This is a genomic window from Streptomyces sp. NBC_01116 (assembly GCF_041435495.1).
In the GTDB taxonomy this organism is placed as follows: Bacteria; Actinomycetota; Actinomycetes; order Streptomycetales; family Streptomycetaceae; genus Streptomyces.
The window spans coordinates 4,984,488-5,207,456 of the sequence record NZ_CP108644.1 but is presented as its reverse complement, the minus strand read 5'-3'; the positions used below and the strand labels follow the sequence as shown (position 1 = coordinate 5,207,456).

The following is a 222,969-nucleotide window of genomic DNA, read 5'->3' as shown; positions in this document are numbered from 1 at the left end:
CTGGTGGATCAGCGGAACGCTGGTCTTCGCGTCGAAGATCTCCGCGGGGAGGTCGACGGTACCGGCCTTGTCGCCTGCCGGCGAAAGGATGTCAATGGTGCTCATTACCTCAAGCCCCCTTGGCCGCGGTACGGACCAGGACGAGGCCGCCGTTCGGACCGGGGACCGCACCCTTGATGAGGAGCAGACCCTTCTCCGCGTCAACCGCGTGGATGGTCAGGTTCTGGGTGGTGACGCGCTCGTTACCCATACGGCCCGCCATGCGCATGCCCTTGAAGACACGCCCAGGGGTGGCGCAGCCACCGATGGAACCGGGGGAACGGTGCTTGCGCTGGGTGCCGTGCCCGGCGCCGAGGCCCTTGAAGTTGTGACGCTTCATGACACCGGCGAAGCCCTTGCCCTTGCTCTTGCCCGTGACGTCGACCTTGACGCCGGACTCGAACACCTCGGCAGTGACCTCCTGGCCCAGCGTGTACTCGCTGGCGTCAGGGGTGCGGAGCTCCACCAGGTGGCGGCGCGGGGTGACGTCGGCCTTGGCGAAGTGACCCTTGAGGGGCTTGTTCACCTTGCGCGGGTCGATCTCGCCGAAGGCGATCTGGACCGCTTCGTAGCCGTCGCTGTCGTTGGTGCGAACCTGCGTCACGACGCACGGACCGGCCTTGACGACGGTCACCGGGACAACCCGGTTGTTCTCGTCCCAGACCTGGGTCATGCCGAGCTTCTCGCCCAGGACGCCCTTGATGTTCTTGCTCATCTCGGCCCGTCCCCTCAGAGCTTGATCTCGATGTCGACGCCCGCCGGGAGGTCGAGGCGCATCAGCGAGTCAACCGTCTTCGGCGTGGGGTCGAGGATGTCGATGAGGCGCTTGTGGGTGCGCATCTCGAAGTGCTCGCGAGAGTCCTTGTACTTGTGCGGCGACTTGATGACGCAGTACACGTTCTTCTCAGTGGGCAGCGGCACCGGGCCCGCGACCGACGCACCAGTGCGGGTCACCGTCTCGACGATCTTCTTCGCCGAGGAGTCGATGACCTCGTGGTCGTAGGCCTTGAGCCGGATGCGGATCTTCTGTCCCGCCATGGCTACTAGTAGTCCTGTCTCTCGTAACGCTCTGGAACCCGGGGGTTCTCTGGACTCCCCCTCCGACCCACGCGGTCGGGCGTGTCGCATCCCCTCTACGAAAATCTCCCGAAGGAGATCCCAACCAAGGGGGTGCGGACCCTGAGACCGCGGAACCGGGGGCGGAACACCCACCGGGTGCCTGGCCGGCGCCCTGCGTTGCTTCCCGAAAGATTCCCGTACGTCCGGCCCTGGGGGCCGACGAGTACTGTGGGACTCGCTTCCGGTCCTCCCGGCGGGAGGCGCGCAGCATTGACACTCAACCGAGCAACCTGGTCAGTGTGCCATACGGGGCGCGGGCCTGGCCAATCGAGTCGGGAATACTACCCCGTGCGAGCGAGTGCTCAAACGCGGGCGCGCATCCGGCGGTGCCGGGACCCGGACAAAGGCCCCGCCGACGGGTTCCGGAGCGCGAGCCCGCGCCCCGAGCGCGCAACCCTTCCGCCCCGATCCCCGTCTACTCCCCCGCGGGCACGGATCGACCGGCCGGTGGCCCGCGACAGAGCCGGGCAGTGCGCAGGACAGGGCGGCCGTTCGCCCGCTGCGGGGGAAGCGGGAGCGGACGGGGTGCGCGACGTGGTGGATCGATCTGTCCTGTCCCGGATACGGATACCCCGGCGCGCCCTCCTCCTCGCGACCGCCGCCACCGCCGCCACCGCCGGATGTGCCGTAACGGCTCCGCGGCGCCGCGGTCCGATGCCGGACCCGGCCCCCGGCCTGGCCATAGCGAGCGGCAGGCGGGCGCGGCTGATGCAGGTGCTGGCCCACCCCGACGACGACCTGTACCTGATGAACCCCGACACCCGTGAGGCCCTCGACGCCGGGACCCCGGTGGTCTGCGTCTACCTGAGCGCGGGCGATGCCGACGGCCTCAACAAGGTCCCCGGGGCCCCGCGCCCGAAGCCCGACCATGCCGCGTACTCCTCCGCCCGGCAGCAGGGCCTGCGCCAGGCGTACGCCGAGCTGCTCGGGCTCGACCGGTTCACCCCCTGGCAGAGATCGGTGCTCACCCTGCGCGGCGGCCACCGGGCCGAGCGGAACGTCCTGGCCGCCGGGGCCCGCCGGGTCGAGCTGATCTTCCTCAACACCGCGATGCACACCGGGCGCGGCCGCCTCGGGCTGCCCGGCCTCTGGGAGGACCGGCGGCTGGTGCTGCGTACCGTCGTCGCCGACGACTCCCCCTTGCAGAAGGCCGGTTCGTATACGTACGAGTCCCTGATCGACGTCCTCGTCGGGTTGCTGGAGGAGTACCGGCCGACCGTCGTGCACACGCTCGACCCGGACCCCGACCTCCGGGACAGCAGCGAGGGCGAACGCCTCCGGGACAGTGAGCAGCGCGGGTACTCCGACCACGCGGACCACACCCCGGCCGGGTGCTTCGCCTGGGCGGCCCTGATCCACTGGGTGGCGGCGACGACGCGCCGCGGGGAGCCGGTGCCCGGGTTCGTCGTCGCGGCGTACCGGGGGTACTACAACCACCACTGGCCCAAGAACCTGCCGCCCGAGGTGCTGGAGCGCAAGGCCGCCCACCTCGTCCCGTACGGCGGCGCGCCCGACTGGGAGTGCGGCCACCCGTCGGGCTGCGGCGACTACAACATCGGCGGAGACCGGCCCCTGGCCAGCCGCAAGGGCTGGGTCCGCTCCACCCACCACCGCTACCCGGGCCCCCGCGCCCAGGCCGCTTCCGGGCCGGACGGCCGGCTCACCGTCTACGGGGTGCTGGGGCTGCGTGCCGTCCGGTGGCGCGAGAGCGCGCCCGGCAGCGGGACCCTGGACGCGCCGGACGACCTCGGCGGCGGTCCGCTCTCCCCGGTGCTGGGCTCGGCGACGACGGCGGACGGCCGGCACCTGCTGTTCGGGCTGCGGTTCGCGGAGCTCTCGGGGCACGGCTCGGGCAACGAGCGCGAGATCGTGCTGCTGGAGCAGCGCTCGCCGGACGGCCCCTTCCGTGCCTGGCGGGGGCTGGGCAACCCCGCCACCACCGGCGACCACGGGCGCCGCGTCGGCACGCCCGTCGCCGTGGCCGCCCCGGGCGGCCGCGTCCACCTCTTCGTACGGAACGCGGAGAAGGGGCTGAGCACCCGGGTCCGGGACGCGGGCACCGGGCGTTGGAGCGGGTGGCGGGATCTGGGCGGCGGCGAGGTGCAGGACGGGCTGACGGCGGTCGTGGACACGGCGGGGCGCGTCCATGTGTACGCGGCCGGGCACGGTGCCGTGCACCACTGGGCCCAGGACGCCCCGGGCTCGGACGTCACCGCCCGTACCCAGCTCGCCGAGGTCCCCGTTCCGGCGCACGCGCCCGGCGCACTCCCCGCGCCCGACGGGTCCGTGGAGCTGTACTACCGGCCGGCCGCGCGGGAACGGCTCGTCGCCGTGCGGGCCGACGGCGCACCCGCGCCCCGTTTCGGCGGGTACGGTCCGGTGACCGCCGCCGCCTCACCGGGCGGCCCGGTCCTGCTCGGCCGTACCGCGGAGGGGCGGATCCAGCTGCGTACCGCCTCGGGCACCGCCGTGCGGTCCCGGGGACCGGTCGCCCTGGACGGTGTCGCCCTCCACCTCGGCGCGGTGGGCGGGCGGCCGTCCGTCGTGGGGTTCGGGCCGGACGCCGTGCCCTGGGTGTGGCGACCGGCGACCGCGGGAGCGGACGCGTCCGGCCCAACCGCCGCCCCATAACGCCGAGTTATACCCAAACGCTAGTACCCCCGCCTCGTCGCGCTCCGGCACCCTGTTGCCCACCATCCCCCACGGACACGCACACCCCGGCGTGTCGCGCGAAACGAGGAATCATGCGTATATCCAGGCTCGTGCCCGCTGCCGCCGCCGCAGCGGCCTGTGTCCTCGCCCTCTTCGCACCGTCCGCCTCGGCCGCTCCCGAGGCACCGCTCCAGGACTCCCCGCCCCCGACCACCCAGATCATCGGCGGCGGCCAGGCGTCCAACGCCCCCTGGGCCGCCCGCCTCTTCTCGAACGGCAGAGAGACCTGTTCGGCGACGATCATCGCGCCGACCTGGATCCTCACCGCCAAGCACTGCGTCACCGGCGGCGGTCTGTCGTTCCGCATCGGCAGCCTCGACCAGCACAGCGGCGGTGTGGTCGCCAACGGCGCCCAGACCTACACCCACAGCTCGGACCTGGCGCTGGTGCGCCTGGACCGTTCCGTGCAGGCGACCTACTCCCGGCTCGGCTCGCCCGGCTCGGTGAGCGTCGGGCAGAGCGTCCAGGTCTGGGGCTGGGGCGCCACCTCGCAGTGCGGCTCCGAGGCCAACTGCCAGTCCCGCTACCTGAAGGTCGCCAACGTGACGGTCACCGGCGGCTGCGGTGACGCGTACGGCGGCTCGGCGATCTGCGCCCGCCGCGGCAACGGCATCACCGCCGGCGGCGACTCCGGCGGCCCGATGACGGCGAACGGCATCCAGGTCGGCGTCGCCTCCACCAGCGACCGGCAGACCACGACCGCGTACACGAACGTCACCGCGTACCGGTCCTGGATCCAGTCGATCGCGGGCGTCTGACCGACCCCACCGCCCGGGGCTGCGGGCACCTGACGGACCCGCCGCCCCGTGAACCGTAGGGCCCCCTTACCTCGCCGCCCTGAGGTACCGGGGCCCTACACCCATTTCTGGGCCGCAGCGACGCACCCTCGCCATCCGCCGTGCGTCATCGCGTTCCGCGGCTGGTCCCTCCGCGCCTGCCGAGCGGCACCACGGGCCACACCGCGGGCGACAGGAGCGCGAAAGCGGCCATCGCTCCGGCCAGGACCAGGGAGGGGGCCCCGGTCAGGTGGTCGCCGGCGGCGGAGAGCAGCCGGGAGGGATGGTCGCCCTCGACGAGAGTGCCTGCCGCGAGGGTCAGCAGGCCGACGGCGACGACGGTCGCCGCGAGCACCGCCAGCAGCGCCCCCAGCCGTGCCGCCGCCCCGGTGGGCCGCAGGTCGAGGTCCGGTCCGACGAGCACGGGCGTGAGGCTGCGCGCCGCGACCGGGCGGACCACGATGAGCCCGGCGAAGAGCGCGTACTGCCACCAGGCGACGTGTTCGGTGAACTGCTCGGCCAAGCCGATGCCCCTGACGGCCGCGGCACTGGCGTTCACCACCCACACGATCCAGGCGGCGACGGCCGCGTGGGCCACCCGGTCGGCGATCCGCGCTCCACGTGCCTCTTCGGTCATGCCCGTACCCGCCCCCGCACTCCGCTCCTCGGCCCCTGCCCGTCCGACCATAGCGAAGGGCCCCGCACCTCTTCCGAGGTGCGGGGCCCTTCTTGCGGCTCGGTGAGCCACCAGGTCCAAGGACCAAGCAGAAACTACTTGATGATCTTGGTGACCTGGCCGGCGCCCACGGTCCGGCCACCCTCACGGATGGCGAACTTCAGGCCCTCTTCCATGGCGACGGGCTGGATCAGCGACACGTCCATGAGGGTGTTGTCACCCGGCATGACCATCTCGGTGCCCTCGGGAAGGGTCACAACGCCCGTCACGTCCGTGGTACGGAAGTAGAACTGCGGGCGGTAGTTGTTGAAGAACGGGGTGTGACGGCCACCCTCGTCCTTCGACAGGATGTAGGACTGCGCCTGGAACTCGGTGTGCGGCGTGACCGAGCCGGGCTTGATGATGACCTGGCCGCGCTCGACGTCCTCGCGCTTGATGCCACGGAGGAGCAGACCGACGTTCTCACCGGCCTGGCCCTCGTCGAGCAGCTTGCGGAACATCTCGATGCCGGTGACCGTGGTGGTGGTCTTCTCGGTCTTGATACCGACGATGTCGACGGTCTCGTTGACCTTCAGGACACCACGCTCGATGCGGCCGGTGACGACCGTACCGCGACCGGTGATCGTGAAGACGTCCTCGATCGGCATGAGGAACGGCTTCTCGACGTCACGCTCGGGCTGCGGGATGGACTCGTCGACGGCCTTCATCAGGTCGAGGACGGTCTGGCCCCACTCCTTGTCGCCCTCAAGGGCCTTGAGCGCCGAGACCTTGACGACCGGAAGGTCGTCGCCCGGGAACTCGTACTCGGAGAGGAGCTCACGGACCTCGAGCTCGACGAGCTCCAGGATCTCCTCGTCGTCCACCATGTCGGCCTTGTTCAGCGCGACGACGATGTAGGGGACGCCGACCTGGCGGGCCAGGAGGACGTGCTCCTTCGTCTGCGGCATCGGGCCGTCGGTGGCCGCGACCACGAGGATGGCGCCGTCCATCTGCGCCGCACCCGTGATCATGTTCTTGATGTAGTCCGCGTGACCGGGGCAGTCGACGTGCGCGTAGTGACGCGACTCCGTCTGGTACTCGACGTGCGCGATGGAGATGGTGATACCGCGCTGGCGCTCTTCGGGAGCCTTGTCGATCTGGTCAAAGGCCGAGGCCTCGTTCAGGTCCGGGTACGCGTCGTGCAGCACCTTGGTAATGGCGGCCGTGAGGGTCGTCTTACCGTGGTCGATGTGACCGATGGTGCCGATGTTGACGTGGGGCTTAGTCCGCTCGAACTTTGCCTTCGCCACTGGGGTCCTCCTGAGTGGTTCTGTACGCCTTGCTTCATCGGCGCCAGGTGATCTTTGCTGGGGTGCCGGCGCCGGGGGCATCGGGCACAGTGCTCGCGCGCTGTGCCCGATGCCCACCAGGCTCCGGTGACAAGCCTAAAGCGTGAGCTCGGGAGAGTTACTCGCCCTTGGCCTTCGCGATGATCTCCTCGGCGACGTTCCGCGGAACCTCGGCGTAGGAGTCGAACTGCATCGAGTAGCTTGCGCGACCCGAGGTCTTGCTGCGGAGGTCTCCGACGTAGCCGAACATCTCCGAGAGGGGCACGAGGCCCTTCACGACGCGAGCGCCGCTGCGCTCCTCCATGGCCTGGATCTGGCCACGGCGGGAGTTGAGGTCGCCGATGACATCGCCCATGTAGTCCTCGGGCGTGGTGACCTCGACGGCCATCATCGGCTCAAGGAGCACGGGAGAGGCCTTGCGGGCACCCTCCTTGAACGCCTGCGAACCGGCGATCTTGAAGGCGAGCTCCGAGGAGTCGACCTCGTGGTAACCACCGTCGAGAAGGGTGACGCGGACGCCGACCATCTCGTAACCGGCCAGGATGCCGAACTGCATGGCTTCCTGAGCACCCGCGTCCACCGAGGGAATGTACTCACGGGGGATGCGGCCACCGGTGACCTTGTTGACGAACTCGTAGGAGGCGTCGCCACCCTCGATGGGCTCGAGGGCGATCTGCACCTTCGCGAACTGGCCGGTACCACCAGTCTGCTTCTTGTGCGTGAAGTCGATGCGCTCGACGGCCTTGCGGATCGTCTCGCGGTACGCGACCTGGGGCTTGCCGACGTTCGCCTCGACGCGGAACTCGCGCTTCATGCGGTCGACGAGCACCTCGAGGTGAAGCTCGCCCATACCACCGATGATGGTCTGGCCGGTCTCCTCGTCGGAGTGCACCTGGAAGGAGGGGTCCTCCTCCGAGAGGCGCTGGATGGCGACACCCAGCTTCTCCTGGTCACCCTTGGACTTCGGCTCGATGGCGACCTGAATGACCGGCGCCGGGAAGTCCATGGACTCCAGGATGACCGGGTTCTTGTCGTCGCACAGCGTCTCACCGGTGGTGGTCTGCTTGAGACCCATGACGGCGATGATGTCGCCCGCGCCCACCGATGCGATCTCCTCACGCTTGTTCGCGTGCATGCGGTAGATCTTGCCGATGCGCTCCTTCTTGCCCTTGACGGAGTTCAGCACCGCGGTGCCGGCCTCCAGGCGACCGGAGTAGATCCGGACGAAGGTGAGCTTGCCCAGGTGCGGGTCGCTCGCGATCTTGAACGCCAGGCCGGAGAACGGCTCGTCGTCCGAGGGCTTGCGCTGGATGACCTTCTCCGGGTCCTTCACGTCGTGGCCCTCGATGGCCTCGACGTCCAGGGGGGAAGGCAGGTAGCGCACGACCGCGTCGAGCAGGGGCTGGACACCCTTGTTCTTGAACGCGGTGCCACAGAACACCGGGGTGACGGTGACGGAGTCGGCACTGCCCTTCGACGCCAGCGTGATGCGACGGATCGCCTCGTGCAGCTGCTCCTGGGTGGGCTCGGTGCCCTCCAGGTACAGCTCCATCATGTCGTCGTCGTTCTCGGCCACGGCCTCCAGGAGCTTGCCGCGCCACTCGGCGGCCGACTCCTTGAGGTTGTCCGGGATCTCGACGGTGTTGTACATCTCGCCCTTGGCGGCCTCTTCGGGGTACACGAAGGCCTTCATCGACACGAGGTCGACGACGCCGGTGAAGTCCGCCTCGGCGCCAATGGGGAGCTGCATGACGATCGGGGTCGCGCCGAGGCGGTCCACGATCATCTGGACGCAACGGAAGAAGTCGGCACCGGTGCGGTCGAGCTTGTTGACGAAGCAGATACGCGGAACGCCGTAGCGGTCCGCCTGACGCCAGACGGTCTCGGACTGCGGCTCGACGCCGGCCACACCGTCGAACACGGTGACGGCGCCGTCGAGGACGCGGAGCGAACGCTCCACCTCGACGGTGAAGTCGACGTGACCCGGGGTGTCGATGATGTTGATGGTGTGGTCAACATCGTTGAGCGGCCAGTGGCAGGTCGTCGCGGCGGACGTGATCGTGATGCCGCGCTCCTGCTCCTGCTCCATCCAGTCCATCGTGGCAGCGCCGTCGTGGACTTCACCGATCTTGTAGCTCACACCGGTGTAGAAGAGGATCCGCTCAGTGGTGGTCGTCTTCCCCGCGTCGATGTGGGCCATGATCCCAATGTTGCGGACCTTGGCCAGGTCAAGCGAAGTGGTGGCCATAAGGCTCAATCTTCTCTCGGTCTCGATGGGGGTAGCGACTACCAGCGGTAGTGCGCGAAGGCCTTGTTGGACTCGGCCATCTTGTGGGTGTCCTCACGCTTCTTGACCGAAGCGCCGAGGCCGTTGGAGGCGTCGAGCAGTTCGTTCATGAGGCGCTCGGTCATGGTCTTCTCGCGGCGGGCGCGGGAGTAACCGACGAGCCAGCGCAGAGCGAGGGTGGAGGCACGACCGGGCTTGACCTCGATCGGCACCTGGTAGGTGGCGCCACCGACACGGCGGGACTTGACCTCGAGCGAGGGCTTGACGTTCTCAAGCGCGCGCTTCAGCGTGATGACCGGGTCGTTGCCGGTCTTCTCGCGGAGGCCTTCCATGGCGCCGTACACGATCCGCTCGGCGGTGGAACGCTTGCCGTCGAGGAGGATCTTGTTGATCAGCGAGGTGACAAGAGGAGAGCTGTAGACCGGGTCGATGATGACCGGGCGCTTCGGGGCGGGGCCCTTACGAGGCATTCTTACTTCTCCTTCTTGGCGCCGTAGCGGCTGCGGGCCTGCTTGCGGTTCTTGACACCCTGGGTGTCAAGGGAGCCGCGGATGATCTTGTAACGAACACCCGGCAGGTCCTTCACACGGCCACCACGCACGAGCACGATGGAGTGCTCCTGCAGGTTGTGTCCCTCACCCGGGATGTAGGCCGTGACCTCGATGCCGGAGGTCAGACGCACACGCGCGACCTTACGGAGCGCCGAGTTCGGCTTCTTCGGGGTGGTCGTGAACACACGCGTGCAGACACCGCGACGCTGGGGCGAACCCTCGAGCGCGGGCGTCTTGTTCTTCTCGACCTTGTCCTGCCGGCCCTTCCGGACCAGCTGCTGGATCGTAGGCACTACTTCTCCGGTTTCTGTGTGCCGTTCGTGAAACTAACCTGGAACATCGCCGACCCACGCGGTCGGGTGTGTCGAATACTGCGGACTTCCGCCCCAAGGGCAGCAGGGCGCAGATTGCGGTGGCTACTGACGGACTCGCGATGCGGTTGAGGACACGCACACGAGCCCAGGCACACCCCAGGCACAAGGCTTGAGCGTACCTACCTCACGGAGCTGGGTCAAAACAAATGCTGTCCACGCCGACACGCCGGGACCGCCCCGGCCGCCGGCGTACGGACGGGGCGGCCGGCGGCCGGGTCCGCCCGCGCCCTCGGCCGCCCTCAGCGCGCTCCGTCGTCGGGAGTGGCGGAGCCCCCGCCCTCGGCCGACGGCCTGCCCGGCAGACGCAGCCGCGACGCCGGGAGGGTGGGAATCGTCGGGACCCGGGAGTTGCGGCTCTTGGGTACGAGCGCGGGCTCGGGCCCACCGCCGGTGCGCGGCGGCCGGGACGGCCGGGGCGCACCGGCGGGCCGGTCGGACTGGGGCCGGTCGGACTGGGGCCGGTCTGCCGCCTGATTCCGGTCGGCCGCCCGGGGCCGGTCGCGGCGGGGCTCCTCGCCGTCGCTCCGGCCGCCGTCCGGCACGCCGTCGCCGCGCTCACCCTCGGCGGGCAGGCCGTCCCCACGACCGGTGCCATGGGGTTCGCCGTTGCGGCCCTCCGACCGGAAGGGGATCACGGCCGCCCGGCCCGGGGTGCGCCCCACCAGCCGTAACGTGCGCAGGCTCGCGGCCCTCGCCGCCTCGACGGCGGGCTCGAAGTGGTCGGCGGCGTCACGCCAGCCGTGGGAGTACGCGCGCAGCTCCCGCCGCTCCAGCTCCGCCCGCAGCAGGACGACGACCTCGTGCGGTTCATGGGCGTCGAGCAGTTCGCCGAGTTCGGCCAGGAGGGCCGCGTACGTCTCCGGTCCCGGATCTCCGGCCGGCGGGGCGGCGCCGGCCGTCCCGGGCCCCGACGGCGGGGGGTCCTGAGCCGCGGATCGGGCGCGGTCCTCCCGCTCGGCCATGTACCCCTCCTTGCCGTCCACGCGAGACGCTCCGGACCGCGCGGGGCACGGAACGCGCTCACGGCGATCGAACGCTCGCTCCGCCCGGCGCGCACCCGGCGGGGTACGTCCGTGCTCGCTGTTCTTGGACCTGCAGGGGCGGGGGGACAGGCCACGACATCCTACGGGCCGGAGGCGGAGGCGGCCCGCCCGGGCCGTCGCCGGTCCGGCGGCGGCCTCCACGCCCTGCCGCGCCACCCCGATCCGGTCCGACGCGTGCCGACGCGGTCGGGCAGCGGGACGGGCGTCAGTCGGAGGCGCGCGGCGCCCGGCTTCCGGCGACGGCGGCGGCCGCCTGGTCGGGGAGGAACTGGCCCGCGACCCGGACGAACATCTCACGCTGGTCGGTCGGCACACCCAGGGCGACAGCGGCCTCCTCCAGGGTGAGCGGACGGCCTCCGGCCACGGTCCCGCCCGCCGGGGCGGACGGCAGCGGCAGGTCCTCCTCGGTGAGGCGCCCGGAGCGGATGAGCATGTCGCGCACCGGGACCTGGAGCACCTGGGCGAGACGCCGGGTGGTCTCCAGGTCGGGCATGCTCTGCCGCTGCAGAAGGCGGGTGATGGCGGCCCGGTGGACCCCGGCCTCGTCGGCGAGACGGGACTTGCCACCGCCGCGTGGACTGTCGATGTCGAAGCCGCGCCGACGGATCAGTTCCTCGATCCAGGTCGCGAAGCTGTCGAGTTCGCCCGTGGTCATGGGGCACTCGCCTCCCTCCGAAGCGATGTCCAGACTATCGCGCTTGCGCGCAAGGAATTACCCCGCGCACCCCTACCATTTGGGCAAAATCTGTGGAGATAAAGGCCCCGTAGCCCCCGAATCCCCCTTGCGTGCGAGCACGCAACATGTCAGTGTGCGGACCCGCAACATCTCTGCGCGGGGAGAAGGGATCGCCATGACCACACCGAACACCTCCACATCGAACACGCCGATCACACCGCAGCCCTCCGGAACGCACGCCACCGCACCGGATCCCGGGCACGGCAACGGCAACGGCAACGGCGGCAGCGGCAGCGGCAGCGGCAGCAGGAGCGACAGCACGGCCGCGGACGCCGTGCTCTGGATCGAGCTGCTGCTGCACCAGTTCCCGGAACTGCTCGTCGAACTCGCTCCCTCCTACCGCTCCCCCTCCGCCCCGCGGGCGGCCCCTTCCGGGCGCGGCCCGGCCCCGGCGGGCCCGACCCGCGCCGAGCGGGAGGAGGCCCTGCGGGCCGAGCAGGCCCACGGGCTCACGCCGTCCGGCTCCCGCACCTCCCCCGTGCGGCTCCACATCTCCGACGCCGTACGCGACATCACGGATGGCGTGATCGAGCTGGACGAGGCCGTGCACGACCGGCTCCGGATGCCCCGCCCCCGCCGCGAGCGGGTGTCCGGGCGACTGCTGCGCGTCGCGGGGCTGCTCGACCGGGCCGCCGCCGACGACGTCCTCCTCGAACACATCAGGGACGAGGTCCGGCGGATGGCCCGCCGCTGCACCCGGGCCCTGGGCGGCGCCGAACCGGTGGTACGAGTGGGCGGCCGCTGCCCCTGGTGCGACTCGGTCTCGCTGCGGGCCTTCCCCGCGCGCCGGGCGGTGCTCTGCGTCAACCCGGCCTGCCGCTGTACGGACCGCGCCTGCGACTGCCGTACGGATCCGGCGCACCGGCACGCGTGGAGCGAGGGCGCCTGGGTGCGGCTCGCCGCGGAGTCCGGCGGCGATCTCACGGAGCTGACCGGCGCGACCGCGGACACCCCGCGGCGGGAGGGCGGGCGATGACGGCCGCGACCCTGCTGACCGGAGCACTGGCCGCGCACGAGGCGGGCGTGACCCCGGCGACGATCCGCAAGTGGGTCCAGCTGGGCCACCTCAGCCCTGCCGGCCGGCAGGGCCGTGCGCACGTGTTCCGCCTGGAGGACGTCTTCGCGGCGGAACGGGCGGCCCGGCGGAAGACCCCGGAGACCCGGCGCCGGCCGTGAGGCGCGTGTGAACAGACAGGAAGGGGCGGCCCGTTCGGGCCGCCCCTTCCTGTCTGTCCCCCCGGCTACTTCTCGGGCGCGGCGGCCATGCGGAAGACCTGGGCCCCGCCGTCGGCGCCCCCGGACGCCAGCGCGATCGCCTCGCCCCAGCCGCTGCGGAACCCCCGCGTCTCCGCCTCGACCGCGACTCTCGCCCCGACCTTGCCGACGACGGCGGTGAGCGTGCGGGCGACCTCCGCCGTGTACGTACCCGACTCCCCCGACTCCGCGGCCACCTCGACCGCGGCGGCCACGACATCGGCCAGCCGCTCCTGGGCACCGATCACCGGCTCGCTCCCGTCCACCCGCTCCCCCGTTTCCTCGCTCCGCACGCTCGTCAGGGCGCTTCCTCCACTGAGAACCGCCAACTCTCGAAAGCCTGTTCGATAACCGCAGAATAACGCACCGGGCACGGGAGTGCGGGAGGCCAGAACAGGCCCCACCCGCGCGCCGCCGGGCATGGACAGCCCCGGAAGCGGAACCACGGACGTTGCGCCTTCGCGCCAACAGGTTGCGCGCTCGCACGATCTCAGTCACAATAGGTGCAGCGGCGGAGCTGCGCCCACCCTCCGGGCGCGGCTCCGCCGTCCGCGCATCCGCACCTCACCCTTCCGCGAACAGGAGTGATCGCCCTGTCATGACTTCACCTCCGAGCACCTTCCCCGACGTGGAGGCCATCGTCGTGGAGCTCCTCTCCGACCGCGCCGATCTGGCGGACGCGGTGGTGGACGAGACTCCGCCGCCCGGCTTCGACGGCACGCAGAAGGCGGTGATCGTCTCCCGGCGCGGTGGCGCCTGGGTCGACGACCTCCACCTCGACCAGCCGCTGATCGAACTGGAGGCCTACGGGCCGGACAAGGCGACGGCGCACCGCCTGGCCAACTCCGCCCGGGCCGAACTGCTCGGCGCGGTGGGCCGGCGGTACGGAACGGACATCGTGATCAGCGATGTCGTCGAGGCCGACGGTCCGCGCTGGCTGCCGGAGTACCTGCATCCCGCGGCCAACCGCTACCTCTGCGTCCTGCGCGTCTCCCTGCGCATCGGCTGACGCCGCAGAGCCGATCCCGTACAGCCTCCGAGGCCGTACGCGCCCATCGCCGTACGGGCACGTCCCGTACGCCCCACAGACCAGGCCCTGCCGTCCGGCGGGGCCTTTGCCGTACCCGTGACGGCACGCACCACCAGCACCCGCCCAGTCACCCATTCAGGGACCAACCACCTCAAGGAGTCATCCATGGCAGGCAACAACGCCTCCGAGATCCGCGTGGCCGGAACCGGTCGCATCCTCGTCGCCGAGATCGGCGCTCCCCTTCCGGACGCCTTCTCCGACAACCCGGCGGCCGACTGGGGGTCGGCCTGGACCGACCTCGGCTACACCTCCACGGAGGGCGTGACCTTCGCGAAGAAGGACAAGCTGGACCCGGTCGAGACGTGGCAGTCCATCAGCCCGGCCCGGTTCGTCTACGCGGACCGCGACCTGACGCTGAAGTTCGCGATGCTCCAGTTCAACGAGGACACGCTGCCGTTCTTCCTCGGCGGCAAGTCCACGGACATCCGCAAGGACGCCGCCGCGAGCGTCTTCCAGTTCGACGTTCCGGACGGACCGACCTTCGACGAGCGGGCCCTCGGGCTGGAGTTCACGGACGGCGCGGAGGTCACGTACCGCTTCGTCATCCCGCGCGGCCAGGTGACCGCCACCGACGACATCAAGCTCGCCCGGAAGGCCGCCGCGCAGCTCGGCGTCACCTTCACCGCCCTGTCGCCGGGCGACGGCTCCGCGCTGGCCACCTTCGTCATGAAGGACGCGGCCTACACGGTCCCGACGGTTCCGGCGCCGTAACACCCCAGGGGCGGGGCCGGTTGGCGCCGGCCCCGCCCCGCACTCCCCTCCCCCCTACACCCGAAACGGAGAATCCCGCATGGCAACCTTCGACGTGAACGCGGCGCGCGCCCAGCGCCTGGAGGTGCTCGGCCGCACCTGGTCGTTCACCCTGGACGACGACACCTTCGAACTGCCCACCGAGCTGACCCGCGCCACCGCGGCCTCGCTGCGCTCGCTGGACGACAACGACGTGGACGGGCTGCTGCGGCTGCTGCTCGGCGAGGAGCAGTTCGGCCGTTTCGCACGGCACGAGACCACCATGCAGGACCTCGCCGCGATCCTGGAGGCGTACGGCAGGGAGACCGGGCTCGGCCTGGGGGAAGGCTGAGCCTCGACGCGTTCGCCGAAGAACACGCCGAGGCGCTGGAAGCCGACCTGCTGCGGCACTACGGCGTGGACCTGCTGGACTGGCACCGCGGCCGGCTGACCTCCCGCCGGCTCGCGGTGCTGGTCAAGCACATGCCACGAGACAGCGCCGTCGCCCAGGAGATCCACGGCGAGGCGTCGGAATGGGGCGTCTCCGACTATCTGCTCGCCGCGGCCGTGGACCATCTCGCCGCCGCCAACTGGATGTTCGCCTCGGTCAACACCGACGAGGACGCCGATCCGCCGGAAGCGCCGGTGCCGGTGCCCAGACCGGGCGACGAGGCCGAGACGGAGGAGCCGGCGGAACCTCTCCGTCCGAGCGACCTCGCCCGCTTCTTCTCCTGACGGGTCGCGCACGAGCCGTCGGACGGTGAGAGGCGGTGGCAAGCGGCGGGAAGCGGTGGGAAAGCCCGGCGAAGGCCCCGCGAAGGCCCTACGGCCGCCACCGCCCGACCGGTCAGCTCCCCGACACGTACTGGACGAAGAGCACCGCGGCGATCACGCCGCCGAGCAGGGCCACCAGGGATTCCCCGGCGAACAGGGCCCAGTGCCTTTTCTCCCTGCTCGTTTCGGGGATCAAGTGGCCGTTGTGCGCTCGGCGGCCTTCCTGTCCTCTCGAACGCAGCATCCGACGGCGTTTCTTCTTCGACTGCGGCAGGTTCTCCAGAATCCAGAACGTCTCCCGGGCCCACTGCTTTCCGCCCTTCTCGCGGAAACCCTTGAAATACCCCTTCGCCAGCACCGCGCACAGCCACAGCAGAGCAAGAGCGATCGCGCCGGAAAACACGGACCACAGCACACTGTCCGAGTCGACCACGTTCCACGCGAAAGCGAGCCCGATTCCACCCGCAGCATAGAAGTAGGAATGAAAGGCGAATATGTAGGCGGGCCCCGTCCATCCCTCCCGCCGGTCGAGTCCGTCGAGCAGAAGAATTCCGATGATGAACGCCGGAGCGCCGAGCGCGAGCAGCGCCGAACCCTCTTCGCACGGCACTCCGGCCAGGCGACCGCACGCTCCGCCGTCCCCCACCCTGCTGAACAGCTCCACGAGGAGCGTGACTCCCCAGAAGATGAGGAATGTGGCGACAAAAGCCACTACGTGACGGAACAGCAGGGACCCGCTCAGCGCGTCGCCTCTTACATCCATGTCAACTGATTCGCTCACCCGACGGACGCTACCAGAAGAGCGAGGAACGAGATGGCAAGTCCCGAGGAACAGATACAACAGCTCAAAGCAGATCTGAGCGCACGGGATTCCCGGCTCACCGGAGAAATTCAGAGGAAGCTGGACAAGGATCAATTCTCTTTTCTCGCGCAGGAGGAAAAGAAGAAGGATGCCGGGGCGGCGGAGAAGAACAAGACCTTCGAAGCGTCGCTCAAGAAGCTGATCGCAGATGAGGTCGAAGCGGCGGGCGCTTCCGTATGGACGCCGGATGCCCGGCGCTTCAAGACGCCGGAATTCATGGGCCTCGTCACCGCGCTGACCGCCGGCGCCGTGGGCGCCGCCGCCGCAACGATCGGGATGACCTTCATAAAGTACGACTTCACCGTGCTCGATCTGACGGAGCGGGTGAACCGCGCGGTTCTCCGGCTGGCCAATCTCGCTCTCAGACGCACCGAGTGGGAGAAGCAGTTCCGCACCAACCAGCACAACGCGGAGCTGGACCTCAACCGGCGTTTCCACAACCTCGACCAGCGGCTCACCCTGAGGATCAAGGCCGCCGTGAAGAAGCTGAACAAGCGGATCGACGCTCTGGACAGGCGCGTCGCCGCGAACACCCGGGCCCGGAACACCACCGGCCACCAGGTGCGGAACAACGTCCAGCGATCCCCCGGAACCATCCCCGCCACCCGCCCCGCAGCCGCCGACCTCAACGAGTTGCACCGGCGGGTCGACCAACTGGCCGCGGCCATCGGGTGATCCGGCCGGGGCCACCGCTCCGCCGCGAAGGGAGCAGTGATCTCCGGCAGGCCGCCCGAGGCCCCGCCGCCACCCGACGGACACCATGAGGGGTTTCCCTTGTCACTCGTGCAATCACTCAAACGCGGGTCGAGCGCGCTGCAGCAGTTTCGCTCCTCGTCCGACGTCGTGGCCCGCTCGACCGCGGGCCTCGGCCGCAACTCCACCACCGCGGCCCGGGGCCTGGCCGGGATCAAATCCTCCGCCCGGACCTCCGCCCGCGAGCTGACCGCCATCCAGCGCGCCGCCGACAAGGCCGGCCGGTCCCTCACCAAGGCCGGCACCACCGGTCAGAAGAGCGGCACGCAGATCGGCACGTTCAAGTCCGGCGCCGACAAGGCGTCCAAGGGCATGAACGGCCTCAACAAGTCGATGCGGGGAAACATCGTCGGGCAGCTGCTGTCGCTGCTCGCCCCGCTCATCGAGAAGGTCGTCGACATGGCGGCCCGTTCCAAGACCATGCAGAAGGTCCTGAAGGTCGCCTTCGACGCGATCAAGAAGGTCATCAGCGGGGTCATGAAGGCCGTCGGGCCGATCATGACCAAGGCCGGCGCCCTGATGAAGTCGGTCTGGAACGGCATCAAGAAGGCCGTCACGGTGGTCATCAAGGCCGTCGCCGGCGTCATCACGTCCCACTTCAACGCCTGGCGCAAGCTCATCACGACGGTGATGAACGCCATCCGGGGCGTGATCTCCAGTGTCTGGAACGGGATCAAGAAGATCATCACCCCGGTCGTCAACTGGATCCGGAACACCGTCCCGGCCGCCTTCAGCCGGGTCAAGGAACGGCTCTCCAGCATCTGGGGCGGCCTCCAGTCCATCGCGAGCCGGGCCTTCGGCCGGATCACGGGAGCGGTGAAGGGCCCCATCAACGCGGTGATCCGGCTGATCAACTCCGCGATCGGCAGCCTCAACCGCATCAAGGTCTCCATCCCGGGCTGGGTCCCCGGCGTCGGCGGCAAGAGCTTCGGCATCAGCCTGCCGAAGATCCCGCAGCTCGCGGCGGGCGGCATCGTGCAGCCGCGCAACGGAGGGGTGCACGCCATCGTCGCCGAGGCCGGTGAGGCCGAGGCCGTCCTGCCGCTCTCCAAGCTGGACCGGCTGCTGCGCCACACCGCGCGCCGCTCGCGGGCGGACTCCGCCAACTCCACGGCCGGAGCGGTCGCCGGCTTCCAGATCGAGAACTACTACGAGGCGTCCTCCGCCGATCTCCGGGAGACCGCCACCGCCCTGCTGTTCCTCTCCAAGGCGCGCGGATGAGCGCCGCGGCGATCAGGGCGGGCGCCGATCCTTTCGCGGGCGTGGCCGGTGCGCTCTCCGGCTTCCGCACGCGGCTGGGCGCGGCGGGCACGTCGCTGGCGGCGGCGCTGCGCGACGCGGGCCGGGCCGGAGCCGCCGCCGACGGGATCAGGGCCGGTGCGACCGCCGCCTCACCGGCCGCACGGCAGGTGAGGACCGGGGCGGACGCGGCGGGGAGGTCGCTGACCGGCACCGGCCGCGCCGCCGGGGTCACGGCGACCCGGCTCCGCGCCGCCGGCGGCAGGGTCCGACCCGCCGCCGCCTCGCTCGGCGCCGTCTCCTCCGGCTCCGGCGTCTTCGGAGGGCCCGCCGGAATCCTGGGCAAGGGCGTCGGCACGGTCTCCGGGCTGATGGGGTTCCTCGGCGGCGCCCTCACCGTCGGCGCCGGCGCGATGACGGCCGTCAATGTGGCGATGCGGGCCAATCCGTTCGGGTTCGTCCTCGGTCTGATCGTGCCGCTCGCGGGCTTCCTCATCGAGTACGCGCTCAGCTCACAGACCGGCCAGAAGATCATGAAGCAGGTCTTCGACCAGGTGCTGACGGTCTTCCGGACGATCGGCACGTTCCTCGGGCCGGTCGTCCGGGCGTACCTCACCGTGGTCTCGGCGCAGTTCAAGGCCGTACGCACGATCGTCACGGCGGTCGTCAGGGGCGTCGGCACGGCCCTGACCCGCGGCTTCGACGGCGCCCGTAGCGCGGTCTCCTCGGCGACCCGCGCGGTCACCGGGCTGATCAGCCGGACCTGGAACGGCTTCAGGAAGGCGATCCAGCCCACCTTGGACTGGATCACCCGGCGCATCCCCGAGATGTTCACCCGGGTCAAGAACGCCACCTCCGCCGCTCTGGGCGCCATCGGTGACTTCCTGTCCACCGGCATGCAGGGCGTCATGGCCGCCGTCACCGGGCCGGTCAAGGCCCTGATCTCGTTCGCCAACTGGGTGATCGACGGCCTCAACGGGCTGAGCTTCTCCATCCTCGGCAAGAAGTTCGGCGTCGACCTGCCCAAGATCCCGCAGCTCGCCGAGGGGGGCGTGGTCCAGCCGGGCGGGGGCCCCTCGACCGTCCGCCCGCTGTCGGCGCTGGACCGGCTGCGCCCCGCCGAGGAGACCCCGGCGGCCGGGCGCTCCTCCGGCCCGCCCGCTCCGGAGCGGGCCCGGCTGCACACCTACCACGCGGCCGGGCGGGGCGGAGCCCTCGCCATCGCCTCCGATCTGCTGTTCCTGCACCGAGCGGCGGCATGAGCACCCATCCACCCGACGAATGAAGCGAGGTGACGGCCCCTCATGGCCGCGACCACAACCGCATACGCGTACGAGACCGCACCCGGCTCACTGATCACCCGCGACGGGCAGATCCAGTGGGCCGGACTGCTGATGGGCCCCGGTACCCCGTACGAGATCGACCGCACCGGCGTCACGGGCTGGGACGACCTGCCGGTGCTCGACACCGGTGATGTCTCCCGCCCCGACCGGCACGGCGCCTGGCCCGGCGCGCAGTGGGCGCAGCCCCGGCTCGTCGGGGCGACCGTCTGGCTGCTGCCCCGCACCACCCGGGACGCCCGGGGCGTGGCCGCCGGCTTCCGGGACGCGACCGGCGCGGACGGCGGCGAGGACTGGCTGGCCGTGCGGCTGCACGGGGAGACCCTCGCCGTACGGGCCCGGGTCAGCCGGCGGGTCGTTCCGCAGGACCGTTCCTTCGTGGTGCACGGCACCTCGAAGGCCAGTCTCCAGTGGACCGCGACCGACCCGCGCCGCTTCGGCTCCGCGCTCCGCGAGGCCCGCGCCCTCCTGCCGCAGGCCGAACCAGGGCTGCTCTGGCCGGAGGGGGCCGAGGCCGGGCTCGGCCTGCGCTGGCCGCTGGACTGGGGCGCCCCGGACCCGGCCGACGGGGTCGGCGGCAACGCCACGGGCAGCTGCACCGCGGTCAACGGAGGATCCGCGACCTCCCACCCGCTGATCGAGTTCCGGGGGCCGGTCCGGCGCCCGACCCTGACCCGGCTCACCGACGGCAAGCAGCTCCAGTACGACATCGTGCTCGGCCCCCAGGACGTCCTGGGCGTCGACACCGAGGCCGGCACCGTCCTGCTCAACGGGAACGCCTCCCGCCTCTACACCGCGGCCCCGGCCTCCGCCCCCGAGCAGCTGTTCGGGCTGGCCCCGGGCGCGACGGAGCTGGCGTTCCGCTCCGACGACACCACCCCCGACCCGCGGGCCTCCGTCACCGTCCGGTGGCGCGACGCCCACTGGTGACCCCAGGGGCTCCGGCCCCGCCGAGACACCCCACCCGTTCCTTTCTCCCAGGAGGACCTCCATGCCCGTACGCAGCGCCTGGCTGATCAACCGCACCGAGACCGAATCCGGCCAGTCCCGGGCCGACACCCGCCTCTCCCCGGTCGGCACCATGGCCCCGAGCGGGGCTCTGACCAGCGCCGGGGGCGTCATCCCCGGCTCCGACAACGGCGCGTACCTGATGTCCGCGCTGTACGTGTACGGCGAGACCGCGGGCATGCGGGCCACCGTCGCCCCGGGGCGCGCCGTGATCCAGGGCCGGGGGCCGGCCGGGGCCTACCCGGTCGTCCTCACCGACTACACCGACGTCGGTTTCGTCGACGGCAACGCCGCCAACCCCCGGATCGACCTGGTGGTCCTGCGGGTCCACGACGCCCAGTTCGACAGCGAGGACGGCCGTACCGAAGCCGTTCTGGAGGTCGTCCAGGGCGAGGCCGCCGCCTCCCCGGAGCCGCCGGCCCTCCCGCCGGCCTCCCTCCCCCTCGCCCAGGTCCGGATCCCGGCCGGCGCCTCCGCCGGGACCGGCGGCATCGACTGGGCCAACGCCGTCTACGACCTGCGGGTCCCCACGGTGGCCGTCGGCGGCATCCTCCCGGAGTCCTGGGCCCGCGACGTCCCCGGCGGTTACGTCGGCCAGTACCGCGACACCGTGACGGAGTACCAGCGCTGGGACGGCACCCGCTGGACCGGCTACCCGCGCCAGATCGGCGGCATCGCCCCTCAGGGCGCGCTCGCGACCGGGGAGTACACCGGGCAGTACCGCGACGAGGGCGGGCGGCTCCAGCGCTGGGACGGCACCGTCTGGCGGCCCGCCGTCACCGCCTCCGCCTGGGCGAGCAACAGCGACGGCGGCTACTGCGCCTCCACCGCCTGGGTGGAAGCCGTCACCGACACCGTGGGCCCCACCATCACGGCGACGTTCACCGCCCCGGTCTCCGGCGCGGTCCTCGTGACGGTCGGCTTCCTGGGGAACACGGGGGTCGACGGCCAGTGGTGCCGGATGGGCGTCAACATCCGCAAGGACGGCGTCCTCGTCTCGTCCGCCGACGAGACCCGTTCGGCGACCGTCGGCTCCAAGGCGCTGTCGTCGGTGTCGACCAGCTACCGCGTCGCGGGCCTCCAGCCGGGCGCCGTCCACACGGCCGTCTCCGCCTACTGCACCTCCGCGACCAGCAACCGGGGCTGGTTCGACAACCGCTTCATCCGCGTCGACCCGGTCCTGTGAGGCAGCCGATGAGCCGTACCTCCCCCGACCCCGTCTACCGGGCCCTCTTCTGCGATCTGCGCACCGACCGCCTGCTGGACGTCCTGCCCCTGACCGAGACCAAGTTCGACGACTTCATCGGCAAACCGGGCTCCCTCACCGCCACCGTCCCCCTCCCCGAGGGGGCGCTCGCGGCCCGGGCCCGGGCCGCGCTCCAGCCCGGCCGCACCGCGGTCTGGCTGGAGCGGGACGGCGACATCTGGTGGGGCGGCATCCTGTGGACCTGCACCCCGGTCTCCGACGAACAGGGCCGGCTCACCGTGCAGTTCCAGGCCGGGACCTTCGACTCCTACCTGGACCACCGCATCCTGAGCCAGGACCTGACCGGCACCGGGCTCGACCAGTTCGACATCGCCCGCACGCTCGTCGCCCACGCCCAGGAGCAGCCGGGCGGTGACATCGGCATCAGCCTCGGCCACGAACGGTCGGGAATCGTACGGGACTACGCCCACACCTATTCAGCGCTCGCCCGTGTCCGTGAACTCCTCGACAAGCTCGGGCAGTTGAACGACGGCTTCGAGTGGCGCATCCACTGCTACCGGGACGCGGCCGGCAACCGGGTCAAGCGCCTCCAGCTCGGCCATCCGCAGATCAGGACCGGCCACAGCGACATCGTGCTGGACCATCCCGGGCCCGTCCTCACCTACAGCCTGCCCACCGACTCGACCGTCCAGGCGAACGTCTGGGTGGCCCGGGGCGAGTCGGCCAACACCGACCAGTCCCAGGAGTCCGAGCCGCTGACGGTCGCCGAGGCACTCCCCGCCGAGCTCGACCAGGGCTGGCCCCGGCTGGAACTCACCTCCGACCACAACGGGGTGAGCGACACGGCGACCCTGCGCTCGCTGGCCCGCGCCGAGCTGTCCCGGCAACGCCGGCCCGAGGTCATCCCGGAGCTGACCGTACGGCTGGACGGTCACCTCACCCCGGCGCTGCTCGGAGCCCGCATCCGGCTGCGCGTCCACGACCTGTGGCACCACGAGGGCCTCGACGCGCACTACCGGATCGTCGGCATGGCCGTCACCCCGCCGCAGCGCACCAAGCAGGAGACAGCCGTCCTCTACCTGGAAGGAGCCTGACCCGTGGCGATCATCCCCACCGATCTGCTCGACCGCATACGCGCCCTGGAACGCCAGGTCAGGGAGTTGATGGGCAGCGCCAACACCACTCCGGCGCAGAACAGCATCGTGGGCGGCGAGGTGGTCATCGGCGAGCGCGGCCGGCTGCGGGTGCGCACCGCGGGCGACCAGGACCTCCTGTACCTGGGCCGGGTCCAGCCCGACCGGGACAAGGACACCCCGCAGCAGGGGCTGGTCGTCCGCCGCGACGACGGGTCGCTGGCGCTGACCGTCTGGACCGGGGCGCCCGACACGCTGCCGGTCCAGGCGGTGCAGATCCTGGACCGCCGGGGCAACGTGGTCGTCGCCGACGACACCGTACGGGGCGGCCTCGCCCGCCCCTACATCCCGTTCGCGCTCCCGGCCCCCGTCGACACGGCCCGCTGGGAGTCCACCGGCGCCACCGACTGGACCACGCTCCACCGGGGCCCCGGCCTCGTCCAGCACCCCCGGCTGCACTGCCGGATCGCCGCGGAGGGCGGCGCGGGCGGCGAGGTACGGCTCCTCGTGGACGGCGACCAGGTGGGCCCGGTCGGCGGGCCGGGGGCGGGGCTGGTGATCACGGAACGGATGACGGCGGACTACGGGGCGACGGTGACGTTCGAGATCCAGGCCAGGGTCACCACCCCCGGCACCACGATCCGCTGCCGCCCCCTGGCGCTGTACGGCCTGGAGTCCTGACCCCTCCCCGAACCGCATCCGCCCCACCGAACCACGCCCGCCCCCGGCCGGACACCCGTCACGCCCAGCCGGACGGGCCGCCCACCTCACCCAAGGAGCCCCCGTGCTGCCACCGAGCATCCCGACCGTCACCGTCACCGCCCGCTACCTCACCCCCGACGGCCGCCCCATGAGCGGCACCGTCGACTTCCGTCCGCCCGCGCTGCTCACCCACGCCGGGGAGGACCTCTTCCTGGGCGGCCCCACCCGCGCCACCCTCGACGCCGAGGGCCGGCTCCAGGTCGTGCTGCCCGCCACCGACGGCCCCGGCTGGAACCCGGCGGTGTGGACGTACACCGTCACCGAGCGGCTCTCCGGCCTCGGCCGCGGCAGCCGTGGCTACCAGATCGCGCTGAGCGCCGGCCATCCCACCGTGGACCTCGCCGACATCGCCCCGGCCGACCCGGCCACCCCGCAGTACGTCGCCGTACCCGGCCCCGCGGGGCCGCCGGGCGAGCTGGGCCCGCAGGGTCCGGCCGGCCCCGCCGGAACCGTCCACTCCGTCAACGGGAAGGCCGTCCCGGACATCGTCCTGAACGCCGCCGACGTCTCCGCCGTCGCCGCCGACCGCGTCGGCGCCCCCGGCGGTGTCGCGGCCCTCGGCGCCGACGGCCTGGTCCCGGCCGCCCAGCTCCCGGCCGGCGGCGGCACCGTGGCCTCGGTCAACGGCCAGACCGGCGACGTGCTCCTCGCCGCAACCGACGTGGGCGCCCTGTCCCAGGCGGCGGGCGACGCCCGCTATCTGGCCATCGACGGCTCCCCCGTCACCTCGGTCAACGGACGCACCGGCCCGGTCGTACTGACCGCGTCCGACGTCTCGGCCGTGGCGAGCGGCGACGCGGTGCTGCTCACCGGCGACCAGAGCATCGCCGGCGCGAAGACCTTCGTCGCGCCGCCTGCCACGAAGGCCGCCCCCGCCACCGACGACCACCTCACCCGCCGGGGCTACGTGGACACGGTCGCCCCGGCCGGGACCTGGTCCCCGTCCGCCGTCGGGTTCGCCGGGTGGGCCTTCGACCCCGCGTGCGGTTCCGCCTCCACCCCGCAGTACTGCATCAACGGCTGGGTCTACCTCATCGGCATCCCGCTGCACGCACCCAAGCTGGTGAAGAACATCGCCTTCTACGTCCCGGGGTACGGAGGCAACACCCTGGGGGCCGCCTCCTACGCGGGGCTCTACACGAGCGCCGGGGTCCGCGTCGGAGTGACCGCCTCGCTGAACACGCTGATCCCCAAGACCGAGGGCCAGACGGTGATCTGCCCGCTCACCGTCCAGTACAACGCGGCCCCGGGCAACTACTGGGTGGGCCTGGTGATCAACGGCCCCAACCCCGCCAACGCCGGCCCCGCCTTCCTGCGCGGCGCCAGCGTGGGCCAGGCCCCGGGCGGCAGCGCCCGGATGCCGGGGTTCTTCGTCCGGCACGGCCGCCTCGGCGTCACCGGCCAGACCTCACTGCCCACCAGCTTCAACCCGAGCGTCCAGAACACCGTCGTCGCCGACTCCAACGCCATCTGGGCCGCCCTGTCCTGACCCCACACCCCGGGCCCGCCCGCCGAGCCCCGTACCGACCCCGCACCACCCGGTACGGGGCTCGGCGGGTCCGGCCCCGTACCCGTTCCCGCACACCGGAAGGACCGCCACCCGTGGCCACACCACTCACCGCCGACCGGCTGCTCGCCGCGCTGCACGCCGAAGGCGTCACCGTCGTCGAGCACCCGGGCTGGCGCACCCACGACCGCAACCACATGGGCGCCTGGGGCCCCGTGAACGGGGTGATGATCCACCACACCGTGAGCAGCGGGAGCGCCGCCTCCGTCGCCCTCTGCCGCGACGGCTACGCCTCGCTGCCCGGCCCGCTCTGCCACGGCGTCATCGACAAGGCGGGCACGGTCCACCTGATCTCGGCCGGCCGCGCCAACCACGCGGGCGGCGGCGACCCGGACGTGCTCCGGCGCGTCGTCGCGGAGGGCTACGGCGACCGGCCGCCCGCCCCGCGCGCCCATGACGGCAGCGCGGGAGCCGTCGACGGCAACGCCCGCTTCTACGGCTTCGAGTGCGTCAACCTCGGCGACGGCCGGGACCCCTGGCCCGCCGCCCAGCTCGACGCGATCGAACGCGCGTCGGCCGCGATCTGCCGGGCCCACGGCTGGAGCGCCCGCTCCGTCATCGGCCACGCGGAGTGGTCGGCGGCGAAGATCGACCCGCGCGGCTTCACCATGCCGTCGATGCGCACCCGCGTCAGCACCCGCCTGGCCGCCCCGGCCGGCGGCACCCCGACCGGGCCCACCGCCCCGCCCTCGAAGCCCGGTGTCCCCGCCACCTCCCGCTACCAGCCCTTCCCCGGGGCCTCCTTCTTCACCGCCCGCCCCAGCTCCCCCGTGGTCACCGCGATGGGCCGTCGGCTGGCCGCCGAGGGGTGCGCCACGTACGCCGTCGGCCCCGGCCCCCGCTGGACCGAGGCCGACCGCCGCTCGTACGCCGCGTGGCAGCGCAAGCTCGGCTTCCGCGGCGCGGAGGCCGACGGCTGGCCGGGCCGCACGTCCTGGAACGCGCTGAAGGTCCCGTACACCACGAAGGCGCCGTAACCGAGTTGAGGAGCCTGCCATGTCCGACGCCGCCCGGCGTACCGCCCGTACCGTCCTGCAGACGGCCCTCGCCCTTGCCGTGCTCCTGCCCGCACTCGTGGACGCGTCCGGTGTCCCCGCGACCCTGCCCCGGGTCGCCGGGGCCCTGGCCGTCGCGGGGGCGGTGACCCGGGTGATGGCCCTGCCGGGCGTCCAGAACCTGCTGCCGGCCTGGCTGCGCACCGAACCGCCGGAGGGCCGCCCATGACCGATACCGACCCGAACAACCCGGTGGCCGTCGCCCTGGAGCTGGAGCGGATGCGCGGCAGCCTGGAGGCCGGCTTCGCCCGCGCCGACGGGCAGCTCGCCCTCCTGGTGCAGCGCAGCGACCAGACCGACAAGCAGCTCGCCGACCACGAGGCCCGCCTCGACCTGCTGGAGCGGTCCCGCTGGCCCCTGGCGAGCATCGCCGCGCTCACCGCGACCGCCGGGGTCGCCATCGCCGTGTGGGAGACGATCCGCTGAACGGCCCGCCCCCGCACACGCCGGAGGGCGGCCACCCCGTTGTGTACGGGGTGACCGCCCTCAGGTCGTCTCTGCGACGAGCACGCGCCTACTGGTTGTACGGACCGTAGTCGTAGTCCTCCAGCGGGACGGCCTGGCCGGAGCCGGTGCCGAACGGCGAGTAGTCGATGTCGTCGTAGCCGACGGCCGAGTACATCGCGGCCTTGGCCTCCTCGGTCGGCTCGACCCGGATGTTGCGGTAGCGGGACAGACCCGTACCGGCCGGGATGAGCTTACCGATGATGACGTTCTCCTTGAGGCCGATCAGGGAGTCCGACTTGGCGTTGATCGCCGCGTCGGTGAGGACCCTGGTCGTCTCCTGGAAGGACGCCGCCGACAGCCACGACTCGGTGGCGAGCGAGGCCTTGGTGATACCCATCAGCTGCGGACGGCCGGAGGCGGGGTGACCGCCCTCGGTGACCACACGACGGTTCTCGGTCTCGAACTTCGACCGCTCGACCAGCTCGCCCGGAAGCAGCTCCGCGTCGCCGGACTCGATGATCGTCACGCGGCGGAGCATCTGCCGGATGATGATCTCGATGTGCTTGTCGTGGATCGACACGCCCTGCGAGTTGTAGACCTTCTGGACTTCGCCGACCAGGTGGACCTGGACCGCACGCTGGCCGAGGATGCGCAGCACGTCGTGCGGGTTGGTCGCACCGACGGTGAGCTTCTGGCCCACCTCGACCGGGTCGCCCTCGCCCACGAGCAGACGGGCACGCTTCGAGATCGGGAACGCCGTCTCGTCGCTGCCGTCGTCCGGGGTGACGACGAGCTTCTTGGTCTTCTCGGTCTCCTCGATCCGCACGCGGCCCTTGGCCTCGGAGATCGGGGCGACACCCTTGGGCGTACGGGCCTCGAAGAGCTCGACGACTCGGGGCAGACCCTGGGTGATGTCGTCACCGGCCACACCACCGGTGTGGAAGGTACGCATCGTCAGCTGGGTGCCGGGCTCACCGATGGACTGGGCGGCGATGATGCCGACCGCCTCACCGATGTCGACCAGCTTGCCGGTGGCGAGCGAGCGTCCGTAGCAGAAGGCACAGGTGCCGACCGCGGACTCACAGGTCAGGACCGAGCGGGTCTTGACCTCCTCGACGCCGGCGCCCACCAGGGCGTCGATCAGGACGTCACCGAGGTCGACGTTGGCAGGCGCGATGACCTTGCCGTCCACCACGACGTCCTCGGCGAGCATGCGGGCGTAGACCGAGGTCTCGACGTCCTCCGTCTTGCGGAGCACGCCGTCGGCGCCCTTGACCGCGATCTTCAGCTTGAGGCCGCGGTCGGTGCCGCAGTCCTCCTCGCGGATGATCACGTCCTGCGAGACGTCCACCAGACGACGGGTCAGGTAACCCGAGTCGGCGGTACGCAGGGCGGTGTCCGCCAGACCCTTACGGGCACCGTGCGTGGAGATGAAGTACTCCAGAACGGTGAGGCCCTCGCGGAAGGACGCCTTGATGGGACGGGGAATCGTCTCGTTCTTGGCGTTCGACACCAGACCACGCATACCCGCGATCTGACGCATCTGCATCATGTTTCCTCGGGCGCCCGAGTCGACCATCATGAAGATGGGGTTCGTCTTCGGGAAGTTCGCGTTCATCGCCTCGGCGACCTCGTTGGTCGCCTTGGTCCAGATCGCGATGAGCTCCTGCGTGCGCTCGTCCTTGGTGATCAGACCGCGCTCGTACTGCTTCTGGACCTTCTCGTCCTGCTCCTCGTAGCCCTTGACGATGGCCTTCTTGGCCTCGGGCACGACGACGTCGGAGATGGCCACGGTGACGCCCGAACGGGTCGCCCAGTGGAAGCCCGCCGCCTTCAGGTTGTCGAGCGTCGCCGCCACGATGACCTTGGGGTAGCGCTCGGCCAGGTCGTTGACGATCTCGGAGAGCTGCTTCTTGCCCACCGAGTAGTCGACGAACGGGTAGTCCTCGGGCAGCAGCTCGTTGAAGAGCGCGCGGCCCAGGCTGGTCCGCAGCCGGAAGGTGTCACCGGGCTGGTACTCCGGCTCGCCCTCCTCGGCGACCGGCGGCACCCAGCCACGCGGCGGCATGGTGCCGACCGGGAATCGGATGTCGACCTTCGCCTGGAGCGACAGCTCGCGGGCGTCGAAGGCCATGGTGGCCTCGGCCGTGGAGCCGAACGCGCGGTCCGTGCCCTTGACGTTGCGACCCTCTTCGTCCGTGGTGAGGAAGAAGAGACCCAGCACCATGTCCTGGGTCGGCATGGTGACGGGACGACCGTCGGCCGGCTTCAGGATGTTGTTCGAGGACAGCATCAGGATGCGGGCCTCGGCCTGCGCCTCCGCGGAGAGCGGCAGGTGCACGGCCATCTGGTCACCGTCGAAGTCCGCGTTGAACGCGGTGCAGACGAGCGGGTGGATCTGGATGGCCTTGCCCTCGACCAGCTGCGGCTCGAAGGCCTGGATGCCCAGGCGGTGCAGGGTGGGCGCACGGTTCAGCAGCACCGGGTGCTCGGCGATGACCTCTTCGAGGACGTCGTACACGACGGTGCGGCCGCGCTCGACCATGCGCTTGGCCGACTTGATGTTCTGCGCGTGGTTCAGGTCCACCAGGCGCTTCATCACGAACGGCTTGAAGAGCTCCAGCGCCATCGCCTTCGGCAGACCGCACTGGTGCAGCTTGAGCTGCGGACCGACGACGATCACGGAACGCGCGGAGTAGTCCACGCGCTTGCCGAGGAGGTTCTGACGGAAACGACCCTGCTTGCCCTTCAGCATGTCGCTGAGGGACTTCAGGGGACGGTTACCGGGACCGGTGACCGGGCGACCGCGGCGGCCGTTGTCGAACAGCGCGTCGACGGCCTCCTGCAGCATCCGCTTCTCGTTGTTCACGATGATCTCGGGGGCGCCGAGGTCGAGGAGACGCTTGAGGCGGTTGTTGCGGTTGATCACACGGCGGTACAGGTCGTTCAGGTCGGAGGTCGCGAAGCGGCCACCGTCCAGCTGCACCATCGGACGCAGGTCCGGCGGGATGACCGGCACGCAGTCGAGCACCATGCCCTTGGGCTTGTTGCTGGTCTGCAGGAACGCGGAGACGACCTTGAGGCGCTTGAGCGCACGGGTCTTCTTCTGGCCCTTGCCGGTGCGGATGATCTCGCGGAGGCGCTCGGCCTCCTCGTCGAGGTCGAAGGACTCCAGGCGCTTCTGGAGCGCCGCGGCGCCCATGCAGCCGTCGAAGTACGTGCCGAAGCGGTCACGCAGCTCGCGGTAGAGCAGCTCGTCGCCCTCCAGGTCCTGGACCTTGAGGTTCTTGAAGCGGCTCCACACCTCGTCGAGGCGGTCGATCTCGCGCTGCGCACGGTCGCGCAGCTGCTTCATCTCACGCTCGGCGCCTTCGCGCACCTTGCGGCGCACGTCGGCCTTGGCGCCCTCGGCCTCCAGCTCGGCCAGGTCGGTCTCGAGCTTCTTGGCGCGGGCCTCCAGGTCGGAGTCACGGCGGTTCTCGGTCTGCTGGCGCTCGACGGAGACGTGGGCCTCCAGGGACGGCAGGTCGCGGGTACGACGCTCCTCGTCCACGAACGTGATCATGTACGCGGCGAAGTAGATGACCTTTTCCAGGTCCTTCGGCGCGAGGTCCAGCAGGTATCCGAGGCGCGAGGGAACGCCCTTGAAGTACCAGATGTGGGTGACGGGAGCGGCAAGCTCGATGTGGCCCATCCGCTCACGACGCACCTTGGCGCGAGTGACCTCGACGCCGCAGCGCTCGCAGATGATGCCCTTGAAGCGGACACGCTTGTACTTGCCGCAGTAGCACTCCCAGTCCCGGGTCGGACCGAAGATCTTCTCGCAGAAGAGTCCGTCCTTCTCGGGCTTGAGCGTGCGGTAGTTGATGGTCTCCGGCTTCTTCACTTCGCCGTGCGACCAGGTCCGGATGTCGTCCGCGGTGGCAAGGCCGATCCGCAGCTCGTCGAAGAAGTTGACGTCGAGCACTTGTCGTCAATCCCTCTTTCGGGGTCTCGTCTCAATCAATGGTCTGAACGGGTCCGGGGAGGGCCGGCCGCCTCGGGATGAGGCGGCCGGCCGGCCCGTCAGACCTCTTCGACGCTGCTCGGCTCGCGCCGGGACAGGTCGATACCGAGTTCCTCCGCCGCGCGGAAGACGTCCTCGTCCGTGTCGCGCATCTCGATGGACATGCCGTCCGAGGACAGCACCTCCACGTTGAGGCAGAGCGACTGCATTTCCTTGATGAGCACCTTGAAGGACTCGGGAATGCCGGGCTCGGGGATGTTCTCGCCCTTGACGATGGCCTCGTAGACCTTCACGCGGCCGGTCACGTCGTCGGACTTGATCGTCAGGAGCTCCTGGAGGGCGTATGCGGCGCCGTAAGCCTCAAGGGCCCACACCTCCATCTCACCGAAGCGCTGACCACCGAACTGTGCCTTACCACCCAGCGGCTGCTGGGTGATCATGGAGTACGGGCCGGTCGAACGCGCGTGCAGCTTGTCGTCGACCAGGTGGTGCAGCTTGAGGATGTACATGAACCCGACCGAGACCGGGTCCGGGAACGGCTCGCCGGAGCGGCCGTCGTAGAGCTGGGCCTTGCCGGAGGGCTGGACCAGGCGGTCGCCGTCGCGGTTGGGGATCGTGGCCTGGAAGAGGCCGGTGATCTCGTCCTCGCGCGCACCGTCGAAGACGGGCGTGGCGACGTTGGTGCCGGGGGCGACCTGGTCGGCGCCGATGGCCTGCAGGCGCTGGGCCCACTCGTCACCGAGGCCGGAGACGTCCCAGCCGCGGCTGGCGAGCCAGCCGAGGTGGATCTCCAGGACCTGTCCCGGGTTCATTCGGGACGGGACACCCAGCGGGTTGAGGATGATGTCGACCGGGGTGCCGTCCTCCAGGAACGGCATGTCCTCGATCGGCAGGATCTTGGAGATGACGCCCTTGTTGCCGTGACGGCCGGCGAGCTTGTCACCATCGGTGATCTTGCGCTTCTGCGCGACGTAGACGCGGACCAGCTGGTTCACGCCCGGCGGCAGCTCGTCGCCCTCTTCGCGGTCGAAGACGCGGACGCCGATGACCTTGCCGATCTCACCGTGCGGCACCTTCAGCGAGGTGTCGCGCACTTCGCGCGCCTTCTCACCGAAGATCGCGCGGAGCAGGCGCTCCTCGGGGGTCAGCTCGGTCTCGCCCTTGGGCGTGACCTTGCCGACGAGGATGTCGCCGGCGACGACCTCGGCACCGATCCGGATGATGCCGCGCTCGTCGAGGTCGGCGAGGACCTCTTCGGAGACGTTCGGGATGTCCCGGGTGATCTCCTCCGGGCCGAGCTTGGTGTCACGGGCGTCGACCTCGTGCTCCTCGATGTGGATCGAGGAGAGGACGTCGTCCTGCACGAGGCGCTGCGACAGGATGATCGCGTCCTCGTAGTTGTGACCCTCCCACGGCATGAACGCCACGAGCAGGTTCTTGCCGAGGGCCATCTCACCGTTCTCGGTGGCCGGTCCGTCGGCGAGCACCTGGTCGGCGACGATCCGGTCGCCCTCGGAGACGACGACCTTCTGGTTGACCGAGGTGCCCTGGTTGGAGCGCATGAACTTGGCGATGCGGTACGTGGTGTACGTGCCGTCGTCGTTCGTGACGGTGATGTAGTCCGCGGAGACCTCCTGGACCACACCGTCCTTCTCCGCCTTGAGGACGTCACCGGCGTCGGTGGCGCAGCGGTACTCCATGCCGGTGCCGACCAGCGGGGCCTCGGACTTGATGAGCGGCACCGCCTGGCGCATCATGTTCGCGCCCATGAGGGCACGGTTGGCGTCGTCGTGCTCCAGGAAGGGGATCATCGCGGTGGCGACGGACACCATCTGGCGCGGCGAGACGTCCATGTAGTCGACGTCCGTGCCGGGCACGTAGTCGACCTCTCCGCCACGACGGCGGACCAGGACGCGGGGCTCGGTGAAGCGCAGCTCGTCGGAGAGCGTCGCGTTCGCCTGGGCGATGACGAAGCGGTCCTCCTCGTCGGCCGTGATGTAGTCGACGTCGTCGGTGACCTGGCCGTCGACGACCTTGCGGTACGGCGTCTCGATGAAGCCGAACGCGTTGACGCGGCCGTACGAGGCGAGCGAACCGATCAGACCGATGTTCGGGCCTTCGGGGGTCTCGATCGGGCACATGCGTCCGTAGTGGGACGGGTGCACGTCGCGGACCTCGAAGCCGGCCCGCTCACGGGAGAGACCACCCGGGCCGAGAGCCGACAGGCGGCGCTTGTGGGTGAGACCCGACAGCGGGTTGTTCTGGTCCATGAACTGCGACAGCTGGCTGGTGCCGAAGAACTCCTTGATGGAGGCGACGACCGGCCGGATGTTGATCAGGGTCTGCGGCGTGATCGCCTCGACGTCCTGGGTGGTCATGCGCTCACGCACGACGCGCTCCATCCGCGCCAGGCCCGTACGGACCTGGTTCTGGATGAGCTCGCCGACGTTGCGCAGACGACGGTTGCCGAAGTGGTCGATGTCGTCGGTCTCGACGACGATCTCGCGACCCGACTCACCGGTCGTCTCGGTCTCACCGGCGTGCAGCTTGACCAGGTACTTGATGGTCGCGATGACGTCGTCGGTGGTGAGCACCCCGGCGTCCAGCGGCTCATCGGCGCCGAGCTTCTTGTTCACCTTGTAGCGGCCGACCTTCGCGAGGTCGTAGCGCTTCGGGTTGAAGTAGAGGTTCTCGAGCAGCGTCTGAGCGGCCTCGCGGGTCGGCGGCTCGCCCGGACGCAGCTTGCGGTAGATGTCGAGCAGCGCGTCGTCCTGGCCCTGGGTGTGGTCCTTCTCCAGGGTGGCGCGCATCGACTCGTACTCGCCGAACTCTTCGAGGATCTGCTCGGTCGTCCAGCCGAGAGCCTTGAGGAGGACGGTGACGGACTGCTTGCGCTTGCGGTCGATGCGGACACCGACCATGTCGCGCTTGTCGATCTCCATCTCCAGCCAGGCACCCCGGGAGGGGATGATCTTGGCGGAGAAGATGTCCTTGTCGGACGTCTTGTCGATGGAGGAGTCGAAGTAGACACCCGGCGAGCGGACCAGCTGCGACACGACGACACGCTCGGTGCCGTTGATGACGAAGGTGCCCTTGTTGGTCATGAGCGGGAAGTCGCCCATGAAGACCGTCTGGGACTTGATCTCGCCGGTCTCGTTGTTGGTGAACTCTGCCGTGACGAAGAGCGGCGCGGCGAACGTGAAGTCGCGCTCCTTGCACTCGTCGATCGAGTTCTTCGGGGGCTCGAAGCGGTGGTCGCGGAACGTAAGCGACATCGACCCGGAGAAGTCCTCGATCGGTGAGATCTCCTCGAAGATCTCCTCCAGGCCGGACTTGGTGGGGACGTCTTGTCCACTGTCCAGAGCAGCCTCGACGCGAGCCTTCCAGGCGGCGTTGCCGAGGAGCCAGTCAAAGCTCTCGGTCTGCAGCGCGAGGAGGTTCGGAACCTCGAGGGGCTCCTTGATCTTTGCAAAGGAGATGCGCAGCGGGGCGGTGCTGGCACCGTTGTTCGTATTCGCGGTCGAGGCGTTGCGCGAGGCGGCCAAGAGGGGGTCCTTCCGAGGGCTCGGACTCACTACGCGCGTACCGGTCCCACCCTGGACACAAAGACAGACCATTCCGAATCGGTCGCAAAACGACCAGGTCGGAGGGGGTCGGCCATCGGTGCTTCAGCGTGGGCATGCCCCTGGTGACGGGCAGGAGGCAGCTAACAGGCAGCGCAAAGGGTCAGTGTAGCCAAGCGGCACACTGATGTCCAGTCGGGGTTCTCAGAGACCCACGTTGCTCTCAACAGCTGTTCTCAACACCTATGTCTAGCCCTGACCCTCGCGCGGGGTGCGCTCTTCTTTACTGCCCTCTTCACTCTCGATCCATGCCTCGGATACGGATCGAAGTGATGACGCGTCCTGAGAATTGCGCGCCGCGTCCGGTTCGTCAAGGCCCACCGGTCCGATCGGGCCTCCGGGGGCCTTCACCGGCCACCTCCGGGATGCCCGCAGGACGCCCCTGAGGGGCCCGCGAGAGGCGCACGGCGAAGATCACCCTACTCGCCGTCGGCCGAAGGGCAAGGCACCCGCCACGGGCACGCCGAAGGGCGACCACCCGGATGGGTGATCGCCCTTGGCGCGGGCACCTGACGGTGCCCTGGGAGTCCGGAGGACCCCCGAGGTGTTACTTGACCTCGACGGAGGCGCCGGCGGCCTTGAGGGACTCGGCAGCCTTCTCGGCGACGTCCTTCGCGACCTTCTCGAGGACCGGCTTCGGGGTGCCGTCGACGAGGTCCTTGGCCTCCTTCAGACCCAGCGAGGTCAGCTCGCGCACGGTCTTGATGACCTGGATCTTCTTCTCGCCGGCACCGGTGAGGATGACGTCGAACTCGTCCTGCTCCTCAGCGGCCTCGGCCACGGCGCCCGGGCCGGCCGGACCGGCGACGGCGACGGCCGCGGCGGCGGTGACGTCGAACTTCTCCTCGAACGCCTTGACGAACTCGGAGAGCTCGATGAGGGTCATGCCTTCGAACTGCGCGAGCAGGTCGTCCTGGGACAGCTTCGCCATGATAGGCGTCCTTCCACTATTCGGCAGGTGCCGGATGTATATGTCGGCGGGCGTACGTGGAGCCCGCTGGACCGCTGAGCGAAATTACTCGGCGGCCTCGGCGGGAGCCGGAGTACCGGCACCGCCCTGCTCTTCCTTCTTGGCGCGAAGCGCTTCCGCGGTGCGGACGAACTTCGACGGCAGTGCCTGGAAGAGCTGCGCAGCCTGAGTCTGCTTGCCCTTGAAAGCACCGGCCAGCTTGGAGAGCAGAACCTCGCGGGACTCGAGGTCCGCGAGCTTCTTGATCTCATCGGCGGACAGCGCCTTACCGTCAAGGACACCGCCCTTGATGATGAGGTTGGGGTTGTCCTTGGCGAAGTCACGAAGACCCTTCGCCGACTCCACCGGGTCACCGGTGACGAAGGCAACCGCCGTCGGACCCGAGAACAGGTCGTCCAGCGTGTCGATCCCGGCCTCGTTGGCCGCAATCTTGGTCAGCGTGTTCTTCACCACGGCGTACTGGGCGTTCTCACCGAGCGAACGGCGCAGCTCCTTGAGCTGTGCCACGGTGAGACCCCGGTACTCGGTCAGCACGGCGGCGTTCGAGCTGCGGAACTGGTCCGTCAGCTCGGCTACCGCGGCAGCCTTGTCGGGCCTTGCCATGAGCGTCGGCCTCCTTCCGGGTGATGAGGACCGCTCAGAAGGGGCCGGGAAAGACGAAACGCCCCAGCACAAGTGCCAGGGCGCGGCTCGACCGAACAGAGTCCGGGAGCGTTCCACAGTCACCTGCGCAGGTCGTCCGGTCTAGCGGAACCTTCGGTCACCGTCCCTCTGACGAGGCACAGCGACGACCAGCGGTCTTTGGCTTCTTGGTGAGACTACGCGACCGGATGCGGGACGAGCAAATCCGTCCCCGTTCGTCCCTCGCGGGAGGTGTCAGGAGGCGCCGCCCGGGGTACCGCCCTGCTTCAGCATCTCCTTGAAGTCCACGGTGTCCGAGGCCGCCGGCTTCTCGGAGGGGACCTCGGTGCCGTAGTCGCTGTAGAAGAGCGTCGTGTTGAACGTGCCGGTCTTCATCTCGCCGCGCTCGGTCTTCTTCACCAGCAGGTCGTTCTCGTCGACCCAGATGTCGACGGTCTGGGTGGTCACCCCGGCCAGGGCGAGCTGCTCCTTGAACGCGGCCAGCTGCTCCGCGTCCAGGTTGCTGTTCTTCGCGGTCAGGCCGGCCACGTCGACCGTGCCGGAGTAGTGCGTCGCGTCGACCCCGCGGACGTCCTCCCGGCCGACCTTCTTCACGTCGCCGGAGGCCAGGAGCGCCTTCACGCCCTGCTCGGGCGTGCTGTTCTGGATCTGGTCCTTCATGACGTCGCCGGAGGCCCCGCCCAGCTCCGCGAGGTCCTGGTAGGAATACCGGATCCAGTGCTTGCCGCCGGTGTTGGCCGCCATGGCGTCGCCCATGTTGGCGTAGTACTCGTCCTTGAAATAGCGCGCCTCGACCGATCCGTCGCCGCCGGCCTGCTTCAGGGCGTCGCCCATGGTGCCGCCGGTGTACGTGATGGTCAGCGCGCCCGAGAGGCCGTCGGCCCAGCCGATGGCCCCGGACTGCTTCATGGACATGGCGCTGCCCATCTCGGTGGTGCCCTCGACCTTCGCCGACTGGGCGCCTCCGGTCTTCTGCTGCACCTGCTTCAGCGCGGCAACGGGGCTCGCCTTGGACACGGCGCCCGCCTTGCCCTCACCGGCGCCGTCGGAGCCCTTCGAGCCGTCGGAGCCACTGCAGGCCGCTATCGACGTCAGTGCCGCCGCGGCGGCCAGCGCCGTGCCCATGCGTCGTGCCGTGCTCGTCCTCATCTACCCGTCCACCCCTCGTGTCGTCCGTCGTCCCTTGCACCACACAGTGGCACAGGGCACTGACAGACATGGCTCCTTACGGATACGAGGACGGGCCCCGCACCTCGAAAGGTTGCGGGGCCCGTTCACACAGTGCACGCGTAGGACGCGGCTACCGGGTGAGCACGGAGGCTCAGACGGCGGCCGGGTCCTCCTCGACGAGGAGGTTGCGGGTGCGGTTGGCGTCCAGCGGGATGCCGGGGCCCATCGTGGTGGCCAGCGTGGCCTTCTTGATGTAGCGGCCCTTGGCGGCGGACGGCTTCAGACGGAGGATCTCGTCCAGCGCCGCTGCGTAGTTCTCCACCAGCTTGGTCTCGTCGAACGAGGTCTTGCCGATGATGAAGTGCAGGTTCGAGTGCTTGTCGACGCGGAACTCGATCTTGCCGCCCTTGATGTCGTTGACAGCCTTCACGACATCGGGGGTGACGGTGCCGGTCTTCGGGTTCGGCATCAGACCACGCGGACCGAGCACGCGGCCCAGGCGGCCGACCTTGCCCATGAGGTCCGGGGTCGCGACGACGGCGTCGAAGTCCAGACGGCCCTTCGCCACCTCGTCGATGAGCTCGTCGGCGCCGACGATGTCGGCTCCAGCGGCTTCCGCGGCCGCAGCACGGTCACCGGTCGCGAAGACCAGGACCCGGGCGGTCTTGCCGGTGCCGTGCGGGAGGTTCACGGTGCCACGGACCATCTGGTCGGCCTTGCGCGGGTCGACACCCAGGGCAAAGGCGACCTCGACGGTGCTGTCGAACTTCGTGGAGGCGGTGTCCTTGGCGATACGGACGGCCTCGAGCGGGGCGTAGTTGCGCTCCCGGTCGATCTTGGCGTCCGCAGCGCGGAGGTTCTTGCTGCGCTTCACTTCTACTCCTGTGGTTTCCGAGTATGGAGTCGTGGTGCGGACCAGCGCTTGGTCCTACCACTGGGGGTTACGGGGCTGAATCAGCCTTCGACCGTGATGCCCATGGAACGGGCGGTGCCGGCAATGATCTTCGACGCGGCGTCGAGGTCATTGGCGTTCAGGTCGGGGAGCTTCGTCGTGGCGATCTCGCGGACCTGGGCGGCCGTCAGCTTGGCAACCTTGGTCTTGTGCGGCTCGCCGGAGCCCTTGTCCACACCCGCGGCCTTGAGGATCAGCTTGGCGGCCGGCGGAGTCTTCGTGATGAAGGTGAAGGAGCGGTCCTCGTAGACCGTGATCTCCACCGGCACGACCATGCCACGCTGCGACTCGGTCGCGGCGTTGTAGGCCTTGCAGAACTCCATGATGTTGACGCCGTGCTGACCGAGCGCGGGGCCGACCGGCGGGGCCGGGTTCGCCGCACCGGCGTTGATCTGGAGCTTGATAAGCCCCGTGACCTTCTTCTTCTTGGGAGGCATTGCTCTCTCCGGGTCCTATGAGAGTGTTTCGCCGCCGATTCCGGTCATCCGGATGGAGGCATACCGCACAACGATAACGGGTATAGCTGTGCGACCAAAAACCCAGCAGGTCAGAGCGACTGTGAAGCCCCTCTGACCTGCTGGGTAGGCATGTGTCCAGAAACCGGCGGGAAGAGCTAGTTCTTCTGGATCTGGTCGAAGCTGAGCTCGACCGGGGTCTCGCGGCCGAAGATCTCGACGAGGCCCTTGACCTTCTTCGAGTCGGCGTTGATCTCGTTGATCGTGGCCTGCAGCGTGGCGAAGGGGCCGTCCGTGACGGTGACCGAGTCGCCGACCTCGAAGTCCAGCACCTGGACCTCGACCTTGCGGGACGGAGCCGGCTTGCCCTCGGCCTCGGCGGCCTCGCGGGCGGCCTTCTCCTCGGCCTCCGGGGCGAGCATCTTGACGATCTCGTCCAGGGTCAGCGGGTACGGGTCGTAGGCGTTGCCCACGAAGCCGGTGACGCCCGGCGTGTTCCGCACGACGCCCCAGGACTCGTTCGTCAGGTCCATGCGCACCAGCACGTAGCCGGGGAGCTTGTTCTGCCGGACGTTCTTGCGCTCGCCGTTCTTGATCTGGACGATTTCCTCTTCGGGCACCTCGGCCTGATAGACGAACTCCTCCACGTTCAGCGAGACGGCGCGCTGCTCCAGGTTGGCCTTCACGCGCTTCTCGTAACCGGCGTACGTGTGGATGACGTACCACTCGCCGGGGAGCGTGCGGAGCTCTTCGCGCAGGGCGGCGACGGGGTCGACGGGGGCGGCCGGCTCGGCCTCCTCCTCGTCGGCGCTCTCGTCGTCTGCCTCGTCCTCAGCGGCCTCGTCCTCGACCGACTCGGCGGCGTCCTCGTCGGACTCCTCGGCCTCGACGTTCACGGCGGCCTGCTCGGCGGGCTCGCCCGCGGCGAGGTCGGCGGCCTCGGCCTGGTCCGGGTCCACGGAGTCAGCAGCCTCAACGATGTCGAGCTCGTCCTTGGCGGACTCGAAGGCGCCAGCCTCGGGCTCGACGGCGTCGTTCAGGTTCGGGTCAGACACGATGGCTGCTTCTTCCTGGATACAAAGGGTGGAACGTGCGAAAGGGGCGCCGGGTCGGACGCCTTCCGCGAGATCAGCCGAAGACGTACTTGATGACCCGGGCGAAGCCCATGTCGAGAACCGTAACAAGACCGATCATGACGACGACGAACACGATCACCACGGAGGTGTACGTCGTCAGCTGGCTACGGGTCGGCCAGACAACCTTACGGAGTTCGGCGACGATCTGGCGGTAGAACAGCGCGAGCCGACCCAGAGGGCCCTTCTTGCCGCGCTTGCCGCCCTTCCGAGACTTCTTCTTCGACTCGGGAGCTTCGTCCTCAGCATCAGGCATGTCGATGGAGCCCACGGCGTCCGTCACGCTACTCACCTGATTCCGGGTCGTGGCCGTGCCGCGCCCGGTGGAGCCGCACGGCTGTGCAATGAAGTACGTACATGCGCACACATCCTGGCGAAGGAGTGTGTAGCAGGGCCGGAGGGACTTGAACCCCCAACCGCTGGTTTTGGAGACCAGTGCTCTACCAATTGAGCTACGACCCTTTGTGGTTTCCACCAACCTACCGCATCTTTCCCGGTGACCGGGTGCGGGTACGGTGCGGCTGGTGAAGGCCAACGACAGGTGAGTGTACGTGTTCAGGGCCGCCGCGTCGAACAGACAACAACCGACCGGTCCTGCCCGCATGCCGCCCGGGTCCTGTCCGGTCCCTGAAACCCCTGTGCCGACGGCTTTCACGGTCTGGGAGCATGGACCCATGAGCGCTGCAACTTCACCGTCCGAGCGCCGGGTTTCGGCCCGCATCGGTGCGATCTCCGAGTCCGCGACCCTCGCCGTCGACGCCAAGGCCAAGGCCCTCAAGGCCGCCGGCCGTCCGGTGATCGGCTTCGGGGCCGGCGAGCCCGACTTCCCGACGCCCGACTACATCGTCGACGCCGCGGTCGAGGCCTGCCGCAACCCGAAGTACCACCGCTACACCCCGGCAGGCGGGCTCCCCGAGCTCAAGGCCGCCATCGCGGAGAAGACGCTGCGCGACTCCGGCTACGAGGTCGACGCCAGCCAGATCCTGGTGACCAACGGCGGCAAGCAGGCCATCTACGAGGCCTTCGCCGCGATCCTCGACCCGGGCGACGAGGTCATCGTCCCCGCCCCCTACTGGACCACCTACCCCGAGTCGATCCGGCTCGCCGGCGGTGTCCCGGTCGAGGTCGTCGCCGACGAGACCACCGGCTACCGGGTCTCCGTCGAGCAGCTGGAGGCCGCGCGCACCGAGAAGACCAAGGTCGTCCTGTTCGTCTCGCCGTCCAACCCGACCGGCGCCGTCTACAGCGAGGCCGACGCCGAGGCCATCGGCCGCTGGGCCGTCGAGCACGGCCTGTGGGTGATGACCGACGAGATCTACGAGCACCTCGTCTACGGCGACGCCACCTTCACCTCGCTCCCGGCGATCGTCCCCGAGCTGCGCGACAAGTGCATCGTCGTCAACGGCGTCGCCAAGACGTACGCGATGACCGGCTGGCGCGTGGGCTGGATCATCGGCCCGAAGGACGTCGTCAAGGCCGCGACCAACCTCCAGTCGCACGCCACCTCCAACGTCTCCAACGTCGCCCAGATCGCCGCGCTCGCGGCCGTCTCCGGCCCGCTGGACGCCGTCGCCGAGATGCGCACCGCCTTCGACCGCCGCCGGGGGATCGTCGTACGGATGCTCAACGAGATCGACGGCGTGTTCTGCCCGGAGCCCGAGGGCGCGTTCTACGCCTACCCGGCGGTGAAGGACCTGCTCGGCAAGGAGATCCGCGGCAAGCGTCCGGCCACCACGGTCGAGCTGGCCGCGCTCATCCTGGACGAGGCCGAGGTCGCCGTGGTCCCGGGCGAGGCCTTCGGCACCCCGGGCTACCTGCGCCTGTCCTACGCCCTGGGCGACGAGGACCTGATCGAGGGTGTCTCGCGGATCCAGAAGCTGCTGGGCGAGGCCAAGGCCTGACCCGTCGCGTCACCGCTCGAACGAAAGGCGCCCCCGGCCGCTGGGATCCCCCACCGGCCGGGGGCGCTTTTTGTTCGAGCTGCCCCCCTAAACGGGAAAGCGGCTACCGCTCCGGCCCACCCGTGCGGCAGGATCTTCCAATGGAGCGTGATGTACGTCTGTTGCCCAAGGCCCACCTGCACCTGCACTTCACCGGGTCGATGCGGCCAACCACCCTGCTCGAACTCGCCGACAAGTACGGGGTCCATCTCCCCGACGCCCTGACCGGCGGCGAGCCGCCGAAACTACGGGCGACCGACGAGCGCGGCTGGTTCCGTTTCCAGCGGCTGTACGACATCGCCCGGTCGTGCCTGCGGTCCCCGGAGGACATTCACCGCCTGGTGCGCGAGAGCGCCCAGGAGGACGTCGCGGACGGCTCCGGCTGGCTGGAGATCCAGGTCGACCCCACCTCGTACGCCCCGCTGCTCGGCGGGCTGATCCCGGCCATCGAGATCATCCTCGACGCCGTGGACAGCGCGGCCCGGGACACCGGCCTGGGGATGCGCGTGGTGATCGCCGCCAACCGGATGAAGCACCCGCTGGACGCCCGCACCCTGGCCCGGCTCGCCGTCCGTTACGCGGACCGGGGCGTCGTCGGCTTCGGGCTCTCCAACGACGAGCGGCGGGGCATGGCCCGCGACTTCGACCGGGCCTTCGCCATCGCCCGCGAGGGCGGCCTGCTGGCGGCTCCGCACGGCGGGGAGCTGGCCGGGCCCTCCAGCGTGCGCGACTGCCTGGACGACCTGGACGCCTCGCGCATCGGCCACGGCGTCCGGGCCGCCGAGGACCCCCGGCTGCTGCGGAAGCTCGCCGAGCGCGGGGTCACCTGTGAGGTCTGCCCGTCGTCCAACGTGGCGCTCGGCGTCTACGAGAAGCCCGCCGACGTCCCCCTGCGCACTCTGTTCGACGCGGGCGTGCCGATGGCGCTCGGAGCGGACGACCCGCTGCTGTTCGGTTCGCGGCTGGCCGCCCAGTACGAGCTGGTGCGCCGCCACCACGGCTTCACCGACGAGGAGCTGGCCGAGCTGGCCCGCCAGTCGGTGCGCGGATCGGCGGCCCCCGTGGACGTGACGCGGAAGCTGCTCGCCGGGATCGACGACTGGCTGGCTAGCTGATCCCGCCCAGCAGCGTGCGCGCCAGGGAGGCGGCGAACGCGTCCAGGGACTGCGGGGGCGTGCCGCCGGGGAGCGCGGCGTAGGCGAAGGCCCGTTGGGCGCAGGCGCCCATCAGCAGGGAGGCCGCGGCGTAGGTGTCCGCGTCGGCCCGGACCCGGCCCGCGCCCTGTTCGGCGCGCAGATAGGCGTCGAGCTGCCGGATCGGCAGGTGGGGCCCGGCTTCCAGCCCTCCCACGCCCTCCTCGTGGCGGCGCTTGAGCTGGGGTTCGGCGTACAGGGACGCGGCCATGGGGAAGGTCTGCTCGTAGAACAGCGCGGCCACCCGGGCGATCTCGGTGAGGTTGCCCTCGACCGTGCCCTGGCCGGCGGTCAGTTCGCCGAGCAGGTTTCCGAGCCGGGGCAGCCGCTCGGCGAGGACGGTGACGAACAGCTCCTCCTTGCCGGAGAAGTACTTGTAGAGCGCCGCCTCCGAGCAGCCGGCGGCCCGGGCGATCTCCTTGGTGGTGGTCCTGGCGAGGCCGATGGAGAGCATCAGCTCGTGCGCCGCGTCGACGATCCGGACGCGGGCGGGCTTCTGGTCCATGCGTGCTCCAACAGGCCGGGACCCGGAAATCTTGACGACCGGGTGGGGAGCCACTCACTCTAGAGGTTAGTGAACACTCACCCACCAGGGGGCGCACCATGAGAATCACCGTGTTCGGGGCGACCGGCGGCGTCGGTCGGGAGATCGTCGGGCAGGCCCTCGCGGCGGGCCACGAGGTGACGGTCGTGGTCCGCGACCCGGACCGGCTCCCGGAGCGGCTGGATCGCGCGGCGCTGCACGCCGCCGTCCGGCTGGACGATCCGGCGGCCGTGCGGGCGGCGGTGGCGGGGCGGGACGCGGTCCTGTCGGGGCTGGGTTCGCGCGGCCGGAAGGCCAACGGCGTCGCCGAACGGCTGACCGGGCGGATCCTGACGGCGATGGAGGCCGAGGGCGTCCGGCGGCTGGTGGTGGTGAGCGCGGTGCCCGTGGGGCCGGAGCCGGCGGACGATCCCCTGGTGGACCGGCTGATGCGCAAGGCGGTCGGGGCGGTCCTCGCGGAGCTGTACGCCGATCTCACGCGGATGGAGGCGGCGCTGGACCGCAGCGCGACGGACTGGACCGCGGTGCGGCCGCCGAAGCTGACGGACGGGCCGCGTACGGGCGTCTACCGGCAGGTCGTGGGCGGTACGCCGCGCAGCAGCCGGTCCATCTCCCGGGCCGATGTGGCCCACGCGATGCTCGCGCTGGTCGGGGACCCGGCGGCCGTGAAGCAGGGCGTGGGCGTCGCGTACTGACCCCGTACGCCGCCCGGGGCCAGGTCCTGTCGTCGGACGGCCGTCGTCGCCCGGAGGGCGGCCCTGCGGGGTCGGGTGCGTGCTCCCGGTGTGCCGGGTGCGGGTCCTCGCACGGGACGTACTCGGGCCTGTGCCCGGTGCGGCGAGAGCGCGTGCACGGCACCGGGCAGGCGGCAGTCCGACGACAGGACCTGGAGGCCCTACAGGCTGACGCCGACCGTCACCGGCTCGTTGACCAGGGTGACGCCGAAGGCCGCGTGCACTCCGTCGACGACCTCGCGGGCCAGGGCGAGCAGGTCCTCGGTGGTGGCCGCGCCCCGGTTGGTGAGGGCGAGGGTGTGCTTGGTGGAGATCCGGGCGGGGCCGCTGCCGTAGCCCTTGGTGAATCCGGCCCGGTCGATCAGCCAGGCCGCCGAGGTCTTGGTGCGTCCGTCCCCGGCCGGGAAGGCGGGAGGTGCCACGTCCGGGCCGAGGCGCTCGCCGACCCGGGCGAGGAAGTCCTGGAAAGCGGCCGGTCCGAGGATCGGGTTGGTGAAGAAGGACCCCGCCGACCAGGTGTCGTGGTCCTCCGGGTCCAGCACCATGCCCTTGCCGGCGCGCAGCCGCAGCACGGTCTCGCGGGCGGCCGGCAGCGGGACGCGGTCGCCCTGCTCGACGCCCATGGCCCTGGCCGTTTCGGGGTACTTCAGGGGCGCGGAGAGCCCGGCCGCCTCTTCCAGCTCGAATCGGACACGCAGCACCACGAAGCGGTCGGGTTCGGCCTTGAAGCGGCTGTGACGGTACGAGAACGCGCACTCCGCGTTCGGAATCGTCACCGTCTCCTCGGTGCGCCGGTCGTAGGCGACGACCTCCGTGATGGTGGTGGACACCTCCTGTCCGTACGCGCCGACGTTCTGGATGGGCGTCGCGCCCGCGGATCCGGGGATGCCGGCCAGACACTCGATGCCCGCGAGGCCCGCCTCGACGGTCCGGGCGACGGCGTCGGTCCACACCTCGCCGGCCGCCAGCTCCAGGGACGTCCCCGACAGCGCGAAGCCCTGCGTGGCGATCCGCAGGGCGGTGCCGTCGAAGCCCTTGTCGCCGATGACCAGGTTGGAGCCGCCGCCGATCACCAGCAGCGGGGTGCCGCTCGCGTCGGCCTCGCGCACGGCGGCGATCACCTCGGCGTCGCTCGTGGCGGTCAGCAGCCGGGCCGCGGGGCCTCCGAGCCGGAAGGTGGTCAGGGGGGCGAGGGGGGCGTCGTGGAGTTCCTGCACGGGGACAAGAGTACGTTCCACGCCCCCGCCGCTCGTGCGGGGCCATGGGCCGGACGCCGGGGCCGGGGAGTGTCCGGCGGCCCCGAGGGCCCCGCCCACCTCCCCGCTCACCGGGCGCGCCCGGACCGAGTCGTGGAACCCCGGCCGGACGCGGTGCCCGGCCGGAAGGGCCGGCGGGGCGAGGGCGAGCACGCGGTGAGGGGCGCCCCTCCGCCGGAGAAACGCCCCTCACCTCGGCTGCCGCGCCGGTCCGCCTCAGGCGAGCCGGACCACGGCCCGCGACATCCCCAGCACCTTCTTGCCGTCGCACAGGGCGATCAGGTCCACCCGGACCAGGTTGTCGTCCAGCTTCACCGCGACCTTGCCGCTGACCTCGATCAGCGCGCCCTTGTCGTCGTTGGGCACGACGACCGGCTTCGTGAAGCGCACCCCGTAGTCGACGACCGCGCCCGGGTCGCCGACCCAGTCCGTGACCACCCGGATCGCCTCGGCCATCGTGAACATGCCGTGCGCGATCACGTCCGGCAGCCCGACCTCCACCGCGAACTTCTCGTTCCAGTGGATCGGGTTGAAGTCGCCCGACGCACCGGCGTACTGCACGAGCGTGGCCCGCGTCACCGGGAACGACTGCGCGGGCAGCTCCGTACCGACCTCGACCGACCCGTAAGAGACCTTCGCCGTCATCACGCCTCCTCGGCGGCGCGCGCCACCAGCTTCGTGAGCGCCGTGACCACCAGGTCGCCGGCCTCGTCGTGCACATCCCCCCGGATGTCCAGGACGTCGTTGCCCGCGAGGGACTTGATGGCCTCGATCGTGGACGTGACCGTCAGGCGGTCACCCGCCCGCACCGGACGCACATAGCTGAACTTCTGGTCGCCGTGGACGACCCGGCTGTAGTCCAGACCCAGCTGCGGGTCCCGCACCACGTCTCCGGCGGCCCGGTAGGTGATCGAGAAGACGAACGTGGGCGGCGCGATCACATCGGCGTGACCGAGGGCGCGGGCCGCCTCCACGTCGACGTACGCCGGATGGGCGTCGCCCACCGCCTCGGCGAACTCGCGGATCTTCTCGCGGCCGACCTCGTACGCCGGAGTGGGCGGATAGGTCCGCCCCACGAAGGACTGGTCGAGCGCCATGAGCTCGCTACCTCCTGAGAAACCTGGTGAAAGACGAACAAGGGCACGCCCTGTGCGGGAACGGCCCCTACAACGACACGAGGCCGCCCCCAGAGGGGACGGCCTCGTGTACGAGCCTGATTCAGCGCGTTTCGCGGTGCGCGGTGTGCGAGTTGCAGCGCGGGCAGTGCTTCTTCATCTCAAGACGGTCCGGGTTGTTACGCCGGTTCTTCTTGGTGATGTAGTTCCGCTCCTTGCACTCCACGCAGGCCAGCGTGATCTTCGGGCGGACGTCGGTGGCAGCCACGTGAGTGCTCCTTGGACGGACGGTGGACGGATGAACGCATAAAAGGGTAGCCGATCGAAGGACCGACCCAGCAATCGGCTACCGTTAGTAGCGGTGACCGGACTTGAACCGGTGACACAGCGATTATGAGCCGCTTGCTCTACCGACTGAGCTACACCGCTTTGATGATGAGTCCCCCCGCCGAAGCGGGGTTTCCCGATCACCAGAGCCCCAATGCGGAATCGAACCGCAGACCTTCTCCTTACCATGGAGACGCTCTACCGACTGAGCTATTGGGGCGAGCGATGAAGACATTACACGGTCCCCCGCCGGTTGCCCAAATCCGTTTGCGCCGCCCTCTCCGGCCCTCCGTCCAGGGCCGCCCACACCCCCTGATCAGGTCTTGATCCAGGCCGCGTCCGACTCCGGAACGGGCCCGTCCGACGGCCGGCGCAGGCGCACCGGTACGACTATTCCGCCCCTCCCGGACGCGGCCCCCGTACGCCCCTAGGGTGTGGTCACTCCGTGTGATCTTGAACCCCTCCCAGGAGCGCGATGCCCGACAGCCAGCCACGGCGGCCCGACGACAACGCGCCCGACAGCGCCGACGCGGCCACCACCGCCGAGCACCCCGCCCTCGTCCTCGGCGGCGCCCGCCTCGCCGACGGTCGGGCCGTCGACGTACGTCTGAGCGGCAGCCGGATCGAGGCCGTCGGCACCGCGGGCAGCCTCACCGCCCGTGGCCCCCGCATCGACCTCCGCGGCTACCTCCTGCTCCCCGCCCCGGCCGAACCCCACGCCCACAGCGACACCGCCCTCACCGCCGACAGCGCGGGCCCCGACAGCCCCGGCCCCGCCTCCCACCGCACCGAGGACATCCAGCGCCGCGCCACCGAGGCCGCCCTCCTCCAGCTCGGCCACGGCGCCACCGCCCTGCGCACCCACGTCCGCGTCGGCGACGTCCAGGGCCTCGCCCCGCTCGAAGCCGTCCTGGGGACCCGGCGCGCCCTGCGCGGCCTCGCCGACGTCATGCCCGTCGCGGTCCCCCGGCTCCTCACCGGCATCGCCGGGGCGGACAGCCTCGCGATGCTCCGGGACGCGGTGAAGATGGGCGCGGCCGTCGTCGGCGGCTGCCCCGACCTCGACCCCGACCCCACGGGCTACACCGAGGCCGTCCTGGAGATCGCCGCCGAGCACGGCTGCCCCGTGGACCTGCACACCGACGGCGACGACCCCGCCCGCCTGGCCCGGCTCGCCGCGATGGCCGCCGGACTGCGCCCCGGCGTCACCCTCGGCCCGTGCGGCGGCCTGGCCCACCTGCCCCTGGACGCCGCGGCCCGGGCCGCCGACCGGCTCGCCGCCGCCGGGATCACCGTGGTCTGCCTGCCCCAGGGCGGCTGCGCCGGCGCGGAGCGCCGTACGACCGCCCCCGTACGCCTGCTGCGCTCCGCGGGCGTACGCGTCGCGGCGGGCAGCGGTGCGCTGCGGGACACGGCCAACCCGGTCGGTCGCGGCGATCCGCTCGAAGCCGCCTACCTCCTCGCCTCCCAGGCGGGGCTGCGCGCCGAACAGGCGTACGCCCTGGTCTCCACGGCCGCCCGCGCGGCCCTCGGCCTGCCCGACGTGCGCGTCGAGGCGGGATTCCCCGCCGAACTCCTCGCCGTACGCGGCGAGCACCTCTCCGCGGTGCTCTCCCTCGCCTACAGCCGCATCGTCATCCACGGCGGCCGGATCGTCGCCCGCACCAGCGCCGTGCGCGAGTACTGCGACTCCGACGGAGACGCCGCCGCGGGGCTCGGCGGACTGCCGCGCCAGGGCAGGCCCGACTCCGGCGCGGGGCCGCGGAACTGAGCACGACCCGGCCCCCGGGCGTACGGTCGGTGGTATGCGCATTGTCATCGCAGGTGGACACGGACAGATCGCACTGCGGCTGGAGCGGCTCCTCGCCGCACGCGGGGATGAAGCCGTAGGGATCATCCGCAACCCCCAACAGAGTCAGGACCTGACCGAAGCCGGCGCCCAACCCGCCGTGCTGGACCTCGAATCGGCCACCGTGGAGCAGACCGCGGAGGTGCTGCGCGGCGCGGACGCGGCCGTCTTCGCCGCGGGCGCGGGGCCGGACAGCGGTGTCGCCCGCAAGGACACCGTCGACCGCGACGCGGCCGTGCTGTTCGCCGACGCGGCCGAGGCGGCGGGCGTCCGCCGCTATCTCGTCGTCTCCTCGATGGGAGCCGACCCCGACCACCCCGGCGACGAGGTCTTCGACGTGTACCTGAGGGCCAAGGGCGCCGCCGACGCCGACGTACGCTCCCGCACCGCGCTGGACTGGACGATCCTGCGCCCCGGCATGCTGACCAACGACGCGGGCACCGGACAGGTCCTCCTGGCCGCCTCGACGGGCCGCGGCCCGATCCCCCGCGACGACGTGGCGGCCACGCTGCTGGAGCTGCTGGACACCCCGGCGACGGCGGGCCTGACCCTTGAGGCGATCTCCGGGAACGTGCCGGTGACGGTGGCCGTGAAGGACGTCGCGGGCAACTGATCCGGGGCGGGACTCCCCGCTGAACTCCGCGCCCGGACAACGAGGAAGCCCCCGACCGGAAGAACCGGTCGGGGGCTTCGTTCGCGTGGCGGCGCCAGGGTTCGAACCTGGGTAGGCTGAGCCGGCAGATTTACAGACCGCGCCTCGGCCCAGCTCTGATCAGGCTCTTTCTCCATCCCCTGCGTACTCGCCCCACGCAGACCCCACCAAGCGTCGTGACGGCCCGCAGTTGGCCGCTCATGGACTCTGCCGTGGAATCGGCACGGCGACTTGCAGCTGCTGGAGGCCATAGATAGCGGCGTGGAATGCGGCGGCGATCTCGCGGGCCCGCCCCTCGCTCCCGATCTGGTGCATCGAGATGTACTCGGTGCTGAAGTTGGCTCCGCCTGCTGCGGCACCAGTGGCCACCAGCTCCTCAACAGCGGACCTCAGAACCTTGGCTGCCTCGTCAGTGACGAGTGGCCTGCTGATGACATCGAGCACCACGCTCCACTGCGCCCCCTGGCGGGTGATGCACACGAAGATGGAACTGTCGGCCTTCGCCTTCTTGTAAGCCCTGCGATGGGCTTCCTCTGAAGTGCAGTCAGGTACCAGCGCAGCGGGGAGCGGCATTCCAGGCGTCATTGGCATGAGCCCATCGTTGCAGTCTCCCGTCGACTCGGGGGCTGGTTAGCGCGGAGAGGTAGGGGCGGGAGCACGGGACCCAGCCATTCATCGCCTGAGCACGTACGGGATAGCGCTCGTGGAGTCGGTCACCGGCACGGCCCGGCTTGTGGACGCAGTCGAATGGTGGCCAGGTCAACCGCGCTGCCGCCTGCATGTCGCGCGTCGCCCCCTCACTGATCACCAATAGCTGTGGCCTGTGGCCGGCCTACGCGATCATCGCTCTGAACCGCGTCGCAGCCGTCGCCAGGCGTCAGCGCTGGTCACCAACAAGCGTCCTTTCACGGCTTCAGGACGGTCCGGGAGGGCGTCCGAGCGTTGAGAGGCGGCCACTCTTCTGATCCGTAGACCAAGGCGCGGTGACACGGAAGCTCAGGACTTCACGAAGGTCGCTACAGTCCCCGTACGACACCGACGGCATCTCATTGTCAGTGGCTCGGGATACCGTCGCATCTGTGGAGGAGGGGTAACAGGTGACGAACAACCCGTACCGTCGCGTGACCAGCCTGAAGTATTGGCTGGTCTCAGTGATTTCGCTGATCGTCGGGATCTGCTTCCTGTATGCGTCAGGCCTGGGTTGGTTTAAACGGCACGAGTCAATCGGAACGCTCGCCAATCAATTCGGTGGGCTGGTGATTGCGTCCGTCGCTCTAGCTCTCCTGTGGGAACTGGTTGGTCGACGATCCTTCTTTCAGGAGATGCTGGAAGTTCTGCGTCTGAAAAATGACGTGGAATCTGCGGGACTGGATGCGATCGGAACTGACTACTCAAAGGTGGTCGACTGGGAGAATCGCCTCGCTAGCGCAAAGAAGCTAGATATCTTCGCCGCATGGGCCACAACGTGGCGCAACACACATCAGGTGCGTCTCGCTCGGATCGCCTCCCGCCCCGACTCCAAAGTTCGGGTATGTCTTCCGGATCCCAACGACGCGGACTGCGTCAAGATCCTCGCAACGCGCTTCCACATGTCCGAGGACCGCGTGCGGAGCAAGCTTACGGAGGCGGTCGATGGGTATAAAGACCTCGACGGGAGAGCTAGCACTGGGCGCGTTGAGATCTATGTGTCTACTGCGTTCAGAGCTTTCACCGCGTACCGAGTTGATGACGTGTTCATCGTTAGCCTCTACCACCACAAGGACAGCCGTAGCGGTTCTGTTCCTGCCCTCAGCTGCCGAGAAGGCGGTTCGCTTTACGAATTCTTCAGCGCTGATCTCGAAGGGGTCCTAGATGCCAGCGTCAAACTCTACCCGTAGCATGACTACGGCTGATGATGTCCAGGTCTTGACAGGTGACATTCCTTCCGAGATCTATCGAGGCATTGTCGCAGCCGGTCGACTGGCTTGGGACATCGAAACGAATGGACTCGATCCGAAGGCGGCACAGATCGGGACTTGCCAACTCTCAGCTCCCACGGTGGGAACAATTATTGTCACTGGCCTTGCTGGTGAGGTTCCGCCAAACATGCGTCGCCTATTGATGAATAAAAGGGTGCTCAAGGTATTTCACCACGCTCCCTTCGATCTATCCTTCATGGCAGCGGCGTGGAACGTGAGGGCTGAGCGGGTTGCTTGCACAAAAATCGCGTCAAAGCTCCTCACCCCTGGTGCTGCCAGGGGCGAGCACTCACTCAAGCACTTGATGGCCAAGAACTTTGAGCTGGAGCTCGATAAGTCCGTCCGGTTCACGGACTGGCTTGCGGACGATCTCACTCAGCAGCAAGTCGAATACGCGGTCATGGACGTGGTCAAGCTTCTTGACCTGTACGATATTCTTCGAGATCGGCTTGACAGTAGGGGACTTTTGGACCTCTACGAACGTTGTTGCGCCTTCCTCTCTGCGCACGTTGAGCTTCGGCTTCACGGTGTGGCGGATCCTTTCCAATACTGAGGATTGGATTAGCCACCAAGGTCGGCGGAGCGGATTGGGCCGGAGCCGCTTTGGAGCGAGTGATCATGGCCCGTTAAGTTGATGACGAGTCGGGCAGTCTGTAGACCTGCCCGTAGAAGACAACGTTTGGCCGTGATCGTAGAGGCTCACCCCAGCGTGGCTGTCTAGAGCCGTGGAGCCCACCGCCCCAGCCGCAAAAGCTTCTTCATCTTCGCCCACCGAGCACGCGAGCGGGCCGCCGGGCCCGGCCAGCCGGGCGTAGACGGAAGGCAGGCCGGGAGACTAAGGCGGCCCGTGCCCGCGCCGCGCGCCGGTCCTGATGATGCAGAGAAGTCTGTAGCAGCTCCTCCGTTGCACTTTGGTAGCCGTGGAGTGCGTGACAGTTGGTCTGCCTACCCCCGGCCCGGTAGTTATGCAGATAGACAAGCTCAAAGCCAGAGGGCCAGTGCTGAGTTCAGCACTGGCCCTCTGGCCTGCTTAGCTGCCGCCCTATAGCGAGCCCATGCGACGACGCCCGGCCCCACATGGCCCACAGGGGCGCTAATCCGTGAGCACCAAGCGGCTCGTGAACCCTTCGGAGCACAGATGCTCGTAGGCCGCAGTAACAGAGTCCGGCACTTCTTGCCTGATCATGAAGCCTTGGTGCGGGTAGATGAGCAGACGCTGTTGGGCCCCCACGAGCATGTCTAGCACTAGACGCGGGTCTTTCATGGAGTCGACGTACTCCGCGAGCGTCATAGGGGCCGACGCGCTGACGATCTCGACTCCCGGCCAGAGTTTGCGGGCCGTCGCGTAGGCCCGCCGCTCCTCGTACGGCTTGCTCACGAGCATCACGGATGACACATCGATGCCTCCCCTGGTGAGCAGTTCGCGTGCGAAGTTGATGTTCTCTCCTGTGTTCCGCGCCTTCGGCTCAACGAGGATCGCTGATGCAGGAACGCCCAGTTCCAGCGCCCTTTCCCGATAGTGCTCGGCTTCTCCCCGGGGCATTCGATCGCGTGTTGTCCCGCTGGTCGCTCCTGTGAAGACGATCAGCGGGAACATGCCGCGCTGATACAGATTCACGGTCACATCAGCCACGCCCAAGTCGTGACTACCAAGGCCGACGCCGACCGAGCAGGGCCGCAGTTCGTGGTGCATCTGCTGGAAATCCCAGAGCCGCTGGGCGTCAGACCACGTCTGCACGGAGATCACTGAGCCTCACCTTCCGCCGAGTCGGGAACCTTGAAGTCGTACGCCCAAGCAAAACGGGTCGCTGCGTGAATGCCGATGGCGAACTCCACCACAGTCCCGTCAGCCGTGTACGTGGTCCGATGTAGTTCCACCACCCACTCGCCGGGCGTGAGCTGGAGGAGTGCGGCTTCCTCCGAAGCTGCGGCACGCGCAAATAGTTCCTCCCGGATGTGATCAATCTCGTACCCCGCGTCGTACAGCACGCGATACCCGCCGCCTTTGCCGGCCGGACCCGGCGTCGGGTCGACAAGCCGTGTTCCCTCGACGTGCTCCGGACGGTAGTAGCTGGTCAGGGTGTGCGTTGGCTGGTTCCCCTCCCTCACAAGGCGGGCGCGCGCGTACACATCGGAACCTTCCGGGAGACCGTGTGCAGCAGCCACGGTTGGCGTGGCCGGCACACGGCTAACGCTCTGCGTCTGCTCGCCGCGCTTGTGTGCTCGCCCCGAAGCCACGCGGTCAGCAATGAACGCAACCTCGTCCCCGTCACGCCATTTGGCCTTGTCGTAACGAGCGATGCCGAGCCGCTTTAGTGGCGCCCGGCTCCGCACCACGGTGCCGTGACCTCGGGAGGAGGTCACCAGGCCTTCGGCCTCCAGCGCCTTGTAGGCAGCGTGAACTGTGGACTTCGACCCCTCGCCGCCCTTGACCAGGTCACGGATATGCGGCAGCTGCCGACCAGGGGGCAGCTCACCACTCTTGATCTGCTCGGCCAGTTTGTCGGCCAGTTCCCGCCACTTGGGTGCCACGCCCACTCCTCTCAACGACCTCCAGTCAAACACAGTCCCAGGACTGTTGACAGTCCCAGGACTGTGCGTCATTGTCACCACAGACGCCTCGCAGTCCTAGGACAGCAGACGTCTACGTCCTCTTTGGGCTGCCTGCACAGCACAGGAACGACATGCGTCAGTGCTTGGTGAGTCCCGCTCCGGCGGGAGCCCCGTCAGGGGTTACCGCGCTCATCAGGGAACTGCTGGTCCTTCTGAACTGAACAGTGAACGAAAGCGGGGTGAGAGCCCCCGCTCCCGTGACGGCCGGGTGAGTCGTCGGCAGCAGTACGGCGCGTCGGCGCAGTACGCACGATCCTGCGGCCCTGGAGAACACCACGGTGCCACCCGCAGTGAGCTGCCCTGCTGAGCGCCAGGCAGAGAGATGGCGCCCCACCCTCCGCAGCTCACGCTGCGGCCGGTTGCCTCCCCCGCCCGTCCGGACTGCCCCTGTGGTGGTGCCGTACGGGCGGGGCTGAGGGGAGCTGGACGATCCCGGTTTCATCCAACGAGAGGGGCCCACGACGTGGGGAAGCGTGATCGCGGTACTGGGAACCCTGCTGGGTTCGGTGACCGCCTACATGCTCCAGCAGCGCACCGCCCGCACCGACCGTGCGGATGTCCGCCGGCACGAGGAGCGGCGGGACCGGATCGCGGCCGTCACCGCGCTCACGGTGGCGCTGGCTGATCACCGCCGGTCGATGTGGGTCCGTGAGGACCTGCGGCTGTCCGGCGCTTCGGACGCCGACTACCAGGCAGCCCGTACGGCCAGTCACAACACCCGCTCCGCTCTGACCGCGCCGCTGACCACGCTGGCGATCCTGGCCCCCGAACTTGCCGGGGTCGCTCAGGAAGCGGCCGGTGCGACGTACGCCCTGCGGAACACCGAGAACCGCGAACTCCTCGACTTCTACCGCCGGGCCGCGATCGAGGCCGCGGACGAACTCGTCCGCGCCGCCGCCACCGCCTGACACCCCCACCACCCCACGACGCAGCACGGCCCCGGGATGCACCCCGGGGCCGCTGTTGAGCCGTCACACCTTCACAGGGAGAGAACGACTCATGAAGACCATCGTTGCAGGTCGCGAGCCCGTTACCGCGACCGAGTTCGTTGAGCTGGCTCTGGGCATCGACCTGGAGCTGTTCACCGGTTTGCCCACCGAGTCCGTGATGGACCGGGCGGCCCGTCTGGACGTCGCCCGTGAGGTCCTCGCGGACCTGAGGGAGAGCGACCCGGAGACCGCGGCCTACGCCGAGAGCCTGATGCGGGCCCTCCCGCTCAAGCAGCCCCACCCCAGCGGCCGGCGCGCCCGCCGCACCGCCCGGCGCCCGCTGCACGAGGGTACGGCGGTGGCCGCATGAGCGAGCACACCGCGCAACTGTCCATCCGCACCGGCAGGTGGACCCTGTACGTCGCTCTACTGGGTGTTCCGGTCTCGCAGTGGCCGGAGCACGGCTTCGGCACCGAGGTGGTGCCGACCCCGGCGGAGCGTTCACGAGCGCTCACCGATCTCGGGTTCGTGTTCACGGACGGGGCCGAGTGGGTGTGGCAGGAGTACCCGGAGGGGCCGGACGACGACACGTCGCCGGTCCGGCTGCTGGCCTCGGTCCGGGTGTGTTCACGGGACGGGGGCCTGTCGTGAACAGTGTTCAGATCCGTTCAGCGGAGAAGGCGCTGTCGGTCGGGACGTGGCTGATCGTGGGCGGCGCGATGCTGTTCTCGATCCTCACGGTGACCCCGCTGATGGAGCGGCACAGCCCGAAGGGGTGGGAGTGGACGGCCCCGATCCTGCCGCTCGTGGTTGATGCCGCGGTCGTGATCGTGGTCCGTCTGGACTCGGTGCTGGCGGCCCTGGGCGGGGACGGGGGCCGGTGGCCCATCGCTCTGCGGTGGATGACCGGAGCGATGACCCTCGCCCTGAACATCGCGGACTCCGCTTTGAAGAAAGAGCTGGTCGGGGTCGCGGTCCACGCGGTGGCCCCGCTGCTGCTGATCGTCACGGCGGAGACCGGTCTCGCCTACCGGCGGGCCATCACCGCCGCCCACACCGCCCGCGAAGCGCAGCTCAAGGCCGAGCGCACGGAGCGGGAGCAGGCCGCCGACGAGCGCCGTGAAGCCGATGAGCGGCGGCGGCGTGAGGAGCGGGAGCACGCGGCCCAGTTGGTCCGTGAACAGCGCGAGCACGAAGCCCTGATCACCCGTGAACAGACCGCCCGGGAAGAAGCCGCGCGGCGTGAGGAACGCGAGCGGGCCGAGGCGAAGGAGCGGGCCGAGCGGGAGGCCCGTGAACGCCGGGAGCGCGAGCGTGAACAGCAGCAGGCCGAGCGTGAACGCCTCGAACGCGAAGCCGCCCAGCGCCGCGAGCTGGAGGCCCGGGAACGGGAGGCCCGTGAGCGCCGCGAACGCGAGCGTGAACAGCAGCAGGCCGAGCGTGAACGCCAGGCATTGCTGGCCGTCGGCCCCGCCCTGGAGAAGCAGGGCGAGGAGCGGGCGCGGGCCACGGTCCGGGCCGCGTTCGAGGCCGGGCTGCCTATCCGGCAGGCCGCCGAGCTGTGCGGCTGGTCGGTCGGCTGGGTGACCGCCCGCTACCAGGAACACCGGGATGCGGCCGGACTCGTCCTTGAGGCCGCGAAGTGAGCGCCTTGCCCACCTACCGGTGGCACCTCGCCCCCGAGGGGCTGGCCACCCGCCGTCAGCTCCGCACGCTGGGGCTGCGGCCGGGTGGTCAGGACGTCGTCGCTGAACTCCACCGCCCGCGCCGCCGGCGGGCTCCGCTGGTCGCCTTCCTCTACCGCGTCGACCGGGCCAAGCCGGTCCGCCCGATGACCCCTGCCCGCCGAGCTGCGCTGGCCGCGGCGATGCTCGCCCGCCGCACCTGCCCCACCTGCCGATCCGATGCCGGGTACTGCATCCCGCGCTCGCTCGGCATGTGCAACACCTGCCACGACCTTCCGCTGAACCGAGAGGACACCCCCTCATGAACGCCGCCGAGTACCGCGCCGCCGCCGAACTCATCGTCAGCAGGGACACGTACCGCTTCGGGGGCATCCACCCCGACGATCTCCGCAAGGCCGAGATCTTCGCCCAGCTCGCCATCGCCGCCGCCACCTCCGAGACGGCCGGCGCACACACCGGGTCGGACCACACGGAGACGTTCGAGACCATCCGCTACACCGCCGATGTGGTCTGCATTCGCGGTGCCGATGTGCTGGTCATCGAGCGGGGCTGGGACCCGCACAAGGGCATGAACGCGCTGCCCGGTGGTCACGTCGACCCGGGTGAGTCCTCCCGTGCCGCCGCTGCCCGTGAACTGCTGGAGGAGACCGGTGTTCAGGTCGACGCCTCTGATCTGATGCTGGTCGGGGTGTGGGACGCCCCGGGTCGCGACCCCCGCGGTCGGTACGTCACCGCCGTCTACGTGGTCACCGTCCCCGAGGGCACCGCCGCCCACGCGGGGGACGACGCCGCGGTTGTCCGGTGGGTGCCCCTGGACGCCCCCGGGGCGATAGCGTTCGACCACGGGCAGATCGTAGCCACCGCCCGACGACAGCACCTCGCCTGCGGCCGGGCCATCGGCACCGCCCGCCGGGCCTGACCACCATCTGGGGGCTGTTGTGTTCGCTTCGCTCTTTGTCCTGCTCTACCTCGGTCATCTGCTGGCGGACTACCCGCTGCAGACCGATCACCAGGCCGCTCACAAGGCCGACCGGTGCGCGAGGGGCTGGGCCGCCAACGCCACCCACGTCGCGACTCACGTGGCCACCTGCGGGGCCGCGCTCGCCCTGGGCGTGGCCGTCCTGGACGACGTGACTCTGTCTCTCCCGGTCGCCCTGGTGGCGCTGGGGTGGATCGGCGGAAGTCACGCGTTCATCGACCGGCGGTGGCCGGTGCAGTGGTGGATGACCCGCACCGGCCAGGCCTCCTGGGCCGCCAACGGCGGTGCCGCGCACGTCGACCAGACCGCGCACATCCTCGCCCTGGTCCTCGCCGCTCTCGCACTCACCGCGGCCTGACCCGGGAGACCCGCTCAACGTACGTGCCGCACACAAACGCAGGGCCCGGCCCACTCCTGGACAGATTCGGCCGGGCCCTCCTACTCCGCAAGGGAGTGCGCACAGCATGACGGACACCACGATCACTCCGGTAGTGGCCCCCGAGGCCACACCCGACATCCCGCCACCGACACCGGCACCGCCCGAACAACAGCCCGCACCCACCACCCCGTCGGTGGAGCACACGCCGGGCGGGTGGCCGGTCGTGCCGCTCGCCGTGACCGGCACCAACACCGGCACGTCCCTGGTCGCCGCCGCCGCGCTGGTCGGGGGCGGTCCGGCCGCTCTCGCGGTCGCCGCGACCGGCGCCGCCGTGCTCGGCACCGTCGCCGTCGCCCGCAAGTACCGCGACAAGAAGAAGCCCCGCAAGACCACCACCAACCGCACGTCCCGCACCGCGACCGGCCTCGGATCGACCGGCCGGGGCAGTGGCTCCGGCCGGGTACCCGGACAGGCCCGTAACGGGAACGCCGGCACCGGTAAGAGCACTGGTCACGGACGGGGCAAGTCTGGTCGAGGCAGCGCTGGTTCGGCGCTGAACTCCGGAGCAGCGAGCCGACCGAAGAACAGCACGACCCCCACCCGTAAGACCCCGGGCAAGCACGGATCGGCCGGGGCGGGGGCTGGTGCGGGGAAGTCCGGCGGTCGTGTGGGGCAGGTCAAGGCGCTGCGGGACTCGGCCCGTGCCTCCTCGCCGTCCCGGGCTGCGCGCCGGTCGGAGACGGCCGGTGCCCGTCGCTCGGTCGCGGACGCCCGCAGGAACGCGAAGGACACCGCCCGCACCGGTTCCCTGAAGAGGAAGGGTGCGTTGGGGCGGGCGGTGGGGAAGGCCGCGGGCCGGATCAGCGCCGCCAAGGGTGCCGCTGTGGAGCGGAGCCGCAAGGCCCGTGACCGTAAGGCCGCGGGCACGGTCGCTTCCGAGCGGGATGCGGTCCGTAAGGCCCCTGCCCGTAAGGCCGCGCGGAAGGCGCTGCGGCGCTCTGCGATGCGGTTTCAGGGCCGTCGCTTGCTCGCCGCTGTGCTGGCGGGGGCGTTGGGGCTGGTCGGGCTGGTGTCCACGCCGTTGGGCCGGAAGCTCGGCTGGGCCTGGCTCATGTACCCCGGGCGTCGTCTGTACGCCCGGCTGATGCACACCGCCGAGGAGCAGCGCCGACTGCGCGACGAGATCGCTATCACCGCCCTTGGCGAGGCGGAGGCCGCTGCGGATGCGGAGGCGGCCGAGGACAGCGAGGAGATCGGCGACACGGCGGAGCGGCCTCAGGGGCCGACGCCGGCAGCACCCACCACCACTCCGTTTGAGGGAGAGATCGTGTCTGGTTTCCGGTTCGAGGAGTACGCCGCGGAGATGGAAGCGGCAGCCCAGCAGTACGACCCCGAGAACGCCATGGAGATCCTCGCCATGGTCGAAGGGCTCCCTGCGGCGCTGGCGAGCGTGGCGAACGTGATGCAGATCCTGGCCGAGCGGGCCGACTTCGAGTTCCCGCTGGAGAAGCAGGTCGCGGACGGCTTCAACGACATCTACGGGGCGCTCATGGCCGCCGTCGCGGTCGCGGAGGACATGGGGCCGCTGTTCCGCCAGGCCCACGAGCAGGACATCGCCCGCCACGAGGACCCCCGCAACGGGGTCGAGGCCGAGAAGGGCTGGAACGTCTGACCATGACCACCAACACCACCACCACCAAGAAGGACGAGAACGCCACGGGTGGTCCGGTGTGGGACTGGGCGGCCGGTCACGGACCCGTGACCGGCGCTCTGTCCGCCACCACCGGATGCCTGGCCGTCGCCACCACCGGGGCCGCCACCGGCATGCCCCCCGCCTGGGCCCTCACCGTCGGCGCCGCCGGGGCCATCGGCCACACGGTCAGCAGCCTGCGCGACCGCCTCTCCGCCCGCACCATCGCGATGCGCTCCGCCTCCTGGCTCGTCGGCGCCGGATGGACCACCTGGGCCATGACCAGCGGCCCCCTCACCTGGGCCGCTCTCGGCTCCCTCGCCACGATCGGCGTCGGGATCGGGGCCGCCGCCCGCACCGCCCTCCTCCACGAAGAGGCCCGGGAGCTGGAGGCCATCGCCGCCGACGAGCGCCAGGTCGCCCGCGAACTGTCTGCGGAGCGTCGGGCGATCGCCGCGGAGTGGGTGGACCGGGTCCAGCGGGTCTGCCGCATCACCCTGCGGATCGTCGCCGTCGAAGCGTGGCCCACCGGCACCGGGTTCACGATCGACGCCGAACTCCCCGCCGGCGGAATCACCTACGACCGCATCGCCCAGCACTCCGCCGCCCTCTCCGCCGACGCGAGGCTGCCCCACGGCTGCACCGCCGTCGCCTCCCAGGGCATCGACCAGGGGCGGGTGCTCATCGACGTGACCACGGTCAACGTCCTCGCGGAGGAACGCACCTACCCCTCCGACTACACCCCGCTGTCCCTCTACACGGGCATCCCGTGGGGGTACCGCACCAACGCCGAAGAGATCTGCGTGTTCCTGCGCGAGCAGTGCGCGCTCGTCGTCGGCCCCACCGGGTCGGGCAAGACGAACATGGTCCACGTCATCCTCGCCGGGTTCGCCCGCGCCACCGACGTCCTGACCTGGGTGATCGACCTCAACGCCGGATCCGCCGGCCTCCCCTGGGTCCGCCCCGCACTCGACACCAACGGAGCCCCGGTTGACGGGGTCCGGCCGGGAGTCGACTGGCTCGCCTCGACCTACGAAGAGGCGGTGCTGATGCTGGATGCGGCGCTGGCCGTGGGTCTGAGGCGGAAGGTCGCCTACCAGGACCTGATGGCCAGGGCGAACACGGACCTGTTGCCGATCAGCGCGAAGATTCCGCAGATCATGCTGGTGGTTGATGAGGGTGCGGAGATCCTGACCAGCACCGACCGGCGCATGAAAGACCTCGCCAAGAAGATCCTTGAGGTCATCCGGATGCTGCGGGCCATGGGCGTCCGAACCGTCCTCACCGCCCTGGGGGCCACCGGCTCTGTGCTGGGGAATCTGATGATCCGGCGCGAGGCCAAGGCCCGGGTCTGCCTCACCGGCGGGGAGACGGAGGGCATGGACCTGTCCAAGGTCTTCCCCGGCGCCCGCGGGCTCCGTCCCGACCAGGCCCCGTACAAGGGGGCCGGGTTCATGGGCACCCCCGAATCCGTGGCGGCCCTGTTCAAGGTCTGGCGGATCCTCCCGAACCAGATCCGCGACATCGTCCACGCCACCACCGACATCCACCCCACCCTCGACGACATCAGCAGCAAGGCCGCCGGACCCGCCTACGCGACCCGGTGGGACCCGGACCGCACCGCATGGATGCGCGACACCAACCACACCCCCGACACCCGGCCGGCCGACCAGCCCGCCGCTGCTGGGGGTGGGCTGAACCTCTCCGCGCTGCGGGGGGAGTCGGCGGAGGAGGCGTTGGCGCGGAAGTTCCGGGAGCAGATCGACGCCCAGTTCGCCACCTTCAACCAGCCCGCAGCCGCCGGGGAGCCCGACACCGAGCGGCCCGCGCCGCCCAGGCTGAACCTGTCCGCCCTCCAGCCCGAGGACAACGCCGCCCGGCAAGCCGCCCTCGCCCTGCTCCTCGCCGCTGGCCTCGACGGCACCGGAGCGTCGGCCATCGCCCGCGGCCTCGCGGACGAGCACGGAACGACCCGTCAGACCGTCGTCGGCTGGCTCAAGACATGGTCGGAGGACGGCACCGCGGTCCGCGTCGGCACCGGCACGAAGACCCGCTACGTCCACCGCAATCACGCCCCCGGCAACCCTGCCGAGGGGTGAGCGCTTGTCACTTGTCGCCACCGGCCCAAGAAGCGCCCTGGACGGCCTTGTGAGGGCCGGAAACGGCTTGTGACCTGCAAGGCGACAAGCGACAAGACAAGGCACACGACAAGGCACACGACAAGCGACACGACAAGCCAGCACGGCCCACACCCCCACCCAACCAGGGGTGTGGGCCGTGCTGCTGAAGGAGCCCCGTCGTGCATGAAACCGCGTACCAGATCACCACCCTCACCCCCCACCAGCCCGCCCCGAACCCCGGCCTGCTGCCCACCGAGATCCCGCCCGGCGTCCAGATGGTCACCCTCCCCGGCGGCATGCGGACCCTCGCTTACACGCCGCAGCAGGCTCCGCCCGCGCCGCCGGTCCCGGTCGCGCAGCCGATCCCGACGTGGGCCAAGACCACCGCCCTGCTCACCCCGACGATCGGCGGAGGCATCGCCACCGCCGGGATCGGACTCTCCTACGCAGCCCCGGGACTGATCGCCATGACCGACGCCCTCTGGGCCGCCGTCGCCCTCATCGCCGCCGCAGCCATCGGCGTCCCCATGCTCCTCCGCATCGGCCGAACCACCACCGGCAAGGCCTCGACGCACATCACCCAGAACATCACCGCCAGCGGCATGTTCGGCAAAGCCAACGGAACCATCAACCGCTGAGGAGCTTCTGTGGCCGCCCGCTGCGTCGTGGCCGAGCACCCAGCCCGGCCACGACGCCATCACCACCACCTACACCTGACGAATGGAGGCCGTGGGCGCCTCACGCCGATGCCACAACAGGCGCCCCCTCCCTGTTAGGAGGCGGCTGCCGGGACGCGGCTGGCGGGAATGGTCGCGCGCGCGGTCCAGTGCTGGCGCCAGTGGGCAGCGAGCCATACCTCGTGCTCAGGCCGCAGGCTGACCAGGGGAACCTTGCCGTGCAGTTCGGCGTACGCCGGGTAGCCCTGGAGTTCGTCGTCGACTTCGATGCATCCGGTTTCGGGGTTGACGCCGATCTGGCCGCGGTCGAAGAGGCTGTGGACGTCGTTGCGCAGGAGCAGGCCGCCCCAGTCGTGGTGCTCTTTCTCGTCGGCATAGCTGTACAGGTGTGCCGCCTGGAGAGCCCCGGCCGGTGCGGGTCCGGTGAACGCGCACACCTGGCCGTGGTCGTCCAGCAGCTGCTGCCGGAAGGGCTTCTGGCCCACGCGGGCGCGGACCTCCGAGATGCGGTGCCCGCCCGCGATCTTCCTGCGTTCCCTGCCGCCTGCCGGGTTCCCGCGGTCGCCTTCGTTCTCGTCGTCGTCCAGGTCCAGGTCGCTGAAGTCGACTCCGTCGAGCGCGAGGAGGGCATCGCGCAGCCTTTCCCAGCGGGCGGGGCGCATGCTCAGCTGGGAGTCGGGCGAGTCACACAGGGCCCGCAGCTGCTTGCCGTCAAGCAGGCCCCGGCCGTCCATCCATGCTTCGCCGTGACGGGACCTGTAGGTGACCACCCGCTTTTTCTTGCTGCCGGGTTCCTCGAACATGGCGGGGCACTTGTTGCAGCGCCACGTCGGCTTCAGCCGCTTGCGCCGCTTGAAGTCGGCCTTCTTGCACTCCGGGCAGAAGTAGAGCGTCTTGATCTCGCTCCCGGTCTCGATCCCGGAAATCACTCCGAGGCCGAGCAGCTGCTTCTTGTCCCACAGCGCGATCACGTCCCCCACAGCGATACGCGCGTGGTTGGGGACCGTGTCGTCCCAGCTGTAGTGCTGCGACGGGTCGTCGTCATACCCGTCATTGCCCCCGTGCTGCCGGTCCTCGTCGCCCACAGCCAGCACCAGCCATGCCGTCGTCACTGCGCCCCCTTTACGTGCCGATGAGCCGGGGCAGCCGCCCATCTCGCCAAAGAAAACGCGGCTGCCCCACACCCCCAGCCCACTCAACAGAACTGGAGAACACCAGGATGCCGTACCCCACTGACACCCGGGCCCGAACAAGGCCCAAGCCGCGGTTACTCGACCTGTTCTGCTGCCAGGGCGGCGCGGCCAAGGGCTACGCGGACGCCGGGTTCGACGTGACCGGCGTCGACATTCACCCCCAGTCCCGCTACCCCTTCGCCTTCGTCCAGGCCGAAGCGGTCGCCTACGTGCTGGAGCACGGGGCGGAGTTCGACGCCATCCACGCGTCGCCGCCGTGCCAGCACGACAGCGACTGCCAGCGCCTCCAGGGCAACACCCACCCCGACCTCATCGCCCCCACCCGCACCGCCCTCCAGGCGACCGGGCGGCCGTGGGTGCTGGAGAACGTACGCGGCGCGGTGCCGAAGCTAGAACAGCCGGTGATGCTGTGCGGGTCCATGTTCGGGGTGGAGACTTACCGGCACCGGTACTTCGAGACCGGCGGCGGTCTCACCCTCCCTCAGCCCCATCACCCCCCGCACCTGGTCCCGCAGGCGAAGATGGGCCGCCCCATCCCGCCCGGCCACTACGGCCAGTTCGTCGGCAACTTCTCCGGCGTCCAGCACGCCCGCAACGTCATGGGTGTCCCCTGGATGAACCGCGACGGCATCCGCGAATGCATCCCGCCGGCCTACACCCACCACATCGGCACAGCCGCACTCGCGTTCCTCGCGGCGGCTGGTCTGGGGGTGGCCGCGTGAACGCGCGTGTGCTGCCGCTGCGCAAGCCGAACGGGCTGCGGGTGCTTGACCTGTGCTGCGGGGCCGGTGGCCTCTCGATGGGCTACTACCTCGCCGGATACGACGTCACTGGCGTCGACCTGCACCCCATGCCGAACTACCCCTTCACCTTCCACCAGGCCGACGCCCTCGACTACCTCGCCACCATCACGGCCACCGGGGAGATCGAACGGTACGACCTGGTCCACGCCTCCTGGCCCTGCCAGAACAAGGCCCGCGTCACCGCCTGGCGCGGCAGCCGCGACGACCACCCCGACCTGATCACCCCCGGCCGCGAACTCCAGGCCGCCTGCGGCAGGCCCTGGCTCATCGAGAACGTTCCCGAAGCCTCCTGGGACGGCACCCTGCGCCCCGACTACCTGCTGTGCGGCTCCCAGTTCGGGATCAACGTCCGCCGCCACCGCGTCTTCGAGACCTCATGGGGCGGCGGCGGTGACCTGCTCTCGCCCTGCTGGCACCACAAGGGACTGCTGGCCTTCGAGCACAAGGGCGAGCGGGCCTACGCGGACGCCATGGGCTGCACCTGGATGACCAACGTCGAAGCTCGCCAGGCCGTGCCCCCCGCCTACACCCAGTGGATCGGCCACCAGTTCCTCACCCACGAAAGGACGGCCGCAGCATGAGCACCCGACTTCTCACCGTCGCCCTGGACACAGCTGAGCGCGGCTGGCACGTTTTCCCGCTCCGCCCCGCGGACAAGCGCCCCGCCCTCCACGGTGAAGCCGTCTGCCCGCTGACCGGGGACTGCGCGGGCGGTCACCACAAGTGGGAGGACCGGGCCACCACCGACCCGGACCGCATCCGCCGGGCCTGGTCCCACGGCCGGTTCAACATCGGGATCGCCACCGGCCCCTCCGGGCTGGTCGTGGTGGACCTCGACTTGCCCAAGCCCAACAGCAGCACGGACACGCCTTCCGGCGTGACGACCTTTGAGGCGCTCTGCGAGCGCGCCGGACAGCCCGTCCCCACCACCTACCGCACCCGGACCCCGAGCGGCGGACACCACCTCTACTTCACCGCCCCGACCGGCATCCGGCTGGGCAACACCGCAGGCACCCTGGCCCCCCTGGTGGACACCCGGGCATGGGGCGGATACGTCGTCGCCCCGGGCAGCACCACACCGGCCGGACCCTACGAGGTCACCGACCCGGCCCCCATCATGCCGCTGCCCAACTGGCTCCTCACCCTGCTCCAGCCCGCACCCCGCAGCCCGGTCGGGCCGCTGGCCATCCCGGTCATCAGCGGCAGCCGCGCCGCAAGGGCCGCCCTGGAGCGCGAATGCCAGCGGGTTGTCGCGGCGCCGGAGAGGCGTGGCAACAACACGCTGAATCACAGCGCGTTCAAGGTGGGGCGCTTCGTCGCGTGGGGCGACCTCGCCCGGCACGAGGTTGAGGAGGCCTTCCAAGGGGCGGGAGAGGCCCGGGGGCTCACCGCTGCCGAGTGCCGCGCCACGATCCGCAGCGCCCTGGACGCCTCCATCCGCACCGCCCGCCCCCGGGAAACGGCATGAGCACCCCGCCCCGCTCCCCCTTGGAAGGCCATCCGCCCACGTCCAGGCTCAGGCTCGCCGAACCGGCCCCCGCCGTATCCGGCAGTGGTGCGCCGAAGGTCGTCGCCGAAGGCGTCCCCACTGCTGTTCGCCCTGACCAGCAGACCGGAGACGGCCGTCACCCCATCGCCTGGCTCACCATCACCGCACCCCGCGGTGCGACCCCCACCGCCACCAGCATCTGCCAGTGCGGGCGCAACCTCTTCGCCGCCGGCCACCACAAAGCCCTGGCCCTGATCGCTGACCACATCGACCACAAGACCCGCTGCCCGCTCCGTGCCGACCAGGAAGGCGCTGCCGCATGAACGCGACACCGACCACCGCGCCCATCGACGGTGCCGCCCTCCTCGACGAGGTGGAAGCCTTCCACCGCCGGTTCAACGTCTTCCCCACCGAACACGCCTACGTCGCCGTCGCATTGTGGGACGCGCACGCACACCTGATGGAAGCCCTCGACGGCACCGCCCGCATCGCCTTCCTCAGCCCCGAACCGGGCTCCGGGAAGTCACGTGCGCTGGAGATCATCGAGACGCTCACGCCGCGCGCTGCGACGACCGTCAACGCCTCCGCGAACGCCCTGTTCCGGCTCGTCTCCGCAGACGAGGGCACACCCACCCTCCTCTTCGACGAGATCGACACCGTCTTCGGCCCGAAGGCGGGCGGGAACGAGGAAGTCCGCGGCTTCCTCAACTCCGGCTACCGGCGCGGAGCCAAGTCCCTACGCTGCGTCGGAGACGGCTCCGAACAGAAAGCAGCGTTCTTCCCCTCGTTCTGCGCGGTCGCCATGGCCGGACTCGGCTCCCTGCCCGACACGATCCTGACCAGGTCCGTCATCATCCGCATGCGGAAGAAGGCCCCCAACGAGAAGTGCGAGCCCTACCGGCGCCGCGTCCACGAGAAGCAGGGCCACCTCCTGCGCGACCGGCTCGCCGACTGGACCGCCACCCTCCACGACCAGGTAGCCGAAGCCTGGCCCGAGATGCCCGAAGGCGTCACCGACCGGCCCGCCGACGTGTGGGAACCGCTCCTCGCGGTCGCGGACGCGGCCGGCGGGCACTGGCCGTCCCGGGCCCGCGCGGCGTGCATCGAGCTCATCAAGTCCGCGGCCAGCAACGACGAAGCCTCCCTCGGTGTGCGGCTGCTGACCGACCTGCGCGACAAGGTGTTCTGCGGCGTCGACAAGATGCCCACCGCCGCCATCCTCGAAGTCCTCCTGTCCCTCGACGACTCCCCGTGGGCCGACCTGAGCGAGGACGGGCAGGCCATCAAGCCGCTCACCGCCCGGCGGCTCTCCAAGCTCCTGAGCCAGTACGTGCGGCCCGACAACAGTCCGATCAAGCCCAAGGGGATCCGGGTCGGCAGCACCACCCCCAAGGGCTACTACGCCGAAGACCTCACCGACGCGTGGAACCGCTACTGCCGCCCCGCCCCCCAGGAATCCGCAACATCCGCAACATCCGCAACACCGCAGGTCAACGAGGGTGAATCTGTGGCGGAAGACCCTTCCGGGACCCGCCACATGTTCGCGGAAACCGCCACACCCACCCTCCGCAGCGTGGTCTGACACCACCCACCCGATAGGTGCCGCCGCACCCACGTGCGGCGGCACCTATCCGCAACAGAAACAGCATCCGCCACAGATCCAAGCCGCTGACCAGCAATGTTGCGGCGTGGCGGATGTTGCGGATCCCCCAGAGCGAAGACGAGAGACCACCTCGAAGAGGAGTCACAACGTGGCCCGCCCCCAGATGCTCAAACTCCCCGAAGTCCTCACCGAGATCCAGATGAGCCGCGCTGCCTTCTATCGGATGCGCGCTCGCGGCCAGGCCCCCCGCCTTCAGAAGCTCCCCAACGGCCACCTACGCGTGAGCCGTAACGATCTGGACGCGTGGTGGGAGCGCTGCGAGGAGCGCGCCGCATAGTCACCGCCATCGACCGCAGGGGCCCGTCGCATCGACGGGCCCCTTTCTCACGGGAGCAACATGCACACGTACGACGTGCGGATCTGGGCAGTACGACAGCGAAAGGACCGCGGACAGAGTTCCGCAGAACTCCGGTGGAAGACAGGTGCGACACCGCACTCGCAGACCTTCCGCACCAAGACGCTCGCTGACGGCCGGCGGGCGGAGCTGCTCCGGGCCGTCCATGCCGGAGAGCCCTTCGACGAAGCGACCGGCGTACCTCTCAGAGAACTACGTCAGCGCAAGGAGGTGGGTTGGTATCAGCACGCACGCAACTACATCGAGATGAAGTGGCCGCACTCCCCCGGCTCGACACGGCGCACTCTCTCCGAGGCGATGGCGACTATCGCGCCCGCCCTGGTCACGGACACCAAGGGCATGCCTGACCCCAGAGCGGTACGCACCGCTCTTTACGGCTGGGCCTTCAACATGAATCGGCGTTCCGAGGAGCCTCCGGCCGAAGTAGTCAAGGTACTGGCCTGGTTCGAGCGAAAGTCGCTGCCGGCGTCGGCCCTGGCCGACCGCATGCACGTCCGTGCCGCGCTTGACGCCCTCACCAAGAAGCTGGACGGCACCACGGCTGCCGCATCAACCATCCGGCGGAAACGAGCGATTTTCCACAATGCCCTTGGATACGCCGTCGACGCCGGACTCCTGTCTCAGAATCCCCTGCCACAAGTCCAGTGGAAGGCGCCCGAGCAGGTAGAGGAAGAGTTGGACCCTGCAACCGTCCCGGACCCTCGGCAGGCTCTCGCCCTCCTGGATGCCGTCCGGACGCAGAGCGCCCGGGGCCGCCACCTGGTCGCGTTCTTCGGGTGCATGTACTACGCGGCAGCGCGGCCGGCCGAAGTAGTCGGCCTGTGCGTCAAAGACTGCGAGCTTCCCCGACGCGGCTGGGGCATTCTGCAGCTACGCGAAACCCGCCCCCGCTCCGGATCAGCCTGGACCGACAGCGGCACCGCGCACGACCGCCGAGGGCTTAAGCACCGCCCGCGGAGAGCAGTGCGTACCGTGCCGATCCCGCCTGACCTGGTCGCTCTGCTTCGATGGCATCTCATCGCCTACGGCGCGGCCCCGGACGGACGGATCTTCCGCACCCAACGCGGTGGGTTGATCCAGGACACCGGATACGGCGAGGTGTGGGCAGAGGCCCGCACACGAGCCCTGACGCCTGCCCAGCGGAGTTCGGCCCTGGCCAAACGACCGTATGACCTACGTCACGCGGCAGTGTCGACTTGGCTCAGTTCAGGGGTGGAGCCTCAGGTGGTTGCCCAGCGCGCCGGCCACAGCGTGGCCGTACTGTTCCGCGTCTACGCCAAGTGTCTGGACGGTGCAGCGGCGACCGCGAACGCCCGGATTGAAGCAACATTGCGGGCCGGTCAGTAGGGCCCAACCGTGCCCCACGCCTGCCCCACACAGGCTGATCAAAGGTGGGATTCGGGCGAGACAAGGTGAGACAGACGGGCCAAAATTGACGATGCCCGTTGTCACACTTGCACACATGCAGAAACCCCGCCCGACCTGCGGTTAAAGCAGATCGGACGGGGTTTCCCGTCCTGTGGCGGCGCCAGGGTTCGAACCTGGGTAGGCTGAGCCGGCAGATTTACAGTCTGCTCCCTTTGGCCACTCGGGCACACCGCCTCGAACGACGCGTTGGATCTCGTGGTGAGCTCCTTGGCGACGACGTAAACAATACCTGATGGCCAGGGGTGCTCCGCCACCTCATTGATCAGCCGCCGGAGGGTGCGGCGGTGGCTAGGCTTGCGCTGTATCCCCCAGCATTCGACGCAAGGAGCCACACGTCATGGCCGACTCCAGTTTCGACATCGTCTCGAAGGTCGAGCGGCAGGAGGTCGACAACGCCCTCAACCAGGCCGCCAAGGAGATCTCCCAGCGTTACGACTTCAAGGGCACGGGCGCCTCGATCTCGTGGTCGGGCGAGAAGATCCTGATGGAGGCGAACGGCGAGGAGCGCGTCAAGGCCATCCTCGACATCTTCCAGTCCAAGCTGATCAAGCGCGGCATCTCGCTGAAGTCGCTGGACGCCGGTGAGCCGCAGCTCTCCGGCAAGGAGTACAAGATCTTCGCCACGATCGAGGAAGGCATCTCCCAGGACAACGCCAAGAAGGTGGCGAAGATCATCCGCGACGAGGGTCCCAAGGGCGTCAAGGCGCAGGTCCAGGGTGACGAGCTGCGGGTCAGCTCGAAGAGCCGGGACGACCTGCAGGCCGTGCAGGCGCTGCTGAAGGGGCAGGACTTCGACTTCGCGGTGCAGTTCGTGAACTACCGGTGATCAAGCGCTGAGATCCGTACGGGCGTTGCCGGATCACTTGAGCCGAACCGGGCCGGGCCGGCACGACCGACCGGGCCGGGAGGGCTGGGCCAGGACGGCCGGGCCGGGCCGAGCACGACGTACTGAGCCGAGCGCGACGGGGGCACACCGCCGAGGCCGACCTCGACGGCGTGCCTCTTCGTGTGCCGGGCGGCCCCGGGGGGCGGGTGCGGTGTCCGAATACCGCCAGCGAGGGTGCGGCGGGCGGGCGCAGACTGGCGGTACCGACCGGGGAAGTGAGAAGGCATGACGACGACGGTGTACGCGCGGGTGGAGAGCCCGTTGGGTGAGCTGCTGCTGGTCGGCGAGACGGTGGCGGACGGGCCGCACGCGGCCGGTGCGGGCGGGGCGGCCGGGGTCCGGCTGCGTTCGTTGTCGATGCCCGGCCAGAAGGGCGGCGCGGCCGTCCAGGACGGCTGGCGGCACGCCCCCGAGGCGTTCGCGGAGGTCGGCCGGCAGTTGGAGGCGTACTTCGCGGGGCGGTCGACACGGTTCGACGTGCCGTTGGCGGAGGGCGCGGGCACGGAGTTCCAGCGGCGGGTCTGGGCCGCGCTGGAGTCGATCCCGTACGGGAGCACGGTGTCGTACGGGGAGGTCGCGGCGCGGGTCGGGTCCTCGGGGGCGGGAGTGCGGGCGGTGGGCACCGCGATCGGGCGCAATCCGTTGCTGGTCGTGCGGCCGTGCCACCGGGTGATCGGGGCGGACGGGGCGTTGCGCGGGTACGCGGGCGGTCTGGAGCGGAAGAAGCTGCTGCTGGGGATCGAGGGCGGGGCGGGCTGAGCCGTGGTGCCAGGGCTTCCGCCGTCCTCGGACGGCCTGTTCCGGCGGGAGCGGAGAGTGGTCGCGCCGGGGGCCGTCCATGTCCCGGAGTGGCTGCCGGTGGAGCGGCGGGCGGAGTTGGTGGCGGCGTGCCGGCAGTGGGCGCGGGGGCCGGTCCCGTTGCGGCACACGGTGCTGCCGGGCGGTGGGGTGATGTCGGTGCGGACGGTGTGCCTGGGATGGCACTGGCAGCCGTACCGCTACGTCCGTACGGCTGACGACGTGAACGGCGCCCGGGTGGCCGCGTTCCCGGACTGGCTGGGCGACCTGGGGCGGGCGGCGGTGGCCGAGGCGTACGGGGACGAGGGTGCGGCGGAGGCGTTCGCACCGGATACCGCGCTGATCAACTTCTACGACGACACCGCGCGGATGGGCATGCATCAGGACAAGGAGGAGCGGTCGAGCGCTCCTGTGGTGTCGTTGAGCATCGGGGCGACGTGCGTGTTCCGCTTCGGGAACACGGAGGGACGCGGGCGGCCCTACACGGATGTGGAGTTGGCGTCGGGGGATCTGTTCGTCTTCGGCGGGCCGTCGCGTTTCGCGTTCCACGGGGTGCCGAAGGTGTACGCGGGACCGGCCGACCCGGCCGCGGGGCTGCGGGCCGGCCGGTTGAACCTGACGCTGCGGGAGACCGGGATGGCGTCAGGGGACGCGCGGTAGGGCGTTGTGCGACGGGCGTTCACAGGCCCCGGTGTCCGTCCCCGGGTCAGCGGCGTTCGCGGGAGTTGCCGAACAGCAGCCGGTAGGCGATGAGCAGGACCAGTGAACCGGCGATGGCGGCGATCCAGGTCGCGGTGTCGTAGAAGTCGTTGCTGATGGGGCGGTCGAGGAACTTGCTGGAGAGCCAGCCTCCGACGAAGGCCCCGGCGACGCCGATGAGCGTGGTGCCGATGATGCCGCCCGGGTCGCGTCCCGGGAGGAGGATTTTCGCTATGACTCCGGCGAGCAGCCCGAGAATGATCCAACTGATGATGCCCATGTGGCTGCACCTACCCCTTGCTTCGTCCTGAAACCCAAGACGTCGGGGGCCTGCGTTCGGTTGCCCGGGGCGTGTCCGTCGGGGTCGGGACGGACACCCCGGGTCCGGTGGGCGGCGCGGCGGACTACCGGGCGGCGAAGGGCTGGTCCGTGCGGACGATCTCCTTGCCGAAGGGCATGAGGGAGACGGGGATCAGCTTGAAGTTGGCGATGCCCAGGGGGATGCCGATGATCGTGATGCACAGCGCGATGCCGGTGGTGATGTGGCCGAGGGCGAGCCACCATCCGGCGAGGACCAGCCAGAGGACGTTCCCCACGCAGGAGGGCGAGCCCGCGTCCCGGCGGTCGACGACGGTGTAGCCGAACGGCCAGAGGGCGTAGACGCCGATCCTGAAGGCGGCGAGCCCGAAGGGGATGCCGATGATGGTGATGCAGAGCAGGAGTCCCGCGAGCAGGTAGCCGAGGAACATCCAGAATCCGCAGAGGACCAGCCAAATGACGTTCAGGACGGTTTTCACGGGCGATGACCTGCCATCTGTTCTAGTCGGGCGATCCGCTCCGCCATGGGCGGGTGGGTGGAGAACATCTTCGCCATTCCCTGGCCGGGGCGGAACGGGTTCGCGATCATCATGTGGCTCGCGGTCTCGATCCTGGGCTCGGGCGGCAGCGGGAGCTGTTTCGTTCCTGCGTCGAGCTTGCGCAGGGCGCTGGCGAGGGCCAGCGGGTCGCCGGTGAGCTGGGCCCCGGAGGCGTCGGCCTCGTACTCCCGGGAGCGGCTGACGGCGAGCTGGATGACGGAGGCGGCGAGCGGCCCCAGGATCATGATCAGGAGCATGCCGAGGAGCCCGGGCCCCTCGTCGTCGTTGGAGCGGCCCACCGGGATGAGCCAGGCGAAGTTGACCAGGAACATCACGACGGAGGCGAGGGCTCCGGCGACGGACGAGATGAGGATGTCCCGGTTGTAGACATGGCTCAGCTCGTGGCCGAGGACGCCCCGCAGCTCGCGTTCGTCGAGGATCTGGAGGATGCCTTCGGTGCAGCAGACGGCGGCGTTGCGCGGGTTGCGGCCGGTGGCGAACGCGTTGGGCGCCTGCGTCGGGGAGATGTAGAGGCGCGGCATGGGCTGGCGGGCCGCCGTGGAGAGCTCGCGGACGATGCGGTAGAGCTGCGGCGCCTCGAACTCGCTGACGGGTCGGGCGCGCATGGCCCGCAGGGCGAGCTTGTCGCTGTTCCAGTAGGCGTAGGCGTTGGTGCCGACGGCTACCAGGAGCGCGACGACGAGGCCTGTACGTCCGAAGAAGCTGCCGATGACGATGATGAGTGCGGACAGTCCCCCGAGGAGTACGGCGGTCTTCAGCCCGTTGTGCCGGCGGTGCACGGTACGCCCTCCAAGTGGTGCAGCAGGGGAACCCTTTGCATGGTGGTGCTCCACTCCCCAGTGGAGCCTCCTGTACTGGTCAACGCCAGGCGAGAGGAGCTAGTTCCCTTGTGCGTGCGGCCGGAGGGCGGGGGCTGTGCCGCGTGTTCGCGCCGGTCGGGCGCCCGGCCCCGTACGGAGTGGCGCTGAGCCGTACGGGTGGCGGGGCTGCTCGTGGTGCGACGGTCCTACGGGTGGGCATGCGTCGCTGTGCGCACGCGTCGCTGTGCGGTCGCTGCCGCTCTGCGGCGGTCGGTACCGACGTACGGCGGCCGGTGCCGCCGTGCGGTCAGTGCTGCTGTGCGGGGAGCTTGGCGAGGGAGAGCGCCTCGGGGTCGGGCTCGACCTCGCTGGTGCAGTGGCCGCAGCGGGAGGCGACGGCGGGGATCTCGCTGAAGCAGCGCGGGCAGTCGCGGAGGGCTGCCTTGATGTCGACGGCCTGCTCCTCCTCTTCCTTGGCGAAGCGGTTCTGCACCTTGGCCATGGGGACGACGACGCAGAAGTACAGCACCGCCGCGGTGATCAGGAAGGCGATCGCGGCGGCGATGAAGAGGCCGTACGGGAACACGACGCCGTCGACTTCGTAGGTGGCCTTGCTGAAGTCTCCGGTGCCCCGCGTGGCGAGGCCGATCAGCGGCGTGATGAAGGCATTGCTGAAGCCCGTGACGACGGCGGTGAAGGCCGCCCCGACCGCGAGGCCGATCGCCATCGAGATGACGTTCCCGCGCAGGATGAAGTCCTTGAACCCGTTCAGCACTGCTCTCTCTTTCCTCTTGCTCCCGGCACGTCCACGCCGGTTACGTGACGTATGCAGCCAAGACCATGCCCTGTGGCGGGGGCCGTGGGCAAACCGGTCTTCCGGGGCGGGGAGACCTCAGAAAAGGCTGACGGAGGCGACGCGCAGGACGGTCTGCGGGAGCCCGGAGAGCAGGATTCCGGCGGTGGCGGTGAGGGCGATCGCCGTGGTGAGCGGGGTGGGGGTCCGGAATCGGCGCGGTGGAGCGGAGGTCGTGGTTCCGGTGGTGGCCCCGGTGGTTCCCGGGGTGCCGTCGGGTGCCCTGAAGAGGATCGCGGTCCACTGAAGGTAGTAGTAGAGAGCGATCACCACGTTGACGGCCATGACGACGGCGAGCCAGCCGAGGCCCGCGTCGACGGCCGCGGAGAAGACGGTGACCTTCGCGAAGAGCCCGATGATGCCGGGCGGCAGTCCGGCCAGGCAGAGCAGGAAGAAGCCGAGGGCCAGGGCGGCGAGCGGGCGGGTGGCGTACAGGCCCCGGTAGTCGGAGAGCCGGTTGCCGGGGTGGGTACGGGCGACGACGGCGGCGACCGCGAACGCGCCCAGGTTCACGACGGCGTACATGAGGGCGTACGCCACGGTGGAGCCGATCTGGTCGTCGCTGGAGTACGCGGCGGCGGCGATCGGGACCAGGAGGTAGCCGGCCTGGGCGACCGAGGACCAGGCGAGGAGGCGGACGGCGCTGCGGGCGCGGTCGGCGTTCTGGCGGAGGGCCGCGACGTTGCCGACGGTCATGGTGAGCGCGGCGAGGACGGCGAGTGCGGGCCCCCAGACGTCGGCGTAGGAGGGGAACGCGATGACGGTGACCAGAATGAGCCCCGAGAATCCGACGGCTTTCCCCACGACGGAGAGGTAGGCGGCGATGGGGAGGGGCGCGCCGACGTAGGTGTCGGGGACCCAGAAGTGGAACGGCGCGGCGGCCGTCTTGAAGGCGAAGCCGACGAGGGTGAGGGCGACACCGGTCTTGGCGAGGGTGTCGAGCACCGGGGGCACGTCGTCGAGGCGGACGGCGATCTCGGTGAGGTGCAGGGTGCCGGTGGTCGCGTACACGAAGCTGACGCCGAGCAGCATGACGGCGGTGGCGACGACGGAGGAGAGGAAGAACTTCCAGGCGGCCTCGGAGGAGCGCCGGTCGCCGCGGACGATGCCGACGAGGGCGAACGCGGGCAGCGAGGCGACTTCGAGGGCGACGACGAGCGTGGCGAGGTCGCGGGCGGCGGGCAGCAGTGCGGCGCCGGAGGCGGAGGCCAGGAGCAGGAACCAGTACTCCCCCGCCGGCAGTCTGCGGGTGTCGTCGAGCGAGAGCAGGACGGTGAGGAAGGCGCCGCCGAGGACGAGGGCCTGGATGACGAGGGTGAAGTGGTCGGCGGTGTAGCTGCACGCCTGGGCGCCGGTGGTGACGCAGAAGGTGGCCCGGTCCCCGGCGCGCAGGGGGATCAGGAGCGCCAGGGCGGCGGCGAGGGCCGTGAGGGCTCCGTAGCCGAGGAGCCGCTTGCGGTGCGCGGGCAGGAACAGGTCGGCGACCAGGACGATCAGGGCGGCCAGCGCGGTGAGGGTGGGGGGCGCGATGGCGAGCCAGTCGATGGACTGGACGAGGCTGGGGGCGTCGGCCGCGGCGAGGCTTCCGGCGGCTTCGCCGGTGCCGGGGGCGGTCGGGCCCGGGGATGTACTGAGGTCCGCGGTCACGACTTGCCTCCTGCGAGGAGCTTCTGCACGGCCGGGTCGGTGAGGCCGAGGAGGACCGCGGGCCAGAGACCGGCGAGGACGGTGAGCGCGGCGAGCGGGGTCCAGGCGGCGGCTTCGTACGTCTGGATGTCGGCGAGCTGCGGGGTGGTGGAGGTGACGGGCCACGCTCCGGCGGCTCCGGACGGCTGGGGGCCGCCGTCCGCCGCTTTCGGGCCGTCCGCCGCCTGTTCGGCCCGGTCGTCGGGCGACAGCCGGGCCTGCGGCGGGTGTTCGCCCATGCAGACGCGGCGGACGACGATGAGCATGTACGCGGCGGTGAGCAGGGTGCCGAACGCCCCGATGGCCATGAAGGTGCGGAACGCGGGGCGGCTGAGTCCTTCGGCGGGGCTGTACGCGCCGAACAGGGTGAGCATCTCGCCCCAGAATCCGGCGAGCCCGGGGAGGCCGAGCGAGGCGATGGCGGCGAAGGCGAGCAGGGCGCCGAGGCGGGGCGCCCGGCCGTAGAGGGCGGCCCCGGTCGCTCCGGCGAGGGTGTCGAGGTCGGCGGTGCCGTAGCGGTCCTTGATGGCGCCGACCAGGAAGAACAGCAGGCCGGTGATGAGGCCGTGGGCGATGTTGGCGAAGAGCGCGCCGTTGACTCCGGTGGGGGTCATGGTGGCGATGCCGAGCAGGACGAAGCCCATGTGTCCGACGGAGGAGTAGGCGATGAGGCGCTTGAGATCGCCCCTGGCGCCGGTACGGGCCAGGGCCAGGCAGGCGAGGGAGCCGTAGACGATGCCGACGACGGCGAACGCCGCGAGGTAGGGCGCGAAGGTCCGCATGCCGTCGGGGGCGATGGGGAGCAAAATCCGGACGAATCCGTACGTTCCCATCTTCAGCAGGACGCCCGCGAGGAGCACGGACCCGACGGTGGGTGCGGCGGTGTGGGCGTCGGGGAGCCAGCTGTGCAGGGGCCACATCGGGGTCTTCACGGCGAGGCCGAGACCGATCGCGAGTACGGCGATGACCTGCACGGATGTGGTGAGGCCCCGGCCGTTGTCAGTGGCGAGTGCCACCATGTCGAAGGTGCCGCTCTTCAGCCCGATGAGGAGGATGCCCAGCAGCATGACGACCGAGCCGAGCAGCGTGTAGAGGATGAACTTCCAGGCGGCCGCCTGCCGCTGGCCGGCGCCCCAGCGGGCGATGAGGAAGTACATCGGGATGAGGACCATCTCGAAGGCGAGGAAGAAGAGCAGCAGGTCGAGGACGGCGAAGGTGGCGAGGGTGCCGGACTCCAGGACGAGGACGAGGGCGACGAAGGCCTTCGGTGAGGGGCCCGCGGGCAGCTTGAAGTAGCTGTACAGCGCGCAGAGGAAGGTCAGCAGCGCGGTCAGGAGCAGGAGGGGGAGCGAGATGCCGTCGATGCCGAGGTGGATGCGGACGTCGAGCGCCGGGATCCAGCTGATGTCGGTGGTCGCCTGCATCGTGGCGGGGTGGTCGTGGTCGAAGCCGACGGCCAGGACGATCGTGGCGACGAGGACGGCGCCGGTGACGGTCACACCGTGGCGGAGCACGGCCTGGTCGGGGTTCTTCCCCTTGAGTCCGGGCGGGGCGGGGAGCAGGGCCGCGACGGCGCCGAGGAGCGGGGCGACGACGACGAACGCCAGAAGGAACTGCATCACGGACGCACTGATATCGATCACGGTCACGACCCCGCGTTGACGTTGGCGAAGACGACGGCGGCGATCGCCAGGACGAGGGACCCGGCGAGCAGGGCGCTGACGTAGGTCTGCACGTTGCCGGTCTGGGCCCGGCGGACGGCGGTGCCGAGGAGGCGCGTGACGGCGCCCGATCCGTTGACGTAGGTGTCGACGACCTCGCGGTCCAGGAAGCGGACGAGCCGGGCTGCTCCCTGGACGGGCCGGACGAACAGCATCGTGTACAGGGCGTCGAGGTGGAAGCCGGTGACCGCGTGGCGGTGCAGCCGCCCGAGGAGCAGCCTGCCGGGGTCGGCCGGGTCGGGAGCGCCCGCGATGGTGCCGTAGACGGCGGTGTGGGACGTCATGGCCTCGGCTTCGACGAGGGCGGGTTCGACACCGGGGTGGGCGGTGACGGCGCCGATGGGGGTGCGGGCGGCGAGGGCGGTGGTGTGGCGCCACGCGCCGTAGGTGACGAGGCCGCCGACGAGCGTGACGCCGGTGGAGAGGACGGCGGTGGTGAGGGACGGCGTGAGGTCGTGCCCGTCGAACCAGTCCCCGATCATGCCGACGGTGACGCCGAAGCCGATGGTGGGGACGGCCAGGATCCACAGGACGGAGGTCATGGCGGCGGGCTGCTTGCCGTGGTCGGGGACTTCCGCGCCGCGCCCGCGGAAGGCGAGGAGCCAGAGGCGTGCGGCGTAGGCGGCGGTCAGGACGGCGGCGAGGAGCCCGGCGACCAGGATCGTCCAGCCCGCGGCGGCCGGGGCGACGCTCCGGTCCCCGAGGGCGGTGTGCTCGGCGGCGACGAGGACGGCTTCCTTGGAGAAGAAGCCGGCGAACGGCGGGATGGCGGCCAGCGCGAGGAGCGCGACGGTCATCGTCCAGAAGGCGTCCGGGATACGGCGGGCGAGGCCTCCCATCCGGGACATGGCGGCGAGCGAGTTGGTGCCCGCCGCGTGGATGACGACGCCCGCGGCGAGGAAGAGGACCGCTTTGAACGCACCGTGCGAGATCAGGTGGAAGACCGCCGCGCCCCGGTCGCCGACGGCCAGGGCGCCCGACATGTAGCCGAGCTGGCCGATGGTCGAGTAGGCGAGGACGCGTTTGATGTCGTCCTGGGCGAGGGCGGCGAGTCCGGACCCGATCATCGTGACGGCGGCCATCACGGCGAGGACGACGAGCGCCGCGCCGGAGGCCGCGAAGACGGGCAGCAGACGGGCCACGAAGTAGATGCCGGCGGCGACCATCGTCGCGGCGTGGATGAGCGCGGAGACGGGGGTGGGGCCGGCCATCGCGTCGGGCAGCCAGGTGTGCAGGGGGAATTGGGCCGACTTGCCCGCGACGCCCGCGAGGAGCAGCAGGGCGATGACCGTGGGGTGGTCGAGTCCGCCGTTGCCGACGGCGGCGAGGATCTTGGTGATCCGGAAGCTGCCGGTGTCGGCGGCGAGCGCGAACAGACCGATCAGGAAGGGGACGTCGCCGAGCTTGGTGACCAGGAAGGCCTTGAGGGAGGCGGCCCGGGCCTCGGGCGTCTCCCAGTAGTGGCCGACGAGGAAGTACGAGCAGATGCCCATGATCTCCCAGCCGACCAGGAGCACCATCAGGTCGCCCGAGTAGACGACCAGCAGCATCGCGGAGGTGAAGAGGGAGACGAGGGCCGCGTAGGAGGGGTAGCGGGCGTCGTCGCGGAGGTAGGCCGTGGAGTAGAGCTGTACGCAGGTGGCGACGACGGTGACGAGGACGGCGACCAGAACGGCGAAGCCGTCGAGGTGCAGCGCCAGGTCGATCGGGACCGAGCCGGTGGGCGTGAGCCGGGTCGCGGCGTCGATGGCCGGGCCGCCGCCCTGGCGGACGGCGACGACCACGGCGAGAACGGCCGCGGTGAGGGTCGGGAGGATCGCCAGCGGACGGACGAAACCGGGGGCGGTGCGGCCGACGGCGAGCCCGGCGATGGCCCCGAGGAACGGCAGGAGGGGGACGAGGGCGGCGAGGGTCGTGGTGGTCACGTGGTGGCCTCTGCCTTCTTCGTCTTCCCTGTCGTCCCGTCCGCCCGGCCGGAGGTCGGCTCGGTGCCGTCGGCGCCTGCGTCGGCGCTGTCGGTACCGGCGGTCTCTGCGGTGTCGGGGAGCGTCTCGGCGTCGTCGGTCTCGGCGGTGTCTCGGAGCCGGTCGATGTCGGAGGTGCCCCGGTTGCGGTAGACGGCCAGGACGATCGCGAGACCGATGCCGATCTCGGCGGCGGCGATGGCGATGGTGAAGAGCGTGAGTGCCTGGCCGGAGTGGAGGGCGTCGCGGAGCCAGACGTCGAAGGCGACGAGGTTGAGGTTGACGGCGTTGAGCATCAGCTCGACGGACATCAGGACCAGGATCGCGTTGCGGCGGGCGAGGACGCCGTAGAGGCCGACGCAGAAGAGGAGGGCGGCGAGCACGGCGGGATAGGCGAGATGCATCAGCTCCGCTCCTCCCGTCCGGGTGTGGCGGGCGAGGCGGGTGTACCGGGTGTTCCCGGCTTCACCGTGCGGGCCTTGGCCGTGCCGTTGGTGGCGGGGCGGACCGTGGTGTCCGTGTCGCGCTTGCGGGACAGGACGATCGCGCCTACGAGGGCGGCGAGAAGCAGGACGGAGAGCGCCTCGAAGGGCAGCACCCAGTTCCGGAACAGGAAGGCGCCGGTGACCTCGGTGGAGCCCTGGGCCGGCCCGTCGAGGTCGATCCAGGTGGTGCGGAAGGCGTCGACCACGACCCAGACGAGGGCCGCCGCCGCGGTGGCGGCCACCCCGAGGGCGACCCACCGGTTGCCCGAATCGGCGTCCGGGGAGCGGCCGATGGGGGCCCGGGTGAGCATCAGGCCGAAGAGGAGGAGGACGACGACGGAACCGACGTAGATCAGTACCTGCACCCAGGCGATGAACTCCGCGGTGAGCAGGAGGTACTCGACGGCCAGTCCGCCGAGCGCCACGACGAGCCAGAGCGCGGCGTGCACCAGTTGCTTGGTCGTGACGGTGATGACGGCGGCGCCGAGGGTGGCGAGGCCGACGAGGAGGAACGCGATCTCGACGCCGGACGGGGAGAGGAAGCCGGGATGGTCGCCTGCGGCAGCGGTGGCGGTGGCGCCCACGGTGGCGGTGGCGTTGAGCAGCATCACGGGGTCCCTCCCTTCTCTTCTGCCTGTTCCTGCTGGTTCCGCTGCTCCTGCTGCTCCTGGGCGCGTTGGGCGGCGAGCTTGTCCGCCGCCTTGCGGGCGGCGGCGACCTCCTTCGGCTCCTCGGCACCGGGGTCGAGGGCGGGCGGCTCCGGCACGGTCCACATCCACTCGCGGAGCTTGTCGCGCTCGTGGGTGAGTTCGTGGATGTCCGTTTCCGCGTACTCGAACTCGGGTGACCAGAACAGCGCGTCGAAGGGGCACACCTCGATGCAGATACCGCAGTACATGCAGAGGGAGAAGTCGATGGCGAAGCGGTCGAGGACGTTCCGGCTGCGCTCACGGCCGCCGGGGGCGGCGGGCGGCGACGTCTCCTTGTGGGAGTCGATGTAGATGCACCAGTCGGGGCACTCACGGGCGCAGAGCATGCAGACCGTGCAGTTCTCCTCGAACAGCCCGATGACACCGCGGGAGCGGGGCGGGAGTTCGGGCTGGGTGTCCGGGTACTGCGCGGTGACGGTCTTCCTCGTCATCGTGCGCAGGGTGACGGCAAGGCCCTTGGCCAGGCCGGATCCGGGGATCGGGGACATCAGTTGATCGCCACCTTCACGATGCCGGTGAGCGCGATCTGCGCGAGGGCGAGCGGGACGAGGGTGGTCCAGGCGAGCCTCTGCAACTGGTCCTCACGCAGGCGCGGATAGCTGACGCGCAGCCAGATGACGACGAACGCGAGGAGGGCGGTCTTGAGGACGGTCCAGAGCCAGCCGAGCCCGTCGGCGCCGAACGGTCCGTGCCAGCCGCCGAGGAACAGGACGGTGGTCAGCGCGCACAGGACGACGATGCCGGCGTACTCGGCGAGCAGGAACAGGGCGAAGCGCAGACCGGTGTACTCGGTGTACGCGCCGAAGATGATCTCGGAGTCGGCCACCGGCATGTCGAACGGCGGACGCTGCAGCTCGGCGAGACCGGCGACGAAGAAGACCAGGGCGCCGACGATCTGCCAGGGCAGCCACCACCACGCGAAGGCGTCGAGGATGCCGGTCAGCGAGACCGTCCCGGCCGCCATGGCCACGGAGGCGGCGGCCAGGAGCATGGGCAGCTCGTAGGAGAGGAGCTGCGCGGCGGTACGGAGACCGCCGAGGAGGGAGAACTTGTTGGCGGAGGCCCAGCCCGCCATGAGCGAGCCGAGGACGCCGATGCCCATCACGGCGAGCACGAAGAAGATGCCCGCGTCGACGGCCTGGCCGACCGCGCCGGGGCCGACGGGGATGACCACGAGGACGAGGAGGTACGGGAGGAGGGCGACGGCGGGGGCGAGCTGGAAGACGCGGCGGTCGGCGGCGGCCGGGACCACGTCCTCCTTCTGCGCGAACTTCACGCCGTCCGCGACGAGCTGGGCCCAGCCGTGGAAGCCGCCTGCGTACATGGGGCCCAGGCGGCCCTGCATGTGGGCCATCACCTTGTGTTCCGTCTGGCCCACGAGGAGGGGGGCGACCAGGAACACGACGAAGACGATGGCCAGTCGGAGGGCGACGTCGGACACGTCGTTCACTCGGGATCGCCTCCGGCGGGGTGGTCTGGGGCGGAGTGGCCCGGGGCGGGCTTGTCCGGGGCGGGCTTGTCCGGGGCGGGCTTGTCCGGGGCGGGGGCTGCCTCGTCAGGGGCGGCTTCGTCGGGAGCGGCTTCGTCGGAGGCGGGGGTGGGTTCGTCCGTGGGTGCGGGCTCGCCTTCGGACTCGGCGGCCCGCCGGAGCGGCTGAGCAGACGCGTCCGGAGAACCGGATTCCGGGCTCTCCTGTTCTCCGGAGGGCCGGTCTCCGGAGGGCCGTTCGTCGGAGGGCCGTTCGTCGGAGGCCGGTTCACGGAAAGCCGGTTGGGCGTCGTGCCACGGGGCGTCCGTGCTGCGCACCCGGGGCGGAGGCCCTGAGGTCTCCCCGGGCGCGGGCCCGTCCGACCCCGGGCGCTGACTGGCCGAGCCGCCCGACGCCGACCGGGAGCGGCGCGCCGGAGCGGCCGGGGGTGCCGCGGGGGCGTCCGGGGACGGCTGTTGGCTCGCCGAGCCCTCGGACGCCGACCGGGAACGGCGCGGACGGGTGGTCGTCGGAGGCTCCTGCGGGGGCGTGGTGGCAGTCGGCTGCGTGGTCGTCGTAGGCGTCTCCGGGGGCGCGGACGCGTCCTGAGGCGCGGAGGGCCCCGTTCCGGCAGCCGAGGCGGTGTCCGGTCCGCTCGCCGTGGGGCGTTGTGCCGCCGAGCCCTCGCCCGCGGTGCGGGTACGGCGGGGCGGGCGGTCGGCCGCGGGTCGGGCGGCGCGGCCCGGGCGGGCGGCGGCCGGGGGGAGTTGGCCCTTCAGGGGGCCCCATTCGTTCGGGTCGGGGACGCCGGGCGGGAGCATCGCGCGACGCTTGGGGCCGGTGTGTCCCTCCGCCGGCTCCCCAGGTTCCTTGGCCCCGGGCCAGGCCTTGGCGACGCGCGCGGCCAGGACGAAGTCCTTGCGCAACGGATGGCCCTCGAAGCCTTCCGGCAGGAGCAGCGGTACGAGATGGGGGTGGCCCTCGAAGGAGACGCCGAACATCTCGTGCGTCTCGCGCTCGTGCCAGGCCGCGCCCGCGTAGACGTCGATGGCGCTGGGCAGGACCGCCGCGTCGTGCGGCACGGTCGTGCGTACCATCAGCCGCCGCACCGTACCCGTGCCCACGGCCGCGACATGGGCACTGACCCGGAAGCCGACGCCCGGTTCGTCCACGGCGCTGAGCCAGTCGAAGTAGGTGCACCCGAGTCCGTCGCGGGCGGTCCGCAGCGCGGTGAGCCAGCCGGCGGCGGGGACGTCGACGGTCAGCAGGTCGTACGCGGACTCCGCCGTGGCCTCGTCGCCGAACAGGTCGGTGACCGCGTCCGGCAGCCGACCGTAGGCGGCCTCGGCCGCGGATTCCGTGTGCCGGTCGCCGTCGCTCATCGCCGCTCCTCCGTCGGGCCCGACGTCGGAGCGGGTGCCGCGGCCGGTGCCGTGGGAGCGGACACCAGGCCGCTGCGCAGGGCCTCGGTGGACGGGCCCCCGCCCTTGGCCTCGGCGACCCCGGTGGCGTACCGCTCGGCGAGCGATTCGCGCGCGATCTTCTCCTGGAGCTTGAGAATGCCCTGGAGCAGCGCCTCGGGCCGGGGCGGGCAGCCGGGTACGTACACATCGACGGGGATGATCTGGTCGACGCCCTTGGTCACGGAGTACGAGTCCCAGTAGGGGCCGCCGCAGTTGGAGCAGGCGCCGAAGGAGATGACGTACTTCGGTTCGGGCATCTGCTCGTACAGCCGCTTCACGGCCGGGGCCATCTTGTCCGTCACCGTGCCGGACACGATCATGAGGTCGGCCTGACGGGGGCCGGGGGCGAAGGGGATCACGCCGAGCCGGATGAAGTCGTGGCGCGCCATGGACGCGGCGATGAATTCGATGGCGCAGCAGGCGAGTCCGAAGTTGAAGACCCAGAGGCTGTAGCGACGGCCCCAGTTGAGGACGACCTTCATGGGCTCCGGTGCGAGCCGGGAGAGCACTCCGAGCCGCTTGGGCTCGGGAAGGAGGACCGGGTCGGACGGTGGCGGCGGGGGCGCGGGCTGCTGCGATGCGGGGGTCGGCCGGCTCGTCAGGCCCATGCGAGGACGCCCTTCTTCCATGCGTAGAGCAGTCCCACGGCCAGGAAGCCGAGGAAGATGAACATTTCGATCAGGGTCGTCGCGCCGTATCCGGGCGCCGCGAACACCGTGGCCCACGGGAACAGGAAGATGGAGTCGACGGCGAAGATCACGTACAGGAACGCGTAGACGTAGTAGCGGACCTGGGTGTGCGCCCAGCCCTCGCCGACCGGGTCGACGCCGCATTCGTAGGTGAGGAGCTTCTCCGGGGTGGGGACGACGGGGCGCAGCAGGCGTCCCGCCCCGAAGGCCACGGCGACGAACAGGACGCCGACCAGGGCGAGCAGGCCGATGACCGAATAGTTCTGGAAGTACTCCGAGGCGAGTGCGGTGGCCCCGTCCACCGGAACGCCTGACCCTCCGGGCGCACCGGGCACACCGGGCACACCGGATGCGCCGGGCGCGCCGGTCATGCCCACGGCGTCCGCCACGCCGGTCACGTCCGTAACGTCGGCCACGTCCGCCCCTCGCTCCCTCATCGTCCGCATCTGTCCCGCGCACCTGCTTCTGTACGCACGGGAGTCTAGGGCCTGGTAAACGGAGCGTAAGCAGCCGCGTCGGGCATCAGGTGGGGTTATCCCTACTTCACCCCACCCATGAGCCCCATGGTGGGCGCGCGTGCGGCCCGGCAGGCTGGGGGTATGACCATGAGCCCTTCCGTGCCGGATCCCGACCTGCCGCCGCCCGCCCGCTTCGCCCTCGACCGGTGGACCTGGCGGGAGGTCGGGTATCTGCTCGCCAATCTGCCGTTGGCCGTCGTCGGGTTCGTCTACACGGTGGTCGTGATCGCCGTCGGCGCCGGGCTCTCCGTCACCGTGATCGGGCTGCCGCTGCTGGTCGGCGGGCTCCAGGGCTCCCGGCTGCTGGGCCGGCTGGAGCGGTGGCGGGCGCGGCGGATGCTCGGTGTGCGGGTCGAGGAGCCGAGTCCGCCGGCGCGCGGCCACCGGGGGCAGGGGTTCTTCGTCCGGCTGTGGGCGGGGCTCAAGGACCCGGTGGGCTGGCGGGCGTTGCTGTACGGGTTCGTCCGACTGCCGTGGGGAGTGCTGACGTTCGCGGTGACGCTGGTGAGCCTGTTCGTCCTGTGGCCGGTGCTGCCGTTCATCACGCGGGGGCTGACGACGGTGGACCGGGCGATGGCGCGGGGGCTGTTGGCGCCCTCGGACGAGTTGGAGCGGCGCATCGCCGAGCTGGAGTCGGACCGGGGCGTGGTCGTGGACACCGCCGCCGCCGACCTGCGCCGGATCGAGCGCGACCTGCACGACGGGGCACAGGCCCGCCTGGTCGCCCTCGCCATGGGGCTCGGTCTGGCGAAGGAGAAGCTCACCGACGACCCCGAGGCCGCCGCCCGCATGGTCGACGAGGCCCACGGCGAGATCAAGGTGGCCCTCCAGGAGCTGCGCGACCTGGCCCGCGGGATCCACCCCGCCGTCCTCACCGACCGGGGCCTGGACGCCGCGCTCTCCGCCATCGCCTCCCGCTGCACGGTTCCGGTCAAGGTGTCGGTGGGGCTGCGGGGTCGTCCGGCGGAGGCGATCGAGGGCATCGCGTACTTCACCGTCTCGGAGCTCCTCCAGAACGTCAGCAAGCACAGCGGGGCACGGTCGGCCTCCGTCGACGTGTGGCGTTCGGGGGACCGGCTGATGCTCCAGGTCACGGACGACGGCGGGGGCGGGGCCCGGATGGACGGCGGTACGGGTCTCGCGGGGCTCGCCGAGCGGCTCGACGCGGTCGACGGGGTGCTCGTCCTGGACTCGCCGGAGGGCGGGCCGACGACCGTCACCGCCGAGCTGCCCTGGCGCGACCGGACCGCAGCCCGGCCGGCCGCCTGACCGCCCGGCCGGGGGTTTTCCCCACCCCCGGGCGGCCGGGGGTGGGGAAAACCCCCGGGTGGATACGGAGAGGGACCTCATGGTGCGGAAGGCCGCCGGCCAGCACCCTTGAGGGAGAACGGTCCGAGGTGACGGGCCGCCGCCGACGCCATCACGGCGCAGGCCCCACGCACAGCCCAGTGCCCCACGCACAGCCCCCTGAGAGACTTCAGACAGAGACGGAACGGACGGGACTCATGGCCACGGCATACGGACCGGACACGCGGGACCGGGAGCATCAGGGTTCCGGCCCCGGCTTCGGGGCGAACACCCCGGCGAACACCCCGGCGAAGACCCCGGCGAAGCACTTTCTCCCCGCGCCGCTGCGTGCGCCCCTGGAGGCCCGCACCTGGCGCGAGCTGCTCTACGCGCTGCTGAGCTTTCCGCTCGCCACGGCGGCGTTCGTCTTCGCGGTCACCATGACGTCGCTGAGCGCGGGCCTGCTGGTCACCTTCATCGGGATACCGGTTCTCGCCGCCGGTCTCGCCGTCTGCCGGGGCTTCGGTGCGCTGGAGCGGCACCGGGCACGCGGGCTGCTGCGGGTGGAGGTCGCGGATCCGGAGCGGGTGCGGGGGAAGACCGGCGGCCCGTTGTCCTGGATGGGCGCGGTCCTCAAGAGCGGGGTGTCCTGGCGGCACCTGGTGTACACGCTGCTCCACTTCCCGTGGGCCACGTTCACGTTCGTCGTCGCGATCACGTTCTGGACGTACGGCCTGGCGGCGCTGACGTATCCGCTGTGGTTCTGGCTCTTCCCGGTCTTCGGCGGGCAGGGCGGCCTCCAGCTGTACGGGGACCGCACCCACCAGGAGTATCTGGACTCGCCGGGCGAGCTGGCGGTGACGGGGGCGATCGGCCTGGCGCTGGTGCTGGCCGCGCCGTGGATCGTGCGGGGTCTGCTCTCCGTGGACCGGCTGATGGTCACCGGTCTGCTGGGTCCGTCCCGGCTGGCCACCCGGGTGTCGGAGCTGGAGTCGGACCGGGGCGTGGTCGTGGACACCGCCGCCGCCGACCTGCGGAGGATCGAGCGCGACCTGCACGACGGGGCACAGGCCCGCCTGGTCGCCCTCGCCATGGATCTGGGCCTGGCGAAGGAGAAGCTCACCGACGACCCCGAGGCCGCCGCCCGCATGGTCGACGAAGCCCACGGCGAGGTGAAGGTGGCCCTCCAGGAGCTGCGCGACCTGGCCCGCGGGATCCACCCCGCCGTCCTCACCGACCGGGGCCTGGACGCCGCGCTCTCCGCGATAGCCTCCCGCTGCACCGTGCCCGTGACGGTCGAGGTGGACCTGGACGCGCGGCCCGCGCAGGCGATCGAGGGCATCGCGTACTTCACCGTCTCGGAGCTCCTCCAGAACATCAGCAAGCACGCCCGGGCGACCCGGGCCACGGTCGACGTGTGGCGGGCGGCCGACCGGCTGATGCTCCAGGTCACCGACAACGGCCGGGGCGGGGCGTCACCGGCCTCGGGCGGCGGCCTCGCGGGGCTGACGGAACGGCTGGACGCGGTGGACGGGGTCCTTGTGGTCGACTCCCCGGCCGGTGGCCCGACGACGGTCACCGCCGAGCTGCCCTGGCGCGGCTGACCCGAACGCGGAGCCACTCGCCCCGCTCCCGACTTTCCCCACTCCCGCGCTGCCTGCTCCCCCGCTTCTCGATCTCTCGCTTCCCTCTATCGCCTTCACCCTCGTCCCCGCGTATCGCCGTATCCCCTTCGCCCACTCCGCGCCCGTACGCCCCTTCGCCCGGCCTCCCGGTCCGGCGGCGGGGCGTACGGGCGCGATCGCCCGGCCGTACGGCCGTAGTCGTCGCGGGGCGTACGGCCGTCCGTGCCCGGGGTGTAGGGGCCGTCCGCGCCCAGGTCGTAGAGGCCCGTGCTGCCGGTCCGTGCGGGTTATCCACAGGCCCCCCATCCGTGTCCGGGGCCTGGGATGCTTGGGCGGCAGGGGCGTGGTGCGCGGTGGTCGGGCGTGGCCCGTGCAAGGTCGCGGGGAACGCGACATATGCGGCATATTCAGAACAGTGGGGGACTCGTAGTCGTGGAGAACGTGGAGAACAGGGTGCGCGTGGTCATCGCCGAGGATTCGGTCCTGCTCCGGGAGGGGCTCACCCGTCTGCTCACCGATCTCGGGCACGACGTGGTGGCGGGGGTCGGGGACGCGGAGGCGCTGCTCAAGACCGTGGCGGACCTCGACGCCCAGCAGGCGCTTCCCGATGTGGTGGTCGCCGATGTGCGGATGCCGCCGACGCACACCGACGAGGGCGTGCGCGCGGCGGTGCGGCTGCGGAAGGACTACCCGGACATCGGGGTGCTGGTCCTCTCCCAGTACGTGGAGGAGCAGTACGCCACCGAGCTGCTGGCGGGCAGCAGCCGCGGGGTGGGGTATCTGCTGAAGGACCGGGTGGCCGAGGTGCGCGAGTTCGTGGACGCCGTCGTCCGGGTGGCCCAGGGCGGGACAGCGCTGGACCCGGAGGTCGTGGCGCAGTTGCTGGGCCGCAGCCGCAAGCAGGACGTGCTGGCCGGGCTGACGCCGCGCGAGCGGGAGGTCCTGGGTCTGATGGCCGAGGGCCGGACGAATTCCGCGATCGCCCGGCAGCTCGTGGTGAGCGACGGGGCGGTCGAGAAGCACGTCAGCAATATCTTCCTGAAGCTGGGGCTCTCGCCCAGCGACGGGGACCACCGGCGCGTCCTCGCCGTGCTGACCTACCTGAACTCCTAGGGATCCGACACCCTGTCAGTTATCGGTGGAGGTGGAGCTCGGGCCACCGACGGCCACATCCCGGAGCGCCGCGGGAGCGCCCCGGGAGCGCTCCGGGGCACTCCAGGAGCGCTCCGGGGCATTCCGGGGGCACTGCGCGGGCCCAGGGGTGTCCGGCGGGTGCCGGACGGGCACCTCTGATCAAGAAAGGGCCGCCGAAGGCTCGGGCAACCGGGGAGGACCTAGGACGAAAGACCCAGGAGGCGGCCGCCTTCATCCCATGACCGGGGGGTTGCAAAAGGTGACAAACCTTTATCAAAGGGTGTCTCAAAATAGCGTCCACCATATGATCGGTCCCTGGAGGGCCACCTACGCGGACGTAGGGTGGCCTCTGGGATCGCCGGCTGGCCGGACGGTTCCGAACCGCCGCCCCAAGGGAGGTCCAGTTCAGTGACGAGCCAGGTCAGTAGCGCGGCAGAGAAGGCCGATGAGGCCAACGACGCCGTCCTCGGGGGTCAGCGAGCCCCCCTGTCAGGTACGACGGGAACCACGGGCGGCGACGGTAAGGAAGTCCGTCGCCTGGACCGGGTGATCATCCGTTTCGCGGGCGACTCGGGTGACGGTATGCAGCTCACGGGTGACCGGTTCACCTCGGAGACCGCTTCCTTCGGCAACGATCTCTCCACGCTGCCCAACTTCCCGGCCGAGATCCGCGCCCCCGCAGGCACCCTGCCGGGGGTCTCCTCCTTCCAGCTGCACTTTGCCGATCATGACATTCTGACCCCGGGTGACGCGCCCAACGTCCTGGTCGCGATGAACCCGGCCGCGCTGAAGGCGAACATCGACGATGTTCCGCGTGGCGCGGAGATCATTGTGAACACCGATGAGTTCACGAAGCGGCCGATGGCGAAGGTCGGGTATGCGACCAATCCGCTGGAGGACGGTTCGCTGGAGGCCTACAACGTTCATCCGGTGCCGTTGACGACGTTGACACTGGAGGCGTTGAAGGAGTTCGGGCTGCCTCGTAAGGAGGCGGAGCGGTCGAAGAACATGTTCGCGCTGGGCCTGCTGTCGTGGATGTACCACCGGCCGACCGAGGGGACCGAGACGTTCCTGCGGCAGAAGTTCGCGAAGAAGCCGCAGATCGCCGAGGCGAACGTGGCGGCCTTCCGCGCGGGCTGGAATTTCGGTGAGACGACCGAGGACTTCGCGGTCTCCTACGAGGTCGCCCCGGCCTCGCAGGCCTTCCCCACCGGCACCTACCGCAACATCTCGGGAAACCTCGCCCTGTCCTACGGGCTGATCGCGGCCGGGCAGCTGGCGGACCTGCCGTTGTATCTGGGGTCGTATCCGATCACTCCGGCGTCGGACATCCTGCACGAGCTGTCGCGGCACAAGAACTTCGGTGTGCGGACGTTCCAGGCGGAGGACGAGATCGCCGGGATCGGCGCGGCGCTGGGGGCGGCGTTCGGCGGGGCGCTGGGCGTCACGACGACCTCCGGTCCGGGGGTGGCGCTGAAGTCGGAGACGATCGGGCTGGCGGTCTCCCTGGAGCTGCCGCTGCTGATCATCGACATCCAGCGGGGCGGGCCGTCGACCGGGCTGCCGACCAAGACCGAGCAGGCCGATCTGCTGCAGGCGATGTTCGGCAGGAACGGTGAGGCCCCGGTTCCGATCGTGGCCCCGCAGACTCCGGCCGACTGCTTCGACGCCGCGATCGACGCGGCCCGGATCGCCCTGACCTACCGCACCCCGGTCCTCCTGCTCTCCGACGGCTACCTCGCCAACGGCTCCGAGCCGTGGCGGATCCCGGACACGGCGACCCTGCCCGACCTGAAGACCCCCTTCGCCACGGGCCCGAACCACACGCTGGCGGACGGGACGGAGGTGTTCTGGCCCTACAAGCGCGACCCGCAGACGCTGGCCCGCCCGTGGGCGGTCCCGGGGACGGCCGGTCTGGAGCACCGTATCGGCGGGATCGAGAAGCAGGACGGCACGGGCAACATCTCCTACGACCCGGCCAACCACGACTTCATGGTCCGCACCCGGCAGGCCAAGATCGACGGCATCGAGGTCCCCGATCTCCAGGTCGACGACCCCGCCGGGGCCCGCACCCTGGTGCTCGGCTGGGGATCGACGTACGGGCCGATCACCGCGGCGGTACGCCGGCTGCGGGCCGCCGGGTCGTCCATCGCCCAGGCCCACCTGCGCCACCTCAACCCCTTCCCGAAGAACCTCGGCGAGGTGCTGAAGGGCTACGACAAGGTCGTCGTCCCGGAGATGAACCTCGGCCAGCTCGCGATGCTGCTCAGGGCGAAGTACCTGGTGGACGCCCACAGCTACAACCAGGTCAACGGAATGCCGTTCAAGGCGGAGCAGCTCGCCACGGCCCTCAAGGAGGCCATCGATGCCTGAGACCGACGAACTGCTCCACAACGAGCTGCTGCAACTGGTGCCCAAGGCCGAGGCGAAGCAGTCCATGAAGGACTTCAAGTCCGACCAGGAAGTGCGCTGGTGCCCCGGCTGCGGCGACTACGCCGTCCTCGCCGCCGTCCAGGGCTTCATGCCGGAGCTGGGCCTCGCGAAGGAGAACATCACCTTCGTCTCCGGCATCGGCTGCTCCTCCCGCTTCCCGTACTACATGAACACCTACGGGATGCACTCCATCCACGGCCGCGCCCCCTCCATCGCGACCGGACTCGCCACCTCGCGCCGCGACCTGTCGGTCTGGGTCGTGACCGGCGACGGCGACGCCCTCTCCATCGGCGGCAACCACCTCATCCACGCCCTGCGCCGCAACGTCAACCTCAAGATCCTGCTCTTCAACAACCGGATCTACGGACTGACGAAGGGCCAGTACAGCCCCACCTCCGAGCTGGGCAAGATCACCAAGTCGACGCCGATGGGGTCGCTCGACGCGCCGTTCAATCCGGTGTCGCTCGCGATCGGCGCGGAGGCCACGTTCGTGGCGCGCACGGTCGACTCCGACCGCAAGCACCTCACGAGCGTGCTGCGCGCGGCCGCCGAGCACTCGGGCACCGCGCTGGTGGAGATCTACCAGAACTGCAACATCTTCAACGACGGCGCTTTCGAGGTCCTCAAGGACAAGGAGCAGGCCGCCGAGGCCGTCATCCGTCTCGAACACGGCCAACCGATCCTCTTCGGCTCCCAGGAGCCCAAGGGCGTCGTCCGCGATCCGGCCACCGGCGATCTGAAGGTCGTGGCCGTCACGGAGGAGAACCGCTCGCAGGTCCTCGTCCACGACGCCCACGCGGAATCGCCCACGACGGCGTTCGCGCTGTCCCGGATCGCCGACGCGGACACCCTGCACCACACCCCCATCGGGGTGCTGCGCAGCGTCGAACGGCCCGTCTACGACACCCTGATGTCCGACCAGCTAGACGCCGCCGTCGAACAGAACGGCAAGGGCGACCTCGGCTCGCTCCTCGCCGGCAACGACACCTGGACCGTCGTGGGCTGAGGCCGGTCCAGTACCGTACGCGCGCCGCCCGGGGCCCGGGCCCGATCCCCCACGGGGATCAGGTCCGGGCCCCGTCGTACGCCTCGCGCGCCGCCCGCACCGCGTCCACCCGGCGTTCGGTCCACCGGGCGAGCGCCCACACCTGCTCGGCGGCCTCGATGCCGAGCGGGGTGAGCGTGTAGTCCACCCGCGGCGGGATCACCGGCTTCGCGTCCCGGTGGACGAAGCCGTCGCGCTCCAGCGTCCGGAGGGTCTGGGCCAGCATCTTCTCGCTGACGCCGCCCACCGCGCGGCGCAGTTCGCTGAAGCGGTACGAACGCTCCAGCAGCGCCGCCAGTACGAGGACGCCCCAGCGACTCGTCACATGCTCCAGGATCAGCCGGGACGGACACATGGGCTGGTTGACGTCCCAGGCCAGGAGCGAGGACAGGGCCGAGGCCGGCGCCGAGCCCGAGCCCGAACCCGAGGCCGGCACCGAGCCCGAGCCAGGCGCCGAGCCCGAGCCCGGACCCGAGGCCGGACGCCCCGTGCTCCCGTCCGCGCCCTCTGCACTCCTGTCGCTCTCCGCCCTACCACTCTCTGCCATACCGGTACCTTACTTCAAAGTGGGTACTTTCCTTCAGTTAGCGCCACCCGTAGGGTCGTGAACGAACCCGGACCGAAAGCGGACCGAACCACCGAAATCGGAGACCCTCATGAGCATCGTTGTCACCGGAGCCACCGGCGCACTCGGCCGCCTCGTCGTGGACGCCCTGCTGGCCCAGGCCCCGGCCGACGAGGTCGTCGCGGTCGTGCGCGACAAGGAGAAGGCCGCCGCGCTCGCCGCCCGGGGCGTGGAACTGCGCATCGCGGACTACGACCGCCCCGAGTCCCTCGCCGGAGCCTTCCGGCCCGGCGACCGCGTGCTGCTGATCTCCGGCAGCGAGGTGGGCAAGCGCGTGCCGCAGCACACCGCGGTCATCGAAGCCGCGAAGGCGGCGGGCGTCGCACAGCTCGCGTACACCGGCGTGCTCGGCGGGCCGGACGCGGACTTCACGCTGGCCGACGAGCACAAGGCCACCGAGCGGCTGATCCTGGACTCCGGGCTGCCGTACACGTTCCTGCGGAACGGCTGGTACACGGAGAACTACACCGCCAACCTGGCACCGGTCCTGGAGCACCGAGCGGTGCTCGCCAACGCGGGCGACGGGCGCGTCGCCTCCGCCGCCCGAACCGACTACGCCGCCGCCGCGGCCGCCGTGCTGACCGGCGACGGCCATCTGAACACCGCCTACGAGCTGAGCGGGGACACCGCCTGGTCGCTCGCCGAGTACGCCGCGCTGCTGTCCGAGCTGACCGGCGAGGAGATCACGTACAAGAACGTCCCGGCCGCCGCGCACCAGGAGGTCCTGGTCGGCGCGGGACTGCCCGAGAGCTTCGCCGCGATCCTCGTGGACGTGGACGAGGCGATCGGCCGGGGACGGCTGGCGGGCACGAGCGGCGACCTCGCCCGGCTCATCGGCCGCCCGACGACGCCGCTCGCCGAGACCGTGCGCGCCGCCCTGCCCGCAGCCTGAGCCTCGACACGCTCCCGCGCCACCCGCCCCACCTCATCACGCAGGACCGTGTCATGAGTGTTTCCGTGAGACGGCTATGACACGAAGCCCTTCCGGCGCTACCGTCATGCCGTCGGCGGATCCGCCGGCGCGGGCGGGCCGGGAGGGCACGTGGAGGGGAAGAACGAACAGCGGGCAGGCCTGCTGTACGGAATCGGCGCGTACGGGATGTGGGGCCTGGTCCCACTGTTCTGGCCGCTGCTCAAGCCGTCCGGGGCGATCGAGATCCTCGCCCACCGGATGGTCTGGTCGCTCGGCGTCGTCGCCGTCGCCCTGCTGGTCGTACGCCGCTGGGCCTGGATCGGCGAACTGGTCCGCGACCGGCGCAAGCTGGGCCTGATATCGGTCGCGGCGGCGACCATCACGGTCAACTGGGGCCTCTACATCTGGGCCGTGAACAACGGCCAGGTCGTCGAGGCCTCGCTCGGCTACTTCATCAATCCGCTGGTCACCATCGCCATGGGCGTCCTGCTGCTGGGCGAACGGCTGCGGCCGGTCCAGTGGGCGGCGGTCGCCACGGGGCTGGTCGCCGTCCTCGTCCTGGCGATCGGTTACGGGAAGCCGCCCTGGGTCTCGCTGGTGCTGGCGTTCTCCTTCGCCACGTACGGCCTGGCGAAGAAGAAGGTGAACATGGGCGGCCTGGAGTCCCTCGCCGCCGAGACCGCCGTGCTCTTCGTGCCCGCGCTCGGCTTCCTGCTCTGGCTCGCCGCCTCCGGAGAGTCGACGTTCACGGCCGGGGGCGCGGGGCACGGGTTCCTGCTGGCCGCGACGGGCATCGTCACGGCGGTGCCGCTGATCTGCTTCGGCGCGGCGGCGGTCCGGGTGCCGCTGTCCACGCTGGGGCTGCTCCAGTATCTGGCCCCGGTCTTCCAGTTCGGTCTGGGCGTCCTGTACTTCAACGAGTCGATGCCGCCCGAGCGGTGGGCCGGGTTCGCCCTGGTCTGGCTGGCGCTGTCACTGCTGACCTGGGACGCGCTGCGGACCGCCCGCCGCAACCGGCTGCTGGCGCTGAAGCTGCTGGCGACGGCGGCCGGCGCACCCGCGTCCACGGCCCCGGACCCGGACCCCGCACAACAAAAGATTACCTAGTTGCTTTTCTGACTCGGTTGCGTTTTTCTGATCCTGGATGGCCTGGACGGCCAGGACGGACGGGGAAGCATGACCGAAGGAGAGGCATGGGCATGACCGACGTACTCATCGTGGGAGCGGGACCCACCGGGCTGGTGCTGGCCTGCGACCTGGCCCGGCGCGGCGCGGCCGTACGGATCGTGGACCGGTCCCCCGCCCCGCCGCGCACCTCGCGCGCCAAGGGCCCCAACCCCCGGTCGCTGGAGATCCTGGACGATCTCGGAGTGGCCGAGGAGGTGCTCGCCGCCGGTTCGGCCCCGCTGCCGATGCTCAAGTACCGCGACCGCCGCCCGGTCGCGGAGGCCGATCCGTGGGCGGACTGCGCGCCGTCCCCGGATGCCCGCTACGACCGCGGATGGCTGATCGCCCAGTGGCGGCTGGAGGGAATCCTCCGCGACCGGCTGGCCGGGTACGGCGTCCGCGTCGAGCTGGGCCGCGAGGTCGTGGGCCTGGCACAGAGCGCGGGTGTGTCCGAAGCCACGGGCGGCGAAGGCGACGGCGAAGGTCCCGGCGACGGGGAGAACGGCGGCGACGGGGGCCATGTCGACGTCACGTACGCCGATGGGCCGGGCGGACGGGCACGGTATGTCGTCGGCTGCGACGGCGCCCACAGCTCCGTACGGAAGCTGCTCGGGATCGGGTTCGAGGGAACCACCGACGAGGACCAGGTGATGGTCTGCGGCGATGTCGACCTGGCCGAGGACGCCCTGGACCGCACCCGCTGGCACCAGTGGTTCGACGAGGACGGCGCGGTGATGCTCTGCCCGATCCCCGGCACACGGACGGGCTGGTGGTTCCAGGCCGGACCGGAGCGGGACGGGCGGGGGCGGCCGCTCGCGCCCACCGCCGACGGGTTCCGGCGGCTGCTCGCCCGCCACACGGCTCTGCCCGGCCACGACCTGACGCGGGCGGAGCTGCTGTCGACGTACCGGGTCAACGTACGGATGGCGGACCGCTTCCGCGCCGGGCGGGTCCTCCTCGCGGGCGACGCGGCGCACGTGCACGCCGTCGCGGGCGGCCTCGGGATGAACACCGGTATCCAGGACGCGTTCAATCTGGGGTGGAAGCTGGGGCTGGTGCTCGCCGGTCACGCGGACGCGAGGCTGCTGGACACCTATGAGGAGGAGCGCCTCCCGGTGGCCGCCCGGACCCTGGACCTCACCTCGGAGCGGCTGCGGGCCACCCTGGAGGCGATCCGCCGCCCCGGCGGCGGTCTGGACGCGGCGATCACCGCTGACACCACCGGCCTGGGCGTCGGCTACCGCTGGAGCTCCCTGGCCACCCACCACGCGGGCGCGCCCGCGACCTTGGCCGCCGGGGACCGCGCCCCGGACGCGCCCTGCGCCGACGCCGCGACCGGGGCACGGACCCGGCTGCACCGCGTCTTCGCGGGCCCCGGCACGACGGTCCTCGGCTTCGGCCCCGGGAGCGCGGCGGTCCTGCGCGAGGCGGCGGAGGTGTTCGGCGACGCCGGGGTGCGGAGCTGCCGGGTGTACGCGGCGCACGAGGACCGGGCCGGTGCGGCGGAGCCGGGAGCGGTGGTCGACCACGCGGGCCACGCGGCCGCGGCGTACGGAACCGGAGCCTCCGGCCGTACGGGCACGGGCACCGTCGTGGTCGTCCGCCCCGACCACCACGTGGGTGTCGTCGCCCCGGCGGACGACGCCCGCTCCGTACGGGAGTATCTGCGCCGGCTCCACGGAACGGGCGGAACGGGCCGGTCCGCGGAACGGTCCCCCGGCACGGTGGACGCCGCGCGGTAAAGGCTGATTGAGTGCCCGGATGGGGACTGTCCTGGGGGCCATGAGAAACGTGCGGTGGCACGAGTTGCAGCACGCGTACGGCTCCGCGTCCCAGGTTCCCGGTGTGCTGTCGCGGATCGCCTGGGGCGACGCGCCGACCTCGGACGAGGCGCTGAGCGATCTGGAACGCTGGATCGGCACTCCGCCGGTCTTCGACTCGACGGCGGCGACGGTGCCGTTCCTCTGGGAGCTGGCGGCGACGGACACGGTCAGGGACCGGGCGGGCGTCCTGGATCTGCTCGCCACGATCCTGGCCGCCGGGAACACCGAGCACCCGGCGTGGACCCGCGCCGCGCACGACGCGGTGGCGGCGGGCCGCGCCACGGCCGCCCGGCTGGCCGCCGCGCCCGCCACGCCCGAGGCCGGGGGCCCTGACCCGGCGCGGACCGTTCGCGCGGCGGCCACGCGTCTGCTGGCCGCGATCGACCGGCACACCTGCCCGGCCTGCGCCGGCCTCCTCTCGCGCGAGGCACGGGTGCACTGACCCGGCATCGTAGAAGCCGGTGACGGCACACCCCTCGAACCGGCCGGACGGCGGTGCATAGAGTTGGCCCCATGTCGAAGCCTGACGAACTGCTTGTTGATATCGCTGCCCTGGTGGAGTCCGGGCACAGCAATCAGATGACTCTGACCGTGGTCGCCGGGGGTGCTGTCATCACCGGTCGGCTGGCTCCCGAAGCGGTCTGGAGGCAGCGGGTGTCGGAGGTCCTGGCCGACTCGGCCCGCCTGAGCGAATTCTCCGCCGTCTTCACCGCATCCACGCCTGTGGAGGAAGCGCCCACGCATCTGCACTTCCATGTGGCGCGGATCCTGCAGGGAACGGTGGGGATCCCGGACACGGGCGGGATGTACCGCGTGGCGATCGAGGACGTCAGCGCCTGGACCATGGGCGACTTCAGTTACTCCGACCACTGAGATACGTCACTGTGCTCTGACGGAAACCTGCCCGCGGCGGGCCCGACCGGCGCCCGCCGCTCGGGCCACACCGTTTCCTGCCGGCGGGCGCTGCCGCTCATCGACGAGCGGCACGGCAGCGAGCCGCCGGGCGGAAGGTCGACGCCGCCTCAGCCTGCTGTCGTCGGGTTCTCCGGTGCGGCGGCTTTGCGGTATTCGGCGTTGATGCGCTGGGCTTCTTCGAGTTGGTCTTCGAGGATGACGATGCGGCAGGCGGCCTCGACGGAGGTGCCCTGGTCGACCAGCTCCCGAGCGCGCGCGGCGATGCGCAGCTGGTAGCGGGAATAGCGGCGATGCCCGCCCTCGGAACGCAGCGGGGTGATGAGACGGGCTTCTCCGACAGCTCGGAGAAAGCCCTGCGTGGTACCGAGCATCTCGGCGGCCCGGCCCATCGTGTAGGCGGGATAGTCGTCGTCGTCGAGACGCCCGAACGAGTCGCCTGCTGTCATTTGCACCTCTCTGTGGAACGCGTCGAGGGGCCCGAGTGCCGTACGGCACTCGGGCCCCGAAGGAACTGCTCACACCATCCGCCGGCCCTGGTTACTGCGCCGGCCTTCTGTTTCCGCTGATCCGGCCTGGGACTCGCCGGGGTTGCGGGGATCGCGGTTGCTTGACCGGAGACCACCTCACTATCGATGTCCTGCGGTACCCGGACTCACTACTCAGCCCGGGCGATCCTGATGGCGCCTCGCTCCTCCGTTCTTCCCTCTGGAATGAATCACTTGCCTACTGCTGGGTACTGCTCCCGCGTGAAACGCGGTACCTGCTGACGGCGGCCCCTGATCACTGCGGGCCACCCGATGCGGTCGCCAGCCCCGTCGCCGTCCTGCGACAACCCTGGCTTCGAAACTCCGCCACCGCACCGTCCTTCGAACGGCAACTGCTTGCACTGCCGCCCGGCAGTTCGTATCTGCCGGGCCCTGCTGTCTCTTTGGGCTACGAGAGAAACCATATCCACAGCACCGCCCAATGTCTACTCTGGCGAACACAGATTTCCGTGACCCCTGCACCGAGATAGTCGCCACCGACCACTGAGAGCCCACAGGCCCTCTTCACTCGTCGGCGGCGGCGAGCCGGGCACGGTGGACCCGGACCTTGTGGCGGTTGCCGCAGCGCTCCATCGAGCACCAGCGGCGCCGACCGGGGCGGGAGGTGTCGACGAAGAGCAGGCGGCAGCCGTGCGCGCCGCAGGTACGGATCCGGTGGGCGTACGCCCCGGTGAACAGGTCGACCGCGTCGCGGGCGACGGTGGACAGCAGCCCGGCCCCGGTGCCCCCGGGCGCCCACTCCCGGTTCCCGTCCGGTGCCAGCCGGGCCGTCAGGGGCGGGTGCGCCGCCGCGTCGTTGAGGGTGGCGAGGTCGTCCGGACCGGGCGACACCTCCGCCACATGGCCCTCCGCCAGCCGCCACAGCGCATCGCGCAGAGCACGCGCGTCCGCCACCTCCGCCGCGCTCACGACGAGCGCGGGGCCCCGACCTGAACCCACTCCGGACCCGGCCCCGGACCCAGGCCCAGCCCCGGACGCGGCCTTCGGCCCGAGCCCGTCCGGCAGCCGGCTCCCCTCCGCCCAGCGCACCAGGTCGGCCGGCTCGTGCAGCACCTCGAAGTACGCCAGCGGGCCCGGACCTCCGGTCGGCAGCAGCTCCAGACAGAGCGCGCCCGGATCGAACCGGAAGGAACTGCCGTCCGGATGCCGCAGCAGCAGCCCGGCAGCCCCCTGTCCCCCCGGCCGCCCGGAGCGCCCCGGCCGCTCGGACCGTTCGGCCCGCGGGGATCGCGGAGATCGGTCCGGCGTGTCCGTTGCCCTCTCACTCATGTAACCACTATAAACGGTTTCCATGACGCAGACACTGTCCTGGAAGCTCGTGATCGACAGCGCCGACCCGCACGCGCAGGCCGGATTCTGGGCGGCGGCCCTGGGCTATCTCGTGGAGGACAACAGCCCGCTGGTCGAGCAGTTGCTCGCGGCCGGAGCCGTACCGGAGGCCATCACGACCCACGCCCACGGCCGCCGCGCCTGGCTCGACCTCGCGGCGGCCCGGCATCCGGACGACCCGTACGACGAGGTCAGCGGTACGGGGCAGGGGCGGCGGCTGCTGTTCCAGCGGGTACCGGAGCCGAAGACGGTGAAGAACCGCCTCCACATCGACGTGCACTCCGCGCCGGGACAGCGCGACGCGGAGGAGGAACGGCTGGTGGGGCTGGGCGCGCGGGCGGTGCGCACGTACGACGAGCAGGGCGGGAGCTGGGTCCTCATGGCGGACCCCGAGGACAACGAGTTCTGCCTGAGCTGACCTGCGGCGGGCGTCGCGGGCAGGTGGGCACCCGTCGGCGACACCCACCCGCGATGCCCGCCGGTCAGCCCTGCCCGTCAGCGCCCTGCCCGTCAGCCCTGCCCGTCAGCGCCCTGCCCGTCAGCCCTGCCCGTCAGCGCCCTGCCCGTCAGCCCTGCCCGCAACTGCGGCAGACACCCCGGCGACGCAGGTAGTACAGGTAGGTGGCGGCTCCCAGGGCAACACCCCAGACCGCCCACAGGATCGCGGGACCGGTGATCCCCCACGAGGTCGACTCGAAGCCGCGCACCGCCATCAGGCCGCCCGGAACGAGCGCGAGCGCGACGATCCCGGCCGGTACGACGGCGGTCGCCGGATGGATCGTCCGCCCCTTCTTCCACCACACCCAGCGCGGCCACACCTCGCCCCACCTCGCGATCAGCCCGTGCATCAGCAGGCTGCCCAGCGTCGACACCACTCCCAGCGCGAGCCCCATCTCCAGCATGCCGGGCGTGTCCTGCATCTCCTTCAGGAACTCGTCGGTGATGCCGAGCGGCCAACCGAAGTACCAGGCGATACGGGTGATGTCGTACGGGAGGGTCGAGAGCACGGCCAGCCAGACCGCCCGCCGCCCCCAGGTGCGCAGCCCGATGCCGTCGGCCCAGCGCCCGGGCCCGTGCGGGGACCGGCCGCAGTACACGCACTGCCCGTTGGTGCGCCGCTGGTACGCGAGTGTCGTGGCGACCCAGAGCAGCCCGCCGACGAAGAGGATCATCAGGTTTCCGCGGTGCCAGTACAGGATGTCGCCCATGTCCTGCGGACCCGGCACCCCGGTGAAGACGAACACGAGCAGGGCCGGCGAGAACGCCAGCAGCCCGAGCAGCGAGTAGTCGTTGATCAGGAGGGCCAGGGCGATACCGGCCGCCCACCCGTAGACGAGGAGGGCCTTGCGGACCCGGCCGGTCCCGAGGTTCTTCAGCATCAGGACACCGGCGACCACCCCGAGGGCGCAGAACAGGGCCAGCACCGGGGCGACGAGCTCGGCCCGGCTCGGCTCCAGGATCGATCCGGAGGACCGGTCCTCGTGGACCCGCTCGAAGGGGAAGCCGTCTCCGCCGAGCGCCCAGTACAGCGCCGCCGCCCCGTAGAGCGCCGACCACACGACCGCCAGGCAGCCGGACCAGACCGGCCGGCCGGACCACCGGCGCCGGCGGTGCCGGTCCACGCCGGCCTGCGGGAAGGTCCCCCCTCCGGGCGGCGTTTCGGTGACGTTGTTCGGCATGGTGGCCCCCTGGTCCCGGCTCGCACGCGGACCGGTGTCCGGTGCCGGGGATCAAGGCTTCCGGGCGGGGCGCTTCCGCACATCTGCCGATCGGCAGATCTCCGCGCCGTGGGAACCGCCCTCGATGACGTCGGCCTGCGGAACGCTGCCGGCCGCAGGAGCCACCTAGGGCGTGTTTCGAAAGTCCCGCCTGCTCGCCCTCCGGGCGGACGGCGCTACTTTCGAAACACGCCCTAGACCCCCTCGGCCGGGGCCCCCAGCCCGCCGCCCCCGTCGCGGTCGCGCCGCACCTCTTCCCGGATCCGCTCCGCCATGAGATCGGCGAGCGGGTCCTTCACGTCCCAGGAGTGCGCGGCCGGGTGCCGGTCGTACAGCACACAGGCATCCCCCTCCCTGACGGACAGCCGGTGGATGACGGCCGGGCACGGCAGCAGTTCCGTGAACCGGAACGTCCGGCGCTGATCGGCGTCGGTCCAGAACATCCACAGGTCCCGCCCGGCCCGGGCCGAGGCCGACCAGAGCTGGGCCGCGTGCTCGACCTCCTCGTCGTGCTCGCCGAGTTCGCAGAGCAGGAACTCGTCCGGATCGGGCGCTTCCGGCGCCGCGCCGGGCCCGCCCTCCAGGCCCATGAGCGCTACGCGCGCACCCATCTCGGGGAGTTCGGTGAAGGCGGTGCACTGCAACATGGCGCTCATCCTTGCCGGAGAGGAGTGGGAGGGGCAGGGGTACGGGCGGCAACGGCCAGGGGGCGCATGACGAGCCCGTACCAGGAAGCGGCGTCCCGGGCGACGAACTCGTACGGCAGCCCGTCCGCGAGCCGCCCCAGCGCGTAGTCGTGCTCGCGGAAGCTGTCCGCCCAGGAACGGAGTTCGGCCGGTGCGTCGCGACGGCCGCCCGCGGGGACCGGGTACAGCGCATGGGCCGGGACCCAGGGGGCGTACGGGTCCGGGTCGAGCGCGTCCGCGAAGCGCCGGGCCTGCCGCCGCAGCCAGCGGAGGGCCAGCCGTCGTGTCGGCGCGAGGATCCCGCCGAGCCGGACGGACCGTGCCGCGTCGCCGCCGTGACTCTCGGCGACGTACCAAGTCACGCGCTGGCGCTGGACGTTCACAGGACCTCGCCCCGACTGCGGGCGTTGAGCCGTGCGGTCCTGGCCCGGAGCTGCTCCATGAGAAGCGCGGGCCGGAGCCGGTGCGGCTCTGCCTCCCACTCGGTCCCGCCTCCGACGGGCCGCAGCGACCAGTAGGGGCCGGCGACCCCGCGGAACTCACCCACACGGTCACCGCGGCCGGTGTCCACCATGAGCGTGCCGGGGGCCGGGGGTTCGGGAGGCTGCTGCGCGTTCGGGCAAACGTTCTCGCCGTACACCTATCGCTCCTCTCTGTAGCCGTTTGACTACCGGGGCGATTCAGCGTGACCTACCGTGAGGAGCCATTCAACTTGCCTATTCGGCATGGAAGATCGGGGCGGGGTCCGTGAACATCAAGGAGTTGAACCCGGAAAGCTCCGCTCAGGCGGCCTACGGTGCACGTCTGCGCGGCTTACGCGAGAAGCGGGGCTGGACGCAGGAGGAGCTGGGCGACCACAACGGCTACTCCAGCACGCACATCTCGTCGGTGGAAACTGGTCGCAAACTCGCGACCTTGCGCTTTTCGCGTAGTACGGACAGGGTGCTGAGGCTCACGGGAACCGAAGCGTCGTTCGAGCGCGAACTGGGCCAGATCAAGCACGGCAGCCTGCTGGAGGGCTTCCCGGAGTTCCTCGGCTACGAGCGCCGGGCGGCGGAGATCCGGCTGTACGAGGTCGGCGTCATTCCAGGACTGCTCCAGACCCCGGAGTACGCCAGGGTCCTGGCCGACAGTGTCGTCAGGCGACAGGCGATCACTGCCGACCAGGCGCAGGAGCGCGTCGCGCTGGTAGCAGAACGCCAGGCGGCCCTGGCCCGGGAGAGGCCGCCACTGGTCTTCGCGTTGCTGGACGAAAGCTGCCTCCGCAGGCCGGTTGGCGGGCCGGAAGTCATGAAGGCGCAGCTGGACAGGCTCATCGAGTTCGCCGAACAGCCCAACACGGTGCTCCAGGTGGTGCCGTTCACCATGGGAGAGCACCGCCCGTTCAGCCTGCCGATCACCATCCTGACGATGCCTGACCGCTCGCTCATGTCGTACGCGGAATCGGCGCAGCAGGGCTATTTGGAGCGTGAAAGTGGCTCGGTTGTCCCGCATCTGACGGCCTACCATCAGATGCAGGCGGTAGCGCCCTCCCAAGCGGCGTCCGTAGACATGTTCAGGCAGTTGCGAAAGGGCTCCCCGTGACAACCAAGACCCCCCGTTGGTTCATGTCCTCGTACAGCGAAAACGGTGGCCAGTGCGTCGAGGTCGCCACCAACCTCGCCACCCCGCACGGCATCGTCCCCGTCCGCGACTCCAAGAACGTGAGCGGCCCGACCCTGACCATCCCCGCCACCGCGTTCACCGCCTTCGTGGCCGGCGTCCGGGCCGGAGACCTCGGCACCGTCTGAACCACCCGAGCCAGCAGAGCCGAGGCCCCACCGTGCGACCACGGTGGGGCCTCGGCGTGCACGGAACAAGCCAGGTCTACCCGACAACGCGAATATCCGCCTTGTTCGGTAGACGGACATTGCCACTCCGCTCTAGCGTCATCTTTGACAGGAATCGGCACTGAATCAAAGCGGAGACAACATGGCGCGAAGCGGTCTGCACCGCCTCACGGGAAGAAACGGTGGGCCCAACTGCGACGATGACGACTGCCCGAACGTCTACGTGGATACCGCAGACGGCGGAATCGTGGTGCAAGGGAACCAGTGTTCCTCGTTCCAGCCTCCGGCCGGTGAGGCGCTGGTGAAGATTCCCGAGAACGTCCTCAGGGAGGCCGTTCGTGCTCTTGGATGGTGATGCCTGGCGTGAATTCTTCGACGCCTTCGAGCGAGAGGCATGGCGGTTCGAGGCACAACCCACCTACACCATGCCCAGGGAACGGGAGAACATCGCCCGGTTCCTGAGAGGTGAGGACAAACCGTTCGGTCACAACTCACGCTGGCACGAGCGAGTCCAGGCGCACAGGGATGCGGGGCGGACCATCGGGCGCGTACGCGTAGTACGCCGACCTCGCACCGAATACCAGCGCTACCAGTTCTCCTGGGGAATTCCGGGAAATATCGAGGCCGGCGAGGACATCCGCATACTGGACGTTACACACGACGACCTCGGCCTGCCTCTCACCGGTTGCGACTGGTGGATGTTCGACGACAGCCGCATCGCTCACCTCAACTTCCGCCCCGACGGTACGCAGATCAACCGCGAGGCATACAAAGGGGACCCCGCGCCCTATCGGGAATGGAAGCGGATCGCTCTGGAACGGTCTGTTCCGTTCGGGGAGTAAGTGAAGGGCCTTGACCTTCCAACCTGAGCAACTGATCAGGTCCGCGGCCGATCTGGCCCGGTCACTTCGCGACCTGCGCAAGCGAGCCGGACTCTCCCAGATCCGGCTCGCTCAACGCTGCGCCATGTCACAGACGAAACTCAGCAACATCGAGACCGGCCGGGTAAGCCCGAACCTCGTCGATGTGGAGCCGATTCTGAGGGCACTTGAGGCCTCACCGAGCGTCACAGCCGAAGTGATGACGCTGGCCCGTCTCGCACATACGGAGTGGCAGGGTAAACGGGCGTCGCGGCGCAGGGGCCTGGAGAAGCGTCAAGCAGAGCTGGCCGGCCTGGAGTCCGAGGCCAGGGTTCTCCGCTACTTTCTGCCCGCCATGGTGACCGGCCTCCTCGCCACGCCCGAATACGTGAGCGCCAGCCTCAGTGGATCACCGGGAGACAAGTCGGTGACTATCGCCAGAAAGCTGGAAAGGCAGGCCATTCTTTACGACACCGCCAAGTCGTTCACTTTCCTGCTGACGGAGCAGGCGGTGCGATGGCCCGTACTTCATCGAGCCGCCATCGCCGTACAGATCGACCGCCTGGTTTCGCTTTCTCATCTGCCGAACGTGCGCATCGGACTGCTTCCGACGGGGTCAGCCACGAGCCGGGGCCTCATGAACACGTTCACGGTCTACGATCAACGTCTCGCCACGGTCGAAACCTTCACGGGGCGCATAGTCTTCCAGGATGCCCGTGACATTTCCGAGCACGTGAGAATTTTCGAGACGTACGAACGCCTCGCTCCCTTCGGCGAAGAAGCAAGGCGCACCCTCACCGCATGGGCGAATCTATTCCGCTCATGATCTTTATTCCGCCACACGAAAAATCGACCCATCGCCCTGTTGGTCGACCGACTATGGCTCGTGTCGCCGAGCCGGCATCGGAGGGTGCGTGGCGCTAACGCATCAAGCGACCGCGCCGGACCGGCACACCCCTGTTCGGCATATCAGAAGGGCACCCACAGTGAACGACCTTTACCGACTCCCCATCGACACAGCCGAGTTCGCGAAGGCATGCGGCGGCGCCATCACGGTTACGCCTGGGTCGGCGAGAAGGCGATGTTCGACAAGGAGAGCATCCGCAGGCCGCCCGGCGAGGCCCCGACGGCGACCAGCGAGCAGGAGGTGCACCACCGGTACCGGGAAGCCGTAGCCGCGTTCCCGTCCTCCGGTGTGCCGCCGATCCAGACAGCCCACTGGCTCATGAAGCCTTCCTCGACGATTCGAGGCACCTGGGAGGAGCCCGAGGAAGCCGGAGCGTGGCTGAGCCTGCAACTCACGGACCTCGCAGCGCGGTTCGCCTCGCCGCAGGACCGTGAAGCCACCAGGCTGCCGCTGCTCGTCGAAGCGGCCGTCGAACGGCTCACGGAAGGCGGAGACGTGTCCCTCGGCCACTACCTGCGCGGCACGCTCTTCCACTCGGTCGCCCTCGTCACCTGCTCCCCGAACCGCTCCACCCCCGGTCTGCCCTGCCCTGCCCGGTGACCGTCCCACCCACCGCGGGCGCACGCACACGCGGCCCCGCGTCGCTCAGTCCGGCCAGGTCCACTCGATCCCGTACACGCCCGGTACGCACCGCGTCGGCACGAAGTGCGTCGTGTGGAAGTCGTCCAGGGCCGTGCGCCGGCGGTGGCAGGGGTCGGCGCCGATCCGCTCGCGGCGGTATCCCCAGCAGTGGGTGGGCACCGCCCGGGGGTCGAAGCGCACATGCAGCAGGTACGCGCGCAGGGGCACGGTGACGCGGCGCTCGTGCTGCCAGGAGACCTCTCCGTCCGCTCGGAGGGTGTAGGCGATGACCGCCGTCTCCGTACGGGCCAGTCGGCGGCCGAGCGGGATGTCGGCCGCCACACAGCCCAGCTCTTCCAGGAAGCGGATGCGGGGTGCGGGGCGTCCGGGGACGGTGAGGACGGCCGTCCCCGCTTTCGGGCGGTCGAGGAAGTGGACGACGCTGAGGTGGTCGACCCCGTCGTGAACCGCCTGCACCACGGTGGTCACCGAGGTCTCCCGGATGGCCCGGCGATCGTCCAGGCAGACCGTCTCCTGGACGGTCAGCGCGCGCAGGCCCGCGTTGAAGTGGGCGAAGGCGTCGCCGAGGGCCTGCTCGACGTCGGAGTCCTCACCGAAGACGCCGCGGGCGGTGGCCGGGTCGGGCGGGCGGGCCCCGCCACGGGGGCGGTGCGGTCCGAGCAGCGAACGCAGAGCGCCGGTCGGCAGGTCCAGGAGGGACTCCAGGGCGTCGACGGCACGCAGCGACTGGGCCTTCTCGGGCTGGCTGCGGCCGCGCTGCCAGTGGCTGAGGGTGGCGAGGCTGACGGATATCTGCTGCGCCCGCAGGTGGTCGCGGATGCGTTCCAGCGGCAGTCCGCGTCGGCGCAGGGCGTGACGGAACACGGCCGCGAACGTCGCGTCGGTCCCTTCGAGATCTTCGTGATCTTCGTGATCTTCGAGATTGAGGATGTGCGGCATGGCGTCTCTCAACGGTCTGCGGGCACCGGCGGGGGGCCGCCCACCCTAGCCCGGTGGACGGCCCCTGGTCAGCCCTTCTGCCGCAGGTCAGTTGGTGTTGAGGGTCAGTCCGTAGTGGGCGAGGGTGTCGTCGAGCGGCTGGAAGTAGGAGGAGCCGCGGGAGTTGACTCCGCCGGTGCAGCGCTGGTTGGTGGGACCGCCGGAGGTCATGCCCTGGGCCTGGTTGCCGGAGATGTACGCGCCGCCGCTGTCGCCGCCCTCCGTGCAGACGCTGGAGGTGGCGAGGCCGGTGACGACGGTGTCGGGCCCGCCGTTGAGGTCGACGTAGGTGACCGAGACGTTGTAGGAGCCGACCGTGCCACAGGTCCAGCCGGTGGTGGCACCGGACTTGCAGAGCGAGGCGCCGGAGGCGGCCCGGCTGCTGCCCCGGACGGCGATGGGGTTGGTGTTGCCCCAGGTGCCGACGCTGGTGGTGATGGAGTGGCCGGAGTTGATGGAGGCGATACCCATGTCGACGCTGCGGGTGCCGAGCGCGTAGCGGGTCTTGGTCCCCTTGGCGAAGGCGGTGCCGTCGTAGCGCAGGGTCGGGAGGTTGGCGACGCAGTGGCCGGCGGTGACCAGGTACTGGTTGCCGGACCGGTCGCGGGCGCCGTAGCCGACGGAACACCAGCCGGTGGTGTTGTTGATCGTCATCTTGCTGCCGGGGTATATCGCGGCCTGGGGCGCGACCTTCTCCTCACCGCGCACGATCTCGACGGCGGAGCCGTGCTTCGCCGCAGCGGCGAGGAACGCCTTGGCGGGGGCCGAGCGGTCGCTGTTCACCTTGACGACGACCCGGTCGGCGGCGAGGTCCACCGACCAGGCCACCACTCCGGCGGGGGCGCTCTTCGCGGCGGAGGCGTCGAGCTGCGCCTTGATCCGGTCCAGAGTGTCCTCGCCGCGCGCGGGCAGCCGGGCTTCGAGTCCGGCCCGCTCGAACCGGGCGACGTCGACCCGGTTCTCGGCGTTGACGGTCAGGTCGCCGGAGGCGTCGAAGAACGCGCCGCCGTCGGACAGTCCGCCCTTGCGGAGCTCGGCGAGCCGCTTCTGCTGGGCGTCCTGCCGGTCCAGGCGTTCGGTCGCCGCCTTCTCGTCCACGCCGAGTGACGCGGCGAGCGCCCGCACCATCTCGGGCTGGTAGAGCGGGGCGGACGAGTCCCCGACGGGAGCGGCGTCCTGGGCCTGGGCGGTGGCCTGGGTTCCCATGACCATGGAGGCCGAGAGCGCAGCGACCACGAAGGCGAATCTGTATTTGCTGGAATTGCGGGAATTACGCATGCTGATTCCTTCCGAATGGCAGGCCAGAACTCGCGAGGGGGGTTGGTGCGGCGATACGTCAGCGCGTATCGCCGGGAGTGAGTCCTTGCCCGGCGGCGGGAGCGAGGCTCGCCGCGAAAAGAACTGTGGCCCAACGACCACGGGCCATCAAGGTGGTTGACGGCGCGAAGTTTTTACAGAACGTCGGGGGAACTGTTTAAGCGCACCCGGCGGTGCAGGCGCGTGGGGCCTTTTCGTCCGGGGTGATTTTCCGATGCGAAATCCTGAAGCCGGACGGCCGCCCGGATGGCTACGGCAGGTACGGGCGCAGCATGACGGCCGAGAAGACGCTCTTCCTCCTGGAGCCGCCCGTTCGGAACCTCCGCCGCCGGAGACGGTCCAACATCCGTCGCGTGCAGGGCCCTTGACAGTCTCCACCTCGGCAGCATGCAATATATTGCATGCCAGTTCCGCAGAACCGAGGTCTCGTCTCCCGGTCGCTCCTCCGTGAGAGCGCCTACCGGGCCATCCGTGACGCCATCGTCGACGGCACCCTCGCGCCCGGTGAACGCCTCAACGACGGCGACCTGGTCGCCTGGCTCGGAGTCAGCCGTACGCCGGTGCGCGAAGCGCTGGCACGGCTGGAGCAGGCAGGGCTGGTGCAGACGAAGCCCGGCCGGTACACCATCGTGAGTCCGCTCGACGTCCGCGCCGTGCGGGCCGCGCAGTCGGTCACCTCCGCCATGCACGAACTCGCCGTACGGGAGGCGGTTCCGCAGCTGGACGCGGTCGAGCTCGACGCCATGCGCGAGGCGAACGCCCGGTTCGCGGACGCCTTGCGGCACAACGACGCCGAGGCGGCGCTGGAGGCCGACGACGCCTTCCACCGCGTTGCCGTGACCGCCTGCGCCAACGCCGCCGTCGCCACCGTCCTCGATCAGTTCACGCCCGTGCTGCGACGCCTGGAGCGGCTGCGCTTCTCCTCGTTGAGCGGGCGCGGGTCGGTCGCCCAGCACGACCGGATCATCGCGCTGTGCGCGGCCGGGGACGTCGAGGGGGCCGTTTCCGCGACCCGGGCGAACTGGCGGACGCTGCTGCCGTTGCTCGACGCCTAAGGGCTGTCCCGCAATTCCCGGTGGATCAGGGAGCGGGGTCCGGTGCGTGCGACGGCAAGGCGGAGGACGGAGTCACCGCGGAGCAGTGGCGACCGGCGACAACGCCGCAGGTGCGCGTGCCGGGCCCCGCGAGCCCGACCTGATCCGAACGAGAGGCCCTGGCCCTGAACGATCTCCACCACGCGTCCCGTCGCCGGGCCGCCGTGCCGGACCCATCCACGCCCATGAGGAGCCCGCGATGTCCCTTGACGACTTCGAGCGTTATCCCCTGCTGTTCGGCCCCAGCCCGGTGCATCCGCTGGACCGGCTCAGCGACCACCTCGGCGGTGCGCGCATCTGGGCCAAGCGCGAGGACTGCAACGCCGGCCTCGCCTACGGCGGCAACAAGACCCGCAAGCTGGAGTACCTGCTGCCCGACGCTCTCCGACAGGGCGCGGACACGCTCGTCAGCATCGGCGGCGTGCAGTCCAACCACACGCGACAGGTGGCGGCCGTCGCCGCCCACGCCGGTCTGAAGGCGGTCCTGATCCAGGAGAGCTGGGTGGACTGGCCCGACGCGGTCAACGACAAGGTCGGCAACATCCTGCTGTCCCGCATCATGGGCGCCGACGTGCGGCTGGTGCAGGCGGGCTTCGGGATCGGCGTCAAGGACAGCTGGCGTCAGGCGCTGGACGACGTACGGGCCGCGGGCGGCACTCCGTACGCCATTCCGGCCGGTGGGTCGGACCATCCGCTCGGCGGCCTCGGGTTCGCGAACTGGGCGCGCGAAGTGGAGTGGCAGGAGCAGGAGTTGGGCGTCTTCTTCGACACCGTCGTGGTGTGCAGCGTCACGGGCAGCACCCAGGCCGGCATGATCGCCGGGTTCGCGGGTCAGGACCGGCCGCGGCGGGTCCTGGGCATCGACGCGTCGGCGAAGCTCACCGAGACCCGCGACCAGGTGGCGAGGATCGCCCGTGACACCGCCGGACTCATCGGCCTGGGACGAGAGCTGGAAGACGCCGAGATCACCGTGCTGGAAGGCTGGGCCGGAGACCTCTACGGCGTACCCGTGGCGTCCACGGTGGACGCCATCAAGCTCACCGGCCGGCTCGAAGGCATGATCATCGACCCGGTCTACGAGGGCAAGTCCATGGCCGGGCTCATCGATCTGGTGCGCGGCGGCGAGATCCCCGGGAGCTCCAACGTCCTGTACGCGCACCTCGGTGGTCAGCCCGCGCTCAACGCCTACAGCGGCGTCTTCCGCTGACGCCCCCTCGCCCCCTCGCCCCCTCGCCCGCGGGGCGCGATCGTCCTCCTCCTCGGCAAGGGCGCCCCGGGCCCGAGAACGCCGTCCGGGCCACCCCGAGCGGCGACGACCCCACCGTGCGGGCACGGTGGGGTCGTCGCCCGGACTCGTACCCCGCGGGCAGGCGGGACAGGAGCTGCCGGGATCAGCCCTTGAGGAAGTCCAGCAGATCCTGGTTGAACCTCTCCTTGTCGCCGGGCACCAGGGCGATACCGTGGGAGCCGCCCTCGTACACCTTGAGCGTGGCGTTCGGGATGAGCTTCGCGGACTTGCGGCCGGTCGCGTCGATCGGGACGACCTGATCGTCGTCGCCGTGCACCACCAGGGTCGGCACGTCGAACTTCTTCAGGTCCTCGTGGAAATCCGTCGACGCGAAGGCGTCCACGCAGTCGACGCCGCCCTCGATGGTCTGGGCCATGGCCATGTACCAGAAGGCGTCCTTGTTGCCCTGCGTGACCTTGTTGCCGTCCCGGTTGGCGCCGAAGAAGCCGACCGCGGTGTCCTTCCAGAACTGCGAGCGTTCGGTGAGGATGCCGTCCTTGATGCCGTCGAAGACCGACTGCGGCACCCCCTCGGGGCTGTCGGGGCCCTGGAGCATCAGCGGGGGGATCGCGGACAGCAGGACGGCCGACGCGATCCGGCCGGTGCCGTGGCGGCCGATGTAGCGGGCCAGCTCACCACCGCCCATCGAGTGGGCCACCAGGGTCACGTCCCGCAGGTCGAGCTGGGTGATCAGGTCGTTAAGGTCGTCCGCGAAGGTGTCGAAGTCGTACCCGTCGTACACCGGCGTGGAGCGGCCGTGACCGCGGCGGTCGTGGGCGATCCCGCGGTAGCCCGCGTCGGCGACGGCTTTGAGCTGGTCCTGCCAGGCGTCGCCGTTCAGCGGCCAGCCGTGGATGAAGACCACGGGCCGGCCACGGCCCCAGTCCTTGTAGAAGATGTCGACACCGTCACGGGTGGTGATGACCGGCATGGCGTACCTCTCCGAGACTCTTCGGATGTGCGGCAGCCCGACCGCGGCACGGCGGGCCAGGAGGCTCTCCGTCCCACCGCCGGCCGGAGCGCGGCGGTGAGCGTCGCCTCTCGTTACACCCCCCTCGTCCGATTGTTCACACGGCCACGGCTCCCGCATCTCGGCTCGCCTTCCCGTTGCCGTCCCCTCTCGCCGACCCTCGCGGAGGGGGCATCAACCTCGCGACGAGGGGCACCCATACCCGATCCGTCTCCGGTGGGCAAGCGGCCGTTCGGGGCCTTCTAGGCTGGGGCCCATGCCCACGCCACCCGCATACGCCACCGGCACGCCCCCCGCCCATGCCCTCGTCGCCACGGACCTGGACGGCACCCTTCTGCGTCCGGACGACACCGTGAGCGCCCGGTCCCGACGCGCGCTCGCCCTCGCCGCCTCCGCCGGAGCCCGCCACCTGGTCGTCACCGGGCGGCCCGTGCCCGGGATACGGGCGTTGCTCGCCGATCTGGCGTACACCGGGCTCGTCGTCTGCGGGCAGGGCACCCAGCTGTACGAGGCCGGGGCGGGCGGCGGGCGGCTGCTGCGGTCCGTCGCCCTGGACCGGGAGGCCGCCGACACCGCGCTCGGGAAGATCGAGGCCGAGGTCGGGGCCGTGTTCGCCGCCGTGGACCAGGACGGCGTGGACGGGGTGACGCTGATCGAGGCCGGGTACCGGATGCCGAACCCGACGCTTCCCGCCCAACGCGTGGACTCGCGGGCCGCGTTGTGGGAGCGGCCCGTGATCAAGGTGCTGGTGCGCCACCCCGACCTGGGCGACGACGCGCTGGCCTCGGCGGCGCGCGGGGCCGTGGGTGATCTGGCGTCGGTGACGATGGCGGGTCCCGGGACGGTGGAGCTGGCCCCGCGCGGAGTGGACAAGGGCACGGGGCTGGCGGTGGCCGCCGGGCTGCTGGGGATCGGGGCGGAGCGGATCGTCGCGTTCGGCGACATGCCCAACGACCTGCCGATGTTCGCCGGTTCGGGCCACCGGGTGGCCATGGGCAACGCGCATCCGGAGCTGCGCGCGGCGGCCGACGAGGTGACCCTGTCGAACGCGGAGGACGGGGTCGCGGTGGTCCTGGAGCGGCTGTTCGGCACGGCGGACGCCCGGTAGCCGGGTACGGGGATCGCACCCGGGCACTAGCTTGGTCTAGACCAAGCGCGGTACGCTTCCGTCGCTAGCCGCGACAGCCCCACCGTCACGGCATAGCTGCTTGACATGCGCATGCTTGCCCCGTCTCGTGCGGGCGAGCACGGACCCCCACAGAGGAGTTGTCATGAAAAGCAAGAGGCTCTTAGCCGTCGCCATCGGCGCGGGCATCGCCCCGCTCCTGGCCGTCACGTTGCCCGCGGGCAACGCGAGCGCACACGGCTACATCTCGTCGCCCCCCAGCCGACAGGCCCAGTGCGCCGCCGGAACGGTCTCCTGCGGCGCCATCAAGTACGAGCCGCAGAGCGTCGAGGGCCCCAAGGGGCTGTCGAGTTGCAGCGGAGGGAACGCCGGCTTCGCCGAGCTCAACAATGACAGCAAGGGCTGGAAGGTCACCCCGGTCGGCCGGACGACCAGCTTCAACTGGCGGCTGACGGCACGGCACGCCACCAGCACCTGGCAGTACTACGCGGGCGGCCGCAAGATCGCGGAGTTCAACGACGGCGGCGCCCGGCCGGGCGAGACCGTCACCCACCAGGTCAGCTTCGGCAGCCTGTCCGGCAAGCAGAAGGTCCTGGCCGTGTGGAACATCGCCGACACGGCCAACGCCTTCTACGCCTGCGTGGACGTGAACGTGAGCTGACGCGGCACCGCGTGGACGTGGAGCTGACACGGCACCACGCGAACGTGGAGCTGACGCGGTACCGCGTGCACGTGAGCTGACGCGGTACCGCACCCGCCCGGCCCCGCCGGGACGAACAGAGCCTGTCCGGGGTACCGGAGCGCGCCGGTCGCGGCCGCGAGGAAGCCGCCCTCGCGACCGCGGTCGCCGGCGCCCCGGGCAGGCCCCCGCCAGCAGGCCGACCCACCGGCCGCCCATCGAGATGAGGTCCCATGATCCGACACCGACTCACCGCCCGCGCGGCCGCCGTGGCCCTGCTCACCACCGGCCTCGCCGCCTCCCCGGCACTCGCCGCCTCCCCGGCGATCGGCGGCCCCACGGCGATCGGCGGCCCCACGGGCACCGCGGCGAAGTCCCGCGTCGGCGCCGACTGGGCGAAGCAGTCGATCACCTTCACCGCGGGCGCGGGCCAGGTGAACGACCTCCACGTGGTGCCCATGGACCGGGGCGACGGAGTACGGCGGATCGGCTTCCGCGACGCGGTCCCGCTCGTACCCGGCGACCACTGCACCTACCTCACCCCCGGCGACGAGACCTACGTCGTCTGCGAACTGCCCACCGACAGCTCCCGGCCGGACCGGATCGACGTCTTCCTCGGCGACGGCGACGACGAGATCGCCACCAGCGACCCCGGGGTCGCGACCGTCAGCGGCGGCCCCGGCGACGACATGCTGCACGCGCACACCGCGCACACGGTGCGGGGCGACGCGGGGAACGACATGGTCATGGGACGCGTGGTCCTGGACGGCGGCGACGGCATGGACCACCTGATGGCCGTCGACGGCGACCAGCGGCTGTGGGGCGGACGGGGCGACGACATGATCGAGGCGTACGACGGCAACGACGTCGTGTACGCGGGCGCGGGCGACGACCACGTCATGGGCGGCGAGGGCGACGACATCCTGCTCGGCGGCACCGGCGACGACATGGTGCACGGCGAGGACGGGAACGACCTGATCGTCGGAGGCCCCGGCAAGGACAGCGTCGACGGCGGCCCCGGCCGGAACATCGTTCTCCGGTAGGCGGCGCCGGGGGTCACGGGGCGCCCCGTGACCCTCAGCCCCGGGGCGGGTCGAGCCTGCGGAAGTAGGTCCAGCTGGTCTCGTTCGGCTCGCTCCACTTCTCCGGGGCGTGGGAGAACTCCGGGTGGTGGGCGGCGATGTGGGCGCGGGTGCGCTCGGGGACCTCGGCGTACGCGCCGAGCTTGCGGCCCCGGCAGTGGAAGGTGAGACCGCCGGGCCGCTGCCCCCGGGCCATCCACGGGAGCCACGGGGACATCCGGCTCCACGACATGGTGGCCGGGACACTGGGCGACGGGCCCGCCAGGTCGGCGCGGTCGGCGAAGAACTGGAAGAGCTCCAGGGCCTTGTACGTGTCGCCCGCCGAATGCACCGGGTACTCGGCCACCGGCAGCGGCGACGGGTAGGCGAGCGGGATCTCCAGGCTGAAGCAGACCTGATCCCCGAGGTCGGTCGTCGGGATCGGGAAGGGACGCCACTTCTGGTTCGCCGGATCGTTCCAGACGTGCACCACCGGCAGGTCCTGCCAGGTCTCCAGGATCTCGCGGCTGACGGGGTCCAGATAGAACGCGGCCTCACGGGTGAGCAGTCGGTACGCGTCCGGCCCGGCCTCCGGGTCCTGGACCAGACGGGAGACGTTGAGGCCCTCGAAACCGAAGATCCGCCGGTAGGGCTCGTCTGGGGCCCAGGAGTACACGTCCCCGGACCACCAGTACGTGACCTCCTCGCCGTCGAGGGAAGCACGGGTACGGGCGAAGGAGCGCAGCGGCTCCGCGGGGTTCGTCATACGGACCACTCTGCGCGATCGGCGCGCTCACCGGGTGCCCGGTGGCGGAATCGGACCGGCCGGGGCGGGGGCGGGAGCGGTCAGGAACCGCCGCTCGGCAGTTCCTGCTCGGTCCACAGCACCTTGCCGTCCGGCCCGTGGCGGGCTCCCCAGTGGGAGGCGAGCCGGGAGACGATGAACAGGCCCCGGCCGCCCTCGTCGACGGTCCGGGCGTGCCGCAGGTGCGGGGAGGCCGTGGAGCCGTCGTGGACCTCGCAGGTCAGCGTGGAGTCCAGCAGGAGGCGCAGCCGCAGCGGCGGGGTGCCGTAGCGGACGGCGTTGGTGACCAGCTCGCTGACGATCAGCTCCGTCGCCTCGACGGTGTCCTCGTCCAGCCCCCAGCCCTGGAGCCGGTCGCGCACGAGCTCCCGGGCCGTGGCGGGCGTCGTGCGGTCCTGGGCCAGGTCCCAGGTGGCGACCAGGTGGTCGGAGACCGTACCCGTACGGGCCAGGAGCAGGGCCGCGCCGGCGGAGCGGGTGTCGTCCGGCAGCGCGTACACGATGTCGTCGCCCAGTTGCTGGAGGCTTCGGCCCGGCCGGGCGAGGGTCTCGGTGATGCGTTCGGCCGCGTGGTCGCCGGAGAGCAGGTCGGCGGTGCAGAACGCGAGGAGGCTGCCCACCTCCAGGGTGACGGTGGCGGGGGCGAAGAGAGCGCTGTCGGTGGAGAAGAGCCCGGGCCCCTCCGGCACGTCGAGGGCGACGGCCCGCCCGTCGGGGCCGACGATCAGCGGCGCGGGATACCCGGCCCGCGCGACGGTGCAGGTCCGGGTGAACGGGTCGTAGACCCCGTACACGCAGCCCGCGCTGAGGGGTTCGTCGTGGAGGGCGTCGGCCGGCGGCAGGGAGGCGCGTTCGTGGGCGAGGCGGTCGGCGGTGTCCTTGAGCCGGGCGAGGACCTCCTCCGGCTCCAGGTCGAGACCCGCCAGCGCCTGGATGACCGTACGCAGCTGGCCCATGGCGATGGCGGACTGGAGGCCCTCGCCCGGGACGCCGCCCACGACGAGCGCGGTTCGGGCGCCGGACAGGGCGATGGTGTCGAACCAGCAGCCGCTGTCCCGGCCGGGCAGCAGGACGTGGGCGGTGTCGACGGCGGCCTGCTGCCGTTCGGCCTGCGGGAGCAGCCTCCGCTGGACCGTCGAGGCGATGACGTGCTCGCGCTCGTAGCGGCGGGCGTTGTCGATGCCGAGGGACGCCCGGGTGGCCGCCGAGACGGCGAGGGAGAGGTCGTCGTCGTCGAAGGGCTCGGATGCTCCGCAGCGGTAGAGGCTGAGCAGGCCGAGGACCGCGCCCCGCAGGGTGAGGGGCACGACGACCAGGGAGTGCGCGCCGGTCTCCGCGACGGCGCGCGCCCCGTCGGGGTCGGTGGCCGGCCACGGGGTGCCGGGCCCGAGCGGGACGAGCCGGGCCCGCAGATCGGTGGTGGCGAGCGCGTACGGCGTACGGGCGAGGAGGTGGCGGGTCGCCCCCGCCGAGCGCGCCCGGCCCCCGCCCTCCCCCTCGCCCGGCGCCGTGTCCCGCACGGAGTCGCACCGGCCGCTCGCGGCGCGGCGCAGCGGGGTGCCGGGCGGCAGCGGGCCCACCGGCGGGTCGGCGCCGCGCAGGACGTCGTCCACCACCTCGACGACGGCGAGGTCGGCGAATCCGGGCACCAGGGCGTCCGCGAAGGCGCGGCAGGTGGTGGCGACGTCGAGAGAGCCGCCGACCGCCTCCCGCACGGCGGCGAGCGCGGCTTCCCGGCCGCGGGCCCGTTGGCGCTCGGTGACGTCGACGACCGCGGTCAGCAGGCCGCGGGCGGGTGCGCCGGGGCCGCCGGGGCCGTCGAGCCGGTAGGAGGAGACCAGGAACTCCCGGTCGCCGGGGATCTCGCGGAGCCGGCCGCGCACGAGGCGGTCGCGCACCGGGCCTTCGCCGGCGAGCACCCGCTTCATGAGCTGCTCGGAGCCGTCCGGGTCTTCGAGCCGGAAGGCCTCGGTGAACCGGCGGCCGATGTACTGCCCCGTGTCCACGCCGTCGAAGAGCGAGTTGGCCCGTACGAGACGGAGCTGCGGGTCGAGCACGACCAGGCCGACGGCCGACTGGGTGAACAGGGTCGCCAGCAGTGCCTCGTCCAGCAGTTCCGCGTCCAGCAGTGCCTCGTCCAGCTGGTCCGCGTCCAGCTGGTCCGCGTCCAGCTGGTCCGCGTCCAGCTGGTCCGCGTCCAGCTGGTCCGCGTCCAGCTGGTCCGCGTCCAGCTGGTCCGCGTCCAGCTGGTCCGCGTCCAGCTGGTCCGCGTCCAGCTGGTCCGGAACGCCCCGGGGCGTTCCGGGCCCGGCCGGGGTCTCGGCGTCCGCCACGACTCCACCCGCCCTCCGGCTCCGGCGCACCGGTGCATCGGAGCCGGCACGCGCCGGACCAGCATCACCCGCCGACCCGGGCCCGGCCACCGGTGAAGGGCAGAGGCGTGAACGACGGGTCCGGCGGCAGGGACGGCGGACCGGTGGAGCCTCTTACACCTCGTCTCCTGCGCCTCGTCTCCTGCACCTCGTCTCTGGCGTCATGCGTCTCGTCTCTGATGCGCCTCGTCTCTTGATCTCGCCGACCGGCTCGGGTTCAGGCGGGCTCCCCCAGGCACGTCAGGGCTTGGCGGAAGTCGTCGAGGGCCGGGCCGAAAGCGTGGTCGACGGCGTGCAGGGTCGACCGGTCGATCAGTCTTCCGGCCAGCGCTCGCGGGCCCTTTGCCGGGTCGTGCCGAGCCAGCCGACGGGCCAGGTCCACTCCCTCGTCGTACAGGGAACGCACGTCGTCCGCGATCAGACGCACGCGCGTCTCCTGGAAGACGGCGGTGCGGAGGGTGAGGGCCCGATGCAGGCGGACCAGATCGGCCAGGTGCCGGTCCGGGTCCTCGGCGGCCCGTGGAACGAGGGCGTCCACCTGGGCCCGCAGGGCCTGCCGGCTGTCGACGTCGTGCCACTGGGCCCGGGGCGACCCTCGCATCGGCGCCGTGTCCGAAGGCGGACGCGGTTCACCGGGCGCGGGCGACCGGTCGCCGTAGGCACCGGAGAGGGTCACCAGCGCCGCCCAGAAGCTCCGTTGGTAACCGCTCCAGGTCTTCCGCTCACCGGTGTCGGCCAACTCCGTCAGCACGGCGAGTGCTTCGTGCCGTGCCAGGGCCGCTCGCTCGTCCCGACCGTGGGTGTCGAGCAGCCGGGCGTACCCGACGAGCGCGTAGAGGTGGCAGACCATCGGGCCGCGGTCCGCCGCTGCGTCGGCCGCCTCCATGGTGACGGCCGCCTCGAACGCGGCGAGCGCGTCGTCGACGCGGCCGGCGTCGAGGAGAGCGGCGATCCGGTCCAGGAGCGTCCAAGCGAGGGCCCCGCCGCGGGGCCCCTGGGGCAGGAGCGCCGCGACCAACTCGTCCATGGCGTCGGCGGCCTCGGCGTACCAGCCTTCCTCGGCAAGTCCGGCAGCCCACTCGTCGAGCCCCTTGATTACCGGAGCGCCGGCCGACGCGGCCCGGGCGCGGCTGATGTCGAGCATCTCGGCGCACCGGGCAAGGCCCTCCGTGCGTCGGCCCAGGCGGTACAGCTCCCTGCGGTGGCTGTCGAGTGCCTGGTAGAGGACATCGGCTCGGGCGGGTTCGGCCGGATCGATGCGCCGCGCCACGGCCACCGCCTCCTCGCACAGCTCCGGGGCGGACGCGTGCCGGGTGCCGGACCCGGTGTCGTAGCAGAGACGTTGAAGCGCCCTGGCCAGGAGCGGTAGATACGATGCGGGGCTGACCCGGGCGAGCACCCGGTAGGCGTCGACCTCCTCGCCCGGAGTGCGGCGTCCCGACGCGAGCAGCACGTTCCGCGCTCGGACGATGTCGTCCTGATCGACTTTCCGCGAGTGATTCATAGCGGGAATTGTGGGGGCCCCGGCAGGGGCCCAACAAGGCTGTCCAGCTGTGCCGTTACTCCTACGGAAATGCCCTCTGACCTGTCATGATGGAGGTGACATCACACTTCCGGGGCAGGGTCCGGTACGGGCTCGTACCGGGGCTCGTACCGGGCCGGGATGTTCTTCCGGCGCCTCAGTACCCCGGCGCGCGCAGCGAGCGCAGTACGTGGTCGACCAGGGTGGCGATCATCTCCTCGTCCTGGACGGGCTTGCGCAGCACATGGCGGTAGTAGACGGGCCCGTACAGCATCTCCACGGCCAGCGGGAGGTCCGCGCCCGGCGGGATCTGGCCCTGCTCCTGGGCGCTGCGCAGCCGGCCGATCGCTTCCTCGACGCGCGGATCGACCAGCTCCTCCCGCAGCTGCCGGGCCAGCAGGTCGTCGTGGTGCAGCTCGGAGAGGATGCCCGCGTAGGCGGGGCCGAACGGCGGGACCGAGAGCAGTCTCACCGCGCCGGCGACATGGGCGCGCAGGTCGGCGCCGATGTCGCCGGTGTCCACGAACGGCGTGGCGTCGATCAGGGCGTCCGTGAACGCCTCCAGCAGCACCGCGCCCTTCGACGGCCACCAGCGGTAGATCGTCTTCTTGCTGACCCCGGCATCGGCCGCGATGGCCTCTATCGTGACGTGCCCGTACCCCCGCTCCGTACAGAGATCGAGAGCGGACCGCAGGATCGCGCGGCGTGACCTTTCGCTGCGGCGCACACTGCTCGGCGATGTGATCATTCGGTGAGCATAGGGGGGTTCCAGCCAATCTCTTGTTGACATCTCGTCGCCAAAGACCGAACAATACCCAGGCGGAAACGGAACGTACCGTGTCGTGTCGTTCCCTGTCTCCGCACCGTTCGTGCCGTTCGTGCCGCGACGAGCCGATCGGGGGACGGCTCGCCCGGCCGACGGCGCGGACGGCCTCCCGCCGATCCGATCAAGCCAGGAGAGGCGCGCTCGCGGAGTCGCGGCTCCCGGAATGCCATCCCTTACGGCCTCTCCCGGACCGTCTCTCGTCAGGCCGTGATGTCCTTGGCCGTGAAGCGCGCCCAGGCCGCCGAGCCGAACACCGCGACGTACAGCCCCTGCAGTTGGACGTTCTTGATCAGGTCGTCCCAGTGGACGGGCTCGCGCAGGACGTCCGCGAAGGACATCCAGTGGTGCGCGAACAGGTACGGGTGCACGCCGCTCAGCTGCGGAATGCTGTCCAGGATCTGCACCGTGATCAGCAACCCGACCGTGGCCGCCATCGCCCCGATCCCGCTGCCGGTGAGCGTCGAGACGAACAGTCCCAGTGCGGCGAATCCGGTCAGGGAGACCGCGACGACCAGCGCCGTCAGCGCCGCCCGCACCAGCCCCTCGCCGAAGCTGATCCGGGTCCCGGAGATCGTGGTGACCTCGCCCACCGGAAACAGCAGCGCACCGACCGCCAGCGCCGACGCCGCCACGACCAGGGTCGCGACCAGGCAGAAGGCGAGGACGGAGGCGTACTTCACGAGCAGCAGCCGGGTCCGGCCCGCCGGGGCGACCAGCAGATAGCGCAGGGTGCCGCTGCTCGCCTCGCCCGCGATCGCGTCGCCCGCGACGACGCCGACGGCCATCGGCAGGAAGACCGGCAGCGTCGCGGCGAGGGCGGCGAAGACGAGGAAGAGGCCGTTGTTGGTGACCTGGGCGAGGAACGCCGGGCCCGCCCCGCCGTCCGGGCCGCCCGACCCGCCACCGCCGCCGCCCGTCTCGATCCGGACCGCGATCCCGATGAGTACGGGTACGGCGGCGAGCACGCCGAGCAGGGCGAAGGTGCGGTGGCGGCGGAGCAGCGTGGTGATCTCGGACCGGAGAAGGCCCAGCGTCCACAAGGGGCCGCGGGGACGGACCGGATCGCGGGGACGCACCCGCACGGGATCGGGACCGCGAGGGCCCGCCGGATCGCCGGGTCCCGCCGGATCGCCGGGTTCCGCCGGCCCGGCCTGCGGTGTTGCCCGGGCCTGCGGTGCTGTCCCGGTCCGGGGCGGTGTCCCGGCCCGGGGTGCCGTCCCGGTCTGCGGCGGTGTCTCAGCCTGCGACATCGAATCCCTCTCCCGTGAGTGCGACGAAGGCGTCCTCCAATGAGCCTCGCTCGACGCCGAAGAACCGCACCCGCACCCCGCCGGACACCAGCGCCGCGTTGAGGTCGGCGAGGTCCACGGCGGCGGGCGGGGCGTCGGCGGTCAGCCGGTCGCCGTCGGCGCTCAGGCCGGTGAGCCCGTGTTTCCGGAGGATGCGGGCGGCGTCCCCGGGGTCGGGGGTGGTGACGGCGAGCCGGCCCCGGGCGCCCGCGGCGAGGTCGGCGACCGGGCCCTGGACGATCAGCCGGCCGCGGGCCATCACCGCGGCGTGCGTGCAGACCTGCTCGATCTCGTCCAGCAGATGGGAGGAGAGGAAGACCGTCGTGCCCTCGGCGGCCAGCTCCCGGACCAGGGAGCGGATCTCGCGCATGCCCTGCGGGTCGAGGCCGTTGGTCGGCTCGTCCAGGACCAGCAGCCGGCGCGGCCGGAGCAGGGCGGCGGCGAGCCCGAGGCGCTGCTTCATGCCGAGGGAGTACGCCTTGGCCTTCTTCCCGGAGGCGGCGGCGAGCCCGACCCGCTCCAGGGCCTCGTCGACGCGGGCCCCGCGGGTGCGCGGGTCGGCGGTGGGATCGGCCCGGTCGTAGCGCAGGAGGTTGTCCCGGCCGTTCAGGAAGCCGTACAGCGCGGGCCCCTCGATCAGCGCGCCGACCTCGGGCAGCACCGTACGGGCGGCGCCCGGCATCGGGCGCCCGAGCACCTCGACGGTGCCGGACGTCGGGTCGATGAGGCCCATCAGCATACGGATCGTGGTGGTCTTCCCCGACCCGTTGGGCCCGAGGAAGCCGAAGACGCTGCCGCCGGGCACGGTCAGGTCGAGGCCGTCCACGGCGAGCCGGCCGCCCCGGTAGCGCTTGGTCAGGCCACGGGTGCGCATGACCGGGCCGGCCTCCGCGGCGTCCGCCGCACCCGGACCGGCCTCCGCCGCGTGCACGGCACCCGGACCGGCCTCCGCGGCCTCCACGGCACCCGCAGCGCCGGACGTACCCGACGCGCCCGTCGTACGCGCACCGCCCGCGGTACGCGCACCGCCCGTCCCGGTCGCTCCGGCGGGCCCCGTCCCCGTCCCCGTCATCCCGGTCGCACCTCTCCCGTCCGCACGGCTGGCAGCGCCGCAGGGGCGCTGCCGCCCCGCCGCACGGTGTGCGACGGGGCGGGGTGTCCGGCGCCGGCGCCGGTCGTCCGGCACGGCGGGCGCCGGCGGTGTCCTACTTGGCGGCGTCGGCGGCGCGGACCAGCGCGTCCTTCGTCACCGCTCCGACGTACACCCTGCCGTCGTCCGTCAGCAGGGCGTTGACCAGGCGCGTCTTGAAGACCGTGCCCGAACCGAACTTCCCGGTGACCTTGTCGCCGACCGCGTCGAGGAAGCCCTGCGCCTCGGCCGGGAGGTCGCCCGAGCCGGTCGTCGGAAGACCCGTGCCGCCGGGGGTCCGGATCTCGGCGATCGAGGTCCAGCCCTTGCCGATGACGTTGAGGCCCTCGAAGCCGTCCAGCTCGGCCAGCTGCCCGGGAAGGGCCTTCTGCGCCGCGCCGTGCTCGTCCTTGCCGGTCTCCAGCTCGTCGGCCTCCGTCACCTCGGCGCCCTTGGGCGGCGTGAAGTCGAAGGTGGACGAGGCGGGCCTGGAGAAGTCGACCTTGGTGAACCCGGCGTCGACCACGGCCTTGCCGCCGCTCGCCGCCGACAGGGTGAACTTCAGCGGTACGCCGTTCTCGGCGTCCACGGCGATGCGGACCGAGCCGATCGTCGAACCGGACTGCTTCGGCTTGATCAGCAGCTGGTACGCGTCCCGCCCGGCGACCTGCGCCGTGCCGTCCACGGTGACCGAGGTGGTGTCCCCGGCCGCCGCGAGCGCCTGCTCGGCGAAGTCCTTCGGGGTGGCCGGAGCGCCCTTGCGGTCCTTCGGGGCCTTCTCCGCGAGCTTGCCGCCGTCCCGGCCCTCGGGGGCCTCGGCGTGGTAGACCTCGTCCGACGTGCTGTCGTACGCCCAGACCTCGCCCTGGTTGTGGATGACGCTGTACTCGGACGCGTCCCCGAGGATGGAGAGCTTCTGCCGCTCCGGGCCGTCGGCGGCCACCCGCAGCGTGTGCGTGCCGGACGTCAGCTCCATGAGCTTGTCCTGCGGGGCCGCCGCGCCGCCGTCCTCGTCCCCGCCCGCACCGCCCGGGACGAGCGAGCCCGCGAGGCCGTCGAGGGGCAGGCCCAGGTCGGTGCTGATCTTGAACGTGCCGGAGAGCTGCTCCTCGTCGGAAGCGGCGATCTTCTCGATGAGCTGCTGTGCGGTGATCTTCGGCAGGTCCGGGTCGCCGGTGCTGGCGAGCGCCGGGACGAGCCCGATGGTCGCGGCCGCCACCCCCGCGACCGCGACGGGGACGATGTAGCGCGCCGTCTTCCGGCGGCCCACGACAGTGCTCGTGGCCTCGCCGGTGGTCTCTGCGCTGTCGTTCGGTGCCATGGTGTGCCCTACCTCCGTGGTCGGCGGCTTCCGTTGTTAACCATCTGACCAAATCAGGCGGCCCGAAGCGTCAGACCGGGGAATCAACTCGGCGTACTGCTCCGGTATGACAACCAGGAGGGGTATGTGCGCCATCCAGTAGGGGTACGCCCCACCGGATGACGCGCCGTCAGCGGGCCCGCGCACGACGCCGAAGCTCTCGGCCCGCGCGACGCAGCACGGCAGATCTCTCAGCCCGCGCGGTGCACCACGGCGTCGCACAGCTCTTCCAGCGCCGACTTCGCGTATCCCTCGGGCAGCGGTGCGAGCGTGGCCCGCGCCGCCTGGGCGTAGCGCACGGTGTCCTGGCGGGCCTGCTCCAGAGCCGGGTGGGCGCGCAGCCGGCGCAGCACCTCGTCCAGGGCGTCGTCGTCGCCGAGGTCGCCGTCGAGCAGCTCGACGAGCTCCAGGTCGTCGGGCTTGCCGTCGGCCGCCGCCTGGGCGCGCAGCCGCAGGACCGGGAGCGTCGGGATGCCCTCGCGCAGGTCGGTGCCGGGGGTCTTGCCGGACTCGTGGGAGTCGGAGGCGATGTCGAGGACGTCGTCGGCGAGCTGGAAGGCGATGCCGAGCCGCTCCCCGTACTGGGTGAGGACGTCCACGGTGCGCTCGTCGGCGCCGGACATCATCGCGCCGAAGCGGCCGGACACGGCGACCAGCGAGCCGGTCTTGCCGCTGAGCACGTCCAGGTAGTGGTCGACCGGGTCACGGCCGTCGCGCGGGCCCGCGGTCTCCAGGATCTGGCCGGTGACGAGCCGTTCGAAGGCCTCCGCCTGGATGCGGACCGCCTCGGGGCCGAGGTCGGCCAGGATGTGGGAGGCGCGGGCGAAGAGGAAGTCGCCGGTGAGGACGGCGACGGAGTTGCCCCAGCGGGTGTTGGCGCTGGGGACCCCGCGCCGCACGTCGGCCTCGTCCATCACGTCGTCGTGGTAGAGCGTCGCCAGGTGGGTCAGTTCGACGACGACGGCGGCGGGGACGACGCCCGGCGCGCCCGGATCGCCGAATTGTGACGCGAGCATGACCAGCAAGGGGCGGAACCGCTTGCCCCCGGCCCGCACCAGATGCTGGGCGGCATCCGTGATGAAGGGGACATCGCTCTTTGTGGCTTCGAGCAGCCCCGCCTCGACAGCGGCCAGGCCCGACTGGACATCGGCCTCAAGAGCCTGGTCCCGCACGTGCAGTCCGAACGGCCCGACGACGGTCACGAGGGCATCTCCTGTCTGCTGACGATCACACGCAATGTCGATGTGTCGCTGTCTCTCCTAGCGACTTCAGCGTATCCGGTCCGCAATGGATCACCGTGGGCGGCTTCCCATGACCGCCGGTATGTTCGGGATCAGCTCATACGATCAGGAGTCCCCGTTTTGTCCCACAGCACCGCCGGCACCGAGCCGGCCAAGCCTCCGCCCGAGGACGACCACGCCTTCTTCGGGCAGCCACGAGGTCTGATGACCCTGTCGGGTCTGGAGGTCTGGGAGCGGTTCTCGTTCCTGGGCATGCAGGCCATCCTGGTGCTGTTCTTCGCCGACACGGTGGCGAACGGCGGCATGGACATGGACCCCGGAACCGCCGCCTCCGTCTCCGCCGCCTACGGGACGCTGGTCTATCTGGTCTCCGTGGCGGGCGGCTGGCTGGCCGACCGGATCCTCGGCTCGTACCGGGCCGTGCTCTACGGCGGCATCCTCATCGCCTGCGGCCACTACAGCATGGCCGTTCCCACCGACGCCATGACCTGGGTGGGCCTCGGCCTGATCAGCGCCGGAACGGGCCTGCTCAAGCCCAACGTGGCCTCCATGGTCGGCAAGCTCTACCGCACCGACGACGAGCGGCGCGACGCCGGCTTCGCCCTCTACTACATGGGCATCAACATCGGCGCGTTCGCCGGACCGCTGATCACCGGCTGGCTCGGCGAGCACGTCAGCTGGCACTGGGGCTTCTCGGCCGCCGCGGTCGGCATGACCCTCGGCCTGATCCAGTACGTCGCGGGCCGCCGTCACCTGGCCGGGCGTAAGCACGCCGCCGAATTCGCGCTGGCCCCCGACGCGATGCGCCGCGCGGTCCGGCTGATCATCGGCGGGGCCGTCGTGGTCGCCGCGGTGGCCACCGCCCTGGCCCTGGCGGGCTGGCTGACGATGGACCGGTTCGTCGACGTCCTCACCGTCATCTCGGTGATCGCGCCGATCGTCTACTTCGTGGTGATGTTCCGCTCCCCCCGGGTCACCGCGGAGGAGCGCGGCAGGCTCCGGCCCTACGTCGTCCTCTTCCTCGGGTCCGTCGTCTTCAACTTCATCCTCTTCCAGGCGTACTCGACGATGATGCTGCTCGCGTCGACGAACGCCCGGACCGAGATCCTCGGCTTCGCCTTCCCGGCCAGCTGGTACGCCTCCGCCCTCGGCGCCTTCGAGGTCGCGCTCGCCCCGGTCGTCGCCGCGGTCTGGGCGAAGATGGGCCCCCGCCAGCCGCACGCCTCCAACAAGATCGCCTTCGGGGTGATCCTCGGCGGGCTCTCCTTCCTGCTGATGGTCCTGCCGACCTCCGGGCACGCCGACGACACCTACCGCATGGCGGCCTGGTGGATCGTCGGCTCGTACCTGCTCCTCGGGCTCGGCGACATCCTGCTGGAGACCTCCGGCATGTCCGCCACCACCAAGCTCGCCCCCAAGGCGTTCGCCAGCCAGACGATGGCCCTGTGGTTCCTCTCGCTCGCCCTGGCCAACGGCATCCAGGCGCAGATCGTGAAGCTGTACGGCGAGGTCTCCAACCCCGCCTACTTCGGCGTCAACGGCGCGATCGCCGTGGCGGCGGGTGTGGCGATGATCGCCGCCGCCCCGTGGCTGAAACGCACCATGCACCCCGTCCACTGAGTGCGCCTTCGCACCCCGTCGCCGTCCATCGAGGTGACCCATGAACATCACGACCGAGTTTCCGTACGAGACCACCCGCGAGGACGTCTCCATCCCGCTGCCCGACGGCACCCGGCTCTACGCCCGGATCTGGCGGCCGCTGACCGACGAACCGGTCCCGGCCCTGCTGGAGTACCTGCCCTACCGGCTCGGCGACTGGACCGCGCCCCGCGACTGGCAGCGCCACCCCTGGTACGCGGGCCACGGCTACGCCTCCGTACGGGTCGACGTCCGCGGCCACGGCAACAGCGAGGGCCTGCCGGGCGACGAGTACGACGCGCAGGAGCTTCAGGACGGCGTCGCCGTCATCCACTGGCTGGCCCAGCAGGAGTGGTGCTCCGGCCGGGTGGGGATGTTCGGCATCTCCTGGGGCGGCTTCAACTCGCTCCAGATCGCCGCGCTCGCCCCCGAGCCGCTGAAGGCGATCGTCACCGTCTGCTCGGCCGACGACCGCTACGACAACGACGTCCACTACATGGGCGGCTCCGTCCTCGCCGTGGACATGCACGCCTGGGCCGCCACCATGCTCGCCTTCGTCTGCCGCCCGCCGGACCCGGCGCAGGTCGGCGAGGACTGGAAGGAGATGTGGCTGAAGCGGCTGGAGGCCGTCGACCCCTTCATCCACACCTGGCTGGCCCACCAGAGCCGCGACGACTACTGGAAGCACGGCAGCGTCTGCGAGGACTACGGCGCGATCAAGGCGAAGGTCCTCGCGGTCGGCGGCTGGCACGACCCGTACCGGGACACCGTGCTGCGGCTCGTGGAGCACCTGGACCCGGAGCAGGTGCGCGGGCTGATCGGCCCCTGGTCGCACCAGTACCCCGACCGGGGGCTGCCGCCGGGACCCGGGATCGGCTTCCTCCAGGAGACGCTGCGCTGGTGGGACCAGCACCTCAAGGGCCAGGAGACGGGCGTGATGCGGGAGCCGCTGCTGCGGTCCTGGATCAGCGGCTCGCACCCGCCCGCCACGGTGTACGAGACGCTGCCGGGCCGCTGGGTCGGGGACGCCAGCTGGCCCTCGGAGAACGTCTCCCCGGTGGCGTACGCCCTCCAGGGCGGCGAGCGGATCGTCGCCTCGCCGCAGCAGACCGGCGTGGACGCGGGCCGCTTCTTCCCGTTCGGCAACGACGCGGACCTGCCGCCGGACCAGCGGGACGAGGACGCGAAGTCGGTGTCGTTCGAATTCCCCGTCGAGGACGCGCCGATCGAGATCCTCGGCCGCCCCCGGGTGAAGCTCCGCCTCCGGATGGACGTCCCGCGCGGCCAGGCCATCGCCCGGCTCTGCGACGTCGCGCCCGACGGCTCCTCCACCCTGGTCACCCGGGGCGTCCTCAACCTCGCCGCCCGGCACGGCCGCGACCGCACCGACGACTGGCCCCCGGGCGAGACCGAGGACGTGGTCTTCGACCTCAACGGCATCGGGCACACCTTCCCGCCCGGCCACCGCATCCGGCTCGCCGTCTCCTCCTCGTACTGGCCCTGGATCTGGCCGCAGGCCGGCTCGGCGGGCTTCACCCTGGACGCCGACGGCAGCTTCGTCGAACTCCCGGTGCGCCGCCACACCGAGGACCCGGCGATCACCTTCGGGGAGCCCGAGCAGTCCGAACCGCTCGGCGTGGTCTACCCGGTCACCCTGGAGGAGCCCCGCCCCGAACGCCTCGTCGTCCGCGATGTCGCCAAGGGCGAATGGCGCATGGAGGTCGACCCCCGCTACGGCGGTACGCGGGTCTACCCCGACGGCCTCGAATTCACCGAGGACGCCCTGGAGACGTACACGATCCAGCAGGACGACCCGCTCTCCGCGCGGACCCGCTCCGACTGGCGGATCCGGCTGCACCGCCCGGAGATGGCCTGGGACGTGGAGATCGAGACCCGCTCCGAGATCGCCGCCGACGAGCAGGACTTCATCACCTCCAACGAGGTGATCTGCAAGGAGGGCGGGGAGATCGCCTTCCACCGCACCTGGGAGAAGCGCATCCCGCGCACGGCGGGCTGAGCGGCCTCCCGCCCCGCGCTCGGGTCCCCCGGATTTCCGGGGGACCCGACGAACTTTCCGGGCAATGCGCACAGTTGGGGATAGTCAGGGCACTGCCGCTGGGTAGGAGCACCGACGTAACGTGTCCTCAACGCGACCTGGAAAGCGAGGCAGCACCACATGCCCGAGCAGAGCAGCCCGCTCGATCTGGCCGAGGGCGACCCCTTCGGCCCGCACAACCTTCCGTACGGTGTGTTCTCCACCCCCGACCACCCCGACGACCGCCGGGTCGGCGTCCGCATCGGCAACCACGTCCTGGACGCCGGGGCCGCCGCCCACGCGCTGGGCTCCCCCTACGCGGGGCTGCTCGCGCAGCCGAGCCTGACGCCGCTGCTCGCGGCGGGCCGCACCGCCTGGCGGGACGTGCGCCGCGCGCTCACCGCCTGGCTGACGGTCCCCGCCCACCGCGCGGACATCGAACCGCTGCTGCACCCGGTGGACGCGGTGACCCTGCACCTGCCGTACGAGGTCGCGGACTACGTCGACTTCTACGCCAGCGAGCACCACGCCACCAACGTCGGCCGGATCTTCCGGCCGGACGGCGACGCGCTCACCCCCAACTGGAAGCACCTGCCGATCGGCTACCACGGCCGCTCCGGCACCGTCGTGGTCTCCGGCACCGACGTGGTGCGCCCCAGCGGCCAGCGCAAGGCCCCCGCCGACCCGGCCCCCGTCTTCGGGCCCTCGGTGAAACTCGACATCGAGGCCGAGGTCGGCTTCGTCGTCGGCGTCCCCTCCGCGCACGGCACACCGGTCCCGCTGGCCGACTTCCGCGAGCGCGTCTTCGGCCTCTCGCTCCTCAACGACTGGTCCGCCCGCGACCTCCAGGCCTGGGAGTACGTGCCACTCGGCCCGTTCCTCGGCAAGTCCTTCGCCACCTCCGTCTCCGCCTGGGTCACCCCGCTGGAGGCCCTGGACGCCGCGCGCACCGCACCCCCGGCCCGCGACTTCCCGCTCCTGCCCTACCTCGACGACGCCGAGGACGAGGAGCCGGGCGGCTTCGACATCCGCATCACCGTCGAGATCAACGGCCAGGCCGTCGCCGAGCCGCCGTTCGCCTCGATGTACTGGACGGCCGCCCAGCAGCTCGCCCACATGACGGTGAACGGCGCGTCGCTGCGCACCGGCGACCTCTACGGCTCCGGCACCGTCAGCGGCCCCGAGCCCGCCCAGCGCGGCTCGCTCCTGGAGCTGACCTGGAACGGCCGCGACGCGCTCGAACTCCCCGAGGGCAAGCGGACGTTCCTGGAGGACGGCGACACGGTCACGCTGACCGCCTGGGCCCCCGGTCCGCACGGCACCCGCGTGGGCCTCGGCGACGTGACCGGAAGGATCGTCACCGCACGATGACGCACGACGCCCCCGCGCTGGCGCTGCCCGAGGAGCTGATCCTGCTCGCCCTGGACCCGGACCGGGGAAAGCCGACGTGCAACGCCCGCGATCTGGCGTACGGGACCGCCGGCGCCGTCCTCGCGGAGCTGGAGATCCAGGGCCGGATCCGGGAGGAGGGCGGCCGGGTCCACGTGGTGAACCCGCTGGACCCGGCCGACCCGCTCCTCGCCGCCATGCTCCGGACCCTGGACCCGCCGGCCAAGGGCCGCCGCCGCCCGGGGATCCGCGCCCGGCGCTGGGTGGGCGACTACGACCGGTACGTACAGGAGAAGTACCTGGACTCCCTGGTCGAACGCTCCATCCTGTCCCGGAGGACCCACCGCTTCCTCGGCGTCATGCCGTACCACCGCCACTTCCCGGGCGTGCCGGACCTCTCGCGGGGCGTCCTCGACCGGTTCGCGGCGGCCGAGGCGGCGGGGTATCCGGACCACCGCGACCGGGTGCTGGCCTCCCTGGCCTCCGCCATCGGCCTGGCCGGCGACCTGACCCGCCTCGGCCGCACGGGCCGGACGGTCATGAAGGTCATGCGCCGCTCCGAGTGGACCGCCGTGGCCGTCCGCTACAACGTGAAGCAGAACGAGACCGGCAACGGCTGGAGCGGCTACAGCGGAGGAGGCGGCGACGGGGACTAGGGCGTGTTTCGAAAGTCCCGCCTGCTCGGCGACGCCTGGCACGCACGCTCGCCGCGTTGTCGGGATCACCCCGATACATCCAGTATCGGGGCGACCCTCCGCCTTGCGATCGCACGCACCAGACGCCGCCGAGCCCGCCCTCCGGGCGGACGGCGCTACTTTCGAAACACGCCCTAGAAGAGCGGGCCGGTCAGCGGTGCGCGAGGCGTTCACACGTTCGGGGGAGCCCCATGCGCTTCCGGGCGGATACGCTGGTCGGGCCCGCGAGACTCCTCCCCATGGGAGCAATGATGAGCATCGAACCCGAGGCCTCCGAGCCGCGGTGGGCGGTCCCGCCCGAGGGCGGCTGGACCGCCGATGACCTGGACACACTCCCGAATCTGCCTCCGCACACGGAGCTGATCGACGGGAGCCTCGTTTTCGTGAGTCCGCAGACCCTTTTCCATTCGCGAGCGGTCGACTTCTTCAACTGGCAGTTGCAGTCCTTGGCTCCGCCCGAGCTGGAGGTCGTGCGCGAGTTCACCATCGACATCGACCGCTACAACCGGCCCGAGCCCGATGTGATCGTCATCGACGGTGACATCATCCAGGACCCGGACCAGACCCGGTTCCCCGCCGAGTCGGTGCGCCTGGCCATCGAGGTCGTCTCGCCCGAGTCCCGGTCCCGCGACCGGGAGACCAAGCCCGTGAAGTACGCCCGGGCGGCGATCCCCCACTACTGGCGGGTGGAGAACCACGACGGGCGTGCCGTGGTGTACGTCTTCGAGCGGGAGCCGGCCACCGGTGCGTACACCTCGACGGGGATCTTCCACGACCGGATGAAGGTGTCGGTGCCCTTCACCGTCGACCTTGACCTCACGGCGATCACGCCCCGCCGCCGGGCGGCGGACCTGGGATAGGTCCCGCCGCCCCTCCCCCACCGCCCGGTACGCGCCTCACTCGTACTCGGGCGGTTCCTCGTCCCAGCCGAACTCGGGGTCGCCGTGCTGCGGGGCCGGGGCTTGCGCACGGGCCGGGGCCGGGGCCGCCGTGCGTGGTGCGGGAGCCGGGGTCGCGGGTGCGGGAGTCTCCGTCGACGCCCCCGGGGGCGTCTGCGCCAGGACCTCCAGCACGCCCTCCCCGTAGGTCGCGAGCTTCTTCTCGCCCAGGCCGCTGACGCCGCCCAGCTCCGCGAGCGAGCTCGGGTGCAGCGTCGCGATCTCCCTCAGCGTGGCGTCGTGGAAGATGACGTACGCCGGGACGCCCTGCTCCTTCGCCGTCACCCCGCGCCAGGCGCGCAGCGCCTCGAAGACCGGGACGGCGGACTCGGGGAGGTCGGCCGCGGCCGCCTTGCCCTTGGCGCCCCGTCCTCCGCCGGCGGAGGACGACGACCGGGTCGTCGGCTTCTTCGGCTCCTTGCGGAGCAGCACGTCCCGCTCCCGGCCGAGGACCGTCGCGCTCTCGTCGGTCAGGACCAGCGTGCCGTACTCCCCCTCGACCGCGAGCAGCCCCTGCGCCAGCAGCTGGCGCACCACTCCGCGCCACTCCGCCTCCGCCAGCTCCTCGCCGATGCCGAAGACGGAGAGCTGGTCGTGGTCGAACTGGATGACCTTGGCGGTCTTGCGGCCCAGCAGGATGTCGATGATCTGTCCCGCGCCGAACTTCTGGTTCCGTTCGCGCTTCAGCCGCACCACCGTGGAGAGCAGCTTCTGCGAGACGACCGTGCCGTCCCAGGTCTCCGGCGGGGCCAGGCAGGTGTCGCAGTTGCCGCAGGCGGGTGCTGTGGGCTCCTGGCCGAAGTAGGTCAGCAGCTGGGCCCGCCGGCACTGGACCGTCTCGCACAGGGCCAGCATCGAGTCCAGGTGGGAGGCGGCCCGGCGGCGGAACGCCTCGTCGCCCTCGCCGCCCTGGATGAGCTTGCGCTGCTGGACGACGTCCTGGAGCCCGTACGCCATCCAGGCCGTCGACGGCTCCCCGTCACGGCCCGCGCGGCCGGTCTCCTGGTAGTACCCCTCGACGGACTTGGGGAGGTCGACGTGGGCGACGAAGCGGACGTCCGGCTTGTCGATGCCCATGCCGAACGCGATCGTCGCGACGACGACGAGCCCCTCCTCGCGGAGGAAGCGCGCCTGGTGGGTGGCGCGCGTGGAGGCGTCCAGGCCCGCGTGGTACGGCACGGCCTCCACGCCGTTGTGGCAGAGGTACTCCGCGATCTTCTCCGTGGAGTTGCGCGAGAGGCAGTAGACGATGCCCGCGTCCCCGGCGTGCTCCTCCTTGAGGAAGGAGAGCAGTTGCTTCTTGGGCTCGGACTTCGGCACGATCCGGTACTGGATGTTCGGCCGGTCGAAGCTCGCGACGAAGTGCTTCGCGTCCGGCATGCCGAGGCGGCGGGTGATCTCCTCGTGCGTGGCGTTCGTCGCGGTCGCCGTCAGGGCGATGCGCGGCACGTCCGGCCAGCGCTCGCCGAGCACGGACAGGGCCAGGTAGTCGGGGCGGAAGTCGTGGCCCCACTGGGCGACACAGTGCGCCTCGTCGATCGCGAAGACGGAGATCTCGCCCCGGGCCAGCAGGGAGAGGGTGGAGTCCAGGCGGAGCCGCTCCGGCGCCAGGTAGAGCACGTCCAGCTCGCCCGCGAGGAACTGCGCCTCCATCGAGCGGCGCTCGTCGAAGTCCTGCGTGGAGTTCATGAAGCCGGCCCGGACGCCGAGCGCCCGCAGGGCGTCGACCTGGTCCTGCATGAGGGCGATCAGCGGGGAGACGACGACGCCGGTGCCCCGCCGGACCAGGGACGGGATCTGGTAGCAGAGGGATTTCCCACCGCCGGTGGGCATGAGCACGACCGCGTCGCCGCCCGCCACCACGTGCTCGATGATCGCGCCCTGCTCGCCGCGGAACGACTCGTACCCGAAGACGCGGTGCAGCGTCCGCCGCGCCTCGCTCTCGCCGCCCGCGTCGGTGCCGGTCCCGGTCACCGTCCCGGTGGTCTCATCCATGGTCACACCCAATGCTCTGTCCCCCGAGGGTCCGCACGCCCGGCCCTGTCCGTCCTGCTCGTCCCCGTCCACGATAGGCGGAGGCAACGACAACGCCGGACGGTCTGTGGATATCCGACCGTCCGGCGCTGCTGAACCGCGTACCGCGCGGGCTACCGCACGAACACTCCCGCCTGGCTCGCCAGGTCCAGGAAGTACTGCGGGGCCAGGCCCAGCACCAGGGTGACGGCGACGCCGACCGCGATCGTCGTCATGGTCAGCGGGGACGGGACGGCGACCGTGGGGCCGTCCGCCTTCGGCTCGCTGAAGAACATCAGGACGATCACGCGGATGTAGAAGAACGCCGCGACGGCCGAGGAGAGCACACCGACGACGACCAGCGCGCCGGCCCCGCCCTCGGCGGCCGCCTTGAACACCGCGAACTTCCCGGAGAACCCTGAGGTCAGCGGGATGCCCGCGAAGGCCAGCAGGAACACCGCGAAGACCGCGGCGACCAGCGGCGAGCGGCGGCCGAGCCCGGCCCACTTCGACAGGTGGGTGGCCTCGCCGCCCGCGTCCCGCACCAGGGTGACGACGGCGAACGCGCCGACCGTCACGAAGGAGTAGGCCAGCAGGTAGAAGAGGACCGAGGAGATGCCCTCCGGGCTGGCCGCGATGACACCCGCGAGGATGAAGCCCGCGTGTGCGATCGAGGAGTAGGCCAGCAGTCGCTTGATGTCGGTCTGGGTGATCGCGACGATCGCGCCGCCCAGCATCGTGACGATGGCCACCGCCCACATGACCGGCCGCAGGTCCCAGGCGAGGCCCGGGAGCGCCACGTACAGCAGGCGCAGCAGCGCGCCGAACGCGGCGACCTTCGTCGCGGCGGCCATGAAGCCGGTCACCGGGGTCGGGGCGCCCTGGTAGACGTCCGGGGTCCACATGTGGAACGGGACCGCGCCGACCTTGAAGAGCAGGCCGGTCAGGATCATCGCGCCGCCGATGAGCAGCAGTGCGTCGTTGCCCATGGTGTCGGCGAGGGCCGGGTCGATCTCCAGGACCGAGCCGTCGACGACGTTGGCGATCTCCGCGTACCCGAGGGAGCCCGCGTAGCCGTAGAGGAGGGCGATCCCGAAGAGCAGGAACGCCGAGGAGAACGCTCCGAGCAGGAAGTACTTCACGGCCGCCTCCTGCGACATCAGCCGCTTGCGGCGGGCGACGGCGCACAGGAGGTAGAGCGGGAGCGAGAAGACTTCCAGCGCGATGAAGAGGGTCAGCAGGTCGTTGGCGGCCGGGAAGACCAGCAGCCCCGCCACCGAGAAGAGCAGGAGCGGGAAGACCTCGGTGGTGGTGAACCCGGCCCGCACCGCGGCCTTCTCGCCCTCGCCGCCCGGCACGGAACCGGCCTGCGCGGCGAACGAGTCGACCCGGTTGCCGTTGCTGCTCGGGTCGAGCCGGCGCTCGGCGAAGGTGAACACCGCCACCATGGCGACCAGGAGAATGGTGCCCTGGAGGAACAGGGTGGGGCCGTCGATCGCGATGGCGCCCATGGCCACGATCCCGGCGTCCGTGGTGCCGTATCCGCCGGCCGCGAGGCCGACGATCGCGGCGAACGAGCCGGCGACCGCCACCACGGTCAGGAGGAGCTGGGCGTGGTAGCGGGCCCGGCGCGGCACGAAGGCCTCCACCAGGATGCCCAGGACGGCGGCGACCACGATGATCAGGACCGGCAGCAGCTGGGTGTACTCGATCTTCGGCGCCGTGAACGAGTTGCCCGGTGCCGCCGATGTCACCCCGCTCGCCGTCGTCCACAGACTGTGGACAGCTGTTGCGCTCACTTGGCGGCCTCCACCTCGGGCTGGGGGTCCTTCTTCTGTACGTCGGACATGGTGTGCTCCACCGCCGGGTTGACGACCTCGGTGAGCGGCTTCGGGAAGACGCCCAGGAAGATCAGCACGGCGATCAGCGGAAGCGCGACCGCCAGCTCCCGGGCCCGGAGGTCCGGCATGGACCGGACCGATTCCCGCACCGGGCCGGTCATCGTGCGCTGGTAGAGGACCAGGACGTAGAGCGCGGCGAGCACGATGCCGGAGGTGGCGATGATGCCGGCCACCGGATACGCGCTGAACGTGCCGACGAGGACCAGGAACTCACTGACGAACGGGGCGAGTCCGGGCAGCGACAGGGTGGCGAGCCCGCCGATGAGGAACGTCCCGGCCAGCACGGGGGCGACCTTCTGCACCCCGCCGTAGTCCGCGATGAGCCGTGATCCGCGCCGGGTGATGAGGAATCCGGCGACCAGCAGCAGCGCGGCCGTCGAGATCCCGTGGTTGACCATGTAGAGCGTGGCGCCCGACTGGCCCTGGCTGGTCATCGCGAAGATGCCCAGGACGATGAAGCCGAAGTGCGAGATCGAGGCGTAGGCGATGAGCCTCTTGATGTCGCGCTGGCCGACCGCGAGCAGCGCCCCGTAGACGATGGAGACGAGCGCCAGCGTGATGACCACCGGCGTCGCCCACTTGCTGGCCTCCGGGAAGAGCCCGAGGCAGAAGCGGAGCATCGCGAAGGTGCCGACCTTGTCGACGATCGCGGTGATCAGCACGGCGACCGGGGCGGTGGCCTCGCCCATCGCGTTGGGCAGCCAGGTGTGCAGCGGCCACAGCGGGGCCTTCACCGCGAAGGCGAAGAAGAACCCGAGGAACAGCCACCGCTCGGTGCTGGTCGCCATCTCCAGGGAGCCGTTGGCGCGGGCCTCGGCGATCTCGGAGAGCGAGAAGCTGCCCGCGACCACGTACAGCCCGATGACGGCGGCCAGCATGATCAGGCCGCCGGCCAGGTTGTAGAGGAGGAACTTGACCGCCGCGTACGACCGCTGGGTCGCGGCGTTCTCGTCGGTGCCCGCGTGGGCGCGGTCGCCGAAGCCGCCGATGAGAAAGTACATCGGGATGAGCATGGCTTCGAACAGGATGTAGAAGAGGAAGACGTCGGTCGCGGTGAACGACAGGATCACCATGGCCTCGACCATGAGGATCAGGGCGAAGAAGCCCTGTGTCGGACGCCAGCGCGAGGACTTCGTCTCCAGGGGGTCGGCGTCGTTCCAGCCGGCCACGATGACGAACGGGATCAGCAGCGCGGTGAGGCCGAGGAGCGCCACCCCGATGCCGTCCACGCCCAGTTCGTAGCGGACGCCGAAGTCGGCGATCCAGGCCCGGGACTCGGTGAGCTGGTAGCGGTCGCCGCCCGGCTCGAAGCGGAGGAAGACGACCGCCGCCAGGACGAGCGTGCCGAGCGAGAAGAGCAGCGCGAGCCATTTGGCCGCGGTGCGCCGCGCGGCGGGGACGGCGGCGGTGGCGATGGCGCCGATCGCCGGGAGCGCCGCCGTCGCGGTCAGGAGGGGAAAGGACATGTGATCAGACCGCCCTCATCAGCAGGGTCGCGGCGATGACGACCGCCGTACCGCCGAACATCGAGACCGCGTAGGTGCGGGCGTAGCCGTTCTGCAGCTTGCGCAGCCGGCCGGAGAGCCCGCCGACCGAGGCGGCCGTGCCGTTGACGACGCCGTCGACCAGGGAGTGGTCCACGTAGACCAGCGAGCGGGTGAGGTGCTCGCCGCCGCGGACCAGGACCACGTGGTTGAAGTCGTCCTGGAGGAGATCGCGGCGGGCGGCCCGGGTGAGGACCGAGCCGCGCGGGGCGACCAGCGGAACCGGCTTGCGGCCGTACATCGCCCAGGCGATGCCGACGCCGACGACCAGGGCCACCACGGTGGCTCCGGTGACCGTGGCCGCGCTCAGCGGGGAGTGCCCGTGGTCGTAACCGGTGACGGGCTCCAGCCAGTTGACGAACCGGTCGCCGACCGCGAAGAACCCGCCGGCGAAGACCGAGCCGAAGGCCAGCACGATCATCGGGATCGTCATCGACTTCGGGGACTCGTGCGGGTGCGGCTCGTGGCCTTCCTCGTCCGGCTGCCAGCGCTTCTCGCCGAAGAAGGTCATCAGCATCACGCGCGTCATGTAGAACGCGGTGATCGCGGCGCCCAGCAGGGCCACGGAGCCGAGGATCCAGCCCTCGGTGCCGCCCTTGGCGAAGGCCGCCTCGATGATCTTGTCCTTGGAGAAGAAGCCGGACAGGCCGGGGAAGCCGATGATGGCCAGATAGCCGAGGCCGAAGGTGACGAAGGTGACCGGCATGTACTTCCGCAGGCCGCCGTACTTGCGCATGTCGACCTCGTCGTTCATGCCGTGCATGACGGAGCCCGCGCCGAGGAAGAGACCGGCCTTGAAGAAGCCGTGCGTCACCAGGTGCATGATCGCGAAGATGTAGCCGATGGGGCCGAGGCCCGCGGCCAGGATCATGTAGCCGATCTGCGACATCGTGGAGCCGGCGAGCGCCTTCTTGATGTCGTCCTTCGCGCAACCGACGATCGCACCGAAGATCAGCGTGACCGCGCCGACGATGACGACGACCAGCTGCGCGTCCGGGGCGGCGTTGAAGATCGCGCCGGAGCGGACGATCAGATAGACGCCGGCGGTGACCATGGTCGCGGCGTGGATGAGGGCGGAGACCGGGGTCGGGCCCTCCATCGCGTCGCCGAGCCAGGACTGCAGCGGCACCTGGGCCGACTTGCCGCAGGCGGCCAGCAGCAGCATCAGCCCGATGGCGGTCAGCTTGCCCTGGCTCGTCTCGTCCGCCGAGTCCAGCACCGGCCCGAAGGCGAAGGTGCCGAAGGTGGTGAACATCAGCATGATGGCGATCGACAGGCCCATGTCGCCGACCCGGTTGACCAGGAAGGCCTTCTTCGCGGCGGTGGCCGCGGTGGGCTTGTGCTGCCAGAAGCCGATGAGCAGGAACGACGCCAGACCGACGCCCTCCCACCCGACGTACAGCAGGAGGTAGTTGTCGGCGATGACCAGGATGAGCATCGCCGCGAGGAACAGGTTGAGATAGCCGAAGAAGCGGCGCCTGCGCTCGTCGTGCTCCATGTAGCCGATGGAGTAGATGTGGATCAGGGTGCCCACACCGGTGATGAGCAGGACGAACGTCATCGACAACTGGTCGAGCTGGAAGGCGATGTCGGCCTGGAAGCCCTCCACCGGAATCCAGCTGAACAGGTGCTGGTGCAGGGCCCGGTCCTCGGCGTCCTTCCCCAGCATGTCGGTGAACAGGATCAGGCCGACGACGAACGAGGCGCCGGCGAGCAGGGTGCCGAGCCAGTGGCCGGTCTTGTCCAGCCGGCGTCCGCCGCAGAGCAGGACCGCCGCTCCGAGCAGGGGCGCCGCGACGAGCAGCGCAATCAGGTTCTCCACGTTTCCGACCCCTTACAGCTTCATCAGGCTGGCGTCGTCGACCGAGGCCGAGTGGCGGGAGCGGAACAACGACACGATGATCGCGAGCCCGACGACGACTTCCGCGGCGGCGACGACCATCGTGAAGAACGCGACGATCTGCCCGTCGAGGTTGCCGTGCATCCGGGAGAAGGTGACGAGCGCCAGGTTGCAGGCGTTGAGCATCAGCTCGACGCACATGAACACCACGATCGCGTTCCGCCGGACCAGCACCCCGGTGGCGCCGATCGCGAACAGCAGGGCCGCGAGATAGAGGTAGTTGACCGGGTTCACTTGGCGGCCTCCGAATTCTCCGCCGCGGACGAGGGACGGGCTTCGCGCGCCGCGGCGTCCGCGTCCTCGCGGCCGAGCCGCTCCCCGGAGCGCTGCTCCAGGGCCTTGAGATCGGCGAGGGACTGCTGCGAGACGTCACGGATCTGGCCGCGCTGCCGCAGCGTCTGCATGACGGTCAGCTCGGACGGCGTGCCGTCGGGGAGCAGGCCCGGGATGTCCACCGCGTTGTGCCGGGCGTAGACGCCGGGTGCGGGGAGCGGCGGGAGGTGCTTGCCGCGCACGCGCTCCTCGGACATCTCCCGCTGGGTCTTGGCCCGTTCGGTGCGCTCGCGGTGCGTGAGCACCATCGCGCCGACCGTCGCGGTGATCAGCAGGGCGCCGGTGATCTCGAAGGCGAAGACGTACTTGGTGAAGATGAGGTTGGCGAGCCCCTCGACGTTGCCGCCGTGCGCGGCGTTGGCGGCGCCGAGTCCGTTGAACGTGGACAGCGAGGCGTTGCCGATGCCCGCGATCAGCAGGATGCCGAACCCGAGGGAGCACCCGAGGGCCAGCCAGCGCTGGCCCTTGAGGGTCTCCTTGAGGGAGTCGGCGGCGGTGACGCCGACGAGCATGACGACGAAGAGGAACAGCATCATGATCGCGCCGGTGTAGACGACGATCTGGACGATGCCGAGGAAATACGCCCCGTTGGCGAGGTAGAAGACCGCCAGGACGATCATGGTGCCGGCGAGCGAGAGCGCGCTGTGCACGGCCCTCTTCAGCAGGACCGTGGAGAGCGCGCCGATCACGGCGACGGTGCCCAGGATCCAGAACTGGACGGCCTCGCCGGTCGAGGTGGTGGTGGCTGCGGCCAGCGCGTTCACGCCCCCACCCCCTTGTCCTGCCGGGCGTCGGCGGCACGCGTGGACTCGATGGGGTCCTCGTCGGGCTTGTCGCCCTCGCCCTTGGACACGGCCGTCTGACGGACCGTGCCGGGGGCGGCCTCGGTGACCACTCCCCGGTAGTAGTCCTGCTCGTCCATGCCGGGGAAGATCGCGTGCGGGCTGTCGACCATGCCTTCCTCCAGGCCCGCGAGCAGCTCGTCCTTGGTGTAGATGAGGCTCTCGCGGGTGGTGTTGGCCAACTCGAACTCGTTCGTCATCGTCAGCGCCCGGGTGGGGCAGGCCTCGATGCAGAGTCCGCACAGGATGCAGCGCGCGTAGTTGATCTGGTAGACGCGGCCGTAGCGCTCTCCCGGGGAGTAGCGCTCCTCCTCGGTGTTGTCCGCGCCCTCCACGTAGATCGCGTCGGCCGGACAGGCCCAGGCGCACAGCTCGCAGCCGACGCACTTCTCCAGGCCGTCCGGGTGGCGGTTGAGCTGGTGGCGGCCGTGGAAGCGGGGCGCCGTCACCTTCGGCGTCTCGGGGTACTGCTCGGTGAGCCGCTTCTTGAACATGGCCTTGAAGGTCACGCCGAAGCCGGCCACCGGGTTCTGGAACTTCTCCCCCGGCTTCCCCGGCTCCCCTGCCCGGCCCGAGGACCCAGCGGATCCCGATGAGCCCGTGAGCTCTGGTTTCTCAGACACCGCCGGCCTCCTTTCCGTCACTCGCGTTTCCGTCACTCTGAGTATCCGGTCCACCACTGACAACGAGCTCGCGCTCCCGTCGTGGTGTGCGCCTGGGCACCGGCGGCAGGGTCTGTCCGGGCAGCGGAGGCACCGGGAACCCGCCCGCCATCGGGTCGAAGGCGGGCTCCGGTCCGGCCGCTTCCTCCTCGGCCCGGCTCCTGCGGTCGCGGAACATGTCGACGACGAACGAGATCAGCAGGATCGCGATCACGGCCGCTCCGACGTACAGCACGATCCGGGAGAAGTCGTAGCCCTCGTTGCGCAGGGCGCGGACGGTGGCGACGAGCATCAGCCAGACCACGGAGACCGGGATGAGGACCTTCCAGCCGAGCTTCATCAGCTGGTCGTAGCGGACCCGGGGCAGGGTGCCGCGCAGCCAGATGAAGAAGAACAGCAGCAGTTGGACCTTGAGGACGAACCAGAGCATCGGCCACCAGCCCTGGTTCGCGCCCTCCCAGAAGGTGCTGATCGGGTAAGGAGCCCGCCAGCCGCCCAGGAAGAGGGTCACGGAGACCGCGGAGACGGTGACCATGTTGACGTACTCGGCGAGCATGAACATCGCGAACTTGATCGAGGAGTACTCGGTGTTGAACCCGCCGACGAGGTCGCCCTCGGACTCCGGCATGTCGAACGGCGCCCGGTTCGTCTCCCCGACCATCGTGATGATGTAGATGATGAAGGAGACCGGCAGCAGGATGACGAACCACCGGTCGGCCTGCGCCTCCACGATCGCCGAGGTCGACATCGACCCGGAGTAGAGGAACACCGAGGCGAACGCGGCGCCCATCGCGATCTCGTAGCTGATCATCTGGGCGCAGGAGCGCAGACCGCCGAGCAGCGGGTACGTCGATCCGGAGGACCAGCCCGCCAGCACGAGGCCGTAGATGCCGACCGAGGCGACCGCGAGGATGTAGAGCATCGCGATCGGCAGGTCGGTCAGCTGCATCGTCGTGCGGTGCCCGAAGATCGACACCTGGTTGTCGGCGGGGCCGAACGGGATGACCGCGATCGCCATGAACGCCGGGATCGCCGCGATGATCGGCGCCAGGATGTAGACGACCTTGTCGGCCCGCTTGACGATGACGTCTTCCTTCAGCATGAGCTTCATGCCGTCGGCGAGCGACTGGAGCATGCCCCAGGGGCCGTTGCGGTTGGGGCCGATGCGCAGCTGCATCCAGGCGACGACCTTGCGCTCCCACACGATGGAGAACAGCACGGTCAGCATCAGGAACGCGAAGCAGAAGACCGCCTTGATGACGACGAGCCACCAGGGGTCGGTGCCGAACATCGAGAGATCCTCGGCGGCGAGGACGACGCCCTCGGGCGCCGTCGTGAGTGCGGCGAGGCCAGTCACGCTCGTACCTCCGATGGTTCGACGGGAGCACCCGGAGCGGCGGCGGGGCCGATCCGCACCAGGCCGCCGGGGTTCGCGCCGGTGTCGGCGGGGATGCCGCGTCCCACCGAGTTCAGCGGCACCCAGACCACCCGGTCCGGCATGTCGGTGACCGCGAGGGGCAGTTCGACGGTGCCGGCGGGGCCGGTGACGGCGAGCAGGTCGCCGTCCTTGACGCCGGACTCGGCGGCGGTGACCGCCGAGAGCCGGGCGACGGCCGCGTGCCGGGTCCCGGCGAGCGCGGTGTCGCCGTCCTGGAGCCGGCCGAGGTCGAGCAGCATCCGGTGGCCCGCGAGGACCGCCTCGCCGTCGCCGGGCCGGGGCAGCGGCTGCGCGCTCTCGCGCGGGTCCTGGGCGTGGCCGCCCTCCCAGCCGCCGAGCCGGTCCAGCTCGCGGCGGGCGGCGGTCAGGTCCGGCAGGGCGAAGTGCACGTCCATGGCGTCGGCCAGCATGTGCAGCACCCGGGAGTCCGTCGGCGCGAGCGTCCGGGGCATCTGCTCCGGCTTCAGCGCCGCCTGGAACATCCGGACCCGGCCCTCCCAGTTGAGGAAGGTGCCGGACTTCTCCGCGACGGCGGCGACCGGGAAGACCACGTCCGCCCGGGCGGAGACCGCGCTCGGCCGCAGCTCCAGGGAGACCAGGAAGCCGACCTCGTTCAGCGCCTGGATGGCGCGGTTCGGGTCGGGCAGGTCCTCGACGCCGACCCCGGCGACGAGCAGCGCGCCCAGTTCGCCGGTGGCCGCGGCCTCGACGATCTGGCCGGTGTCGCGGCCGTGGCGGGTGGGCAGTTCGGCCACGCGCCACAGCTCCGCGACCTCCTCGCGGGCCCGCGGGTCGGTGGCCGGTCGGCCGCCGGGCAGCAGGGTGGGGAGCGCGCCCGCCTCCACCGCGCCCCGGTCGCCCGCCCGGCGCGGGATCCACACCAGGCGTGCGCCGGTGGCGGTGGCGGTGCGGACTGCGGCGGACAGGGCGCCGGGCACTCCGGCGAGCCGTTCACCGACGATGATCAGGGAGTGTTCGCCGCGGAGCGCCTCGGCCGCGGCGGCCCCTTCGGCCTCCAGGCCGACGCCGCCCGCGAGCGCGTCCAGCCATTCGGTCTCGGTGCCGGGCGCTGCGGGCAGCAGCGTGCCGCCCGCCTTCACCAGGCCCCGGGTGGCGTGCGAGGCCAGCGCGAAGGTCTGCTGGCCGCTCTTGCGGTGGGCCTTGCGCAGCCGCAGGAAGACACCGGGCGCCTCCTCCTCGGACTCGAACCCGACGAGCAGGACCGCGGGGGCCTTCTCCAGCGCGGTGTACGTGACCCCCTCGCCGTCGAGGTCCCGGCCGCGTCCGGCGACCCGGGCGGCCAGGAAGTCGGCCTCCTCGGCGCTGTGGACCCGGGAGCGGAAGTCGACGTCGTTGGTGTCGAGGGCGACCCGGGCGAACTTGCTGTACGCGTAGGCGTCCTCGACGGTCAGCCGGCCGCCGGTCAGGACGCCGGTGCGGCCGCGGGCGGCGAGGAGTCCGGCCGCCGCGGCTTCCAGCGCCTCGGGCCAGCTCGCCGGTTCCAGCTCGCCCTCGGCGTTGCGGACCAGCGGGGTGGTGAGCCGGTCGCGCTGCTGGGCGTAGCGGAAGCCGAACCGCCCCTTGTCGCAGATCCACTCCTCGTTGACCTCGGGCTCGTTGGCCGCGAGGCGGCGCATGACCTTGCCGCGCCGGTGGTCGGTGCGGGTCGAGCAGCCGCCCGCGCACTGCTCGCACACCGAGGGCGTGGAGACCAGGTCGAAGGGGCGGGAGCGGAAGCGGTACGCCGCCGAGGTCAGCGCGCCGACCGGGCAGATCTGGATGGTGTTTCCGGAGAAGTACGACTCGAAGGGGTCGCCCACGCCGGTGCCGACCTGCTGGAGGGCGCCACGCTCGATCAGCTCGATCATCGGGTCGCCCGCCACCTGGTTGGAGAACCGGGTGCAGCGCGCGCAGAGCACGCACCGCTCGCGGTCCAGCAGCACCTGGGTGGAGATCGGGACGGGCTTCTCGAACGTGCGCTTCCTGCCCTCGAAGCGGGAGTCGGCGGCGCCGTGCGACATCGCCTGGTTCTGGAGCGGGCACTCGCCGCCCTTGTCGCAGACGGGGCAGTCCAGCGGATGGTTGATCAGCAGCAGCTCCATCACGCCCTTCTGCGCCTTCTCGGCGACAGGAGAGGTGATCTGCGACTTGACGACCATGCCGTCGGTGCAGGTGATGGTGCAGGAGGCCATCGGCTTGCGCTGGCCCTCGACCTCGACGATGCACTGGCGGCAGGCGCCGGCGGGGTCGAGGAGCGGGTGGTCGCAGAAGCGCGGGATCTCGATGCCGAGGAGCTCGGCGGCCCGGATGACCAGGGTCCCCTTGGGGACGCTGATCTCGATGCCGTCGATGGTCAGCGTGACCAGGTCCTCGGGCGGCACTGCCGCCTCGCCGCCCCCGGAGGGCGCACTCGTGGTGACTGTCATGCGTTCACCCCCCGGTGAGCGTTCTTGCCGTCGGTGTTCTTGTCGTCGGCCCAGGCCGTGGACCGGGCGGGATCGAAGGGGCAGCCCTTGCCGGTGATGTGCTGCTCGTACTCCTCGCGGAAGTACTTGAGCGAGGAGAAGATCGGCGAGGCCGCGCCGTCGCCGAGCGCGCAGAACGACTTGCCGTTGATGTTGTCGGCGATGTCGTTGAGCTTGTCGAGGTCGGCCATCTCGCCCTTGCCGGCCTCGATGTCGCGGAGCAACTGGACGAGCCAGTAGGTCCCTTCGCGGCAGGGTGTGCACTTGCCGCAGGACTCGTGGGCGTAGAACTCGGTCCAGCGGGTGACGGCCCGCACGACGCAGGTCGTCTCGTCGAAGCACTGGAGCGCCTTGGTGCCGAGCATGGACCCGGCGGCGCCGACTCCCTCGTAGTCGAGGGGGACGTCGAGGTGCTCCTCGGTGAACATCGGGGTGGAGGAGCCGCCCGGCGTCCAGAACTTCAGCCGGTGGCCGGCCCGGATGCCGCCGCTCATGTCGAGCAGCTGGCGCAGCGTGATGCCGAGCGGGGCCTCGTACTGGCCGGGGCTGGTGACGTGGCCGCTGAGCGAGTAGAGCGTGAAGCCCGGGGACTTCTCGCTGCCCATCGACTTGAACCAGTCCTTGCCCTTGTTCAGGATCGCGGGAACCGAGGCGATGGACTCGACGTTGTTCACCACAGTGGGGCAGGCGTACAGACCGGCGACCGCAGGGAAGGGGGGCCGCAGCCGGGGCTGGCCACGTCGTCCTTCGAGAGAGTCGAGCAGCGCGGTTTCCTCACCACAGATGTACGCACCGGCGCCCGCGTGCACCGTGAGTTCCAGATCGAGTCCTGAACCCAGGATGTTCGTCCCCAGATAGCCCGCCTCGTACGCCTCTCGTACGGCCTCGTGCAGTCGTCGCAGCACGGGGACGACCTCACCGCGCAGATAGATGAACGCGTGCGACGAACGGATCGCGTAACAGGCGATCACCATGCCCTCGATGAGGCTGTGCGGGTTGGCGAAGAGGAGCGGGATGTCCTTGCAGGTCCCCGGCTCCGACTCGTCGGCGTTGACGACCAGGTAGTGCGGCTTGCCGTCGCCCTGCGGGATGAACTGCCACTTCATCCCGGTGGGGAAGCCCGCGCCGCCGCGCCCGCGCAGACCGGAGTCCTTGACGTACGCGATGAGGTCGTCGGGCGTCATGGCGAGTGCCTTGCGCAGCCCCTCGTAGCCCTCGTGGCGGCGGTAGGTGTCCAGGGTCCAGGATTCGGGCTGGTCCCAGAAGGCGGAGAGGACCGGTGCGAGCAGCTTCTCGGGGCTCGTCCCGTTGTGGTCGATCTCGGCGGCCAAGGTCATCACTCCCCCTCCTCGGCTGCGGGCCCGGCCGGGTGCTCCGGGTCGGAGGCCGAGGTCTGCTGCGGTGCGTCGTGCGAGCTGAGGTGCTCGGTCGGCGAAGGGTCGTGCGGCTGTGCGTCCTGCGGCTTCGTGTCCTCGGGCTGTCCGACGCGCGGGGAGACCACGCGCGCCTTCGGGAGCGCCTCGCCCTTGGCGAGCTTCAGCCCGATCAGGGAGGCGGGGCCCGCGCCGCCGGTCGCCTCGACGGCGCCGGGCCGCTCGTCGGGGAAGCCGGCCAGGATGCGGGCCGTCTCCTTGTACGAGCAGAGGGGCGCGCCGCGGGTGGGCTCGACGGTCCGGCCGGCGATCAGGTCGTCGACGAGCCGCGTGGCGCTCTCGGGCGTCTGGTTGTCGAAGAACTCCCAGTTGACCATCACGACGGGCGCGAAGTCGCAGGCGGCGTTGCACTCGATGTGTTCGAGGGTGACCTTGCCGTCCTCGGTGGTCTCGTTGTTGCCGAGGTCGAGGTGCTCCTTGAGCGTGTCGAAGATGGCGTCGCCGCCCATGACCGCGCACAGGGTGTTGGTGCAGACGCCGACCTGGTAGTCACCGCTCGGCCTGCGCCGGTACATGGAGTAGAAGGTCGCGACGGCGGTGACCTCTGCGGTGGTGAGGTCGAGCGTCTCGGCGCAGAAGGCCATGCCCGTACGGGAGACGTAGCCCTCCTCCGACTGGACGAGGTGCAGCAGCGGCAGCAGGGCGGAGCGGCTGCCGGGGTAGCGGGCGAGCACCTCCTTCGCGTCCGCGTCGAGCCGGGCGCGCACCTCGGCCGGGTAGGGGGTGGCGGGGAGCTGCGGCATCCCCAGCTTGACGTCTTGGCGTGATGTGGTCACCGGTCGACGCCTCCCATCACGGGGTCGATGGACGCGACGGCGACGATGACGTCGGCGACCTGGCCGCCTTCGCACATCGCCGCCATGGCCTGCAGGTTGGTGAAGGACGGGTCGCGGAAGTGGACCCGGTAGGGGCGGGTGCCGCCGTCGGAGACGACGTGCACGCCGAGTTCGCCCTTGGGGGACTCGACGGCGGTGTACACCTGACCGGCCGGGACCCGGAAGCCCTCGGTCACCAGCTTGAAGTGGTGGATCAGGGCTTCCATGGAGGTGCCCATGATGTTCCGGATGTGGTCGAGCGAGTTGCCGAGTCCGTCCGGGCCGAGGGCGAGCTGGGCGGGCCAGGCGATCTTCTTGTCGGCGACCATGACCGGCCCGGGCTCCAGGCGGTCGATGCACTGCTCGATGATGCGCAGCGACTGGCGCATCTCCTCCAGGCGGATGAGGAAGCGTCCGTAGGAGTCGCAGGTGTCGGCGGTCGGGACCTCGAAGTCGTAGGTCTCGTAGCCGCAGTACGGGTCGCTCTTGCGCAGGTCGTGCGGGAGTCCGGCGGAGCGCAGCACCGGGCCGGTGGCGCCGAGCGCCATGCAGCCGGTGAGGTCGAGGTAGCCGACGTCCTGCATACGGGCCTTGAAGATCGGGTTGCCGGTGGCGAGCTTGTCGTACTCCGGCAGGTTCTTCTTCATGGTCTTGATGAACTCGCGCAGCCGGTCGACCGCGCCCGGGGGCAGGTCCTGGGCGAGGCCGCCGGGGCGGACGAACGCGTGGTTCATCCGCAGGCCGGTGAAGAGCTCGAAGAGGTCGAGAACCAGTTCACGGTCGCGGAAGCCGTAGATCATGATCGTGGTCGCGCCGAGCTCCATGCCGCCGGTGGCGATGCACACCAGGTGCGAGGAGAGCCGGTTCAGCTCCATCAGCAGCACGCGCAGGACGGTGGCCCGGTCGGGGATCTGGTCCTCGATGCCGAGGAGCTTCTCGACGCCCAGGCAGTACGCCGTCTCGTTGAAGAACGGCGTGAGGTAGTCCATCCGCGTGACGAAGGTGGTGCCCTGCGTCCAGTTGCGGAATTCGAGGTTCTTCTCGATGCCGGTGTGGAGGTAGCCGATGCCGCAGCGGGCCTCGGTGACGGTCTCGCCGTCGATCTCCAGGATGAGGCGCAGCACGCCGTGCGTGGACGGGTGCTGGGGGCCCATGTTGACGATGATGCGCTCGTCGTCGGACTTCACGGCGGATTCGACGACCTCGTCCCAGTCGCCGCCGGTGACCGTATATACGGTCCCCTCGGTGGTCGCTCGGGGTGTCGCGTGGGGAGTGGTCATCAGGAGTACGACCTCCGCTGGTCCGGAGCCGGGATCTGGGCGCCCTTGTACTCGACGGCGATGCCGCCGAGCGGGTAGTCCTTGCGCTGCGGGAAGCCCTGCCAGTCGTCCGGCATCATGATCCGGGTCAGGGCCGGGTGCCCGTCGAAGACGAGTCCGAAGAAGTCGTACGCCTCGCGCTCGTGCCAGTCGTTGGTCGGGTAGATCCCGACGAGCGACGGGATGTGCGGGTCGCTGTCCGGGGCGGACACCTCCAGCCGGATCACCCGGCCGTGGGTGAGGGACCGCAGGTGGTAGACGGCGTGCAGTTCGCGGCCCTTGTCGCCCAGGAAGTGGACGCCGCTCACGCCCGTACAGAGTTCGAAGCGCAGGGCGGGGTCGTCGCGCAGGGTGCGGGCGACCTGGACCAGGTGCTCGCGGGCGATGTGGAAGGTCAGCTCGTCGCGGTCGACGACCGTCTTCTCGATGGCGTTGGAGGGGAGCAGGTCCTGTTCCTCCAGGGCCCCTTCCAGCTCGTCGGCCACCTCGTCGAACCAGCCGCCGTACGGCCGGGAGGCGGCTCCCGGCAGGGTGACGGTGCGGACGAGGCCGCCGTAGCCGGAGGTGTCGCCGCCGTTGTTCGCGCCGAACATGCCCTTGCGGACGCGGATGACCTCGCCGCCGGTGTCGCGCGGGGCGGGTACGGCGTTGCCGTCGCGCTCGCCGTTCGCGTCGGAGTTCTCGGTCACCGCAGCAGCCCCTTCATCTCGATCAGGGGCAGTGCCTTGAGGGCCGCTTCCTCCGCCTCGCGGGCGGCCTCCTCCGCGTTGACCCCGAGCTTGGAGGTCTGGATCTTCTCGTGGAGCTTGAGGATGGCGTCCAGCAGCATCTCGGGGCGTGGCGGACAACCCGGCAAATAGATATCTACCGGGACAATGTGATCAACACCCTGCACAATGGCGTAATTGTTGAACATTCCACCCGATGACGCACAAACTCCCATGGAAATGACCCACTTGGGATTCGGCATCTGGTCATAGACCTGCCGCAGGACGGGCGCCATCTTCTGGCTCACCCGTCCCGCGACGATCATCAGGTCCGCCTGCCGCGGCGATCCGCGGAAGACCTCCATCCCGAACCGGGCCAGGTCGTAGCGGCCCGCGCCGGTCGTCATCATCTCGATGGCGCAGCAGGCCAGTCCGAACGTGGCCGGGAAGACGGACGACTTCCGCACCCAGCCCGCGGCCTGCTCGACCGTGGTCAGAACGAAGCCGCTCGGCAGTTTCTCTTCGAGTCCCATGGTGTGCCCCTCAGCCCCTCAGTCCCATTCCAGGCCGCCGCGACGCCACACATACGCATAGGCGACGAAGACGGTGAGCACGAAGAGCAGCATCTCCACGAGCCCGAAGATCCCCAGGGCGTCGAAGGAGACCGCCCAGGGATAGAGGAAGACGATCTCGATGTCGAAGACGATGAAAAGCATCGCCGTCAGGTAGTACTTGATCGGAAAGCGGCCGCCTCCGGCGGGAGTCGGGGTGGGTTCGATGCCGCACTCGTACGCTTCGAGCTTTGCCCGGTTGTACCGCTTGGGGCCGATAAGCGTGGCCATGACCACGGAGAAGATCGCAAACCCTGCCCCGAGGGCGCCGAGCACGAGGATGGGCGCGTAGGCATTCACGCTCCTCGCTCCTTCCAGTCGTCCTTGACCTGTGGACCGCATCGGGCGACCGGCTCACTGCCTCACCAAGATCGTGTACATGTGAGGCAGTTCACAAGCCCGACTGCCCCGCATCCTATGCCCGCCCCCCTGTGATCTGCGACACGGGGTACGACAACGGCTTTGTGATCTCCACCACCTGACGAAGGATCATGAAGTCGTATGAGCGGTGATCTTCGTACGCGAAGCGGCCGAGTGATCACGAGACGTGACATTCGATGGTGTTACTGCTGGTCAAAGGCGTGCCGCGCTATCAATCGACGCCCCGTACAAGCAAATTGGCGGTGGGATGCATCGAGGTGATAAGGGCACCGGCCGGGATCGAGCACCGCCCGCACGGAGGGGCGGCGAGGACCGATGTGGACATGTGCACGCATTCACGAACTTCCGGATCGCGCATCCGGAGAGCACCCGTCCGCCGATCCGCCCGTCCGGTCGTCGACTCGCCGGCCGCGGACGCCCACGCGAATGACGGGCGCGAGGGTTGCCCGTCCCGGCGGAGTCGTCCTGTGACCTGCGCCACGCGGCCCCGCCCCCCGGAAAGCCGGGCTTGGCCATCGGTGTGAACGGATGGTAAGCGACGGGCAATTCGGGCGTATTACCGAAAGGCAGTGATCACGGGCCTGACGGCGGACGCCCGGTTTGCCCGTTACGGCGTCAATAAAGGCGCTCAGAAAGCGGATTCACAGATTCCGAACGTAACTGTGTCGCAACACACGTTTCTTGATGGGACCCCTACAGCCCTGATAGCGCTAGTACCCATGTCCCACACCGCTCACATACCCAGCCACCGGAAGCCCCGCCAGCGCGCCTCGAAGTCGGCACTGCGAGCCGGAGTTGCCGGTGGCGTCCTCAGCACCATCGCGGTCGCGGGTGCCGCCGGTCCGGCCCAAGCCGAGCCGGTGACCCAGACGATCGAGATGCCCACCATCACGTCCGGCTTCTCCACCGCTGTGGCCGCCTCCGCCCAGGCCACGCAGCAGGTCGCCCTCGACCTGGAGACGCAGGCCGACGAGGACGCCGCGGCCGAGAAGGCCGCGAAGACGGCCAAGAAGGCGCACGCCGAGGCCGTCCGCAAGGCCGAGGCGAAGAAGAAGGCCGAAGCCGCCGCCAAGGCGAAGGCCGAGGCAGAGGCCGAGGAGCGCGCCGAGCGCGCCTCCCGGACCTCCGAGCGCACGACGCTCAGCGCCTCCTCGGGCTCCTCCGACTCGGGCAGCTCCGCCTCCGCGCCCTCCTCCTCCTCGAACTCCTCCTCCTCGAACGTGAGCGGCTCCGCCGCCTCCATCGTGGCGTTCGCCAAGGCGCAGGTCGGCGACGCCTACGTGTCCGGCGGCACCGGCCCCAACGCGTGGGACTGCTCGGGTCTGGTCCAGGCCGCCTACCGCACGGCGGGCATCGACCTGCCGCGCGTCTCGCAGTCCCAGTCGACCGCCGGCACCCAGGTCTCCCTGGACAACCTCCAGCCCGGCGACATCCTCTACTGGGGTGGCGCGGGCAGCGCGTACCACGTCGCGATCTACATCGGTGGCGGCGAGTTCGTCGGTGCGCAGAACTCCAGCACCGGCACGGTGCAGCGCTCCATGGACTACGACCGGCCGACCGGCGCGGTCCGCGTTCTCTGATTCACAAGCGCCCGCCGGCGCTGAGGTCGACAGCCTCTGAGGGCCGCCGCTCCCCCGCTCGGGGGCGGCGGCCCTTCGCCGTCGTCGCGGCGACGAGCAGGGCCAGGACCATCAGCAGGGCGCTCACCCAGACCGGAGCCCGGTAGCCGAACCCGGCGTCCAGGGCCAGGCCGCCCGCCCACGGGCCCACCGTCGCCCCCAGGTTGAACGCGGTCGTCGAGCCCGCGCCGGCCAGCGTCGGGGCCCCGGACGCGAGGCCCAGGACCCGGGTGATGAGGGCGGTGCCCGTACCGAAGGCGAGCATCCCGAGCAGCGGGACCAGCGCCAGGGCGAGCACCGGGCTGCCCGCCGCGAGGGCGAGTGCCGCCCAGCCGAGGGTGAGGGCGGTCATGCCCGTGGCGACGACGGCGACCGGGCGGGCGTCGGCGAACCGGCCCGCCACCGTGACCCCGGCGAACGAGCCCGCCCCGAAGAGCGCCAGGGACACCGGCACCCAGCCCGCGCCCAGGCCGGTCTCCCTGGTGAGGAGCGGCTCCAGGTAGGAGAACGCGCAGAAGGTCGCGCCCTGCACGAGGGCCATCGTGAGCAGGACCGGCCGCAGCCGGGGGCCGGTCAGCGCGCGCAGTTCGTCCCGTACGGGTACGGGAGCGGCGCCCGTGTCCGTGCCCCGGCCGCCCGGGATGGAGCGCAGGACCGCGAGGACGGCGGGCAGCGAGACGAGGGCGACCGCCCAGAAGGCCGACCGCCATCCCCAGTGCTCGCCGAGCAGCGCGCCCGCCGGTACGCCGACCACGCAGGCGACCGTGACGCCGCCGACCACCACGGCGGTGGCCCGGCCCTTCAGCCGGTCCGGGACCATCGAGACGGCGGTGGTCAGCGCGACCGCCCAGAAGCCCGCGTTGGCGAGGGCCCCGACGAAGCGGGTCGCGAGGAGCACGCCGTAGCTCGGGGTGAGTGCGCCGACGACATGGACGGCGACGAACACCGCGAGGAAGAGGAGCAGGGCGCGACGGCGGGGCCAGGCGCGGCTGGAGAGCGCCATCAGGGGCGCGCCGACCACCATCCCGACGGCGAAGGCGGAGGTGAGGAGGCCGGCGGCGGAGAGGGAGACGTCGAGGTCGGCGGCGATGCCCGAGACGAGCCCGGACAGCATGAACTCGGAGGTGCCCTGGGCGAAGACCGCGAGCCCGAGGACGTAGACAGCGATGGGCATGGGTGGAAAGCCCCTTGGACGGAACCGTCGGGTGGACAGACAGACCGGGATGCGGGGATACGGGCGCGCGGACGCCCGCCGGTGGTCCGGCGGGGCGGCGCGGAGAAGTGCCCGGCGGTGACGATCGGCCGGGGCACGGAGAGGTGCCCGGCGGTGAGGATCGGCCGGCGGCACGAACTCCGCGTACGGCGCTGCTTCGGCGCGTACGCGAGAGGGAACGGCCCGTACCCGCGGTGAGCCGGGGGGCGTGGAACCGTGACGAAGGGGCCGGTGACCCGTGGGTCAGCCGGCGACGCTCAGCACGAACACGGCCACCGGCGCACCGGTGGCCGGAGTCTGTCGGACTCGGGGCTGGTCATGACGAGGAGGCTACCGGCCGGGCGGCTGGGCTTCCAGCGGTTTCCCGGGCCGGAGAGCCGCGGTCCTGAGGGCCGCCGTCGGAAGGGCCGCCCGTCCGCAGGGCCGCCGTCCCGAAGAACGGCGTCCCGAGGATCGCCCGTCCGGATCAGCGGCGGCGGGGGCGGCGGTTGGTCCGCTCCGGCTCCTTGGCCGAGGTGGTGGGCGCGGGCGGCGCGTCGTACGGGGCGTCGAAGTCCTCGTCCTCGTCCGTCGCGGTCAGGTCCACGGCGAAGCGGGGCTCCAGGAAGAGCCCGTGGTGCTGGGGCAGGGAGGCGGTGGTCATGGCTGTCTGTCCTTGGGGTCGAGCAGCGCTGTATCGGCTTGGTCCGTACCCCGCCGGCCTGCGTTCGGTGTGAGCGTGCGTCAAGAAGAGTGGTACGCACCGCGTGCCGCCGCTACGGGCGGGGCGGGCGCCGGCCGGTCCGGACTGCCGATGACCGGGGGGCGCGCAAATCATCGCACACGATCACCTGGGGAGTTGGGGATTAACCGCCGACGTGAGGCGGAGTTCCGGGATCCGGAGGCGTCAGGGGACGACGCGGAAGTGCGTGGTCAGCCGCCGGTCCTCGCCCAGGACGTGGAACGCCAGCCCCGGCGGCTGGTCCCGGTCCGCCGGGCGGTCTCCCTCCCAGGGCATGCGCAGGGTCCAGGTGACGGCGGGGCCGACGATCAGCGGGCGGCCCCCGAAGACCGAGGCGGCGGCCGTGTGGGCGTGCCCGGTGAGGACGGCGACGACCCGCGGGTGGGCGGCGAGCAGGGCGGCGAGCCGCTCGGGCTCCTGGAGCATCCCGGAGTCCGGCAGCGGGTGGTGGAGTTCGACGGGCGGCTGGTGGAAGGCGATCAGCGCGGGGACGTCGTCGGGCAGCCCGTCGAGCGTGGCGTCGATCCAGGCCAGCGTCTCCGGGGCGAGGCGCCCCTCGTCGCGGCCGGGGATCGTGGAGTCGCACATCAGGACGGCGCACCCGGCGATGCGGTGGACCCGGTTGACGGGTGCGGTGTCGGGGGCTTCCCCGAGGAACGCCTTGCGGTAGGCGGGCCGGGCGTCGTGGTTGCCCGGGCAGGCGAGCACGGGAAACGGCGCGTCGAGCAGGCGTACGGCCTCCTCGTACTCGGCCTCGGTCGCGTGGTCGGCGAGGTCCCCGGTGACCAGCAGCGCGTCGACCGGGTGCGGCAGGGCCCGCAGATGGTCCATGACGCGGGCGGTCCGCCGGGTCGCGCGGTCACTGCCGTCCAGGTGCAGATCGCTGATCTGAGCAAGCAACATGAGCAGCACTCCCCCGTCTAACGTTTATTTCCATTCTTCCGTTAGGACTCTAGGGTGGGAGGCGCGGACGTTCAAGAGGCGGCCGCGGACGTTCAAGAGGCGGCGGAGGGAGCGGGCAGTGGCGCAGCGGCCCGTGATGGAGCTGGTGAGCACCATCCGTCACGACGGGGACGGCGGGGCCCTCGACGACCTGGAAACGGTCCGGGGAGCGATCCGCTGGCTCCAGCGGCAGCCCGGCCTGCCGGCCGCCGCCACCGGGGACCCGGTCGCCGACGAGGAGCTACGGGCCGCGGTCGTCGGTGTACGGCGGGCCGTGCGGGCCCTGTTCGCCCGGGTGGTCAGCCCGGCCCCGCCCAGTCGGGCCGACGCCCACCGCCTGATGCCCGCCGACGAGGCCCTGGCCCTCCTCAACGCGGCCGCCGCCCGGGAGCCCGTGGCCCCCCAGCTGCACTGGCCGGACGAAGGGCCCCCGGCGGCCCGCCTGTTGTCGGCCGAGGACGATCCGGGCGTACGGCTGGTCGCGGCGCTGGCACGGGACGCCGTCGACTTCCTGAGCGGCCCGGAGCGCGAGCGGCTGCGGGCGTGCCACGCGCCGCGCTGCGTACGGTATTTCGTCCGGAGCCACGGGCGGCAGGAGTGGTGCAAGCCCTCCTGCGGCAACCGGGCCCGGGTGGCCCGCCACTACGAACGCACGCGTGCGGCGGACCCCTCGTGAGACGTCCCGAGCGGCCTCAGGCCTTCGGGGCCACCTTCGACAGGCCGTTGATGATGCGGTCCATCGCGTCGCCGCCCTGCGGGTCGGTCAGGTTGGCCAGCATCTTCAGGGTGAACTTCATCAGCAGCGGGTGGGTCAGGCCGCGCTGGGTGGCGATCTTCATGATCTTCGGGTTGCCGATCAGCTTCACGAAGGCGCGGCCCATCGTGTAGTAGCCGCCGTAGGTCTCCTTGAGCACCTTCGGGTAGTTGTTCAGGGCCAGTTCGCGCTGGGCGGGCGTGGCGCGGGCGTGGGCCTGGACGATGACGTCGGCCGCGATCTGGCCCGACTCCATGGCGTACGCGATGCCCTCGCCGTTGAACGGGTTGACCATGCCGCCCGCGTCGCCGACGAGGAGGAGGCCCTTGGTGTAGTGCGGCTGGCGGTTGAAGGCCATCGGGAGGGCCGCGCCGCGGATCGGCATCGTCATGTTGTCCGGGGTGTAGCCCCAGTCCTCCGGCATCGAGGCGCACCAGGCCTTGAGGACCTCGCGCCAGTCCAGCTCCTTGAAGGCGGAGGAGGAGTTGAGGATGCCGAGGCCCACGTTGGAGGTGCCGTCGCCCATCCCGAAGATCCAGCCGTAGCCGGGCAGCAGCCGGTCCTCGGAACCGCGCTTGTCCCACAGCTCCAGCCAGGACTCCAGGTAGTCGTCGTCGTGGCGGGGCGAGGTGAAGTAGGTGCGCACGGCGACGCCCATGGGGCGGTCCTCGCGGCGGTGCAGGCCCATCGCCAGGGAGAGCCGGGTGGAGTTGCCGTCGGCGGCGACGACGAGCGGGGCGTGGAAGGTGACCGGGGTCTTCTCCTCACCGATCCTCGCCTCGACGCCGGTGATGCGGCCGGTGCGCTCGTCCCTGATGGGCGCGCCCACGTTGCAGCGCTCGTACAGCCGGGCGCCGGCCTTCTGCGCCTGCCGGGCCAGCTGCTCGTCGAAGTCGTCGCGCTTGCGGACCAGGCCGTAGTCCGGGTAGGAGGCGAGGTCCGGCCAGTCCAGCTGGAGCCGGACACCGCCGCCGATGATGCGCAGGCCCTTGTTGCGCAGCCAGCCCGCCTCCTCGGAGATGTCGATCCCCATGGAGACGAGCTGTTTCGTGGCGCGGGGCGTGAGCCCGTCGCCGCAGACCTTCTCGCGGGGGAAGGCGGTCTTCTCCAGGAGCAGGACGTCGAGTCCGGCCTTGGCGAGGTAGTAGGCGGTCGTGGAGCCGGCTGGGCCCGCTCCGACGACGATCACGTCCGCGCTGTGCTCGGAGAGGGGCTCGGTCACGGTCGGATCTCCCGAAGACTCGAATTCGCGTGCCGCGCGGCACATGTCCCGTGCAGTCTATGGGGGCCTGCGAACCGACCCTCCGAAGGGCTCCCTCATGTCGACAGCACCTGTCACGCCTCCGGCTTCGGCTCCCGCCGTACACCTCCGTGTTCCGACCGACGAGGACGCCCTGACCTGGCACCGGGTCTTCGACGACCCGCAGGTCATGGAGTTCGTCGGCGGCCGGAGCGCGGAGCTGTCCGCGTACGAGGAGCTGACCGCGCGCCAGCGGCGGCACGACGCGGAGCTGGGCTACTGCCTGTGGACCGTCACGGACGAGGAGGACGCCGTCCTCGGCTTCACCGGGGCGCAGCCGTGGCCGCACACGCATTACGGGCCGGTCGGCGCGATCGAGATCGGCTGGCGGCTGGGGCGTGCGGCGTGGGGCCGGGGCTACGCCACGGCCGCGGCCCGCACCACGCTGGAGCGGGTGCGGGCGGCGGGGGTGGGCGAGGTCGTCGCGATGGTCCACTCGCGCAACGCCCGGTCGATGGCGGTCGCGGAACGGCTCGGGATGCGGCGCGCCGAGTCGTACCCCACTCCGCGCGGGCAGGAGGCCGTCTGCTTCCGCCTGGAGCTGTGAGGCCCCGGGGGCCGACTCAGGCGCGGGTGGCCCGGTGCAGGGCCACCACGCCGCCGGTCAGGTTGCGCCAGGCGACCTTCGACCAGCCGGCCTTCTGGAGCAGTGCGGCGAGGGCGGGCTGGTCGGGCCAGTCGCGGATGGACTCGGCGAGGTAGACGTACGCGTCCGGGTTGGAGGACACCGCGCGGGCGGCCGGCGGGATCGCCCGCATCAGGTACTCCGTGTAGACCGTGCGGAACGGGGTCCAGGTCGGCTGGGAGAACTCGCAGATCACGACCCGGCCGCCGGGCTTCGTCACCCGGTACAGCTCGCGCAGCGCGACCTCGGTGTCCTGGATGTTGCGCAGCCCGAAGGAGATCGTGACGGTGTCGAACGTCTCGTCCTTGAACGGCAGCCTCATCCCGTCGCCCGCGGTGAACGGCATCCAGGGGTGGCGCTCCTTGCCGACCCTGAGCATGCCGAGCGAGAAGTCGCACGGCACGACGTAGGCGCCCGCCTTCACGAAGGGCTGCGAGGAGGTCGCCGTACCGGCCGCGAGGTCGAGGATCTTCTGCGCGGGGCGGGCGTCGACCGCCGCCGCGACCGCCTTGCGCCACAGCCGGGCCTGGCCGAGCGAGATCACGTCGTTGGTCAGGTCGTAGTTGGCCGCCACACCGTCGAACATCGAGGCGACTTCGTGCGGCTGCTTTTCCAGGGAGGCTCGGGTCACCCGTCCATTCAAGCAGCCCGGCCGCGGGGATCAGTGGGGGCGGTCTCCCGCGATCGCGACACGTTCGGCGACCCGGCGGTGCGGGGCGTAGTCGTTGACCGCGTAGTGCTGGGTGGCCCGGTTGTCCCAGAACGCGACGTCGCCGGCGCGCCAGGAGAACCGCACCTGGTACTCCGGGGCGTGCGCCTGCTGGAAGAGCAGCCGCAGCAGCCGGTCGCTCTCCTCCCGCCCGAAGCCCACGATCCGGGTGGTGAACGAGGCGTTGACGAAGATCGTGCGGCGGCCGGTGACCGGGTGGCGGCGCACCACCGGGTGCTCGACCGGCGGGAACCGCTCCTGGTGCGCCGCCAGCCGCTCCGGCGGGAAGAAGCGGGAGAAGCCGGGGATGAAGTCGTGCACCGCCCGCGCCCCCTCGATGCGCTCCTTCACCTCCTGGGGGAGGTTGTCGTAGGCGGCGGCCATGTCGGCCCACAGCGTGTCGCCGCCCGCCGGCGGGACCTCGCGGAGCTGGAGGACCGCGCCGAGGGCGGGGCGCTCGCGGAAGGTGACGTCCGCGTGCCAGATGTTCTCGAAGGTGGGGACGGTGCTGCGGTCGAGACGGGCGACCTCGGGGTCGTCGCCGGTGGCGAGCAGCGGGTTGGTCTCCAGCTCGCCCCAGTGCCCGGCGAACGCGCGCTGCTGGTGCGAGGTGAGGTGCTGGTCGCGGAAGAACAGCACCTTCCACTCCAGCAGTGCCCGGTCCAGCTCGGCGCGCAGGGCCGCCTCCAGCGGGCGGGACAGGTCGACGCCGTGGATCTCCGCGCCGATGACCCGGCCGAGCGGAACCAGCCGGAAGCGCTCGTACGGGAGGTCGGGCCGGCCCTCCGGGACCCGGCGCAGCTCGCGCGGGCCCTCGTACAGGCCGTCGGCGGGCACGCGGTGTTCGCGCAGGACGGGGGCGGGGGGCGGGGTGGTGATGGTCATGGTCCTTCTCCTCTCGGTGTACGGGGCCGGGTCAGCGGGCCGCGTTGCGCACCGCCGTGCCGATCTCGGCGCGCAGCGCGGCGTACGCGGGCAGTCCGCGCAGTTCGTCGGGGTCGGCTCCGGTGCGGGGCAGGTCGATGGGGAGGTCCAGGGCGACGGTCCCCGGACGGTTGGTGAGGACGATCGCGCGGGTGCCGAGGAAGACCGCCTCGTCCACGCTGTGGGTGACGAAGACGGAGGTGGTCCCGGTCTCGGCGCTCACCGTGCGCAGGTCCTCCTGGAGCCGTTCCCGGGTGAGGGCGTCGAGCGCGGCGAACGGCTCGTCCAGCAGCAGGAGCCGTTTGCCGCCCGCCAGGGCGCGGGCGATGGCGACGCGCTGCTGCTGGCCGCCGGAGATCTGCCAGATGCGGCGGCGGGCGGTGCCCGCGAGGCCGACGCGCTCCAGCAACTCCGCGGTCCGCTCGGCCCGTTCGGCCCGGGGCACACCCGCGTACCTCAACGCCAGGCCGATGTTGTCGCCGACCGTGCGCCAGGGGAAGAGTCGCGGCTGCTGGAAGACGATGCCCGCCCGGCCGCCGGGGTCGGGGCGCTCGCCGAACACCTCCACCGCGCCCTCGGTGGCGTGCTCGAAGCCCGCGACCAGCCGCAGCAGGGTGCTCTTGCCGCAGCCGGAGGGGCCGACGAGGACCAGGAACTCACCGGCCGGGATCTCCAGGGAGAGGGGACCGAGTGCGGTCACCGCGTCCGCGCCCCGGCCGTAGGAATGCCGGACGTCCCGTACGGAGACGACGGACCCGGCCTCGTGGGCCTCGTGGGCCTCGTGGGCCTCGTGGGCCTCGTGGGCCTCCGGAGCCGAGGGCTCCGGGGCCAGGGTCTTCCCGGTGTCAGGGGCTGACGGCATCGCTGAGCCCTTCCGCGTGGATGGCCCCGCGCAGGGCCTCGATGTCCGGTGCGGCGTCGATCTGCTTCTGGTCGACGAGGAACCGGGCGGCGCTGTGCAGGTTGTCGGCCAGGCCGCCGGGCTTGCCGGGGGTGCCGAGCCACTTGGCGTCGGCCTGCTCGGCGGGCTTGAGGAAGATGCCCTGCTTCAGCTGGGAGCCCGCCTCGGCCGGGCTGATGCCGAGCTGCTTGCCCACGGACGCCGAGGCGGCGTCGGGGTCGTCGTGGATCAGGTCCAGCGCCCGGGCCTGCGCTGTGCGCCAGGCGGGCAGGACGTCCGGGTGGGCCTTGAGGAAGGCGGTGGAGGCGACGCCGAGGTCCAGGGTCGGCTTGCCGTCGGCGGCGAGTTCGCGGCTGGAGACGATCACCTTGCCGGTCTTCTTCAGCTCCTCCAGTGTCGGCAGCCAGACGTACGTGGCGTCGATGTCGCCGCGTGTCCAGGCGGCCAGGATGTCCTGCGGTTCGAGGTCGAGGAGCTGGACCTTCGAGGCGTCCACCCCGGCCCGGTCGAGCGCGGCGAGCAGGCTGTAGTGGGAGGTGGAGCTGAACGGGGTGGCGACCTTCTTGCCCTCCAGGTCCTTCACCGAGGAGACCTTGGAGCCGTTGCGGGCGACCAGCGCCTCGTTGTCCCCGGCGACGTCGAGCACCCAGGTCACCTCGTACGGGATGTTCAGCGGCGCGGAGAGCCCCCGGGCCACCGGGCTGGACCCGATCGCGGCGAGGTCCACGGACCCGGCGACGAAGGCGGTGTTGATGCTGGCCCCGGAGTCGAACTTGGTCCACTTGACCCGGTATCCGGGGAGCGCCTTCTCCAGCCAGCCCTTCTCCTTGACGATCAGGTCGCCGCTGGGGAACGCCTGGTAGGCGATGCGTATCGTCTTGCCGCCGTCGCCCCCGTCGCCGGAGCCGCCCTGGCCGCACGCGGTCATCGCCAGCAGGGAGCCCAGGGCCGCGGCGAGGGAGGCGATGCGGAGCGGGCCGCGTGATCGGGGCATTGTGGGTGTCCTTCGTACGAGAGGGGAGGTGGGTGGACGGGAGGAGCGGGCCGGTCAGGTGTGGCCGCGCCACGGGGCGAGCCGGTCCGACAGGAGGCGCAGGGCCGCGTCGATGAGCAGCCCGGAGAGGCCGATGGCGAAGAGGCCGAGCACGACGGTGTCGGACTGGTTGTAGCGCTGTGCGTCGCGGATCAGGCCGCCGATCCCCGGGAGCCCGTTGACGGTCTCGGCGGCGACGACGGAGGAGTACGCGATGCCGAAGGCGAGCCGGACGCCGACGAGGATCTCGGGCAGCGCCGAGGGCAGCACGACGGAGGTGACGACCTGTCCGCGCCGGGCGCCGATCGCGCGGGCCGCCTCGACCAGGGCCGTCGGCGCGGACGCCACGGCGGAGGCGGTGGCGACGGCGACCGGCGGCATCGCCGCGATCGCCAGCAGCCAGAGCTTCGGCGCCTCGTCGATGCCGAACCAGATGATCAGCAGGCTGAAGTAGGCGAGCGGGGGCAGGGTCCGCAGGAACGCCACCGCGGGCTCCAGCACCACCCGCACCCACGGCAGCGTCCCCATGAGGACACCGGCCACGAGGCCCGCGACCACGCCCGCCCCGGCCCCGACGAAGATCCGGCGCAGGCTGATCCCGAGGTGTTCGATCAGGGTGTGGCCCTGGTAGCCCCGGACGCCGTCGTGGGTACCGGAGGTCTCCAGCAGGGCCTTCCACACGGCGGCGGGCGAGGGCACCAGCACCGGTGACCACAGCTGGAGCGCGGTCACCAGCTGCCAGAGGCCGAGCAGCACGGCGAGCGCGAGGACGCGCAGGCCGATACGGCGCAGCAGGGCGGCACGTTCGGGACGGCGACGGACGCCGCCTGCAGCGGCCGGCGGGACCGGCGTCACGGGTCCGGCGGGCTCCGCGGGTTCGGCGGTCCGTTTCCGCACGGACGGGGAGGTCGGCATGGAGGGGTCTCCGGAGTCATGGAGCGTCGCCGGACCTGCGGACAGGCCGGAGGGAGGGGAGGGTGGACGGCCGCCCCGGGAACGCGAGGACGCGAGGGGCGGGGACCGGGTGCGGAGAAGGCGCGGGAGACGCGGAAGGCGCGGCTGCCGGGGACGACGCGCTCAGGCGTCACAGGGGCATCACTGAGGATGCCGCGGCAGGCTCAACAACAAGCGCTGGAGACGCGGCAGAGATCGATGGGGAGGCACTCCACCAGAAAACGATCGACTGTCACGGGCGCTGTTCTAGCACAGCGCTTCACGCGGACACCAGGCTCCGCCAGGAAGTGAGACACCCCGGGACCGTTGCGTGGAACGGTGGCACCGGTGCGTGGAGCGGCGGGCGCCCATCGAGTAGCCGACCGAACAGCAGACCGGGGGCCCGGCCGGCACCCCCCTCGAACTGATCTTCACTTCTCTTCAACCTTTTCGGCACACGGGTGCTCTGTAAGGGGTGGGAGTCCGCCCAGGGGGCGGACTCCGGGGGAGCACGGAAGCGCGAGGAGAGAGGAGGGCGGATGCATGCCGGCAGGTGCTGAGCCCGCCATGGCCGACGGCGAGGGCGCCGCGTTCGAGGCGTACGCGCGGGCCGGGCAGCGCCGGCTGTACCGGACGGCCTACCTGCTGTGCGGAGACGTCGAGGGCGCGCAGGACCTGACGCAGACGACGCTCGCCAAGCTGTTCCAGCACTGGCGGAAGGCGAGCCGGGCGGACAACCTCGACGCCTACGCCAAGACCGTGCTCGTCCGCACCTTCGTGGCCGAACGCCGCCGCACCGTCACCGATCTGCTCGCCCACGGACGCAACGCGCCCCGCCCGCAGCCCAATCCCGCACCGGGCGCCGACCTCCGGGTCACGCTGCTCGCCCTGCTCGCCGAACTCCCGCCCCGCGCACGGGCGATGGTCGTCCTGCGCTACTGGGACGACCTGAGCGTGGAGACCGTGGCCTCCTTGCTGCGGTGCAGCGAGTCGACGGTGAAGAGCCAGTGCTCGCGTTCTCTCGTCCGACTGCGCGCCCGGATGGGCGACGCCCAGCTCTACTCCACCGGAAGCTGAGGGCCGGTCATGATCCCCGAACCGCACGAGCACCTGCCGCCCCGCACGCACGACGAAGAGCTGTTCCGCGAAGCCCTGCACCGGACCGCGGGCCCGCTGTCCCTCCAGCCCGACCTGGTCCCCGACGCCGTCCGGGAGGGGCACCGACGGCGGGCCAGGACCCGGGCGTTCGCGGTCGCGGGCACCTTCGTCGCGGTCACCGCCGTGACCCTGGGCCTCGCCGTGCTCGGCCCCTGGCTGCCGGCCGGACCCGACGCGGGGCCCGCGGCGCCCGCCGGCCCGTCCCTCTCCCTGCCCGCGCCCACCCCGTCCCCCCAACGTACGGAGCCACGCACCGACATGCCGAGCCCCACGTCCACCCCCGTGCCCACGGACACCGCGCCCGTGCCCCCGGCGCCCCCCTTCTCCACGCCCTCCCCGTCGGTCCCGACCGGTCTCGGCCCCGAGGAGGCCCAGCGGCTGGAGGACTTCCGGCAGCAGGCGGCCGGGGCGCTGGACGCCCTGCTGCCCGCGTCGGTCGGGACGGTCCTGCCGGTCGGCGGCGGCCCGGAGAGCTATCAGGGGCGGCGCGGCTCCATCGTGCACGCCGTCCTCCTGGCGGTGCGTCCGGAGTCGGGGGGCCCGGCGCCCGCCTGTCGCGACATCCCGGAGAAGGGGCTGACCTGCGAGGACCTCACCCTGGACGACGGCACGCCCGCCCGCGTGTACCGGCAGCCCGCCGAGGGCCGGACGGGCACGGAGGTCTCGCTCCAGTACCGTTCCGGCCGCAGCACGGTGGCCCTGTCCGTCTCGCCCGCGCCGTCCGGGGCGGGCGGCGCTCCCGTCACCGCCGGGGACCTGGTCCGGGTCGTCCAGAGCCCGCGGTTCCGGGAGCTGATCGCGTACGCCGACGCGAACCCGGTGCCGCTGAGCGGGGCCGCCTCGTGACGCGCCGCCGGCCCACGGGCACCCTGCCGCGCGCGTACGGCGAACCGGACCGCGACGAGGACACGTTCCGGCTGCGCGTGCCGCCGCCCCGGGCCCCTGCCCCCGCACCGGGCCGCGCGCGGTCGTCGGCCCGCTCGCTGGTGCGGCGCAGACGCCGCGACCGGCGCCGGGCGGCCTCGCTCGCCGTGCTGGCCCTCGTGGCCGTCGCGGGCACGGCCCTGCTGGTCGGCCGTCCCTGGGAGGGCGGGGGCGGCCCGGCGGACGCGTCGGCGCCGGACTCGTCCCGGACGGCCCCGGCGGGCGGACCGGACAACGCGTCGGAGCCGCTGGAGGACCCTCCTCCGTCCACTCCCCCGCCGTCCCCCTCCGCGACCGCCTCGGCCTCGGACGGGAAGGACGGCGACGTCCGGGCCGAGGACATCCCCGCCTCGGGTCCCGGCACGTTCACCGTGGCCCGTGCGGGAGTCGACGCGAAGGGCAGGGGCAGCGCCTACCGGGTCGAGGTGGAGGACGGCAGCGGCGTCGACCCCGACCGGGCCGCCGAGGAGATAGCCGCCGTTCTCGCCCATCCGCGCGGCTGGAGCCACGACGGCGATCACACGTTCCGTCAGGTCGCCGGCGGACCGGCCGGGCTGGTGATCAAGATCGCCACCCCGGCGACGACGGACCGGATCTGCGGCGAGTACGGCCTGAGGACGCGCGGCGAGGTCAACTGCCGGGGCGGCGAGAAGGTGATGGTCAACCTGAAGCGCTGGCAGCTCGGTTCGCCGCAGTTCGACGGGCCCGTGTCGGAGTACCGGGCGCTGATCGTCAACCACGAGGTCGGCCACTGGCTGGGGCGCGGCCACGAGACCTGCCCGGGGAAGGGGCGCCCCGCGCCCGCGATGATGCAGCAGATCGACGGGTTGAAGGGCTGCGTCGCCAACGCCTGGCCGTACGACGCGAAGGGACGCTACCTGGGCGGCCCGAAGGTGCCGTGAGCCTCCCGCGGTGAGCCGGCCCCCCGTCTCAGCGGGCGCGGTGCACGAGCCGCCCCGCGAGGACCGTCGCCACGCAGGCGCGCGCCCCGCCCGCGCGGAGGGCCGCCTCGTCGGGGACGTCGAAGGCCGCGAGGTCCGCCCGGCCGCCCACCGTCAGCGGGGCGCCCGCCGTGCCGACCAGGTCGCCGCCCGCGGCGAAGGGGTCCAGGTCCGAAGGGCCGGGGGGCGTGGGCGACGGCGGGAGCCGGACGAGGCCCGACCGGGCGACGGCCGTGCGCAGGGCGAGGTCCTCCGTGTCGAGGGGGCCCGCCAGGTGCGTCGTGCCGTGCCGCAGCATTCGCTGGAGCCCGCGCCGGACGCTGCCGGCCCGCCGGGCCGGGTCCATCGTCGCCGCCAGCCGCTCGAACGCCTCGCCCCGGAGCGGGAGTTCGCCCAGCTCGTCGGCCTCGCGGGGGTCGGGGTGGTAGCAGCGGGTGAGCAGCTCGCGGGCCCGGTCCTGGCGCAGTCCGGGCGTGAGGAGACCGGGCCAGCGGCGGACCCGGGCCGCCGGGTGCGCGGCGGTGACCTCCTCGTAGGGGCCGAGGGCCGCGATCCGGTCGCCGTCCACCGCCACCGCACCGTCCACGACGGGCGCCGCGCCGACCGGGAGGAGCAGGGGCGCGGCGTGAATCGTCAGCATGGATACGTCAGTTGGCGTTGAGGAGCTTCAGCTCCGGGTGGGCCGTGCCGCCCTCGATCGCGGTGGAGGAGATGTGCGAGACCACGCGCTCGTCGACCGGGTCCATCGCCGGGTCGTCGTGCACGACGAGGTGCTCGTACGTCGTGGCGCGCTGCGCGGGGACCCGGTCCGCCTTGCGGATCAGGTCGATGATCTCCAGCCGGTTGGAGCGGTGCTTGGCGCCGGCCGAGGAGACGACGTTCTCCTCCAGCATGATCGAGCCGAGGTCGTCCGCGCCGTAGTGCAGCGACAGCTGGCCGACCTCCTTGCCGGTGGTCAGCCAGGAGCCCTGGATGTGGGCGACGTTGTCCAGGAAGAGCCGGGCGATGGCGATCATCCGCAGGTACTCGAAGAGCGTGGCCTGCGTCTGGCCCTTCAGCTTGTTGTTCTCCGGCTGGTAGGTGTACGGGATGAAGGCGCGGAAGCCGCCCGTGCGGTCCTGGACGTCCCGGATCATCCTCAGGTGCTCGATGCGCTCGGCGTTGGTCTCGCCGGTGCCCATCAGCATGGTGGAGGTGGACTCGACGCCGAGGCCGTGCGCGATCTCCATGATCTCCAGCCACCGCTCGCCGGACTCCTTGAGCGGGGCGATGGCGGTGCGCGGCCGGGCGGGCAGCAGCTCGGCGCCGGCGCCGGCGAAGGAGTCGAGCCCGGCGGCGTGGATCCGGCTGATGGCCTCCTCGGCGGAGACCTTCGAGATCCGGGCCATGTGCTCGATCTCGGAGGCGCCCAGCGAGTGGATGACCAGCTGCGGGTACGCCTTCTTGATCGCGGAGAAGTGCTCCTCGTAGTACTCGACGCCGAAGTCCGGGTGGTGGCCGCCCTGGAACATGATCTGGGTGCCGCCCAGCTCCACGGTCTCCGCGCAGCGGCGCAGGATGTCGTCGAGGTCCCGGGTCCAGCCCTTGGCGGTGTCCTTGGGCGGGGCGTAGAAGGCGCAGAACTTGCAGGCCGTCACGCACACGTTGGTGTAGTTGATGTTCCGCTCGATGATGTACGTCGCGATGTGCTCCGTACCGGCGTAGCGGCGGCGGCGGGCGCCGTCGGCGGCGGCGCCCAGCGCGTGCAGGGGCGCGGACCGGTAGAGGTCGAGCGCCTCCTCCGGGGTGATCCGACCGCCTTCGGCGGCTCGGTCGAGGACGGGCTGAAGGTCGGCCTTCTCGGTCACCGGGCTGTCACCTTTCGGCGGTTTTACTGACGTTCCTCGGACCGATCCAGCCTACGCCAGCCCGTGACGCCGTCAGCCGCCGGACCGGGTGAGCTCGCCGTACGGGAGACCCGCGGCGCGTTCCTTCGAGCGGTAGTCCAGGGTGCCGTCGCCGGTGAGGCGGAAGACCACGTCCGCCTCGGTGCTGGTGCACAGGCCCGGTGTGCTGGGGCGGTCCGGGTCGGTCCGCTCGCGGATGTTCAGCTCCTTCGCGGTGCCGGAGGCGAGGGTGCCGACGCTGTTGCAGGTGACGGTGATACCGAGCTGGGAGATCGTCGTGCTCATCCGGACGACCCGCTCGCCGCGTTTCCCCTCGGTGAAGACCGCGGTGAGCGTACCGTGCGGCTGACCGGTGGTCCTCTCGGTGACCGGCCCCTTCCAGGTGCCCAGGTACGTCTTCGGCAGCTCGCCGACCTGGGCCCCGCCCGCGTCGGCGGACTCGGCGGGCGTCGGCTTCCCGGAGTCGGGCGGAGAGGCGGAGTCCGACGGGGTGGCCGCGGCGTCGTTGCCCCGGTTCCGGTCGGCGTCGCCGCTCGGGAGGAAGCCGTCGAGCAGGCCCGTGCCGAAGGTGACGACCGCGAGCGCGCCCGCCACGGCCAGGGCGACCGTGCAGCTGACACGGCGGCCCCGGCGTTCCCCGGTGGTCCGCCGGTTCTCGGCGCTGACGGTCAGGGAGAGGCGGGGGTCGCCGGCGCGCTGGCCCGGCAGCCCGTGCGCGCCGTGTGCGCCGTCGCCGCCCTGGCGGTAGGTCCCGGCGTGCGTGGGGGGCGGGGGCACGGTGGAGGCGGGCTTCCCGCGCGGAGGCGTCGGAGGCGGGGGCGGGGGCGTCCCGTAGGTGTCGTCCTGCGGATGCGGCGTCCCGTACGCGTCGTCCTGCGGGTGCGGGGTCCGGTACGGCACGTCCTGCGACGCCTCCTGGGGCACGTCCTGCGGCGCTTCCTGGGGGCGCGGTGTCCCGTACGGGGCTTCCCGCGGCGCCTCCTGCGGACGGGAGGTCCCGTACGGCGCCTCCGGCGGGCCCGGGGCGGGCGAGCCGAACGGCCCGCTCCTGCTCGGCGCGGCCGTTCCCGGGAACGCCCCCAGCGACGCGCTGCTGAACGGCACCGGCCCCGACTGCACCGGCGCGTCCTGCGGTTCCAGGTCCAGCAGCGCCACCGCGGACCGGCTCACCTCGCGCACCAGCCCGCCCGGCAGCCAGCCGCCCGCCACCATCGCCGCCGCCCCGCCGGGAGCGAGCACCCGGGCGAGATCGGCCGGGGCGGGCCGGGCCGCCGGGTCCTTGGCGAGGCAGCCCTCGACCACCTCGCGCAGTTCGCCCTCCAGGTCGCCCAGTTCGGGTTCCTCGTGGACCACCTTGTAGAGGAGTACGGCGGAGGAGTCGCCCGGGAAGGGGGCCGCGCCCGTCGCCGCGTACGCGAGGACCGCGCCCAGCGAGAAGACGTCGGCCGCGCCGGAGACGTCCCGGCCCCGGATCTGCTCGGGCGCCATGTAGCCGGGCGAGCCGACCGAGACCCCGGTGGAGGTGAGCGAGACGGTCGCGCCGAGGGCCCGTGCGATGCCGAAGTCGATGAGGCGGGGCCCGTCGAGGGCGAGCAGCACGTTGGACGGCTTCACGTCGCGGTGGACGATGCCCTGCCCGTGGACGACGGCGAGGGCCTCGGCGAGCCCCGCGCCCAGGGTGCGTACCGCGTGCTCGGGCAGCGGGCCGTGCTCGGTGATCGCCTGTGAGAGCGGCGGCCCGGCGACGTAACCGGTGGCCACCCAGGGCACCGGGGCGTCCGGGTCGGCGTCCAGGACGGGCGCGGTCCACTGGGCGCCGATGCGCCGGGCGGACTCCACCTCGCGCCGGAACCGGGCGCGGAACTGCTCGTCGAGGGCGAAGTGGGGGTGGACGACCTTGACCGCGACCGTGCGCCCGCCCGCGCTGCGGCCGAGATAGACCCGGCCCATACCGCCCGCGCCGAGCCTGCCGAGCAGCCGGTAGGAACCGATGGTGCGCGGTTCGCCCGCTTCCAGCGGCTGCATATGGACTCCCCCTGTGAACCCTGCGGACGATGGACCCGTGGACGGTAAACCCGGCGGACGGTCCGGACCCGGACCGAAGCCTAGGGGGCGCCAACGGCGCGGTCACCGGGAAACGGCCGGACCATTCCCCCTTCTCCGGTCAGGAAGGGATCTTTTCGCCCGGGGAAAGGCGCGAATGTGTTGTCGCACGGCCTCTCCCATTCCCTTTCGCGGGGACGGAAAGAGAATTCCCTCCATTCCCCGGTTCAGTCGCTCAGCCGCCCGGTCACCCGGTCACCCGGTCACTCGTTCACTCGGTCGGTCGGTCGGTCACTCAGCCGCTCAGCCGCCGAGCAGCTCCACCCGGACGTCGGCCGGGTAGCCGGTGTCCCGGCCCGTGCGGCGGGCGAACTCGCGGACGCCGGCCAGCTGGTCCGGGCCGAAGCGGAAGTCGAGCGTCGTGAAGTACCGCTCCAGCACCTCCGCGTCGAAGGCCTCCCAGCGGGCCGCCTGCTCCGCGACCTTGGTGACCTCCTCCAGGGAGAGGTCCCGGGAGGCCAGGAACGCCTCGTGGACCTGCGCCGTCCGTTCGGGGTGCGCGGCGAGGAAGTCCTTGCGGGCCGCCCAGACGGCGAAGACGAACGGCAGCCCCGTCCACTCCTTCCACATCTGGCCCAGGTCGTGGACCTGGAGCCCGAGCCGGGGGGCGTCGTGCAGGTTGGCGCGCAGCGCGGCGTCGCCGATCAGCACGGCGGCGTCCGCCTCCTGCATCATCAGCCCCAGGTCGGGCGGGCAGGTGTAGTAGTCGGGGCGCACGCCGTAGCGCTCGGCCAGCAGCAGCTGCGCCAGCCGCACCGAGGTGCGGGAGGTCGAGCCGAGCGCCACCCGGGCCCGGTCGAGCTGCTCCAGCGGGAGCTGGGAGACGATCACGCAGGACATGACCGGCCCGTCGCAGCCGACCGCGATGTCGGGGAAGGCCACCAGGTCGTCGGCGTTGCGCAGGTACTCCACGAGGGTGACCGGGCCGATGTCCAGCTCCCCCTCGATCAGCTGCTCGCTGAGCCGCTCCGGGGTGTCCTTGGAGAGCTCCAGGTCGAGCAGGGTCCCCGTCCGCGCCAGGCCCCAGTACAGCGGGAGGCAGTTCAGGAACTGGATGTGGCCGACGCGGGGCCGACTGCGGCGGTCGTCGTCGCCTTCACGGGGGGAGACGGTTGAGTCGGTTGAATTGTCCACATCGCGAGGCTAGACCCGCAGCCGCCCGCGAGCATCACCGGGGCCCGCGCACCCCGTCCCACGCCCCGCCCGCGCCCTGTCGCACGCCCCCTTCCGGGGGCCCTCTCCGAACGCCCGACGAAGGCCGTCAAACATTCGGGTGAAGTGATCTTTCCCTCTACCGCTCGCCAGAGGCCGCGTGCTAGGCTCGCCCGCAAGTTGCAGTTTGGTTTCCCTTGCAGTACAGAGCCTGCGGAGCATGTAACCCGCAGGCTTTTGTAGTTTTCAGACTTGTTTGCAGGTTCTGGAGCAGGGCAACCCTTTGGCCCAAGGAGGGCTTATGGCTACCGGAACCGTCAAGTGGTTCAACGCTGAAAAGGGCTTCGGCTTCATCGCCCAGGACGGCGGCGGCCCGGATGTCTTCGTTCACTACTCCGCGATCAACGCGTCCGGGTTCCGCTCCCTCGAGGAGAACCAGGTCGTGAACTTCGACGTCACTCAGGGACCCAAGGGTCCGCAGGCTGAGAACGTCACCCCGGCCTAGTTGCCCGGGTCGGTCGATCGCGGCCGTACATAGCAGTACCCAAGGAGCCCCGCTCTCCCGCTTCGGCGGAGGAACGGGGCTCCTGCCTGTGTGCGGCCGGCCTGCGTGCGGCCGGTCCGTCAGGCCACGGCCGACCGGGCGGCGACCGCGTCGGCCGGGTCCCAGCCGGCCCGCGGCACCGAGGCCAGCAGCAGCCGGGTGTAGGGGTCGCGGGGGTGGGCGAGCACCTCGGCGGTCGGGCCCTGTTCGACGGCCGTTCCCCGCCGCATCACGACGACCTCGTCGGTGATGTGCTGCACCACCGCCAGGTCGTGGCTGACGAAGACCAGCGCGACCCCGGTGTCCCGGCGGATCCCGTCGAGCAGGTGAAGGATCTGGGCCTGGATCGACACGTCGAGCGCCGCCACCGCCTCGTCCAGGACCAGCACCTTCGGGTCGACGGCGAGCGCGCGGGCGATGGCCAGGCGCTGGCGTTGCCCGCCGGAGAGCCCGTGCGGCAGGGCCTCGGCCTCGCGCGCGCCGAGGCCCACCCGGTCCAGCAGGCCGTCGGCCAGCTCCGCCGGCCGGCCGTGCAGCCGCAGGGCCGTGGTGAGGCAGCGGCGGGCGGTGAGCCGGGGGTCGAGCGAGAGGTAGGGGTCCTGGAAGACCATCTGGATCTCCCGTGCGCGGGCCAGCCGGGCGGCCCTGCCGCGCGGGGCGGTGAGTCCCCGGGCCCGCCCCTGGACTCGGACCGTTCCGGCGTCCGGGCGGACCAGGCCCACCAGCATCCGGGCCACGGTCGTCTTGCCGGAGCCGGACTCCCCGACGATCCCGAGCGAACCGCCGGCCGGGACGGTGAAGCCGATGCCGTCGGCGGCGGTCAGGCGGCCCTTGCCGGGCAGCGGGTACGTCTTGCGCAGCCCCTCGACCGCGAGCAGCGGCGCGGGGTCCCGCCCCGGCGCTTCCTTTCCCGGGGAGAGCGTCATCGGCTGCCGTCCTTCTTCGTGGTCTGCGGTACGGGGAGGAGTTCGGGCAGCCGGCGGCAGGCGGCGGAGCCCGTACCGCCGTCCGCGAGGGCCACCGGCTCGGGCCGCCAGGTCGCGCACTCCGGTTCGGCGTCGGGGCAGCGCTCCGCGAAGGGGCAGCCCGCGAAGGCGTCGGCCAGCGACGGCGGCTTCCCGGGGATCGGGCGGATCTCCCGGTGTTCCTCCCCCAGCGTCGGCGAGCAGGCCAGCAGCCCCCGGGTGTAGGGGTGACGGGGCCGGTCGAAGAGGTCGCCGGCGGTCCGCTCCTCGACGACCCGGCCCGCGTACATCACGTACACGCGGTCGCAGTAGGCGGCGGCCAGGTGCAGGTCGTGGGTGATGAACAGCAGGCCGAGGCCGCGTTCGGCGCGCAGGGTGCGCAGGAGGGCGAGGATCTCCGCCTGGGTGGTGACGTCCAGAGCGCTGGTCGCCTCGTCGGCCAGCAGCAGCCGGGGCTCGGCGGCCAGCGCCCCGGCGATGACGACGCGTTGGAGCATCCCGCCGGAGAGTTCGTGCGGGCGCTGGCGGACCCGGCGCTCCGGTGCGTCGAGCCCGACGGCGGCGAGCAGCTCGACCGCACGGTCCCGGGCCGCCGCGCCGGTCGTCCCGGTCCCGGCGGCGGCGAGCCGCTCGACGAGGAAGTCCCCGATGCGGCGGACGGGGTTGAGGGCGGCGCGCGGGTCCTGGTGGACCAGGGCGACGGTCCGGGCCCGGTGGGCGCGCAGCTCCTCGCCGCGCAGGGCGAGGACGTCGCGGCCCGCCACCCGTACGGAACCGTCGAGGGCCGTCCCTTCGGGGAGGGTGCGCAGGGCGGCCTTGGCGGTCGTGGACTTGCCGGACCCGGACTCACCGACCAGGCCGACGACTTCGCCGCTCGCGACCCGCAGGGACACCTGGTCCAGGACGGGCCGGGCGGTGCCGGGGAGGCGGAGGGTGAGGTGGTCGATGTCGAGGAGCACGGTGTCACTTCCCGGTGCGGCGAGGGCCGCTGTGTCGTGTCCCGCTGCGGCGGATGGCATGGGCGGCTACCTCCCGTTGGCGAGTCGGTCGGCGGCCCGGACCCCGACGACGTTGAAGGAGACGACCACCAGGGCGATGGCGATGCCGGGCACCAGGGCGGGCAGCAGCGCTCCCTGGACGACGGCGGCCTGCCCCTCCTGCACCATCAGCCCCCAGTCGGAGCTGGGCGGCTGGGCGCCGAAGCCGAGGTAGGAGAGCGTGGCCAGGGACATCAGGGCCTCGCCGAAGAGGACCACCAGATAGCCGATGACGGAGCGGCCGAGGTTGGGGACGAGGTGGAAGGCGCAGATCCGCAGGCCGCCCATGCCCTGGACGCGGTAGGCGTCGATGTAGGGCTTGCGCCGCTCCCCGATGGCCACGGAGCGGGTGTACTTGGCGACGGTCGGCGTGTAGGCGAGGCCGAGCGCCAGCACGGAGGTGGTCATTCCGGCGCCGAAGACCGCGATGATCAGCACGGTGAACAGCAGCCCCGGGAAGGCGTACATGACGTCGGTGAGCCGGGAGATGACGGTGTCGGCCCAGCCGCCGCGCCAGGCCGCCAGGGCGCCGAGCGCGATGCCGAGCACGGCGGCGATGGCGAGCAGGAGCGCCGGGGCGACGAGGCTGGTGCGGGCTCCGTACAGCACCCGCGACAGCAGGTCCTGGCCGGAGGAGTCGGTGCCCAGGAGGTGGTCGCCCGTGGTCCCGGCCAGCGAGGCGGAGAGGTCGATGGCGTCGGGGGCGTACGGGGCGATCAGCGGGGCGAGGAGGGCGGCGAGCACCACCAGGCCGAGGACCGCGCCCGCGAGGATCGCCCCGTAGGGACGCCGGGCGGCCGGGATCTTCACCGGGGCCGGGGCCAGGGTCGGGGCGGTCATGCGGCGGCCTCCTTCACGCGCGGGTCGAGCAGCGGGTGGACGAGGTCGACGAGGGTGGTGACCACGATGTAGCCGGTGACCATGAGCAGCAGGACCGCCTGGGCGACGGGGAAGTCGTGGGTGTTGATCGCGCCGACGAGCAGCGAGCCGATGCCGCTGATGCCGAACGCGGTCTCCACGACGACCGTGCCGGCGAGCATTCCGGCCATGACCAGTCCGCACATGGTGACGATCGGGCCGAGCGCGTTGCGCAGGATGTGGCGGCGGACGATCTCGCGCTCCGGGATGCCGGAGGAGCGGGCGGCCTCCACGTGGTCGGCGGCCCCGGCGTCGGCCATCGCCTGCCGGGTGACCCGGCTGATGATGGCGAGCGCGCCGAGCGCCAGCGCCAGGGCGGGCAGGGTCAGATGGTGCAGGGTGCCCGTGAAGCCCTCGCCTCCCCCGGTGACGGGGAACCAGCCGAGCTGGACGCCGAAGACGGCGGCGAGCGCGATGGCGGAGACGAACGAGGGGACCGAGGCCGCCAGCGTCGTACCGCCGACGACGGCCGAGTCGACCCAGGTGCCGCGCCGGACGGCGGCGAGGATGCCCGCGCCGACGCCGAGGACGACGAAGAGGACGGTCGCGTAGGCCACCAGGGCCAGGGTGGTCGGGAAGCGGGCGACGATCAGGTCGGCCACCTGGTCGCTGTATTTGAAGGAGCGGCCGAGGTCGAAGTGGAGGCAGTCGCCGAGCCAGCGGCCGTACTGCACGACGAGGGGCTCGTCGAGGTGGTACTGCGCCCGGACCAGCTCCAGCTTCTCCGGGGTGAGTTTGTCGCGGCCGCCGGCCAGGAAGACGGCGGGGTCGCCGGGGGCCGCGTACACGGCGGCGAAGATGACGAAGGAGGCGGCGAGGAGCGTGGCCAGCAGTCCGGCCAGCCGCCGGGAGATCCGGGCGAGCATCGCGGGTCAGCCCTTCTTGGCGCCGAGGTCGGCGGCCCACGGGTAGTAGAGGTAGGCCATGGAGGCGGGCGGTCCGGTCAGCTTCTCGTCGAGGACGAGGACGGAGGGGACCTGGGCGACGGAGATCCAGACGGCGGCGTCGGTGAACTTCTTCTGGACCTCGGCGGCGAGCTTCGCGCGCTCGGCGTCGTCGAGGGTGGCGAGCGCCTTCTTGACGGTGGCGTCGTAGGCGGGGTCCGCGAAGCCGACCCAGTTGTTGGAGGAGCCGGTGAGCGCGTTGTCGTAGAAGCCGATCGGGTCGGCCTTGGAGATGTACCAGTCGCCGACCAGGACGTCGATCTCGCCGCGGATCCCGGGGTCGCTGTAGAACTGCTCGAACTGGGCGGTGGGCACGGTCTTGATCTGCCCGGTGAGCCCGATCCGCTGGAGGGCGGCCCGGACGGCGTTGGCGACGACGGTACGGCCCTGGCTGGCGTCGGTGCCGATGACGATCGGCGTGCCCGCGTCGGCGCCGGAGTCCTTCACCAGCTTCTTCGCGGCGGCGATGTCCTCGGCGTCGGGGCTCGCGGGGGCGACCGGGTCTGCGGCGCGCCGGGCGGCCTCGAAGACCGGCTTCTCGTAGCCCCAGGCGCCGGAGCCGACCGGGGTGGACCAGGGCTGGACCATCCCGCCGTAGCCGGAGGCGGCGATGCCCTTGCGGTCGAGTGCGAGGGAGAGCGCGCGGCGCACGGCCGGGTCCTTCAGTCCGCCGCGTGCGGTGGGGATGAGGACGAGGGAGGAGGTGGAGGGGCCGTAGTGCTGGGTGATGCCCTTCTTGCCGGCGAGGGCGGCGGCGGTGTTGGGCGATTCGGCGTACGCGCCGTCGGCGGCCCCGGTGGTGAGCGCGTTGACCAGGGCGCTGTCGGTGGCCCAGCGGAAGGTGACGCGCCGCGTCAGCGGCGCCTCGCCCCAGTAGTCGTCGTAGCGCTCGATGGTGATGGAGTCGCCGGACTTCCAGTTCGCGAGCCGGTAGGGGCCGGTGCAGGCGTCGGGCTGACCGGGGGTGCCGAAGTCCCGGCCCGCCTTCTCGACCTGCTCCTTGTTCCAGACGATGCCCGCGTCCCCGGCGAGCGCCTTGAGGAAGAGGGCGTCGGGGGCCTTGAAGGAGAGGGTGATCTCCTTCTCACCGGTCTTCTTGATGGAGGCGACGTTCTCGAATTCGTCGCCCTGCTCCATGTCCGGGTCGGCGTGCCGCTGGAGGCTCCAGAGCACGTCGTCGGCGGTCATCGGGGTGCCGTCGTGGAAGGTGACGCCGGAGCGGAGCTTCAGGACGAGGGTGGTGTCGTCGGGCGTTTCGACGCTCTCGGCGAGGAAGGGCTTCGTCGTCATGTCCGGCTGGAGCTGGTAGAGCCGCTCGCAGACGTTGGTGAGGACGACGCGGCCGGCGCTGGAGCCCTGGGTGTCCAGGTCGAGGGAGTCCGGTTCGTCCTCCAGGAGCCAGCGGGCTTCGGGGAGTTCGCCCTTCGCGGCGGCCGTGGTCGGGGTGAGGGTGAGCTTCGCCGCGTCGGCGGCCGATCCGCTGCCGGCGGGCTTGGTGGCCCCGCTGCATCCGGCGACGAGCAGGGCGGCGACGACGGCTCCGGCGACCGGGGCACCGCGGCGCAGCGCGCGGCGGTCCCCGGTGGCGGGCGGACAGGGGACGGCGGAGGGGGTGCGGTGGGTCATGGCTGGGTTCCTGTCGGTTCCGGGCCGCCGTGCGGGCCGTCGTAGAGGTTCCAGGGAAGGTGCTGGTACGCGCGGTCGCAGGGGGTTCCGGCGGTCACGTGGTAGTCGCCGGTGGTGAGGTCGGCGAGGGAGGAGACGAGGGTGGTCCAGTGCTCGACGGCCGGCCGGCGCGGGTCGGGGTGCGTGCACAGGGACTCGGGGTGGCCGAGGTGGTCGGACATGGCCCGGCGGATCAGCTCGCGGGACTCGTCGGGTCCGGTGGAGTGGCGCAGGGCGGCCAGGCCCTGTTCGGCGCGGGGGACGCGGACCAGGGAGTCGGAGGACATCGGGCGGTAGCCGGCGGCGGCGAGCGGGGCGGGGATGCCCGCCTGGTAGTGGTTGCCGTGCACCAGCAGGCCGTCGGTCGGATACATCCAGCCGTGTCCGGCGGGGGTGGTCTCCAGGTCGATGGCGAAGCCCTCGCGGCAGGTGAGGAGGGCGTTGCTGGCGATGTGGGCGCGGGTGCGGCAGAGCACGTCGAGGGCGTCGGCGATGTTGTCCTGGTCGAGGACGGTGCGCCGGACGACGGTCTGGGGCAGCCCGATCCGGTCGTCGAACCGGCCGCCGAGGCCGTTGGCGTTGAAGGCGATCCCGGCGGAGTTGGCGCCCTGGCGGCCGATCTGTCCGGCCTCCACCTGCATGATCAGGGTCGGCTTGGGCGGCTGGACGATCCGGATCATGACGACGGTGTCGGCGACCCCGGCGCGCCAGTCCCAGTTCTGCCCGGCGTAGACGTGGCCGTCGCCGCTGGCCGGGCCGTAGGCGGCGAACGAGGTGCAGCCCTCGGCGGGTTCCTCGTCGGCCGGCCCCTCCGCTGCCCCGTCGGCGGCGATCTCGGCGAAGGACTTGTCGTAGATGACCTCGCCGCGGGCGTTCAGCGCGAGGACGTCCAGGAGGCCGGTGCCCGCGCCGTCGGCGATGCCCCGCATCTCCTCCACGAGGTGGGGGGCGTAGGCGTTCACGGGCTCCAGCCAGCGGGCGGCGCGGGCGGTGACCTTGTCCCAGGTGAGCCCGGCGGAGCGGCCGAACGCCTCCTCGTAGTAGGCGAGGGCGGCGTGCAGTCGGGGGCGGACGGCCTCGCCGTACTGCCGTCCGCGCTCCAGCGGGGAACCGGAGATCTCGATGACGGGGAGGACCCGGGCGGCGGAATCCGTGGGCGGGGGTGCGGAATCCGTGGGGACGGGGGTGGACTCCGTGGGAAGGGGTGCCATTCTTCTCCTCGCGACGGAACGCTTCGGCGACCGACGGACGGGGACCGGCACGGTCCTGTAACGTCGATTTCAGAATGCGTTCCCTTTGGAACGTTCTGCCCAGGACAGTAACGTCGGTCACACGGAAGTCAATGCTTGTAATGGAAATTCCAGAGAACGAGACCGGAGCGACGCGCCTCCGTGCCGCTATTCGTGACCAATGGAACGATCTGTCCGCTTCTGAACGGGCCGTGGCCCAGTACCTGGTGAGCGCGCCGGTCGAGCAGTTGCTCTTCGCCAGCGCGCAGCAGCTCGGCGCGGCCAGCTCCACCAGCAACGCCACCGTCGTACGGGCCCTGCAACGCCTCGGGTACGCCGGTCTCCCGGCGCTCAAGCGGGAGCTGGCCAACGACTTCACCTCGGCCGTCGCCCCCGAGGTCCGGCTCAAGCGGCGCATCGCGCACGTGGGCCAGGACCTGGACGCCATCTGGACCGACGTCTTCGACGAGGCCCAGGAGCGCATCGACCAGGCCCGCCGGCTGACCGGCCCGGACTCCCTGAAGCGGGCGGTCGCCGCACTCGCCGAGGCCCGCGAGGTCTTCGCCTACGGGGTCGCCGCCTCCGAACCGGGCGCGCGGCACCTGGCGTTGGCGCTCGGCCGGATCGGCCGCCGGGCCCGGGCCGTCTCGGAGACCGGGTTCGCGCTGGCGGACCAGCTGCTGGCGCTCGGGCAGGGCGACGCGGTGGTGATCTTCCAGCCGGGACGGCGGCTGATGGAGCTGTCGGTCCTGATGGAACGGGCCCGCTCGGTCGGCGCGAAGGTGGTCCTGGTGACGGACGAGCTGGGCGAGGCGTACGCGGACCGGGTCGATGCGGTGCTCACCGCGCCGCACACGCCGACCGGCATAACGGCGGAGTCCCTGACCGGGCTGCTGGTGGCCGACGCGCTGCTGCTGGCGCTGGCCACCCTGGACGAGGACCGGGCCGTCGGCTCCTCGCACCAGCTGACCGCCCTGCGCGAACAGCTGCTGGACCCGAAACGGCACGGCTGACGGAGCCTCCGGAGAAACCCGCCCCGACGACGCTTGACCTTCACCCCGTGTGAAGGGGTGCAGTGGAGCCATCATGTTCACCATCGGAGACTTCGCCAGGTACGGACGGGTGTCACCCCGGATGCTGCGCCATTACGACGCCATCGGACTGCTGACCCCCGACCGCACCGACCCCGCCACCGGCTACCGCCTCTACGGCGCGGCCCAGCTCGGGCCTCTCCCTGGTCCGGCATGATCCGAAAGAGAGGCCCCTGCCCGGCTCAACCGGATCATCGCGCTCAAGGACCTCGGCTTCACGCTCCAGCAGGTGGGGGCGGTCCTGGACGAGCGGGTGGGCCCGGAGGAACTGCGCGGCATGCTGCGGCTGCGCCGGGCCGAGCTGGCGGAGGCGGTGGCGGCCGCGTCGGCGCGGCTGGCCCGGGTCGAGGCGAGGCTCCGGTCGATCGAGAGCGAGGGGCACATGCCTGCCGACGACGTTGTGATCAAGACCGTTCCGGCGGTCCGGGTGGCCGAGCTGACCGGGACCGCCGCGAGCTACCAGCCGCAGGACATCGGACCGGTCATCGGACCGCTGTACGACCGGCTCCTCCCGCTCCTGGAGGGCGCCGGACTCCGGCCCACCGGTCCCGGGATCGCGCGGTACGAGGACGCCCCCGAGGGCGGCGGCGCGATCGCCGTGCACGCCGGGGTGACGGTGTCGGCCCCGGTCGGCGCGGTCGGGGACACGGAGGTGCGGGTGGTGGAGCTGCCGCCGTTCGAGGCGGCCACGATCGTGCACCGGGGCGCGATGGACGACGTCCTGTCGACGACCCACACCCTGGCCCGCTGGCTGGACGCCAACGGCTACCGCTCCACCGGCTACAGCCGCGAGGTCAACCTGGAGTGCCCGCCGGACCGGGAGAGCTGGGTGACGGAACTCCAGGAGCCGGTGACGAAGGCCTGATCCGGTCCGGTGCGTACGGGGAGGGGCACGCCGCCCCCTCCCGATCCGGTGCGCACCGTGCGTACCGGGAGGGAGCACACCGCCCCCTCCCCGTACGCGCCGGCCTCGGGTTCTACGCCCCCGCCCAGAGCCCGTCCTCGGTGAGCCCCAGCAGCTCGATCGCGTTGCCGCGCACGATCCGGTCGACGACGTCCGGGGCCAGGTGGCCCATCTGCTCCTCGCCGACCTCGCGGGAGCGGGGCCAGGTGGAGTCGGAGTGCGGGTAGTCCGTCTCGTACAGCACGTTGCCGACGCCGATCGCGTCGAGGTTCTTCAGCCCGAAGGCGTCGTCGAAGAAGCAGCCGTAGACGTGCTCGGCGAACAGCTCGGACGGCGGCCGGTGGACCTTCTCGGCGACACCGCCCCAGGCCCGGTTCTCCTCCCAGACGACGTCGGCGCGCTCCAGGATGTACGGGATCCAGCCGATCTGGCCCTCCGCGTACATGATCCTCAGGTTGGGGAAGCGCTCGAACTTGCCGCTCATCAACCAGTCGACCATCGAGAAGCAGCAGTTGGCGAAGGTGATGGTGGAGCCGACCGCGGGCGGGGCGTCGGCGGAGGTGGACGGCATCCTCGACGAGGAGCCGATGTGCATGGCGATCACGGTCCCCGTCTCGTCGCAGGCGGCGAGGAACGGATCCCAGTCGTCCGCATGTATGGACGGAAGCCCGAGATGGGGAGGTATCTCGGAGAATGCGACCGCGCGCACGCCCCGTGCCGCGTTGCGCCGGACCTCGGCGGCGGCGAGCCGCGCGTCCCACAGCGGGACGAGCGTGAGCGGTATGAGGCGGCCGTGCGCCTCGGGGCCGCACCACTCCTCCACCATCCAGTCGTTGTACGCGCGCACCCCGAGGAGCCCCAGCTCGCGGTCGCTCGCCTCGGTGAACGTCTGTCCGCAGAACCGGGGGAAGGTCGGGAAGCAGAGGGCGGACTGGACGTGGTTGACGTCCATGTCGGCGAGCCGCTCCGGGACCGAGAACGAGCCCGGCCGCATCTGCTCGTAGGTGATGATCTCCAGCTTGATCTCGTCCCTGTCGTAGCCGACGGCGGTGTCCAGGCGGGTCAGCGGGCGGTGCAGGTCCTCGTACACCCACCAGTCGCCGACCGGCCCGTCGTCGCCCTTCGCACCCATCACGGGCGCGAACTTGCCGCCCATGAAGGTCATTTCCTTCAGTGGTGCGCGGACGACGCGCGGCCCGGAGTCCGCATACCTGGACGGGAGCCGGTCCCGCCAGACATGAGCGGGCTCCACCGTGTGGTCGTCCACCGAGATGATCTTCGGGAAGGTCTCCATGCGTTCCACGGTAGCGCTGATCTGACGAACCGTCAGCTATCGTGCGCGGATCGGGACGGGACACGGCACGGACCCGGGACGGCGCACGGCACGGGACACGGTTCCCGAATCGTTGTCGAGGGCTTGTGCAGAGCGTCACCCACTGCTGACGAGCCCGCCCGAGACAAGGCAGACTGTTGAGCGCGATACCAGCGGTACCGCGCCATCCGGATGCATACCGCACTTCGACGCACGGGCGGACATACGGACGCGGGCAGCACCGGCAGGATCCGCAGACGAGCGGGACCGGCAGGCGAGCAGGACAGGGGGCATCAATGGACCGTGACAACGGGCCACGCGTGCGCGTACCGGAGCAGCGTGCTCCGGAGAAACCGGTTACGGCGGACGCCCTCAGGTTCACCGTGCTCGGTCCCGTACGGGCCTGGCGGGGCCCGCAGCTGCTCTCGTCCGGCTCGCCCCAGCAGCGCGCCCTGCTGGCCGCGCTGCTGCTGCGCGAGGGCCGGACGGCCACCGCGGGCGAGCTGATCGACGCGTTCTGGGGCGAGGACCCGCCCTCGCAGGCGCTGGCCACGATCCGGACGTACGCCTCGCGGCTGCGCAAGATCCTGGGCCAGGACACCCTGGTCAGCGAGTCCGGCGGCTATGCGATCCGGACCGGGCGGACCGCGCTCGACCTGACGCTGGCACAGGACCTGGCGGCCGAGGCGGAGAAGGCCCGCGTCGCCGGGGACCGCTTCCAGGCGCGCACCCTGATCAACAAGGTGCTGGGCCTGTGGGACGGCGAGGCGCTGGCCTCGGTGCCCGGCCCGTACGCGGACAACCAGCGGACCCGGCTGGAGGAGTGGCGGCTCCAGCTCACCGAGACGCGGCTCGATCTGGACCTGGAGGTCGGCTGCCACGCGGAGGCCGTCTCCGAACTGACCGCGCTCACCGCCGCGCACCCGCTGCGCGAGAGACTGCGCGAGCTGCTGATGGTGGCGCTGTACCGCAGCGGCCGGCAGGCCGAGGCCCTCGCGGTGTACGCGGACACCCGCCGGCTCCTCGCGGAGGAGCTGGGCGTCGACCCGCGCCCCGAGCTGGCCCAGCTCCAGCAGCGCATCCTGCGCGCCGACGAGGAGCTGGCCCGCCCGACGGACGAGCCGGCCCCCGCGCCCGCGCCGCTGCGGCCCGCGCAGCTTCCCGCCACGGTGCCGGACTTCACCGGCCGGTCCGCGTTCGTGTCCGAGCTGGGCAACCGGCTGGCCACCGCCGAGAACTCGGTGATGGCCGTCTCCGCGGTCGCCGGGATCGGCGGCGTCGGCAAGACGACGCTGGCCGTGCACGTCGCCCACCAGGCCCGCCGGCACTTCCCCGACGGGCAGCTCTACGTCGACCTCCAGGGCGCGGGAGCGCGGGCGGCCGAGCCGGAGACGGTCCTCGGCTCGTTCCTGCGGGCGCTCGGCACGGCGGACTCGGCGATCCCCGACACTCTGGACGAGCGGGCCGCGCTGTACCGCTCGACGCTCGACGGCCGCCGCATCCTGATCCTCCTCGACAACGCCCACGACGCCGCCCAGATCCGCCCGCTGCTGCCCGGTACGCCGGGGTGCGCGGCGCTGGTGACGAGCCGGGTGCGGATGGTGGACCTGGCCGGGGCGCATCTGGTGGACCTGGACGTGATGTCGCCGGAGGAGGCGCTCCAGCTCTTCACCCGGATCGTCGGCGCGGAACGGGTCGGCGCGGAACGCGAGGCGGCCCTCGACGTGGTGGCCGCGTGCGGCTTCCTGCCCCTGGCCATCCGCATCGCCGCCTCGCGCCTCGCCGCGCGCCGCACCTGGACGGTCTCGGTCCTCGCCGCCAAGCTCGCGGACGAGCGCCGCCGGCTGGACGAGCTCCAGGCGGGCGACCTCGCGGTGAAGGCCACGTTCGAACTGGGCTACGGCCAGCTGGAACGGGCCCAGGCCCGCGCCTTCCGCCTCCTGGGCCTCGCGGACGGCCCGGACATCTCCCTGGCCGCGGCGGCGGCCCTGCTGAACCTGGACCCGCACGTGGCGGAGGACCTCCTGGAGGCCCTGGTCGACACGAGCCTGGTGGAGTCCGCCGCCCCGGGCCGCTACCGCTACCACGACCTGGTGCGCCTCTACGCGCGTGCGTGCGCCGAGCGGGACGAACGGCCGGTGGAACGGGAGCGGGCGCTGTCACGGCTGCTGGACTTCTATCTGGCCACGGCGGCGGGGGTGTACGCGCTGGAGCGGCCGGGGGACCGGACCGTGGACCACCTGGAAGGGACGGAGCACGAGGGGCTCTCGTTCACCGATCACCGCCGAGCCCTCGACTGGCTCTACACGGAGGCGAGTTGCCTGCTCTCCTGTGTCCAGCAGAATCGTGCTCCCCGCTCGATACGGCGTGCGGTCGACCTCCTGCTGGCCGCGAAGGACCTCGCCGAGTCAGGGGCGAACGCGCGTCAGTTCGAATCCGCGGCCACCGTGGTGAGGGACGCCGCGGTCGAGGCCGGCGACCCCCATGCCGAGGCGAGGGCGCGGACGACACTCGCACAGGTGCACAGCATGGCCGGTCGCTTCGACCAGGCGGAGGACGAGGCACGCGAGGCCATGCTGCTGGCCCCTTCGGTGGACGACGTGTGGACGCACTGCAACGCGCCGAACGAACTGGGCATCATCGCCGGTTACCGCAACCAGCAGGAGGAAGCCGAGGCCCTGCTCCGGCGGGCGTGCACCGCGTTTCGCGCGGACCGGAACCACGCCGGCGAGGCAAGTGCCCTGTGCAATCTCTCCCGCGTCCATCTCGCCATGGGCCGGACGGCCAGTGCGGTGAGGCTGGCGGGCGAGGGCGTCGCTCTCTACAACCGGATGGGCCTCACCCTGCGCCTGGCGAACGGCCGCTACGCCCTGGGGCTGGCCCTGGCGCGCGCGAACCGGCCGGAGGAGGCGCAAGTGCGGCTCACCGAGGCCTTGGCCGTGTTCCGGGAGAGCCGCCAGCGCCTCTGGGAGGGAATGACGCTGTTCCGCCTGGCCGAGGTGCAACTCACCGTCGAGCGCCCCGCGCAGGCCGCCGCCCTGGCGGAACAGGCGCTCACCGTGCTGCTCCACATAGGCGGCGAGTGGCGGCGCGCGAATGTGCTCACGGTGCTGGGCCAGGCGCTCCACGGCATAGGGCAGGCCGACCGGGCGCAGGTCTGCTGGCGGGAGGCGCTCTCCGTCTTCGAACAGCTGAAGGCTCCCGAGAGCGAGGCCGTCTCCCGTCTGCTCTCCAAGACGGGTGCCCCCAGCGAGAGCTGAGTCACGTTCATCGTTCGTTTATCGCCGCGGTGCAGTCTTGCCTCTGTCGAAACGTCGCGTCGGGGGGCAGACGATTCGGCAGTGGAACCGAGCACTAAGGTGAACGGCTCTGAATAGCCCGTCCGGCAGCCCACGGGGGAGCAGCCGGACGGGCTTCGCCAACAGCCCCTGCACCGAGTAACGGAGTTCACCCATGAGCGAAGCGAAGAAGATCAAGCCGCCCCAGGTCCAGCCCGGGACCACCGGCGACATCAAGCCCGAGGACAGCCACATGACGGGCGAGCCCACGGTCAAGCCCTTGGACAGCCACATGACGGGCGAGCCCGCGATCACGCCCTTGGACAGCCACATGACGGGGCCGGACCCGCGCTGAGCGGGAGCCCCAGGGGGAAGCGGCCGCGGTGGCGCCGAGGGGGAGCCGCCGCGGTCGCGGTACGGGGGAATGTGTGAGGGGCCCGGGTCGGGGGAGACGCTCGGGCCCCTCCCGCATGTCCGGGACCGTGCCTACAGGCCGCGCAGCTGAACCCTTGGCCGGCACAGCTTCGCCAGGTCGTCCACGTCGGACGTGAACAGCGCGGTCCGGCCCGGCTGCCGGTTCGCGATCGCGGCGAGCGCGGCGTCGATGGCGTACGTGTGGCCGTGCAGTCCGGCCTCACGCAGAAGGCGGATCGCCTCGTCGGCGATATCCGTGGTGACGGGTTCGACGACCACCCGTGCCATCGCCCAGTTCCAGGCCGGCATGCGGATCTTGCCGTGGTACGCCTCGATGAGCGTCATGGAACTGGTGACCACCCGGATGCCCGACTGGTGGGCTTTCGTCAGGATGCCGGTGAACGTGCGATCCCGCAGCGCGATCCTGGACAGCGCCTCACTGTCCAGGACGAAGCAGATGTCCTGCATCAGGCGGCAGCCGCCTGATCGCCACGGCCGTCGCCTTCCCGTTCCTCGAACCACCGCTCGATGTCGCGCAGCTCAGCGGCGGCAGCGACCTGCTCGTCCTCGGTGAGCGGGCCGTCCTTCTCCTGCATCCAGGCGACCAGCTCGCCCAGCCGGTCATGCTCACGCTGCCGCTCTATGGCCCGGGTGACATACGCGCTGAACGCGCCGGGGCCCACCTCGCTGCGGATCTCCTCCGCCAGCTCCTCCGGCAGGGTGACCGTGTACTTCTTGGTTGCCATACCCTCGACCATACCGCCAGGAAGTCCCCACCCCAGCCGCCGTCACCCCATCCAGTGAACCCGAACAGGCATTCCCCCTACCCCCGCCCCCGCAGCTCCCCCTTCACCACTTTGCCGCTCGCGTTGCGCGGCAGCTCCGGGACGAACTCCACCGCCCGCGGCACCTTGAAGTTCGCCATCTCGCGGCGGGACCAGGCGATCAGGTCGTCCGCGGTAAGCGTCGCGCCCCGGCGGCGGACCGCGTAGGCCTTGCCGACCTCGCCGAGCCTCGGGTCCGGGACGCCGATGACCGCGACGTCGGCCACGTCCGGATGGAGGCCGAGGAGCTGCTCTATCTCGGCCGGGTAGGCGTTGAAGCCGCCCACGATGAACATGTCCTTGATCCGGTCCGTGATCCGCAGGTTCCCCGCCGCGTCCAGGACGCCCACGTCGCCGGTGCGGAGCCAGCCGTCCTCGGTCATCGTGGCGGCCGTCGTGTCCGGGTCCTCGAAGTAGCCGCTCATCACGTGGAAGCCACGGACCTGCACCTCGCCCGGAGCGCCCGGTTCCGCCAGGACGCGCAGCTCGGTGCCGGGGATCGCGCGGCCCGACGTGGTGGCCACGACCTCCGGCGCGTCGCCCCGGCGGCACATGGTGACGATGCCGCTCGCCTCGGAGAGGCCGTACGCGGTGAGGACCGTCGCGATGTGGAGTTCCCCGCGCAGGCGCTCCACGAGCTGGAGGGGGACCACCGCAGCGCCCGTGACGACCAGGCGGAGGGCCGAGAGGTCGTGCGCGTCGCGCGCCGGGTGGTCCAGGAGCGACTGGTGGAGGGTCGGCGGGCCCGGCAGGACCGAGATCCGTTCCGCCGCGATGTTCGCCAGCACCGTGTCCACGTTGAACACCGGCTGCGGCACCATCGTGGCCCCCCGCATCAGACAGGCGATGATCCCCGCCTTGTAGCCGAAGGTGTGGAAGAAGGGGTTGACGATCAGATAGCGGTCGCCTTCGCGCAGGCCCGCCAGATCGCTCCAGATCGCGTACGCCCGCAGCGTCTGCGCATGGGTGATCACCGCCCCCTTCGGGCGGCCCGTGGTGCCGGAGGTGTAGATGATGTCGGAGGGGTCGAAGGGCGCGACGGCCGCCGCCCGTTCCCGTACGGCGGAGGACGGGACGCTCTCCCCCGCCGCCAGGAAGTCCGGCCAGCTCGTGTAGTCCTCGGGGGCCGTGTCCGCGAGGACCACCACCCGTTCCAGGTCCGGCAGCCGCACTTCCGCCCGCCGCAGCGACGCCACGTACGAGGTGCCCAGGAACGTGCCGGTGACGAACAGCAGCCGGGCCCGGCTGCTCCGCAGGATGTACGCCGCCTCCGTGCCCTTGAAGCGGGTGTTCAGCGGGACCAGCACCGCCCCGGCCGTCACCGCCCCGAGCGCGGAGACGATCCAGTCCAGGGTGTTCGGGGCCCAGATCGCGACCCGGTCCCCCGGCTCCACACCGGAGGCGAGGCACCCGGCCGCGGCCCGCTCCACCCGCTCGCCGAGCTCCGCGTACGAGAGCCGGACGCGACCGTCGGCGACCGCCTCGGCGGAGCCGTACCGCCGCGCCGCCGCCCGCACCAGCTCCGGGATGCTGCCCCATTCCTCGTCGCCTCGCATCACGCGCCCTCCTGCCGCCGCACTAGCTGACTATCCGTCAGATTAGCGGTAGCCTCTGCCGCTGTCAGCAGGGGCGACGGTGCGGGAGGTCAGCGGATGGCAACGCTCAAGGACGCGACGGCGATAGCCGGGATCGGGCAGACGGCGTTCGCGAAACGGCTTCCCGAATCGGAGAAGACCCTCGCCTGCCGGGCGATCCTGGCGGCCCTCGACGACGCGGGCATCGCCCCCGCCGAGGTCGACGGCTTCGCCTCGTACACGATGGAGGAGACCGACGAGGTGGAGGTCGCCAAGGCGATCGGCGCCGGGGACGTCACGTTCTTCTCCAAGGTCGGCTACGGCGGCGGCGGTTCCTGCGCCACGCTCGCCCACCTCGCCGCGGCCGTCGCCACCGGACAGGCGAGCGTCGGCGTGGCCTGGCGGTCGCGCAAACGCGGCTCCGGGCCGCGGCCGTGGAAGAACACGGCCGTCCAGCTCCCCACGCCCGCCCAGTGGACCCGCCCCTACGGGCTGCTGCGGCCGGCCGACGAGATCGGCATGCTGGCCCGGCGCTACATGCACCAGTACGGGGCCACCCGCGACCATCTCTTCAACGTGGCGCTCGCCTGCCGCAACCGGGCCAACCAGAACCCGGACGCGATCATGTACGACCGCCCGCTGACCCGCGAGATGTACATGACCTCCCGCTGGATCAGTGAGCCTCTCTGCCTCTTCGACAACTGCCTGGAGACCGACGGGGCGTTGGCCTGTGTGATCGTCTCCGCCGAACGCGCCCGCGACTGCCGGCGCAAGCCCGTCTACCTCCACTCCGTCGCCCAGGGCCTGCCCGCCCAGCACCACGGGATGGTCAACTACTGGAACGACGACCCGCTGACCGGACCCGCCTGGACGGCGGCCCGACAGCTGTGGAAACAGGCCGACTTCGGGCCCGAGGACGTCGAAGTGGCGCAGATCTACGACGCGTTCACCCCGCTCGTCCCGCTCTCCCTGGAGGGCTACGGCTTCTGCGCGCGCGGCGAGGGCGGCGCGTTCACCGAGGGCGGGGCGCTGGAGAGCGGCGGGCGGCTGCCGATCAACACCGGGGGCGGCGGGCTCAGCGAGGCGTACGTCCACGGCTTCAACCTCATCACCGAGGGAGTGAAGCAACTGCGCGGCACCTCCACCGCCCAGGTGCCCGACGCCGCCACCTGCCTGGTCACCGCCGGCGAGGGCGTTCCGACGTCGGCCGTACTGCTGAGGAGTTGAGAGGAATGGCCGTGAACGATTCCCTGCTGCTTCCCGTCCCGGACGAGGACGGCGCACCCTTCTGGGAGTACGCCGCACGCGGCGAACTGCGCGTACAGGCCTGCGCCTCCCCCGCCTGCGGCGAACTGCGCTTCCCGCCCCGGCCCTGCTGCCCGCACTGCGGGTCGTTCGCGAGCGAGTGGCGGGAGATGAGCGGGCACGGCCGGCTCTGGTCGTACGTGGTCCCGCATCCGCCACTGCTCCCCGCCTACGCCGAACAGGCCCCGTACAACGCGGTGTTGGTCGAGCTGGCGGAGGCCCCGCAGATCCGGCTGGCCGGGAACGTCGTCGCCGCCCCGGACGCCCCGCTGAACTCGGTGGACCCGGCGCGGCTGCGGATCGGTGCTCCGGTGCGGGCCGTGTTCTGCCCGGCGGGGCCCGACGGCGGCGTCACGCTGGTCCGCTGGCTCCTGGAGCGGTGAGCGATGGCCCTGCGCACCGAGCGGGACGAGGAGACCGGGGTCGCGCTCGTCACCCTGGACCGGCCGGCGAAGCTCAACGCGATCGACCTGGAGACGGCCGGGGAACTGTCCTCGCTGTGGCGGGAGTTGCGGTACGACGAGTCGGTGCGGGCGGTCGTCCTCACCGGGGCCGGGACACGAGCGTTCTGTACGGGGATCGACCGGGGCGTCACCGTCCCGCAGCCTCCGTCCCCGTACTCCCTCGACGACCCCCTCCTGCGGATCGGCCCCAAGGCGAACGACCTGTGGAAGCCGGTGATCGCGGCGGTGGAGGGGATGGCCTGCGGCGGGGCGTTCTATCTGCTGGGCGAGGCGGAGTTCGTGGTCGCGTCCCGGGAGGCGACGTTCTTCGACCCGCACACGACGTACGGGATGGTCTCGGCGTACGAGGCCATCGCGATGGCCCAGCGGATGCCGTTCGGGGAGGTCGCCCGGATGTCCCTGATGGGCACGGCGGAACGGCTGAGCGCCGGGCGGGCGTACGAGATCGGCCTGGTCAGCGAGGTGACGGAGCCGGGCGGCGCGGTGGCGGCGGCCCTGCGGTCGGCGACGGTGATCGCCCGCTGTCCGAAGGAGGCGGTACAGGGCACGGTCCGGGCGGTGTGGTCCGCGAAGGAGGCGGCCAGGGCCCAGGCGATGTCGCAGGCCCCGGCGCTGATCGCCCTGGGAAATCTGCCGCCGGAGCGGCAGGCGGAGCTGTTCGAGGGACGGGACGGGGCCGGGGAGCCCCTGGTGCGGTGAGCGTTCGAGGGGCCCGGGTGCGATGAGCCCCGTCCATCCGCCCCGTCCGCACTGTCCGTCCCGTCCGACCCGTCCGCGCGGGGTTCCCGGCCTCAGAGGACCTCGACGGTCACTTCGCAGCCCTTGACCTTGGACACCTTGCGGGGGCTCTCCATCCGCAGGGTGAAGGTGCGGACCTCGCCGCCGTCGAGGTTCACGGTGGTCTCGGCGGTGTCCATGGTGTTGCCGAGGCCGTCGACGAACCGCACGTCGATCTCGTACGCCTGCGAGCCCGGCTCGTTCGCCCGCAGCTCGATCAGCGAGGAGGTGACCGCCTTGCGCTTGCCCTTGCGGGGCTGGGCGCAGCGGACGATCCGGTAGGCGGGGGCGTCGGACGCGGTGGGCGTCGGGGTTCCGTAGGAGCCGGACGAGCCGGAGGACGAGGAGTCGTCGTAGTCGTCGTCGAAGTCGTTGTCGCGGTAGCCGTTGTTGCTCTTCTTCGAGCTGGAGCAGCCGCCGCCCGAGCTGCCGCTCTTGCCGCTCTTGCCCTTGCCGCCGCTGGAAGAGGTCGAGAACCCGGTGAGCGCGAGCACCACCACGACCAGGACCGCTGCGAGCTTCGTCTGTCGCCGCATCATGGATGCAGCCCCCCTTGAGTTTCGTTGCCGGTACGTCGCGCCGCTGGCGTGCGTCGTCGCCCTCAGCATGCCGCACACGACCCCCTGTCCAGGTCATGACCCTGTCACGGTCCCGTCATCGTCCGCGTGGCGGGGGTGATCGTCCCGGCGTAGCGTCGGCTGCGGGGGAAGCCCGCGCAGGCGGGACGACGCCCTGGAGGCTGACGATGATCCGCAACGTCCTCGGCTCCGTCGTCGCCCTGGCCGGGGCGGCCTCGGCCGTACTGAGCCCGTTCCGCGACTGGTACGCCGGGCGGGCGGGGCAGGACTACCGGCTGGAGGACCTCTTCGGAGGCATCACCGCCGCGGAGTCCGGGGTGCTGGTCTCGATGCTGCTGCCGTTCCTGGCGGCGGCCCTGCTGGTGATCGTGGGCGTCGTGCTCCGGTCCCGGCTCGTGGTCGCCCTCGCCGGGCTGGTGGTGCTGGGCTTCACGATCCTGTGGATGGTCCGCCAGGGGCAGGCCGCGGGGTCGCTGGTGGTGGCCGGGGACGGGTCCGGGCTCCAGGTGGGCGTGGTGAACGCGCTGGCGGGCGGGGTACTGATGCTGATCGGGGCGCTGCTGATGAGCGGTCGCGGCCGGCGGGGCCGGCGGGAGCGGAAGCCGGTGGAGCCGTACGCCGCGCCGCCGCCGGATCAGGTGGACACGTGGCCACCGACGCAGGAGCCGGGGATGTCCGTGCAGACGTCGCCGTGGCCGGAGCCGGAGGTGGACCCGTACACGGGGCCCGACCCCCATGACCCCCGTACGCGGTCCTACCCGCAGGCCCCGCCGACGGAGACGGACCCCCGGGACCCGGTGCACCCGCCGCACCGGCAGCCGCCGCCCCCGCCTCCGCGGGGTTGACGGCCGCCCCGCCGAGGGTTCCGGCCTCGCATGCCCGCCATCGAGCCCGGCCGGCGCGTGAGGGACGGAACCCGGGTCAGGCCCGCGCCCTGTTCCCCGTGCCCGTTCCCTTCAGCGCGTCCAGGGCGTACACGCAGCGGTCCTTGCTGCAGGCGTAGACCACGCCCGCCTGCGCCACGGGTGAGCCCGTGATCTCGCCGCCCGTCGCGAGCTTCCAGCGCAGCTGGCCGCCCGCCGCGTCCAGCGTGTAGAGGACGTGGTCCGCCGAGCCGAAGTGGACCCGGCCCTCCGCCACCACCGGGGAGCCCACCACATCGCCGCCTGCCGCGAAGCGCCACTTCGGGGTGCCGGTGACCGCGTCCAGGGTGTACAGCGCGCTGCCGCTGCCGACGTGCACGTTGCCCACCGCGACCAGCACCGGCTCGATGGAGGAGCGGGCCTCCGTGGCGATCCGCCAGCGGTCCTTGCCGGTCGTCGCGTCCAGCGCGTACACCGTGCCGAGGTAGTCCGCGAGGTAGACCCCGCCGCCGGTCACCGCCGGGCCCGGCGCGAACGCGGGCGGGGAGAGGAAGACCGCGGGCGACTCGAAGTGCCAGCGCACCCGGCCGGAGCCGGTCTCCACCGCCAGCACCCGGGTGCCCGCCGCGATGTAGACGTAGCCGTCGGGGGCCGGGGTGACGCGGACCGGGACGCCGCCGCAGGAGGCCGCGTCGCCGATCGGGTACGACCAGCGCTCGACGCCCGTACGGGCGTCCAGCGCGCGCAGCCGGGCGTCCTGCCAGACGTACACCGTGCCGTCGTGGATGACCGGGCCGGACTCCGCCGTCTCGAAGTCGCTCTGCGCACCGGTGACTTCCCACAGCTTCTCGCCGTTGGACGCCTCCCAGCCCTGGACGCCGCCGCCCCGGGTCGCGGTCAGGACCGTGCCCCGGTCGGCCTTGAGGGCGTACACCCAGGCGTCGGTCGCCAGCCGCCAGTGCTCGGCGCCGGTCGTGGCGTCCAGCGCGTACAGCGAGGGGCCGTCCGAGGCGTGGATCCTGCCGCCCTCGACGGCCATGGCCCAGGCCACGTCCCGGGTCTTGAACTGGCGTCGGCCGTTGCCCACGTCCAGCGCGTGGACCTCGAAGGACGTCACGTACAGCAGGTCGCCGGAGACGACGGGCGTGCCCCACACGTCGTTGGACATGCGGAAGCGCCAGGGCCGCCAGCGGTCGGGGGCGGGGGGCGCGCCGTCCGGGGCGGGGCCCGGGGCCGGGACGGGTGCGGTGGAGGCGGTGGGCGCCGAACCGTTCACTCCGGCGGGCGGGCGGACCCAGCCGGTCGCGGCCGCCGGGTGCGCGGCGGCCGCCCCGCGCCCCTCGCCCGCACGCGGGCCGGGGCCGATCGGCACCTTGGCGCCGGGCAATTGGACGGGCCCGCCGTCGGGCGCGGCGGAAGGACCCGCGGCCGGGCCGGACGCGCCGGACAGCGGCGAGGGCGAGGACAGCGGTGAGGGTGAGCGCAGGTCCGCCCCGCTGCGCCAGGAGGTGTCCCGCTCCGGGGCCCTGGGGGGCTGCCGAGGGGGCGGCGGGGGCGCCACCGGGGCGGGCGGTGCGGTGCGCCCGCCGCCCCTGCGCCGCTCGATCATCGCGGTGGCCGGGGACGGCAGCCAGGCCGAGGCCGTGCCGCTGTCGTCGCTGCCGGAGGCGAAGAGGTGCGGGGCGAGCTGGGCCTGGAGGTCGGCGGGGCTCGGCCGCCGGGTGGCGTCCATCTGCATGCAGGACTCGATCAGCGGCCGCAGGTCGTCCGGCAGCCCCTCGGTGTCGGGGCCCTCGCGCAGCAGCATGAACACCGTCTCGACCGGGTTGGCCCCGTGGAAGGGGGCGTGCCCGGTGGCGGCGAAGACGAGCGTGGAGCCCAGCGAGAAGATGTCGCTGGCCCCGGTGACGCTGCGGGAGTCCCGGGCCTGCTCGGGCGACATGTACGCGGGCGTGCCGACGGCGACGTTCGTCATGGTCAGCCGGGTGTTGGAGACGCCGGACGCGATGCCGAAGTCGATCACCCGGGGGCCGTCCTCGACGACGAGGACGTTGGACGGCTTCAGGTCGCGGTGGACGAGGCCCGCGCCGTGGATGGACTGGAGGGCCTCGGCGATGCCGGCGGCCAGCCAGCGCACCGCCTGGGTCGGCATGGGACCGCACTCGTTCACTATCTCTTCGAGCGAGGGCGCGGGCACGTAGGCGGTGGCGAGCCAGGGCACGGCGGCCCGCGGGTCGGCGTCGACCACGGCGGCGGTGTAGAACCCGCTGACCGCGCGGGCCGCCTCGACCTCGCGGGTGAAGCGGACCCGGAAGAGCTGGTCCTCGGCGAGCTCGGTCCGCACCGTCTTGATCGCCACGCGTCGGCCGGACGCCGACCGCGCGAGATAGACCAGCCCCATGCCGCCGGCCCCGAGCCGTCCCAGCACCTCGAACGGGCCGATCCGTCTCGGGTCGTGCTGCGTCAGCTGCTCCACCACTTGCCTGCCACCTCCCCGTGAACGGACCTCGGCGACGAAGTCCGCGAATTACCGCCCGGTCGAATCCGCCCTGCGCAGCGCGCCCTGTGCAGGGTCTCACCACTGGACATCACCTGGCGGTACGCACCCCGATTCTTCCTGTCCCGCGCCCCGGTTGCGAACCCGGGTGCGGATGAGGGTGTCTCATGTCACTTCGGGCGGTATCCCCCCACATCGGGATACGGGAAGGGGTGCGGAAAGGGTGCGGAGGGCAGAGGAGACGGGGAGGTCGGGGGGAACCCGGCTTTCCTACGGTCGCGGCTCGCCGGGCTCCAGTACGGCGAAGGCGGCCCCCTGGTCGTCGTGCAGCACGGCCATCCGCCCGGAGGGGATGTCGAAGGGCGGCTGGACCACCCGGCCGCCGAGCTGTACGGCGAGTTCGGCGGCGGCGTCGCAGTCGGCGACGGCGAAGTAGACGAGGAAGTAGCTCGGCATCTCGGCCGGGAACGCGTCCGTGATGACGCTGCGGCCGCCGACCGCGGTGTCCGGGCCCGGTTCGGTGCCCCCGGGGGACCACAACCGGAAGTCGACCAGCGCCTCGGAGTCGCCGGAGATGTCGTGGCCCGCCTCGTCCAGGTCGGTGCCGCGGAAGCCGAAGACCTTCTCGTAGAAGGGGTCCACCCGGTCCGGCTGCCGGGTGTAGACCTCGGTCCAGCAGAAGGAGGCGGGGTCGTTCCGCTTCTCGAAGCCCGCGCGTTCCTCCGGCTGCCAGAGCCCGAAGACGGCGCCCCCGGGGTCGGCCGCCTCCGCCACGATCCCGGCACGCCCCGCCCGTACCGGGTCGGTGATGATCTGGCCGCCGTGCTCGCGGATCGCGGCGACGGTGGCCCGGATGTCGTCGGTGGCGAAGTAGACGCCCCAGGCCGTGGGCATCCGGCCGTCCTTCTTCGCGGCGAGGCCGGCGACCAGGCGGCCGTCGCTGAGCGCGTCCGCGAAGGGCATGCCGTCGCCCGCCCGGAAGGTCCAGCCGAAGAGCCCGCCGTAGAAGCGCTTGCCCGCTTCGAGGTCGGAGAGCTGCACGTCCGCCCAGCACGGCGCGGAATGCGCGAATGGGGCCATGGGACCGGGTCCTTCCGTAGCAGTGACGCCCGTCACAGTCAACGTAACGTCGCACCCAACCCCGCGCGCCTTGGACACACCTAAAGGGAACCTTTGACCGATTAGTGAAGGCACGCTCACCATGTGGACGAAAGTTGTCCACCGAAGTTGTCCACAGGCTGTTGATAACATTTACTCCGGCCCGCACCCCGGCCCACGCCCGGCCCGCCCCCCGGCCCGCGCGCCGTGCCCGCATCCGGGCTCCGACGCCTCTCGCACCCCGGCCGAAAACCGCCGCTCATCACCGCCGCACACCCCGCCGGTCCTGCGACGTTCCCCATTTGCAGTCGGCCGAATCGCGCTCCCATCACCCCTCGGTAAGCTGACGGCATGACAGGACAAGTACGCACCGTCGATGGCCGCGTGGCCGGTCGACGCGGTCAGGCGACGCGGCAGAAGCTGCTCGACTGCCTCAGCGAGATGCTCAGCTCCTCGCCGTACCGGGACGTCAAAGTCATCGACGTCGCCCGGAAGGCCGGGACTTCACCCGCGACTTTCTACCAGTACTTCCCCGATGTGGAGGGCGCCGTCCTCGAAATCGCCGAGGAAGTCGCCAAGGAGGGCGCCGGACTGACCGAACTGGTCGCCGGGCGCTCCTGGGTCGGCAAGGCCGGCTGGACGACCTCCGAACAACTCGTCGAGGGGTTCCTCGACTTCTGGCGCCACAACGACGCGATCCTCCGCGTGATCGACCTCGGCGCGGCCGAGGGGGACAAGCGGTTCTACAAGATCCGCATGAAGATCCTGAACTCGGTCACCAACTCCCTCACGGATTCCGTGAAGGAGCTCCAGAGCAAGGGCAAGGTCGACAAGGACGTCAGCCCGGCGGCGATGGCGGGCTCCCTGGTGGCGATGCTGGCCGCGGTCGCCTCGCACCAGAAGGGTTTCACCACCTGGGGTGTGAAGCAGGCCGAACTACGTCCCAACCTGGCCCTGTTGGTGCATCTCGGCATCACCGGCAAGAAGCCGACGAAGTAAGCGGTCCGGAGCGCGGGAGGCCCACCGGTCCCGGACGCCCCTCACCCCCGGGCGGGCACCCGCCCACCCGGACGCCCCACGTCCTGTCTCACCGACGGCGGACCACCCACGAACCCCTGCGGGTGGCCCGCCGTCGGCGTTCCCGGAGGAACGGGACGGGCCCATCCGGGCGCACCGCCCGCTAACGCCCGCTTCCACCCACTACCGTCCGCTTGCGCCCGCTACCGCCTCTCCAGCCGGAACAGCCGGATCTGCCGCTCCAGCCGCCGCTGGTACGCCGCGTACGGCGGCCAGAACGCGAGTGCGGCCTCCCACACCCGCTCCCGGTCCTCACCCTCCAGCAGGCTCGCGCGCACCGGGATGTCCCGGCCGCGCCAGTTCACGACGGCCTCGCCCCCGTGGGCCAGCAGATTCGCGGTCCAGGCCGGGTGACCCGGGCGCCCGAAGTTGCTGCCGACCAGGATCCAGCTGCCCTCCACCTCGCCCTCCGGCATGCAGGCCAGCGGCGTGGTCCTCGGCCGGCCCGTGCGCGCCCCCGGCACCGTGAGGACGAGCCCCGGCAGCATCCGGGCGCTGAGCAGCACCTTTCCCCGGGTGAGCCGGTGCACGGCCCGGTCCAGGGCGGGGACCACGTGCGGGGCGATCCGTCCGAAGGCGCGGGTCGCGGAGACCTTCTGGACCAGGCGCACACCACGGGCGGCGGGGGCAGGGGTGCGGGGGTGGGAGTGGGGGCGGGGATCGGGGTCGGAGGGGGAGTGGGAGTGGCCCATCAGACGCCCGCCCCGTACGCGACGCCGACGGGCGGCCGGGACGCGGCGGCCGTCCCGAAGAGTCCGGCCCGCCGCGCCGCCTGGTCGCGCAGCCGGTGGACCGGGCCGAAGAGCAGTTCGTCGCCCGCCGCCCGCTTGAGATACCGGTGCGCCTCGTGCTCCCAGGTGAAGCCGATGCCGCCGTGCAGCTGGATGGCCTCACCGGTGGTGATCCGGGCCGCCTCCAGGGCCTGGGCGAGCGCGAGGGGCCCGGCCTCCGGGTCCCGGGCGGCGTGGTACGCGGCGGACCGGGCCGCCTCGACCCGTACGTACAGGTCGGCCAGGCGGTGCTTGACGGCCTGGAACGAACCGACCGCCCTGCCGAACTGCTCGCGCGCCTTCACGTACTCCACGGTGCGCTCCAGGGCGCTCGCCGCCGTCCCGACCGCTTCGGCGGCGAGGATCGCGGCGGCCGTGCGCCCGGCGGCGGCGAGCGCGGCGGCCGCGTCGGCGGTGTCGTCCGCACCGAGGAGCTCGGCCGGGGTGTCGCGCAGCTCGACGCGGGCCAGCGGGCGGGTCTCGTCGAGCGCGGTGAGCCGGGTGCGCGCCAGCCCCGCCGCTCCGGCGTCGACCAGGAACAGGAGCGTACGGCTGCGCGGGTAGCCCCCCGCGTGGGCGGCGACCAGGAGCAGGCCCGCGCTGTGCCCGTCCAGGACCCGGTCCGCCTCCCCGTAGAGCCGTCGGTCACCGCCCTCCCCGGGTCCGCGGGCCTGGATGCCGCCGGCCCGGCCGCCGCCCGCCCAGGCTCCGTCGGCGTTGTCGCCGGTGAGGCCGAGGGCGGTGGCGAGGGAGCCGCCGGGGACGGCCAGGGCGGCGGTCAGGGTTCCCGCGGCGATCCGGGGCAGCAGGGCGGCCCGCTGGTCCGGGGTGCCGAGAGCGGCGATCAGGGGTGCGGCGAGGGCGGCGGTGGCGAGCAGCGGTGTGGGCAGCAGCGCCCTCCCGGTCTCCTCGCAGGCGAGGGCCAGCTCGGTCACCGTGCACCCGGCCCCGCCGTACTCCTCCGCGAGCGCGAGGCCCGGCAGCCCGAGATCCCCGGCGAGGCTGCGCCACAGGGCCGGGTCGTAACCCTCGGCGGTGCGCACGGCGGCGGGGATCGCGTCGGGGGCGGCGCTCCGGGCGAGCAGTTCGCGCAGGGTGCGGCGGATCTCGTGCTGTTCCGCGGTGAAGGCGGCGTCCATCTGCGGGCTCCTTCCACCCAGGGGCCGAAGAAGCCGGCCCCACATCTGACGAGTCGTCATGTTAGGTGCGGGGGGCGGGAATTCCCAGGGTCCCGCACGCACCCGGACGGCGGAAGCGGTCGTGTGCGGACGGTTGCGGCGACCACCACTATCTGATGTACCGTCAGATTTATGGCCTCAGACCCGGATTCCCCCGCCCCGGCAGCCTCCCGCCGTCCGCGCAAGGTCGCCGTCGTCGGCGTGGCGCTCGCGGACTGCGGCCGCGTCGACGACGCCACGCCGTACGCCCTGCACGCCCAGGCCGCCCGCCGCGCGCTCGCCGACTCCGGCCTCGACCGCTCGGTCGTCGACGGCTTCGCCTCGGCGGGGCTCGGGACGCTCGCCCCGGTGGAGGTGGCCGAGTATCTGGGGCTGCGGCCCACCTGGGTCGACTCCACGGCGGTGGGCGGCGCCACCTGGGAGGTGATGGCCGCCCACGCGGCGGACGCCATCGCCGCGGGCCGGGCCCGTGCCGTGCTCCTGGTGTACGGATCGACGGCCCGGGCCGACATCAAGGCGGGCCGCCGCACGTCCAACCTGTCGTTCGGGGCGCGTGGGCCTTCGCAGTTCGAAGTGCCGTACGGTCACTCGCTGATCGCCAAGTACGCCATGGCCGCCCGCCGCCACATGCACGCGTACGGCACGACGTTGGAGCAGCTCGCCGAGGTGGCGGTGACGGCGCGGGCGAACGCGGCGGCGAACCCGGAGGCGATGTTCCGGGACCCGATCACGGTCGACGACGTCCTCTCCGGCCCGATGATCGCGGACCCGTTCACCAAGCTGCACTGCTGCATCCGCAGCGACGGGGGCTGCGCGGTGCTGCTGGCCGCCGAGGAGTACGTACCCGACACGGCGAAGGCGCCCGTCTGGATCCTGGGGACCGGGGAGCACGTCTCGCACGCCACGATGTCCGAGTGGGAGGACTTCACGGTCTCCCCCGCCGCCGTCTCCGGCCGCCTCGCCTTCGAACGGGCCGGGGTGCGGCCCGCCGACATCGACCTGGCCGAGATCTACGACGCGTTCACGTACATGACACTGGTGACCCTGGAGGACCTGGGTTTCTGCGCGAAGGGCGAGGGCGGCGCGTTCGTCGAGAAGGGCCGCACCGGGCTGCGCGGCGAGCTTCCGGTGAACACGGACGGCGGCGGCCTGTCCGCCTGCCATCCCGGGATGCGAGGGCTGTTCCTGCTGGTGGAAGCGGTACGGCAACTGCGCGGCGAGGCCGGCGAACGCCAGGTGCGCCGGCCCGGGGGCGGGCGCCCGGAGCTGGCGGTGGCCTCCGGGACGGGCGGCTGGTTCTGCTCGTCGGGGACGGTGGTGCTGGGGCGGGGGTGAGCGGCCGGGCGCGGACGCGGCATGCTCCCGTGCACCCGGGTGCGCCCGTGGGGTCCAATGGCCCTCATGACCGACGACAGCGCGGCCGCCGCGCCCCCCTCCACCGGTTTCCACGGCCTCCTGCACGCCCAGCGCGTCTGGGACACCGAGCTGCCGTCCTTCGATCCCGCGTCGGCCCCGCCCGCCCCGGTCCCCCTCTTCCACACCTGGTTCGCCGAGGCCGTGGCCGCCGGGCAGGCCGAGCCGCACGCGATGAGCCTCGCCACGGCCGACGCCGAGGGGCTGCCCGACGTACGCACGCTGCTCCTCCACGACGCCGACGGGCGCGGCTTCCACTTCGCCACCCACGCCACCAGCGCCAAGGGCCACCAGCTCGCCGCCCGCCCGTACGCCGCGCTCGGTTTCTACTGGCCCGCGCAGGGCCGGCAGGTACGGATCCGGGGCCCCGTCGTCCGCTGCACGCCCGCCGAGAGCCACGCCGACCTGCACGCCCGGTCCACCGGGGCGCTCGCCGCCGCGCTGACCGGGGCGCAGAGCGAGGTCGTGGGCTCCGTGGCGGAGCTGCACCGGGCGGCGGACGCGGCCTGGGACCGGGCGCGGGCGGAACCGGACACGGAGGCTCCGACCTGGGCCCGGTACGTGGTCGAGCCGGCCGAGGCCGAGTTCTTCCAGGGCGACGCCCGGCGCCGGCACATCCGGCTGCGCTACCGGCGCCAGGACGACGGCGGCTGGGCGCGCGAGCTGCTCTGGCCGTGACCGGCGCGGGCGGCCCCGGGCGGACGGCCACGGCCGGAGCAGCTCGGGCCCGTGCGGACGCGCGCAGGCCGGTGTAGACAGCACTTTTATCCCGTTCTCACCGCAAAGGGGCACTATGGGAGTCAGGTAAGAGGTGAGCTGTTGGGAGGCACCGATGCCACGAGCCCGTTCGCGCTACGCCCCCGACCGGGGCCTGACCGGTCGCATGGTCACCACCATGTTCCTGATCGGTCTGCTCTACGTCGTCTTCGTGGGCGTGCTCCTCGCGGCCCTGCGGGGTTCCTGGCCGGTCATCCTGGTCATCACGGGCGGTCTGTTCATCGCCCAGTTCTGGTTCAGCGACCGCATCGCCGCGTACGGCATGGGGGCCCGCGAGGTCACCCCCGAGCAGGCCCCCGAACTGCACGGCACCATCGACCGGATCTGTGCGCTGGCGGACATGCCGAAGCCCAAGGTGGCCATCGCCGAGAGCGACGTACCGAACGCGTTCGCCACCGGCCGGAGCGAGAGGACGGCCCTGGTCTGCGCGACGACGGGCCTGCTGCGCAGACTGGAGCCGGAGGAGCTGGAGGGCGTCCTCGCCCACGAGATGTCGCACGTCGCGCACCGGGACGTGGCCGTCATGACGATCGCCTCGTTCCTCGGCGTGCTGGCGGGCATCGTCACCCGTATCGCCCTGTGGGGCGGCTTCGCCCGCAGCAGGCCGGGCAACGATCCGGCGGGCATCCTCCTGCTGCTGATCCCGCTGATCAGCGCCGTCGTGTACGCCATCAGCTTCCTGCTGACCCGGCTGCTCTCCCGCTACCGCGAGCTGTCCGCCGACCGGGCCGCCGCCCTGCTCACCGGCCGGCCCTCCGCGCTCGCCTCCGCCCTCACGAAGGTCAGCGGGCAGATGGCCCGCATCCCGACCGAGGACCTGCGGAAGGCGGAGCCGTACAACGCCTTCTACTTCGTGCCGGCGTTCTCCGCGAAGGAGAGCCTGGGCCGGCTGTTCTCCTCCCACCCGACGCTGGAGCAGCGCCTGGACCAGCTGTCCCGCATCTCCGCCGACCTGTCCCGCTGAGCACGCAGTAGAGAACCGTGAGGAGTCACACCCGTGGGCCTGCTCGACGCGATCCTCGGCCGGAGCAAACCGGTCCGTCCCGACCTCGACCAGCTCTTCGCCGTCCCCTCCGCCGCCCTCACCCTCCAGGCCGCCGCCGGCTTCACACCGACCGGCCTGGGATCGGTCTGCTTCGCGGGCGTGGAGGGCGGTGGCTTCGCCCGGCTCCAGGATGACGTACGCGAACTGCTGGACGCGGACACGGAGCGCGGCGGCATCCCGGTGGAGTTCAGCCGGGACGCGTACGGCTACACCTGGCTGCTCGCCCGCCACCCGGCCGACGACTCCGCCGCCCTGGTCAACGACCTCCACGCGGTCAACACCCTGCTCCAGGACGGCGGCTTCGGCCCGCAGCTGCTCTGCTCCCTGATCGGCTTCCGGGGCGCGGAGGGCGCGGAGAGCCGGTCCCTGGCCCTGGTGTACCTCTACAAGCGCGGCACGTTCTATCCGTTCGCCCCGCTCCCCGGAGACGCCGAGAAGCGGGACAACCAGCTGGAGCTCCAGGTGCGGGGCGTCCTCGGGGACGACCTCCGGGTGGAGAAGGACCTGTCGCGGTGGTTCCCGGTGTGGGGCGCGCCGGGGCTGTGATCAGCCGCTGACGTCGATGGTGGTGGCGGTGGTCACGGTGGCGGGCGGCCTTCCCTCCGGCGCAGCCGGCGCCCATGACGGGGAACTACTTCGAAAGACACTCGGCGCCCTCCCCCGCCCGAGGGACCCGGCGCGCCCGGAGGTCACCGCCGGGGCCGGAAGACCGCCACGGCTTCGCCGCCGCCCTCCGCTTCCGCGCCCCCACCCCCGCGGCCGCTCCCGCCCCGGAACGTGACCGTCAGCCCCATCCCGATCCGGAGGTCGGCGTGCGCGCACTCCACGACCTCCGTCATCATCCGGGGGCCCTCGGCGAGGTCGACGACGGCCGCGACGTACGGGACGCGGGAGCCGAAGGGCGGAAGGTCGTTGCGGTGGACGACGGACCACGTGTAGAGGGTCGCCTCCCCGCTCGCGCGCTCCCAGCCGACGTCCTCGCTCCAGCAGTACGGGCAGAACTCGCGCGGGTAGTGATGGGCCCGGCCGCATCCGCCGCAGCGGCGCAGGAGCAGGCGCCCCTCCGCCGCCGCGTCCCAGTAGGGGCGGGTGAAGGCGTCCGGTTCGGGGAGGTCGAAGCGCGGGGCCGCCGCGCGCCGCGGGGTCACGGGAAGAGCCCGAGGGCGGAGTCCAGGGACCAGGTCTGCCAGGCCATCGCGAACAGGGCCACCAGGGAGATCAGCGCCATCATCGCGTTCTGCCCCTGCTCGGCCCAGTCGTGGATCATCAGGACCAGGTAGAGCAGGTTGAGGAGGAGGCCGGCGGCCAGGGCGACCGGGGTGAGGAATCCCGTCACCAGGCCCAGGCCCAGGGCCAGTTCCGCGTAGACGACGAGGTACGCCATCGCCTTCGGGCGCGGTTCGACGACCCGCCGGAAGCCCGTGCGCACCACGCCCCAGCGGTGCTTGCCCGCGACGTCCGCCGCCCAGGCGATGCCCGTGCCGCGCTCGAACCAGCCCTTCTTGTCCTTGTGCCGCCAGCTCTCCAGCCACCACAGGCCGAGGCCTATGCGCAGGACGGCGAGCCACTCCGCGCCGCTGAGCCAGATCGTCTGCATCGGGCCTCCGGTGAAAAGTTTCTGACGGTACGTCAGTTCAGCGGACATGCGGGCCCGGCGCAAGAGGAAGGAAGCGTGGCACGTGCCGGGAGCCTGTGGGGGCGCCGCGACCGGCGCCGGCAGCGCCCCTGACCGCCCCGGCCCGCGCCCGCACCCCGGCGCGCGATCGGCCGGCCCCCGGTCCGTGATCAATTCGCAATCGATTTCCCTCTTGACCGAGACCCATCAACAGAGCGGACGATTACGCTCCGAACCATGCCCAACAGCCCGTCCCCCGCAGGCCGTGACGCCGCCGCCCTCACCGACCGTACGGACGTCCGTCCCGTCTACGTCATCGGCGGCGGCCCAGGAGGCCTCGCCACCGCCGCCGCCCTGCGCGCCCGGGGCGTACGGGCCGTGGTCCTGGAGAAGTCGGACCGGGTCGGCGCGTCCTGGCGCGGCCACTACGACCGGCTGCACCTGCACACGACCCGCCGCTGGTCGGCGCTGCCGGGGCTGAGGATGCCGCGCAGGTTCGGGCGGTGGGTGGGCCGGGACGACGTGGTGCGGTATCTGGAGAAGTACACCGAGCACCACGGGCTCGAAGTGGTCACCGGCGTCGAGGTGACCAGGATCGACCGGGCCCCCGACGGCTCCGGCGACTGGCAGCTCACGGCGACGGGCGGGCGGGTCCTGCGGGGCCGCGCGGTGGTCGTCGCGACCGGCTTCAACCACACCCCGCGCATCCCCGACTGGCCGGGCCGCGACACGTTCACGGGCGAACTGCTGCACGCCGCGCAGTACCGCGCCCCGGCCCCGTACACCGGCCGGGACGTCCTGGTCGTCGGCATCGGCAACACGGGCGCGGAGATCGCCGCGGACCTCGCGGAGGGCGGCGCGTCCCGGGTGCGTATCGCGGTCCGCACGGTCCCGCACATCGTCCGCCGCTCCACCGCGGGCTGGCCGGCCCAGGCCACCGGCATCCTGGTCCGCCGCCTCCCGGTGCGGCTCGTCGACCGCGCGGGGGCCGTGATGTGCCGGATAGCCGTGCCCGACCTGGCCGCCCAGGGCCTCCCCCGCCCCGACACCGGCCTGTACTCCCGGGTCCGCCAGGGCGCGATCCCGGTCCAGGACGTGGGGTTGATCGACGCGGTCAGGACCGGGGCGGTCACCCCGGTGGCGACGGTCGCCTCCTTCGACAGGGACACGGTGGTCCTGGCCGACGGCACCCGTCTCACCCCGGATGCCGTCATCGCCGCCACCGGCTACGACCGCGCGCTGGAGCCCCTGCTCGGTCACCTGGACGTCCTGGACGGGCGGGGCCGCCCGGTCGCCCACGGCGGACGCTCGCCGAAGGGCGCCCCGGGGCTCTACTTCACCGGCTTCACCAACCCGATCAGCGGGATGCTCCGCGAAATGGCCCTGGACGCCGAGAAGATCGCGAAGAGGGTGGCCCGGGCGTCGCACTGACCCCGTCGGTCTCCGGACCCTCTCCGTCGGTCTCCGGGTCCTCCCCGCCCGTCTCCGAGACGCCCCTGCCCGTCTCCGAGGCGTCCCCGTCGCTCTCCGGCGTATCGCTTTCCGGCGCGTCGCCTCCGATGACGCCGACGCGCCGCAGCACGACGGCGGACAGGAACGAGAGCAGCAGGGTGCACGCCGCGGCGACGATCATCGCGGTGTTCATCCCGGAGGTCGCCGCCTCCTTGGCGTGGTCGAGCCAGCCGGCGGGCATCCGCTGCGCCGAGGAGACCGCGCCGGCGAGGCTGTCGCCCGCGACGTCGGCCACCTCGGACGGGACGCCGGCGGGCAGGGTGTCGTCGACCCGGTCGCGGTAGACCGCGGTGGCCAGGCTGCCCAGGACCGCCACGCCCAGGGCGAGGCCCAGCTCCTGCACGGTCTCCGACATCGCCGAGGCCGAGCCCGCCTTCTCCGCAGGCGCGGCGCCGACCACCAGGTCCGTGCCCAGGGCCGCGATCGCCCCGAGCCCGAGGTAGACGAGACCGAAACCGACCACCATCAACGTGAGGCCGTCCGAGGCGTCCACCAGGGCGAGCAGCACGTACCCGACCGTGGACAGCGCCAGGGTGGCCGCCACCACGATGCCCGGCGGCACCCGGCGGGCGACCAGGGGCGACCCGATCGCCGCCAGGAACATCAGCAGGGCCGGCGGCCCCATCCACAGGCCCGCCTCGACGGGAGGCAACCCCTCGACGAACTGGAGCTGCTGGGTGATCAGCAGCATCGAGCCGCCGACCCCGACGAGGCCCACGAGCAGCACGCTCAGCGCGGCGCTGAACGTGCGGTCGGCGAACAGGCCCACGTCCAGCAACGGGTTCGCCAGCCCCGCCTGGCGGCGGACGAACAGCACCGCGAAGACCGCGCCGATCAGCGCGGCGGCGATCGTGGGCACGTCGAAGCCGTCCCCGGCGAACCGCTTCACCGCGTAGACCACCGGCAGGATCGCGGTCAGCGACAGCGCGACGCCGAGCAGGTCGAACCGGCCGCTCCGCGGCGCCCGGTACTCGGGGATCAGGACCGGAGCGGCCACCAGCAGCACGATCGCGACCGGGACCGCGAGGAGGAAGACCGAACCCCACCAGAAGCGGTCCAGCATCACCCCGCCGACCACCGGCCCGAGCGCCATGCCGAGCGCGAAGCTCGTCGCCCAGACGCCGATGGCCAGGGAGCGCTGACGCTGGTCGGCGAACATGTTGCTGATCAGGGCCAGCGTGGACGGCATCAGCGTGGCCCCGGCGATCCCCAGGGCCGCACGCGCGACGATGAGCAGCTCGGCGCTGGTGGACCAGGCCGCCGCCACCGAGACGATTCCGAACGCCGCGGCCCCGATCATCAGCAGCCTGCGACGGCCGATCCGGTCCCCCAGCGTGCCCATGGTGAGCAGGAAGCCGGCGATCAGGAAGCCGTAGGCGTCCATGATCCACAGCTCCTGGGCGCCGGACGGCAACAGGTCCTCCGCCAGCGAGGGGAGGGCCAGGTACAGCACGGTGACGTCGAGGCCCAGGAGCACGGTGGGCAAGGAGAGGACGGCCAGTCCGCCCCACTCCCGGGCACCCGCTCCGCGTACGGTCGTTGTGGTCATGGAACTCCCCTGCGTTTCGCTTCCCGGCAACGAGCACGCGCCACGATGCCGACCTCCGCGCACGGTTTCCTGAGGGTCGCCGGGACAGCCCTTAGACTCCGGTCATGCGTTACGGGGAGACTCCGGTCATGCGCTACGGGGTGCTCGGCCCGCTGGCCGTCTGGGACGCCGAGGGGCGGCCGGTCAGGGTTCCCGAAGCGAAGGTCCGCGCCCTGCTGGCGGATCTGCTCGTCCACGGCGGCGGACCGGTGCCGGCGGACCGCCTGATCGAGGACCTGTGGGCGAACGACCCGCCGGGCGGGTCGGCCAACACGCTCCAGACCAAGGTCTCCCAGCTGCGCCGGGTACTGGGCCGGGAGCGGGTGGTCCGCGAGCCCGCCGGCTACCGGCTGCTGCTCACGGACGGCGCGGACAACAGGATCAACGGCACCAACGGGAACGACAGCACCGACGGCACCGACGGGCCTCACGGCACTCACAGCACCGACGGACCTCACAGCACTCACGGCACTCACAGCGCTCACAGCGCTCACAGGAACGACGTGGTCGGCACGGTCGACGCCCTGGAGTTCGAGGAGCTGGCCGAGCGCGCCCGCGCCCACCGGGAGCCTGCGGTGAAGGCCGGCCTGTTCGCCGAAGCGCTCGCGCTGTGGCGGGGCCCGGCCTACGCCGATGTGGCCGAGTCCCTGTTCGCCCGCGGCGAGATCACCCGGCTGGAGGAGCTGCGCCTCGCTGTCGTCGAGGAGCACGCCGAGGCGCGTCTCGCCGTGGGCGAGCACACGGCGCTGGCGGCGGAGCTGGGAGCGCTGGTGGGGCGCCACCCGCTGCGCGAGCGGCTGCGCATGGCCCATATGCGCGCCCTGTACCGGGCCGGGCGGCAGGGCGACGCCCTGCGGAGCTTCCAGGACCTGCGGCGGGAGCTGGCCGAGGAGCTGGGAGCGTCGCCCGGTCCGGAAGCCTCCGCGCTGCACGAGGCGATCCTGCGCCAGGAGACGGAACTGGCCACACCCGCGGTCGGATCGCTGTCGTGCCGTACCAACCTGCCCGCCCCGCTGACCCCGCTGATCGGCCGGCGTGAGGCGGCCGGTCAGGTCCTGGCCCGGCTGGACCCCGGCGCGGACACCCGTCTCGTCACCCTCACCGGTCTCGGCGGAGTGGGCAAGACACGGCTGGCCCTCGCCGCGGCGCGCGAGGCGTCCGGCCGGTTCGCCGACGGCGTGTGGCTGGTCGAACTGGCGGGCCTGGGCGTCACGTCGGCCCCGGACGACATCGCCGAACGGGTCATCACGACGCTGGGGTTGTGCGACACCGCGGCGACGGAGCCGGATCTGGACGATCTGGTGGGCTGGCTGTGCCGGGCGGTGGCCGACCGGAAGCTGCTGATCCTGCTGGACAACTGCGAGCACCTCGTCGAGCCGGTCGCCGTGCTCGCGGGCGCCGTGCTGTCGGCCGTGCCCTCGGCACACCTCCTGCTCACCAGCCAGGAACCGCTCGACATCCCCGGCGAGGCGGTGCACGCGGTACCGCCGCTGACGCTGCCGGAGCACGTCGATCCAGCGGCGATCGCCCGGTCCGGCGCCGTCGAGCTGTTCGTGCAGCGGGCCACGGCGGCGGCCCCCGGCTTCGTCCTCGACGCGGGCAACGCGGAGGCCGTCGCCACCATCTGCCGCCGCCTCGACGGCATTCCGCTCGCCCTGGAACTCGTGGCGTCCCGGCTGCGGACGCTGAGCCCGCAGGAGCTGGCCGCCCGGCTGGACGACCGGTTCGCCCGGCCCGACGTCCGGGTACGCGGACTCCCCGACCGCCAGCGGACGTTGCGGGGCATGCTCGACTGGAGCTGGCAGTTGCTGACCGAGGACGAGCGCACCGTGCTGCGGCGTCTGGTCGTGCACGCCGACGGCTGCGTCATGGCGTCCGCCCAGGCGGTCTGCGCCGACGCCGGCCTGGGCACCGGGCGGATTCCCGACCTGCTGTCCCGGCTGGTGGACCGCTCGCTGGTGGTCCGTGAGGGAGACCGGTTCCGGCTGCTCGAATCCGTGGCCGCCTACGGCGCCGAGCGGCTGGTGGAGGCCGGCGAGGAGACCGCCGTACGCGCCCGGTTCGTCACCCACTGCACCGAGCTGGCCGAGCGGGAGAACGAGCGGCTGCGCGGCCCGGACCAGCGGCGCTGCCTGGAGCGCCTCGACGCGGAGACCGTCAACCTGCGCCGTGCCCTGGATCTCGCGGTCGCCCGGGACACCGCCGGACACGCGGTGCGGCTGGTGAACGCGCAGGCGTGGTACTGGTTCCTGCGCGGCCGTCTCACCGAGGCCCGCAGGTCGCTCCGGACGGCGCTGGCCGCCGGGGGCGAGGCAGCCCCCGCCGCGCGCGCGGCGGCACGGGCCTGGCTGGCCGGTATCGAGCTGCGCACCTCGGTGGCCGGTACGGCGGCGGCCCCGGCGCGCGACGACCCCACCGCCGGCGTCGAGGACCCCGTGCTGAGAGCCCGGTTGCAGTGGTTCGTCGGCACCGGGCTGACCGGCGGCGGCCACCACCGCGAGGGGCGGCGGCTGGTGGAGGCGGGGCTGGCCGGCGCGCGCGCCGCCCGGGACCACTGGGGCGAGGCCGCGGCACTGGTCGAGCTCGCGAGCCACGCCCCGGGCGGGGAGGCGTCCGCGGAGCTGGGCGCCGCGCTGTTCGCGGAGGCCGGCGACCGCTGGGGCCGGCTGCGGGCCACCCGGGCCCTGGCGCTCGCTGCCGAACGCGGAGGTGACGGCGTACGGGCGGAGCGGCTGCACCGGGAAGGTCTGCACATGGCCGAGGAGCTCGGCCTGTGGACCGAGGTCGTCGAGGCGCTGACCTGGCTCGGCAGGACCGCGCTGGCGGACGGCCGCGCCGAGCGGGCTACGGAGCTGTACGGGCGCGCGCTGTCCGTGTCGGCCGAGCGTGCCTACGGCGCGGGCGAGATCCGCGCCGAGATCGGGCTGGGACACGCCGCGCGTCTGCGCGGCGACCGGGACGCCGCCAGGCGCCATCTGAACCGGGCACGGGCCAAGAGCCGTACGTCGGGGCACGCCGCCCACGCCGCGCGTGCCGAGACCGCCCTGGCGGAACTGGATCCCCTGCCCGGGGCGTGAGCGGCCTCCCGCACCGCGCTCCGGGTGACGCCGGTCACTCCCGACCCCCGGATGTCACATCCCCGGGGGCCTGTTCCGTCCTGTGTGTGCAGCCAGCGACGACAGCAGAGGGAGCACACCATGAACGCCCGACTCAACGCCTTCGCCAGCCCGGTCACCGGCAAGCTCGTGAAGCACCTGGTCTCGGCGGGCAGGATCGTCGAGGACACGGCGCTGCCCGCGGCGACGCAGGAGCTGGTGAAGATCCGCGCGAGCCAGATCAACGGCTGCGGCGGCTGCCTGGACATGCACACCAAGGAGGCCGCCGCGGCCGGGGAGACCTCGCTGCGGCTCAACCTGATCGCCGCCTGGCGGGAGGCGACCGTCTTCACCGAAGCCGAGCGGGCGGCGCTGGAGCTGACCGAGCAGGGCACCCGCATCGCGGACGCGGCGGGCGGGGTCCCGGACGACGTCTGGGCGAACGCCGCCAAGCACTACGACGAGGAGCCGCTCCTCGCCCTGGTCTCGCTGATCGCGCTGATCAACACCTTCAACCGGCTCAACGTCATCCTCCAGCAGCCGGCCGGCGGCTATCAGGTGGGGCAGTTCGCGTAACCGGTCGGCCGGGCGCAGGCCCGGACCGGGCGGACCGGGCGTGGGCCCGGCCGGGTGGGCCGGGCCTACGCCCACACCCCCGTGGCCGCGATGCGCCGCGCCCACGGTTCCAGGTCGGCGGCCTCCCGGCCGAGCACCTGGCGGACACCGTCGGTCACCTCGGCCGTACGGCCCGCGCGGTGCAGGGCGAACATCGCGCCCAGGGAGTCGGCCGCGGCCTCCGGCCATCCCTGGCCGAGGAGTTCGGCGCGGTACGCCTCCGCGGTCAGCTCCTCGTAGCGGACGGGCCGCCCGGCCGCGCGGGCGATGGTCTCCGCGGCCTCGGCGAAGGTGAGGGCGCGGGGGCCGGAGAGGGTGTACGTGCGGCCCGCGTGGCCGTCCTCGGTCAGGACGGCCGCCGCGACCGCCGCCACGTCGTCGGCGTCGACGAAGGGTTCGGGGACGCCCCCGATCGGCAGCCCGAGACGGCCCTCGCGGAGCGGGGCCCACCACAGGTCCTCGTCGAAGTTCTGGAAGAAGTTGTTGGGGCGCAGGAGGGTCCACTCGGCCCCGGACTCCCGGGCCGCGTCCTCCGCCGCCACCATGCCCCGGCCGAAGTCCTCGCCCGCGTGCTCGATGCCGTGGCCGGACAGGACCACGAAGCGGCGGACCCCGGAGGCCTTGGCGCGGGTCACGAACTCGCCCACGGGTGACGGGTCGTCGGGCGCGACGAGGTAGAGGGCCTCCGCCCCGGCGAGGGCGGGCTCCCAGGTGTCGGGGAGGGTCCAGTCGAACCGGACCTCACCGGAGCGGGAGGCGGGGCGGACCGTGGTGGTTCCGGTCGCGCGCAGCCGGTCCACGACCCGGCGGCCGGTCTTGCCGGTGGCCCCGAGGACGAGGATCCCGGACGGAACGCGGTGCGTGCTCTTCGTCGTCATGGGCCCAGTCCACCGCGGCGGCCCCAGCCGGGCCCATGGGCATCCGTACGCCGTGCATAGGTGAGCGTCCGGGACGCGGGCGACGCTGCCTACAGTTGCGTCATGGACGTGTTCGACGAGCTGTTGCGGGGCGTGCGGGGCAGTGGCGCGGTGTTCGGCCGTTCGGTGCTGCGCGCGCCGTGGTCGGTGCGGTTCACCGACGGGGCGTATCTGACCCTCTGTCTGCCGATGCGGGGCGGTGGGTGGATCGTGCCGGAGGGCGGCGAGCCGCTGCGGGTGCGGGTCGGAGAGGCGGCGATCGTCCGCGGCCCGGCCCCGTTCGTCTTCACCGACGACCCGGCGAACGGTACGGGGGCGGGCCGGGGCGGCGGCGTGCGCGCGGTGGGCGGGGGCGCGGCCCCGGACACGGCACCCGCACCGGAAGCCGGGCCCGGCTCCGGCCGGGGTCCCGGCCCCGGCTCCCGTCCGGACGCCGACACCGCCTCCGGCCCCGATTCCGGCTTCCCCACCGTGCTGTTGGCGGCCACCTACGACGTACGGGCGCAGGTGCCCCAGCGGCTCCTGCAGGCGCTCCCGCCGGCCCTCGTGGTGCCCGACGAGCAGGACTGCGCGCCGCTGCGCGACTTCCTGGAGGGGCAGATCGGCGGCGGACGGCCGGGCGAGCAGATCGTGCTCGACCGGCTGCTGGACTGGTTGCTGGTGTGCACGCTGCGCGACTGGTTCGACCGGCCGGAGGCGGATCCTCCGGGGTGGTACGGCGCGCTCGGCGACCAGGTGGCCGGGCCGGCGCTGCGGGCGATGCACGAGGACCCGGCGCACCCCTGGACGACGGCGGAGCTGGCGCTCCGGGCGGGTGTCTCCCGGACGACCCTGGCGAAGCGGTTCACCGAGCTGGTCGGGGAGGGCCCGGTGGCCTATCTGACCGCCTGGCGGATGACGCTCGCGGCCGACCTGCTGACCCGCCCGGAGCTGACGGTGGCGGCCGTGGCCCGGCGCGTCGGCTACGCGGACGCGTTCGGTTTCAGCGCGGCGTTCAAGCGGCTGCGCGGCGAGAGCCCGACCGCGTTCCGGCGCGCGGCCGCGGCCGCCGGACCGGTGGAGACGGCCGCCCCGGCGGGGTGAAGGCAGACCGGTGGAGACAGCCGCCCCGGCGGGGTGAAAGCGCGGCGGGGTGAAGGCGTGGCGGGCCGCCCTCACCCCGGCGCCCCGCGGGCTCAGCCCCAGGCGCCCCGCGCCGCCGCGTCCCGGACGAACGCGGCGAAGTCGCGCGGCTCCCGGCCGAGCGCCCGGCGCACCCCGTCCAGGACGGGTGCCTCCGCGCTCGTGGTGATCGGGCGCAGCGCGTCGGTCCAGAGGCCGGCCTCCACGTCCTCGAAGCCCTGGGCGACGAGCCCGGCCCGGAAGGCGTCCGTGTCGACGCGGACGTACGCGGCGCGCTTCCCGGTCTCCTTCGCGATCTCGTCCAGGACCTCGTCCATGCCGAGGGCGCGGGGGCCCGAGAGGCCGTACTCCTGGCCCGCGTGACCGTCCTCGGTGAGCGCGGCGACGGCCACCTCCGCGATGTCGTCGGCGTCCACGAACGCGGCCTTCCCGTCCCCGGTGGGCAGGGCCAGTTCACCGGCGAGTACGGCGTCGAGGAAGACGCCCTCGCTGAAGTTCTGGGCGAACCAGCCGGGCCGCAGGATCGTCCAGGTCACCCCGGAGGCGCGTACGGCCCGCTCGCCCTCGCCGTGCGGGCCGCCGTCCTCGTAACCGGGGCCGAAGAAGCCGGGCACGTCCGTGCCCCGGGCCGAAAGCAGCACCAGCCGCCGCACCCCGCCGGCGACGGCCTGCTCGACGAAGGCGGGTGTCGGGGAGGGCGTGGTGTCGAGCGGGGTGATGTAGACGGTGGCGACCCCGTCCAGGGCTGCCGCCCAGGTGGTGAGGTCCGCCCAGTCGAACAGGGTGTCGCCGGACCGCGAGGCCGCCCGGGTCTCCACGCCCCGCTCACGGAGCCGGGCCACCACCCGGCGGCCGGTCTTGCCGGTGCCGCCGATCACGAGTACGGGTTCCTGCGCGGAGGTCGTGTCTGTCTGAGTCATGGCCTCAGCCTCGCCCGACGGGGCGGCCCCCGCCCATGGCTCAGTGACCGGGAAGGATGTCCGAGCGTCCGGCGGAGGAGGCACTCGGCGTTCGGCCGGGGAGAACGACCGAGGCCCGGATCCACAGGGATCCGGGCCTCGGTCGTGTTCTTCAGTAGCGGGGACAGGATTTGAACCTGCGACCTCTGGGTTATGAGCCCAGCGAGCTACCGAGCTGCTCCACCCCGCGTCGGTGAACACCACCCTACGCCACGCCATGCCCCTCCGTGACCACGCGCGGCTCCGGCCGCACCGTCACCCGGCGCTCACAGGAGCCTTTGCCTGCACACCCATTCCTGACGCAGCGTCAGTTCAGTAAACTGACAGTGTGTCAGCTAACCGGCCGGCCCTGCCAGTTCACCGGTGGGCCATCGAGCAGGAGTGGGCGGAACGATGCTTGGATCGACTCACGGCACCCTCACCACCGACTTCCGTGCCCGGGTGGTGGCCTGCGGCGAGGAGCCGCACGCCGCCGTCGTCAGCCTGCCGACGGCCTCGGCCCGGGGCGGTCTCGACGTCAGCGGGCGACCGCTGCACCTGACCGTGCCCGACCTGGACCGCTTCTTCCGGCCCCGGTCCGTGGCCGTCGTCGGCGCCTCGGACGCCGAGGGCCGCCCCAACACCGGCATCACCCGGCAGCTCATCGCCTGGGCCGACCGGGTCGGGGCCCGGCTGCACCCGGTGCACTCGACCCGGCGGACCGTGTTCGGCCGGGAGTGCTTCCCCTCGGTCGCCGACGCGCCCGGGCCGGTCGACCTCGCGGTCCTGCTGGTCGCGGACCCGCTCCCGGTGATCGAGGAGCTGGGCGAGGCCAAGGTGCCCTTCGCCGTCGCCTTCGCCTCCGGGTTCGCCGAGACCGGGGAGGCGGGCGCGGAGGCCCAGGCCCGGCTGGCGGCGGCGGCGGAGCGCTCCGGCCTGCGCCTGCTCGGACCGAACACCAACCTGAACGCCTTCGAGAGGTTCCGGGAGGACCTCCAGGGCCCCGCCATCGCCCTGATCACCCAGTCCGGACACCAGGGCCGCCCGATCCACGCCCTCCAGGAGCTGGGCATCCGGCTCTCGCACTGGGCCCCCACGGGCAACGAGGCCGATCTGGAGACCGCCGACTTCCTCGCGTACTTCGCCCAGCTCCCCGAGGTCGGGGCCATCGCCTGTTACGTCGAGGGGCTCAAGGACGGCCGCGCCTTCCTGCTCGCCGCCGACCGGGCCGCCCGCGCCGGGGTCCCCGTCGTCGCCGTGAAGGTGGGCCGCACGGAGGCCGGCGCCAGGACCGCCGCCTCGCACACCGGCAAGCTGACCGGGGCGGACGAGGTGGTGGACGCCGCGATGCGACAGTTCGGGGTGATCCGGGTGAACGGCCTGGACGAACTCCAGGACACCGCGGCCCTGCTGGCCCGCGCCCGCCCGCCGCAGGCCGAGGGGGTCGCCGTGTACTCGATCTCCGGCGGCACCGGCGCGCACTTCGCGGACCTGGCGACGGCGGCGGGCCTCTCGCTGCCCGCGCTGTCGCCGGAGAAGCAGGACGAGCTGCACACCTGGATACCCGACTACCTGAACGTCGCCAACCCCATCGACAACGGCGGCCACCCGGTCGGCGACTGGCGCGGCCGGAAGATCATCGACGCGATCCTCGCGGACCCGTCGGTCGGGGTGCTGATCTGCCCGATCACCGGCCCGTTCCCGCCGATGAGCGACCGGCTCGCCCAGGACCTGGCGGACGCGGCGGAGGCCACCGACAAGCTGGTCTGCGTCGTCTGGGGCTCCCCCGTCGGCACCGAGGACGCCTACCGCACCACCCTGCTGGGCTCCTCCCGCCTCGCCACCTTCCGTACGGCGCGCAACTGCGTCACCGCCGTGAAGGCCTATCTGGACCACCACCGCTTCACCGACCGCTACCGCTCCCCCTTCGAGGACGCCCCGCGCACCCCGTCGCCCTCCTTCCGCAAGGCGCGGGGCCTGCTCCGGCCGGGGCAGCAGCTCAGCGAGCACGCGGCGAAGCAGCTCCTGCGCGCGTACGGGATCCGGGTGCCGCGCGAGCAGCTGGTGACCAGCGCGGCGGCGGCGGTCCGGGCGGCGGGCCCGGTCGGCTACCCGGTGGTGATGAAGGCCTCCGGGCCCCGGCTCGCCCACAAGACGGAGCTGGGCCTGGTGAAGGTCGGCCTCACCTCGGCCAGCCAGGTCCGCGACGCCTACCGCGAGCTGACCGACATCGCCCGGTACGAGTCCGTGGACCTGGACGGCATCCTGGTCTGCCAGATGATCGACCGGGGCGTCGAGATGATGGTCGGGGTGACCCACGACGCGCTCTTCGGCCCGACCGTCACCGTGGGGCTCGGCGGCGTCCTGGTGGAGGTGCTGCACGACGCGGCGGTACGGGTGCCGCCGTTCGGCGAGCGGGACGCCCGGGACATGCTCGGCGAGCTGCGCGGCCGGGCCCTGCTGGAGGGGGTGCGCGGCGGGCCGCCCGTCGATGTGGACGCCCTCGTCGAAGTGGTGCTGCGGGTGCAGCGTATGGCCCTGGAGCTGGGCGACGACCTGACCGAGCTGGACATCAACCCGCTGGTGGTGCTGGGGCGCGGGCAGGGCGCGGTGGCCCTGGACGCGCTGGCGGTGTGCCGGTGAGCGGGGAGGCGGCGGGGGCCGCTCCCGAAGCCGGGGGCGCCCCCCGGGCCGGGGCAGAGACCACTCCCCAGGCCGGGGCCGCCCCCCGGGACGCGACGGAGGCCGCCACCGAAGCCGGGCCCTGGACCGCCTCCCGGGACGCGACGGTCCTGCACTCCCTCGACGGCGGCGTCTCGTGGATCACCCTCAACCGGCCCGAGGCCATGAACGCCGTCACCTGGGACCAGCGGGAGCGGATCATCGGCCTGCTGGCCGAGGCCTCCGCCGACCCCGCCGTGCGGGCCGTCGTGCTCACCGCCACCGGCCGGGGCTTCTGCGCGGGCGCCGACCTGCGCGGCGCCCCGGCCACGGCGGGCGAGCGGGTCCCCGGGGACGTCGCCCGGACGATCCGGCTCGGCGCGCAGCGGCTGATCGCCGCCGTGCTGGACTGCGAGAAGCCGGTGATCGCCGCCGTCAACGGGACGGCGGCCGGGATCGGGGCGCATCTGGCGTTCGCGTGCGACCTGGTGCTGGCGGCCGACACGGCGAAGTTCATCGAGGTCTTCGTACGCCGGGGGCTCGTACCGGACGGCGGCGGCGCGTATCTCCTGCCCCGGCTGGTGGGCCCGCAGCGCGCCAAGGAGCTGATGTTCTTCGGGGACGCGCTGCCTGCGGCGGACGCGGAGCGGCTGGGCCTGGTCAACCGCACCGTCCCGGGCGGGGAGTTGGAGGCCCTGGCCAAGGAGTGGGCGGGCCGGCTGGCGGTGGGCCCCACCCGGGCCCTCGCCCTGACCAAGCAGCTGGTGAACGCCTCGCTCGACGGCGACCGGGCCACGGCGTTCGCGGCGGAGGCCGCCGCCCAGGAGATCAACATGACCACGCGCGACGCCACCGAGGGCGTGGCGTCCTTCGTCGAGCGCCGGTCGCCCGAGTACCGGGGCCGCTGAGCGGGCGCACCGGCCGTGCGGGGCGGACCGGGTCGGACCGGGTCGGTTCGGTTCGGTTCAGCCGGCCACCGGCGGGTTGCGCCGGTGGAATTCAGGGTCCGACCAGCGCAGCGGGGAGGCGGCGGCGATCTCCCGTACGGCGGTGACCTCGAATTCCACGAGGCGCTCCGCCCCCGGGATCCGCGCCACCGCGTCCCCGTCCCAGACGGTGCGGGCGGAGCCGGTCAGGTGGAGGGAGGCCCCGGTGTCCCAGTCGGGCACGAGGAGACCGGCGGCCGGGTTGAGTTCGAGGTTGCCCAGGGTCAGGAACATGCCGTTGCCCGCGTAGTCGGGCCAGCGCAGCAGCCGGGGTGTGAGCACCTGGACGAAGCCCGGATTGCCGCCCCGGTGCGAGGCGTCGGCGTCGCCCCGGTCGGACGCGGTGGCGACGAAGAAGGTGTCGGCGGTCCGCAGCGCCTCCTGCTGCGCGGGGCTCAGGGCGTCGCCGTCCGGGACCGCGATCCGCTGACCGGCCTCCTCGCGCGGGGCGATCCGGCGGTGCCGGCGCACCTGGATGTACTTGGGGCAGTTGGCGACGGCCTGGTCGAGGTCGACGCGGAGCCCGTCCCCGGCACGGACCGCCCGGCCGTTCATCCGCATCCGGCGCCGGGTCTCCGGTTCGATGCCGATCATGCCGATCCGGGCGGGAGCCGCCCCGCCCGTGCCGGCGCCGGACAGCAGGCCGGCCAACGGGTCGCCGGGCGGCGGCAGCGCCCCGATGATCAGGGTGTCGGGCGCGGGAACGCTCAGGAATCCCGGTTCGCCGGAGAGCTGGGTCGCCCAGATCCGCCCCCGTTCGTCCGCGCCGCCCACCACCAGGAAGGGCTGCCGGACGAGGAAGTCCGCCGCCACCTCGGGGATGTCGGAGCGGATGGCCCGCCCCGCGCCCGCCGCCCGCCGGGCGAGACCCGCCCGCTCCTGCACGGCGACCTCACCCCGGTGATATCCGCTCATGGCCCCGCCCTCCTGCCGCTCTGCCGCTCTGCCGCTCTGCCGCTCTAGAAGAATCCGCAGGTGGGAGCACCGGCGGTAGGGGCATCCGCCGGGTCCGCCCCGGTCGGCGCGTAGACCTCCAGGCGGATGCCGTCGGGGTCGGTGAAGAAGATCCCGCCCGAGGTGCCGCTCTCGCCGTGCGGCACGACGCCCTCGTGGGCGAACTCCGTGCCCAGCCCGCGCAGGACCTCCTCCGTGGCTCGGACCTCCTCGACGGAGTCCACCTGGAACGAGAGGTGATGGAGACCGGGAAGGGCCGTCGCGAACGTGCCTTCGCTCTGCTGCCACAGGGTGACCATGAGCCGGGGGCCGCGCCCCAGGAAGATCCAGCGGCGATCGGCGTCCTTGCCCTCGGCCAGCACCTCGAAGTCGAAGACCTCGCGGTAGAAGGCGGCCGAGCGTTCCAGGTCGGTGACGTTGAGCCCGACGTGGCCGGTCTGGAGATTCTTCGCCTTGCCCATGATCGATCCCACTCCTTCGTCCGAGGTCGCGAGATGATCCCGTAACCATTGACACCGCATTTGAAGGTTAGAACCGAGATGCAGTCCAGGTCAACCGGTGATCTTCATTTGGCTGGTTATGATGGACGGATCAGTCATCCCCGCCCGCGTGACGGAAGGAGCCCACCCGTGTCGCACTCCCCCGGTGCGGACCCCCGGCCGCTGACCGGCGAGCCGCTCGCCCTCGACCTGCTCAACACCCGCTGGATCGACGGGGACGGCCCGCACGACCTGCTGGACTCCGCGGCCGGCCTCGCCGTCTGGCTGAACAGCCCTCCGGTACGCGAACACCTCGGGCCCGCACCGGCCCCGGCCGCCGACCGCGTCACGCTGGAGAGGCTGCTCCTCGCCCGGACGGCGCTCGACAGCCTGGCCGCCTCGACCGGCCATCAGGATCCGGCCACCCCCGAGAGCGCCGACCGACTGAACGAGGTCCTCGCCCACGGCCGCATCCGCCACGCCCTGGGGTCCGACGGGCTCCCGGAGTCGGTGGTGGAGGTGGACGACCCGTCCTGGGCTCCGGCCTGGTACGCGGCGGAGAACTGGCTGCACCTGGTCGCGGACCGGCCCGACCGCATCCGCCCCTGCGCGAACCACGCCTGCGTCCTGCACTTCTACGACGTCTCCAAGAACGGGACGCGCCGCTGGTGCTCCATGGCGGGCTGCGGCAACCGGGCGAAGGCGCAGCGCCACTACGCCCGGCGCTCCGGGGCCTGAAACCGCCCCTCCGCGCCGTCGCCCTCAAGCCTCCGCGCCGCCGCCGCTAAGGGCTGTCCCGCAATTCCCGGTGGATCGGCGCGCGGCGTCGGATGCGGTGCATCGCACGGCGGAGGGACGTCCGCATACGAGATGTATGGGGACGTTCCGACAACTCGGCGAGGTGCCGTAGCTGTCGTCGCGCGCCCGCCGGGAATCGCGGGACAGCCCTTAGGCCTCCCGCGCGGCCCCGCCGTCCCGGGCGCGCCTGCTGTGGCGGGCGACCCTCACCCGGTTGCCGCAGCCCACCGTGCACCACTCCCGGCGGGCGTGGGTCCGGACGAAGTAGAGGATGCAGCCCGGTGCGGGGCAGGCCCGCAGACGCTCCGCGGCCGGGCCCGAGAACAGGTCCACGGCAGCCGCGGCGATCTCCCCGAGGGCCTCCCTGCCGACGTCGTCCGCAGCGGTGCGGACGACGGAGCGGAAGTCCGGCCCCGGCGCCAACTCCGGCCAGCGCGCGGCCGATCGCGCGAGGGTGTTCACCACGGCGAGCGGATCCGCCCCGGGGGCCGCCCCGGACGTACGCGCCGCGGCCAGCGACCGCAGCGCCCCGCGCAGCTCCAGGAACTCCTGATACCGCACGGGCGGGACGGACTCCACCCCGTGCAGCCTCTTTGCCAGGGCGTCCGGGAAGCGGTCACGCCGCGCGGCCAGCCAGCCGCCCACGGCCCGCGGTCCGGCGGCGAGCGCGTCCATCCGACGCCCCCGCACCCCGCCCCTCACATACGTGGTGTTGACCAGCTCCAGAGGCAACGGCTCGCCCGAGAGCGGCAGTTCACCGGCCACCGGTCACCCCCGCCCGTCCACGACACCCTTGTCCACGCCCCCATCCTGCCCCGGACCCCGGCCGGGGAGAACCGTCCTCCACCACACATCCGCACACCTCCGCGCGCATCCGCGGAGCACCCCTCGGCCGAGCTAATGCGAGAATACCCCTCCATGCGTTAGCTGACCGCCGAGGAAGGAACCCCGTGCCCGAGACCCCCGCCCCCGAGCTCACCGCCCCCCACCTCGCCGCACCTCGTCCGGTCGCGGCGCGCCGCCTCGCCTCCGCCGTACGCCGGGCGGCTCCCCTGCCGACGAGCAGGGCGCCCACACGACCACCGCTCGCGGCCATCGCCAGGGCGACGCTCGGCGGCTCGGTCGCTCTGCTCCTGCTCGTGGCCATCGGCGGCCCGCTCGGCCACCCCCTGCTCATACCGCCGCTCGCGGCCAGCACCGCCCTGGTCTTCGCCGCCCCCACGCTGCCGCTGGCCCAGCCCCGCAGCGTGATCGGCGGGCAGCTCGTCTCGGCCGCCGTGGGTTTCCTGACGCTCGCCGTCGCCGGCGGATCGGCCTGGGCCGCCGCGGTCGCGGGCGGCCTCGCGATCGGCGCGATGGCGCTCACCCGCACCGCGCACTCCCCCGCCGCGGCCACCGCGGTCATCGTCGTGATGACCCAGCCCGCGGCCACGACGTTCCTCCTCCTGCTGCTCCTGGCCACCGTGCTGATCACGGGCACCGGCTTCCTGGCCGCACGCGCGGGCCGCCGCTCCGGCACGGACGGCTCCGGGGCCGCCCCCTACCCGGCCTACTGGTGGTAGACGCCCGGCCCACCGGTGGCAGGCGCCGCCCCCGGCGGAGGAACCCTTCACATCTGACGTTCCGTCAGTTCTAATGTTCCCGTGATGGGACACGCAGGCATGGCCGCCACCGCCGTCCGGTACCTCAGGTCCGTCGGCGCCGCCACGACAGCCGCACCGGGGGGACCTGCCGGGACGCTGCCCGAGGCACTGCCCCGGCCGGACCTGAGAGCCGTCCGGGACGACGAGCGGCTGCCCGTGGCCCCGGAGGAGTTCCGGCGCGTGCTGGGCCACTTCGCCAGCGGCGTCACCGTGATCACCGCGCACGACGCGGACGGCCCCGCGGGCTTCGCCTGCCAGTCCTTCGCCTCGCTGTCGCTGGACCCGCCGCTGGTGTCCTTCATGGTCGCCCGTACGTCGACGACCTGGCCCCGCATCGCCCGCGCCGGGGCGTTCTGCGTGAACATCCTCGGGGCGGAACAGGGCGCGCTGTGCCGGGGGTTCGCGGTGAGCGGCGCCGACAAGTTCGCGGGCGTGACCCACGCGCCCGCCCCGGCCACCGGCTCCCCGCTGCTGGACTCCGTGCCCGCCTGGATCGACTGCCGTGTCCACGCCGTCCACACCGGCGGCGACCACCTCATCGTGGTCGGCCGGGTGGAGGCGCTGGGGGCGACGGACGAGGGCGAACCCCTCCTGTTCCACCGGGGGGCGTTCGGCCGGTTCAGCCGCTGAGCCCGGACCTTCGGCGGCCACGGAAGCCACGGCGGCCACGGCGGCTGCTGCGGTTACGGCCGAGAGCGGCCCGCACCCGCCCGCTTCGGCCTCCCGGTCAGACGCCGGGCGCGTCGACGAAGGTGGCGCCGATCTCCGCCAACCGCTCGGCCGCGTAGGCCGGGTCGAGCAGGGTCTCAGGTGTGCGGATGCCCGGCGGGACGCGTTCGCCACGCAGACCGAGCTGCCGCTCGACGCCGAGGGCGATGCCGAGCGCGGTCAGGGGACGCTGCCCCGCCGGGTGGACGAGGTAGCGGCTCGTCCTGAGCGGCGCACCCGTCGGACCTGTCCCTTCCAGGTCGATCCGGATCTCGATGGAAGCGCGGTCGCCGCGGCGCCGGGCCGCGGATTCACCGACCGCCATGTCGAAACGGACGTTCGGCGCGCCCGTCGCGAGGGCGAGGCTCGGCACGTCGAGGATGGCGACGCTCCGGCCGGGCAGGACGACGCCGTCGACAGCGCGCACCTCCGCCTGGACCTCGGGGTCGTTGACCCAGGTGAAGACACCGTCACGGCGCACCGTCCCCGCCGTGGTGGCGGTGGACCACCGCTCCAGGTCCGCGGCTCCCGCGGGTCCGCCGGTGTCCAGCTCGTCCAGCACGGCGCCGATCCGGACGGTGTCGACCCGGCGGAACTCCCCGGCCAGCTCCAGCGCCGCGAGGACGACGACGCCGGCGCAGAAGTGGCTGGCCACCAGGATCGACGAGGCGTTCGCCCGCCGCGCGCCCGCGACGACCTCCGGCGCGATCTCCACCAGGCCGCTGGAGATGCTGAGGTAGGGCAGCCCGTGGTCCTGCGCGTAATGCAGTCCGTTCAGGCGGTCGTCCCACAGCGCGGCGACCACCGCGGAGAAGTGGTGGCCATGCTCGGCCGGAAGGCCGAGATCGCTGCGCCGCAGGTCGATGGTGACGGCCGTGGCGGCACCGAGTCCGTCGGCCACCCGCCGCGCGCGGCCGATATCCCGCCCCGCGATCGTCAGCGGCAGCCCCGGGTGCCACTGCCGCAGGAGCACGGCGGCCCCCGAGCCCGCCTGCCCCGAACCACCCAAGATCAGTACCGGCTTCAACTTTCCCATCACAGGTCCCCGCCTCCCTCAAGCTACATTTTGTAGCCTACGTTTTGTAACATAGCCTGGAGAGCGACACAACGGAGGACCATGGCCACCACCTCGGCCCGCCTGTCCAAGCAGGCCAGGCGGGAGCAGCTGCTGAACACCGCCGTGGCGATCGTGCGCCGGCAGGGCACGGACGGTCTGACTCTGGTCACCCTCGCGGAGGCGGCCGGGGTGAGCAGGCCGATCGTGTACGACCACTTCGGCACGCGCCCCGGCCTGTTGCTCGCGCTCTACCGAGGCCTCGACGAACGCCACCGAGCAGCGATCGCACAGGCGTTGCGGGAGGCCGGACCCAGCGCCGACGAGGTCGCCCGCCTGATCAGCACCGCGTATTTCGCCTGCGCCACGGACATGCCGGAACTCGCCGCCGTATCCGCGGCGCTGAAGGGCGATCCGGAGATGGAGGCGGTCCAGCGCGAGCTGCTCGACAGGTACACGGACCTGGTAGCCGCCGCGCTGCTGGAGCACTCCGAGCTGCCTCCCGCGGCCCTGCGGCTGCGGTGCGTCGGCGTGCTGGGCGCGGCCGAGGCGATGGCCGCCGAGCTGAACCAGGGGCGGGCATCCGCCGAGGACGCGGTCGCCACCCTGACCGACCTGATCGTGGGCAGCCTCGCCACCCGGACGGGCCGTTGAATCACCCGGGTCCGAGCCGGTCCTCGCCCGTCCGCCTGCGGATCACCAGCGACATCAGCGCCGCCATCGCGCACAGCGCCCCCGCCGCGTACCAGACCACGTCGTAGCGGCCGAAGACATCCCGCGCGACCCCGCCGAGGAACGCCACCACCGCCGCACCCACCTGGTGCGAGGCCAGCACCCAGCCGAAGACGATCGCGCTGTCCTCGCCGTACTGCTCGCGGCAGAGCGCCAGCGTCGGCGGGACCGTGGCGACCCAGTCCAGCCCGTAGAACACGATGAAGAAGATCATCGGGGGCTCGACCTCGGCGCCGATCAGCATCGGCAGGAACAGCAGGGAGATCCCGCGCAGCGCGTAGTAGACGGCGAGGAGCCTGCGGGCGTCGAAGCGGTCGGTGAGCCAGCCGGAGAAGATCGTGCCGACGATGTCGAAGACCCCGATCACCGCGAGCAGCGAGGCAGCCACGGGTACGGGCATGTGGTTGTCGTGGGCGAACGGCACGAAGTGGGTGCGGATCAGGCCGTTGGTGGACGCACCGCAGATCGCGAAGGCGCCCGCCAGCAGCCAGAACGGGCCGGTGCGGGCCACGTCGAACAGCACCCGCACCGTCCGGCGTGCGGCGCCCCGGGCCGGCGCGGGCTTGGGCACGA

General features: G+C 71.5%; 217 protein-coding genes, 5 tRNA genes and 1 pseudogene (2 of these 223 running past the window's edge). 103 read left to right on the top strand and 120 right to left on the bottom strand.

The features are described 5' to 3' along the window. The 3 genes in view from rplD to rpsJ are tightly spaced (at most 14 nt apart) and all read right to left on the bottom strand, a layout consistent with a single transcriptional unit that may run on beyond the window. Positions 1-105, bottom strand: the 5' end (the start) of a protein-coding gene (gene rplD, locus OG245_RS22965; RefSeq protein WP_003966959.1) for a 50S ribosomal protein L4. Its footprint begins 546 nt before the window's first position; the window shows 105 of its 651 coding nt (coding positions 1-105); its start codon is at positions 103-105; its stop codon lies off the left edge, out of view. A gap of 4 nt (positions 106-109) precedes the next feature. Next, positions 110-754: a 50S ribosomal protein L3 gene (gene rplC / locus OG245_RS22960; protein WP_003966960.1), complete on the bottom strand. Its 645-nt coding sequence runs from the start codon at positions 752-754 to the stop codon at positions 110-112. 14 nt (positions 755-768) lie between these two features. Continuing rightward, positions 769-1,077 carry a 30S ribosomal protein S10 gene (gene rpsJ / locus OG245_RS22955; RefSeq protein ID WP_003948644.1) on the bottom strand — a complete coding sequence of 103 codons (309 nt, stop codon included), beginning with the start codon at positions 1,075-1,077 and terminating at the stop codon, positions 769-771. A 648-nt stretch (positions 1,078-1,725) separates the two neighbouring features. On the opposite strand from rpsJ, the gene OG245_RS22950 reads away from it, so the two are divergent. Then, positions 1,726-3,789 (top strand): PIG-L family deacetylase, encoded by a 2,064-nt coding sequence (locus tag OG245_RS22950; RefSeq protein WP_371627961.1) that lies wholly within the window; start codon positions 1,726-1,728, stop codon positions 3,787-3,789. A gap of 113 nt (positions 3,790-3,902) precedes the next feature. Next, positions 3,903-4,628, top strand: a complete 726-nt coding sequence (locus OG245_RS22945; protein WP_371625358.1) for a trypsin-like serine protease — start codon at positions 3,903-3,905, stop codon at positions 4,626-4,628. 145 nt (positions 4,629-4,773) lie between these two features. Here the strand turns inward: OG245_RS22945 and OG245_RS22940 are convergent, their stop codons facing one another. From OG245_RS22940 to OG245_RS22910, 7 genes are all read right to left on the bottom strand, one after another. Next, a complete protein-coding gene (locus tag OG245_RS22940; protein WP_371625357.1) occupies positions 4,774-5,283 on the bottom strand; it encodes a hypothetical protein in 510 nt (169 codons plus the stop codon). A 134-nt stretch (positions 5,284-5,417) separates the two neighbouring features. After that, positions 5,418-6,611, bottom strand: a complete 1,194-nt coding sequence (tuf, locus tag OG245_RS22935) for an elongation factor Tu (protein ID WP_007445914.1) — start codon at positions 6,609-6,611, stop codon at positions 5,418-5,420. Positions 6,612-6,768: 157 nt separating this feature from the next. Beyond that, positions 6,769-8,898 (bottom strand): elongation factor G, encoded by a 2,130-nt coding sequence (gene fusA, locus OG245_RS22930; RefSeq protein WP_371625356.1) that lies wholly within the window; start codon positions 8,896-8,898, stop codon positions 6,769-6,771. A 38-nt stretch (positions 8,899-8,936) separates the two neighbouring features. Continuing rightward, positions 8,937-9,407: a 30S ribosomal protein S7 gene (gene rpsG, locus OG245_RS22925; protein WP_003966970.1), complete on the bottom strand. Its 471-nt coding sequence runs from the start codon at positions 9,405-9,407 to the stop codon at positions 8,937-8,939. Positions 9,408-9,409: 2 nt separating this feature from the next. After that, entirely contained in the window at positions 9,410-9,781 is a 372-nt protein-coding gene (gene rpsL / locus OG245_RS22920; protein ID WP_003948652.1) for a 30S ribosomal protein S12, read from the bottom strand. 320 nt (positions 9,782-10,101) lie between these two features. Continuing rightward, positions 10,102-10,824, bottom strand: coding sequence for a hypothetical protein (locus tag OG245_RS22915; protein ID WP_371625355.1), 723 nt, complete (start codon positions 10,822-10,824; stop codon positions 10,102-10,104). Positions 10,825-11,110: 286 nt separating this feature from the next. Next, positions 11,111-11,560, bottom strand: a complete 450-nt coding sequence (locus OG245_RS22910; RefSeq protein ID WP_371625354.1) for a helix-turn-helix domain-containing protein — start codon at positions 11,558-11,560, stop codon at positions 11,111-11,113. 196 nt (positions 11,561-11,756) lie between these two features. Here OG245_RS22910 and OG245_RS22905 point away from each other — a divergent pair, with 196 nt between their 5' ends. Together OG245_RS22905 and OG245_RS22900 are read left to right on the top strand one after the other, a co-directional pair. After that, complete coding sequence (locus tag OG245_RS22905) at positions 11,757-12,617, top strand: hypothetical protein (RefSeq protein WP_371625353.1); 861 nt, start codon at positions 11,757-11,759, stop codon at positions 12,615-12,617. Beyond that, positions 12,614-12,817 (top strand): hypothetical protein, encoded by a 204-nt coding sequence (locus OG245_RS22900; RefSeq protein WP_371625352.1) that lies wholly within the window; start codon positions 12,614-12,616, stop codon positions 12,815-12,817. The genes OG245_RS22905 and OG245_RS22900 overlap by 4 nt, the downstream gene beginning before the upstream one ends. A 65-nt stretch (positions 12,818-12,882) precedes the next feature. Here the strand turns inward: OG245_RS22900 and OG245_RS22895 are convergent, their stop codons facing one another. Beyond that, a complete protein-coding gene (locus OG245_RS22895) occupies positions 12,883-13,188 on the bottom strand; it encodes a hypothetical protein (protein WP_371625351.1) in 306 nt (101 codons plus the stop codon). A gap of 305 nt (positions 13,189-13,493) precedes the next feature. Here OG245_RS22895 and OG245_RS22890 point away from each other — a divergent pair, with 305 nt between their 5' ends. From OG245_RS22890 to OG245_RS22875, 4 genes are all read left to right on the top strand, one after another. After that, the gene (locus OG245_RS22890; protein ID WP_371625350.1) at positions 13,494-13,904 is read left to right on the top strand and encodes a hypothetical protein; all 411 of its coding nucleotides are present in this window, start codon (positions 13,494-13,496) and stop codon (positions 13,902-13,904) included. 186 nt (positions 13,905-14,090) lie between these two features. Further along, entirely contained in the window at positions 14,091-14,696 is a 606-nt protein-coding gene (locus tag OG245_RS22885; protein ID WP_371625349.1) for a phage tail protein, read from the top strand. 79 nt (positions 14,697-14,775) lie between these two features. After that, the gene (locus OG245_RS22880; RefSeq protein WP_371625348.1) at positions 14,776-15,066 is read left to right on the top strand and encodes a hypothetical protein; all 291 of its coding nucleotides are present in this window, start codon (positions 14,776-14,778) and stop codon (positions 15,064-15,066) included. A 65-nt stretch (positions 15,067-15,131) separates the two neighbouring features. Further along, on the top strand, positions 15,132-15,449 hold the full coding sequence (locus tag OG245_RS22875; protein ID WP_371625347.1) for a hypothetical protein: 318 nt from the start codon (positions 15,132-15,134) through the stop codon (positions 15,447-15,449). 112 nt (positions 15,450-15,561) lie between these two features. Here the strand turns inward: OG245_RS22875 and OG245_RS22870 are convergent, their stop codons facing one another. After that, positions 15,562-16,269: a hypothetical protein gene (locus tag OG245_RS22870; protein ID WP_371625346.1), complete on the bottom strand. Its 708-nt coding sequence runs from the start codon at positions 16,267-16,269 to the stop codon at positions 15,562-15,564. 33 nt (positions 16,270-16,302) lie between these two features. On the opposite strand from OG245_RS22870, the gene OG245_RS22865 reads away from it, so the two are divergent. The 11 genes from OG245_RS22865 to OG245_RS22815 all read left to right on the top strand — a co-directional run bounded on the left by OG245_RS22865 (position 16,303) and on the right by OG245_RS22815 (position 26,840). Further along, a complete protein-coding gene (locus tag OG245_RS22865) occupies positions 16,303-17,025 on the top strand; it encodes a hypothetical protein (RefSeq protein WP_371625345.1) in 723 nt (240 codons plus the stop codon). Positions 17,026-17,124: 99 nt separating this feature from the next. Then, positions 17,125-18,324 (top strand): phage tail protein, encoded by a 1,200-nt coding sequence (locus OG245_RS22860; RefSeq protein WP_371625344.1) that lies wholly within the window; start codon positions 17,125-17,127, stop codon positions 18,322-18,324. Beyond that, positions 18,321-19,604 (top strand): tape-measure protein, encoded by a 1,284-nt coding sequence (locus OG245_RS22855; protein ID WP_371625343.1) that lies wholly within the window; start codon positions 18,321-18,323, stop codon positions 19,602-19,604. Before OG245_RS22860 ends, OG245_RS22855 begins: the two co-directional genes overlap by 4 nt. Positions 19,605-19,646: 42 nt before the next feature. Beyond that, positions 19,647-20,612, top strand: a complete 966-nt coding sequence (locus tag OG245_RS22850) for a phage tail protein (protein ID WP_371625342.1) — start codon at positions 19,647-19,649, stop codon at positions 20,610-20,612. A 61-nt stretch (positions 20,613-20,673) separates the two neighbouring features. After that, positions 20,674-21,876: a hypothetical protein gene (locus OG245_RS22845; protein WP_371625341.1), complete on the top strand. Its 1,203-nt coding sequence runs from the start codon at positions 20,674-20,676 to the stop codon at positions 21,874-21,876. Positions 21,877-21,884: 8 nt separating this feature from the next. Next, complete coding sequence (locus OG245_RS22840; protein WP_371625340.1) at positions 21,885-22,991, top strand: hypothetical protein; 1,107 nt, start codon at positions 21,885-21,887, stop codon at positions 22,989-22,991. Positions 22,992-22,994: 3 nt separating this feature from the next. Next, complete coding sequence (locus OG245_RS22835) at positions 22,995-23,711, top strand: hypothetical protein (protein ID WP_371625339.1); 717 nt, start codon at positions 22,995-22,997, stop codon at positions 23,709-23,711. A 103-nt stretch (positions 23,712-23,814) separates the two neighbouring features. Beyond that, entirely contained in the window at positions 23,815-25,281 is a 1,467-nt protein-coding gene (locus OG245_RS22830; RefSeq protein WP_371625338.1) for a phage tail protein, read from the top strand. Between the two features lie 113 nt (positions 25,282-25,394). Then, positions 25,395-26,336 (top strand): peptidoglycan-binding protein, encoded by a 942-nt coding sequence (locus OG245_RS22825; RefSeq protein WP_371625337.1) that lies wholly within the window; start codon positions 25,395-25,397, stop codon positions 26,334-26,336. A gap of 19 nt (positions 26,337-26,355) precedes the next feature. Continuing rightward, complete coding sequence (locus OG245_RS22820) at positions 26,356-26,583, top strand: hypothetical protein (RefSeq protein ID WP_371625336.1); 228 nt, start codon at positions 26,356-26,358, stop codon at positions 26,581-26,583. Beyond that, positions 26,580-26,840, top strand: a complete 261-nt coding sequence (locus OG245_RS22815; RefSeq protein WP_371625335.1) for a hypothetical protein — start codon at positions 26,580-26,582, stop codon at positions 26,838-26,840. Before OG245_RS22820 ends, OG245_RS22815 begins: the two co-directional genes overlap by 4 nt. A gap of 88 nt (positions 26,841-26,928) precedes the next feature. Here OG245_RS22815 and OG245_RS22810 read toward each other — a convergent pair whose 3' ends face one another. The 10 genes from OG245_RS22810 to OG245_RS22765 all read right to left on the bottom strand — a co-directional run bounded on the left by OG245_RS22810 (position 26,929) and on the right by OG245_RS22765 (position 40,274). Further along, a complete protein-coding gene (locus OG245_RS22810; RefSeq protein WP_371625334.1) occupies positions 26,929-30,828 on the bottom strand; it encodes a DNA-directed RNA polymerase subunit beta' in 3,900 nt (1,299 codons plus the stop codon). A 98-nt stretch (positions 30,829-30,926) separates the two neighbouring features. Continuing rightward, entirely contained in the window at positions 30,927-34,412 is a 3,486-nt protein-coding gene (gene rpoB / locus OG245_RS22805; protein WP_371625333.1) for a DNA-directed RNA polymerase subunit beta, read from the bottom strand. 625 nt (positions 34,413-35,037) lie between these two features. After that, positions 35,038-35,421, bottom strand: a complete 384-nt coding sequence (rplL, locus tag OG245_RS22800) for a 50S ribosomal protein L7/L12 (protein WP_371625332.1) — start codon at positions 35,419-35,421, stop codon at positions 35,038-35,040. 84 nt (positions 35,422-35,505) lie between these two features. Beyond that, complete coding sequence (rplJ, locus tag OG245_RS22795; protein WP_007445921.1) at positions 35,506-36,063, bottom strand: 50S ribosomal protein L10; 558 nt, start codon at positions 36,061-36,063, stop codon at positions 35,506-35,508. Between the two features lie 273 nt (positions 36,064-36,336). Next, positions 36,337-37,251: a hypothetical protein gene (locus tag OG245_RS22790; protein ID WP_371625331.1), complete on the bottom strand. Its 915-nt coding sequence runs from the start codon at positions 37,249-37,251 to the stop codon at positions 36,337-36,339. A 172-nt stretch (positions 37,252-37,423) separates the two neighbouring features. Continuing rightward, complete coding sequence (rplA, locus tag OG245_RS22785; RefSeq protein WP_015610693.1) at positions 37,424-38,146, bottom strand: 50S ribosomal protein L1; 723 nt, start codon at positions 38,144-38,146, stop codon at positions 37,424-37,426. Positions 38,147-38,226: 80 nt separating this feature from the next. Then, positions 38,227-38,661: a 50S ribosomal protein L11 gene (gene rplK / locus OG245_RS22780; RefSeq protein WP_010058817.1), complete on the bottom strand. Its 435-nt coding sequence runs from the start codon at positions 38,659-38,661 to the stop codon at positions 38,227-38,229. A 176-nt stretch (positions 38,662-38,837) separates the two neighbouring features. After that, on the bottom strand, positions 38,838-39,734 hold the full coding sequence (gene nusG, locus OG245_RS22775; RefSeq protein WP_371625330.1) for a transcription termination/antitermination protein NusG: 897 nt from the start codon (positions 39,732-39,734) through the stop codon (positions 38,838-38,840). A gap of 73 nt (positions 39,735-39,807) precedes the next feature. Then, on the bottom strand, positions 39,808-40,095 hold the full coding sequence (gene secE / locus OG245_RS22770; protein WP_371625329.1) for a preprotein translocase subunit SecE: 288 nt from the start codon (positions 40,093-40,095) through the stop codon (positions 39,808-39,810). A gap of 106 nt (positions 40,096-40,201) precedes the next feature. Next, positions 40,202-40,274 (bottom strand) — tRNA-Trp (locus tag OG245_RS22765). 212 nt (positions 40,275-40,486) lie between these two features. Between OG245_RS22765 and OG245_RS22760 the strand changes: the two genes are divergently transcribed. Further along, positions 40,487-41,713 (top strand): pyridoxal phosphate-dependent aminotransferase, encoded by a 1,227-nt coding sequence (locus tag OG245_RS22760; RefSeq protein WP_050360966.1) that lies wholly within the window; start codon positions 40,487-40,489, stop codon positions 41,711-41,713. A 140-nt stretch (positions 41,714-41,853) separates the two neighbouring features. After that, positions 41,854-42,867 carry an adenosine deaminase gene (locus OG245_RS22755; RefSeq protein WP_371625328.1) on the top strand — a complete coding sequence of 338 codons (1,014 nt, stop codon included), beginning with the start codon at positions 41,854-41,856 and terminating at the stop codon, positions 42,865-42,867. Here the strand turns inward: OG245_RS22755 and OG245_RS22750 are convergent. Further along, positions 42,860-43,450 (bottom strand): TetR/AcrR family transcriptional regulator, encoded by a 591-nt coding sequence (locus tag OG245_RS22750; protein ID WP_371625327.1) that lies wholly within the window; start codon positions 43,448-43,450, stop codon positions 42,860-42,862. The two genes, OG245_RS22755 and OG245_RS22750, sit on opposite strands and share 8 nt — an antisense overlap. A 98-nt stretch (positions 43,451-43,548) precedes the next feature. On the opposite strand from OG245_RS22750, the gene OG245_RS22745 reads away from it, so the two are divergent. Continuing rightward, complete coding sequence (locus tag OG245_RS22745; RefSeq protein WP_371625326.1) at positions 43,549-44,184, top strand: NAD(P)-dependent oxidoreductase; 636 nt, start codon at positions 43,549-43,551, stop codon at positions 44,182-44,184. Between the two features lie 200 nt (positions 44,185-44,384). Here the strand turns inward: OG245_RS22745 and OG245_RS22740 are convergent, their stop codons facing one another. The 6 genes from OG245_RS22740 to OG245_RS22715 all read right to left on the bottom strand — a co-directional run bounded on the left by OG245_RS22740 (position 44,385) and on the right by OG245_RS22715 (position 47,141). Then, positions 44,385-45,440, bottom strand: coding sequence for a UDP-N-acetylmuramate dehydrogenase (locus OG245_RS22740; protein WP_371625325.1), 1,056 nt, complete (start codon positions 45,438-45,440; stop codon positions 44,385-44,387). Positions 45,441-45,695: 255 nt separating this feature from the next. Continuing rightward, positions 45,696-46,124 (bottom strand): MaoC family dehydratase, encoded by a 429-nt coding sequence (locus tag OG245_RS22735; RefSeq protein ID WP_371625324.1) that lies wholly within the window; start codon positions 46,122-46,124, stop codon positions 45,696-45,698. Further along, a complete protein-coding gene (locus OG245_RS22730; protein ID WP_371625323.1) occupies positions 46,124-46,576 on the bottom strand; it encodes a MaoC family dehydratase N-terminal domain-containing protein in 453 nt (150 codons plus the stop codon). The genes OG245_RS22735 and OG245_RS22730 overlap by 1 nt, the downstream gene beginning before the upstream one ends. Positions 46,577-46,697: 121 nt before the next feature. After that, positions 46,698-46,862 carry a 50S ribosomal protein L33 gene (rpmG, locus tag OG245_RS22725; protein WP_003956487.1) on the bottom strand — a complete coding sequence of 55 codons (165 nt, stop codon included), beginning with the start codon at positions 46,860-46,862 and terminating at the stop codon, positions 46,698-46,700. Between the two features lie 88 nt (positions 46,863-46,950). Next, a tRNA-Met gene (locus OG245_RS22720) sits at positions 46,951-47,023 on the bottom strand. 45 nt (positions 47,024-47,068) lie between these two features. Beyond that, positions 47,069-47,141, bottom strand: a tRNA-Thr gene (locus tag OG245_RS22715). 255 nt (positions 47,142-47,396) lie between these two features. On the opposite strand from OG245_RS22715, the gene OG245_RS22710 reads away from it, so the two are divergent. Next, complete coding sequence (locus OG245_RS22710; RefSeq protein WP_371625322.1) at positions 47,397-48,692, top strand: amidohydrolase family protein; 1,296 nt, start codon at positions 47,397-47,399, stop codon at positions 48,690-48,692. Positions 48,693-48,726: 34 nt separating this feature from the next. Beyond that, positions 48,727-49,383 (top strand): SDR family oxidoreductase, encoded by a 657-nt coding sequence (locus tag OG245_RS22705; RefSeq protein ID WP_371625321.1) that lies wholly within the window; start codon positions 48,727-48,729, stop codon positions 49,381-49,383. A gap of 237 nt (positions 49,384-49,620) precedes the next feature. On the opposite strand, the gene OG245_RS22700 is transcribed toward OG245_RS22705, so the two are convergent. Next, entirely contained in the window at positions 49,621-50,013 is a 393-nt protein-coding gene (locus OG245_RS22700; protein ID WP_371625320.1) for a hypothetical protein, read from the bottom strand. A 506-nt stretch (positions 50,014-50,519) separates the two neighbouring features. Between OG245_RS22700 and OG245_RS22695 the strand changes: the two genes are divergently transcribed. Together OG245_RS22695 and OG245_RS22690 are read left to right on the top strand one after the other, a co-directional pair. Continuing rightward, the gene (locus tag OG245_RS22695) at positions 50,520-51,299 is read left to right on the top strand and encodes a hypothetical protein (RefSeq protein WP_371625319.1); all 780 of its coding nucleotides are present in this window, start codon (positions 50,520-50,522) and stop codon (positions 51,297-51,299) included. 1 nt (position 51,300) lies between these two features. After that, positions 51,301-51,933 (top strand): ribonuclease D, encoded by a 633-nt coding sequence (locus tag OG245_RS22690; RefSeq protein WP_371625318.1) that lies wholly within the window; start codon positions 51,301-51,303, stop codon positions 51,931-51,933. Between the two features lie 540 nt (positions 51,934-52,473). Here the strand turns inward: OG245_RS22690 and OG245_RS22685 are convergent. Together OG245_RS22685 and OG245_RS22680 are read right to left on the bottom strand one after the other, a co-directional pair. After that, positions 52,474-53,127 carry a YdcF family protein gene (locus OG245_RS22685; protein WP_371625317.1) on the bottom strand — a complete coding sequence of 218 codons (654 nt, stop codon included), beginning with the start codon at positions 53,125-53,127 and terminating at the stop codon, positions 52,474-52,476. Continuing rightward, entirely contained in the window at positions 53,124-53,912 is a 789-nt protein-coding gene (locus OG245_RS22680) for a GntR family transcriptional regulator (RefSeq protein WP_371625316.1), read from the bottom strand. Before OG245_RS22680 ends, OG245_RS22685 begins: the two co-directional genes overlap by 4 nt. A gap of 599 nt (positions 53,913-54,511) precedes the next feature. Between OG245_RS22680 and OG245_RS22675 the strand changes: the two genes are divergently transcribed. From OG245_RS22675 to OG245_RS22630, 10 genes are all read left to right on the top strand, one after another. After that, positions 54,512-54,901, top strand: coding sequence for a protein kilB (locus tag OG245_RS22675; RefSeq protein ID WP_371627960.1), 390 nt, complete (start codon positions 54,512-54,514; stop codon positions 54,899-54,901). Between the two features lie 91 nt (positions 54,902-54,992). Then, a complete protein-coding gene (locus OG245_RS22670) occupies positions 54,993-55,292 on the top strand; it encodes a hypothetical protein (RefSeq protein ID WP_371625315.1) in 300 nt (99 codons plus the stop codon). Continuing rightward, positions 55,289-55,573, top strand: coding sequence for a DUF6303 family protein (locus OG245_RS22665; RefSeq protein WP_371625314.1), 285 nt, complete (start codon positions 55,289-55,291; stop codon positions 55,571-55,573). The genes OG245_RS22670 and OG245_RS22665 overlap by 4 nt, the downstream gene beginning before the upstream one ends. Next, positions 55,570-56,568 (top strand): DUF2637 domain-containing protein, encoded by a 999-nt coding sequence (locus tag OG245_RS22660; RefSeq protein WP_371625313.1) that lies wholly within the window; start codon positions 55,570-55,572, stop codon positions 56,566-56,568. Before OG245_RS22665 ends, OG245_RS22660 begins: the two co-directional genes overlap by 4 nt. Continuing rightward, positions 56,565-56,912 carry an RRQRL motif-containing zinc-binding protein gene (locus OG245_RS22655; protein WP_371625312.1) on the top strand — a complete coding sequence of 116 codons (348 nt, stop codon included), beginning with the start codon at positions 56,565-56,567 and terminating at the stop codon, positions 56,910-56,912. Before OG245_RS22660 ends, OG245_RS22655 begins: the two co-directional genes overlap by 4 nt. Further along, positions 56,909-57,526 (top strand): NUDIX domain-containing protein, encoded by a 618-nt coding sequence (locus tag OG245_RS22650; protein ID WP_371625311.1) that lies wholly within the window; start codon positions 56,909-56,911, stop codon positions 57,524-57,526. Before OG245_RS22655 ends, OG245_RS22650 begins: the two co-directional genes overlap by 4 nt. Positions 57,527-57,545: 19 nt before the next feature. Beyond that, positions 57,546-57,944, top strand: a complete 399-nt coding sequence (locus tag OG245_RS22645; protein ID WP_371625310.1) for a DUF3307 domain-containing protein — start codon at positions 57,546-57,548, stop codon at positions 57,942-57,944. A 106-nt stretch (positions 57,945-58,050) separates the two neighbouring features. Beyond that, on the top strand, positions 58,051-59,637 hold the full coding sequence (locus OG245_RS22640) for a hypothetical protein (protein ID WP_371625309.1): 1,587 nt from the start codon (positions 58,051-58,053) through the stop codon (positions 59,635-59,637). Positions 59,638-59,639: 2 nt separating this feature from the next. Further along, complete coding sequence (locus tag OG245_RS22635) at positions 59,640-61,754, top strand: hypothetical protein (RefSeq protein ID WP_371625308.1); 2,115 nt, start codon at positions 59,640-59,642, stop codon at positions 61,752-61,754. A 200-nt stretch (positions 61,755-61,954) separates the two neighbouring features. After that, positions 61,955-62,413 carry a hypothetical protein gene (locus OG245_RS22630; protein ID WP_371625307.1) on the top strand — a complete coding sequence of 153 codons (459 nt, stop codon included), beginning with the start codon at positions 61,955-61,957 and terminating at the stop codon, positions 62,411-62,413. Positions 62,414-62,547: 134 nt separating this feature from the next. Here the strand turns inward: OG245_RS22630 and OG245_RS22625 are convergent, their stop codons facing one another. Further along, positions 62,548-63,564, bottom strand: coding sequence for an HNH endonuclease (locus tag OG245_RS22625; RefSeq protein ID WP_371625306.1), 1,017 nt, complete (start codon positions 63,562-63,564; stop codon positions 62,548-62,550). Between the two features lie 107 nt (positions 63,565-63,671). Between OG245_RS22625 and OG245_RS22620 the strand changes: the two genes are divergently transcribed. From OG245_RS22620 to OG245_RS22590, 7 genes are all read left to right on the top strand, one after another. After that, positions 63,672-64,367 (top strand): SAM-dependent methyltransferase, encoded by a 696-nt coding sequence (locus OG245_RS22620; protein ID WP_371625305.1) that lies wholly within the window; start codon positions 63,672-63,674, stop codon positions 64,365-64,367. After that, entirely contained in the window at positions 64,364-65,029 is a 666-nt protein-coding gene (locus tag OG245_RS22615) for a DNA cytosine methyltransferase (RefSeq protein ID WP_371625304.1), read from the top strand. The genes OG245_RS22620 and OG245_RS22615 overlap by 4 nt, the downstream gene beginning before the upstream one ends. Continuing rightward, on the top strand, positions 65,026-65,916 hold the full coding sequence (locus OG245_RS22610; RefSeq protein ID WP_371625303.1) for a bifunctional DNA primase/polymerase: 891 nt from the start codon (positions 65,026-65,028) through the stop codon (positions 65,914-65,916). Before OG245_RS22615 ends, OG245_RS22610 begins: the two co-directional genes overlap by 4 nt. Then, positions 65,913-66,260, top strand: a complete 348-nt coding sequence (locus OG245_RS22605; RefSeq protein WP_371625302.1) for a hypothetical protein — start codon at positions 65,913-65,915, stop codon at positions 66,258-66,260. The genes OG245_RS22610 and OG245_RS22605 overlap by 4 nt, the downstream gene beginning before the upstream one ends. Further along, positions 66,257-67,519 carry a DUF3631 domain-containing protein gene (locus OG245_RS22600; RefSeq protein ID WP_371625301.1) on the top strand — a complete coding sequence of 421 codons (1,263 nt, stop codon included), beginning with the start codon at positions 66,257-66,259 and terminating at the stop codon, positions 67,517-67,519. The genes OG245_RS22605 and OG245_RS22600 overlap by 4 nt, the downstream gene beginning before the upstream one ends. Positions 67,520-67,688: 169 nt before the next feature. Continuing rightward, positions 67,689-67,877, top strand: a complete 189-nt coding sequence (locus OG245_RS22595) for a helix-turn-helix transcriptional regulator (RefSeq protein ID WP_371625300.1) — start codon at positions 67,689-67,691, stop codon at positions 67,875-67,877. Positions 67,878-67,937: 60 nt separating this feature from the next. Beyond that, positions 67,938-69,302, top strand: coding sequence for a tyrosine-type recombinase/integrase (locus OG245_RS22590; protein WP_371625299.1), 1,365 nt, complete (start codon positions 67,938-67,940; stop codon positions 69,300-69,302). Positions 69,303-69,475: 173 nt separating this feature from the next. Here OG245_RS22590 and OG245_RS22585 read toward each other — a convergent pair. Then, positions 69,476-69,557: transfer RNA gene (locus OG245_RS22585), tRNA-Tyr, on the bottom strand. Positions 69,558-69,720: 163 nt separating this feature from the next. Here OG245_RS22585 and OG245_RS22580 point away from each other — a divergent pair. The 3 genes from OG245_RS22580 to OG245_RS22570 all read left to right on the top strand — a co-directional run bounded on the left by OG245_RS22580 (position 69,721) and on the right by OG245_RS22570 (position 71,727). Continuing rightward, positions 69,721-70,209 carry a YajQ family cyclic di-GMP-binding protein gene (locus OG245_RS22580; RefSeq protein ID WP_006126857.1) on the top strand — a complete coding sequence of 163 codons (489 nt, stop codon included), beginning with the start codon at positions 69,721-69,723 and terminating at the stop codon, positions 70,207-70,209. 285 nt (positions 70,210-70,494) lie between these two features. Beyond that, positions 70,495-71,028, top strand: coding sequence for a methylated-DNA--[protein]-cysteine S-methyltransferase (locus tag OG245_RS22575; RefSeq protein WP_371625298.1), 534 nt, complete (start codon positions 70,495-70,497; stop codon positions 71,026-71,028). A gap of 57 nt (positions 71,029-71,085) precedes the next feature. Continuing rightward, complete coding sequence (locus tag OG245_RS22570) at positions 71,086-71,727, top strand: alpha-ketoglutarate-dependent dioxygenase AlkB (protein WP_371625297.1); 642 nt, start codon at positions 71,086-71,088, stop codon at positions 71,725-71,727. Between the two features lie 46 nt (positions 71,728-71,773). On the opposite strand, the gene OG245_RS22565 is transcribed toward OG245_RS22570, so the two are convergent. From OG245_RS22565 to OG245_RS22500, 14 genes are all read right to left on the bottom strand, one after another. Next, on the bottom strand, positions 71,774-72,046 hold the full coding sequence (locus OG245_RS22565; protein ID WP_215111171.1) for a GlsB/YeaQ/YmgE family stress response membrane protein: 273 nt from the start codon (positions 72,044-72,046) through the stop codon (positions 71,774-71,776). A gap of 124 nt (positions 72,047-72,170) precedes the next feature. After that, on the bottom strand, positions 72,171-72,563 hold the full coding sequence (locus tag OG245_RS22560; RefSeq protein WP_371625296.1) for a YccF domain-containing protein: 393 nt from the start codon (positions 72,561-72,563) through the stop codon (positions 72,171-72,173). Then, positions 72,560-73,423: a zinc metalloprotease HtpX gene (gene htpX, locus OG245_RS22555; RefSeq protein WP_215111173.1), complete on the bottom strand. Its 864-nt coding sequence runs from the start codon at positions 73,421-73,423 to the stop codon at positions 72,560-72,562. Before htpX (OG245_RS22555) ends, OG245_RS22560 begins: the two co-directional genes overlap by 4 nt. Positions 73,424-73,751: 328 nt before the next feature. Next, complete coding sequence (gene mscL / locus OG245_RS22550) at positions 73,752-74,219, bottom strand: large conductance mechanosensitive channel protein MscL (RefSeq protein ID WP_371625295.1); 468 nt, start codon at positions 74,217-74,219, stop codon at positions 73,752-73,754. 117 nt (positions 74,220-74,336) lie between these two features. Beyond that, entirely contained in the window at positions 74,337-75,944 is a 1,608-nt protein-coding gene (locus OG245_RS22545; protein ID WP_371625294.1) for an NADH-quinone oxidoreductase subunit N, read from the bottom strand. Continuing rightward, positions 75,941-77,602 carry an NADH-quinone oxidoreductase subunit M gene (locus OG245_RS22540; protein ID WP_371627959.1) on the bottom strand — a complete coding sequence of 554 codons (1,662 nt, stop codon included), beginning with the start codon at positions 77,600-77,602 and terminating at the stop codon, positions 75,941-75,943. The genes OG245_RS22545 and OG245_RS22540 overlap by 4 nt, the downstream gene beginning before the upstream one ends. 26 nt (positions 77,603-77,628) lie before the next feature. Next, positions 77,629-79,629 carry an NADH-quinone oxidoreductase subunit L gene (locus OG245_RS22535; protein ID WP_371625293.1) on the bottom strand — a complete coding sequence of 667 codons (2,001 nt, stop codon included), beginning with the start codon at positions 79,627-79,629 and terminating at the stop codon, positions 77,629-77,631. Further along, a complete protein-coding gene (gene nuoK, locus OG245_RS22530) occupies positions 79,626-80,072 on the bottom strand; it encodes an NADH-quinone oxidoreductase subunit NuoK (protein ID WP_371625292.1) in 447 nt (148 codons plus the stop codon). Before nuoK (OG245_RS22530) ends, OG245_RS22535 begins: the two co-directional genes overlap by 4 nt. Further along, a complete protein-coding gene (locus tag OG245_RS22525) occupies positions 80,072-80,761 on the bottom strand; it encodes an NADH-quinone oxidoreductase subunit J (protein WP_371627958.1) in 690 nt (229 codons plus the stop codon). The genes nuoK (OG245_RS22530) and OG245_RS22525 overlap by 1 nt, the downstream gene beginning before the upstream one ends. Beyond that, on the bottom strand, positions 80,761-81,351 hold the full coding sequence (locus tag OG245_RS22520) for an NADH-quinone oxidoreductase subunit I (protein WP_371625291.1): 591 nt from the start codon (positions 81,349-81,351) through the stop codon (positions 80,761-80,763). The genes OG245_RS22525 and OG245_RS22520 overlap by 1 nt, the downstream gene beginning before the upstream one ends. Continuing rightward, positions 81,351-82,313 (bottom strand): NADH-quinone oxidoreductase subunit H, encoded by a 963-nt coding sequence (locus tag OG245_RS22515; RefSeq protein WP_371625290.1) that lies wholly within the window; start codon positions 82,311-82,313, stop codon positions 81,351-81,353. Before OG245_RS22515 ends, OG245_RS22520 begins: the two co-directional genes overlap by 1 nt. Then, entirely contained in the window at positions 82,310-83,713 is a 1,404-nt protein-coding gene (locus tag OG245_RS22510; protein ID WP_371625289.1) for an NADH-quinone oxidoreductase subunit C, read from the bottom strand. Before OG245_RS22510 ends, OG245_RS22515 begins: the two co-directional genes overlap by 4 nt. Beyond that, on the bottom strand, positions 83,710-84,402 hold the full coding sequence (locus OG245_RS22505) for an NADH-quinone oxidoreductase subunit B (protein WP_371625288.1): 693 nt from the start codon (positions 84,400-84,402) through the stop codon (positions 83,710-83,712). The genes OG245_RS22510 and OG245_RS22505 overlap by 4 nt, the downstream gene beginning before the upstream one ends. Beyond that, a complete protein-coding gene (locus OG245_RS22500) occupies positions 84,393-84,854 on the bottom strand; it encodes an NADH-quinone oxidoreductase subunit A (RefSeq protein ID WP_371627957.1) in 462 nt (153 codons plus the stop codon). The genes OG245_RS22505 and OG245_RS22500 overlap by 10 nt, the downstream gene beginning before the upstream one ends. Positions 84,855-85,082: 228 nt before the next feature. Here OG245_RS22500 and OG245_RS22495 point away from each other — a divergent pair, with 228 nt between their 5' ends. From OG245_RS22495 to OG245_RS22475, 5 genes are all read left to right on the top strand, one after another. Continuing rightward, entirely contained in the window at positions 85,083-86,270 is a 1,188-nt protein-coding gene (locus OG245_RS22495; protein WP_371625287.1) for a sensor histidine kinase, read from the top strand. A gap of 236 nt (positions 86,271-86,506) precedes the next feature. After that, a complete protein-coding gene (locus OG245_RS22490; RefSeq protein ID WP_371625286.1) occupies positions 86,507-87,892 on the top strand; it encodes a sensor histidine kinase in 1,386 nt (461 codons plus the stop codon). Between the two features lie 474 nt (positions 87,893-88,366). Then, on the top strand, positions 88,367-89,026 hold the full coding sequence (locus OG245_RS22485; protein WP_371627956.1) for a LuxR C-terminal-related transcriptional regulator: 660 nt from the start codon (positions 88,367-88,369) through the stop codon (positions 89,024-89,026). A gap of 429 nt (positions 89,027-89,455) precedes the next feature. After that, complete coding sequence (locus OG245_RS22480) at positions 89,456-91,420, top strand: 2-oxoacid:acceptor oxidoreductase subunit alpha (RefSeq protein WP_371625285.1); 1,965 nt, start codon at positions 89,456-89,458, stop codon at positions 91,418-91,420. Beyond that, positions 91,413-92,486, top strand: coding sequence for a 2-oxoacid:ferredoxin oxidoreductase subunit beta (locus OG245_RS22475; protein WP_219611703.1), 1,074 nt, complete (start codon positions 91,413-91,415; stop codon positions 92,484-92,486). Before OG245_RS22480 ends, OG245_RS22475 begins: the two co-directional genes overlap by 8 nt. A 58-nt stretch (positions 92,487-92,544) precedes the next feature. On the opposite strand, the gene OG245_RS22470 is transcribed toward OG245_RS22475, so the two are convergent. After that, positions 92,545-92,880 (bottom strand): winged helix-turn-helix transcriptional regulator, encoded by a 336-nt coding sequence (locus OG245_RS22470; protein ID WP_371627955.1) that lies wholly within the window; start codon positions 92,878-92,880, stop codon positions 92,545-92,547. Between the two features lie 301 nt (positions 92,881-93,181). On the opposite strand from OG245_RS22470, the gene OG245_RS22465 reads away from it, so the two are divergent. From OG245_RS22465 to OG245_RS22445, 5 genes are all read left to right on the top strand, one after another. Continuing rightward, positions 93,182-94,042 (top strand): SDR family oxidoreductase, encoded by an 861-nt coding sequence (locus OG245_RS22465; protein ID WP_371625284.1) that lies wholly within the window; start codon positions 93,182-93,184, stop codon positions 94,040-94,042. A gap of 150 nt (positions 94,043-94,192) precedes the next feature. Beyond that, positions 94,193-95,170 carry an EamA family transporter RarD gene (gene rarD, locus OG245_RS22460; RefSeq protein WP_371625283.1) on the top strand — a complete coding sequence of 326 codons (978 nt, stop codon included), beginning with the start codon at positions 94,193-94,195 and terminating at the stop codon, positions 95,168-95,170. 86 nt (positions 95,171-95,256) lie between these two features. Further along, positions 95,257-96,972, top strand: a complete 1,716-nt coding sequence (locus OG245_RS22455) for an FAD-dependent monooxygenase (protein ID WP_371625282.1) — start codon at positions 95,257-95,259, stop codon at positions 96,970-96,972. A gap of 19 nt (positions 96,973-96,991) precedes the next feature. Continuing rightward, on the top strand, positions 96,992-97,495 hold the full coding sequence (locus OG245_RS22450; protein WP_371625281.1) for a hypothetical protein: 504 nt from the start codon (positions 96,992-96,994) through the stop codon (positions 97,493-97,495). Between the two features lie 71 nt (positions 97,496-97,566). Continuing rightward, positions 97,567-97,926 carry a hypothetical protein gene (locus OG245_RS22445; protein WP_371625280.1) on the top strand — a complete coding sequence of 120 codons (360 nt, stop codon included), beginning with the start codon at positions 97,567-97,569 and terminating at the stop codon, positions 97,924-97,926. Between the two features lie 149 nt (positions 97,927-98,075). On the opposite strand, the gene OG245_RS22440 is transcribed toward OG245_RS22445, so the two are convergent. Together OG245_RS22440 and OG245_RS22435 are read right to left on the bottom strand one after the other, a co-directional pair. Further along, the gene (locus tag OG245_RS22440) at positions 98,076-98,414 is read right to left on the bottom strand and encodes a MerR family transcriptional regulator (protein WP_371625279.1); all 339 of its coding nucleotides are present in this window, start codon (positions 98,412-98,414) and stop codon (positions 98,076-98,078) included. Between the two features lie 603 nt (positions 98,415-99,017). Beyond that, complete coding sequence (locus OG245_RS22435) at positions 99,018-99,668, bottom strand: ABATE domain-containing protein (RefSeq protein WP_371627954.1); 651 nt, start codon at positions 99,666-99,668, stop codon at positions 99,018-99,020. Between the two features lie 136 nt (positions 99,669-99,804). Between OG245_RS22435 and OG245_RS22430 the strand changes: the two genes are divergently transcribed. Next, on the top strand, positions 99,805-100,260 hold the full coding sequence (locus OG245_RS22430; protein ID WP_371625278.1) for a VOC family protein: 456 nt from the start codon (positions 99,805-99,807) through the stop codon (positions 100,258-100,260). Positions 100,261-100,408: 148 nt separating this feature from the next. Here the strand turns inward: OG245_RS22430 and OG245_RS22425 are convergent, their stop codons facing one another. The 4 genes from OG245_RS22425 to OG245_RS22410 all read right to left on the bottom strand — a co-directional run bounded on the left by OG245_RS22425 (position 100,409) and on the right by OG245_RS22410 (position 102,886). Then, positions 100,409-101,521, bottom strand: a complete 1,113-nt coding sequence (locus OG245_RS22425; protein ID WP_371625277.1) for an NYN domain-containing protein — start codon at positions 101,519-101,521, stop codon at positions 100,409-100,411. A gap of 233 nt (positions 101,522-101,754) precedes the next feature. Continuing rightward, positions 101,755-102,207 carry a hypothetical protein gene (locus OG245_RS22420; protein ID WP_371625276.1) on the bottom strand — a complete coding sequence of 151 codons (453 nt, stop codon included), beginning with the start codon at positions 102,205-102,207 and terminating at the stop codon, positions 101,755-101,757. A gap of 5 nt (positions 102,208-102,212) precedes the next feature. Beyond that, a complete protein-coding gene (locus OG245_RS22415) occupies positions 102,213-102,608 on the bottom strand; it encodes a hypothetical protein (protein WP_371625275.1) in 396 nt (131 codons plus the stop codon). A gap of 17 nt (positions 102,609-102,625) precedes the next feature. Further along, the gene (locus tag OG245_RS22410) at positions 102,626-102,886 is read right to left on the bottom strand and encodes a hypothetical protein (RefSeq protein WP_371625274.1); all 261 of its coding nucleotides are present in this window, start codon (positions 102,884-102,886) and stop codon (positions 102,626-102,628) included. A 107-nt stretch (positions 102,887-102,993) separates the two neighbouring features. Between OG245_RS22410 and OG245_RS22405 the strand changes: the two genes are divergently transcribed. From OG245_RS22405 to OG245_RS22380, 6 genes are all read left to right on the top strand, one after another. Next, complete coding sequence (locus OG245_RS22405; RefSeq protein WP_371625273.1) at positions 102,994-103,830, top strand: Scr1 family TA system antitoxin-like transcriptional regulator; 837 nt, start codon at positions 102,994-102,996, stop codon at positions 103,828-103,830. Beyond that, positions 103,827-104,036 (top strand): DUF397 domain-containing protein, encoded by a 210-nt coding sequence (locus OG245_RS22400; RefSeq protein ID WP_371625272.1) that lies wholly within the window; start codon positions 103,827-103,829, stop codon positions 104,034-104,036. The genes OG245_RS22405 and OG245_RS22400 overlap by 4 nt, the downstream gene beginning before the upstream one ends. A 181-nt stretch (positions 104,037-104,217) precedes the next feature. Then, entirely contained in the window at positions 104,218-104,430 is a 213-nt protein-coding gene (locus OG245_RS22395; RefSeq protein ID WP_371625271.1) for a hypothetical protein, read from the top strand. After that, on the top strand, positions 104,414-104,917 hold the full coding sequence (locus OG245_RS22390) for a DUF6879 family protein (RefSeq protein ID WP_371625270.1): 504 nt from the start codon (positions 104,414-104,416) through the stop codon (positions 104,915-104,917). Before OG245_RS22395 ends, OG245_RS22390 begins: the two co-directional genes overlap by 17 nt. Positions 104,918-104,927: 10 nt before the next feature. Then, a complete protein-coding gene (locus OG245_RS22385) occupies positions 104,928-105,761 on the top strand; it encodes a helix-turn-helix domain-containing protein (RefSeq protein WP_371625269.1) in 834 nt (277 codons plus the stop codon). Positions 105,762-105,971: 210 nt separating this feature from the next. Further along, positions 105,972-106,442, top strand: coding sequence for a hypothetical protein (locus OG245_RS22380; RefSeq protein ID WP_371625268.1), 471 nt, complete (start codon positions 105,972-105,974; stop codon positions 106,440-106,442). Between the two features lie 45 nt (positions 106,443-106,487). Here OG245_RS22380 and OG245_RS22375 read toward each other — a convergent pair whose 3' ends face one another. Both OG245_RS22375 and OG245_RS22370 read right to left on the bottom strand, forming a co-directional pair. After that, positions 106,488-107,348 carry a hypothetical protein gene (locus OG245_RS22375; RefSeq protein WP_371625267.1) on the bottom strand — a complete coding sequence of 287 codons (861 nt, stop codon included), beginning with the start codon at positions 107,346-107,348 and terminating at the stop codon, positions 106,488-106,490. A 162-nt stretch (positions 107,349-107,510) separates the two neighbouring features. After that, positions 107,511-108,740 carry a S1 family peptidase gene (locus OG245_RS22370; protein ID WP_371625266.1) on the bottom strand — a complete coding sequence of 410 codons (1,230 nt, stop codon included), beginning with the start codon at positions 108,738-108,740 and terminating at the stop codon, positions 107,511-107,513. A gap of 440 nt (positions 108,741-109,180) precedes the next feature. On the opposite strand from OG245_RS22370, the gene OG245_RS22365 reads away from it, so the two are divergent. Then, entirely contained in the window at positions 109,181-109,834 is a 654-nt protein-coding gene (locus OG245_RS22365; RefSeq protein WP_371625265.1) for a GntR family transcriptional regulator, read from the top strand. A 238-nt stretch (positions 109,835-110,072) separates the two neighbouring features. Beyond that, on the top strand, positions 110,073-111,080 hold the full coding sequence (locus OG245_RS22360; protein WP_371625264.1) for a 1-aminocyclopropane-1-carboxylate deaminase: 1,008 nt from the start codon (positions 110,073-110,075) through the stop codon (positions 111,078-111,080). Positions 111,081-111,264: 184 nt separating this feature from the next. Here OG245_RS22360 and OG245_RS22355 read toward each other — a convergent pair whose 3' ends face one another. Further along, positions 111,265-112,092, bottom strand: a complete 828-nt coding sequence (locus OG245_RS22355) for an alpha/beta fold hydrolase (protein ID WP_371625263.1) — start codon at positions 112,090-112,092, stop codon at positions 111,265-111,267. Between the two features lie 295 nt (positions 112,093-112,387). Between OG245_RS22355 and OG245_RS22350 the strand changes: the two genes are divergently transcribed. The 3 genes from OG245_RS22350 (at position 112,388) to OG245_RS22340 (ending at position 114,979) form a co-directional block, all read left to right on the top strand. Further along, positions 112,388-113,239, top strand: coding sequence for an HAD family hydrolase (locus OG245_RS22350; RefSeq protein WP_371625262.1), 852 nt, complete (start codon positions 112,388-112,390; stop codon positions 113,237-113,239). Between the two features lie 163 nt (positions 113,240-113,402). Next, on the top strand, positions 113,403-113,918 hold the full coding sequence (locus OG245_RS22345) for a lytic polysaccharide monooxygenase auxiliary activity family 9 protein (protein ID WP_371625261.1): 516 nt from the start codon (positions 113,403-113,405) through the stop codon (positions 113,916-113,918). Positions 113,919-114,169: 251 nt separating this feature from the next. Beyond that, positions 114,170-114,979: a calcium-binding protein gene (locus OG245_RS22340; RefSeq protein WP_371625260.1), complete on the top strand. Its 810-nt coding sequence runs from the start codon at positions 114,170-114,172 to the stop codon at positions 114,977-114,979. A gap of 34 nt (positions 114,980-115,013) precedes the next feature. Here OG245_RS22340 and OG245_RS22335 read toward each other — a convergent pair whose 3' ends face one another. The 8 genes from OG245_RS22335 to OG245_RS22300 all read right to left on the bottom strand — a co-directional run bounded on the left by OG245_RS22335 (position 115,014) and on the right by OG245_RS22300 (position 125,502). Next, on the bottom strand, positions 115,014-115,763 hold the full coding sequence (locus OG245_RS22335; RefSeq protein ID WP_371625259.1) for a DUF1838 family protein: 750 nt from the start codon (positions 115,761-115,763) through the stop codon (positions 115,014-115,016). Between the two features lie 80 nt (positions 115,764-115,843). Beyond that, complete coding sequence (locus tag OG245_RS22330; protein WP_371627953.1) at positions 115,844-117,916, bottom strand: SpoIIE family protein phosphatase; 2,073 nt, start codon at positions 117,914-117,916, stop codon at positions 115,844-115,846. 475 nt (positions 117,917-118,391) lie between these two features. Then, the gene (locus OG245_RS22325; protein WP_371625258.1) at positions 118,392-119,678 is read right to left on the bottom strand and encodes a hypothetical protein; all 1,287 of its coding nucleotides are present in this window, start codon (positions 119,676-119,678) and stop codon (positions 118,392-118,394) included. Between the two features lie 175 nt (positions 119,679-119,853). Further along, positions 119,854-120,444 carry a TetR/AcrR family transcriptional regulator gene (locus OG245_RS22320; RefSeq protein WP_371625257.1) on the bottom strand — a complete coding sequence of 197 codons (591 nt, stop codon included), beginning with the start codon at positions 120,442-120,444 and terminating at the stop codon, positions 119,854-119,856. 278 nt (positions 120,445-120,722) lie between these two features. After that, on the bottom strand, positions 120,723-121,772 hold the full coding sequence (locus tag OG245_RS22315; RefSeq protein WP_371625256.1) for an ABC transporter permease: 1,050 nt from the start codon (positions 121,770-121,772) through the stop codon (positions 120,723-120,725). Next, entirely contained in the window at positions 121,759-122,685 is a 927-nt protein-coding gene (locus OG245_RS22310; RefSeq protein ID WP_371627952.1) for an ABC transporter ATP-binding protein, read from the bottom strand. The genes OG245_RS22315 and OG245_RS22310 overlap by 14 nt, the downstream gene beginning before the upstream one ends. A 331-nt stretch (positions 122,686-123,016) precedes the next feature. Continuing rightward, a complete protein-coding gene (locus tag OG245_RS22305) occupies positions 123,017-124,261 on the bottom strand; it encodes an outer membrane lipoprotein carrier protein LolA (RefSeq protein WP_371625255.1) in 1,245 nt (414 codons plus the stop codon). A 230-nt stretch (positions 124,262-124,491) separates the two neighbouring features. Further along, entirely contained in the window at positions 124,492-125,502 is a 1,011-nt protein-coding gene (locus OG245_RS22300) for a polyprenyl synthetase family protein (protein WP_371625254.1), read from the bottom strand. A gap of 159 nt (positions 125,503-125,661) precedes the next feature. Here OG245_RS22300 and OG245_RS22295 point away from each other — a divergent pair, with 159 nt between their 5' ends. The 5 genes from OG245_RS22295 to OG245_RS22275 all read left to right on the top strand — a co-directional run bounded on the left by OG245_RS22295 (position 125,662) and on the right by OG245_RS22275 (position 132,158). Then, positions 125,662-127,161: a peptide MFS transporter gene (locus tag OG245_RS22295; RefSeq protein WP_371625253.1), complete on the top strand. Its 1,500-nt coding sequence runs from the start codon at positions 125,662-125,664 to the stop codon at positions 127,159-127,161. 40 nt (positions 127,162-127,201) lie between these two features. Beyond that, positions 127,202-129,196, top strand: coding sequence for a CocE/NonD family hydrolase (locus tag OG245_RS22290; protein WP_371625252.1), 1,995 nt, complete (start codon positions 127,202-127,204; stop codon positions 129,194-129,196). Between the two features lie 159 nt (positions 129,197-129,355). Further along, positions 129,356-130,585 (top strand): fumarylacetoacetase, encoded by a 1,230-nt coding sequence (fahA, locus tag OG245_RS22285; protein WP_371625251.1) that lies wholly within the window; start codon positions 129,356-129,358, stop codon positions 130,583-130,585. Then, a complete protein-coding gene (locus OG245_RS22280) occupies positions 130,582-131,259 on the top strand; it encodes a GPP34 family phosphoprotein (protein ID WP_371625250.1) in 678 nt (225 codons plus the stop codon). The genes fahA and OG245_RS22280 overlap by 4 nt, the downstream gene beginning before the upstream one ends. 290 nt (positions 131,260-131,549) lie before the next feature. Next, positions 131,550-132,158, top strand: a complete 609-nt coding sequence (locus tag OG245_RS22275) for a Uma2 family endonuclease (protein WP_371625249.1) — start codon at positions 131,550-131,552, stop codon at positions 132,156-132,158. 36 nt (positions 132,159-132,194) lie between these two features. Here OG245_RS22275 and recQ read toward each other — a convergent pair whose 3' ends face one another. The 15 genes from recQ to OG245_RS22200 form a co-directional block, all read right to left on the bottom strand. Then, positions 132,195-134,231 carry a DNA helicase RecQ gene (gene recQ / locus OG245_RS22270; RefSeq protein WP_371625248.1) on the bottom strand — a complete coding sequence of 679 codons (2,037 nt, stop codon included), beginning with the start codon at positions 134,229-134,231 and terminating at the stop codon, positions 132,195-132,197. A 152-nt stretch (positions 134,232-134,383) separates the two neighbouring features. After that, complete coding sequence (gene nuoN, locus OG245_RS22265; RefSeq protein ID WP_371625247.1) at positions 134,384-136,048, bottom strand: NADH-quinone oxidoreductase subunit NuoN; 1,665 nt, start codon at positions 136,046-136,048, stop codon at positions 134,384-134,386. Further along, entirely contained in the window at positions 136,045-137,616 is a 1,572-nt protein-coding gene (locus OG245_RS22260; RefSeq protein WP_371625246.1) for an NADH-quinone oxidoreductase subunit M, read from the bottom strand. The genes nuoN and OG245_RS22260 overlap by 4 nt, the downstream gene beginning before the upstream one ends. Positions 137,617-137,620: 4 nt before the next feature. Beyond that, positions 137,621-139,516, bottom strand: a complete 1,896-nt coding sequence (gene nuoL / locus OG245_RS22255; protein WP_371625245.1) for an NADH-quinone oxidoreductase subunit L — start codon at positions 139,514-139,516, stop codon at positions 137,621-137,623. Between the two features lie 12 nt (positions 139,517-139,528). After that, complete coding sequence (nuoK, locus tag OG245_RS22250; RefSeq protein WP_371625244.1) at positions 139,529-139,828, bottom strand: NADH-quinone oxidoreductase subunit NuoK; 300 nt, start codon at positions 139,826-139,828, stop codon at positions 139,529-139,531. Continuing rightward, positions 139,825-140,691, bottom strand: coding sequence for an NADH-quinone oxidoreductase subunit J (locus OG245_RS22245; RefSeq protein ID WP_371625243.1), 867 nt, complete (start codon positions 140,689-140,691; stop codon positions 139,825-139,827). The genes nuoK (OG245_RS22250) and OG245_RS22245 overlap by 4 nt, the downstream gene beginning before the upstream one ends. After that, positions 140,688-141,392: an NADH-quinone oxidoreductase subunit NuoI gene (gene nuoI / locus OG245_RS22240; RefSeq protein ID WP_371625242.1), complete on the bottom strand. Its 705-nt coding sequence runs from the start codon at positions 141,390-141,392 to the stop codon at positions 140,688-140,690. Before nuoI ends, OG245_RS22245 begins: the two co-directional genes overlap by 4 nt. Continuing rightward, the gene (nuoH, locus tag OG245_RS22235; RefSeq protein ID WP_371625241.1) at positions 141,385-142,788 is read right to left on the bottom strand and encodes an NADH-quinone oxidoreductase subunit NuoH; all 1,404 of its coding nucleotides are present in this window, start codon (positions 142,786-142,788) and stop codon (positions 141,385-141,387) included. Before nuoH ends, nuoI begins: the two co-directional genes overlap by 8 nt. Continuing rightward, positions 142,785-145,295, bottom strand: coding sequence for an NADH-quinone oxidoreductase subunit G (locus OG245_RS22230; protein ID WP_371625240.1), 2,511 nt, complete (start codon positions 145,293-145,295; stop codon positions 142,785-142,787). The genes nuoH and OG245_RS22230 overlap by 4 nt, the downstream gene beginning before the upstream one ends. Next, positions 145,292-146,674 carry an NADH-quinone oxidoreductase subunit NuoF gene (gene nuoF, locus OG245_RS22225; protein ID WP_371625239.1) on the bottom strand — a complete coding sequence of 461 codons (1,383 nt, stop codon included), beginning with the start codon at positions 146,672-146,674 and terminating at the stop codon, positions 145,292-145,294. The genes OG245_RS22230 and nuoF overlap by 4 nt, the downstream gene beginning before the upstream one ends. Next, on the bottom strand, positions 146,671-147,510 hold the full coding sequence (gene nuoE / locus OG245_RS22220) for an NADH-quinone oxidoreductase subunit NuoE (protein ID WP_371627951.1): 840 nt from the start codon (positions 147,508-147,510) through the stop codon (positions 146,671-146,673). Before nuoE ends, nuoF begins: the two co-directional genes overlap by 4 nt. A 29-nt stretch (positions 147,511-147,539) precedes the next feature. After that, the gene (locus tag OG245_RS22215) at positions 147,540-148,862 is read right to left on the bottom strand and encodes an NADH-quinone oxidoreductase subunit D (RefSeq protein WP_371625238.1); all 1,323 of its coding nucleotides are present in this window, start codon (positions 148,860-148,862) and stop codon (positions 147,540-147,542) included. Next, the gene (locus OG245_RS22210; RefSeq protein WP_371625237.1) at positions 148,862-149,590 is read right to left on the bottom strand and encodes an NADH-quinone oxidoreductase subunit C; all 729 of its coding nucleotides are present in this window, start codon (positions 149,588-149,590) and stop codon (positions 148,862-148,864) included. The genes OG245_RS22215 and OG245_RS22210 overlap by 1 nt, the downstream gene beginning before the upstream one ends. Beyond that, positions 149,587-150,141 (bottom strand): NADH-quinone oxidoreductase subunit B family protein, encoded by a 555-nt coding sequence (locus OG245_RS22205; RefSeq protein ID WP_371625236.1) that lies wholly within the window; start codon positions 150,139-150,141, stop codon positions 149,587-149,589. The genes OG245_RS22210 and OG245_RS22205 overlap by 4 nt, the downstream gene beginning before the upstream one ends. A gap of 18 nt (positions 150,142-150,159) precedes the next feature. After that, positions 150,160-150,519, bottom strand: coding sequence for an NADH-quinone oxidoreductase subunit A (locus OG245_RS22200; RefSeq protein ID WP_003967084.1), 360 nt, complete (start codon positions 150,517-150,519; stop codon positions 150,160-150,162). An 800-nt stretch (positions 150,520-151,319) separates the two neighbouring features. Here OG245_RS22200 and OG245_RS22195 point away from each other — a divergent pair. Beyond that, entirely contained in the window at positions 151,320-152,180 is an 861-nt protein-coding gene (locus tag OG245_RS22195) for a C40 family peptidase (RefSeq protein ID WP_371625235.1), read from the top strand. Between the two features lies 1 nt (position 152,181). On the opposite strand, the gene OG245_RS22190 is transcribed toward OG245_RS22195, so the two are convergent. The 3 genes from OG245_RS22190 to OG245_RS22180 form a co-directional block, all read right to left on the bottom strand. Further along, entirely contained in the window at positions 152,182-153,393 is a 1,212-nt protein-coding gene (locus OG245_RS22190; protein ID WP_371625234.1) for a Cmx/CmrA family chloramphenicol efflux MFS transporter, read from the bottom strand. A 505-nt stretch (positions 153,394-153,898) separates the two neighbouring features. Then, complete coding sequence (locus OG245_RS22185) at positions 153,899-154,075, bottom strand: hypothetical protein (RefSeq protein WP_371625233.1); 177 nt, start codon at positions 154,073-154,075, stop codon at positions 153,899-153,901. Positions 154,076-154,318: 243 nt separating this feature from the next. Beyond that, on the bottom strand, positions 154,319-155,056 hold the full coding sequence (locus OG245_RS22180) for a phosphodiesterase (protein ID WP_371625232.1): 738 nt from the start codon (positions 155,054-155,056) through the stop codon (positions 154,319-154,321). 136 nt (positions 155,057-155,192) lie between these two features. Here OG245_RS22180 and OG245_RS22175 point away from each other — a divergent pair, with 136 nt between their 5' ends. Next, on the top strand, positions 155,193-155,771 hold the full coding sequence (locus tag OG245_RS22175; RefSeq protein ID WP_371627950.1) for an ABATE domain-containing protein: 579 nt from the start codon (positions 155,193-155,195) through the stop codon (positions 155,769-155,771). Positions 155,772-155,787: 16 nt separating this feature from the next. Here OG245_RS22175 and OG245_RS22170 read toward each other — a convergent pair whose 3' ends face one another. Further along, positions 155,788-157,071: a geranylgeranyl reductase family protein gene (locus OG245_RS22170; RefSeq protein ID WP_361878563.1), complete on the bottom strand. Its 1,284-nt coding sequence runs from the start codon at positions 157,069-157,071 to the stop codon at positions 155,788-155,790. 97 nt (positions 157,072-157,168) lie between these two features. Between OG245_RS22170 and OG245_RS22165 the strand changes: the two genes are divergently transcribed. After that, on the top strand, positions 157,169-157,696 hold the full coding sequence (locus OG245_RS22165; protein ID WP_371625231.1) for a GNAT family N-acetyltransferase: 528 nt from the start codon (positions 157,169-157,171) through the stop codon (positions 157,694-157,696). A gap of 16 nt (positions 157,697-157,712) precedes the next feature. Here the strand turns inward: OG245_RS22165 and OG245_RS22160 are convergent, their stop codons facing one another. Genes OG245_RS22160 through OG245_RS22140 form a run of 5 tightly spaced genes read right to left on the bottom strand, consistent with a single transcriptional unit; the run spans position 157,713 to position 162,256 of the window. Further along, positions 157,713-158,405 carry a demethylmenaquinone methyltransferase gene (locus tag OG245_RS22160; protein ID WP_371625230.1) on the bottom strand — a complete coding sequence of 231 codons (693 nt, stop codon included), beginning with the start codon at positions 158,403-158,405 and terminating at the stop codon, positions 157,713-157,715. Positions 158,406-158,435: 30 nt separating this feature from the next. After that, the gene (locus OG245_RS22155; RefSeq protein WP_371625229.1) at positions 158,436-159,368 is read right to left on the bottom strand and encodes a TauD/TfdA dioxygenase family protein; all 933 of its coding nucleotides are present in this window, start codon (positions 159,366-159,368) and stop codon (positions 158,436-158,438) included. Between the two features lie 31 nt (positions 159,369-159,399). Then, positions 159,400-160,269, bottom strand: a complete 870-nt coding sequence (locus OG245_RS22150) for an ABC transporter ATP-binding protein (protein ID WP_371625228.1) — start codon at positions 160,267-160,269, stop codon at positions 159,400-159,402. Continuing rightward, positions 160,253-161,302: an ABC transporter substrate-binding protein gene (locus OG245_RS22145; protein WP_371625227.1), complete on the bottom strand. Its 1,050-nt coding sequence runs from the start codon at positions 161,300-161,302 to the stop codon at positions 160,253-160,255. Before OG245_RS22145 ends, OG245_RS22150 begins: the two co-directional genes overlap by 17 nt. A gap of 54 nt (positions 161,303-161,356) precedes the next feature. After that, positions 161,357-162,256: an ABC transporter permease gene (locus OG245_RS22140; RefSeq protein WP_371625226.1), complete on the bottom strand. Its 900-nt coding sequence runs from the start codon at positions 162,254-162,256 to the stop codon at positions 161,357-161,359. 585 nt (positions 162,257-162,841) lie between these two features. On the opposite strand from OG245_RS22140, the gene OG245_RS22135 reads away from it, so the two are divergent. From OG245_RS22135 to OG245_RS22125, 3 genes are read left to right on the top strand one after another with little or no spacing between them, the layout of a single operon-like run. Continuing rightward, positions 162,842-163,351 (top strand): SigE family RNA polymerase sigma factor, encoded by a 510-nt coding sequence (locus tag OG245_RS22135; protein ID WP_371627949.1) that lies wholly within the window; start codon positions 162,842-162,844, stop codon positions 163,349-163,351. Positions 163,352-163,360: 9 nt separating this feature from the next. After that, positions 163,361-164,278 carry a hypothetical protein gene (locus OG245_RS22130; protein WP_371625225.1) on the top strand — a complete coding sequence of 306 codons (918 nt, stop codon included), beginning with the start codon at positions 163,361-163,363 and terminating at the stop codon, positions 164,276-164,278. Beyond that, on the top strand, positions 164,275-165,258 hold the full coding sequence (locus tag OG245_RS22125; RefSeq protein ID WP_371625224.1) for a DUF3152 domain-containing protein: 984 nt from the start codon (positions 164,275-164,277) through the stop codon (positions 165,256-165,258). The genes OG245_RS22130 and OG245_RS22125 overlap by 4 nt, the downstream gene beginning before the upstream one ends. Positions 165,259-165,286: 28 nt before the next feature. Here the strand turns inward: OG245_RS22125 and OG245_RS22120 are convergent, their stop codons facing one another. The 4 genes from OG245_RS22120 to OG245_RS22105 form a co-directional block, all read right to left on the bottom strand. After that, positions 165,287-165,937 (bottom strand): hypothetical protein, encoded by a 651-nt coding sequence (locus tag OG245_RS22120; protein WP_371625223.1) that lies wholly within the window; start codon positions 165,935-165,937, stop codon positions 165,287-165,289. Between the two features lie 7 nt (positions 165,938-165,944). Then, positions 165,945-167,144 (bottom strand): cyclic dehypoxanthinyl futalosine synthase, encoded by a 1,200-nt coding sequence (gene mqnC / locus OG245_RS22115; RefSeq protein WP_371625222.1) that lies wholly within the window; start codon positions 167,142-167,144, stop codon positions 165,945-165,947. Positions 167,145-167,216: 72 nt separating this feature from the next. Beyond that, positions 167,217-169,208, bottom strand: a complete 1,992-nt coding sequence (locus OG245_RS22110; protein WP_371625221.1) for a protein kinase — start codon at positions 169,206-169,208, stop codon at positions 167,217-167,219. A 321-nt stretch (positions 169,209-169,529) separates the two neighbouring features. Next, on the bottom strand, positions 169,530-170,420 hold the full coding sequence (locus OG245_RS22105) for a menaquinone biosynthetic enzyme MqnA/MqnD family protein (RefSeq protein ID WP_371625220.1): 891 nt from the start codon (positions 170,418-170,420) through the stop codon (positions 169,530-169,532). A 319-nt stretch (positions 170,421-170,739) separates the two neighbouring features. Between OG245_RS22105 and OG245_RS22100 the strand changes: the two genes are divergently transcribed. Continuing rightward, on the top strand, positions 170,740-170,943 hold the full coding sequence (locus OG245_RS22100; RefSeq protein ID WP_003967102.1) for a cold-shock protein: 204 nt from the start codon (positions 170,740-170,742) through the stop codon (positions 170,941-170,943). Between the two features lie 119 nt (positions 170,944-171,062). On the opposite strand, the gene OG245_RS22095 is transcribed toward OG245_RS22100, so the two are convergent. From OG245_RS22095 to OG245_RS22070, 6 genes are read right to left on the bottom strand one after another with little or no spacing between them, the layout of a single operon-like run. Further along, positions 171,063-171,908, bottom strand: coding sequence for an ABC transporter ATP-binding protein (locus OG245_RS22095; protein ID WP_371625219.1), 846 nt, complete (start codon positions 171,906-171,908; stop codon positions 171,063-171,065). Then, positions 171,905-172,966, bottom strand: coding sequence for an ABC transporter ATP-binding protein (locus OG245_RS22090; protein WP_371625218.1), 1,062 nt, complete (start codon positions 172,964-172,966; stop codon positions 171,905-171,907). The genes OG245_RS22095 and OG245_RS22090 overlap by 4 nt, the downstream gene beginning before the upstream one ends. Positions 172,967-172,972: 6 nt before the next feature. Beyond that, positions 172,973-173,824: an ABC transporter permease gene (locus tag OG245_RS22085; RefSeq protein ID WP_371625217.1), complete on the bottom strand. Its 852-nt coding sequence runs from the start codon at positions 173,822-173,824 to the stop codon at positions 172,973-172,975. Next, positions 173,821-174,768 (bottom strand): ABC transporter permease, encoded by a 948-nt coding sequence (locus OG245_RS22080; RefSeq protein WP_371625216.1) that lies wholly within the window; start codon positions 174,766-174,768, stop codon positions 173,821-173,823. Before OG245_RS22080 ends, OG245_RS22085 begins: the two co-directional genes overlap by 4 nt. Before the next feature lie 6 nt (positions 174,769-174,774). Then, positions 174,775-176,472, bottom strand: coding sequence for an ABC transporter substrate-binding protein (locus OG245_RS22075; RefSeq protein WP_371625215.1), 1,698 nt, complete (start codon positions 176,470-176,472; stop codon positions 174,775-174,777). Continuing rightward, positions 176,469-177,722 carry a C45 family autoproteolytic acyltransferase/hydolase gene (locus OG245_RS22070; RefSeq protein WP_371625214.1) on the bottom strand — a complete coding sequence of 418 codons (1,254 nt, stop codon included), beginning with the start codon at positions 177,720-177,722 and terminating at the stop codon, positions 176,469-176,471. The genes OG245_RS22075 and OG245_RS22070 overlap by 4 nt, the downstream gene beginning before the upstream one ends. A gap of 131 nt (positions 177,723-177,853) precedes the next feature. On the opposite strand from OG245_RS22070, the gene OG245_RS22065 reads away from it, so the two are divergent. Together OG245_RS22065 and OG245_RS22060 are read left to right on the top strand one after the other, a co-directional pair. Continuing rightward, positions 177,854-178,753: a MurR/RpiR family transcriptional regulator gene (locus tag OG245_RS22065; RefSeq protein ID WP_371625213.1), complete on the top strand. Its 900-nt coding sequence runs from the start codon at positions 177,854-177,856 to the stop codon at positions 178,751-178,753. Between the two features lie 73 nt (positions 178,754-178,826). Beyond that, positions 178,827-179,696, top strand: a pseudogene (locus OG245_RS22060) (MerR family transcriptional regulator). A gap of 112 nt (positions 179,697-179,808) precedes the next feature. Here OG245_RS22060 and OG245_RS22055 read toward each other — a convergent pair. Then, positions 179,809-181,029 carry an amidohydrolase family protein gene (locus OG245_RS22055; RefSeq protein WP_371625212.1) on the bottom strand — a complete coding sequence of 407 codons (1,221 nt, stop codon included), beginning with the start codon at positions 181,027-181,029 and terminating at the stop codon, positions 179,809-179,811. Positions 181,030-181,343: 314 nt separating this feature from the next. Between OG245_RS22055 and OG245_RS22050 the strand changes: the two genes are divergently transcribed. Further along, the gene (locus tag OG245_RS22050; protein WP_371625211.1) at positions 181,344-184,307 is read left to right on the top strand and encodes a BTAD domain-containing putative transcriptional regulator; all 2,964 of its coding nucleotides are present in this window, start codon (positions 181,344-181,346) and stop codon (positions 184,305-184,307) included. Between the two features lie 193 nt (positions 184,308-184,500). Then, positions 184,501-184,680: a hypothetical protein gene (locus OG245_RS22045; protein ID WP_371625210.1), complete on the top strand. Its 180-nt coding sequence runs from the start codon at positions 184,501-184,503 to the stop codon at positions 184,678-184,680. A gap of 131 nt (positions 184,681-184,811) precedes the next feature. Here OG245_RS22045 and OG245_RS22040 read toward each other — a convergent pair whose 3' ends face one another. From OG245_RS22040 to OG245_RS22030, 3 genes are all read right to left on the bottom strand, one after another. Next, positions 184,812-185,207, bottom strand: coding sequence for a PIN domain-containing protein (locus tag OG245_RS22040; protein WP_371625209.1), 396 nt, complete (start codon positions 185,205-185,207; stop codon positions 184,812-184,814). Continuing rightward, on the bottom strand, positions 185,207-185,485 hold the full coding sequence (locus tag OG245_RS22035) for a hypothetical protein (protein WP_371625208.1): 279 nt from the start codon (positions 185,483-185,485) through the stop codon (positions 185,207-185,209). The genes OG245_RS22040 and OG245_RS22035 overlap by 1 nt, the downstream gene beginning before the upstream one ends. A 77-nt stretch (positions 185,486-185,562) precedes the next feature. Continuing rightward, complete coding sequence (locus OG245_RS22030; RefSeq protein WP_371625207.1) at positions 185,563-187,119, bottom strand: FadD3 family acyl-CoA ligase; 1,557 nt, start codon at positions 187,117-187,119, stop codon at positions 185,563-185,565. 96 nt (positions 187,120-187,215) lie between these two features. On the opposite strand from OG245_RS22030, the gene OG245_RS22025 reads away from it, so the two are divergent. From OG245_RS22025 to OG245_RS22015, 3 genes are read left to right on the top strand one after another with little or no spacing between them, the layout of a single operon-like run. Then, positions 187,216-188,364, top strand: a complete 1,149-nt coding sequence (locus tag OG245_RS22025) for a lipid-transfer protein (RefSeq protein WP_371625206.1) — start codon at positions 187,216-187,218, stop codon at positions 188,362-188,364. A 5-nt stretch (positions 188,365-188,369) separates the two neighbouring features. Beyond that, positions 188,370-188,825 carry a Zn-ribbon domain-containing OB-fold protein gene (locus OG245_RS22020; RefSeq protein WP_371625205.1) on the top strand — a complete coding sequence of 152 codons (456 nt, stop codon included), beginning with the start codon at positions 188,370-188,372 and terminating at the stop codon, positions 188,823-188,825. A 3-nt stretch (positions 188,826-188,828) separates the two neighbouring features. After that, positions 188,829-189,605, top strand: a complete 777-nt coding sequence (locus tag OG245_RS22015; RefSeq protein WP_371625204.1) for an enoyl-CoA hydratase/isomerase family protein — start codon at positions 188,829-188,831, stop codon at positions 189,603-189,605. Between the two features lie 92 nt (positions 189,606-189,697). Here the strand turns inward: OG245_RS22015 and OG245_RS22010 are convergent, their stop codons facing one another. Further along, positions 189,698-190,222 carry a hypothetical protein gene (locus OG245_RS22010; protein ID WP_371625203.1) on the bottom strand — a complete coding sequence of 175 codons (525 nt, stop codon included), beginning with the start codon at positions 190,220-190,222 and terminating at the stop codon, positions 189,698-189,700. Positions 190,223-190,428: 206 nt separating this feature from the next. Here OG245_RS22010 and OG245_RS22005 point away from each other — a divergent pair, with 206 nt between their 5' ends. After that, a complete protein-coding gene (locus OG245_RS22005; RefSeq protein ID WP_371625202.1) occupies positions 190,429-191,106 on the top strand; it encodes a hypothetical protein in 678 nt (225 codons plus the stop codon). A gap of 76 nt (positions 191,107-191,182) precedes the next feature. Here OG245_RS22005 and OG245_RS22000 read toward each other — a convergent pair whose 3' ends face one another. Both OG245_RS22000 and OG245_RS21995 read right to left on the bottom strand, forming a co-directional pair. Next, on the bottom strand, positions 191,183-193,603 hold the full coding sequence (locus tag OG245_RS22000; protein WP_371625201.1) for a serine/threonine-protein kinase: 2,421 nt from the start codon (positions 193,601-193,603) through the stop codon (positions 191,183-191,185). 288 nt (positions 193,604-193,891) lie between these two features. Beyond that, positions 193,892-194,701 carry a VOC family protein gene (locus tag OG245_RS21995; RefSeq protein ID WP_371625200.1) on the bottom strand — a complete coding sequence of 270 codons (810 nt, stop codon included), beginning with the start codon at positions 194,699-194,701 and terminating at the stop codon, positions 193,892-193,894. Positions 194,702-195,070: 369 nt separating this feature from the next. Here OG245_RS21995 and OG245_RS21990 point away from each other — a divergent pair, with 369 nt between their 5' ends. Next, positions 195,071-195,718, top strand: a complete 648-nt coding sequence (locus tag OG245_RS21990; RefSeq protein WP_006126763.1) for a TetR family transcriptional regulator — start codon at positions 195,071-195,073, stop codon at positions 195,716-195,718. A 221-nt stretch (positions 195,719-195,939) separates the two neighbouring features. Here OG245_RS21990 and OG245_RS21985 read toward each other — a convergent pair whose 3' ends face one another. Then, positions 195,940-196,488, bottom strand: coding sequence for a nitroreductase family deazaflavin-dependent oxidoreductase (locus tag OG245_RS21985; RefSeq protein ID WP_371625199.1), 549 nt, complete (start codon positions 196,486-196,488; stop codon positions 195,940-195,942). After that, positions 196,488-197,705, bottom strand: coding sequence for an acyl-CoA dehydrogenase family protein (locus OG245_RS21980; protein WP_371625198.1), 1,218 nt, complete (start codon positions 197,703-197,705; stop codon positions 196,488-196,490). The genes OG245_RS21985 and OG245_RS21980 overlap by 1 nt, the downstream gene beginning before the upstream one ends. 171 nt (positions 197,706-197,876) lie before the next feature. Here OG245_RS21980 and OG245_RS21975 point away from each other — a divergent pair, with 171 nt between their 5' ends. The 4 genes from OG245_RS21975 to OG245_RS21960 all read left to right on the top strand — a co-directional run bounded on the left by OG245_RS21975 (position 197,877) and on the right by OG245_RS21960 (position 201,525). Continuing rightward, complete coding sequence (locus tag OG245_RS21975) at positions 197,877-199,079, top strand: acetyl-CoA acetyltransferase (RefSeq protein WP_371625197.1); 1,203 nt, start codon at positions 197,877-197,879, stop codon at positions 199,077-199,079. A 66-nt stretch (positions 199,080-199,145) separates the two neighbouring features. Further along, positions 199,146-199,835: a pyridoxal 5'-phosphate synthase gene (locus OG245_RS21970; protein ID WP_371625196.1), complete on the top strand. Its 690-nt coding sequence runs from the start codon at positions 199,146-199,148 to the stop codon at positions 199,833-199,835. A 154-nt stretch (positions 199,836-199,989) separates the two neighbouring features. After that, positions 199,990-200,898: a zinc metalloprotease HtpX gene (gene htpX, locus OG245_RS21965; protein ID WP_371625195.1), complete on the top strand. Its 909-nt coding sequence runs from the start codon at positions 199,990-199,992 to the stop codon at positions 200,896-200,898. A gap of 33 nt (positions 200,899-200,931) precedes the next feature. Continuing rightward, positions 200,932-201,525 (top strand): hypothetical protein, encoded by a 594-nt coding sequence (locus OG245_RS21960; RefSeq protein WP_371625194.1) that lies wholly within the window; start codon positions 200,932-200,934, stop codon positions 201,523-201,525. Between the two features lie 143 nt (positions 201,526-201,668). Here the strand turns inward: OG245_RS21960 and OG245_RS21955 are convergent, their stop codons facing one another. Beyond that, the gene (locus OG245_RS21955) at positions 201,669-202,127 is read right to left on the bottom strand and encodes a Zn-ribbon domain-containing OB-fold protein (protein ID WP_371625193.1); all 459 of its coding nucleotides are present in this window, start codon (positions 202,125-202,127) and stop codon (positions 201,669-201,671) included. Next, positions 202,124-202,576, bottom strand: coding sequence for a DoxX family protein (locus OG245_RS21950; protein ID WP_371625192.1), 453 nt, complete (start codon positions 202,574-202,576; stop codon positions 202,124-202,126). The genes OG245_RS21955 and OG245_RS21950 overlap by 4 nt, the downstream gene beginning before the upstream one ends. A gap of 255 nt (positions 202,577-202,831) precedes the next feature. Here OG245_RS21950 and OG245_RS21945 point away from each other — a divergent pair, with 255 nt between their 5' ends. Beyond that, complete coding sequence (locus OG245_RS21945) at positions 202,832-204,025, top strand: flavin-containing monooxygenase (protein WP_371625191.1); 1,194 nt, start codon at positions 202,832-202,834, stop codon at positions 204,023-204,025. Here the strand turns inward: OG245_RS21945 and OG245_RS21940 are convergent. Next, the gene (locus OG245_RS21940) at positions 203,952-205,655 is read right to left on the bottom strand and encodes an MFS transporter (protein ID WP_371625190.1); all 1,704 of its coding nucleotides are present in this window, start codon (positions 205,653-205,655) and stop codon (positions 203,952-203,954) included. The two genes, OG245_RS21945 and OG245_RS21940, sit on opposite strands and share 74 nt — an antisense overlap. 128 nt (positions 205,656-205,783) lie before the next feature. Here OG245_RS21940 and OG245_RS21935 point away from each other — a divergent pair, with 128 nt between their 5' ends. Next, the gene (locus OG245_RS21935; RefSeq protein WP_371627948.1) at positions 205,784-208,771 is read left to right on the top strand and encodes a BTAD domain-containing putative transcriptional regulator; all 2,988 of its coding nucleotides are present in this window, start codon (positions 205,784-205,786) and stop codon (positions 208,769-208,771) included. A 120-nt stretch (positions 208,772-208,891) separates the two neighbouring features. Continuing rightward, complete coding sequence (locus OG245_RS21930; protein WP_371625189.1) at positions 208,892-209,365, top strand: carboxymuconolactone decarboxylase family protein; 474 nt, start codon at positions 208,892-208,894, stop codon at positions 209,363-209,365. A gap of 65 nt (positions 209,366-209,430) precedes the next feature. Here the strand turns inward: OG245_RS21930 and OG245_RS21925 are convergent, their stop codons facing one another. After that, positions 209,431-210,282, bottom strand: a complete 852-nt coding sequence (locus tag OG245_RS21925) for an NAD(P)H-binding protein (protein ID WP_371625188.1) — start codon at positions 210,280-210,282, stop codon at positions 209,431-209,433. A gap of 102 nt (positions 210,283-210,384) precedes the next feature. Between OG245_RS21925 and OG245_RS21920 the strand changes: the two genes are divergently transcribed. Then, positions 210,385-211,404 carry an AraC family transcriptional regulator gene (locus OG245_RS21920; protein ID WP_371625187.1) on the top strand — a complete coding sequence of 340 codons (1,020 nt, stop codon included), beginning with the start codon at positions 210,385-210,387 and terminating at the stop codon, positions 211,402-211,404. A 92-nt stretch (positions 211,405-211,496) separates the two neighbouring features. Here the strand turns inward: OG245_RS21920 and OG245_RS21915 are convergent, their stop codons facing one another. Together OG245_RS21915 and OG245_RS21910 are read right to left on the bottom strand one after the other, a co-directional pair. Next, positions 211,497-212,363 (bottom strand): NAD(P)H-binding protein, encoded by an 867-nt coding sequence (locus OG245_RS21915; RefSeq protein WP_371625186.1) that lies wholly within the window; start codon positions 212,361-212,363, stop codon positions 211,497-211,499. A gap of 155 nt (positions 212,364-212,518) precedes the next feature. Beyond that, positions 212,519-212,592, bottom strand: a tRNA-Met gene (locus tag OG245_RS21910). A gap of 203 nt (positions 212,593-212,795) precedes the next feature. Here OG245_RS21910 and OG245_RS21905 point away from each other — a divergent pair. Then, positions 212,796-215,024: an acetate--CoA ligase family protein gene (locus OG245_RS21905; protein ID WP_371625185.1), complete on the top strand. Its 2,229-nt coding sequence runs from the start codon at positions 212,796-212,798 to the stop codon at positions 215,022-215,024. Beyond that, positions 215,015-215,950: an enoyl-CoA hydratase/isomerase family protein gene (locus OG245_RS21900; protein WP_371625184.1), complete on the top strand. Its 936-nt coding sequence runs from the start codon at positions 215,015-215,017 to the stop codon at positions 215,948-215,950. The genes OG245_RS21905 and OG245_RS21900 overlap by 10 nt, the downstream gene beginning before the upstream one ends. Positions 215,951-216,007: 57 nt before the next feature. On the opposite strand, the gene OG245_RS21895 is transcribed toward OG245_RS21900, so the two are convergent. Together OG245_RS21895 and OG245_RS21890 are read right to left on the bottom strand one after the other, a co-directional pair. Beyond that, positions 216,008-216,943 carry a pyridoxamine 5'-phosphate oxidase family protein gene (locus tag OG245_RS21895; RefSeq protein WP_371625183.1) on the bottom strand — a complete coding sequence of 312 codons (936 nt, stop codon included), beginning with the start codon at positions 216,941-216,943 and terminating at the stop codon, positions 216,008-216,010. A 44-nt stretch (positions 216,944-216,987) separates the two neighbouring features. Next, a complete protein-coding gene (locus OG245_RS21890; protein ID WP_371625182.1) occupies positions 216,988-217,443 on the bottom strand; it encodes a VOC family protein in 456 nt (151 codons plus the stop codon). Between the two features lie 168 nt (positions 217,444-217,611). Between OG245_RS21890 and OG245_RS21885 the strand changes: the two genes are divergently transcribed. Further along, positions 217,612-218,199 carry a CGNR zinc finger domain-containing protein gene (locus OG245_RS21885; RefSeq protein WP_371625181.1) on the top strand — a complete coding sequence of 196 codons (588 nt, stop codon included), beginning with the start codon at positions 217,612-217,614 and terminating at the stop codon, positions 218,197-218,199. A 210-nt stretch (positions 218,200-218,409) separates the two neighbouring features. Here OG245_RS21885 and OG245_RS21880 read toward each other — a convergent pair whose 3' ends face one another. Beyond that, positions 218,410-219,024 carry an ABATE domain-containing protein gene (locus OG245_RS21880; RefSeq protein WP_371625180.1) on the bottom strand — a complete coding sequence of 205 codons (615 nt, stop codon included), beginning with the start codon at positions 219,022-219,024 and terminating at the stop codon, positions 218,410-218,412. 185 nt (positions 219,025-219,209) lie between these two features. Between OG245_RS21880 and OG245_RS21875 the strand changes: the two genes are divergently transcribed. Together OG245_RS21875 and OG245_RS21870 are read left to right on the top strand one after the other, a co-directional pair. Then, on the top strand, positions 219,210-219,821 hold the full coding sequence (locus tag OG245_RS21875; RefSeq protein ID WP_371625179.1) for an HPP family protein: 612 nt from the start codon (positions 219,210-219,212) through the stop codon (positions 219,819-219,821). A 99-nt stretch (positions 219,822-219,920) separates the two neighbouring features. Further along, positions 219,921-220,532 carry a flavin reductase family protein gene (locus OG245_RS21870; protein WP_371627947.1) on the top strand — a complete coding sequence of 204 codons (612 nt, stop codon included), beginning with the start codon at positions 219,921-219,923 and terminating at the stop codon, positions 220,530-220,532. A 97-nt stretch (positions 220,533-220,629) separates the two neighbouring features. Here OG245_RS21870 and OG245_RS21865 read toward each other — a convergent pair whose 3' ends face one another. Further along, positions 220,630-221,646 carry a saccharopine dehydrogenase gene (locus OG245_RS21865; protein ID WP_371625178.1) on the bottom strand — a complete coding sequence of 339 codons (1,017 nt, stop codon included), beginning with the start codon at positions 221,644-221,646 and terminating at the stop codon, positions 220,630-220,632. Positions 221,647-221,727: 81 nt separating this feature from the next. On the opposite strand from OG245_RS21865, the gene OG245_RS21860 reads away from it, so the two are divergent. Then, a complete protein-coding gene (locus OG245_RS21860) occupies positions 221,728-222,318 on the top strand; it encodes a TetR/AcrR family transcriptional regulator (protein ID WP_371625177.1) in 591 nt (196 codons plus the stop codon). Position 222,319: 1 nt separating this feature from the next. On the opposite strand, the gene OG245_RS21855 is transcribed toward OG245_RS21860, so the two are convergent. Then, on the bottom strand, positions 222,320-222,969 hold the 3' end of the coding sequence (locus OG245_RS21855; RefSeq protein WP_371625176.1) for an MFS transporter. It continues 673 nt past the right edge of the window; the window shows 650 of its 1,323 coding nt (coding positions 674-1,323); its start codon lies off the right edge, out of view; the stop codon is at positions 222,320-222,322.

Bases quoted from the DNA above. Each gene is read 5' to 3' on its own strand.
- OG245_RS22345 (WP_371625261.1), top strand. From the start codon at position 113,403: ATGAAAAGCAAGAGGCTCTTAGCCGTCGCCATCGGCGCGGGCATCGCC.
- OG245_RS22195 (WP_371625235.1), top strand. From the start codon at position 151,320: ATGTCCCACACCGCTCACATACCCAGCCACCGGAAGCCCCGCCAGCGC.
- OG245_RS22910 (WP_371625354.1), bottom strand. From the start codon at position 11,560: ATGACCACGGGCGAACTCGACAGCTTCGCGACCTGGATCGAGGAACTG.
- OG245_RS21995 (WP_371625200.1), bottom strand. From the start codon at position 194,701: ATGGCCCCATTCGCGCATTCCGCGCCGTGCTGGGCGGACGTGCAGCTC.
- rplJ (WP_007445921.1), bottom strand. From the start codon at position 36,063: ATGGCAAGGCCCGACAAGGCTGCCGCGGTAGCCGAGCTGACGGACCAG.
- htpX (WP_371625195.1), top strand. From the start codon at position 199,990: ATGCCACGAGCCCGTTCGCGCTACGCCCCCGACCGGGGCCTGACCGGT.
- OG245_RS22470 (WP_371627955.1), bottom strand. From the start codon at position 92,880: ATGTGTCCGTCCCGGCTGATCCTGGAGCATGTGACGAGTCGCTGGGGC.
- OG245_RS22290 (WP_371625252.1), top strand. From the start codon at position 127,202: ATGAACATCACGACCGAGTTTCCGTACGAGACCACCCGCGAGGACGTC.
- OG245_RS22710 (WP_371625322.1), top strand. From the start codon at position 47,397: ATGCCCGACAGCCAGCCACGGCGGCCCGACGACAACGCGCCCGACAGC.
- OG245_RS22050 (WP_371625211.1), top strand. From the start codon at position 181,344: ATGGACCGTGACAACGGGCCACGCGTGCGCGTACCGGAGCAGCGTGCT.
- OG245_RS22620 (WP_371625305.1), top strand. From the start codon at position 63,672: ATGCCGTACCCCACTGACACCCGGGCCCGAACAAGGCCCAAGCCGCGG.
- OG245_RS22015 (WP_371625204.1), top strand. From the start codon at position 188,829: ATGGCCCTGCGCACCGAGCGGGACGAGGAGACCGGGGTCGCGCTCGTC.
- OG245_RS22705 (WP_371625321.1), top strand. From the start codon at position 48,727: ATGCGCATTGTCATCGCAGGTGGACACGGACAGATCGCACTGCGGCTG.
- OG245_RS22670 (WP_371625315.1), top strand. From the start codon at position 54,993: ATGAAGACCATCGTTGCAGGTCGCGAGCCCGTTACCGCGACCGAGTTC.
- OG245_RS22890 (WP_371625350.1), top strand. From the start codon at position 13,494: ATGACTTCACCTCCGAGCACCTTCCCCGACGTGGAGGCCATCGTCGTG.
- OG245_RS22610 (WP_371625303.1), top strand. From the start codon at position 65,026: ATGAGCACCCGACTTCTCACCGTCGCCCTGGACACAGCTGAGCGCGGC.
- OG245_RS22815 (WP_371625335.1), top strand. From the start codon at position 26,580: ATGACCGATACCGACCCGAACAACCCGGTGGCCGTCGCCCTGGAGCTG.
- nuoK (WP_371625292.1), bottom strand. From the start codon at position 80,072: ATGCATCTCGCCTATCCCGCCGTGCTCGCCGCCCTCCTCTTCTGCGTC.
- OG245_RS22090 (WP_371625218.1), bottom strand. From the start codon at position 172,966: ATGCCATCCGCCGCAGCGGGACACGACACAGCGGCCCTCGCCGCACCG.
- OG245_RS22130 (WP_371625225.1), top strand. From the start codon at position 163,361: ATGATCCCCGAACCGCACGAGCACCTGCCGCCCCGCACGCACGACGAA.
- recQ (WP_371625248.1), bottom strand. From the start codon at position 134,231: ATGGATGAGACCACCGGGACGGTGACCGGGACCGGCACCGACGCGGGC.
- OG245_RS21860 (WP_371625177.1), top strand. From the start codon at position 221,728: ATGGCCACCACCTCGGCCCGCCTGTCCAAGCAGGCCAGGCGGGAGCAG.
- OG245_RS22580 (WP_006126857.1), top strand. From the start codon at position 69,721: ATGGCCGACTCCAGTTTCGACATCGTCTCGAAGGTCGAGCGGCAGGAG.
- OG245_RS21985 (WP_371625199.1), bottom strand. From the start codon at position 196,488: ATGGGCCACTCCCACTCCCCCTCCGACCCCGATCCCCGCCCCCACTCC.
- OG245_RS22140 (WP_371625226.1), bottom strand. From the start codon at position 162,256: ATGCCGACCTCCCCGTCCGTGCGGAAACGGACCGCCGAACCCGCGGAG.
- OG245_RS22040 (WP_371625209.1), bottom strand. From the start codon at position 185,207: ATGCAGGACATCTGCTTCGTCCTGGACAGTGAGGCGCTGTCCAGGATC.
- OG245_RS22395 (WP_371625271.1), top strand. From the start codon at position 104,218: ATGGCGCGAAGCGGTCTGCACCGCCTCACGGGAAGAAACGGTGGGCCC.
- OG245_RS22325 (WP_371625258.1), bottom strand. From the start codon at position 119,678: ATGAATCACTCGCGGAAAGTCGATCAGGACGACATCGTCCGAGCGCGG.
- OG245_RS22575 (WP_371625298.1), top strand. From the start codon at position 70,495: ATGACGACGACGGTGTACGCGCGGGTGGAGAGCCCGTTGGGTGAGCTG.
- OG245_RS22020 (WP_371625205.1), top strand. From the start codon at position 188,370: ATGGCCGTGAACGATTCCCTGCTGCTTCCCGTCCCGGACGAGGACGGC.
- OG245_RS22475 (WP_219611703.1), top strand. From the start codon at position 91,413: ATGCCTGAGACCGACGAACTGCTCCACAACGAGCTGCTGCAACTGGTG.
- OG245_RS22885 (WP_371625349.1), top strand. From the start codon at position 14,091: ATGGCAGGCAACAACGCCTCCGAGATCCGCGTGGCCGGAACCGGTCGC.
- OG245_RS22730 (WP_371625323.1), bottom strand. From the start codon at position 46,576: ATGGCGCTCGACCAGTCCTTCGTGGGGCGGACCTATCCGCCCACTCCG.
- OG245_RS22445 (WP_371625280.1), top strand. From the start codon at position 97,567: ATGTCGAAGCCTGACGAACTGCTTGTTGATATCGCTGCCCTGGTGGAG.
- OG245_RS22750 (WP_371625327.1), bottom strand. From the start codon at position 43,450: ATGGACCAGAAGCCCGCCCGCGTCCGGATCGTCGACGCGGCGCACGAG.
- OG245_RS22340 (WP_371625260.1), top strand. From the start codon at position 114,170: ATGATCCGACACCGACTCACCGCCCGCGCGGCCGCCGTGGCCCTGCTC.
- OG245_RS22055 (WP_371625212.1), bottom strand. From the start codon at position 181,029: ATGGAGACCTTCCCGAAGATCATCTCGGTGGACGACCACACGGTGGAG.
- OG245_RS22510 (WP_371625289.1), bottom strand. From the start codon at position 83,713: ATGAGCGACGGCGACCGGCACACGGAATCCGCGGCCGAGGCCGCCTAC.
- OG245_RS22490 (WP_371625286.1), top strand. From the start codon at position 86,507: ATGGCCACGGCATACGGACCGGACACGCGGGACCGGGAGCATCAGGGT.
- OG245_RS22915 (WP_371625355.1), bottom strand. From the start codon at position 10,824: ATGGCCGAGCGGGAGGACCGCGCCCGATCCGCGGCTCAGGACCCCCCG.
- OG245_RS22100 (WP_003967102.1), top strand. From the start codon at position 170,740: ATGGCTACCGGAACCGTCAAGTGGTTCAACGCTGAAAAGGGCTTCGGC.
- OG245_RS22145 (WP_371625227.1), bottom strand. From the start codon at position 161,302: ATGCCCCGATCACGCGGCCCGCTCCGCATCGCCTCCCTCGCCGCGGCC.
- OG245_RS22450 (WP_371625281.1), top strand. From the start codon at position 96,992: ATGGGGACTGTCCTGGGGGCCATGAGAAACGTGCGGTGGCACGAGTTG.
- OG245_RS22425 (WP_371625277.1), bottom strand. From the start codon at position 101,521: ATGCCGAACAACGTCACCGAAACGCCGCCCGGAGGGGGGACCTTCCCG.
- OG245_RS22350 (WP_371625262.1), top strand. From the start codon at position 112,388: ATGCCCACGCCACCCGCATACGCCACCGGCACGCCCCCCGCCCATGCC.
- OG245_RS22665 (WP_371625314.1), top strand. From the start codon at position 55,289: ATGAGCGAGCACACCGCGCAACTGTCCATCCGCACCGGCAGGTGGACC.
- OG245_RS22045 (WP_371625210.1), top strand. From the start codon at position 184,501: ATGAGCGAAGCGAAGAAGATCAAGCCGCCCCAGGTCCAGCCCGGGACC.
- rplK (WP_010058817.1), bottom strand. From the start codon at position 38,661: ATGCCTCCCAAGAAGAAGAAGGTCACGGGGCTTATCAAGCTCCAGATC.
- OG245_RS22190 (WP_371625234.1), bottom strand. From the start codon at position 153,393: ATGCCCATCGCTGTCTACGTCCTCGGGCTCGCGGTCTTCGCCCAGGGC.
- rpsG (WP_003966970.1), bottom strand. From the start codon at position 9,407: ATGCCTCGTAAGGGCCCCGCCCCGAAGCGCCCGGTCATCATCGACCCG.
- OG245_RS22355 (WP_371625263.1), bottom strand. From the start codon at position 112,092: ATGCCGGTCATCACCACCCGTGACGGTGTCGACATCTTCTACAAGGAC.
- OG245_RS22940 (WP_371625357.1), bottom strand. From the start codon at position 5,283: ATGACCGAAGAGGCACGTGGAGCGCGGATCGCCGACCGGGTGGCCCAC.
- OG245_RS22010 (WP_371625203.1), bottom strand. From the start codon at position 190,222: ATGATGCGGCGACAGACGAAGCTCGCAGCGGTCCTGGTCGTGGTGGTG.
- OG245_RS22135 (WP_371627949.1), top strand. From the start codon at position 162,842: ATGGCCGACGGCGAGGGCGCCGCGTTCGAGGCGTACGCGCGGGCCGGG.
- OG245_RS21865 (WP_371625178.1), bottom strand. From the start codon at position 221,646: ATGGGAAAGTTGAAGCCGGTACTGATCTTGGGTGGTTCGGGGCAGGCG.
- OG245_RS21870 (WP_371627947.1), top strand. From the start codon at position 219,921: ATGGCCGCCACCGCCGTCCGGTACCTCAGGTCCGTCGGCGCCGCCACG.
- OG245_RS22120 (WP_371625223.1), bottom strand. From the start codon at position 165,937: ATGCTGACGATTCACGCCGCGCCCCTGCTCCTCCCGGTCGGCGCGGCG.
- OG245_RS22030 (WP_371625207.1), bottom strand. From the start codon at position 187,119: ATGCGAGGCGACGAGGAATGGGGCAGCATCCCGGAGCTGGTGCGGGCG.
- OG245_RS21945 (WP_371625191.1), top strand. From the start codon at position 202,832: ATGCCCAACAGCCCGTCCCCCGCAGGCCGTGACGCCGCCGCCCTCACC.
- OG245_RS21940 (WP_371625190.1), bottom strand. From the start codon at position 205,655: ATGACCACAACGACCGTACGCGGAGCGGGTGCCCGGGAGTGGGGCGGA.
- OG245_RS21975 (WP_371625197.1), top strand. From the start codon at position 197,877: ATGGCCTCAGACCCGGATTCCCCCGCCCCGGCAGCCTCCCGCCGTCCG.
- OG245_RS22005 (WP_371625202.1), top strand. From the start codon at position 190,429: ATGATCCGCAACGTCCTCGGCTCCGTCGTCGCCCTGGCCGGGGCGGCC.
- OG245_RS22945 (WP_371625358.1), top strand. From the start codon at position 3,903: ATGCGTATATCCAGGCTCGTGCCCGCTGCCGCCGCCGCAGCGGCCTGT.
- OG245_RS22640 (WP_371625309.1), top strand. From the start codon at position 58,051: ATGACGGACACCACGATCACTCCGGTAGTGGCCCCCGAGGCCACACCC.
- OG245_RS22035 (WP_371625208.1), bottom strand. From the start codon at position 185,485: ATGGCAACCAAGAAGTACACGGTCACCCTGCCGGAGGAGCTGGCGGAG.
- OG245_RS22700 (WP_371625320.1), bottom strand. From the start codon at position 50,013: ATGCCAATGACGCCTGGAATGCCGCTCCCCGCTGCGCTGGTACCTGAC.
- OG245_RS22380 (WP_371625268.1), top strand. From the start codon at position 105,972: ATGCGGCGGCGCCATCACGGTTACGCCTGGGTCGGCGAGAAGGCGATG.
- OG245_RS22080 (WP_371625216.1), bottom strand. From the start codon at position 174,768: ATGCTCGCCCGGATCTCCCGGCGGCTGGCCGGACTGCTGGCCACGCTC.
- OG245_RS22865 (WP_371625345.1), top strand. From the start codon at position 16,303: ATGGCAAGTCCCGAGGAACAGATACAACAGCTCAAAGCAGATCTGAGC.
- OG245_RS22735 (WP_371625324.1), bottom strand. From the start codon at position 46,124: ATGACGGCGAAGGTCTCTTACGGGTCGGTCGAGGTCGGTACGGAGCTG.
- OG245_RS22305 (WP_371625255.1), bottom strand. From the start codon at position 124,261: ATGGCACCGAACGACAGCGCAGAGACCACCGGCGAGGCCACGAGCACT.
- OG245_RS22205 (WP_371625236.1), bottom strand. From the start codon at position 150,141: ATGGGACTCGAAGAGAAACTGCCGAGCGGCTTCGTTCTGACCACGGTC.
- OG245_RS21895 (WP_371625183.1), bottom strand. From the start codon at position 216,943: ATGAGCGGATATCACCGGGGTGAGGTCGCCGTGCAGGAGCGGGCGGGT.
- OG245_RS22690 (WP_371625318.1), top strand. From the start codon at position 51,301: ATGACTACGGCTGATGATGTCCAGGTCTTGACAGGTGACATTCCTTCC.
- OG245_RS22180 (WP_371625232.1), bottom strand. From the start codon at position 155,056: ATGTTGCTTGCTCAGATCAGCGATCTGCACCTGGACGGCAGTGACCGC.
- OG245_RS21905 (WP_371625185.1), top strand. From the start codon at position 212,796: ATGCTTGGATCGACTCACGGCACCCTCACCACCGACTTCCGTGCCCGG.
- OG245_RS22675 (WP_371627960.1), top strand. From the start codon at position 54,512: ATGCTCCAGCAGCGCACCGCCCGCACCGACCGTGCGGATGTCCGCCGG.
- OG245_RS22540 (WP_371627959.1), bottom strand. From the start codon at position 77,602: ATGCAGTTCCTTCTGGCGTTCGTCGTCGTCGCCCCGCTCCTCGGCGCC.
- OG245_RS22520 (WP_371625291.1), bottom strand. From the start codon at position 81,351: ATGTCCCCGATCCCCGGATCCGGCCTGGCCAAGGGCCTTGCCGTCACC.
- OG245_RS22880 (WP_371625348.1), top strand. From the start codon at position 14,776: ATGGCAACCTTCGACGTGAACGCGGCGCGCGCCCAGCGCCTGGAGGTG.
- OG245_RS21890 (WP_371625182.1), bottom strand. From the start codon at position 217,443: ATGGGCAAGGCGAAGAATCTCCAGACCGGCCACGTCGGGCTCAACGTC.
- OG245_RS22230 (WP_371625240.1), bottom strand. From the start codon at position 145,295: ATGACAGTCACCACGAGTGCGCCCTCCGGGGGCGGCGAGGCGGCAGTG.
- OG245_RS22155 (WP_371625229.1), bottom strand. From the start codon at position 159,368: ATGACCATCACCACCCCGCCCCCCGCCCCCGTCCTGCGCGAACACCGC.
- OG245_RS22505 (WP_371625288.1), bottom strand. From the start codon at position 84,402: ATGGGCCTGACGAGCCGGCCGACCCCCGCATCGCAGCAGCCCGCGCCC.
- OG245_RS22310 (WP_371627952.1), bottom strand. From the start codon at position 122,685: ATGCGCACCCGTGGCCTGACCAAGCGCTACCGGGGCGGCCGGCTCGCC.
- OG245_RS22590 (WP_371625299.1), top strand. From the start codon at position 67,938: ATGCACACGTACGACGTGCGGATCTGGGCAGTACGACAGCGAAAGGAC.
- rpsJ (WP_003948644.1), bottom strand. From the start codon at position 1,077: ATGGCGGGACAGAAGATCCGCATCCGGCTCAAGGCCTACGACCACGAG.
- rplL (WP_371625332.1), bottom strand. From the start codon at position 35,421: ATGGCGAAGCTGTCCCAGGACGACCTGCTCGCGCAGTTCGAAGGCATG.
- OG245_RS22465 (WP_371625284.1), top strand. From the start codon at position 93,182: ATGAGCATCGTTGTCACCGGAGCCACCGGCGCACTCGGCCGCCTCGTC.
- rplC (WP_003966960.1), bottom strand. From the start codon at position 754: ATGAGCAAGAACATCAAGGGCGTCCTGGGCGAGAAGCTCGGCATGACC.
- OG245_RS22360 (WP_371625264.1), top strand. From the start codon at position 110,073: ATGTCCCTTGACGACTTCGAGCGTTATCCCCTGCTGTTCGGCCCCAGC.
- OG245_RS21980 (WP_371625198.1), bottom strand. From the start codon at position 197,705: ATGGACGCCGCCTTCACCGCGGAACAGCACGAGATCCGCCGCACCCTG.
- fahA (WP_371625251.1), top strand. From the start codon at position 129,356: ATGCCCGAGCAGAGCAGCCCGCTCGATCTGGCCGAGGGCGACCCCTTC.
- OG245_RS21930 (WP_371625189.1), top strand. From the start codon at position 208,892: ATGAACGCCCGACTCAACGCCTTCGCCAGCCCGGTCACCGGCAAGCTC.
- OG245_RS21935 (WP_371627948.1), top strand. From the start codon at position 205,784: ATGCGCTACGGGGTGCTCGGCCCGCTGGCCGTCTGGGACGCCGAGGGG.
- OG245_RS22650 (WP_371625311.1), top strand. From the start codon at position 56,909: ATGAACGCCGCCGAGTACCGCGCCGCCGCCGAACTCATCGTCAGCAGG.
- OG245_RS22150 (WP_371625228.1), bottom strand. From the start codon at position 160,269: ATGCCGTCAGCCCCTGACACCGGGAAGACCCTGGCCCCGGAGCCCTCG.
- OG245_RS22600 (WP_371625301.1), top strand. From the start codon at position 66,257: ATGAACGCGACACCGACCACCGCGCCCATCGACGGTGCCGCCCTCCTC.
- OG245_RS22175 (WP_371627950.1), top strand. From the start codon at position 155,193: ATGGAGCTGGTGAGCACCATCCGTCACGACGGGGACGGCGGGGCCCTC.
- nuoE (WP_371627951.1), bottom strand. From the start codon at position 147,510: ATGCCGCAGCTCCCCGCCACCCCCTACCCGGCCGAGGTGCGCGCCCGG.
- fusA (WP_371625356.1), bottom strand. From the start codon at position 8,898: ATGGCCACCACTTCGCTTGACCTGGCCAAGGTCCGCAACATTGGGATC.
- OG245_RS22315 (WP_371625256.1), bottom strand. From the start codon at position 121,772: ATGTCGCAGGCTGAGACACCGCCGCAGACCGGGACGGCACCCCGGGCC.
- OG245_RS22165 (WP_371625231.1), top strand. From the start codon at position 157,169: ATGTCGACAGCACCTGTCACGCCTCCGGCTTCGGCTCCCGCCGTACAC.
- OG245_RS22110 (WP_371625221.1), bottom strand. From the start codon at position 169,208: ATGCAGCCGCTGGAAGCGGGCGAACCGCGCACCATCGGTTCCTACCGG.
- OG245_RS22525 (WP_371627958.1), bottom strand. From the start codon at position 80,761: ATGCTGCTCAACGCCACCGCCACCGTGGGCGCCACCGCCACCGCTGCC.
- OG245_RS22855 (WP_371625343.1), top strand. From the start codon at position 18,321: ATGAGCGCCGCGGCGATCAGGGCGGGCGCCGATCCTTTCGCGGGCGTG.
- OG245_RS22320 (WP_371625257.1), bottom strand. From the start codon at position 120,444: ATGATCACATCGCCGAGCAGTGTGCGCCGCAGCGAAAGGTCACGCCGC.
- OG245_RS22280 (WP_371625250.1), top strand. From the start codon at position 130,582: ATGACGCACGACGCCCCCGCGCTGGCGCTGCCCGAGGAGCTGATCCTG.
- OG245_RS21950 (WP_371625192.1), bottom strand. From the start codon at position 202,576: ATGCAGACGATCTGGCTCAGCGGCGCGGAGTGGCTCGCCGTCCTGCGC.
- OG245_RS21970 (WP_371625196.1), top strand. From the start codon at position 199,146: ATGACCGACGACAGCGCGGCCGCCGCGCCCCCCTCCACCGGTTTCCAC.
- OG245_RS22065 (WP_371625213.1), top strand. From the start codon at position 177,854: ATGCTTGTAATGGAAATTCCAGAGAACGAGACCGGAGCGACGCGCCTC.
- OG245_RS22605 (WP_371625302.1), top strand. From the start codon at position 65,913: ATGAGCACCCCGCCCCGCTCCCCCTTGGAAGGCCATCCGCCCACGTCC.
- OG245_RS22500 (WP_371627957.1), bottom strand. From the start codon at position 84,854: ATGACCGGCGCGCCCGGCGCATCCGGTGTGCCCGGTGTGCCCGGTGCG.
- OG245_RS22370 (WP_371625266.1), bottom strand. From the start codon at position 108,740: ATGCGTAATTCCCGCAATTCCAGCAAATACAGATTCGCCTTCGTGGTC.
- OG245_RS22275 (WP_371625249.1), top strand. From the start codon at position 131,550: ATGAGCATCGAACCCGAGGCCTCCGAGCCGCGGTGGGCGGTCCCGCCC.
- OG245_RS21990 (WP_006126763.1), top strand. From the start codon at position 195,071: ATGACAGGACAAGTACGCACCGTCGATGGCCGCGTGGCCGGTCGACGC.
- OG245_RS22455 (WP_371625282.1), top strand. From the start codon at position 95,257: ATGGGCATGACCGACGTACTCATCGTGGGAGCGGGACCCACCGGGCTG.
- OG245_RS22025 (WP_371625206.1), top strand. From the start codon at position 187,216: ATGGCAACGCTCAAGGACGCGACGGCGATAGCCGGGATCGGGCAGACG.
- OG245_RS22185 (WP_371625233.1), bottom strand. From the start codon at position 154,075: ATGACCACCGCCTCCCTGCCCCAGCACCACGGGCTCTTCCTGGAGCCC.
- OG245_RS22760 (WP_050360966.1), top strand. From the start codon at position 40,487: ATGAGCGCTGCAACTTCACCGTCCGAGCGCCGGGTTTCGGCCCGCATC.
- OG245_RS22905 (WP_371625353.1), top strand. From the start codon at position 11,757: ATGACCACACCGAACACCTCCACATCGAACACGCCGATCACACCGCAG.
- OG245_RS22215 (WP_371625238.1), bottom strand. From the start codon at position 148,862: ATGACCACTCCCCACGCGACACCCCGAGCGACCACCGAGGGGACCGTA.
- OG245_RS22790 (WP_371625331.1), bottom strand. From the start codon at position 37,251: ATGAGGACGAGCACGGCACGACGCATGGGCACGGCGCTGGCCGCCGCG.
- OG245_RS22495 (WP_371625287.1), top strand. From the start codon at position 85,083: ATGACCATGAGCCCTTCCGTGCCGGATCCCGACCTGCCGCCGCCCGCC.
- OG245_RS21920 (WP_371625187.1), top strand. From the start codon at position 210,385: ATGGACGTGTTCGACGAGCTGTTGCGGGGCGTGCGGGGCAGTGGCGCG.
- OG245_RS22755 (WP_371625328.1), top strand. From the start codon at position 41,854: ATGGAGCGTGATGTACGTCTGTTGCCCAAGGCCCACCTGCACCTGCAC.
- OG245_RS22850 (WP_371625342.1), top strand. From the start codon at position 19,647: ATGGCCGCGACCACAACCGCATACGCGTACGAGACCGCACCCGGCTCA.
- OG245_RS22095 (WP_371625219.1), bottom strand. From the start codon at position 171,908: ATGACGCTCTCCCCGGGAAAGGAAGCGCCGGGGCGGGACCCCGCGCCG.
- OG245_RS22075 (WP_371625215.1), bottom strand. From the start codon at position 176,472: ATGACCCACCGCACCCCCTCCGCCGTCCCCTGTCCGCCCGCCACCGGG.
- OG245_RS22365 (WP_371625265.1), top strand. From the start codon at position 109,181: ATGCCAGTTCCGCAGAACCGAGGTCTCGTCTCCCGGTCGCTCCTCCGT.
- OG245_RS22840 (WP_371625340.1), top strand. From the start codon at position 21,885: ATGAGCCGTACCTCCCCCGACCCCGTCTACCGGGCCCTCTTCTGCGAT.
- OG245_RS22335 (WP_371625259.1), bottom strand. From the start codon at position 115,763: ATGACGAACCCCGCGGAGCCGCTGCGCTCCTTCGCCCGTACCCGTGCT.
- OG245_RS21925 (WP_371625188.1), bottom strand. From the start codon at position 210,282: ATGACGACGAAGAGCACGCACCGCGTTCCGTCCGGGATCCTCGTCCTC.
- OG245_RS22635 (WP_371625308.1), top strand. From the start codon at position 59,640: ATGACCACCAACACCACCACCACCAAGAAGGACGAGAACGCCACGGGT.
- OG245_RS22070 (WP_371625214.1), bottom strand. From the start codon at position 177,722: ATGGCACCCCTTCCCACGGAGTCCACCCCCGTCCCCACGGATTCCGCA.
- OG245_RS22900 (WP_371625352.1), top strand. From the start codon at position 12,614: ATGACGGCCGCGACCCTGCTGACCGGAGCACTGGCCGCGCACGAGGCG.
- OG245_RS22260 (WP_371625246.1), bottom strand. From the start codon at position 137,616: ATGTCCTTTCCCCTCCTGACCGCGACGGCGGCGCTCCCGGCGATCGGC.
- OG245_RS22440 (WP_371625279.1), bottom strand. From the start codon at position 98,414: ATGACAGCAGGCGACTCGTTCGGGCGTCTCGACGACGACGACTATCCC.
- OG245_RS22845 (WP_371625341.1), top strand. From the start codon at position 20,674: ATGCCCGTACGCAGCGCCTGGCTGATCAACCGCACCGAGACCGAATCC.
- OG245_RS21915 (WP_371625186.1), bottom strand. From the start codon at position 212,363: ATGACTCAGACAGACACGACCTCCGCGCAGGAACCCGTACTCGTGATC.
- OG245_RS22745 (WP_371625326.1), top strand. From the start codon at position 43,549: ATGAGAATCACCGTGTTCGGGGCGACCGGCGGCGTCGGTCGGGAGATC.
- OG245_RS22820 (WP_371625336.1), top strand. From the start codon at position 26,356: ATGTCCGACGCCGCCCGGCGTACCGCCCGTACCGTCCTGCAGACGGCC.
- OG245_RS22565 (WP_215111171.1), bottom strand. From the start codon at position 72,046: ATGGGCATCATCAGTTGGATCATTCTCGGGCTGCTCGCCGGAGTCATA.
- OG245_RS22430 (WP_371625278.1), top strand. From the start codon at position 99,805: ATGACGCAGACACTGTCCTGGAAGCTCGTGATCGACAGCGCCGACCCG.
- OG245_RS22085 (WP_371625217.1), bottom strand. From the start codon at position 173,824: ATGACCGCCCCGACCCTGGCCCCGGCCCCGGTGAAGATCCCGGCCGCC.
- OG245_RS22420 (WP_371625276.1), bottom strand. From the start codon at position 102,207: ATGTTGCAGTGCACCGCCTTCACCGAACTCCCCGAGATGGGTGCGCGC.